Below are 230686 nucleotides of genomic sequence, written 5' to 3'. Positions count from 1 at the left end.
ATAAAGAATCTAGACATTCGCCCAAATGCAACTATCATTCCAAGTGGTAATGTAAATATCAGAGTATATGCAAAAATCTTGATAGTTTCTATCATTCCATCCTGCATTAGTTTAATCATTTCATAGGTACTCATTTGTCAGTCAACCTCATTTTATTTCTTTCATTCTATTCTGCTGTATCAAGAATAACATTATCAGTAAGTCCCCATTTATCTGCTATCTCAGCAAATTTTCCGTCTTTTCTCATCTCATCTAATGTTTCCTGGACTTCATCTCTTAATTTCTCATTATTCTTTGCGAAACCAATACCATACTGTTCTGATATAATTGGCTGCTCTAAAATTACATATTTATCACTGCCTCTGCTCTCGAGCTGGTAATTTGCAACACCGATATCCATTGCAATTGCATCTACTGAACCTGCTTCAAGATTCATAAATGCCTGGTTATAATCAGGTATCTCTTCTAATGCCTTAAATGATGCTTTTAAATCTTTACAATCATCTGATTCTAATGCTTCAAGTGCTGAAGATGCTGCCTGAACTGCTACTGTCTTATCCTTAAGATCAGAGAACTCTTTAATTCCTGATTTAGCTGTTACTACGAATACCTGGCTATTATCAACATATGGGTCTGACCATGCATAATCATCAATTCTGTCACTACTCATTGTAAATCCGTTCCATATACAACTGATGTTACCTGCATTAAGCTCCATATCTTTAGAATCCCAGTCCACTGGCTGTTTTACTAATTTCCAGCCTCTTCTCTTACATACTTCTGCTGCAAGGTCTAAGTCAAAACCTACATATTCTCCATTATCGTCCATATATCCATATGGTGGAAATGCTGCATCAAATCCAACAATAAATTTCTTCTTTGAACTTCCGTTAGAACTGCTCTTGCTGCCACAGCCTACAGTTCCGATAACCATTACAAGTGCCATTAAAAGTGCTGCACCCTTTAAAATATTCTTTTTCATTTTACATTTTTCCTTTCTTATTACTAACTATCAGGTGTCTGTAACCTAAATTTATTAATCGCATTAACATTATTTTTATACTTATTATGTACTTTATTTTCATACTAAAAATGCCAATGCATTTTTCGACACATTGGCATTTTAACATATTATCGTGATAAAGTAAAACATAAACTGGCGTAAAACATAAGAAAATTCAATAAATTTGTATGATTTTAAGTTCTAAATTACTTATTTAGAATTTTCTTCAAATCATTTTCAGGTGTACTGATTGGTGAAATTCCATAATTCTCAACTAAAAATTCTAAGACATTTTTAGATATAAATGCAGGTAATGTTGGCCCTAAATAGATGTCTTTTATTCCAAGATATAACAATGTCAGTAAGATACATACTGCCTTCTGCTCATACCACGATAATACCATACTAAGTGGCAGTTCATTTACACCACATTCAAAGGCTTCTGATAATGCTACAGCTACTTTAATTGCACTGTAGGCATCGTTACACTGTCCCATATCCATAATTCGTGGCAGACCTGATATATCTCCCAGGTCTAAATCGTTGAAACGATATTTACCACAGGCTAAAGTCAGAATAATGCTGTCTTTAGGTGACTGTTTAACGAATTCTGTATAATAGTTTCTTCCTGTTCTCGCACCATCACAACCACCTACCAAGAAGAAATGACTGATATTTCCCGCCTTGACCTCGCTTATGATTTTCTCTGCATTACTAAGCACAGTATTATGTGCAAAGCCTGTCATTACTTCTGTTCCGCCATTTATACCTGTCATCTGGACATCTTCACTATAACCACCAAGAGCAAGTGCTTTCTCAATTACAGGTGTAAAATCTTTCTCATCACCGATATGAACCATTTCAGGATATGACACAACTTCTGTTGTAAATACTCTGTCGGCATAGCTTTCCTTTACAGGCATAAGACAGTTAGTTGTATACAGAATTGCACCCGGTATATTGTCAAATTCTTTCTGCTGATTCTGCCATGCTGTTCCAAAATTTCCTTTAAGATGAGGATATTTCTTAAGTTCAGGATATGCGTGTGCAGGCAGCATTTCTCCATGAGTATATATATTTATTCCCTTATCTTTAGTCTGTTCTAACAATAACTTGATATCTTTTAAATCATGTCCTGTAATTACAATGAACGGACCTTTTTCAATCTTTAATGAAACTTTTGTAGGTTCAGGCATTCCATAACTCTCTGTATTGGCTCTGTCTAATAATTCCATACATTTTAAATTAACCTTGCCTACCTCTAACACTTTTTCAAGTAATTTATCAAAACTGAGATTCTCGCTCACGCTTATAAGTGCTTCATATATAAATGCATTTACCTCTTCATCTTCATAGCCTAACACCATTGCGTGATATGCATACGCTGCCATACCCCTCAGTCCAAACAGGATTAATGATTTTAATGAACGTATATCCTCATTCTCTCTCCAGAGATTTATCATATCATATTCATCTGCAATATCATAACTTCTGATATCAGCTATCATTTTCTTCAACGTATCATCATTGAAATTCACATTTGTAACCGTAGTAAATAATCCTTCGATAAGCAATTTTGTGATTTCTTCATTTCTGTTATCGTTGTATTTTTTAGCAAGCCCCATCAAAGCGCCTGTTAATTCGTCCTGTAATTTCGAAGTAGATGCAGATTTTCCACATACTCCTGCACAACCTGTACAGCCTGCTTGAGAAGCTGTCTGCTCACACTGAAAACAAAACATATTATCTGACATAGTTATATTCTCCATTCCTCAGACACCCTGTGTCCGCATAATTTTTTATTCCGGCATTTGCAAATCCCTGTTTCATTTACAATGTGATATTACTTCATAAAAAAATAAAGTTCTGTTGTATTTGCAACAAAACTTTATTCCATTTATTTCTTTCTTCCAAATAACGAGAAACCTTTTTTTACATACTCTTCTGTATTAACAGCCTTAAGTGTATATCCGATTCCTGTTATCTCTTCTCTTAATTTATCTTCATCAAGACTTTCTTCTGATATAATCTCCGTTGTTCCTTTGCTATGAGAAGATGAAACCTTCTTAACATTGAATTTCTGTCTTATCAAATCATTCATATGGCTTTCGCACATTCCACACATCATTCCATCAATTTCTAATGTTGTCTTTAACATTGGCTGTTCCTCCTTGCCTGATTTAATCCTTTTCCTATAATAATGCTATGATTAGTACATGTCAATTTTTACGTATTTTATTGATAAATCTTGTCATTTACAATTTACCTAATTAAATCATACATAATCCAATTAGCATATTTAATTTACATATTATATACTAAATATTATTATTTTTAAAAAACTCTATAGCATTAAACAGTATGGTAACTTGTAAATAACAAAATCACCCTGAATATATCATTTTCTTCTTCTATAAGACATTTGCCGCCCATTTTCATCATCATATTCTTAATACTCTGGATGCCAATTCCTGTACTTTCTATTTTCTCATCATTTTCCTTTATCTTATTCTCAATCACGAAACCATCCATCGCATTATCGCTAATCGATGTAATGCACACTGGAAATGAAGCATCTGCATATTTAACGATATTTGACGTGATGTTATCCATAATTCTTATAATGTAATCTGATGAGACGCGGACTTTATTCTCTGACCATTTCACTTCAAATTCTACCCTAAAGTCTTTTTCTTCCAGATAACTGCATGTTTCTGAGAATAAATCATAGAATATTACTTCATACTGTTCCGCCTTTTCTAATTCAATCTCATTTTCTCCCGTTACTAAGGAATATTCAAACAGATTCTCTGTAAGCTGCTTCATAGCATGGGCTTTTCTATCTATTTTCTCAATATATTCTAATAATTGTTTTTCATCTTTATATTTGCCCTTTTTCAAAATCTCAGTGTATAGCATAATAGATGTGACAGGTGTTCGCAAATCATGTGACATCTCCGTAACTATCCTCTGGTTTTCGTGAATCATTTCTGTTTCCTGGGTTATCATCCTGTTAAATGCTTTTCGCATACTCTCAACACTCTCTGCAAGTCTTGCTAACTCATCTTTACCTTTGACAGTTATTTCATAATCTAAGCTTCCACCCTCTAATATCTCGACTTCATCACCTAATTTTCTGATGTATTTCATCTTTCTTCTTATTCCTAATAATACCAGCATAATAAAGAATACAAATGTAATTAATTCTTCCATCATCATAGCATATTGATATAACTGATAAGTATATGCGCCAGTTATGGATACACTTGCTACACCCTCAGCGAATTCAACATAATAGAACTTTTCTAACAGATATGCAGCATTATCAATGGTTTCTCCCCATTCTTCCTGATCCGGATAAGAAGAATCGAACACTTTAACGCCATCTTTGTATATCTGGACATAAATTATCTTCTGTTTCTTTACCCAAGAAGATATCTTATCTGTATCTCTGTAAGAAAGATATTCTTCTTTCACATATTTCTGTAATTCCTTAACATATGCCCTGTTCTTTCTGTCACCATATTCAGAATCATAGAACCTGTCCACAAGCTTTGTTCCTGTACTCTCTAGAAATACAAATAATATAACAGACAAAACTGCTGAAATTATTAATAACATCAGCAGTTGAAAATAAATTGAGTCTCTCTTATTCGTTGCACGCATCGAATCTGTACCCCTTTCCCCATACAGTTTTTATATACTGCGGATTCTTTGGGTCAGCTTCTATCTTAACACGCAGTTTTCTTATGTGAACCATAATGGTACTGTTGCATGAATAGAAATAAGGTTCATCCCATACACTTTCATAGAGATTTTTTGCCGAAAAAATCTTCCTTGGATGTTGCATCATTAACAATAGAATATTATATTCAATGTCAGACATTTCCTTTTCTACACCATTTACATATACTTCGTTAAATTCCTGATTTATCCTTATGTTAGCAATATCAATGTATTCTGCATTCTCTTCTCTGTCTTCACTAACGGAATTTTTACCCATATATACTTTATATCTGCGTAGAAGCGCCTTTACTCTTCCTAATAATTCTGCATATGAAAAAGGTTTTGCAAGATAATCATCTCCACCTGCCATTAAACCGATAAGTTTATCTGATTCCTGTGCCTTGGCAGTAAGAAAAAGAACTGGTACATTAGACATTTTACGAATCTCCTCGCAGGTTCGTAAGCCCGATATTCCGGGCATCATAATATCAAGGATTACTAAATCCATTGTATCATTTAATGCTTCTAATCCTTTTCTCCCATTCTCTGCTTCTGTTACAATATAATTCTCACTTTCTAACAGAATGCGAACACCCTCTCTGATATCTTCATCATCTTCAATAATTAGAATATGTTCTTTACTCATATCCTGCACCACCTCCTGTATCTGCCTGTATATATTTTCTTAACTCTTACTTTGTTTCCACTGTTCTTCCATTGCATTTAATTTATTTAAGGCTGCACTTTCATATTTTTCCGAAGTTTTTTCCCATTTTTTATAAGCCTCATCTGTACGGTGGTCAGATATATTATAATTGTCTCTCAGATATTTTCCAATATAATCTGAAACTTTATATGCACCTGATAAGTTAAGATGGTCACCTTTATCAAGACTGTCTAAACTCCAGTCTATTCCTAACTCGTCTAACATAAGATTCATATCAATATATGTAAGTGAATTATCCTTAGCATATTCCATTATCGCATTATGTTTCTGATAATTACAGTTCTTAGGCGATGGTGTACTTACTAAGATAAGCTTTATTCCTTTTTCCTTACATAGAGCATTAATTCTGTCCACATATAATTTAACACCGTCAGATATTTCCCACTTATCCGTAGTTTCATTCATATATTGACCGCCTGTATATGGATTAATCGCATCTCTTATCATAAAGCCTTTATAGTTTTCTTCGCCATAATCCATACCAAACAGAAGTGGTTTCCATACGCTGTGGAATCTGAATATTGGTAAATAATAGTTAAATTCGTTAGTTATTAATTTGACTGCTCCGTCTAACTTGTCCTGAGCTCTGAAGAAAGTATTCGTCTCCATTATAACTACTTTAGGTTTCTGTGTTTTCAATGCAATCTTTAACATAAAATATGACTCATTAATCATCTGTGCTGACTGTGCTCCCACAAATGATGTAATTCCATATTCACTCCATAATCTCATCGGTGCAAATGAGCAGAAACTTAAGCTATCGCCTAATACTAATAAGTCAACTGTATCTTCTTTCTCATTCTGAATCTGGACCAGGCTCTTATTTCTGCTCTGTGTAAGATTATCATTTTTTCTTGACAGCATATTAAGTCCGATAGATAATCCGACAATCATTGCTATAAGTATTGTAAAAAATAGAATACATTTTCCTAAGTCTCTTATTCTTTTGTCCTTTATTATATTTCTAAAATCCTGCATAAATCAAATCTACCTGCTGATAACCAACTCCATATGCGCCTAAAAATATAACTGAAAGAATCAGTCCGTAATAAACTGCCCATCTCACAGACAGCCGCATTTTCCAGAGTCCGCCCTCTCCTAACAGGTTCCTTTCCTTTATATATCCGACTACTGCCACAACAATACAGCCAAATATAATTGCCGCAAAGTCAGCTCTGTCTAAACCAAATTTCAACAGTGTACCATTCCATATATTTTGAATGTTGAAATTCTTAAAAATGCTCGCAAACATATGAAACCCTGCACGCAATCCATTTGCTCTGAAGAACAACTCACCTGTGAAAATTATAACCCAGGCCTTTAATGTCTGAGGCACTTTATAATACAATGCATTTACATTAAGATGTAATTTCTTAATTATATAATCCCTGACAGGCTCTATAGCTATTCCCATAAGCAATATTGTAAAATAATATATTCCATAGAATATGTAATTCCATTCTGCACCATGCCATAAACCGTTAAATAACCATACTGGAAATAAGCATATTGCAGATACACCTAATTTCGTAATATATTTACTAAAATGCTTCTTACTGAATTTATTCCATTTCTTAACAACTCCTGAAACTGACACCGGATAGAACACATATGTCTTAAACCATACACCAAGAGTCATATGCCATCTTCGCCAGAATTCTGCTGCATTTTTAGAGGCAAATGGCTGATTAAAGTTCTCTGGAAGAGTCACTCCAAACATTTTACCACTGCCGATTATGATGTCCATACATCCTGAGAATTCCATATATAGCTGTGTTGTATATGCAATCGCAGCAACAATTATTAAAGCACCACTATATTTCTCATAATGATCAAATAATGCTGTAACCAGCATAAAAAGTCTGTCAGCTATAATCATCTTCTTAAATAATCCCCACACAAGCCTTATGCCACCTTGTGCCAGATTATTCATCTTAAGAGATTCGCCTGCCCACAGGTCATCTGAAGTCTGTGAATACATACTAATAGGTCCCTCCATAATCTGTGGAAAGAATCCTAAGAACAATGCAAGTTTTAATATATTTTCCTCTGGTTTAATCTTCTCCCAATACACATCCGCCATATAACTTATTGCCTGTAATGTGTAGAATGATATTCCAATTGGAAGTAAAACCCTTCTAATGGTAAATGCATAATGACCACCCATATTCTTAATAAGAATATTAATATTTCCGGCGAAAAAATTGTAATATTTCAGATATACTAATACTGCAAGCAAAGCAAGTATACCAATAATTAAAACGTGTTTTTCCCTTTTCTTATATAGCTTTTTAATCTTAGAACTTTCACCCTTAGATGCATTTAAAAGCTCTGTCTGACATTGCTTCTTGAGATATCCTAGCCATATGCCTATGTAATGTACAAATATCGTCGTTCCAATCAGATAGACAAGTAATTTACCGCTAATCATATAGAAAAATGTGTAGCCCGCGGCCAATAACACAAGTGGTCTGATTCTTCTCGGTACTATCTGATACATTAATAATACAAGCGGTAAAAACATAAACAGATATAGTGCTGAATTGTAAGACATATTTTCACCTTTATTCTTCCTGTAATCTAGTAATCATTTTCCACATTGCCTGTACTGAATTAAAATTATCAGGTACAATTTCAGATGCTTCCACTTCTATTAAAAATGTATCTTCTAATTCCGATACAAGTGTAATTACACCAAATGAATCTAAGAGATGCCTGTCTATTAATCCCTCCTCATTTTCCCAATCTATACTGTCATCAATATCATTTAAAATCTCAAGTAATTCATTCATTTCTTAATCCTCCATTTTTCACTTTAATCTACATATTTAATTTATAAGTTTCCATTTCTTTTCTTATGATTTTTATTCCATCTTTCTTATTGTATATGGCAATCGCAGGTAATACGTGACTTAAGAATAATGCCATTCCCTCTGTCATCGAATATGCACCTGTATTTTCAAATACAAACCTATCACCTGCTTTCAAATCATCTATTGCAATTTTCTGCACAAGAACATCATTACCTGTACATAGTTCTCCACAAATAGTCCAGTTATTCACAGATTCAGTGTTCATTAATTCGTTGTGGTCTAACTTATTAGTGTCTGATTCTTCGAAGTCTGTTTCATTATATTCTACGCTTGCACTTCTTATATGTCTGATATGGGGCATATACATGCCTCTTATCTGTCCGTCATAATTAAGCTGGTGCATACCACCATTAACAATGCAATAATTCTTATCACCGCTATGCTTTATATCTTTAACTTCCGTCATATAATATCCACAGCCTGCTGCAAATGCCCTGCCCATCTCAATTGTTATCTTATAATCCGGTTGTATCTCATTAATAACATCGGCAACCTCTTTTATGTGCTGTTCCAAGGCATTGTCCTGTCCCTCGAAGTAAGCAGCCGGAATACCAGGTCCATATTCTAATTCATCAATATGGTAACCTGTCGTATCTTCTAACTCACAGATAAATTCCTGTAATGAAGTTAATTCATCTCTAATCTTCTTCATTGATTTTTTCTGCGTTCCTGAGAAATAATGTATACCACTAATATTGGGTCTGTAATTTTCATTTGTTTGATCCATTATTATATTTCTGATTGTCTGCTTATCCATTCCAAACTGGTTACCGCTTGTAAGCCTCAGATATACATTAACTGCTTTCTTATTAGCTTTGCACCATTCTTTGAAATATGAATACTGCATTAACGATTCTGCTGTATATAAGCACCTTTCACCATAACAATCAAGTATCTCATATATATCCTGTCTGTCTTTCATAACACCTGAAATCAACAATTTCTCCGGTGTAATTTCCTTATTCCTGCATATTCTGAATTCACCCATTGAACAGACTTCTATTCTGTCTGTTAATTCATTCATTATACTTACTAAGAACGGATTAGCTTTCATCGCATAACACAGATTAATATCGGCTTTCGAAGCTGTATTCAGATTTCTTCTAAACATTTCTACCGTATCAGTAACTATATCAGAATCAAATATATACATAGGTGCTTTACAATTTGCAGCAATATTTTCTAATTCATCTATATTCATTTAAGCTCTCTTTCTCTTATCTATAATATCCATAAAATACTTTCTGTCTGTCTTGCCATTTTTATTAAGTGGAAATACTTCTGTCTGTACTAATTTTCTAGGAATCATATATGCTGGAATACTTCGCTTCAATTCCCTGTGAATATCCTCTGTCATAGCATTTCCCTGATAAAATGCCACCAGATAATTGTGCTTATAATCCATCAGGCATACGCTTTTATCCACTTCATCTATACGGTTAATCGCTCTTTCAATTTCTTCTAATTCAATTCTGTGTCCCATATGCTTTATCTGGAAATCACATCTTCCTGAGAAATATAGCCCGCCATCTTCACCATAGTAACCTAAGTCACCTGTTCTATAGCACCTCACAACCTCGTCATTATGCAGAGGATACATAATAAAGCGTTTCTCTGTCTCCTTAGGATTATTATAGTAGCCCTCGGATAATGATTCGCCTGTTACACATATTTCTCCAACTTTATCTCTTTCATTAATTATTGAATTATTATCGTCCATTAGAAATACCTCTCTGCCCGGAAATGCCTTGCCAATAGGTATCTTCTCATTGTCTTCATACATTCTTCCTATATTAAAATATGTACAGTTGCAGGTAATCTCTGATGGTCCGTATAAATTGACGAATTTAGCTTCTGGTAATGCCTCCTGCCATAATCTCAATTGTTTTACCGGCATTACTTCTCCGCTAAACATTACTCTTTTAACATCCTTTGGTACTTTATAACTAAGTCCTTTTAGTGATGAAATAAGCGTAAGTGCTGATACTGCCCAGGTCAGATTCGTAACTTTCTTATCGCATAGATAATCAAGAAGTATTGCTGGAGAGCAGAATAATTTCTTAGGAACAAGCACTAAAGCAGCCCCTGTCATTACTGCCGAATAGATATCTTTAACCGACACATCGAAATCAAATGGTGCCTGATTACCTATTCTATCCTCTTCATTTATTCTGAATATTTCTACGAAATGCGATATAAAATCTACAACTGCTTTCTGACTTACCACAATTCCCTTTGGTATACCTGTTGAACCCGAAGTGAAAATTCCATATAATAAATCCGTAATTTTGCTTTCTTTTCTAATTCCTGTAAGTAATTCTTCATCAATTCCTGTATGTATAACTTCATCTGCTAAATATATTTCTTTTTCGTAATCTGCTTCTTTAAGTAATCCCATAAATTCTGACTTGGTAATTACAAGTTCCGGGCTTAATACACTTAGTATCTGCTGCAGCCTTTCTGCCGGCTGTGACGGGTCTATCATCACATAAAAGCAGCCCGCATATACGACACCAAACATTACAGATAACGTCTTAGCACTCTTCTCCATTAATATGGCAACCGGCTTATTTCTATCCGTTTTCCTTGCAAATGTTGTACCATATCGTCTGGATAATTCTAATAACTCTCTCCATTTAAGAGTTTCTTCTCCATCATCAACTGCAATTTTCTCTGAATGATTCTTAACAGTTTCTTCTAGTATTTCTAAAATATTATTCATCTTAAATTCGTTCTCCATTTCATAGATAGCTCTCATAAATAAATTTTATGAATAAATTTGTTCTATGATATTTCTATTTTCAATGTCGAATGATATGATAGATAATTACACCATTCGACATTATTCATTATCTCAGGTAAAGCTAAACTATTCATAAACAGTTTCTTAAAAAATCTAAAAGACATATCAGAAACACCTATTAATATTTATTTTAGATGTTGACTACTCAACATTTTATTGTTATACTTCAACTTGTTGACCACTCAACATCTATATTTATATAATTAAATTTAAACTTTATAACTCAAACAGAATTATGTTTAGACAATTATTTTGTGTGCATGCTGCTTGTTTTAAGCTAGTTTTTAGCACCACACATGCAGAATGGAGGTATATATGACTGACAGATTCGAAACATTTACAACAGACATAGCATCTATATACAAAAGCATACAGAAAATCAAGAAATATGAAATGAACAAAATAGGACTTAAGGGAACTCACGTTACATGTATGAATTTACTTAACAATACCCCTGAGGGGCTTACAGCTTCTGAAATCTGCCTGCTTGCCAAGGAGGATAAGGCTGGAATCTCAAGGGCCCTTTCCGAACTTTTTGAAAAAGATTTTGTACAATATATTTCTGATACAGAAGCTGCAGATAAACGTAAATATCGTGCCAAGGTAACATTAACGGACAAAGGTCTGTCCTATGCTAAGAAAGTCAACACTTCCATTGTAAATGCAGTTACATTTGGTGGTTCAGACATTTCCGATAAAAACCGGACTATTTTCTACTCTGTGCTTACGACCATTTCAGAAAACTTAGAAAAATATTATTATGAATTAGAAAGGAACTCTGACAATGAATAAATTTAAAGCTGCATATTGCAGAATTTTTCAGAAATGTTTTAAAATAGCCATTCCATTTATGCCTTACAGATGTCCGGAAATCTTTTATAGCACATCTAAATTAACAGGCTTATTTGAAAAGAAAAATATCAATAATATACTAATTATTACAGACGAGGGCATCCGTAAATTCGGACTTTTAGACAGAATGATTATGCATTTTGAACATCATAACATTAATTATTTCATCTATGATAAGACCGTTGCCAATCCAACCACTACTAATGTTGAAGAGGCAAGGCAGCTTTATATAGATAATAATTGCAGTGCAATCATAGGTTTTGGTGGAGGCTCAAGTATCGACTGTGCTAAAGCTGTCGGGGCAAGAATTGCCAAACCTAAACAATCTCTTGCAAAAATGAAAGGTATATTAAAAGTTCATAAAAAGCTTCCTTTATTAATTGCAATTCCTACAACGGCAGGAACAGGCAGTGAAACAACGCTTGCCGCAGTAATAACCGATGCCAATACAAGACATAAATACGCCATAAATGATTTTCCATTAATACCCGCTTATGCCGTATTAGACCCTAAGGTTACGGTAAGTCTCCCACCATCTCTTACCGCCACAACAGGTATGGATGCACTTACCCACGCAGTTGAAGCATATATCGGTGGCTCAACAACTAAATCAACCCGGAAAAATGCACTTCGTGCTACTAAATTAATATTTGAAAATATTTACAAGGCATATGATAATGGTACAGATATCGAAGCACGAAAAAATATGCTTAAAGCCTCTTTCTACGCCGGCTGTGCATTTACTAAATCATATGTAGGTTATGTTCACGCAGTCGCTCATTCTCTAGGTGGCAGATATAATATTCCGCATGGTCTTGCAAATGCAACCTTGCTTCCATTTGTATTAGAAGATTATGGTTCTTCCGTTTATAAAAAGCTCTATGAACTCGCAGTTTATTCAGGTATTGCTGCTGAAACAGATGATTACGAAACTGCAGCACATAAATTCATCGATGCTATTAAGGATATGAAAAAATATTTTAATATTGGTGATACTTTTAGTGAAATAAGAAAAGAGGACATTCCTGAATTATCAAAATATGCTGATAAAGAAGCTAATCCTCTTTACCCTGTTCCCGTTCTTATGAATGCAGAAGAATTAGAGAAATTCTACTATATGTTAATGGAAAAGGAGACTGCATAATGACAGAAAATGAAATAGCAACACTTGTTGCAAAACAACGTGAATTCTTCAAATCAGGTGAAACCTTATCAATAGATTACAGAATTGCCGCATTAAAAAGACTTAAAAATGAAATTCTTAAATACGAAAATGACATATTGTCTGCCATTAAAGCTGACCTTGGTAAATCAGTACATGAAAGCTATATGTGTGAAGTCGGACTTGTATTAAGCGAACTTACATATATGTTAAAACATACTAAAGGATTTGCAAAGAGCAAAACCGTTCACACTCCACTTGCACAGTTCCATTCAAAAAGCTATAAGAAACCTTCTCCATATGGTGTAGTATTGATTATGAGTCCATGGAATTATCCTTTTCTGCTTACCATCGACCCTTTAATCGATGCAATTGCTGCCGGCAATACCGTAATTCTTAAGCCAAGTGCGTATTCGCCTAATACAAGTGCCATCATTACTTCTTTAATTAACAAATGTTTTGATAATAAATATGTAGCTGTAGTAACTGGAGGTCGAGCCGAAAATGCCGCACTTCTCAAGTCACACTTTGACTATATATTCTTTACCGGAAGTCAGAATGTCGGTAAAACTGTCCTGGAAAATGCTGCTGCATATCTTACTCCCGTAACACTTGAACTTGGTGGAAAAAGTCCTTGTATCGTAACAGATGATGCAAACCTTAAACTTGCAGCCAGACGAATAGTATTCGGTAAATATCTTAATTGTGGTCAGACCTGCGTTGCACCTGACTATGTATATTGTGATGAGAAAATCAAAGATAAACTGCTTGCTGAAATTAAGAAAGAAATCATAAGACAGTATAGTGAAAATGCATTATCTAATCCTGACTATGGTAAAATTATTAATCTCAAGCATTTTAACCGAATAAATTCTCTTATTAATAAAGATAAAGTTATCTACGGTGGCAATTCTGACAGTGACTCATTAAAAATCGAGCCAACTGTCATGGATAATGTAACTTTTACTGATGATGTAATGCTTGAGGAAATATTCGGTCCTGTTATGCCTGTTCTTACATTTACAAATATTGATGAAGCCACAACTAAAATTAATTCAATGCCTCATCCACTTGCACTTTATATATTTACTTCCAGCCATAAAAACGCTGACAAAGTAATATCACGTACAGGTTTCGGCGGGGGGTGTGTAAATGATACAATAATCCACCTTGCTACAACTGAAATGGGCTTTGGCGGTTTTGGCGAAAGTGGTATGGGGTCATATCATGGTAAAACAGGCTTTGATACATTTTCACACTATAAAAGTATCGTGGATAAAAAGACCTGGATTGACCTCCCTATGAGATACCAGCCATATACATCATTTAATGAAAAACTTATACGTTTCTTCCTTAAATAACCATTTGATAAATTACGCAAACTTCTCACTTACATAGTTGCCTTAAATCATCTATATTAAGTGAATACAGGTTAAAATATGTATCTGCGGGGTTTGAGTAAATTATATTAATTATTGAAACTTCTAATATATTATTATCATATAATGTGTTATAATATCTACATCTTAATTGTACTGGAGGTGTAGATATGTTTCAGACACTCGAATCAAAATATCCTAAATTCTATCAATTTTTCCGATTATTTGTAGTAGTGATTGCATCTATACTTTTTGCCTGGAATCTGTGTTGTTTTGCTAAAACAGCAAATCTTTTCCCAGGTGGTTTTTCAGGATTATCACTATTATTACAGGAAATCATATTTAATTTTCTTCATATTAGAATTCCATATACAATATTTAATATCGTATTGAATCTCTTTCCGATTTATATTGCATTTAAGTATATTGGTAAGAAATTCACTCTTTACTCAATATTAACCATATTTTTATCAAGTATTTTTGTAGATATTTTACCACATTACATATTTACGCAGGACATCCTGTTAGTAAGTGTGTTCGGCGGACTTATTAATGGCTTTGCGATTTCTCTCTGCCTCAATGTGGGTGCTACCACTGGCGGTACAGATTTCATAAGCATTTTTCTGTCACAGCAAAAAGGCATTGATGCCTGGAATTATATCCTGCTCGGAAATGCAATTATGCTTATTATCGCAGGCGCATTATTTGGCTGGCCTATTGCACTTTACTCGATTATATATCAATTTTGCAGCACACAGATTATACAAATGCTTTATAAACGTTATAAGAAAGAAACACTATTTATTATTTCTGATAAATCTGATAAAATATACCATGCAATAAAAGAATTGACTAACCACGATGCTACTTTATTCAAAGGCATCGGTTGCTATGAAGAAAAAGAAAAAACACTTATATATTCTGTAATCAATGCCGAGTCAAAAAGACAGTTAATTCCATTAATCCGTTCAATTGACCCTCACGCATTTATCAATATTGTTAAGACCGAAGAATTGTCAGGAAGATTTCACAATATTCCTAATGACTAAAACAATATTTATTAAAAGGCTAAATATTTAGAAAGGACGAACATTTATGAGCTTTATACATATTAAGAAATACCGGTTTGCATATTCCATAATTGCAATTATAATCCTCATATCCGGCTTTTGTTTTGAAAATGTCAAAACAGAGCCTACATATTTATGTACACCAATTGAAGTTCATAATCCCACTATAAATATTACAAATAATGCCAGTTCAGATACATCAATCTGTACTGCGGAAATGCTTGGTTTCTACTCACCTGCTTATCATCAACGTATTGAAAGCAGGCAGTTTCTTCGAAATGTAAAGGAAGAAGTAATCTCTGACTTCATGTATACATTTCTATTAAGTATTAATGGCACACGTTTTAAATTCAAATATGAACTGGTTCCCTTTATTAAAACCTCCAATAAAGAACTGGTTATAAGTTACATACATAATACGGACGGCAAAAAAAGAATCTAGTTACGCTTCTCTTTGGCAGAAGCACATACACAATCTTATAATAATATTTTCAAATTTTAATGCTTTTGCATAATGGAGGTTAACTATGATTCAGGATATTTTTGTAGGCGTACTTTGTGTTATTGTGTTCGCAGTCGGTGTGTTCGGTTTCTGGCTCGATAATGGTAATTCATTTAAGAAAAATGGTTCAGATGAAAGCAATGACAAAAAAGTTATATAATACATATATAAGTTAATTTATACTAAAGAATTGCCTATATACTAAAAAGAACTACCCTTTTGGCTGCACTCAAATATTTATTATAATATGACAAGTGCAGGTCAGGGGTAGTTCTTATATTTTTCAATCTTTCTTTTAATTTTTTGAATATTGAAAATTTCTTATTTTCTTAATCTCTGTTATCAGTACATCAATTGTAGCTGTCCCTGATACGATTTCCAAACACCTTGTATATCAGAATAAATCTAACATATTATCTAAATATATTTTCTCTCTTAAATTAATCTGGAACTCCGGTTTAATCATATAATACAGCAAAAATTCAAGAATCAATGCACTTCCAAGTCCACGTCCTTCTATTTTGAAATTTGAAAATCCCATTGGCAAATAAATATTTTTAATATCATTTATACTTATAAATGTAGGATTGGTCATTGCCCTTGAAAATGAGTATCCAACGCCATCATCTAATGAAGTACAGCGATGTTCAGGACATTCTTCTCCGAGATTCTTACGGCTTACATTTTCATAACACAGCTTTCTTACCTTGCAAGCAGGCGAACAACATTCATTGCATAAGAACTCCACTTTATCCTTTTGATTTTCAGACAGATTATTTAAATTATCAAAATCTTTATTTAATCGGAAATCAGGTACAACATATAGGAAATCATCTCTATTCACTTCATTTTGAAATTCTCCAAAATCAGTTATAACCTTAGTGGTTGAAGATACAAAATAGAACCCCTGATAATTCTTTTTCAGATAATCTAACAACAGTTCCGAATGAATAATCACACCATTCTTCTTATCCTCATTTCTTCCGAATAAATCACAAAGTTCATTGCATTTTCTATCAGAAAGATGTTCTGTTCTAAGCAATGAATTACTAAACGTAAGCCTTGCTGAAATATCATATTCCTGAACTAATTCTAAGACTTTCTCCGGACTCTTATTTCCAAATGAAGTCCGTCCGCCACCCCATATGCAATCCTCTGGTGCACCATATATAGAGCCTATATCACACCAATCATAAAAAAATTCTCTGTGTTCCCTGTATATTTGTAAAAATACACGATACAATTCATAGAATTCAAATAAACCTGGAAGATGGTAATGTGCAACCTTTCTTGTAGTTTTATTCATATTTATATCATCACTTTCTATTTTCTTTTATATAAATCTTAATATTATCTTGCTAAATATCCTGCCGGATACCTTGCTAAATTTCTTGCTGAATACTTTACTGAATATTTTACTGGATATTTTACTGAATATTTTACTGGATACCTTCTCTGAATATCAACATATCTGCTATGACTATTTATCATAACATAAGGAATTTTGCCTGTCCATAAATCTTGTTGAATGGACACAAAATTCTTCATTTACCCCTTGCCTTTTTCTGACTTAATTATATAATAAGAGTTATCGTGGGGTAGTATCATAATTTTGCGATAACACTTATTAATAATATATTTAAATCTACAAATATGTAGATATGGAGGAAATAATGAAAGTAATAATTGCTGGAGACGGAAAAGTCGGTGCCGCTATCGTGCGACAACTCTCCTCTGAAGGCTATGATTTAACACTTATTGATTCTAAACAGGAGGTCTTAGACAGTACGCTTGACCAGTATGATATTATGACGGTAACTGGTAACTGTGCAACTATGAATGTACTTGAAGAAGCTGGCATTTCCGATGCCAAGTTACTTATCGCTGCTACAAGTGCCGATGAAATTAATCTGTTATGCTGCTTAACTGCTCATACTCTTAATCCACATATTCATACGATTGCACGTATTCGTAACCCTGAATATTCTGAACAGATTTTCAAGATGAGTGATGCATTTGCACTTTCACTTGTGGTTAATCCTGAGAAACAGGCTGCCCATCAGATAGAACGACTTCTTAAGCTTCCGGGTTTTTTGAAAAGAGAGTCATTTGCAAAGGACAGAGTCGAAATCGTCGAATTAAGAATTAATGGTAAAAGTCGTTTAAATGGTGTGGCATTATCAAATCTTGATTCCATTATTAAGTGTAAGGTTTTAGTATGTGCCGTTCTTAGAAAAGGTCAGGCAATTATGCCTGATGGTAATTTTGTATTTCAGGAAGATGACCGAGTGTTTGTTACTGCCCCTACTAATGAACTTGCAGTTTTATTAAAAAATCTTGATATCATTACACATAAGGTCAATCACGTAATGATTGCTGGTGGTGGTCGTGCCGGCTACTATCTTGCAAGCAAATTAATAAGAAGTGGCATTCATGTGCAGATTATTGAGAAAGACCGTGAACGATGTGAAGAATTAGCCGACCTTCTTCCGTCAGCCGATATAATATGCGGTGATGCAAGCAATCACTCAATCTTAGAGAGCGAGGGCATTTCGAATTGTGATGCACTTGTATCAATGACCGGACTTGATGAAATTAATATTATAATATCATTATTTGCAAATGATATCGGTGTTCCTCAGGTTATTACTAAAATCGGACATTTCGAAAATACTGAAATTTTAGACCCTCTTCCAATCGGAAGTGTCATATGCCCTAAAGATTTATGTTGTAATACAATTGTCAGATATGTCCGTGCAATACATAATCAATCCGGTGCTGCGGTATCTGTCCATTCTATAGCAAATGGTCTTGCCGAAGCTGTAGAATTCGTAGCAGATTCTAACACACGTAACTGTGGTATTCCACTAAGAAATCTTCATTTAAAAAAAGGTACTCTTATCGTTTGTATTACTCATAATGGTAAAACAGAAATTCCTAGTGGTGATTCATCATTCGAAGCTGGTGATACGGTAATTATAGTTACTAAAGCTGACCACGTACTTCTTCAACTTAATGATATTTTTGAATAAGGGAGAACGCATATGAATTACAAGAAAATAAATCGATTTCTTTCAGGTATTCTGATATTAGAAGCTGTATTTATGATTCCTGCAATGCTTATCTGTATCTATGATAAAGAAACAAAGGTTGCACTTTCTTTTCTCGCTACAATAGGAATCTCAATAGTATTAGCAGGTATTTTGTATTTATTCAGTCGAAATCCATCTAATGGTTTCCATCAAAGAGAAGGACTTGTATGTGCATCTGCCTGTTGGATTCTCATAAGTCTTGTTGGTTGTCTGCCATTCTTTATATCAAGACAGATACCTTCTTTTATAGATGCTCTATTCGAGATTGTATCAGGTTTTACTACAACAGGTGCCAGTATTCTATCTGATGTTGAATCATTATCGAGAGGGCTTCTGTACTGGAGAAGTTTCAGCCATTGGCTAGGTGGTATGGGGGTTCTTGTACTACTTATGGTGTTCGTCCCTAAAAGTGACCATAATAGCGGATCTACAATGCATTTGTTAAGAGCTGAAAGTCCCGGCCCTAACGTCGGTAAGCTCGTTCCACGCATGAAGAAAACCGCATTAGTTCTCTACGGCATATATATGGCTATGACAATATTGAATTTCCTATTTCTCTTCATAGGAGGTATGCCATTATTTGATTCTGTTTGCACAACATTCGGAACAGCTGGAACTGGAGGTTTTGGAATTAAGAGTGACAGTATGGCAAGTTATAGTCCATATTTGCAAAATGTTACTACAATATTTATGTTGTTATTCGGTATTAACTTTAGCTGCTATTATCTTATTCTTACAAAACACTTATTAAGTGTCTGGAGAGATGAAGAATTGCGTGCATACCTTAGTGTATTCGTGGTATCTACTGCATTAATTACACTTAATATCTATCACATTTACTCAAGCGTAACTACAGGCCTCCGGCATGCAGCATTTCAAGTCTCAACAGTTATGACAACAACTGGTTTTGCCACAACAGACTTTGATAAATGGCCTGTTTTTTCTAAGCAATTACTGCTATGCCTTATGTTTGTCGGAGCGAGCGCAGGAAGTACCGCAGGAGGACTTAAATTTCAACGATTATTATTACTTCTTAAGAATTTGAGACGACATATACACCGTACTTTATATCCTAATAAAGTTCAGGTGGTCCGAATGAATGGACAGAAAGTAAGTGAAAAGATTCTTGATGGAACTGACCTTTATCTTATTGCTTATTCATTAATTCTGATTTTCAGCTTTATGCTTATATCGATTGATAATTTTTCGATTACAACGAACTTTTCAGCAGTTGTTGCCTGCTTTAATAACGTAGGTCCCGGACTTGATGCCGTCGGTCCAACCTGTAACTTCGGCGGTTTCAGCATATTCTCTAAATTAGTTCTGATTTTTGATATGCTTGCAGGCCGACTTGAGATTTTACCACTTCTTGGTACGTTAAGTATAAGCACCTGGAAACGCAGATAAATATCTTTTATGACAGATAATTGCATCTTCAATATGCAATTATCTGTCATAATTCTATAATACCATTAATAAAGTTCCTATACCAATAAGTACACAACCAACTATTGATTTAGGTGTTACTTTCTCATGCAGGAATACGAACGCCATAATAAGTGTTATAACAACACTAAGCTTATCAATCGGAACAACCTTTGATGCATTACCCATCTGAAGTGCCCTATAATAGCATAACCATGATGCTCCTGTTGCCAGTCCCGATAGTATCAGGAATAACCAGCTCTTTTTACTTATTTCCATAATTCCTGCCTGGGTATTTGTTATAAATACCATTCCCCAGGCCATTGCAAGTACAACCAATGTTCTTATTGCGGTCGCAAGATTTGAATTAACTCCATTGATACCGATTTTTGCAAGAATCGATGTCAATGCTGCAAATACTGAATTAGCAATTGTAAATATTTCTATGCTATGCTAGAATTATGGTAATTAAGTTGTATAATGCGATGGACATATGCTTAGAGTTGTATATCCGGCATTACGATATTTTATATTTACAGGAGTGTGTGGAAATGGGACTATTTAAAAATTTATTTTCTAAAACAGCAAATAAACCGGCTAATGAAGTAATAGATAATGTAAAAAGTTATGCAAATGACAATACTGCTGCTTCAAGTTCAGCTAAACATGGCAAAAATCTAAGTGTAAATGAACGAATCGAAAAGGTTGTTCATGAATGTTATCCCGATTATGAACTTAAGAAGAATGTTTCTTCTAATATATTTAATACTGAAAAATTTGCAGCAAAATACACATATACTTTAAGCAGATTTGATGCTGTACGTTTAACAATTATGGTATTATCAGATAAGAATGCTTATAGACGTTCAGATGTTGTAGCTGCACATAATGCAAGTGAGAATGCTGGAGTTCATTGCATTAATATAATGACTTATCTTCCTAGTACAGAGGAATATATTAAGCAAAGAATTGCTGATAACATAAAGTAATTATTTGACATTTCCAAAATCTGCTTTATAATATGTGTAAAAGAAAGAGAAATGTAATTCATATTACACCCATGGCGGGCGAAGCATATACCCTAGATGATTTTGTGGGTAATCAGTATATGTTCAGTCTGGTGATATAAGCACAGCTTTATATCTTCAAAGTTTTTTCTCTTTCTTTTTTTATACTCTTTTTTCATCATATACTACCCTGGAGGCTATATATAATATGAATACCTATGTCAGTATTACAGATTGCTTTAACCATACAGAATTTAATAATTTTCTTGAATCTAAAATGATGAATTCTTATTTTGATAAAAGTGAGATTGCTTCTATTAAGAATTACATAGATAATTCCACATATGAGGCTATGAAAATGAAACTTTTAGATGGAACTTTTCCAGGTGAACCTGCTACGAAGTTAATCATTAATAAGGCTGGATCATCTAAAAAGAGAGTTGTCTACTCCTATAGTTCTGATATAAATATCACTCTTAAATTTATTGCTTATAAACTCCATTATTTTGATTATTTATTCGCAGATAACTGTTACTCATTCAGGCATAATTATGGTGTTTCAAATGCTATCCGCAAAATAAAGCATAATAAACACATCAAATCTCAGTTCTGTCTTAAAGTAGATATTAAAAATTACTTTAATTCTATGGACATTGATATTTTATTATCAAAACTTGAAGTAATAAAAGCCACCGATTTAGTTCTATATAATTTATTCGAAAATATTTTATCGGAAAACCACATTTATTATAATGGAAAAATTATAACTGAAGCTCATGGTGGAATGGCTGGAATTCCGATATCACCATTCTTCGCTAATATTTATATGGGAGATATTGATACATATTTTTATGAGAATAACATTGAATACTACAGATATTCCGATGATATAATTCTCTTTGCCGATACTTATGAGGAGCTTATATCTCTCAAAACTATACTATATTCTAAGATAAATGATTTAAAATTAGAAATAAATCATGAAAAGGAATACATTACAAAACCTGGTGAAGTCTGGGAATTTCTAGGTTTCTCTTATTGTAATGGCGAAATAGATTTATCAACGAATTCCATTCGTAAAATGAAACAGAAGATTAAAAGGAAATCAGAGGCACTAAGGCGATGGCAGCGTAAGAAAGGATTGCCAGTTGAGAAGGCTGCTATCGGTTTTATTAATACGATAAACAACAAATTGTATGGTAGAAATAATTCTAATGTAAAATCAGATGATTTCTCTGATTTTACCTGGAGCCGTTGGTTTTTTCCCAATATCACGACCACAAAAGGACTTAAAATCATTGATGATTATATGCAGGAATATATCCGCTATACGATAACCGGACGTCATTATAAAGGCAATTACCGTATTAAATATGAGACTCTTAAAAAACTTGGCTATAGAAATCTTGTAAACGAATATTATAAATCGAAATTTTAATTTTTCATCTAAAATTGAGATTAATTTCTTTATTGAAATGAATATGATTTTCCACTCGAAATGAATGCTAGAATGAACGCTCGAACTAAATGCCCGAAATGAATGCCCGAAATGAATGCCCGAAATGAATTTGATTTCTCACTTGAAAATGATTGATTAATACCTGGATTTGTAATAGAATATAAATAGTTATGTATTTTGTCTAAATTATCTTATTATCTAATTATTTTTTTATAAAAATTATACAATACTATTCGTAATTCAGACGTAATACCGATTATATACAGTGGAAAGGAGTCCTACCAATGAATAAAAACGTGAAAAATAAAGTATATGAACTTTCAGAACAGGCAAGAAACAATACGCTTGCAACATTTACACATACTCTTACTGTAGTATTAATGATTTTATTTACCACACTTAAGACATTTAAAGGCGACCAGTCAATTATCTATTGCATAATTGCTTATGTTCTTGGATTAGCACCTATAATCGGTGAATTTATATCCATGCATAAAAATAAGGATACCACGATGGTTAAGCATTTTCTTGCTATCGGATTCGCAATTTTTTACACATTTACAATATTTACATCAACTAATAACCTGACATTTGCATATGTTATTCCTTTGATTTTAGTAATCTCTGTGTATAATGACATCAAATATTCTACACTTATCAATGTTGGTGTAATTATTGAAAATATCATTATTGTTACAGCAGGTGCAACTAATGGTAAATTCGGCTATGCAGGTGTGTATTCAGCTGTTGTCCAGATTACAGTAGTTCTCTTGATTTCATTCTATTCAATACTTACATCCAGGACTTTGAATCTTAATTCTAAGCAGAAGCTTAAAACAATAACTGAAGCACAGGATAAGACGCAAAAACTTCTTGATAATATTTCTGATTTATCAGAAAATACCAAGTCAAATGTCGAAGAGATAAATATACAGCTTGAGAAACTTAATGAGTCAACTAAACAAACTCAGCTTGCAATGAACGAAGTATCCGCCGGCGCAACTGATACTGCTGAAGCAGTACAGACACAGATGCAGCAGACAGAGGCTATTCAGAATAAAGTTGATATGGTCACAGAAGTAACTTCACAGATATCTTCAAATATGCTTCATACTTTACATGCTTTAAACGCCGGAAATGCTAACCTTAACAGTCTCGTAGATAAGATTAATACTTCTGTTGAGAATAGTTCAGATGTAGCCAAACGCCTTGAAACTCTTAATAAATATGTGAATGAAATGCATTCTATTATCGGAATCATCAGTGATATAACATCACAGACAAGCCTTTTATCACTCAATGCAAGTATTGAAGCAGCTCAGGCCGGAGAAGCTGGAAAAGGATTTGCTGTTGTCGCTTCAGAAATTTCTAAAATGGCAACCCAGACAGATGAGGCAACATTACATATAACCGGACTTGTTAAAGATATTTCAGATGCTATTACACAGGTTGTTGAAGTTATATACCAGATGATTGATGGTATTCAGGAAGAAAAACAATCATCTATTAATGCTACTGAAAGTTTCAAATCTATTCAGTCTAACACCGTTGAAATTAAGAATAATATTGGTACACTCGAAAATAGTATTAAAGAATTAAAAGTATCCAACTTAGAAATTATTGATTCGATTCAGACAATCTCTGCTATTTCCGAAGAGGTTTCTGCACATGCGACTGAAACAATGTCATCCGAAGACAATAATACAGAAATTCTTGATACTATATCTGCTAAAATGCAGTCACTTATTGACTTAATGAATAAATAAACTATCAAACTGATTATAAGACTTGAGGATTAGTAAACTATAAAATGCTATTTTTTATTAAAGCAACCATATTGCCCCATATATTATAAAAATAACATTTGTAATTCCTCCTAAATATATATTTTCCTTAATAAATAAATGATGGATAACAGAAGATATTCTTCTATTATCCATCATTATTTACTATATTCTTTATACCCCGTTCTCTTATCTATATTCCCATTTATATTATGAATACATCTTTATTGTTTCAGAGCCTAATTTTCACCCGACTCTGCAATAACCTTTTTCATAACTCGTTTTACAATAACCAATTACAACAAATTTTCTTTGCTTAGGCAAAGTCTCCCGTTATCAAAACAGCTAATATTTTTCCCGCAATGTTACATTCATAAAATTGCTTCATATTATTACCTACCTTGATAGCTTTAGTTTTCGTCTGAAACGATATTTAATAATTCTTCTGGAACGTCTGGTTCACCCCAGAGTAACTGGCTTGCAGTATTCTGGAAAATTTCCTCTGTTAAATCTTCAATCCAATTTGCAACTTTTTCTTTCAATTTCATAATCTTTCTCCTTTCAATTTTGTTATTTTCGCCAGAATTACATCAATAATTTGAATTATTTCGCAGGATAATATCAATATTTTCAGATTATTGCCAACATAGAAACAGATTGTCGACAATATTAAAATGTTAATTAAGGCAATACATTTGAATAAATATAATTTTCTCTTTTTATATTTGCCTCTCTTACTCAGAATTATCGGACAATATAATAAATCTATCAGACATATTATTAATGTCACAACTATCTGAATCTGAATTGTATAATCAATTATCCGACTAATTAAATATACAGACATAAATTCGGCATATGACTGAAGAATACATGTAAGCATGGTCTTTCTGTGGCTACCTCCCATCCACATTCGTAACATAGCTATAATTATAAATGATTTGACAAACATACTTATTAATCCCATAGTCGTAAATGTCATAACCAGAATGAATCCTTTTTCAATGTCATTAATAAGTACATTTATGCCATATGCTACTATATTAGCAGACCTTTCATTATTACATAAATTATTAGCTAATTTTTTTGAAATTTTGTTGTTCAGTATGTCCCACTGGTTTAACCAGCTTAATTTGTTTTTCTTCATATATAATATTTTATATTCTAAATTAACTTTTTCAATACGTTTGGGACAACTTGTAACGAACGACACGTTTCACGTAACGAACGACATTTTTTTCGAAAAGTTTCAGAAAAATGTTGGTTTTTGCCACTTTTTTTGATATAATTTCATTAAAAAATGAGGTGTTTTTATGAATTTTTTATCCCCGTTATTCGAATGTATGATAATAATATTCATTTCGAAGGCATATACCCGAAGAAAACTAAATATAAATAAAATAATTTTTTTATCAATCATAGTATTAATCGATATGGTTACCATCAATTATCTTATTCATGATAAGCTTATCGCCATGACACTATTCGGACAATTAGTCTTTCTGATTATATGTTCATTATTTGAAGACCGGTTATTTAAGAAAATATTACTTTTATTTATATCCACCATAACTAGTCTGATTCTTGAAATTGTGAGTGCAATTATAGTATCCATAATTCATTTAGCCATACAGAATCCTGAAATCTTAGAATTAACAGGCAATCTTGTTACCATAGCATTATCCCTCATCTTAGTTTTTACTCCTGTATACAAGATTTACAACATAATTACTTCAACCAGGTTTTCATATAAAATTGCATTAATTTATTCATATTTCATTGTAATTTCAGTTATAATAATTGCCAAAATGAATATACAATTTCTATATAGACACATTTATGTATATATAATTTTCATAATGTTCTTAATTCTATGTAACCTCTTATTATTATATTATGAGCGTGTTATTTTAGCCAAAGAACATGAACTCCAGAGTTATCTGAAGAACCAGCCTATTTATGAAGAGTTAATTAAAGATATTCGTTCAAGTCAGCATGAATTCTCAAACAGAATTCAGACCTTGCAACTTCTATGTGATTCAACCGATAACCTGGACGATATAAGAGAAAAGCTTCATGATTATACTAACACATATGGTAAACCGTTGCGTAGTTATCCATTGCTTTCCATAAATATGCCATTATTTGCTGCTGCATTATATAGTCTGTCAATTAAGGCAGAAGCTAAAGATATTATAATCAATTTTGATATAATCTCTGAAATATTAGTAAGTCAGGCATCAGAGGTACTGCTGACTGATTTATCATGTATTTTACTTCAAAATGCTATTGATGCGAGCTACCCAAAAGACAATATTTATGTTAATATTAAATCAGATAATAAATATACGGAAATAGAAATACGAAACCCTGTTTTAAAATATTATTCACACGAAGAAACCAATAAATTTTTTACATATGGTTATTCATCAAAAAATACTGCTACTACAGCTTCCCATGGTATGGGCTTATATTATTTAAAAAAGGAAATACTGAAATATAACGACAGCGATCTCTATGTAGATTGCTTAGAGCATGAAGGCAGATATTGGATAATATTTAAAATTAAACTATAGAATTGAGGATTGCAATGCAAAATGTACTTATTGTAGAAGATGATAATTTACAAGCCGGGATGCTTTCAACTACCATAAGTCAGAAATATCCCGACTGGACTATAACTCATACAGACAATCTTGAACAGGCACTTAAAATAATAGATGATTCGGTACATACAATAAATTTCACTTTATTTCTCTTAGATATTCATCTTACTGAGATGGAAAATGATAAAAGTGGATATGCTATTGCGAAACATCTTCGTAGTATTAATGTTTATTTTAAAACACCGATATTATTTTTAACATCTGTTTCAGGTGATGGACATTATGCAATGTCTAATTTTCATTGCTATAATTATATTACTAAGCCCTACGATGCAGACATTATCCTGAACCAGATATCACACATGTTATTAACCGGTTTTCTTGAAACAATGATTACTGTCTGTGATATTGAACGAATCAAGCACCACATTTCCGTTAATGACATTATATTAATCGAAGCATCTGGCCGCCGAAAAACCCTTCAGCTTACTAATTCACGTATTATTACAAGTATGTATACTATAGAAGATTTTATAAGAATGACGGACTCGAGACTGATTCAATGTCATAAGCACTACCTTATTAATCCTTTTTACATTGAAAATACCGACCGATTAAATCGATGCCTGAACATCTGTGGCAATAATATTCCTATTGGAAGAAAATATTGGGACACATTCTTTGAAACTGTCGAATTGATTTAAGTATCAATTCGACTTTTATATTGAACGACTTTTACATTAGACGACTTTTATATTAGACAACTTTTATATCAAGCCCTGAATCAGAATAAATATAATTAATATCGGTAATATGAATTGAAAATATAATTTAAGTTTCTTACAAATCTTAATACCCTTACCTGTATTGGCTTCATCAATATATTTATCAAAGCCCCAGCCCCATTTAGTAACACAGAACATCAGATATACAAGCGAACCTATCGGCAACAGCAAATTACTTACAATGAAGTCCTCGCTGTCTAGCACATCACGACCTCCGATAAGATGAAGATTTTTCCATATATTATATCCTAATACGCATGGCATACTTGCTGCAAGAATAATAATTCCGTTTACGGCAGCGGCTTTATTTCTGCTCCAGCCAAACATATCCATACAGAATGACATAATATTTTCAAATACAGCAATGACTGTCGAGAAACTTGCAAATGTCATAAATAAGAAGAACAAACAGCCCCATACACGACCACCTGCCATATTTACGAATACATTAGGAAGTGTAACAAATATAAGACTTGGACCGGCATCTACTTCTACGCCATAACTAAAGCATGCCGGAAAAATAATAAGTCCTGACATTATTGCCACAAATGTATCAAGTCCACATATTTTAATGCCCTCTCCTGCAAGAGTGAAATCCTTACTCATATAACTTCCGAATATTTCCATTGCTGCCACGCCAAGACTCAATGTAAAAAATGCCTGATTCATGGCCGCAGTAATTATATTCTTCAGTCCTACATTTGATACACTCTTCATATTTGGTACAAGATAAAATTTAACTCCCTCTGCTGCACCTGAAAGTGTAATACTATGTATTGCCAATACAACTATCAAAATGAGTAATGCACTCATCATAAATTTACTTATTTTCTCAAGACCATTCTGTAATCCTCTGCTGCATACGAAGAAACCAAGTACAACTGTAAGTATCATCCAGAATGTCATCTGCTTTGGATCAGAAAGAAGATTACCAAATGCTGCTTTTGTATCCTCTGCACTCATTCCTTTAGTAAAATCTCCTTTAAGAAACTTAAAGAAATATGATACCATCCAGCCCGAAACAGTTGTGTAATACATCATAAGAACGTAACATCCAAGTATAGCAATCCAGCCATGTATATGCCATTTACTACCTTTTTTCTCTAATTCCTTATAGCCTAGTACTGCACTTTTACGGCTTGCACGACCAACTGCAAGTTCCATTGTAAGTACAGGGAGTCCCATTATAATTAGAAATAATAAATATAATAATACAAACAGGCCTCCACCATTTTCACCTGTCACATATGGAAATCTCCATACATTTCCAATTCCTATCGCACAACCGGCACTTACAAGCAGAAAGCCAATCCTCGACTTAAAAGATTCACGTTTCATAATTAACCTACTTTCATCTTATATTTTCTTAGATTTCTCATAATCTTTCAGAGCATTTAATGCCTGTCCACCCATCAGATATAACATTCCGATATTAAATATAGTCATAAGTCCTATTCCGACATCACCTAAGTCCCATACAAATGTATATGTCGCAATTCCACCGATAAATAACATTACTAACGCAATTATTTTATATAACGTCTGCCAAAGCCACCTGTCACCAAACAGATATGCCACATTGCTTCTGGCATAAAACAGAATTCCGATAAATGTCGAGAAGCTGAATAGAAACAATGTAATCGCAATAAATATTACACCGAATTTACCAAGATGATATTGCATTGCCGATTGTAATAAGTCCATTCCTGCCTTACCATCAACAATATGTCTTGGTGCAGTAAGCATAATCATTGCTGTACAACTACATATCACTATCGTATCGATAAATACACCTAGTGCCTGTGTAAATCCTGCTTTGACCGGAAGGTCACATTCTGCTGCCGCTGCCGCACATGGTGCCGAACCAGAACCCGCTTCATTTGAAAACAATCCTCTCTTAACACCATTCATAAGAACTGCACCAAAACCTCCTGCTGCGACCTGTCGGATTCCAAATGCCTCTTCGAAAATTCTTCCAAATACGCCCGGAATACTTCCAATATTTTTTATAATAATAAATAATGTGATTATAAAATAACATACAGCCATAATTGGAACAACTACGTCTAACACCTTGACAGTTGCATTTTTCCTGAGGACAATTATCGCTGCTATCACCACCAACGCAATTGTCGTATATAGCGGTGGTATGTTAAATGCGTTATCAAATGCAGATGCAACAGAGTTACTTATAACCTGGCTGATTCCGCACCAGCAGATAAGTCCGGATATTGCAAATAAAATCGATATAAGCACATATCTTCTCTTCTTTTTGAATTTATTTTCAAAAAAGCTATGGATATAATATGCCGGACCTCCACGATATCCTCCGTACAATGGGTCTTTTTCCTTATACATCTGTGCCAATGTTGCCTCTATAAATGCAGTAGACGAGCCAATAATCGCCGTTACCCACATCCAGAATACTGCGCCTGCGCCACCTGCTGAAATCGCAGCTACAACGCCCACTAGATTTCCCATTCCGACTCTCGTTGCAGTCGATACAATCAAGGTCTGAAATGCCGTTAAACTGTCCTTATGTTTCTTTTTCTCCGTAAGTCCTCTGAGCATATCCGGAAATAATCTTATCGGTAATAACCTTGTTCTTATCGTGAAATAAATTCCCGTTGGAATCAAAATAAGCACAAGTAAAGATATACCAATACTTCCTCCCTGTGGCAGTGGTATCCTCAAAATATCACCCCAAAGAAATGAATAAATCTTCTCAATAATCGTTATTATCATCTTAATAGTAATCCTTCCTCAATACTGTAAACGAATCTTCTTATGCAATTACTCTCTCTAAAAATGTCGCGCAAAAAATAAGATATAAAGTTTATATCAAAACTAAATATCTCATCTCTGCTCATCTTCGTGCATTGTCATATTCTGTCGTTTTTTCTATATGTAGTATAATATACTATAATTGATGTAATGTTGCAATGATTTTAGGGGAAATGAGGCTATAAAATACAACGATAAATATGAGTTACGAAAAGTGAAAAAGCTGTTATTGATTCAATAGCAGCTTTTTATATTATTATACGAAATATTATTATATTACTATAACAGAATCTAATTTTCTATTATTATCTACACCATATGTTACAATTTCACTATCATTATTAAGCTTATATATTCTTATACTATCATTATCTTCTGCAAATTGCTTCAGTTCATCTAATAATTTTCCATAAAGATTTCTCTTTATAGTTCCTTCAAATGCCGATTTTTGAACTCTAAATCCATATTTGTTAAGACATCTCGCCAATTTATTACGTTTTTTATCATTAGCAATATCATAAATAACCAGAACAAGCACTTCATTTTCTGATATTTTCTCATCTATTTTAAAATAATCAATATCTTCCATATATTACGTTCCAATCTTATTACTGTTAAATATTTGATTGATTTTAACCAAACATTTTCTTCATTAAAATTATAATACCATTTCCTATCATTTATAAATCTCATAATTAAAATATAATTCTTTTATTTGTATTTTGGGTTGTTTCAAGCAAATTACCTAATATTTAAATATAAAATACTTAGCTACTACGATATTAGTTTAAGCTCCTTCGGAGTTTCATCATATCTTAACGTTGAATAAAAATATAGCACTTTGTTATCCAGGTCTCAATCTCCTTCGGAGTTTCATCATATCTTAACAAATTATTAATATTCGTAGAAATCTCGTCACAGCGTATGTCTCAATCTCCTTCGGAGTTTCATCATATCTTAACGCTTGTTATGATGAAGATAATGCAGCTTTAAAATGTCTCAATCTCCTTCGGAGTTTCATCATATCTTAACATTGCATAATCGTCATAATCCTCATCTTCAACTGGTCTCAATCTCCTTCGGAGTTTCAGCATATCTTAACAAGCAATAGATGATAGTACAATAGAATTATCGTTTGTCTCAATCTCCTTCGGAGTTTCAGCATATCTTAACACGGTTATTTTATTAAAAGTAGCCGAATACAAGTCTCAATCTCCTTCGGAGTTTCATCATATCTTAACTGTTATAGGAAATCACGACCAGTATGTGTCTGACTCGTCTCAATCTCCTTCGGAGTTTCATCATATCTTAACACATGAAAAATAAATTAAACAAAAAAACTATTAATAATTGTCTCAATCTCCTTCGGAGTTTCATCATATCTTAACGAATTGCTGACAAAGTATTAGATGAACACTTAAAACGTCTCAATCTCCTTCGGAGTTTCATCATATCTTAACCGGGGCGAAAATCGGGGTAAATATCCCTTTCTAAGCCTTTCAAAAACGCACATAAGGTATTTGTACTAACCTGTGGTTGTGTATGAAATTATGGGTTTGGGGTAACAAAAAACACCGTATTTCTACGGTGCGTTCTGTCAGATATATTCTGTTTTATGATAGCAGAAAACTGGAATTCACAGTTCTTCCATCCTTCCCATCTTCAGCGCCATAACAAGAGTTCCGGCTGCCATCACAAAGACACCAATTTCAATCACATAGATGGGAAGAAGCGCCGGACCTGCCACGGCAAAGAAGTCCACGATAAAATGAATCCCATATGCAAGAACCGCTGTAAAAGACGCTGTCCTGCATTTGCCTGCCTTTACCGCCCGGTAAATCAGCAGTGACAACCCGATATGCAGAATGATGGCACTGATTCTTTCGATTCCGCTTACAAAAAAGAGTGGTGCCGGTGTTGTCCATAGGGCCGACAGCTGTGACACGGTCTGGTTTGCAGACTCAGCAGGAAGTGCCGCCAGCGTATTCTGCATGGCTCCGCTGTTGATCATCAGCATGGACACAAGATTGCTGATTCCGGAGAGTCCTCCGAGCAGAATGGCCTCCACACCGCCATGCCCGATTCCATACATCAGTGCATTTGGAAAATCCAGCCATTTCTTCATCCAGAACTTCATGGCAATCAGTCTTCCGGTCTCTTCAAAAACCGCTGCAGCCAAAGCCGCGTACACATAGTAAAGCCATGGCCTGCTCTGTGCGTTCAGTCCGCAGAACTGAATGACAAGAACATGCAGCAGCTGCTCCAACAGCATGGCAAACAGCAGATAGGTTCCTGCTCCGATAAAGAACGAGGAAATCCTTGCCTTAAGCTTCACCCTTCCTGCAATGAACAAAGCAATCGGTACCCCCATCGAGAGGACAACGGAGCAGATAACTCCCGCTATCGCCAGACCTGATATTGTGTTCAATTCCATCTTTATACCTCCCTGATTCTCAAAAAATTCCTTTATTGTATTTGAACTGTCCATACAATATAAAGCCTAATCCGACAATAACTGCTGGAAGAATGATATAATCCATAATTATTTCACTCCAAAACGAAACAATAAAACCTAATACAAGAGATATTCCTATAATCAGCGTTCCTGTGCCGACTGTTTTTCCATACTTTGGTATATCTTCTTCCTTTACTTTTCGCCTGTTATAAGAGTGAATTGTGCTGATATTGCCTTTGATATTTACAATTCCCACAACAGATATGAACACTCCCAAAATCAACATTATAATATTTTCCATAATGACCTCCTAAAAATAGAATAGTTCCTCAAATTTTTTGTCCAATGCAATACAAAGAATTAGAGCCAATTTTGCAGTTGGATTAAACTGTCCTGTTTCAATAGAACTAATGGTATTTCTTGATACCCCTACCATTTCTGCAAGCTGAGCTTGAGAAAGATTTGCTTCTGTGCGAACTTCCTTTAAGTGATTTTTCAGTTGTAATTGTTCTTTCATATTCTCACCTCTAAAAGGTGGCTAACAAATCCAACAAATGCCAAAATGGAAAGCACAAAAAACAGAACGGTCAAGACCAAATCACTCTTTCGCTTCATTTTGATAAAACGAACTAACCATTGTGTTGCAATAATGCTGAAGTATATAACCCACGGACTGTAAATCATAGTATGAGCAAGCACAGAAGATAACAGCGAAAGCAAACAACACACTAAAGCACCAACTCTGCTTGCGTGACTTCCGGATTGATATACCACTTCCATTTCAGCCAAGTCCTTATTGCGATGTTCTTTTCTGCTTGCATTTAAGATTTCGTCCTTTTTCATAAAAACACCTCCATACCAAGTTTTCTTTGCATATTTTATATTATACACATACCAAGTTTTCTTGTCAACAGAGTTCGTAAAAAAGTTACAACCGATATAATAGGTAACTTTTCTACCACTTCGACTATACTCACAACTTAATGACTTCTTGAATACTTGCCGAAAAAGAAAAACTGCCATCGGTTTGACAGCAGTTCTTCTTCGGTTGGTGCTCCGTTAGGAATACACAATATCATTCAATACAATCTCATCAACACAGGAGCGAATGTTATTCATCAATCCTATCCATCTCATCATATCCGTTGCTTTCAGTTCTTCCGTTACACGCTGCTTCTTTGCCATTTCCTTTATCAGATATTCCGCCATATCACGAGCCGAAGTATCAATTTCGGCAAGGTGTTCATATAACTTTCCGCTTGTCAGCAGATTAAAATATAGCACACGCTTATGTTCCCTCAAATATCGTTGCCGCAATCGACCATATTTTGAAAGGGGAGGACTTTTCTCTACTGTCAGGCAGGGATAATAGTAATCTCCGATGAGTTCGTATCGGATACCTGTTCTTTCGTCTGTAATAAATCTTTGCATAGTTCTTTCTCCTTTTGCTTCTTGTAGTAAAACTCCAAGGTTTTCTTATTGTTATTTACCTTTTTACATTCCTCGGAACAGAATTTCTGCTGACTGTGTGTAGGCCAGTAAGTACTGCCACACACAGCACATACACGCTGACGATAATAATGACTTCCTTTTTCCGCTTCTCTATCGGCTTTTGTCTTATCCTGCCTTGCCTGATAGCAGCAATCCTCTGAACAGAAAATCTGTCGGTTGCTTGTAGGGGGAAACTCTTTCCCACAATGAGGACATACCTTTGTTTTGACGATTTCGCCACCGTTTTCAGCAAGTTTTTTTGCCTTTCGCTTCTCTCGGTAGGCTTTTTCACGCTTACGCTGTTTTGCCAATCGTTCCATTTCTTCCTGTTCTTCCTGCTCTTTTATCTCGGCAAGTTCTTCCTCGGTGTAGGCAATATCGACCTGCCCGACATAATTGAAATAAATATCAACCTTTTGCGTTCTTGCTTTTCCCACACCCTCGGCTTCATACACCACAATCTTGTCAATGAGTTCGGTAAACATCAAATCAGAAACTTCCGTAGGATTTTTGTACTTGCGTATCAGCGATATAAAATGCTGAATATCCATAGTGCTGTCTTTTTCTTCAGAAAGTTCCTTTTTCATCATTTCCATTTTCGCTTCCAATTCAGCCTGTTCATCGTCATACTGCTTCATCAGTTGCTTGTATTGTCTTTCGGGTAGCAATCCCGATATAAGATTTTCATACAAGCCACGAATGAGCGTAGAGAGTTCGTCATAGCGTTTCTGACAGCGTTTCAACTCCGATTGATTGTGCTTCGGCTTTTCCTCTTGCTTATCTTTCCAAAGGGATTGCAGTTCCAAAGCAAAGGCTTTTTCATCATTCAGAACAAATCTTGAAAAGCGTTTGACTGCCGATAATATCAAGGCTTCAACATTATCAGCACTTATTGAATGAGCAGTACAGGAATTTACCCTGCTCGCATAACCACCGCAACGGTACGAATACTGCAAGGAGCGGTCTTTTTTGCTGTAATGTGTCTGCAAGGTCAATCTTCTGCCACAGTCGGCACAGTACAGATAACCGCTTAATCGGTTGGTATGTGTACCTCTTGCCGCAGCTCTGTTCACTCGTTTCTTTCGCTTCTGAACGCTGTCCCAAAGTTCCTGCGATATGATAGGCTCGTGGGTGTTATAAAACACATACTGCTCATCTTCATCGGTAGTCTTTCTCTTATGCAATTTAAAATTGGTGCTGACCGACTTTCTCAAAACAGTATGTCCAAGATATTCCTGCCTGCTTAAAATCGTTCTAATGGCAGATATGCCCCAAATATAAGGGTCTGCAAACTTAATCCCGTTGTACTGTTCTGGGTGATATTCCTTTGCATATGCGGCAGGAATTAAAACCTTTTCTTCGGTCAGTATTTCCGCTATGGCTCGTGGACTTTTGCCCTCATTGGCAAGCAGAAAGATACGCTTTACCACCTCAGAAGCCACAGGGTCAACAACAAGCGTCTGCTTATCGCTCGGCAATCGGTTATATCCATAAGGGATTGAACCGCTACAACGCTTTCCGTCTTTCATTCGGGCATCAAATACAGCCTTGATTTTATTGCTCGTGTCTTTGGCATAAAATTCGTTCATAATATTCAAAAACGGAGCAAAATCATTATCCGAAGCATTGTTGCTGTCAATGCTGTTGTTGATTGCAAGAAAACGGACATCTTTCTGCGGAAACAGAATTTCCGTATAAAATCCGACTTGCAGATAGTTTCGCCCTAATCGGCTCATATCCTTAACAATCAATGTTCCGACATTGCCTGCTTCAACTTCTTTTATCAAAGACTGAAAGCCTGGGCGATTGAAATTTACACCCGAAAAACCATCGTCAGTAAAATGGCGGATATTCTCAAAACCATTCCTACGGGCATAATCTTCGAGGTATTTTTTCTGATTGGTAATGGAATTACTCTCGCCATTCAGGTCATCATCTCTTGATAATCTCTCATAAAGTGCTGTAATCTTTGAAGTCCTTGACATTCTCTTAACCTCCTTCCTTATGTATTTTCAATTTAGGATAGTTAACTTTATCGTCCTATTAAAGCATAGCCCTCCGGTGCAAGCTCAATGGCTGTCTGAGTTTCTCCAAAAGAGGATGCCCAACTGTCAAAATGTCCCAGTCCCAGTTTCTGAAGCGTACCATACTGAAGGTAACGCATATTGGTGTAAAGCTCCGTCATACTGTTTGAAATCGGCGTACCTGTCTTTCCTGTGAAAGCGGAATTTTCTCAAACTGACTATGCCCGATAATAACCGCATCATAGTCTCCCGTGGCGATTCTGGAACAAAATTTCTTACGGTTGGCAGGCTCAAAGTCTTTCTTTGTTGCAGCAAGGATATTTGCTCCGGGATATAACCGTAAAAAATCACTTGCCCACTGCTCCGTCAAATGGTTCGGAACCACAAATAAGCTCTTTTGACATAATCCCAGACGTTTGCTCTCCATTGCTGCCGCTGTCATTTCAAAAGTCTTTCCGGCTCCCACACAATGGGCAAGCAGCGTATTATCTCCATAAAGTACATGAGCCACCGCATTTTTCTGGTGATGCTTTAACTCAATATCCGGTGTCATGCCGGGGAATTTCAGATGTGAACCGTCATATTCCCTTGGTCTTGTGGAATTGAAAAGCTGATTATATTTTGCCACAAGTACCTGTCTGCGTTCCGGATCACGGAACACCCAGTCCTTAAATGCTTCCCTTATGGTTTCCTGCTTCTGTGATGCAATGGTGGTTTCCTTTTTATTCAGGACTCTCTTTTCCTTGCCGTCCTCCTCTATGGTATCGTAAACACGGCTGTCCTTTAAGTTCAGGGAATCCTCCAGAATGGTATAGGCATTTCTCCGGCTTGTACCGTAGGTCATATTTACAAGGGAATTACTGTAGTCCGCATTTTTTCCCTTTATGTTCCACTGTCCTGTCACATTGGAATACTGTACTCCTACGACATTCCTGTCTAATAAACGCTTCGGCGTTCCAAAAGTCTCCCTCATAAAATCCTCAATATACTTCGGATCAATCCATGTTGCACCGATACGTACCTCAATCTCGCTGGCATCCAGCTCCTTCGGCTGTACCTGTGTGAGTGCCTGCACATTCACAGCGTATTCCGGGCGACTCTCTGCATAAACCTTTGCTGTTTCCAGCTTGTCACGGACATTTCCACTTAGATACTCATCTGCTGTTTCCCATTGATCCGTCAATGGATTCTGGAATATAATACCTGTCAGCTCCTCCTTGACCGTATCCACATCTTTTCCAGTCAGCTCTGCCATATAATCGAGGTCAACTCTTGCTTTTTCCGATAAGAACACTGCCAATGCTTCACTTGCCGTATCCACACTTGTGACAACCTCTGCCTTTTTAATGGTACGCTTCGTGAACATATCCGCTTTGCCTTTGAAATTGCCTTCATCGTCCAATTTTTCAAGAGAACATAACAGACAATAGCTGCTGTCCTGATTAAATGCTCTTTTGTTTGTCTGCGAGTTAATCAGACCGTGTTTCTTGGAAAAAGCTTCATATAAACTGTTTAACTCCGCCTGCTTTTCCTTGATTACTGTATCCGGATATTCCTCTAATTGCAGATTGATAAGCTCCTGCGTACAGTTTCGGATACCCACCATGCCCTTGATACGTTCCTGCATGGAAGCTGACATATCCACAGGCTTCATAATGGAATTTTCACGGTAATACACCTTGTCGTCCACAAGAGTATAGCTGTAATTCTTGACATCCGGGTCCGCCGGAATGGTGGCATCCGCAAGCTCATCTGCCAGCTCATCCAGCTCCACCGCTTCTATCTCTCCGTCAATATGGCTGACCGCTTCCTGTAGCTGCTGTGCAAATGGTCTTGTGGTATCGGGCATACAGGTACTTTCCATACCATACGGTCCGCTGACCATTTCCATTTTTCCCACAATCATCTCTGGGTGTTCGGCAAAATAGCTATTCATGGCAATGCCGTTCTCATCCTCTGACAGATGCACCCAGTCCGGCTCCAAATCCATCACACGGTCACGCTTCTTTAAGAACAAAATATCAGAAATGACCTCTTTTACCTTGTTCCTCTTTATGATCTTCGTAATACTGCTTTTTTCGTTGCTTTACTTTATCGCTATTCTCCTCAGCGTACTTCTTTTGGTATGCTTTGATTTCCTCCTTATGTTTTAAATAATACTCATGCTTTTTTGCAGCAAGACTTTCTCTATTTTCCTCTCGCCACTTCCTATACACTCATCATAGACCAATTCGAACTGCTGATCATTTTTAACCAGACAATCCTCTTCCGTAAAGGCACATTTTCCTGTCGGATACATCTGCGCATACTGTTCCATGTTATACCGTGCAGGAACATAAGTAGGATCTAATGCATAAGCAGCACGAAAATGCTTCATGGCAAATACATGATTGGATTCCTTCTCCAATAAAATCCACATCAAATTATGCGGAATTGCACAATGAAGATTTTCTGCCATAGCTGTTTCTATTTCTTTCTGACATTTTTCAAATTTTCTTTGTATCATCAACTGCCTGCATCTTTCTTCCAATGTATGACTCATTTCGCATTCCTCCTTTGCTTTACCTGTATTATAATTTTTTCCTTGTCAGAATAGTGTGGGAATTGCCTTATGCCATGTGAGAATTCTGTGAGAATGGTAACCATGCGTAAAAATGATGTGAAAAAAGCAGATAACCTTAAAACATATTAGCTTAAGGTTATCTGCTTTTTTTTGATTAAAAGAATTTTTTATTTTTAAAATATATGATTTCTGCTATTACAATGATGAGTGATATCATTATCACAGCGAAATATCCATACCACCATTGCAGCTCCGGCATGTATACAAAATTCATTCCATACCAGCCTGTAATCAATGTAAGTGGAAGAAAAATAGTTGTGACAATGGTAATTACAGCCATAATTTTATTTTGACGTGCATCCTGCATTGATTGATACAGTTCACGTATCTGGAGCACATTTTCACGAAGAAGATGTACATGATTTTGCAATTGTTCCACACGGTGCATAAATCTATCCCAACCTTGTGTATCCTGTTCAGATTGATAAAAATCACAGGTACTAAACAATTCTGCAATGTCTATCAACTGTTCATAATAAATATTAAACTCAGAAAGTTTTTGCCTATGCTTTGTCAGTGATGTAAAAAAATTATTATTCCCTCCTGCTCCCCCACTTATTTTCTCTTCCAGTTTGTCTAGCTCAGACTCCATATGAGAAAAATACAATGTATCCTTTTCTATCATATGCTCCATAATCCGTAACAGCAACTGTTTCGGTGTATCAACTTCCTGAAACATCTTCGTCTGCTTTTCTATCCATGCCTTCATTTTTCCTTCATCTTCGACAAAAAACACTTTCCTGCCTGTCAAATAGAATCCAAATGAAAGCTGTGCTTTTTTCTGTTCATTCTTTTGTGGAAGCCGAATTGTACCGAGAATGCACTCTTTAAACAGCTCTGCCTTACAGTATCGAATAGAACCAAGACTGTGCAGCATCTCCTTTTGATAAGCAAATTCCTCTTTTCTTTCCCGAAACTCTGCTGTGCTCATAACAGCAAATAAACATGAATTATCTGTATATTGCATAAAAATCCCTGCCTTCTCTTTATTTGTCTCTTTCCCTCATGCGGTAACCAATACCGATTTCTGTCAGTATATACTCCGGTTTTGCAGGATTATTCTCAATCTTTCTTCTGGTTGATGCCATATAATAAGTATGCACATTCACACTATACTTGTCCTTCACATATTCCTTAATCTTTGAATAAGTAGCCTTTTCTTGTGGTGTATAATTACTCTCTTCATCAGGCTCCATTGTAACCTCAATCTTAGGTGTATCTTTTTTGAGGGAAAGCAAGACAACCGTCTCATTCTGTGTATCATTGTCCAAACTTAGTATAAACTTTTTTTCTATAATCGGCAACTTAAATTCTATGGATTTCAGCCACTGACCATTATGTTATACTGATTGTATAAGAAATTCAAGCATAATTATGTACACATCCAAAGATGGCTTTGTTTATTATATGTGATGGCACTTTTGCCCCCATTTTATCATTTTGGTGGTGCTTTTCGCCCCCAAATAGTGAAAGTGGGGGCACTTTCTGCCCCCACTCAGGAAATATTGCTAAAATACAGTTTAGATTTACCATACATACAAATCTGCAAGTTATCTATTTCTCCTCTTCGTTAAGACCTAGTTCATTACATATTACTTGCTATCCCTGATACCTTATTCTTTCTACCAGCGTTTCCTTTTTCAGATTACTGCTTAAAACGCAGGAAAGTACAATCTGCAACAGACCGACCAAAAAAATCATAATAAAAATTGGTACGATTGGAACATGATAGATATTCATTCCAAATATTCCATTATGTTTTGCATAGGAAAAAAGTGCATAGCCGAGCGGCAGACCAATGATCAAAGCTACGCATATGGTACCAACCGTAAACATCATTCCCTGTAACTGCAGACATAAATTTAATTGTTTATTTGTCATACCCACAGCCTGTAATACACCATATTCCTGCTTTTTTGTCGTAATATTCATGATTATGGTGTTTGCCATATTCATAAAACCGATGAGTCCTACAACCGCCATAAACAGATAACAGCCAAGCTTCATCATGCGGGCTGTGAATTCTGCAGATTGTAACTGTGCATGATAGGTATCCATTTTTATATGCGAAGTATTAGAAATCAAAGTATTCAGACTCTGTTCCACAGATGCCATATCTTTTTTATCACAGTCCACCCACAGATATCCATAGGCTGTTCCCCTCGGATTCATGGAACGGTATACACCTTCCGGAATGACAAGATAAGTGTCCGCGCTTACAAAGGATCCTGCAATCTTTCCCTGATAGGTATAGGTTTCACTTCCATTCTCAAAGTCAAATGCAATGGATTCACCCGGAGCATATCCATCTTGTTCCATCCACATCGACCAACCAAAGAAAATTTCACCATTCTTTACCGCCTGATCATAGTCCATAGAGCCAATGTCCCCGTCCTGGCGCATAAAATCAAAATCATTTTTACTCACAATATCAGCCGGAAATCTTGTTCCGTTCAGATTTACAGAGACAATCTCTCTCGTCATGACATCTGTCACTCCCGGAATGCTTTTGATTTCTTCAATCAGCGAATCATTCAATGGATTATCCGTCAGAATCGTATCCAGATTATTCTCCGGATATCTTTCATCGTACTCAGCAGAATAGTCAAGCTGCAGTTCAAATTGTCCATGATTAACGGAAAGACGTGCTTCATGCTCCGTATCAATATTTCCTACATAATTAGAGATAATCACAAACAATGCGCAGGAAAGCCCCAGTGTGAGGATGGTACCAATGGTTCTTTTTGGATTACCCGTTATATTTGCCATTGCCATAGAAAACACGGTGACATTTTTTCTGCCATTTCGTTTTCCTTTTTTGTGTGTTTCTGCATTTTCTAAATACCGTGTTGCTTCGATAGGTGAAATCCGTGAAACAATTTTCATTGGTTTGCGCAGTGCCAAAGCAACGGTAAGAAATGATACGAAAATACATAGAAGTATAACAGGCAGGGAAAACAGTGGCACCTGCTGATTTTGGTCTCCCATAGAGCCAGTTTGGGTTGATACAAGGTTTCCCTGTTCTACCAGCCAGTTAAAACCGCATTTTGCAATCAGAAAACCAAGAAGCAATCCAACCGGTATTGAAAAAATTGTCAAAAACATACCCTCTCTGAAGATCAGTTGTTTCATCTGCTTTTTTGTCGCTCCCAGAGCCTTGATTTTTCCATACTCCTGTATCTTGTTGGCAATACCGACCTGAAAAATATTATAAATGACCACAACAGAGAAAAGTACAATTGCAAGAATCAAAACCCCGCATACCGCAATCGTTTCATAACTCGGCTGCAATACCCATCGCAGATAGAGATCATTGACTATAACGTTTTTTTCTTCAATCCCACAAGCTGCTGCAATCTGCTTTATAACCGGTTCAATATTATTCATAGATACATTTGCAGAATCATTTAAAGTAAAATAAATATTATACTGTCTGTCATTCTCTGCAACGTGCTCATCATAAAACTCCTGTGACCCGAAAGCAACATAAGATGCCTCGATGGTATACTCATCCCGGTCATATAAGATTCCGCTGACAACAAACTCTTCCGGCTTATATTCTGACCGCATCCCTGCACGGTAATCCAGTGTAACCGTATCTCCGACCTTTACATCATCATATCCCATTGCACGAAAAAAAGCTCTTCCGGCGGCAATTTCCTGCATTTTTTTCGGATACTTTCCTTCCTTTAACTCATATTCCTTATTATAGGGAAGCATTTTTCTTGCAGTCTCATCCATGCAGACAAACCCGCCGTTTTCATTGCCTTTTATGATGCCTTCTGTACACATAATTCCTATTGCATCTATTTCTGCACGGCGGCTTACTTCCTTTATCTGCGAGGCATCTGCTGCGACAAACAGACCATAATTGTTTCCATATGAGCCTGCCGCCTGACTTTTCTGCAAACGTATCATTCCATTTCCCACAGTACTGATAATCACAAGCAACATCGTGGTCAGACATATGGACATCATAATCAGTATACTTCTTGTCTTGTTCTTTTTGTCATTGCTATATGCAATCCTGCTTATTGTCTTCATCTGAAATCCACCACCTGTCCGTCCTCAATCACCAGAATACGGTCAGCAACCTGTGCAATTTCGTCATCATGGGTAATCATTACAATTGTCTGTCCATATTTTTTTGCTGTCATCTTAAACAGGGCAATCACCTCATCACTGGTCTTAGAATCAAGATTGCCTGTCGGCTCATCCGCAAATATAATTTCCGGACGATTCACCAGTGCTCTTGCAATCGCTACTCTCTGCTGCTGTCCTCCGGATAACTGATTTGGCAGATTGTAAATCCTCTTTTCAATTCCCAGAGTTGCAATAATATCATTTACATATGCTTCATCCACTTTTCTTCCATCCAGCCCCAGTGGCAGTACAATATTTTCCCAGACATTAATAGATGAAACCAGATTAAATGCCTGAAAAACAAATCCGATTTTTCTTCTGCGGAAAACAGCAAGGGCATCTTCCTTCATCCTGTATAAATCTTTCCCTGCTAAAGTAACACTGCCTTTTGTCGGGGTATCAAGCCCTCCAAGCATATGAAGTAATGTACTTTTACCGGATCCTGACTTTCCAACAATTGCGACAAATTCTCCCTGCTCAATCTGAATGTCCACCTGATTGACCGCTTTGACCTGATTCTCACCTGCGCCATAAAACTTACAAAGCTGTTTGGTTTCTAATATCACACTCATGTGTTGCCTCCTTTTCAATTCTGTAAAGCGTACCTTTTCAGCACGCTTTCTTTGCCTGTTTATATATTTGGTCATTTTTCAACCTACATCCAAATTGTATCAGGATAATCTTTCATTTCACTTTCAAAAAACGAGCAGAAGCCTTACAGAATTGTAAGATTTCTGCTCATTTAAAATTTAACCAACATATGGTAATTGAATCACAAACATGCTTCCTTTTTTCTTTTTGCGTGAGGTTACCGTAATCGTACCTCCGTGTTTTTCGATAATTTCTCTCGATAGAAAAAGTCCGATTCCTGTACCACTCTTTTCCATAACCTCCTTGGAACTTCCTCGGTAAAATCGTTGAAAAATTTTGTGATACTCATTCTGCGGAATACCAATTCCCTGATCCTCAATTTCCATTCTTACAAGATCGTTTCTTTTTTGTAACCGGATAAATATTTTTGAACCACCCGGACTGTACTTGACCGCATTATCCAGAACGTTGATCACAGCTTCACCAAGCCACCTTTTATCCTGCATAATCGTGCATGCTTCCAGCTCTTTTTCATAGTCAAAAACGAATTCAATTTCTTTCTCATCCGCTTTAGGATAAGTGCGGTTCACAGCAGATATGACAGTATCCATAAGCGGAAGTTTTTTCTTATTAATCTGAATCAGTCCAGTTTCCATCTTGGATATTTCAAGAAGCGACTGCAATAATGTCTCCAGTCCATCCAGAGCACTCCGACAACGGATACAAAACTCCTCCTGTTCTGTGGCACTTAAGTCATTCTGCATCAGCACATTAAAACATGTATCCAAAGCTGCAACCGGTGTCTTTAACTGGTGAGAAATATCAGAAACCATTTCTTTCGTGTTCTCCTTTTCTGCCCTTGCTTCTTCCTTTATCAACTGAATATGATGTCCGATTGCTTCAAGCTGGTCATTCAATTTTTCCAGTTCTGCATGATTTTCCGTTTTCAGTAAATCATCAAATTTATTTTCACGGAATCTGATTAGAATTTCTTCCAACTGGTCTAAAATTTTCTGATGACACGCATCTTCTTTTTTCTTCCAATAAAGTAAAAAAGTCAAAAGAAGCACGCATATCACAGTGCTTACAGCACCGGTCACCATAACCTGATGCCGGAATTGCGAATAAAATGCATTCCCTTTATTCCCCCAGTATCCATATTGCTCCAATAATCGCCTTCCCTGTTCGTTAGTTTCAATATCCTTATCCTTAAACAATTCCGAAACAGCATCCAGCCCGGAAAATTCTTCCTTTGCAGCAATCTCTGTCATAAGATTCATTTTATATTTATAATCTTCATAAAACACATACGTGGTAAAGCAATTTAATATTGCAAACAATAATATGACAGGTAATACCAAGGAGAGCACTACTGTAATCTTCTTGCGATATCTCTTTGTCACTGCCTTACCTCCTGATTCCATATATACCCAAGACCTCTGATATTCTTTATATAGACCGGTGCAGCCGGATTATCTTCGATTTTCTCACGGAGTCTTCTGATATTGACAGCGATTGTATTTTCATCCACAAAATCCCCTTCCAGATCAAACACATTTTCCAATATTTGTGTTTTTGAAAGAATCTGTTTCGGATTCTGAAGAAAAAAAGTCAGCATTTTCAACTCCGTTTTTGTCAGACTGATTTCACGACTCTTTATCAGGACTTTCATTTCTCCTGCGATAAATACGATATCTCCCGAAATCATCTTTCCGGCTTCCGTTTTCTCCTGTCTGCGGCGGAAATGTGCTTCTATTTTCAAAAGAAGTACCGAAAGACTAAACGGCTTTGTAATATAATCATCTGCCCCTGCTTCATATCCCATAACCTGATCCATCTCCTGATCTAGTGCTGTAAGGCAGATAATGTATGTATTATAATTGCATCTCATCCACCTTACAAATTCCAGTCCATTCCCATCCGGAAGATTCACATCACAAATGGTAACATCCACATTATTATCACTTGCAATTCTTTTCGCTTTTTTCACTGATTCTGCTGAAAAAACCTCATATCCGGATTTTTTCAGTGAGAATGTAATTCCACGGTTTAAATTTTCATCATCTTCAACCACAAGTATACCTGGCATAGCATATGCACCTCTCTTTATTAACTATTCATCCAGTTTTTGTTTGGACAAAAGAACTACCGTCTCCACATGTTCCGTGTGTGGAAACATATCCACCGGCTGTACTTTCTTAAGTTCATACCCGTGTTCTGTCATATATCTTATATCTCTTGCAAGCGTTGCGCTGTCACAACTTACATACACCATCTTCTCAGGCTGCATCTTTATGACCGTATCAAGCAATGCTGTGTCGCAGCCTTTTCTTGGTGGGTCTACTACGATAACATCTGCGTAACCACCATGTTTTGCATAATATTCAGGAAGCACCTCTTCAGCTTTGCCGACAAAGAATTCTGCATTAGTAATGTTATTCATTTTTGCATTATTTCTTGCATCACGAATAGCATCAGAGATAATTTCGACACCGTAGACCTTTTTAGCTGAACGTGCTAAGAATAGCGAGATTGTTCCGATTCCACAATATAAGTCCCATACTGTTTCATTCCCGGTAAGCCCGGCATATTCTAATGCTGTTTCATATAACTTTTCTGTCTGGACAGGATTGACCTGGAAGAATGACTTTGGCGAAATGTTGAATTTGATATCTTTAATATAGTCGACTATATATTTTCGTCCATAGATGTTCTCCATAACCTTGCCCATAATTACATTCGTATTACATAGGTTTATACTTAGTGAAATGCTTGTCATTCCCTTGACTTTCGATAACCTTTCGGCTAACTCCTCCTGGGCAGGAATCTTATTTCCATTAATGATAATGCACACCATTATTTCGCCCGTTACAAAAGCTTTTCGAATCATAACATAACGAATTAGACCTTTTAGTGTCACTTCGTCATATGGTGCAATATTTTTCTCTGCCATAAATTCCTTGATAATTCTAAGAATTTCTTCATTTTCTTCGACACCAAGGTAACACTTTTCATTTTCAATGATAACGTGAGTTCTTCCGGCATAAAAGCCAGATACTAACTCGCCTTTATCATTTAAACCAATAGGAAACTGCGCCTTATTACGATAATGATATGGTGTCTCCATTCCAATAATAGGATAAATGGTGAAATCTGTAACCTTGCCGATTTTCTCTATATTAGTCTTTACTTTATTCTCTTTGAACCTGAGCTGCTCGCTGTAATCTGCTGCCATTATCTTACAACCACCACATCTTCTGGCAACTGGACAGACAGGTGTAACACGATGTGGAGATGGTTCGATTACCTCCATTAATTTAGTAAATGCGAAATTATCATGGGCTTTAGTAATTCTTACACGACATACATCGCCTCTTACTGCATCTTTTACAAATAATGTATAACCATCAATTTTAGCAATTCCCTCGCCACCTGTTCCAACATCTTCTATCTCAACAGTATACTCTTCATTCTTCTTATATGTATGTGGAGTCAAAGTCTCCTGCACTTTATTTTCATTACACATCTTCACATATTCTCCATTCCTAAGGCTTCTATATCGTAAGAATCGCAAGCTGAATTTCACTTTCTACTATTTCTACATATTATGCAAAAATATATGTAAAAAGCCGAATGCAATGCCTGCGACACATTTATTTTTCTTACAAATCTGCTTTTCTTATATTTGAATCCAATGCTCTATTGAAGCCATACCACTCTGAGCCGTCCTGTGGTCTGCCTCCAAGTAAAATCTCAGATATTGTTTCTAACTTCGCATCTGCATTATCAGCTAAATTAATTGCAAATGCCTCAGGTAAAGCAGGTTTCTTTGGAGAACCATATTCTAATTCGCCATGATGAGCAACTATGCAATGTTTAACCTCTCTTGCTAATTTCTCTGGGAATCCCGGAATCTCTCTGACTTTATCACTAACCATTTCACATCCGATTACGATATGACCAAGTAACTGTCCATAATCTGTGTAGTCATTCTTTGGAAATGATGATAATTCCTTAACTTTACCAATGTCATGAAGTAATGCTGCTGTAATAAGTAAATCTCTGTTTAAAACAGGATATGCTTTTGCAAAATAGTTACACATATTTGTTACAGATAACGAATGTTCTAACAAGCCTCCGATAAAACCATGATGAATAGTTTTAGCTGCTGAATGACCTTTGAATTCATCGATAAATTCCTTATCATCTACGAAAAATGCATTAAGTAATGCATTAAGATACTGATTCTTAACTGAATTAACATATTCCATTACATTTGCATACATTGCATCTATATCTTTAGTGCTGCAAGGAAGGTAATCCGCAGGCTTATATTCTCCCTCATCTGCCACTCTTGCACCTTTTATATTCAACTGTAATGCCCCGTTAAATGTAGTTACATCTGCGTTAATGTCTACATAATCTAGTGCTTCAAATTCATTTATTCCCATTGAATGTGGATCCCATATTTTTCCATCTATTGTGCCTGTTTTATCCTGTAATATTACATTATCATAAGGCTTGCCATTCTTAGTCATTGCAGAGCTTCTCTGCTTACATAAATAGATTCCTCTTACTGACTCTCCATCTCTTAATGTCTCTATATATTTCATATTTTACCTCTTTCTAAAATCAACTTATATACTATCAATTTGAACTGTATATCTTATCTCCTTATAACCGTCTTTGCCTTTTCTCATTACCTTAATGGTAACCTCATCTCCAACCTGGCATTTCTGCAGAATTGATGTAAATGTCTTGAAATCTGACACTTTCGTACCATTGAATTCTGTTAATATATCACCATTCATCACACCTGCTGTATAAGCCGGTGATTTTTCTTCAGTATTTGATATATATATTCCATAAGGCATATCCTTGTCAATATTCTCGATAACATCATCTGTTACCTGTTTGCCATGAATACCCAGGTATGTAATTGTCTTATTAGACATAATTTTATTAACGTATATTGCAATTCTTTTAAATGATATAACAGAGACAACATTTTCACCGATACTGTTGCCATTTAATTCATTATTTACCATTCCGATAACATTGCCATAGTTGTCAAATGCGAAACCATTCATAAAACCGGTCGTAGAAATATCTGTTGCCATAATTTCAAGTTCCGTATCCACTATATTATATGTATTTCCAACAGAAGTCAATGAACCCTTGACAATAAATTTTTCTTTTCCATATGGATTTCCCATAAATGTAATCTCTTCTCCTGCTTCTATCTCATTATCCGGATTATACTCTGCTGCCGAAAGTGTCTCTTTATCTTCATCTTTAACATCAGCCGTATTAATAATTACCGTTGCAAGACCATATTTCTCACTCACATGGTCTACCATTCCTTTATATCCTCTGTTTCCTAAGTATACCGTTACTTCCCTGTTATCCTTAATGAAATCATATGTTGTAAGTATTCTTATCTTATCATTTAACACAGTAATAAGTCCACTTCCGTAATTGACATTATTCTGCTCTACGTTTTCCCATTCATCTTCTTCATTTACACAGAGTGTTACGACAGAATTACCCATATTCTTAAGTCTTTCTTCTATCGTCTTGGTGGTCTCTACAGGACTAGTCTCTTCTGTCGTAGAATTACTCTCTGTCACCTTTGAATCATTTATTTCTTCTGTACTTTTTTTATCATCACTCATTTTATTAAGATATGGTTTCATAAACACGAACACCATACACGCAACAGCTCCCATAATAATTCCACACATAACAAGAAAAAGTAACAATTTTCCCAATGTAAGTCTCTTATTATTTACTACTTTTTCATTTACAAACTTAAATTCGCCTTCGTTGTCATTACCCATATGTGCATTATTATCTCCTGGTTTATGTATACTGTCTCTATAATTAATGCTGGATTTACGGTTTACCTTGTCAGTATTTCTTGCAATTTCATTTTTCTCAAAATTTTTTAAGTCTTTCTCGCTCATTGATACCTCTATGTCTTATCAGTATATTATATTTATCCTGATTTTTATCCTGATTTGGCTATTCTGTCACCCGAATCTTTCAAATCACATCACAAGTCATATACTTTATAATAAGAAAATAATATGAACAATTTATGACAAAGCTATAAATATTCTTTTCATTGATATATTAGCTGTTTTGGAGTAAAATTATATACTAAGAGAATGTAAATAAACATCAGGCCATGTAAATGTAAACATAACTCAGCCGGATTTTATATTACCCAGAAAGGAGTTTATTCGTATTTTTAACGGATATTATTTATAGATAGATGAATAAAAAAGCATTAAAAACGCTTGAATTTGATAAGATAATTGCAACACTTTCAGAATTTGCAACCTGTGAGGGTGGATTAGAGTTGTGCAGAAATATTGTTCCAATGGATAACATTGACGATATAAGAACAGCGCAGACTGAGACATCAGATGCATTAGTAAGAGTTCTTCGCTCAGGCAATCTTTCATTTTCAGGCACAAGAAACATTTTAGAATCTCTTAAACGCTTAGAGATTGGTGGCACTTTAGGCATTGGCGAACTTCTAAATATAAGCAGCGTACTAAAGGTTACTTCGCGTGCCAAATCATTTTCAAGGCGTGAGGAATCTGCTAAAAAGGATTCGATTGACTATATGTTTGAGGCATTAGAGCCACTTACCCCTCTTAATACTGAGATAAACAGATGTATTATTTCTGAAGAAGAGATAAGTGACGATGCAAGTCCTGCTTTGAAAAGTATCAGGAGACATATGAAGCAGGCAAATGAGCAGATTCACACACAGCTTAATAATCTGGTTAATTCGCAGACAACCAGGACATATTTGCAGGATAATGTAATAACTATGCGAAATGGACGATATTGTATCCCTGTTAAGCAGGAATACAGAAGTCAGGTGCCAGGACTTATTCACGACCAGTCACAGACCGGTTCTACAATATTTGTCGAACCTATGGCTGTCGTCAAATTGAATAATGAACTTAAGGAATTAAGTCTTAAGGAAAATGACGAGATAGAAGTTATTCTGTCAAACCTGTCAGTTAGTTGTGCAGAACATATTTCAGAATTAGAATGTAATTACCGTATGCTTGTTAAACTCGATATGATATTTGCAAAGGCTCTGTATTCTAAATCTATAAAAGGCAGTGAGCCGGTATTTAATACTGACGGATATATTAATATAAAAGAGGGACGCCATCCTCTTATAAATAAGGATAAAGTTGTTCCAATTAATATATATCTTGGTAAAGATTTTGACCTGCTGATTGTAACAGGTCCTAACACAGGTGGTAAAACAGTTTCACTTAAGACAGTCGGACTGCTTACTCTTATGGGGCAGGCAGGACTTCACATTCCTGCATATGATGGCTCCAGTCTATCACTATTTAAGGAGGTATATGCCGATATTGGAGATGAACAAAGTATTGAACAGAGTCTGAGTACATTTTCATCGCATATGAAGAATATTGTACAGATACTTAATGATGCTGACAGTGAGTCGCTTGTCCTCTTCGATGAACTTGGAGCAGGAACCGATCCGGTCGAGGGTGCTGCACTTGCAACCTCTGTACTTTCTTTTCTCCACAATATGAAGGTTAGAACAATGGCTACCACGCATTACAGCGAACTTAAAGTATTTGCGCTCACTACTCCGGGAGTTGAGAATGCAAGCTGTGAATTCAGTCTTGAAACTTTACAGCCTACTTACCGTTTACTTATCGGAGTTCCCGGTAAGAGTAACGCATTTGCAATTTCATCTAAATTAGGACTGCCTGATTATATTATCGATGATGCCAAGAAGCGTATTGATGAAGAAAATGTGGCCTTTGAAGATATCATCTCTGATTTAGAGAACAGTAAGTTAGTTATTGAAAATGAACGTTCAGAAATTGAACAGTATAAGAATGAAATTGAAGCTCTTAAGAAACAGCTTGAGAAAAAACAGGAACATCTTGATGACAGACGGGAAAGCATTTTACGAAATGCTAACGAAGAAGCAGCTAAAATTCTTAGGGAAGCGAAAGAATTTGCAGACCAGACCATCAAAGATATCAATAAAGCATCTAAATCAGGTAATACAAAAGATTTAGAGAATTCCAGAAGAAAGGCAAGAGAAAGACTTGATAAGACAAGCGAAAAGCTTGCAATCAAGAAGAGCAGTACACCTCATAAGAAATATTCACCAAAAGATTTCAAAATCGGTGACCGCGTAAAGGTTCTGAGTATGAATGTCGAGGGAACTGTACACACACTTCCTAATGCCAAAGGTGATTTAACCGTACAAATGGGTATACTTTGTTCAAAGGTAAATATTTCAGACCTGATTATCCTTGAAGATGCACCTGTTATCGGTAATAAGACCACACATACAAGTGCTTCAAAGATTAAGATGGCTAAATCTTATTCTATATCAACTGAAATCAAGTTACTTGGTATGACAGTTGATGAAGCAATTGTTACCCTTGATAAATACTTAGATGATGCATATCTGTCACATCTCCCAAGTGTACGAATTGTACATGGTAAAGGCACCGGAGCCTTAAGAAATGCAGTTCAACAGCATTTGAAGAAATGTAAATATATAAGCGAATTTCATATAGCTGAATATGGCGAGGGCGATGCCGGAGTCACTATAGCTACATTTAAGAAATAGAACCAAGAAACGAGGATAGTGTGAAAAATCGAATTGATATGGCAATTTTTCACACAGCTATTTGTTTCGGAGCGAAAACAAATAGACTTTATGGCAGATGAGAAATCGCCTGCGCGGATTTCTCATCGCCTCTTCGCGACAAGTCGCTCAGAAACGAGGATTGTTATGGCTAATAAACAGAAAATATTAATCGTAGATGATGATGCAAATATAGCAGAACTTATTTCTCTATATTTAACAAAAGAATGTTTTGAAACTAAGATTGTAGAAGATGGTGAAGAAGCACTTAAGGAATTTCAGACTTTTAATCCTGACCTTATCTTATTAGATCTGATGTTACCGGGAATTGATGGATATGAGGTATGTCGTGAAATCAGAAAGACTTCTTCTACACCGATTATTATGTTATCTGCCAAAGGCGAGATATTTGATAAGGTATTAGGTCTTGAATTAGGTGCAGATGATTATATGATTAAACCATTTGATTCTAAGGAATTAGTTGCGCGTGTTAAAGCGGTTCTTAGAAGATATAAAGTCCCAGCTGCTACACCTGCTAATATTGCACCACAGTCAGAATATGTAGAATACCCTGATTTACTTATCAATCTTACAAATTATTCAGTCACATACAAGGGTAAAAATATTGATATGCCGCCTAAGGAATTAGAATTATTATATTTCTTAGCTTCATCACCTAATCAGGTATTTACAAGAGAACAGCTCTTAGACCATATCTGGGGCTATGAATATCTCGGCGATACAAGAACTGTTGACGTTCATATCAAGAGAATTCGTGAAAAGATAAGCGACAGCGATACCTGGGCATTATCTACAGTATGGGGTATTGGCTATAAATTCGAGACTAAAACCAATTAAAGTATGTTGTGATATTTGGGTTTAGACTGATTATACAACTTATAGAATGGAGATTTTTAACTTAGATGAAACATTCAGTTTACTACAAATTTCTTCTTGGCTATATCCTGTTTGGACTTATAAGCATTTTAGTAATCAATATGCTTTCTACACGCCGCGTCACCCAGACAGTAACGGCTGATGCTGCCCAGAGTATATACGACAAAGGAAATGTTATTTTAAACCGCTATTTTAATAACGACTTTTCAAGCCTCACGACTAATCCGGAAATTGTCAAAGATATACAAAATGCATCAGCACTTATAAACTGTCGTCTCTGGATTACTGATACGAATGGCAGAATTGTGTATGATACAAATAACATCAAATTGAATGAAGTTATTTCGGACTTCGATATTACCGACTTCGGTAATAGATATTATATGGTCGGTGATTTTTATGGTAATTTTGATAACGAAACTCTTTCTGTTGCAATTCCAATAGTTGGTAATTTCAAAACTGAAGGCTATATGATATTTCATCGTGGAACTGATGTGATTAAAGAACGTACTAATGAAGTACTTAAAACCATTTATTGGACTTTCTTCATTATATATGATTTATCGTTGATAATTCTTCTGATATTTACTTTCGTGGTATATATTCCTCTTAGAAAAATCAGCCACGCATCGAAAGAATTTGCAAAAGGCAATTTAACCTATGAAGGACTTGCTTCATTTACAAATGAGGACGAAATAGGTAATCTCGGCATGTCCCTTAATTATATGGCAAGGAAACTCAATTCGCTCGAAGAGGACCAGAAGAAATTCATTGGTAACGTATCGCACGACTTCCGTTCTCCTCTTACCTCTATAAAAGGTTATGTTGAAGCAATGAAAGATGGTACGATTCCTCCTGAGATGCAGGGAAAATATCTTGATATTGTATTATTTGAAACGGAACGACTTACTAAATTAACCAAGAGTCTGCTTACCTTAAACGCATGGGATAATAAATCTAATCGTCTTGACTTAACAGAATTCAGTCTGTACGAGATGATTAAACCGATAATTAACAGTTTCGAGGGCAAATGCGAGAAGAAACATATTACTATTGACTTAATCCTTGGCTCAAAAGACTATTATGTATATGCTGACCGCAGCAAAATCGAACAGGTTATATATAATCTCTTAGATAATGCCATAAAGTTCAGCCACAATGACAGCTCAATCCAGTTAGACATACATGATAAAAATGATAAGATTTTCATATCGATTAAAGATACCGGAATCGGTATCCCAAAGGAAAGTATTTCTAAGATATGGGACCGTTTCTACAAAACAGACCTCTCAAGAGGTAAAGATAAGACAGGTACGGGACTTGGATTATCGATAACCAAAGAAATAATTAATGCACATGATGAAAATATTAATGTTATAAGTACAGAGGGCGTTGGCACAGAATTCATATTCACATTAAAGAAAGTAAAAGCCCCTAAATAATTTAAAGTCTCTTCAGATAGAAACTGTTCATTGTACTGTGAATTACCTGTTGAGACTTTTTAATTTGCTTAAAACCCGCCTTCTCATATAACTTTAAGGCTACTGAAAGATTAGTATGTGTTTCAATGTAGATATTCTGGTAGCCTCCGAAAGTTTACCTATTTCCACGTTAATCGGTGTAATTCGCCCTCAGACTGCATACCTTTGAAGTCCTGCTGTCTTAATGCTTCAAATAACACAATTGCAACTGAATTAGCAAGATTAAGTGAACGTATATCAGGATTCATCGGTATTCTTACGCAGGTTTCAGGATTATCTACAAGAATCTCCTCCGGAATACCTGCACTTTCTTTACCAAACATAATATAACAATCGTCCTCATAATTCACATCTGTATATCTATGTTTAGCCTTAGTTGTTGCCATATATATTTTCGCACCCGGGTTTCTGTTAAGGAAATCATCATATCCGTCATATTCTATTACATCTAATTTATCCCAGTAATCCATTCCTGCTCTTTTAACAGCTTTCTCAGTTATCTGAAATCCCATAGGACCTATAAGATGAAGTCTTGTCCCTGTAGCTACACATGTTCTTCCTATATTTCCGGTATTCTGTGGAATTTCCGGCTCAAATAATACTATATTTAACATAATTCCTCTTTTCTTAATGCCATTTCTTTGCTTGCTATTTCTTCTCTGCATCAAGCCGGCTTATGAAGTCTTTTAATCTTCCTAATGCCTCTTTCAGGTCTTCTAACGAATATGCATACGAGATTCTAAGGAAGCCCTCACCACAATCACCGAATGCTGTTCCCGGAACTACTGCAACTTTCTCCTCCTGAAGAAGACGGTTTGCAAATTCATCTGAAGTCATACCGAATCTCTTGATACTTGGGAACATATAAAATGCACCAAATGGCTCGAAACAATCTAAGCCCATCTCCTTAAATGCATTTAATAGAAATCTACGTCTCTGATTGTAAGATTCACGCATTTTATCAATATCCCTGTCACCATTTCTTAATGCTTCTACTGCTGCATACTGGCTGTTTGTAGGTGCACACATAATTGCGAACTGATGTATCTTAATCATCTGTTTAAGTATTTCTGCCGGGCCTACAGCATAGCCTAATCTCCAGCCCGTCATTGCATATGCCTTAGAGAAACCATTTATTACAATTGTTCTCTCTTTCATCCCCGGTATACATGCAATTGAGATATGTTTTTCGCCATTATATGTTAATTCAGAATATATTTCATCAGAAACAACAAATATATCCTTTTCGATACATACCTTAGCAATTTCTTCTAAATCTCTCTTCTCCATAATTGCACCTGTCGGATTATTAGGAAATGGGAGTATGAGAATCTTAGTCTTGTCTGTGATTCTCTCTAACAATTCGTCCTTAGTAAGTCTGAATTGGTTCTCTTCTTTTAATTCAATAATAACAGGCTTACCATATGCAAGTGTTACGCACGGAACATATGATACATAACTTGGCTGTGGAATTAACACTTCGTCACCTGGATTAATCATTGCACGAATTGCAAGGTCAATTGCTTCACTTCCGCCAACTGTTACTATTACATCTTTATTATAATCATAGTCTAAATCTAATTTACGTTTAAGATAATTACAAATCTCTATCTTTAATTCTTTTAATCCTGCATTAGAAGTGTAAAAAGTCCTGCCTTTCTCAAGAGAATAGATTCCTTCTTCTCTTATATGCCATGGTGTATCGAAGTCAGGTTCTCCGACACCAAGGGATATTGCATCTTTCATTTCACTTACTATATCAAAGAATTTTCTTATTCCTGATGGCTGGATATCTACTACAACGTCTGATAATGGATTTCTCATGGTGTAACCAACATCCTTTCATCTTTATTATTGCTAACCAATACTGTTCCATGGTCTTTATATTTCTTAAGGATAAAATGTGTGGCTGTTCCACGAATTGCCTCAAGCGGTGCAAGTCTCTCAGTAACGAACTGTGCTACCTCTTTCATAGTCTTTTCTTCGATTATTACGGTAAAATCAAAACCGCCCGACATAAGATATACAGCTCTTACTTCGCTGTAATTATACATTCTTTCAGCTATCTTATCAAAGCCCAAACCTCTCTGTGGTGTAACCTGCACTTCTATAAGTGCTGTAACCTTTTCTTCACTTGTAGAATCCCAGTTAATAAGTGTGTGATAACCACAGATGATTTTCTCTTTCTCCATTTCTGCAATTTCATTTGCTAACTCTATTTCGCTGATATCTAACATCACTGCTAAATCTTTCAAATCAATTCTGGCATTTTTCTCGATTGCCTCTAATATTTTTTCTCTCATTTCAGGACACTCCTTTATTCTCAGTTTCCAATAACAGGTTATTCATTATTTCGTTAAAAATATCTCTAATTCATCTCTCTTAGGAGGCTCAATATATCTTCTATCCTCATTTTTAATGATTACTTTATCATTATCGTTCGTGAGCCTTCCAATAATTCGGGCATCTGTTCCTTGGTGTCTGAGTTCCCTTACCAGTGTTTCTCCATCTTCCGTAACCATCAGCATTGCGCCATTAGACATAAGCTTGTATGGATTAATTCCGTATGGTTCGCATATTTCTATCGTTTCCTGACGTATATCAATATCGTCCATCATTACTTCAACGCCTTTTTGAGTCTTTGTGGCAAGCTGCCATAGTCCTAAGTAGATTCCACCACGACTTAAATCGTGCATAACTCTGACACCAAGGCTTCCCGCGACTGCTGCCTCACTTCGTACGTCTAAATATTTCTCCATATCAAGTGCTTTCTTAAGATAGCTTACCTGAAATTTCTCTTTTAGCTCATTATATTTTTCTTTCGCAAGTGCAACTGTTCCGGACATACCAATCTGTTTGGTTAATACAATGTCATAGTCCTCTTTAACCCATTCACTTGCATCAATATATGTATCATAGATATAATGTCCGAGCACCGTAAATGTCACAACAGGGCTTTTAACTGCTCTTGTAACCTCAGTATTGCCTCCTGTAATATGAATATTGGCTTCTAATGCAATCTTCGCAATATATCTTGTTAATTCTTTTAATTCTGATTCTAATCTCTTCTCAGGTATAATTACATCTACGTTCATTGTCGCAGGCACTCCACCCTCAGCACATACATTAGCCATAGCTGCATATATGGCTCTCTTGCAATCAAAATAAAGATTATCTTCACTCAGCATTAAACCTGCCACACATGATGACATAACAGTTCCATCTTTAGAAACTGCTGCATCATTTCCAACATTTGCAAATGTATACATATCATCACTTTTGTATTTAATTGTCTTTAATACTGAACGTTTCAGAACAGATTCAGATAGCTTTCCTGCTTTCATATGATATACCTGTACCTTTAATTTATTATGTGTATAATTTAATTCGGGTGTAAAAAACACCCGAATTAATCTTAATCTGATTAGTATTTTGTGTAATGCATTCTCTAATTACCTACTGTGTTGCTGTATCTGATGCTGCCGGTGCATCTGTTCCTCCTGCATTAGCATTAGAATTATCACCTGAATTCTGATTACCACCTGCCGGTTGACCTGAACCTGTATTTGATGAATTATTCTGTCCATTTGTCTGACCACCTGATGTATTATCCTGTACAGGTGTCTGATCGGGTACTGCCGGTGTCTGGTCTGGGGATGGTGCCTGTGCTGGGGTCTCTGGTGTAGCTGCAGGTGTCTCTGGCTGTGCTGCTGCGCCAGTACCTACTGTTACATATGTTGGTGAAGCTGAATATGAACTCTTGTTAACTACTTCTTCACTCTGAAGCACACCATCTACATATACTTTCTTCCAGAGTCTTGCTGTATATCCTGTGTGTCCTCTGCTTGTTACTGCTCTGTATCCTGCCGGCTTAGAAGCATCCTGTTTAACTACCTGTGATGATGGAATAGTTGAAAGAGTTTCACTTACATATTCCACCTTTCTGTTAGATGGTCTGGTTTCCTCACCATAGATATTAAATGTCAATTTTCCTGAGGCATCATAGATTCCCTCAATATATATAGGTGTATCTGTATTATTCTTAATCTTTAAATCTTTCCATGTTCCTGCTAATGCTGCATCCATAGATAATGGAACATAACCTACACTCATTGAATGGTTATATCTCTCAACTACTTCTAACTCTGCTAAAAGCACTGCATTATAAAGTGTTGTTGAAACCTGGCATATTCCTCCTCCAAGGCTGTCTTCAACCTTACCATTTACATATGTACCTGCTGCTTTCCAGCCATTACCTGCTGTCCATGGTTCTAAGAAAGAGTTGACTGACATTGTCTCACCCTGACATAATGTTATTCCATTAAGAAGTTTTATACCATTTCTCATATTCTCATTTCTGTTGTAATTACTACTTCCTGTTGAGAACTTAGTTGAGAAAGTTCCAAGTACATCCTTAACTCTTTCGCAATCTGCTACTGTAGCTACCGGTTTATCATCTACAACTATAAGAGTAAAATCAGTATCACTCTTATTCCATTCATCTAAAAGGAATTTATGTAATGCACTGATTGATGTATCCATATCAATCATTCGTCCGGTAGATTCCTGTGAAATTGAAAATGATGAATCTGTTCTTATCAACTGTGCATTCACATGAGGAATGTTATACTGTCCACATTTTTCATTAATTGTATTAGTCATAACCTCATCATTTACATCTACCTCGAATTCATACTTGAGGCCATTATGTTCAATATCTTTTGCCTCTTCATATCTTTTGATTACATTTCCTTCCAGGCAATGTGAAGCAGCATCTTTAACGATATCTGTATTCTTCCAGTAATATCCTAATTCTCCTGCTGTAACCTGAACTTTATTGCCATCTACATCTAATGTTATTACCTTAGATGTAAAACCGTTAATGTACTCATTTGCCTTATTCATGGCTTCTTCTTCTGTCATACCACTTACATCAATATCACCAATAGTTATTCCTTTAGTTATTCCCTTGGTTATAGGTGTATCATCGGCATATACATTAACTCCAAATAAAGCAATAAGTAAAATGCATAATATAGCAGCTACTCCAAATAAAGCTTTATTTTTGTTAATCTCAATTTCCATCTTAATACCCATGCATATCAGACTCTTCTCTGATATTGCCCATTAACCTGGTTGAAAGCCGGGGCAGCACATATTCCTTTCTTTCAAAATATTTCTTTCAACCTGTAATATTTGTAACTTATTGTATTATAATATGTTGTTTTTTAGATTCTTAAATGGTAGTATATACTTACATAAATGGTACAATTACCGAAAGTATCATAGCGAGCACTAATATACCGATTATTATTTTCGAAAATAATTTTTTTGATTTGTTTGAGTTAAAATTAATCATATAAATATACCTCTTTCTATATACGTTGTGCCAAATAATAATAAATGGAGTTGATAAACAATGTTGCCAAAGTTACCTTTTCTATACTGTTTCCTTGTATTCTGTTTCTGGGTCAGATATGAGCTTCGAAAGAGCAAAACTAAAACCACCGACAGTAAGAATACTCTTTTTGAAAATGAGGCAAGGGCAAACTTAACCCGCAAAAAGCCTCTTAGTTCACTCAATTATATCACAGTTTCTGAAAAATCAATACTATTTCTTGAAATTAATGATGATAATATTAAAAAAATACAGAAGAATTTTGTAGATTTAAGGGATAAAAAAATTGTTAACCTGTCAAATAAGTCAAATACTGAATTAAAAGCAGAATATGGACCGGCTAACTTAACTGTACTTAGCGAATATAGTGATAACTTCATAACACTAATCAGTTCTATCCAGAAATATGCCAAAAGACTCAACGAACTTGGGTTTGATAATGAAGCTATTGAAGCACTGGAATACTCTGTCAGAATCGGATGCGATATGATATCAAGCTACAGACTCCTGACAGAATTATATATTAAGAATAATCAGCCAGATAAGATAAATGCACTTTTAGAATATGCTGATGCGTTAGATTCAATCACCAAAAAACCTATATTAAATTTTCTTCATTCTTCCGTAGTTTAATATAATTTTATCAACGTATCTGCTTACTTCCCTCTGGCTCATTTTATCTATATCATATTCTGATGTAAGATTATGATATCTCAGAAGCTCCTTTAGGAATTTAATCTGTCCTTTTGGAGCTTCTTTGTCTTTATAAGGCTTACATACTAACATCTCCGGTTTGAAAATAATTCCCTCTCCCTCATTTTCATATATTTCACACAATTTTTCATATAACTTGTGTGTCACAAATGCATCATTTAATGCCCGATGATGTTCTTTATCTTCGATACCATACATAACACATAAGTCTGCTAAACGCTTACTTACGCCCCCCGGTATACATTTCCTGGCTATATTAAGTGTATCGATAGTCTCGTAGCCCTTGACATACTCACTTAATCCCTCTTTATACAATGCATTTACAAGAAACGATATATCGAACTTAATACTATGTCCTATAATTATGCTGTCACCAACGAACTGCATAAATTCCTGCAAAACCTCTCCTATAAACGGACATTTTTTTATCATATCTGATGTGATTCCCGTAATTTCTACAATCCTGTCGCTTATTTCTACATTGGGATTTACCAGTTTTGAATAAGTTCCCGTCAAAATTCCATTTTCAATTTTAACCGCACCTATTTCGATTATTTTGTCTCTTTCAGGCGACAAACCTGTCGTTTCTAAGTCTATTACAACGTATTTGTTAACCATTATTTTTCTTTTCCTCACAACAATCTTTCAAGAAACACTCTTCACATTTAGGGTTTCTCGCAGTACATATTGTTCTTCCCAAAGTAATTATGTGAATATTATAAAGTATCCAGTGGTCTTTCGGTAACACCTTCATCAATTCGAATTCTATCTTCTCCGGGTCTGTCTCATTCGTAAGTCCTAATTTCTTCGAAATGCGTTTGACATGCGTATCTACAACGATACTTGGTATATTATAAATATTTCCTCTTATGACATTCGCAGTCTTTCTTCCAACACCCGCAAGTGTTAATAAATCATCAAGTTCAAACGGTACTTCCCCACTATACACATCTATTATCCTATTTGCACACGCAATGATATTCTTTGCCTTATTCTTATAGAAGCCTGTTGCATAAATATCTCTTTCTAATTCTTTCTGGTCTGCCTTTGCGAATTTCTCAAGCGTATCGTATTTAGTAAACAAATCTTTAGTAACAATATTGACTCTGGCATCCGTACATTGTGCACTCAATATAGTAGCTATAAGTAACTGCCATGCATTATCATGATTAAGATAACATCTGTATTCTGTACCATATTCTTCATCTAAAAGTCTCATTATCTCATTTACTTTTTTCTTAGATACCATTTTTTCCTCCCTGTCATAAAATGTGCTGTCAAATAGTTTTGTCTGTAAGATAATTTAGTCTGCACCACAATGTAATCGGATCCTTCTCTCTATAATCAAACATAACTACCTGCTCTGTCTGCTCAATAGTTCTATTATTAATCCATTTTCTGATATTAATGTTAAATAGTTCAATATGGATATTTTTGCCTTCACTTCTATATTCATGATAGTAATCTCTTAATTCTTCCTTATGGTTGTCCCCTGCAAATGCAGGACGGCTCTTAATATTTTCTCTAAGATATACATCCAGTTTAAGAAGTTCCTCAAATACCTTATAATCTTCACAAACACTCTTAACATATTCAAGCAAAATCTCATACATCTGAATTCTATTATGCTTCACTTCATTTAATTTATGAAGCTCATAATATTTTCCAATACCTTCAAACATTTTAAAAGGTGTTTCAAATTGATTCTCAAGCCATGCAAGTGCATTCGTAAACTGTCTGCTATTATAATATATTTCGACCATATTTTCTATGGTTTTTAGTTCCAATACTCTGTCGTAATCAAGCCATTTTGTTGTAAGAACTTCATAAGGTGGAAGTGTCGTGTATACAAGACCATATTCTTCTGACTTTCTCTCCATCTTTGCTCCGCTTAATACCTTTAAGAAGCCAAGTTGAAGCTGTTCAGGCCGCATCGCATACACATCATTAAATGATTTAACAAAGCTGTTATAATCCTCATATGGTAATCCGGCAATCAGATCAAGATGCTGGTGTATATTATTAAAGCTATTAATTTTCTCAACTACATATCGTAATTTGTCCAGATTCATAATTCTATCAATTTCTTTTATTGTAACCGGATTAGTAGTCTGCACTCCGATTTCTAACTGTATAAGTCCCGGTCTCATAGTCTTAAATAATGCAAGTTCTTCTTCATCGATAATATCAGCCGATATTTCAAAATGGAAATTCGTTACTCCATTATCATTTTCATTGATAAATCTCCATATTTCCATTGCGTGCTTCTTATTACAATTAAATGTTCTGTCCACGAACTTAACCTGTGGAATCTTATGGTCTATAAATATTTTCAGTTCAGATTTAACCAGCTCAAGATTTCTGAATCTCAACTTCTTATCAATAGATGACAGACAATAACTGCACGAATACGGACAACCGCGGCTGCTCTCATAGTATATGATTTTATTTTTGAATTTATCTAAATCATCATATGGAAATGGCACATCACTAAGGTCTAACAATTCTTCACAAGGTGTTGCCTTCAGTTCTTCACCGTCTCTGTATACAACTCCCTTAATATTAGAAAAGTCTTTAGTATCCTCTACATATTCCTTAGTAAGCCAGTTAAAGCTTTTCTCACCCTCGCCTATCATCACGCCTTTAACTTCTTTATATTCTTCAAGGAACGATGTGGCTCTGTATGACACCTCCGGTCCACCAACCCAGATATCATTATTCTTCATTATCTTCTTCAAATCTTTTATAATTGCCGTAACATATTCTATATTCCATATATAACAAGAAAATGCTACTACATCTGCATTTCTCTTATAAATGTCCTGCAATATAAATTCCATCTGCTGATTAATCGTATATTCTGCTATCTCAATATTATTATCATATTCTTTAGAATATTTCTTAAGACAGTATACTGCAAGGTTAGAATGTATATATTTGGCATTAATTGCTACTAATAAAATCTTCATTTCTACCTCTTTCTTTGAGCAATTCATTGCGAAAAGGCGCCGAGAAATTCGCGCAGGCAATTTCTCGGCTGCCATCTCTACTAATTGTGTTGCTCTTTTACACAATTAGTTGTGCCTGCACTACAAATATCTGTGTGAAAAATAATCGCATCGGCATTATTTTTCACACTAACCTCTTTCCACGCAGGCATTTTATGCCAACTCTATCACAAAGAGCCGCTTGTAAGCGGCTCTTCCACATAAATATTAAATTTTGTTATTATTTTATATCATTTTCTGGCGATTAAACTACGAATTTCTTCATTGTCTCCTCTAATTTAAGTGAAACTTCTTTAAGCCTTTCTGCTTCTTCTCGAACATAACCTGTATTAAGCGATACCTGTTCAGCATTCATAGCTACTTCTGTTGTTCCCTTAGCTCCGTCTACTGTTGCATCTTTAAGGTCGCTGAATGACTTAACAACTATTGATATCTCATTAGAAATATTTTCTGCAACATGTCCAAATTCCTCAAGAATACCTTTCATATTCTGTGCATCATCATTATACTGTTCGCTTGTATCAATAAGTTTTCTGTTAGTATCTTTAACATGGTGTTCAATAAAGCCTAATACATCAATTGCATTGTTACACAAATTATCAACTGCATCAGTTACATTCAATGTAATATTCTGAATCTGGATAGCTGTCTCTTCACAGTTCTCAGCGAGCTTACGAATCTCATCTGCAACTACCGCAAATCCTTTACCTGACTCACCTGCTCTTGCTGCCTCGATAGATGCATTAAGTGAAAGTAATGATGTCTGGTCTGCAATATTAAGAATTGCATTTGTTAACTGATTAATTTCTTCAACCTGTTTAGAATCTTCAATTGCTGCTTTTAACTTCTTCTCTGTTTCCTTAGTTATCTCTTCTGTCTCTTCAAATGACTTAGCTGCTTCTACTTTAAGCATATTAGCTCGTTCACTAATTCCCTCAACAGCTTCCATTCCTTCAATGTTCTTAGAATTCATCTTACCAATATGATAAACCATATTATCAGATGATGTACTTAGGTTCTCAGCGGTTGCTGCTGTCTCTTCCATACTTGCAGCTAATTCTTCTGATATAGCCGAAATATTTGCCACCTGGTCTACAAGGTTGCCAATTACATTTTCAAGTTTTGTAACTGCTTCTGTAATATCATCTCCACTGTCTGTAACTAAGCCTACAGTTTCTTTCATGCTTTCTTCCACAGCATCTAAAGCCTTGGCAAGCCTTCCTGTTTCATTCTTATTCTTAAGATATGGCTTATATTTGTTACCAGTAAAGTTTCCATCCTTCATAAGGTCAAGATCTTCAGCCACTTTCTTAATTGGTTTAGATATCTTCATACCTATAAGTACAGCTATTATTATGGCTATAACTGAAATAATTACAATAATTACAAGGGCAATCACTATAACTGTCTTAGTACTTGCATTAACTTCGTCAACCGGTGCTTCCATTAATACAACATATCCGTTGTTCATCTTCGCAAATGCCACATATGACTTAATACCTTTTCTGGTAGTTAATTCCTCGATTCCTGAATCTTTCTTATTAAGTGCATCTATAATCTTTGTATACTTAACAGTTTTAAGTGTCTCATTAACATTGTATACACTATCAACCGCAAAACACTGATCTATATCTACAAGACTCGCATGACCTGTATCATAGAATTTAACACTGCCAACTAAGTCTGAGAACTTATCAAACGAAATGCTAATTCCTATCATTGCAAATACAACATCCTTGTCTTTAGCATCATCGTGCATAAATACAGGATAGCCATATGTCATTACATTCTTCTGCAAATCCTGGTCATAATATGATTTCAGCCACCTTGGTTCTCCGGCATCTTCAGCCTGAATGTACCATTGGAATGCAGGCTGGTCATTAAACAATGTTACATACCATTCTTCCGGATCATATGTCTGCTTCTCATCTCCATGATACCATGAACCAATCATAGTCTTAACCTTATCAGGTCCCATATATACACATAGGCTTAAGATATTCTCATCACTTATACTTACCTGTTTAACATATGAATCGATTCCATCTACATAATCCTGTAAGTACTTTGCATCACCTAATTTGTCAAAATTACCTGTTGCCTGTATGTAATCACCAATGCCTTTTGCAATACTTTCATACTTCTCAAATTCCGTATTCATCTGATTCGCATATTGTAAAGACATCGACTCTAACTTGCCTGTTGCCTCTTCTTTTATAATACCAGTTGACTTATAAACCATAATAGAGCCAACGATTGTTGTAGCAGCAATAACACAAGCAGTAATTGCCGCAACTATACTTGCACCTATCTTTTTCATTCGTGCCTCCATTCTGCATATAAAATGCCACGTAATCACTTGTTAATATTGTATAACATTCGCTCAATATTTGCAATTTATTTTTCGCAAAATTACTAGCAAATTACACATCGTTCAGACAATAAAACCAAGTTGTCCATCTATAACATATACTCTCATATTCCTTTATCGGTTGTGAGTAAATGCCGTCCTCTGCAAAGTTTATTACGATACAGTAAATCAAACGTGCTTCGCTTGAACGGTGATTTACTGTACCGCCTTCTGCATCGGACGGCATTTACTCACAAACACGATACGTCATAAATCGAGTATATGTTATATACGGACAATCTTGGCTTATATGTACTGAAACTCTAGAATAAAGAATGTCGCTTGCGACATTCTCCGCCTGCGGCGGGTTGCTATAGCAACATTTTCTGCTCCGCCGCAGTGTGATCCTTGCGGAGCATTTTTTACTTACCTGGACAATTTCAACGAAATTTCCTGGTAAGTAAAAAATAAGCATAAGAAAAATAACTCAAATCTTTCTTATGCCTATTTTACTATAATCATGTAATATTATACTGCATATTTACTTATTTATTAATTTCTTCCATCATTTCTTCGAACTTCTCATAGTGTTCTTTATCCGCGAAATAGTCCTGATAGAATAACTGGTCACAATATTTAATTTTCTTAACTAATTTAGCCGATTCGCTTTCAAAATACTTCATGTATTTACTATCTACGGATGGTGCTTTATAAAGAATACTGTTCATACTTCTGCCGACAATACCCTCGCCGATGAATGTTCCATATGCTCTTGAATAAAGTATTGATTCCTTATCAGTAAATACCGAATTGCCATAATACATATTTGTATAATATCTGATTCCAAGTAAATCTAATAATGTAGGAACAATGTCTGATGTACATGTGAACTTATCTACAACCCGATGTCCTAAATCACTGTCATGTATCATAAGTGGCACTTTATAAAGATTAGTGAAGTAGTTATCCGTATCGTATCCCTCTATGTCTTTTACATAATTGCTCAGCTGCTGATAATAACTGTTATGGTCGCCGAACAGAACTATTGTCGTATTATCTAATAATCCTTTTTTCTCTAGATCATTCATCATAATGCCTAATGCATCATCAAATTCCATTACTGCAGTTACATAATTAACAAGAGTTTCTGACATTTCATTCTCTTTATTTTTATTCTTATATACCTCATATAATTTCCTTCTGTGTTCAGCAAGGTTTTCTCTTTCATAATATACGCCATGCATCGTGATTGAAGTAATATAAGTGTAGAACCGTTTATCAGTAGGAAACATTAAGTCTTTGCATGTATTTATCATCTCTGAATCAAGGTTTCTTTCACCATTATTCATATAATCATGCATTGTTGTACTTTTGGCTTTACCCGATTTAACAAGTTCATCTGAAATATCATACATATCATAAGAATCCGTAAGACTCTCAAATCCAAATATCTTATGTGTTTTCTCCCTGTTATAGAAAGATTTGAAGCCATTATGGAATGAACGTGTCTGTATCTTACCATTAGTTTCCGCCTTTAAAATATTTGGTACCGTATATGGTAATGTATTATATTCATAATCATAATCAACATATTTATCTGTAGGATAACTTCCTAAAATACTAAACGTCTCAGATATATCCGTCTTCTCACGCGAATGGAAATTATTCATAATTACACTTTCATTATAGAATTTCGTAAGGTTTGGGAACAGATACTCTAGTTCTTTGTCTGTAAGTCCTAAGCCATTTGGATATTCCTCGCTATTTCTAAACGAGAACCATTCAAACGATTCCACCAAGACCACTATTACATTTTTATCTTTAGATATACCGAAATGCTCCGTAGGTTCAGAAACATTATCATAAATAAATGATTCTATTTTCTTCGAACTCATTTTACCCGTCTCTGTAAACAACATACCTTTCGCAAATTCATTTACAAGGTTACCGACAATTCCATAATTAGAATAATTACTTGACTGTCTATTTCTAAGTAACTTATCATATTTATCAACTTTTTCCGAATTATCTGCATAAAGACTTATTGAAGAAATTATTATTCCGATAACAAGTACTGCTATATAAGTTCTCTTTTCTTTCTTTCCATATTCGATTTTCTTTCTTCGTCTTACCGAACGCATTGCGAATATAACGAAGAAGATGCAGAAGAACATAGCTGCATAGAATGCCAGAAAATTCATCGGGATACTTTCAAGAATACCAAATGCATCATTTCTAAGATTAAGCATACCAAAATCGAAATACTGTCCTGTCATATCGTATATAACTGCAAATGCTAAATCAAGCACAGCCTGTAATACCAGAAATATGGAACAGAATATAAAACGTGCTTTGTTACTTCTTATAACTAATGCAATACCACAAATCAATACAAGAATTCCCAGTTCAATTAATGGGTTTCTTATTATAGGATTACCCTCGACCGCTAATACTGAAATCATCTCTATGAGAATTGCACACAAAAAGTACACAACTACTATCTTATTAATATCTAACCATTTCTTTATATTATTCATTACTACATTTTTATCATTATTCTTATTGGTTATTTCTTTTTCCATAATGGCCTACTCTTTCTTAAAATAAATATATAAACATAATAAGTAAATATGATTTAAGCATACTTCTATCTGCCAAAAGATATATCCAGCCATATACGACATTAAGCACAAAATAAGTAATGCCAAGATTATTGTTTCCTGCTATCAGGTCATATACACCTAGTGTAAGCATAAGCACAATTCCTGCATAGATATTAATACTTCTGCCTTTACCTCTGATATCTTCTACAAATTCCTGTGCAGCTTTTATCATAATTACTATCCATACACATTTAACAATATTTCGTAAAAAGACGCCTGCATTATTAGTCAGTTCATAACCATTAAATTTTTCACCCAAATCATAAAAAGGTTTCACCTGGAAGCCAATCTGGGCACTTATTACAACTATACACGCAACCATTACTGCTGCAATGATAAATATACGTTTAACCGGAAGTTCCTGTCCTTTTGTCTCTTTATTTGATATAATGCTTATATTTAATTTTTTCTTAAATACATTACACATAACAACAATTTCAATTACCCATAATATACATGTGAGCAGTGATTCGAAAAAAGGTCTCATTGCGCCATATCCTGCGAAATCTAACATTGGTACAAATGGTTTAACTGCATATTTAGAAAATATAATCGCCAAAAGAGAAATTATATATATAACTACATTATATTTTCTTATATTTTTTTCACCTTTATGTGTGCCGTTTTTTATAATACTTTCCACAATTTTCTCCGTTCTTAAAACACTTATTGGTGTCTCACATTTCTTTGTACATATGATCAGGATGTTCATATCACCCAAAATGCACTCCTATTTACCGGTATGTGAGGTCTTGAATGTAAGGCTCAATAATACTGGAAATACAAGTGCATTACTTTAAGTTATATTATTTCTGAACGATATTTACAATTCTGCCTGGAACATAGATTTCTTTAATGATATTTCCATTAAGTCTGTCTCCAAGTGCTTCCTTAGCTTTTGCAATAACATCATCTTTAGCATCATCTTTGCCAATTGTAATTGTAGCTTTTGTCTTACCATTTATCTGTACAGCGATTTCTACAGTAGTTTCAACAGTCTTAGCCTCATCATATGTTGGCCATTCTGTCTGATATAATCTTCCATCAAATCCCATAACTTCCCATAATTCCTCTGTTATATGAGGCGCTACCGGATTAAGTAATGTGATTAATGTCTTGAATTCGCCTTTTGTAACTGAATTCTTCTTATAGAAATCATTTATAAGTGACATCATTGCTGCAATAGCTGTGTTATATTTAAGATTCTCAAAGTCAAGGCTTACTTTCTTAATTGTTTGATGCATCTTTGTCTCCATATCCTTAGAATATGACATATCATCATTAACTAATTCCTGAAGTTTCCATACTCTGTCTAAGAATCTTCTACAGCCTTTAACACCATCTTCTGACCATGATGCACTTAAATCAAATGCACCAATAAACATCTCATATGTTCTAAGTGTATCTGCACCATATGCTTCTACGATATCATCAGGGTTAACGACATTTCCTCTGGATTTGGACATCTTCTCGCCATTTTCACCAAGAATCATACCATGCGATGTACGTTTCTGATATGGTTCAGGAGTAGGAACAACACCCTGGTCATATAAGAATTTATGCCAGAAACGTGAATATAATAAATGTAATGTTGTATGTTCCATACCACCATTATACCAGTCAACAGGCAACCAGTATTTAAGTGCTTCTTTACTTGCTAATGCTTCATTATTATCAGGGTCTGTATATCTTAAGAAATACCATGAAGAGCCTGCCCATTGTGGCATTGTGTCTGTCTCTCTCTTAGCAGGTCCACCACAGCAAGGACACTTAACATTTACCCAGTCCGTCATGGCTGCAAGTGGTGATTCACCGTTATCTGTTGGCATATAACTTTCAACTTCAGGTAATTCTAATGGAAGTTCGCTTTCATCAATCGGAACATATCCGCATTTATCACAATGAATAATTGGAATAGGCTCACCCCAGTAACGCTGTCTTGAGAATACCCAGTCTCTTAATTTAAAGTTAACTTTTCTATTACCAATTCCTTTTTCTTCAAGGAAATCTTTCATCTTCTCTTTAGCGTCTTTAACTTCAAGTCCATTTAAGAAATCGGAATTAATTAATTTACCTGTAGCAACATCTGTAAATGCTGCTGCATCAATATCAACTGCTCCATTTGTTCCCTCAACAACCTGAATCATAGGAAGTCCGAACTTCTTAGCAAATTCCCAGTCTCTGTCATCATGAGCCGGAACTGCCATAATTGCACCTGTACCATATGTCATAAGTACATAATCTGATATCCAGATTGGAATCTCTTTACCATTTACAGGATTTATTGCTGTAATTCCACCTAATACAACACCTGTCTTATCCTTAGCTAACTCTGTTCTCTCGAAATCAGACTTCTTAGCTGCTTCTTCACGATACGCAGCGATTTCGTCCCAATTTGTAATGCTGCTTTTGTATTTGTCAATATATGGATGTTCAGGTGAAACTACCATATAAGTTGCTCCAAATAATGTATCCGGACGAGTTGTGTATACTCTTAATTTATCTTCTTTATCTTTTAACTGGAAATCTACTTCAGCACCTTCAGAACGTCCAATCCAGTTCTTCTGTGATACTTTAACTCTCTCAATATAATCAACACTATCAAGTCCCTCAATTAACTTGTCTGCATAATCTGTAATCTTGAGCATCCATTCACTCTTAACCTTGCGGACTACTTCACTTCCACAACGTTCACATACGCCATTTACTACTTCTTCATTGGCAAGTCCGACTTTACATGATGTACACCAGTTAATTGGCATCTCTTTCTTATATGCAAGTCCTGCTTTGAATAATTTAAGGAATATCCACTGTGTCCATTTATAATAGTTAGGATCTGTAGTATTAATCTCTCTATCCCAGTCAAATGAATATCCTAATGAATGTAACTGTTCCTTAAATCTCTTAACATTATTAGCTGTAACAATCTTTGGATGTATTTTATTCTTGATAGCATAGTTTTCTGTTGGAAGTCCGAATGCATCCCATCCCATTGGATATAATACGTTATATCCCTGCATTCTTCTCTTTCTTGCAACAATATCAAGTGCTGTATATGGTCTTGGATGACCTACATGCAATCCCTGTCCTGATGGATATGGGAACTCTACTAAAGCATAATATTTAGGCTTGCTGTAATCATTTGTTGCTGCAAATGCCTTTTCATTATCCCATATATCCTGCCATTTTTTCTCAATTCTCTTAGGTGCGTACACCTTGTTCATACCATTTTCCATTTCTGTATATCCTTTCTGATAAGAATAACTGTCATTTTTACATATGGATTTATTTTATCACATAGTCTTTGTTTGTCAAGAAAAAAGCCTTATAGGGCATCTTTTCTGTGGCACGCCGATAACATTCCAAGTGTCATAAAATAATACGGTGCTGTGTAATACATTGTATTTCCAAAGAATGACGACACAAGATATGCACATACCATTCCACCAATTGTCAGCATAAGCACATTTAATTTCTTAATCCTCTTTATACAATATATAAACAGGCTGAGTATTGCACCAATATACATAAGTGCCGCCGGAATTCCCAGGTATACCGCATGCTGTATAAATTCATTATGTGGTCTGTCGCTGCTAAAGCCCTTCTCATAATATAGCGACCATAATCCATCAGGGCCATATCCGAATACCGGTCTGTCTTTCATAAATCTGAATGCCTGCTTCCAGAGGCCAATTCTGCTTGTACCACCTGCATCATTCGATATTCCAGCCTTAGCATCACCATAAGTTACGCCAAAATCATTTGAAAGTATATGTGTTTTCGCATCTACACATACGCTCGTTATTATAAATGTCAGGCATATTAAAATTATCGGAACAAGTTTCTTTCTGTCTTTGATTATAAATATTATGGAGACAAATATTATTCCTGCCATAACTGCTATATAACCGCCAAATGTATCATTTATAATTAATGCCCATAGATTAAATACAAACATTGCTAAGAATATAACTTTATAAATCAGCTTTTCTTCTATAATTATAAGTCCTACCATTGCCATTATGGCTAATGTCATAAAATAAGCATAGTGATTTGTATTATAGAATATACTTGCATATTTCGTCCATATATCCATATTATGCGCATATCTGCCAAACATATTATATATATGTCCATTATATTGAAACAGCACCCATAATGATAATAATGTACAGACCGTACTAAATGTTCTTAAAATATATCTTCTGAATCGGTCAGAGGTCACTGCCTTACCACAGACATACATTGCCGCATATATAAGATATGTATAGAAGCCATCTTTTCTATACCAGGTACCTTTGGTAGCCACGTAGAGGTTATCTGCTGTATATGTTGAAACTGCACTCCAGATAAGCATTGCAAACAGAAGAATATCCCATACATTGTTTTTAAGAATCTTCTTTAAACTGAATTTCTCTTCTTTATAAAACTGTGAGAAAATATACAATGTCGCAAATATTTCCGCAATAGACCCTATGAAAAAGAATGATATATTGAATATTCCATATTTCTGTGTCATTGAAAATAATCTGTACACTTCTTCAGCACATAATATTAAAAGCATAAGCATCATAAATATGAAGCCACCAATATTCCAGAAGTTATCCGGTATGCTTTTAAATATATCGCTGATACTATCATATTTTCCGATTTTAATATTAATTTTCTCTTTGGAACCTTTATTAGCTTTTTTCTCAACTTTAATCTTCATTTTCTACCCTTCTTCTATACTTCATTCATAAATTTCTCTAATACATCATAGTAGTTCTCAAATGTTTTACGGCAGCACATAGGATTATCAATAATTATTCCGTCCGCACGTAATCCCATCATTGTAAATGCCATAGCAACCCTGTGGTCATCATATGTTTCAATTAACGCAGGTTTAACATTTCCCGGATAAATATGAATATCATCGCCATTTTCTTCACATCTGATTCCACATTTCGTAAGTTCATTAACAATTGCACTCATACGATTACATTCCTGACCTCTTATGTGTCCGACATTTCTGATTATTGTCTCGCTATTTGCAAATGGTGCCATCGCCGCCAATGTAAGCGCCTGGTCCGAGAAATCATTCATATTAACATCTATTCCACTAAATGTACCATCGGCATTTCCGGTAACATTGATTCCCTTACTGGTATCTGTTACCTTTCCATCCATTTTCTCAAGAAGTTTTATGAACTTCATATCTCCCTGTGTCGAGTTACTGTGTACATTTTCTACTGTCACACTTCCGCCTGTAATCATTGCAATTGCATAAAAATAACACGCAGCCGAAACATCAGGCTCAATATAATAATCACCAATATGTATATTCTGATTTCCGTCTATATGATATGTTTCTCCATCAAATTCAGTCTTTACGCCAAATTCTTTTAGCATATTTCTGGTTATCCTTATATATGAACCATCTTTTTTCTCACTTACTATATGTATATCGATTCCCGTACTGGTAACTGGAATTACCATAAGCATCGCACTTAGAAACTGCGTACTCTTGCTTATGTCCATATCAATGTTGTGACATTTTCCTCCATTGCCTGACACTTCTACCGGAAGGTATCCCTCTTCTCCAAGATACCTGAAGCTTGCACCCATTTCCGTCAATATTCTGAAAAGCTCTGACATAGGCCGCTTCTTCATCTGTTCTGAACAGTTGATAACATATTTTCCGTCCGATAGAGCAAGCATTGCTGTAATAAATCTTGCGGCTGTTCCCGCACTTCCAACATCGATTACAGCTTCTTTATTTGGAATCTTTCCACCACAGCCCTGTACTTTTACAATCTTATTTTCTTCATCTATTTCAAGTGCAAAACCTAATTGTTCCAGACACATAAGAAAATGTCTTGAATCATCACTAAATAACACACCTCTTAAAGTTGACTTTTCCTTAGAAAGTGCTGCTAATAATAATGCTCTGTTTGTCATACTCTTAGAACCTGGTACAACAACAGTTCCACTAACCGGCTTATTAACTTTACGAGTTATGTATACTTCGTGTTCTTTACCATCATCTGTCTTTATTTTACGAATATATTTCATACTAATCTCCATTCCGCAGGCACAAAGTGCCGGAGGAATCGCGAGCCAAATGTCAGATTTGGCTCTGCGATATATGCTATTTGTGGCGCCTGTGGCACAAATAGCCGTGTGAAAAATCAGATATCAATCTGTATTTTTCACACTATTCCTCTATTCTAAGCGTTATCGCAATTTTAATCTTACAACATAATATCATATATTTTTTTGTTTGTAAAAATTTATTTAGAAAACGTTTTCCCAGTTTGTAATAAAATATAGAATTGTGGTATAATGAAAGCAAATATGAACACGAATAAATCTTAAAGGAGGAAGTTTATTTGATTGAGCTTAATACAGGTAAAATTACTTTTCCTGAATTGAATATAACGTTATCACCATTATTACATTCTACTGATTTTATTTCTGATTTTCCAAAAGATAAAATTCTACGAGTCAGAGATATGAAAAATGGATATATATGGTATGATATCAGTGAAAAAGTTTATGACACCAAAATTCCTGTTGATTTGTGTTTTAATCCGCAGGGAAATCTTGAATTTATCGAATTATTCCCACAAAATATAGACTCAAATGCCATTTTGCACCTGAAAAATCAGACACCTACAGAAATAATGAAGAACGAAAAACGATATTGTGATGAATGGCTTATGAAATTCTGTGGTTTAGGAAACGAAGAAAACTCATTTTGGTGGGGTTCCATTTCATCTCGTTTCGACCCACGTTCTTATAGTAGTGGTATCTGTATTCATTACACCAACAGCGAAAATTAATTAAAATGTCAGAAATATCTATTCCCATAGCTTTGTGCTATGGCTTCACTACCATTGCAACAAAACAGGCTGAATATCTCGCACTATTATTGTGTCTGATACTCAGCCTTTAATTTTATCTTTTCGTATTAATTAAATATATTATCACTATTATTTACGTGATACCTTGCATTTTTTTAATAAATTCAGTTGCCGTCATAATTCTTGGTTTCATTAATCCTCACTTTCTGCTCTAACCTCTTTTACCATATCCATAACCAAATCATCAGAAGTAAGTCCATTTCGCTCAGCTTCACCCTCCATCTGTTTTTGAAGCATTTGCATTGCGTATACTGCTGAATTAATTATACGCACATTTCCATTTTCAACAACGAATGTCACTCTGTCTCCACTTGAAATTCCAAGAATATCACGTACATCTTTAGGTATTGTTACCTGCCCCTTTGACATAACCTTTGCATTATCAATAAATGTATTCGCAACCATTCAAATCACCTCCATTTCTTTAAATAGGAAAAGTAGGATTTCTCCTACTTTTATTATATCCTATTTAGTAAATTTATCAATGTTTTTACAAAAAATAATCGCATCAGCATTATTTTTCGCACTATCTCCCTAAAGTTTCAACACTCCTATTCCAACAAGTCCGGGACCTGTATGAACTGCAAGTGAAGCAACTATCTGTTTTTTCTCTACAATCTCCATCTTAGAGAATTTCTCTGAAAGCTGAGCCTCTACTTCAGGCACTTTATCTGCTGCCTTGCCATTCATAATACTTATCCACTTATCAGCATCATCGCCCACTTGTTTCTCCACAATATTCACAAGTCTCTTAACACTATTCTTTCTGCCCCTTAACATTGTTACTGTATTATATATTCCCTCAGGGTTACAGGTTATTACTGGTTTTAAATCAAGTGCTTTTCCTATGAAGCCTGTAACATTCCCGATTCTTCCGCCAGCTTTAAGATAATCAAGTGTATCCATATAGAAAAATACGTGTGAATCTGGAACTTTTGCAGGTAGTTTTTCTACTAATTCTTCGTATGACATTCCGTTTTTAAGTTGTACTGCTGCCCACATTGCTAAGAGTCCTGCACCTGCTGAAATATTCTTTGTATCTAATGCATAGCCGTTAAGTCCGTCATATTCTTCAAGAACAGATTTAACGGTATTATATGTTCCACTTAATTTACTTGATATACATACTGCGATTACATTCTCATATCCGTCTTCTTTAATTTTATCTAATAAATCTCTGATTTCCATAACATTTGGAGTTGATGTCGTTGGAATCTCTCCTGGAAATCTTTCATATACCGTCATCGGATCAATATCAATTCCATCGGAAAATACTTCCATTCCATATACAACTTTAAGTCCTAATATTCTTATGTCATATTCTGTTGCGAACTCTTTTCCCACATCGCAACCTGAATCTACTAATAGTGCTGTTTTACTGTTATTCATTTCATTTTCCATCCTGATTTCATAATATAGTAAGCAATATTTTGTTTTATATAGTTTTTTCATTAACATTTCATAGTATTCACTATTTGTTTTATGTAGTATTGATTACTATGTGAAATGATAACATTATACTTTATAACTGTCAATACACATTTTTATTAAATAAATTTTTTTAAATTTATCAACCCGATTTTTATCTATCTAGCAACTCTTTTATCTTCTTACTGTCTAGTCCTGAACCAATTACAATGACCACGCCTCTGCCAACATTCATTGGTTTCACAACTAATTCATTTTCAGTTGCACTTATCTCGTAATTTTTGCCATTTTCACTTGCAAAACCTTTTACACGTAATACCTTGCCATATTCCTCCGACTCAAAAAGTGTCTTTATTTTCTCTTTTAATACAGGTACTTCATCTTTGATATCAAGGAAATTTACTGACGAGAATTCGCCCTTGCCCTCTGTAATAACTTTCATATAATCACCGATGTGATATCCTGAATTCATCAGATATTCGTAGTCTTTATCCGTAAAATCTTCCCACGATTTCTCCATATATGTTGTCAGAAGCTTTTTACAATGAATTTTCTCTGCTGCATTTGCAATATGCTTCTTGGTATTCTCGATATTTTCAGGAGTAGATAACTGAGTTCTGCTAAGAACCACACACCCTGCACACGAAGCCTGTGAAGCTAATATATAATCAGCTTCCTTAGTCATTTTCTCTACAAGGTTAGCATTTACAATAGTGATGACACTTCCTATCTCATACCAATTCTCCAGAGGTTCTTCACGAAGCGAATCGAAAAACATATCCATATCAAATATTCCTGATGGCTCTACGATTATCCTGTCGTAACCACTCATTGCCATTGCTATAAGTTTCGTCTTAAATCTTCTTTGCAGGCAATCCGAATCACACGCTGCCGCTAACATTTCAACCTCACACTGCGTACCACGAAGTTCTGATAATAACATCATATCTATATTAACAGCGCCATAGTCATATTCGAGAATTCCGATTTTCAGTCCCTTTTGCATAAGATATCTTGCATATTTTAATAAAAATGTTGTCTTTCCTGAACCAAGAAAACCTGTAATTAAATCTATCTTTATCATATTATCTCCATTCTTGCGCGTCTTGTTGCACAACCTAATTATAGCATAGCAAATATTCCTATGCTACCTATTTTAACCGCTTCTTCTTATCATAATTCTGACTATTTTTTTCAATAATAATTCTCTTAATTATTTTACACGCAAAAAGAAACCTGAATTTCTTCAGGTTTCTTTATATATTAAATGGTTTGAGTAAATAAGAAAAGCGCGAGACGGGACTCGAACCCGCGACCCCGACCTTGGCAAGGTCGTGCTCCACCAACTGAGCCACTCGCGCAATGCAGATATATATAAGTATATCCATATGATACTCTGTATCAAAGCGGGTGATGGGAATCGAACCCACGTATCTAGCTTGGAAGGCTAGTGTTCTACCATTGAACTACACCCGCATATTGTATGTAAAGCATTCGGCACTAAGTGCCTCCTGCGTAATGCCCAGAACTGGAATCGAACCAGTGACACAGGGATTTTCAGTCCCTTGCTCTACCAACTGAGCTATCTGGGCAGTTTCTTTAAGAAACATCACAATTAACACGCATTGAACATTTTACAATGACTTCTAATTATTGTCAAGCAAAATTTTATTTATTTTCTATTCATTTTTATTTTACTGAAGTGAAAAGTTTATTTTCACTTCGAAGTAGGCAAAGTAGATTTTAGTCTTTCATTTATTTCCACTTCAACATTCTATTTAATATTAACATTGCCTCCACCAAAATATCTTTCATTACCTTCCATTCCGGTTATCAATTTAGCAAGCCCCTGCATCTTCTCCTCTGTCCTGGCAAGTTCATTGCTACATTCTAATAACTCTGCTGAAATATCAAGTCCTGCATTATTATAGATTGGCTTATATTTTAAATCATGTTCAAGGCTTGCCCAATAATCCATAGGCTCTGTTCTGAACTGAATCTCAACAGGAATCATCTTCATCGCACCGATATAATTGATAGGCACTTCTAATATAAGATGCAGACTTCTATATCCGTTAGGCTTTGGATTAGCAATATAATCCTTTCTCTTAATAAGATGCAAATCAGGCTGATTCTCAAGATATTGTGCAAATTCATACGCATCACTTATATAAGCACACACAACTCTGACACCAGCAATATCAAACAGATTATCCTGCATATTATCAACTGTTGCCTCTAGCTGTTTCTTTGCTAATTTCCCCATTACACTTCTGGCACTCTTAATTCTCTTCTCAAGCTGATGAAGTGGTTCTCTGTTATATTTGAATTTAAGCATTTCATTAATGGTTTCAATTCTTATGCATATTTCTTTCATCGCAGCCTCATACATCTTAGAAAACATCTCATATGGTGCAACATTCTGCTCTAACTGGTGAATTGCCACTTCCATCTTTCTTGCATCACCGACTTTAGCATTAAAATTCTGTAATGAATTACCATTCTCCGTTAAGAATTTAATTATATCTCTTCTGGTAATAATTCCGATAAATACATTCATATCGTCTACAACTGGTACAAAATTCTGCTCCATTGACAAAAGCAGCAAATCATTTATATCACTCGAAATGTTTATTGCCGGATTCCAGCCTTGTCTTATAATGTCCTTAATTAACAGACCATCATAGTTCTTCATATCTTCATCTGTATATTTCAACAGAAAATCTTTATCACAGACCGTTCCCGCATATGTACCATCTACACGTATTACAGGAATTGCTGTATATCCACTCTGCTTTAAAATCTCCATTCCCTGTTCAAATTCGTCTGTATCATATAAATATTTAACTTTTGATTTTGATATTATTAACTTAAATGCGTTCATTTCTAAATCAACCTCTTTTTAGGTAACTTACTATGCTGCTGCAACAATGAAGAATAATACTAATGGCTGTAGGAGTACCATTGTGTACAGACAATCTCTATATAAATTCTTATTTACTTTTATCTTATTACTTCTCATTGCTAAAAGTACAATCACCAGAAGTGGAACAAAATATCTTCCCTGCACACCCTGTATCTCTGTACTGCCTAATGGTGTCCAATCGAGGAGCATAGCCCCCATAATACAACCAACGCTAAGAATAGTCATTATGCTCATCATTAATTTAGCCTTACCGCTAAAATCATAATTATCATCTTCAGACTTCATAAATCCCAAGAACATAACAATAAATATCGGAACAATTACTACCATTGGTATGCCGATATCTATCCAGCCAAGGTTGCTTCCTATCATGCTTCCGAAGTAAAATGTTCCGAGATTCGCAAGTGTGTCCCAGAAAAGTACAATACAGAAAGCAGGATTCTTAATTAAATATCCTATAGTGTAACCCGGTGAATTTGCCCATTCCACAAATCCATTCATAGAACCTGAACCGCCCTGTTGTGGTGTTAACATTTTCACTATCAATGCAATTATAACTGCCGCCACAAGACCTGATAACAGTATTTTGAATAACTTCTTATTTTCTCTAAACAATCTCTTAAGAGGCAATAATGTCATCAAAAGAATTGGTGCATATGCAAATCCCTTAACAGGAAGGAACAAAATACTTACTGCAATAAGAACTGCTAAATCCTTCTTATTAATTTTCTCATCTACTGTTAATTTAAGTGAAAGTGCAACTACTACCAAAGCCATTGCAAGAATCGGACAGTCATAAGAGTATGAAGAGGCCTGTTGCAACGTCAATGGCATCAAACATAAGATAGCCATTCCCATCTTACCGAACGGAATCTTTCTGATTGCATAGAATGCCAGCAGAACAAACAATATATAATTAAACATAGAGCCTAAAATTAATGTCTGAACCGTTCCAAAATGAAGAATTCTTCCAATAGTAATTCCAAGTGCCGGAGCAAAATACAGATACTTTTGTGTATCTAGCATTTTCCAATCTGATTTCATTTTAACCATTGTATTATCTGCACCTGTATTATGCAAAAGGCTGTTATAATAATTATTATATACATCTCTTGTCAGATAAGCACGTAATACGTTCTGTTCAGCATCATTTTTTCTGACAGAGACAGAATCTTTATATTCTCCACCACATACCATATTAGATATTCCATAAGCAGTAGCAATATGCTTTTCTTCATCTGGTGTCGAATAATCCGGTAAATATAAAAGGAAAATAAATCCTACTACAATAGCAAAGATAAGATATGCGAATTCTGTCTTTATATCCTTCTGTCTGATAAATAACAGATAATAAAATACAACTATCAGTATACCTAGTATTGTAAATGATAACATTGTAACCCATGAGAACAAATCAAATCCCGAAGCCATTATAAGAGAAACCTTTAATACGCTATCCGAAGCTTTTCCATTAACGGTCAATTTTTCATCATCCGGATTACAATAAGTCAATGTAAGCTTGTCATTTGGGTTTAACTCTTCTACTTCTACTTTAAAACTCAGGTTCTTTTCTTCCTTAAGCTTAAGTGGATTTTCTAATTCAAATGCTATCAGCTTTCTGGAATTTATATAACCTGTATCACATTTAGTCTCTGCTAACACTTCATTTGTGTCTTTATCAGTCACAGTAAGCTTAAGTATTCCCAGATTATTATTTTCAGCTTTATATTCTCTACATTGAATAATAATTTTCTTAATGTTGCCTGTTATACCTTTTTCATCTTGTACCAGAACGTCACCTTTTTTAAGCTCTTCACTTACTTTTCCATTTTCACTCTCATTCAGATTATAACTATCATTATGTATGATAAACCTTGTATATACTCTCAGACATAAAGTTATATATATAATTAAAATTAATGCGAGTGCTGGTAATTTTTTCCATATATTCTTATTCTTCATATCATTCTCCATTCCTAAGCTGCCCGTTTTCCTAATCTCTTGTCTTATTTTCCAATTCATCAACTCTTGCCTTTAAGATACCAATTTCCTGAACCAGTTTTTTTATACTTGAAGATGCTATTGATAGTGCTACTGACATAACAAGTATTATCACCAGTGAAAATAAAAATGCCAGAAAGAACATCATATTTACAGGAGATGCTATTCCTAAAAGTTCCGATAATTTCTCCATCAATACTGGAAAACAATCCAGAATTAATACAGTTATTCCAACTAAAATCCACGAAATTGCATGTCTGAGTTCAAGTCTGTTATTTCTTACAAGCGAAATAACATATAAAAGACCCAGAACTAATATAACTGCAACAATTATCTGTAATCTCAATAACATTTCCCTTACCTCCTTGTCCTTTCTATGATAATAGCCATAGTAACCTTAAACATATAATAAAATGATTTCTTAAGCGATATTGATGAAACTCCTTCTTCTCTTGCCCTCATAATTACCGGAATTTCTAATACTTTTAATTTCTTTCTTAATATCCAGGTCGTTGTCTCAGGTTCCGGATAATCCTTAGGGTAATTTCCTGCAAACAATTCTATTATCTTTCTGTTACACATTCTGTAACCCGATGTAGGATCCGTAATCTTCTGACCTGTCAGAATTTTTATAAGGAATGTAAAATATCTTATACCTAATCTTCTTGTAAATGATGACTGAAATCCTTCTTTTTCAATAAATCTTGAACCAATTACCATATCAGCCTGTTCTTTCACAAGTGTCTCTGCCATTTCATTAAGATATTTTGCATCATGCTGGCCATCTCCATCGAACTGCACTGCTATATCATATCCATTCTGACATGCATAGAGATAACCTGTCTGTACTGCTCCGCCTATACCAAGGTTAAGTGGTAAATCAATCACGTTAAGTCCTGCATCCTTACATATCTGTAAAGTATTATCCTTAGAATGGTCATTAATAACTACATAATCAAAATCAGGTGCATTTTTCTTTATATCATTTACTGTATTTACTATACTTGCCGACTCATTATATGCCGGTATTATAACTAATTTTCTTAGTTTAATGCTCTCGTTTGTACTTTGAATACTCTCCATTTTTCAATCCTCCATACATAATAATCTGTTATAATTCATTATACTTCTCGCTCTTTCCATACTGTTTTACCAGTAATTTGGCTATGAATTTTGGCCAGAATTTTCTGAACATCTCATAATCCTCTGAGCTTCTTCCTGTTTCCGCAATAGCTGCTGATGTCTCTGAACCTTCATGGATTCTGTGACATGTAAGTGGAGTACTGCTATATACAAATGTTCCTTTGTGTCTTGACAGTATTTCCCAGCATTCCCAGTCCTCATTTGTTCTGAAATGGTTCTTAAATAAAGGTTCCCTGAATCTTTCTTTATTAAATGTTACCGAAGGACAACATATTGGTGAACCCATTGAAAGGATTCTTCTTCTTATAAACTTACTTCTCTGAAATATTTTTATTTTTAATGGTGCAAGCATAAGTCTCTTAATCTTCAAAAGTCCTGTATTATGAACTTTTTTACCATTTCTAAGTTCATAATAATCTGTAAAAAATATTATTGGATTCTTTGCTTTCTCCATCATATCTGACATTGTCTTAGAATACAGCGGAAGATAAACATCATCCTGGTGTGCTATCGTTACATATTTAGTTGTTGTTTTGGAATATGCAAAATTCCAATCTTCCGTAATACCACTTTTTCCTGTATTTATATACAATTTTATATTATATTTTTCTGCCATATTTTTTATATAATCATTAGGTGTGGATGTACATATAATAATCTCTGATTTCATCTCCTGAGCCATCAATGACTCTATACACTCTTCCAAATATGGACTTTCTTTATACGCACAAATAGCAAAAGTATGTTGCATAATTATCTCCATTCCGCAGACGTTTATCTATCAGTCCGCCTATAATTTTCTACTTTATATTCTGTTTTATCGTTTTCTTTACCTTAAGCACATAAACTATGATACTTCCTGCGAAAAACAGTCCCAGAACACATACCGCCACAAAAAAGCTCATTGATGCCCCAAAAAGTTCTGATTGCTGTACTAATCTATCCGATAAAATGTAGACGCTTATCGCTGATAATATATATCCTGTCATTATCAACTTCTTTGTTCTAAATATTGTAAGTATATAATATAGGACAAACGCAACAGAATTAATTCCTCCTGCCGCTATAGTGAACACAAGCAGGCTTCTGTATGCAGATAACTCGCACCCTGTTGCAATTGACAAAACAGGTATTCCTAACAAATATGCTCCTATTAAACACACTACAGTTATTCCTAGCAGACAAGATAGCATTTTAAAAATAATTGCAAAGAACTTTCTAAATTCTTTCTTCTCATTTAAATCTGTCAGTGTAATAAGCATAGGTCTGAATAAGAATCCCGCAAAAAGATTTATAACTGATACAGGCAGAAAAATAGCCTGATAATAAGACTGATACTCGCTTGACATATATTTATCCACAGCAAGTCTTGGTGCACTAAGTATATATGCCCACAAAAATACACCAAGGAACAATGGAAAGCAATTTTTCATAATCTCAAGTACACTCTTAATATTACATAGATTAAATTTATCTTCAAATTTATTATAAACTTTTATATCAAAAATGTATACACATATAACTGCCACTACATCCGAAATTATCATCGTAATCACAAGATTATGCGTCATAATAAGCATTATAAAATATATAGCCATCATAATAAGTGTTCTATGACACATTGATTTTCCTGCCAGATACAGATAACCATCTTTGTGGAATTGTGATTCATACACATCCGCAAATGCATCAATTAATTTTAAAATACATACTAAAAGAACAATTCCAGCCTTTTCCCTGTCATATCCTTTTAATAAAATATAGCCAATTGATACCAGCAGCATAATTGCACATGTATATATCTTCGTAGTAAAATATTGTCCAAAGGTATACCTATCTTTCGAATCAGTAACCTGATAATTTCTCATTTCAAAATATCCAAAATATACTAACATCTGACTTATAGTCAGTGCTATTGCAAATATTCCACCCTTTTCTTCTCCAACGATTCTTATTGTAAGATATGACATAAACACTGTTGACATCGCATAGACCAGACTGCCTATCATATTCCACAGGAAATCGCTTTTTTCGTTTTTTTCAAACATTTTTATATCCTTTCCACTACTATACAATGCATAAGTATACTCGTTTCACCACCTTTTATCAAGAAAATTTTTTGTAATAATTACAAAAAAGGCTTATTTTACTATATACTATAACAATTTATTTTTATGTAACTTGCATTTTCTCATATTTAACGACATTTACTTACATAATTTTAGACATTTTTTTACATTTTTATGATGATTTCTTGCATATACATAATTTATTATAATTATAGTCATGATGGATACATATAAATCGCATATTCCCTCTCTTTTATCGGTTTCTATGTAAAAATGTCATATCTGGCTGATTCTTCATGACAATATTTAATAACGCAGAAAGGTCGTTCATATATGCAATCATCACGTAAAGCCAAAAATATTCAATTAATCCGCTTTGTTATTGGAATATTATTATGTTCCGCTATTATTTTATTTGTATATATGTTGTTACCAGATTCACGTTCTGAAACTGCTAACGCCGGCCATTCTATGCTATTATCATCTTCTACAATTTCTGAGGCTGAAGAACTTTCTTCAACTGTCAGATTACCACTTTCTGACTGTGAGGTGTGTATTGATGCCGGACATGGTGGTCAAGATATAGGCAGTAGCAAAGGAAAACGTTTAGAGAAAGATGATACTCTTGATTTGTCAATGAAAATTTTTAAATATTTATCAGATAAGGGCATATCTGTTGCCATTTCACGAACTAATGATACTTATCTTTCACTTCAGGAGAGAAAAGATTTCGCTGAAGATTCTAATTGTACGTTATTTATCTCTATACACAGAAATCTGTACGAAGGCAATTCAAAGATAAACGGAGCAGAAGCATGGATTCACAGTTCTGACCCTGTAAACGCCCATTCGCTTGCTTCTTCAATTCTAAATGATATCTGTTCTTCTAATAATTTTGATAATCCAACCTTTGATAATCGTGGGGTAAAATGCGGAACAAGTTCCGATGCATATGATAACTATGCAATTAATAAAGTGAGTATGACAAGTATGATTCTTGAAATGGGTTTTATAACAAGTCCATATGATAACAGGGCTTTTGATAACAATCTTGATACATATGCTAAAATAATCGGTGATGATATAATAGATTATCTGAATAATAAATAACCCAAGACTATCTTGTATAGCCTTGGGTTATTTATTATCGTTTTACAAAAATGCCGGCGACCGGAATCGAACCGGTACGGGAGGTTAGTCCCGCAGGATTTTAAGTCCTGTGCGTCTGCCAGTTCCGCCACGCCGGCATAAGCATTTCAGCTTAATGGATGGAGGTGGATTCGAACCACCGAAGCAATTTGCAGCAGATTTACAGTCTGTCCCCTTTGGCCACTCGGGAATCCATCCGATTTTTTAATGCTATATATTTATACCATATAAAACATTAAAGTGCAAGTATTTTTTTATTACTAACGAAGTTTATTCTATCATTAATCATTTGAAATTTACCTTGTTCATCTTTTATAATAAACAATGAATTTTATTTTTCATTTGCTTTTCTACTGTACTCTTTTTCTGTATATTGCAGCTGAAAAACCTGGTAATCTTACTATTATCTCGCCATTTACAACAACATACACTACCTTGCCTACATTATATGTGTCTCTTGATGATACCATAAGACTTTCCATAATGCTGTTATCCCTGACACCTAACTGCCATACCGGAATATGAATTTCTCTCTCTGAATCATTGTTATTTATCGCAATTGCAAGTATATTATCATTCAGGAAACGTCCATAAGCAATTATATTGTATTCTCCTAATAATGCCTTAAACGAACCTTTTCTTAGTGCTATGTTATTCTTATGAATTCTTATTGCATCTATATGAAATTCAATCAATTCCATATCTTCTCTGCCCCATGGATAAGTTCTTCTGTTATCTGGGTCAGTCCAGCCACATACTCCTGCCTCATCTCCATAGTAGATAGTAGGTGCACCAGGCCATGTCATCTGCATTATTACAGCTTCTTTCATAATACCTTTATTAGTATACATTTCTGCTGCCTGAGGTCCTACCGATGCAACTCTGCCGACATTTCCATTAGTTCTGGTCATAAAACGTGAATGATCATGGTTAGATAATTCGTTCATGGCAACTAGTAATGAATTTCCCTGAAACCTTGACATATGATGTCGCATAGATGCGAAGAACGAATACGAGTCACCTCTTAAATCATCTCTCTTCTCATCACTATGTTTCTCCATGCCTGTAAGAAACCATGTAATAGGCTCCATAAATGCATCGTAGTTCATTACAGTATCCCATTCATCACCCTGTAACCATGAGCCTGGATCTCCATAATGTTCAGCTAATATAATAGCTTCAGGATTAGCTTCTTTAACATTCTTTCTGAAGTCCTTCCAGAACTTATGGTTAAATTCACCACTATGTCCTAAATCTGCTGCAACATCAAGTCTCCATCCATCTACATTATAAGGTGGTGAAACCCATTTTCTTGCAATTTTCATTATATACTCATATAATTTTGGAGATTCTTCATAATTAAGCTTAGGTAATGTATCGTGACCCCACCAGCCATTATAATGGTAATTATAAGGCCATGCATCTTCAAAGAATTTAAAGAAGCTTCTGTATGGGCTGTCACCTGATACATATGCCCCTTTTTCATAACCCTCCTGGTTCTCGTAAATCTGTTCTCTATCAAGCCATTTATTAAATGAACCACAGTGGTTAAATACACCATCTAAGATTACTTTCATTCCTCTTCTATGGACTTCTTCAACAAATCTGGCAAATAATTCGTTAGATGCCTCTAAGTTAGCCTTATCGGTAACTCTTGTTATATATCTGCTTGCCTCTCTGTTAAGGTAATTGCCTTCACTAAGCAATTCTCCCTCGTCTTTAACAATCTTTCCGAAATGTGGGTCAATATAATCATAATCCTGAATATCATATTTATGGTTAGAAGGGGAAACGAACATAGGATTGAAATATATTACTTCTACGCCTAATTTCTCTAAATAATCTAATTTATCCCATACGCCCTGAATATCTCCGCCGTAGAACTCTCTTACGCCCATTGTAGCAGGATACTTATACCAGTCATCAACTTTAACAGAGTAATCACCAATATAGCTGTATTCTCTTGTCTCTACATCATTACTCTTATCACCATTAAAGAATCTGTCTGTATATATCTGGTACATTACTGCACCCTTAGCCCAGTCAGGTGTCTTAAAGCCCGGAGTAATTACGAAGTCATACCATCCAAGTCTCTTGTCACATACACCAGATTTATCATAGAAGCACTCCTCGAATCCTGAAACTATCTTAAAATAGTATTTTATCTGTGTCTCTTCAATCTTAATCATATATTCATAATAATCAAATAACATATCAGTTTCTATATGCTCCATAAGGTGTCCTTCGTCTCCTATGCACAGATATACTCTGTCTACATTACCCACAGCGGTTCTGAAGCGAATCCTTACTTCCGAATTCTTATCTGGTTCAGGTGGAAGTCTGTATTCAGAATTCTCATCGCAAAACAATGCTTCTTTATTAAGCATTGGGCGCATATTCTGCATATACAATATTTTCTTTTCATTTTTATTCATATGATTCAAATCTATATTCATTGTTTTTTCCTCTTATTATATGATATGTAACTTTCACAATTTTATTATAATTCACATTCAAATGCAATAATGTTTTATAATTTTTTAATATTTTACACTTCTACACTTCTATATGTAAAAAGGACAGCTCACATGCTGTCCTTTTTGGAGAAGGTATTTCGTTTCTTATGGGGTGTAGCAAAAACTATATAATGTATTGGGGGGTTTTTACGATGTAGATTATAACATCCGTCTATGCAAAAGTGTGCATAAACTTTACAAAAAATCATTTTACTTTTTGTGCAAATTGACACATTATTTTCCATTTCAACAAAATATCTTATTTTTCATCATTTGTTTTTATACATTTTCAACATTTCATTTATATATAAATTATTCTGTCACTTCTGTATCCGATGTTTCTGATTCTTTAACTTCTTTATCGTCAAATAAAGCTTCGAATTCCTTCTGTCCAATCTTCTCTTTCTTCATAAGAAGTTCAGCACTCTTATATAATACATCTTTGTGTTCTTCGATTATATGTTTAGCTTTAGCATAACATTCATCAACAATTCTCTTAACTTCATTGTCAATGGCACTTGCAGTTCCATCCGCATAACCTCTTGTATGTGCTAAATCTCTTCCAATAAATACTTCGTCTTCATCATCTCCATAACAGATAAGACCTAATTTGTCAGACATACCATATTTAGTAACCATAGCCTTAGCTATTGCTGTTGCCTGCTTAATATCCTGCGATGCACCTGTCGTAATATCGTCTAATACCATTTCTTCTGCAATTCTTCCGCCTAATGATACCATTATGTCCTGAAGCATCTTGCCCTTAGTATTAAACATCTCGTCTTTCTCAGGTAATGGCATTGTATATCCTGCTGCTCCTGTTCCTGTAGGAATAACTGAAACTGTGTGTACAGGTCCGACATCAGGAAGAACATGGAATAAAATCGCATGACCTGATTCGTGAAATGCTGTAATTCTCTTCTCTTTCTCTGATATAATTTTACTCTTCTTCTCTGTACCGATACCAACTTTAATAAATGAACGGTTAATATCTTCCTGAGTAATATATTTTCTATTCTGTCTTGCTGCATAGATTGCCGCTTCATTTAAGAGATTCTCAAGGTCTGCACCTGTAAAACCTGCTGTAGTCTGTGCTACATTATCAAGGTCAACATCATCACCAACCTGTTTATCTCTGATATGAACATCAAGAATTTCTCTTCTTCCTTTAACATCCGGTCTGCCTACCACTACTTTTCTATCGAAACGTCCCGGACGTAATATTGCAGGATCAAGTATGTCTACTCTGTTAGTAGCAGCCATTACTATTATTCCCTCATTTACACCAAAGCCGTCCATCTCTACTAATAACTGGTTGAGTGTCTGTTCTCTTTCATCATGTCCGCCACCCATACCTGTTCCTCTTCTTCTTGCAACAGCATCTATCTCATCGATAAATATGATACATGGCGAATTCTTCTTAGCCTCTTCAAATAAATCTCTTACTCTTGATGCACCGACACCAACGAACATTTCTACAAAATCTGAACCTGAAATACTGAAGAATGGTACTCCTGCTTCACCTGCTACAGCTTTAGCAAGTAATGTCTTACCTGTTCCCGGAGGTCCTGTAAGAATTACACCTTTAGGAATTCTTGCGCCTACCTCAAGATATTTCTTAGGATATTTTAAGAAATCCACAATTTCCTCTAACTCTTCTTTTTCTTCCTGTAAGCCAGCTACCTGGTCAAACTTAACTCTCTTCTTAGGGTCATTAACCATTTTAGCACGGCTCTTTCCAAAGCTCATCATTCGGTTAGCTCCGCCACCGCCGCCTGTCTGTGCGGTAAGTATTGATATAAATATAATAGCAATTACTATCATTACGACGTATGGAAGAATCTGCCATAACACATTCTCTTTCTCAACATCCTTCGTAGTAAATTCTATATTTTTATCTATGAGTCTCTTTTCTTCTTCAGCAGCACTTGCAACATTAAGTTTATGTTTATCGCCATCTTTTAAACGGACAACTATCTTACCTGTCGGCACCTCTTTATTCTGATATAATGTTACACTCTTAACTTCATCATTTTTAATATCTTCTAAGAAGTCGCTATATTTATAATGATCTGTATCCTTATTATATATTGCAATGTAATAAAAAGCAGACATAACTAATAAGAGTACAATTATATAAATACCAAAGCCTTTCATTTGTTTCTTCACTTTTTGAATCCTCCTCTCACTTTTTGAGCATTTTACAATCTATTCTGTATCTACCACACCAATATATGGAAGATTCCTGTATTTCTGGTCATAATCCAAACCGAAACCTACCACAAATTCGTCAGGTATATTAAAACATGTATATTGCACGTTTACATCAACAACTCTCCTGTCAGGTTTATCAAGTAATGTGCATATCTCAATACTGTTAGGATTTCTCTGCCATAACATATCCGTTAATGCCTTTAATGTACGTCCTGAATCGATAATATCTTCTACAATCAGAACATTCTTACCTTCAATTGATTCATCAAGGTCTTTTACAATTTTTACTTTTCCACTGCTCTCTGTACCTGAACCATAGCTTGAAACTGCCATAAAGTCCATAGATACATCTGTTGTGATTCTCTTAGCAAGTTCGCACATAAAGAACACACCACCTTTTAATACACAGATGAGATGTACTGTTTTTCCTGCATACTTCTTGCTGATTAGATCACCAATCTCTTTAATCTTAGCACACACATCTTCTTCTTTAATCAACACTCTGATTTTGTCCTGCATTTTGATTTTCTTTCCTTTCTAGTCTAGAAATTATTAATAAATGTTTCGTATCTTCTGTCACCTTATATTCTTCACTAATTCTATGACCTACAATCCATATAATATGTGAACCATCTGCAAATACCGGAATCAAACCTCTTTTTTCTGCCGGAATCTTATTGTCCACAAAAAAACTCTTCAGTTTCTTTCTCTGTCCCTTTGCATTTATAACTACATAATCCTCTGATTCACGATATCTTAATTGCACAGTAAATTGTATTTTATCATAATCAAAGCATTTAGTATACAAGTTTTGGTAATTTTTTAGTTGATTTATTAAAAATTTTATATTTATTCCCTCTTTTTCGACATCGATTATCCTTACATCAAACTCTTCTTCTCCCAGTGTATATACACCGTCTTTCCCGATATCTTTCCTGATATCTTTCCTGATATCTTTTTCTATATTTTTTTCATCTCCAGCTTTACTTACATTTTCTCTCTCAATAATTATATTATCATATTGGACTCTGGCTATAATTCCATATGGCAGCATTATATATCGTCCCGTCTGCCTGCCACATAAATCTATCACATCTTCTATATGCTTCCTTGTAATATCCTTAAGCTTTTCTGCTGCCTTTTCAATGCATGCTCTCACAATACGCTTCTGTATTATTTCTTTTTCACATGCAAGAGCCTTTCTGTTAATGTAAATACAATTATTATGCTCTGAGACAATATTTTCATACATATAATTCGTAACTTCCGAAAGATAATCTTCTATCTCCCTTAACTCATCTGCCGCCTGACAAATGTGGCTTATACTGTTATCATTAATGTTCTCACTAAGATATGGCAACACTCTGTGTCTTATCTTATTCCTTGTATAATCCTCTGTAAAGTTAGTTGAATCATCTATATGTGTTATATTATGTTCTGATAGGTACATCTCTATCTCTTCGCGTGTAAGACACAATACCGGTCTTATTATACTGCCATTCTTATATGGAATTCCCGCTAATCCTTTAAGTCCGCTTCCCCGGCACAGATTATGGATAAATGTCTCGGCACTGTCATTCCTGTTATGTGCCACCGCAATCTTTACACTTCTTCCATTACTTATAAGTTCTTTCGCCACTTCATCAAATGCCTTATATCTTAACGTTCTGCCCGCTTCTTCCTCTGATAATCCGTTAGTCTTAGCATATCCAGGGACATCATATTTATAGCATCTAAACTTAACACCATCATTCTTACACATATTTTCCACAAAATTCATATCCCTGTCTGCTTCTTCTCCACGTATTCCATGATGTATATGAACTGCAATAATATCTATATCAAAATAATTCTTAAGTTCCAGAAGTATTTTATACAGGCATACGGAATCAGCGCCACCTGATACACCCACAATGACGCTTTCTCCCTTTTCTGCCATATTAAATTGTTCCATATATTTTCTGACTTTAATTAATTCGTTCATAATCTACCTTTATCAATTTTGCTTTTTATTATTTCTCTATATATTCGTTTATATTAATCCGGCTCCTATATACACCGGTTTTTTATTATTTCTGTTCTTTTCAATATTTTATAACTCTGACTTTATAAATTACCAGTATTTATAATATATGTTACTTTATTCTAAATTTATTAGCAAGTATTTATTATGCTATCTTTTTATTATTTTCCCATATCCCGGTTACTAATACAGTCATATCGTCAGTCAGTCTTGATTTATCTGAAACTGCCTTTTCTAAGATGCAATCTGCAATCTCTTTGGGCGAACCACCATCGATATCCCTTATGATTTCAACCAATTTACCATCATTGTCTTCTGTATTAAGTGCATCGATTACACCGTCAGACACCATAATCACCAAATCTCCATCATATAATTTCTTACTTGTGCTGTCATAATCGACTTCGGCAAACATACCAAGCGGCATTGATGTAGATTTAATCGTTTCAACCCAGTTGCCCCTCTTAACAAATGTCGTAGCTGCTCCGATTTTCACTAAATCGCACATGCCTGAATGTAAATCAATTACACCATAATCTAGTGTTGCAGGGTGTTCCTCCTCTGAGTTCATTATCATAACTGAATTAATCATTTTAAGTGCTGTATCACCATCAAAACCACTGTCTAAAAGCTGTTCTAACAATTCAATTACTGTTTCACTTTCAAGGCATGCACTTGTTCCATAACCCATACCATCTGAAATTCCCATAAGAACCTGTCCATTCTCTAATTCTTTAAGCGAATAATTATCTCCCGATATTCCACCTTCACCTCTTGCCTTTCTCGCTGCACCATGTAGTACATAGAAATTTGCCTCCTCCACATATGTCGTTGTCGTGAATTCATTACTGATTACCTTTCTGCAATTTCTAGATGGCATATATGCCTTTCCAAATGCCTCACTTACCGCCTCTGCTATCTCCCTTGTTCCAATCGTCACACCTTTCTCGCATTTTGCTGTTATTAAATATTCTTTTTTATGTCTGCGGTTCTCTATACCCATTATTTTATCCATATATACTTTTCTGCCCTTTAATTTATGTCTTATATATTCCTCCTCTTCCCCGGTAATCTTCACAAAATCATACATTTCATGCGAATATTCTTCTATGATTTTAGAAATCTGGTTAAGCTGCCCTGACATAATATTTCTGCTCTCATCAAATTTATTCTTCCATATCTGGTTAATGTCTGTATTCGTCTCAATACTGTCAATATTACCTGTCTCCATATCATTTTTTAATATGCTCTTAGACAGTTTTTCTATCGCCTTTGCCGCATTTGTCAACTTTTCCTCAAGTATCTTCTGCATATCATTTTCTTCATTATTATTAATATTCTCTTCGAATCTGTAGATAATATTTTTAGGAAGCATCATAAATATTATACCCGCACCAAGCAGCCCCTTGACAATATTGTCACTGATGAATAACGGATATGCCGCATAGCCGACTGTCAGGCACGCACAAATCATTGATAACACACTGATAACTCGTCCTAATTCCCTGAATATTCCTATCGCAATTCCAAGCATACACATTATTCCTAAGTATTTCGCATCATCATACCATAAACACAAGGATATTCCACATGCCGAACCAATTATGGCACCCATTCCCGCACCATATTTATATGCGCCATACAAAATTGAAAAGAACAATATTATCTCTATTCCCGATGCCGGAATCGTCATTCGCTCACCTATATTATAGATAACCAACCCGGTAATAAGTGCCATACTAAACATTTCTTCATTATCATAGACCGCTTTTCCACTTATGAGTGCCTGAATAGCTTTCCTGAATGTGATATTTAATGCCGCTGAAAATACTGACATAATCACAGGCATCGCTAATGTCATAACTGTCTCCATATTCATTGCAAATGTCGTGTATTTCTCATTAATTAATAAATCGGTAACTTCAAGTGTAAATACTGAAATAAAGCATATTATTGCGCTTGCATATTCATTTACACGCAATTTATTAACGGCAGTCAGTTTGGATATAATGATGATTACACTTATCGCAGATATGTATTTTACTATATCTATCGTCTGAAAATTATTTGCCATTCCAAGTAACATTACTATTATAGTAGTTATCCCTGGTGAACCGCTTGCGTATAATGCTGATGAATATCCCATTCCTACAGGATTCAGTCCATACATATTACTGCCCGCAAGTACAATTCCTATCAGATTCAATGCAATTAATTTAATTCTGTTTGTTTTGTTATTCATAAAATAAACCTCCATTTTTTAGGCATCTGCCTTTTATGGAGGTCATTATATATAGGTCTTTGTGTTTTTTTTGTCAAAGCAATGTAGCATTTCTAATAAAGTTTTAGACATTTTCCCTTTCAAAAACATTTTTGAGGCGATTTTATGTACCTAGACTATTTTAAGAAACTGTAGACTAATCTTAACTTCTTCGCGGCTTACCGCAAAGAGGCGGTCAGAAATTCGCACAAGCGATTTCTGACCTGCCATAAAAGCTATTTGCTTTCAGTTAAAAGCAAATAGCTGTGCGAAAAATCAACCTATCAATTTGATTTTCACACTAATCTTTCTTAGGCTTTAATATTATCTCATCAGGATATACAAAACCAAGCTTTCTCGCAGCTTCTTCTATGTACTCTTTAGTCTGCACATACACTCTCTGTTTCTCAAGTTCTGAAGTTCTCTCACTCTCTTCTTCATAGCTCTGCTGAAGCTTCTGTTCTTTCGCATTCAATTCATCTCTCTTAGCTTTCAGACTATTCGTCTGGTATGATATTATCCCTACAAATATTATCATAATAACTATGACAGCTATTGAATTAAGTACATTTTTTCTTTTTTTTGATTTTCCTTTTAAATTCTTCTTCAATTCCGGCACCTCTTTTACTGCCTCTTAATATCTTCACATTGAACTTATTACATAATATTTTAATAGGTTTAAAAACTTTTTTCAATCCCAAATCTAGTATTTTCTGTATTTTTTTTAAAATTTCACATATTTTTCTTAATATAAATCTAAGAACAATTGTTAAATATTTCACAGCAAACCGGCCAATGCTTAATTCATATAATATCATTCCGGCAGCTATCCCTGTAATTATATATAACCTTATGACTCCACCATTAACCTTGTACAAGAATACGCATGTCATAACAGACATTATTAACCAGTAGAGAATGTCCTCTAAGCCCATTATTATAAATGACTTGAAAACAATTCTTCGTATTATCCTGATAAAATCATATATTAAGGCGAATAACGCTCCTAATATTATGGCCCTGAAGAAAATATCGACTTCATTAATTATCTCACCACTCATGCTTCCACCTATTTAAACAATCGTTTGATAAGTGATTCGTCAGACTGCTTCTGAGTATAAACAATGCTATCGATATTGCCCTCTATTTCTGCCTCTGACTTCTCCAGATTAATCCCCTTTACCTTCATTTCCCTGCCCTTAATAATAAGCCTGCCCATAGATGTATCTAAATTAACCATATTATTATCGAATTCAATAACATCTAATACGCCTGATATTATTCCCTGTGTCCGACCTGTTATAATAATTTTATGGCTTACTATATCTTTCTGACCTCTTGTGCCCGTCCTTGCAAATTCATTTCTGCTTTCTGAATACCCCACAACATATCACCCTTTCGACCTCTATGTTGCTAGTATATTTTGCACTAATAGGAATTATTACAACTCTCTATACATTTCTTTGGCTTCATCTTTCTTAACTGTTTCAGAAATATCTAAAACTTCAACCTTAAGCGATTTAGTACCAAATAATATTTCAATAATGTCTCCTACCTTAACATTTACAGATGCTTTGGCAGGCTTGTCATTAACCAGAACCCTTCCTGCATCGCAGGCTTCATTCGCTACTGTTCTTCTCTTAATAATTCTCGATACTTTCAAATATTTATCTAATCTCATAATTACTCCTTTCAAAATACTATACGCCGGGACAATTTCAACGAAATTTCCTGGTAAGTAAAAAATCCCCTCACTTACGTTAATAAGTGAGGGGAAAGCTCTCAAAATCACAAATTCAAATTACTTGTTGATTTCGTTCTTTAAAGCTGCTCCAGCTTTAAATTTAGGTGCTACTGAAGCTGCAATCTTCATTGTCTCACCTGTCTGTGGGTTTCTTCCTTCTCTAGCTGCTCTCTTAGCTACTTCGAATGTACCAAAGCCAACTAACTGAATCTTGTTACCTTTCTTTAATTCTTCAGTTACTACTTCTGTAAAAGCTTTTAATGCTTTTTCAGCATCTTTCTTTGATAATTCAGATTTTTCAGCAATTGCTGCTACTAATTCAGCTTTGTTCATGGATAGACTCCTCCTCTGTTATTCTTAGTATTCTTTTACTTGATATATTCAAGTTTCTTTTTAATTGTGGACAGGCATCTCTATGCCTAAGCCTCACGTCTATTTATAAACTCTTAATGTTGTTTTGTCAAGAAATTTTCGCCATTTTATTAGGGGGTTAACGCATTATTGTTTAAATGTAACAATGTTTATATTGAAATTTTGTTAATATTACAGTATTTACATTTTAAAAAATACTGTTAAGCCTCCATTTGACGGCCTATAAAATGAGCAGCTACCTCAATAAGTTTAACATCTTCATCACTAATTCTAATATCTTCTCCACCTGCCATCAGAGCTATTCCACCTATGACATCACCCTCACATATTATAGGCTTTATAACTTTATTGCATCGTTTCTCATCATTGTCTGTAATTCTGATTCCTTTAGTGTTCTCCCTGACTAACATTCGGTTTTCAAGTATATCCTCAAACTCTTTAGAAAGATTCTTATCTATAAGTTCCCTGCCAAATGAAGTCGCTGCCACCACAATATCTCTATCTGACATAATGACTGCATGATTTATATATGTTCCAAGGCTTTCTGTATATTGCACCGCAAATTCACGAATTTCACCTATTGGAGAATATTTCTTAAGTACGATTTCACCCTCTCTGTCGGTAAAAATCTCAAGAGGATCGCCCTCTCTTATCTTCAATGTTCTTCTTATTTCTTTCGGAACAACTACTCTTCCCAAATCATCAATTCTACGAATAATTCCTGTTGCCTTCATAAGATATAATTCCTCCATTGCCATTGTTGATAAGGATAATAATATCCTTTTTTGTTACATATTAGCTTTGGAGTTAGTATGTGGTAAATAATATGAAATTATTCTTGTCTTTCATTCCATTTGTGTGGAAATCTGTATAGTTTTAATATTGGACATTTCTTTAAGAAAATGTTCTTTTTAATACTTCCATAACTTCCTCATTCTTAAGTCCATAATTTCTTAATGAATTATCATCAAATTGTTCTTTTTCCAAGGAATCAATAAAAGTATCAATATCTTTTTTTACAGTGTTTGGAAGATTTGTAACTTTCTCAAGCATAAGTTCAGAGGCAATTCTCAATACATCTTTTTTGTGTTTTTTTATATCATTAGAATCTACTGTTTCACCATTATCTTTTCTCTGTTTCAAATCAAGATATGCCCTTGCTTTGAACAGAATCAAATTAAAATTAAAAAGGTAGAACTAAAATAGCTGCAATTGAATGAATATCCTGATTCATCAAAACTAATTAGTCCTACCTGAATACCCTTATCTTACACCCTTGCACCCATTTCATATTATTCAATATTATCCCTATTTATTTTCCTCACGTTCAACTAATTCATCTATCAGATCTATTGCTTCTTTAATCATATTATCACAATGGACTTTTTTAGTTCCACCGTTTTTCACATTTTCCCTGAGAAGCTCTGCGCAGTCTGTCATTCCATTATGATTTTCTGCGATTCGCCTTCTAAATTCTCCTATTACTGCCGGAGAATCTATTCCTTTAGCACCGAGTATCATAAGCCCTGCCGTTATAACACCACACGTACTGCCACACTTCATACCTCCACCGAAATTACAGGCGATATTAGAAGCTACATTTTCATCGAGTCCCAGTTCTTTAGCATATGTTCTCATTATAGTCTGTGAACAGTTATTTATCATAGGCACTTCATTTCTAAGTCCCATAGCTTTTTCAATATGTTTATTCATCTCTTACTAATCTCCAATTCTGAGCGACTTATTGCGAAGAGGCGATGATAAATTCACATAGGCGATTTCTCATCTGCTATAAAAACTATCTGCTTTCGCTCCGAAACAAATAGCCATGCGAAAAATAATCACATCAGAATATTTTTCGCACTACTTCCTCTTATGAGGTACAAAGGTGTCTCTAATGTTGTCTGAAAATACAAGAACGCAAATTTATTTTTCTACATAATCCTGTTCTAATGCTTCCATATCTTTTATATAATCTCTCATCTTGCGATAAAAATATATTCCTGTTATAAGATCTGACGCACCCGTAAAGGCAATACATATTCCAACTAATCTAATCATCCATTTAGCTGCTCTGAACGGATTAAAGATTAACACAATTCCTAGAATAAATGTAACTATTGCAGCTAAAAGCATACCTCTATTCTTCTCATTTGTATATTTGCTTAATTGTAATACATACTGTAATTTAGAATAAGCACTGATAAGAATACATACTCCCATCACAAATGGTATCACTGAAATAATTATCTTCGTAGAGGTAAGTATAAACAGACCGATTACAATGAAAATCAATCCTGATACAATCCCTGCATTTGAATAACCTGCCTGCTCTCTCTTTAAGAAATAACTAATAATTTTAATTACACCAACTGCTATGACTATTGTAGCTATTGTATATATCAAAGTTTTTGCAATTGATTCCGGAAACATTATAAGAACTACTCCTAATGCTACATATAATAATGCTGTTAAGATATTCTCAACTTTAAATGCTTTAATTTTATCCATAGAAAACCTCCATTTCTCTCTTAATACGCTTAGTAAACAATAAGACGCAGGCAGACTACTAATCCTATCCTACGTCTTATTAAGTTATAAATTTTCAACTTATCTTATCAGATAATATTAAATTTCAAAAGAATATTATTCGATTACTTTAACCCATCCTTCAGGAGCTTCAATTCTACCCATCTGGATACCTGTTAATGTCTCATAGAGTTTCTTAGTAACAGGTCCCATTTCGTCCATTCCACTTGGGAAACAGATTTCTTCACCATGGTTTACAATCTTACCTACTGGTGAGATAACTGCTGCTGTACCACAAAGTCCACATTCAGCGAAATCTTTAACTTCATCAAAGAATACCTCACGTTCTTCAACTTCAAGTCCTAAATATTCTTTAGCAACATATACTAATGAACGGCGTGTGATTGATGGTAAAATACTATTTGACTTAGGAGTAACAACCTTATTGTCTTTTGTAACAAATATGAAGTTTGCTCCGCCTGTCTCTTCAACTTTAGTTCTTGTAGCAGCATCTAAGTACATATTCTCTGCGAATCCCTCTTCATGAGCTGTTACGATTGCGTGTAAACTCATTGCATAGTTAAGACCTGCTTTGATATGGCCTGTACCATGTGGAGCTGCTCTATCGAAATCACTTACCTTAATAGTAATTGGTTTTGCACCACCTTTGAAATATGGTCCAACAGGAGTACATAAGATTCTGAACTGATATTCATCAGCAGGTTTAACTCCGATAACCGGTGAACTTGCGAACATATATGGTCTGATATATAATGTAGCACCTGAACCATATGGTGGAACATATGCTGCATTAGCTTTAACTACCTGAACTACTGCATCAACAAATCTATCCTGTGGAAATACAGGCATCTCAAGTCTCTTAGCTGAATCTTCCATACGAGCTGCATTCAGGTCAGGACGGAAACATACAATATGTCCATCTTCTGTTGTATATGCCTTTAAGCCTTCGAAACATGTCTGAGCGTACTGTAATACACCTGCACATTCATTTATTACAACGTTTGCATCGCTTGTCAATTCGCCATCGTCCCATTTTCCATCTTTGTAATTAGACACATATCTCTTATCTGTCTGCTGGTATCCAAATCCAATATTTGACCAATCAATATTCTTCTTTTCCATGACAATTACTTCCTTTCATCTGTCAGTAGCATACTTTTATGATTGCTATTTACGTTATTCTTTTTCAAATAAGTTTACCCCCGCTTTTAGATACTGTCAAGAAATTTTTGCAGCTCAAAAACACTTTCTTTTATGGCAAATGGCTTACAATTTTCTAATTCCTCCATTTCGCCATAGCCGTATCCTATCAGAATACAAGGAATACCACATTCTTTAGAGCCGATGTAATCGAACTTTCTGTCGCCTATCATAACTGCATCATTTACATCGAATTCCTTAATTCTACTCATCGCATATCTTATTACGTCAGCCTTTTCCACGCGGCTTCCGTCCATCGTACTTCCTGCTACCACATCAAAATATTTAATAATATCAAAATGTTCTAATAACTGCACCGCGAACTCTTCAGGTTTAGAAGTGGCTAAGATTACTTTCTTACCCTCATTATGAAGATGTTCAAGTAATTCCTTAATTCCATCATATAATTTACATTCAAATATTCCCTGTTTTCTATAATATACTCTGTATTCATCAACAGCCTCCATAGCTTTCTCATGCGTAAAACCATAAAACTGCTCATAAGAATCGCTAAGCGGTGGACCGATAAATGGACAAAGTGTATCTAAATCTTCGACCTCAATGCCGAATTTCTTAAGTGAATACGCAACAGATTTAGTGATTCCCTCTTTAGGATCAGTTATCGTTCCATCTAAATCAAATAAGATATATTTCATATATAAACCTTTCCATAATACTAATTGTCTTAAATTGCATTTGCCTATTCAAACACTTACAAATTGTATTTGCCCGGGCGAATACTTTCACAAATAAATTGCACTGATAAATGCAATTTTTCTGTATATAAATATACATTTCTACAATATTAATTTACAAGTATGGCTGCCACAATCCAGTGACAGCCATACCCATTTATATTCTTCTCTTTTACAATTTCTGATTAATATTCCATTGCTTTCTCTTCGCCATTTACTACACGTAAACCACCCTGAGCTAATGCAAGAAGTTCATCTTCTCCACCATATACTGTAAATGGTGCAATCCATTCTGAAGCTTCTTTTAATTTCTCAACAATGAAGTCATTATAAGCAATTCCGCCTGTAACGATTATCTGGTCAACTTTACCTTTTAATACGCAGGCCATTGAACCTATATCTTTGCTTACCTGATAGATGAATGCATCACGAACTAATTTAGCATTATCGTCTGTCTCAGCCATCTTCATTACATCTCTCATATCATTTGTATTAAGATATGCATTAAGTCCGCCGTTACCAACTAATTTCTTATATACTTCTTTCTCTGTGTATTTACCTGAGAAGCAAAGGCTGATAAGTCCACCAACCGGAACACCACCTGCTCTTTCAGGTGAAAATGCGCCATCTCCGTCAAGTGCATTGAATACATCTATAACTTTACCGTTCTTATGAGCGCCAACTGATACACCGCCGCCCATATGTACAACGATAAGATTTAAGTCCTCATATTTCTTATCATTTTCCTTAGCATATCTCTTAGCTACAGCTTTCTGGTTTAGTGCATGGAAAATGCTTATACGAGGAATCTCAGGTACACCTGAAATTCTTGCTTCCGGGCTTAATTCATCAACAACAACCGGGTCAACTATATAAGATGGAACTCCGATTTCGTCTCCGATTTCTCTTGCTAAAATACCGCCTAAGTTAGAAGCGTGCTGTCCCTGTTTACCAATCTTTAAATCTTCTAATAATTCGTCGCTTACTTCATAAGTACCACCTGGAATTGGTTTAAGCAGTCCACCACGACCTACTACTACATTTATTGATTTAATATCGAAATTCTTCTCTTTTAATAAATTGAGAATAATATTTTTACGGAAATCTTTCTGGTCAACTATTGTTGCAAACTGACCTATTTCTTCTGTAGAATGTCTCAATGTTTCTTCGAATAATAATGTTTCATCTTCGAATACACCAATCTTTGTTGATGTTGAGCCTGGATTAATAATTAAACTTTTTACAGACATATCTTTACCTTCCTTTTTGAAATATTTAAAATTGAATTGTATTTAATCTTATTTATTCTTCATAGCCTCTGCTACAACTGAACCAAGTGCTATTGAATTAACTTTTGTCTCGAAATCATCTGAACGTGATGTAAGGATAACCGGTGCTTTTGTACCTGTTATGATGTTACCATTCTTAACCTTAGCTGTATGTACAAGTGTCTTGTATACAAGATTTCCTGCATGAATGTCTGGGAATAATAAGATATCAGCATCACCAACGATTTTTCTGCCCTCAGCGCCCTTATGAGCTGCTGCTTCAGGACATATAGCAAGGTCCATAGATAATGGTCCATCAACTATACAACCTTTAATCTTGCCTTCTTCACACATCTTTGTAAGTTCTGCTGCTTCAACAGTTACAGGCATCTTAGGGTTAACTACCTCAACTGCTGCAAGTGGAGCTACCTTAGGCATATCAATTCCACATGCGTTACAGATTTCAACTGTATTTTCAATAATGTGTACTTTATCCTCAAGTGTTGGATATGTCATAAATGCAACATCTGTAAGGAATAATAACTTATTAATTCCTTCAATCTCAAATACACATACATGTGATAATGGACGATTATTTCTAAGTCCTACTTCTTTATTAAGTACGCTCTTTAAGAATGACTTAGTATCAATCAATCCTTTCATATACATATCTGCTGTACCATTATGTACAAGTTCAACAGCCTTAAGTGCTGCCTGCTCTGTATCTTTCTCATCAATTACCTGGTAATCAGATAAATCCATATCAATTGTTGCTGCAATCTCTTTAATCTTATCAGCATCACCAACAAGAATTGCATTAGCAATGTTTCTCTCTTTTGCTGCTTTTACAGCTTCAAGAACTGGTGCATCTTGTGCAACCGCAACTGAAACAGTTTTAACACTACAACTATTTACTTTAGAAATTAATTCATCAAATCCTTTAGCCATTATGACACCTCTTACGTTAATTTTATTTGTGATTACACAATATCGCCTGCATATTCACACTAATATGGATAATATAGCACTTACTTGACAAAAATTCAAGTACACGAACAGATACAATTGCTTATTAATGCTAATTTGTTAATTTTGCATTTTATTTACAAAAATCAGTATACTTTTTTGCAAAATGAACTTAAAATATACTTATTATAACATAATCAATAATGATTATACAAAATTTACAGGGAGAAAACATATGATTAGAATACTCGTTGTCGAAGATGATATAAATATTGCAAAAATGATTCAGACTACTATTGAAATAGGCGGTTACAGTTCTGTGTCCTGCCAGGACGGTATTAAGGCATTAGAACTTATTAACTCCAATGCTTTTGACCTTATACTTCTTGATGTAATGTTGCCTGGAATGGATGGTTTCCAGATAATTTCCAGGAAAACAAATGATACTCCTGTTATATTCATTACAGCTAAACAGGACGTAATGGATAAGGTCACTGGTCTTAAGCTTGGTGCTGAAGATTATATTGTTAAACCGTTTGAAGCGATGGAGCTTTTAGCCAGAATTGAAGTCGTACTCAGAAGATATAATAAAGAGGGACACCTTCTTACATACGGAGATATAGTAGTTGATACCTCAGTACATAGCTGTCAGCAGAATGGTGTTAATGTTAATCTTACTCCAAAGGAATTTGAACTCTTAGTATTCTTTATTAGGCATGTTGATGTGGCAATCACCAGAATGCAGCTTCTTTCCACCATATGGGGCTATGAATTTGAGGGCGAATCCAGAACTGTCGATATTCACATACAGCAGTTAAGAAAGAAGCTTAATCTTAAGACTAAATTAGTCACACTGCCTAAACTCGGTTACCGTTTAAATAAAGAAACCGATGCTTAATACCACTAATGCGTGATATTACTAATGCATATAATATTTAATTTATAACAGATTAATACACATTATGTAAACTAATATAAAATTTTGACAGAATTGGAGAAACTATGAAACTCTGGCAGAAAATTTTCCTATGGGCTTTGCTTACTGCAATGCTTGCTGTAAGCACACTTGGTGTCCTGCTACTTAAAAATAATTTTAAATCGTCGATGATACGACAGACAGAAAGTACATTATCCGTGCATGAATATCTTATTTCTAATATCAATAACCGAATTATAGCCGAGCGACTTAGAAGCGGCTCTGTTTTACTTCCTACAAAAGACATTGCAAATGTGATGAAATCAATATTTGACAACTCATCTTCTAAGGAGACTACTTCCGTTGCGCTTTTTAATACTTCCTATGATTTTCTGTATAATAATATAAATATTGATATAAGTAATGACCTGTTAAAAGCTGTTTCACCTAATAATCAAACAGCTAAGCAGGTAGTTAAAAATGGTCGTTCTCATTACCTTATAATTGCATCATATATATCATTAGAGCGACAGGAATTCATCTTCGTTTCATCGACTGATATTACAGAAATCTATGATTTATATTCTGCACAATTAGATTATGCGAAATTGCTTAGTATATGTCTTTCATTATTGTGTGCATTTATCCTGCTCATTCTTGTTAAACTATTACTTAGACCATTGTCAAATCTTAATAATTCAACACATCTTATTGCAAATGGTGATTATTCAAAACGTCTTAATATAAAAACTAATGACGAACTTGGCGAATTGGCACATAATATGAATATAATGGCAGACTCCATCGAAGAAAATGTTACATTATTACAGGAAACAGCTGAAAACAGAAAACAATTCATTAATAATTTATCGCATGAAATGAAGACGCCTCTTACATCGATATTAGGCTTTGCTGACATTATGAGAATTAAAAGAAATATTACACCTGAAGAACTTGCAGAATATAGTGGAATAATATTCGAAGAGGCAAAACGCCTTAAGAGTCTATCAGGTAAACTTATGGAGATAATTACTGTTGGTGAGACTAATTTAGAATTTACAGAAGTTACTGCGAGCTCATTATTTTCACAGTTAGAGCTGGTATTTAAACCAATTTTCGAAAAGAATAATATGAATTTTTCAATCTCTTATGATGAATGTATACTTTGTATAGATTTAGAACTTTTTAAATCCATGCTGTTTAATATAGTAGATAATGCTGTCAAAGCATCTTCTAAAGATAATACAATCTATATCAATGAAAGATTTACAAACGGAATTATTAATATATCTGTACGTGATGAGGGAATTGGTATTGATAAGAAAGAATTAAATAAAATAACTGAACCATTCTATATGATAGATAAAGCCAGAAGCCGTAAGGCGGGCGGAGCAGGTCTCGGGCTTGCATTATGCAAACGTATAAGCGAAATTCATAATGCCAGACTAATTATTGAAAGCGAAACGGGTGTTGGAACAACTGTTACTATTGTAATGAAAGGACTTGAAATTGATGAAGCTAAAAAATAGTATTTTTTCATTTATTAAAACAATTATTTTTGCCTCTGTCATAATCATTGCAGGTTATACAATTCTTGCAAAAGCGAGCAGATATATTATCAGATATGATAATAAGATAACACCTGTTGCTATAGAAAAAAATGATTCATACGTATTCTATTCTCAAACCGACAGTGACGTGACTTTATTTCCATGGAATTATGCAAACAATTCAGTAGATGTCATGACCTACGCAGATTTTTACCTGAATAACGTCGATGCATTTACTTATGATATAACGCTTTCTTCCATAGTAGATACCGGCAATCTTTATGATTATCTGAGATACTTTTTCTATCGTACAATTCCACCAGATTTACGAAAATACATGGCAGTAAATGATATCTCTTTATCCACAGTTATGGACTTTACTAATCTCGGTAATTATGTGACAGTATATTCAGGAAGTACTACTTATTTCTTCTACAAAGGCCGGATAAATATAGACAACCATTCATTTGACCTTGATTTTTCATTTGATGGTTCTGGTTTTCTGTACTCATTTCAATGCCAAAGGATTAACAGTTCAGATAAATACACTGATGAAGTTATGGAAAACGGTAACAAGATTCTTAGTAGTCTGGTGTCAGAACGTAACAGAGATACTCTGCTTCTATTAGTAAATGACATTATATTTCTAAATGATTTTCTGAAGAATTATTACCTGAATATCTCTTCATCTTCTGATATCAGTGTTAATTTAGAAGAAAATACTGAAACCAATCTTGACATTACAATTAATTATACAAATGATTATTATGAGAAATATTTACAGGATGACAGTTCATATGACATAGATGAGTTTGAAAAAGAGCACGAAGATTATTATACTAAATATTCCAAATACAAAGATTCTGATTTAACAAATGATGACCAGAACTCATATCAGATTGTTAAAACCAAAAATGAATTCTTGCTGATTCTTTCTGACTCCAATATAGTATTCCATTATGATCCTCTGCTGCATGTCTTTAATGGTTTTAATTTGTCAGAATAGTATTAATCTTTACATTATTTTTACAAAAGATATTTATAAATATATTTACATTATAATTGTAATAAAGTATACTTAGCTTTGCTTATTGATAAATGATTATTAAATATCTGTATCAATTAGCAGACAATATTTTCTGCCTTCATCTTATTTTTATTATTGCAGATAATATTCATAACAACTAGAATTTTACAAAATAAACATAGAAATTTTTATTTAGAAACGAGGTAAATAATGGCAACTTCAACATCAAAAGCCGAAAGACTTAAAAGAAAAAAAAGAAAAAAGAGAAGAAGAATAGCACTTCTTACAATCGAAGCAATAGTACTATTACTTGTAATTGTCTGTGTTTCAATTTATCTTATGCCTAACTCCAAATCATTTATAGTCAAGACATTTACAAAATGCCCGGCTGGACAGAGCCTGCTAAAATCTCTTTACAAAGATGATTATGATAAAAATGTATTAGATACTACAACAGATAAGGACAAAATCAAAACAGTTGACCTAGGTGACGGATACACTAATATCGCATTATTCGGTATTGACCCACGTGATGGAGAATTCGAAAATGGTACACATACTGATACTATTATGATTGTAAGTATTAATAATAAGACACATGATGTGAATTTAGTCTCTGTATATCGCGATTCATTACTACGTATGACTACATCTGACGGAGATATTGATTACGAAAAGGCAAATTCTGCATTCTTTAGAAATGGTGTTGAGGGTGCATTGAATATGCTTAATAACAACTTTGACCTTGATATTACAGAATACGCACTTGTTAACTTCCAGGGACTTGCTAAAATAATCGATGCACTTGGTGGCGTTGATATAACCATAACCGATGAAGAAGCTTTCTATATCAGTGGCTACCTTACAGAAACAAGAATAATTACAGGTATGGATGCTCCTGATGTAGAGGAATCAGGTAATGTTCATCTTTCAGGACTTCAGGCAACAGCATATTGTCGTATAAGATACTCACCATTTACTGCAGCAGATGGAACTGTTTATCATAATGATTACGGTAGAACAGCCAGACAGAGACTTATCCTCACTAAGATATTAGAGAAAGCCCAGTCAGCAGGTGTTAACCAATTGCTTAAGGTGGCAGACACTATTATTAAGGAAAATGATATTAATGGTTCAAAGATTTTATCAACTAACATACCTTGGAACAGAATCGTTGATCTTCTTACAGTTGCTGTGGATTGTAATCTTAAGGATACAGTCGGTTTCCCATATGACACCTATACTCCTGAAAGAGGGGAAGCATATTATGGTTATGTAGTTCCAATGGGGCTTGAACAGAATGTTATACGATTACATCAGTTCTTATTCCCTGATAAATCATATACACCATCAAGAATGGTAACGAAGATAAATGATTATCTTATTGATGAAACAGGTGTATACCCACCAACAAATAATAGTAATGATAATTCAACTTCGGATGATTCAGATGATTAAAATAATCAAAATAATTAGATAATTAAATTACAATGCAGAGATATATAGTCATAAGCAACTATACATCTCTGCATTATTTCGTTGTTATTCTTATTTTGTTATTATTCCATCACTCAATAATATATCTTATTTTACTTATTTACCCATTTAACCACATCTTCCATTCACATAAAATATTTCTCAATTATTAGTATCACTAATATAGCTAACACCACTGCACCAAATATATAACCTAAAACATATCTGACCTTAATATCTACCACTCCCTATTAATTTTCATTCATTAATTAACGTCAAAACATCTGGTTGCAGTTCATATATAAATATCCTGCTAACTAATTAAAAGTCCAGCCTATGAACTGCATCCTTTATCTTGACATATCAGTTATCTGCCAACGAATTATCCAAACTGCTTATATCTTCTATTATTTCCTGCAATACTTTTCTATATACTTCCATATCATTTATCTTTTTATCATTATAATAGATGAAATATGGATTTGCTTCAGGAATAAATTTCAATTTTCCTGCATATTTATCCACTATCTCTGGAATCTTAGTAGTGTCAATATCGGCATTGCGATACATAATAATCTTAATATTTCCATCATCATTTGTTATCTCTGTTATCCATGCCTTATGTGCCATTCCTTTTATAAGGGCAATTGCAAGAAGATTCATAACATTTTTAGGCATTTCACCGAATCTGTCAATTAATTCGTCCTGCATATCACTATATTCTTCTTCTAAAGTAATACTTGCAATCTTCTTATAGGTATTAAGCTTCTGCATCTCATTTCTTATATATGATGGCGGAATAAATGCATCAACATTCAAGTCAATCTTAGTTTCGAAGTCATCACGCACCTGCTCACCTTTCTCTACAGATACCGCTTCATTAAGTAATTTGCAATACAGGTCATATCCGACTGCTGCCATATGTCCATGTTGTTCTGCGCCCAAAACATTACCTGCACCACGAATCTCTAAGTCACGCATGGCTATCTTAAAGCCACTTCCAAGCTCCGTAAATTCCCTGATTGCCTGCAAACGTTTTTCTGCCACTTCTTTTAACATCTTATCTCTCTTGTACATAAGAAATGCATAAGATGTACGATTAGAACGTCCAACTCTTCCTCGAAGCTGGTATAACTGCGACAACCCGAACTTATCAGCATCATGAATAATTATCGTATTAACATTAGAAATGTCTAATCCTGTTTCTATAATTGTAGTCGATACAAGCACATCTATTTCACCTTCGATAAAGTCGTACATTATCTGCTCTAACTGTCTTTCATTCATCTGTCCATGTGCAAATACAACATTTGCATCAGGAACGAGCCTAGCAATTCGACTAGCTACTTCATCAATGTCATTAACCCGGTTATATACATAATACACCTGTCCGCCACGACTCATTTCCCTGTTGATTGCTTCACGAATCATCTCGTCATCATATTCCATAACATAGGTCTGAATCGGAAGACGGTCTACAGGTGGTTCCTCTAATACACTCATATCTCTTATTCCCACAAGACTCATATGAAGAGTTCTAGGAATTGGCGTTGCTGTAAGAGTCAGAACATCTACCTCTTTCTTCATTGCCTTGATTTTTTCTTTATGCGTAACTCCAAACCTCTGCTCTTCATCTACAATTAATAAACCCAAATCTTTAAATACAATATTCTTAGATAACAGACGATGTGTTCCGATTACAATATCTACTTCACCTGTCTTAAGACCATTAATTGTATCCTTAGCACCTGATGCTGTCCTAAATCTTGACAGCATATCTACTCTTACAGGATAATCCTTCATTCTCTGGCTAAATGTGTTGTAATGCTGTTGTGCAAGAATAGTAGTTGGAACTAATACCGCTACCTGCTTACCGTCCTGAACTGCCTTAAATGCTGCTCTTATGGCAATCTCTGTCTTACCATATCCGACATCTCCGCATACAAGTCTGTCCATTATCCTGCTGCTTTCCATATCTTTTTTAGTATCTTCAATCGCAGCTAACTGGTCATTCGTTTCTTCATATGGAAACATTTCCTCGAATTCTTTCTGCCATATATTATCAGGGCTGAATTCATATCCTTTCTGATTCTGTCTGGCTGAATATATTTCTACTAAATCTTTGGCAATGTCTTTAACTGCACCCTTAACCTTAGTCTTAGTCTTAACCCAGTCCTGTGTACCAAGTTTATTTAACTTAGGAACTTTGGCATCAGCACCCGAATATTTCTGTATTAAATCTAACTGTGTCGCAAGAATATAGAGATTACTGTTTCCTGCATATTCTATCTTAATATAATCCTTGATAACCTTATCGACTTCTATCTTCTCAATACCACGATAGACTCCTAATCCATGATTCTCATGTACTACATAATCGCCAATATTAAGCTGTGAGAAATCTTGTATCTTGCTGCCCGAATACTGCTTTTTGGCACGTTTCTTTCTGGCTTTCTCTTTGCCAAATATATCCGATTGTGTAATTACGATAAATTTAATAAGTGGATACTCAAAACCCTGATGTAGATTACCATAAGTAACCATTATCTCTTTAGGTTTTAATATTCTTTCGGGATTCTCCGAATAAAATGCTTCCATTTCATAATCCCTTATATTATCCGCAAGACGTTCAGCTTTGGTTCTCGAATTAGTGAGTATCAGAATCTTGTAGCCCTTTTTTCTATAATCCTTCAAATCTTTAATAAGAAGTTCAAAACTACTGTTATATGACACAATATTTTTCGCTTCTATATGAAATGTTTCCTTAATATCGATATTCCTAATCTTCTGGCTTAAGGTCGTGAATACAATTCTCTGCTTATCGCTTGTCATTGCAATAAGTTGTCCATAGGTATGCATAACATCAGCCTGTCCTGGAAGTATGTAACCTTTCTCTAATCGGTTAGACATACTCTCCCTGAATTCTTTCTCTATAGTCTCACTTCTGTCTGTAAGCCTTGATGGTTCATCAAATATATATATTACATCTTTATCTTCTAAATATTCTATGAGTGATGACATTTCACTATAGAAATAATTAATAAAGCTGTCAATTGCAACATTGATATTACCGAGTTCTAGCTGTTCTGTGAATTCTTTAACAATCGTTTTAATCCTGTGTGCCTCTTCAGTTTTCATAGCTTCGCGAAATTTTTTTTCGACTTTCACCATCTCTTTATTGATGGCTTTTACTCCGTTGTTAATCATTTCCTTGTCAAGAATATATTCTGTTGCTGGATAAATCGTTATCTCATTAATATTTTCAATCGAACGCTGACTATCAACGTCGAAATATTTTATAGAATCTATCTCATCGTCCCATAAATCAATTCTGACTGGTGTATCCTCTGTCATCGGAAATATATCAAGAATCTCGCCTCTGACAGCAAACTGTCCACTCATTTCCACCTGACTGACTTTTTCATAAGACATATTAACAAGTTTAGCCTGGACTTTGTCTAAATCAATTTTTTCCTCCATATTAATATGAATAAGATTTTCCTTGATAATATCTATCGGAATAAGTTTATCCATAAGTCCATCAATCGTTGTTACAATAACAGTGTCCTTATTCTCGATAATTCTCCTGATTGCACTAAGTCTTTCAGTAAGTGTCAAATTGCCATGAATGTCAGCATTAAAAAATATAAAATCTTTCGCAGGATACAGGATAGTGTTCTTGTTGTACAACAAATAGTCCTCATAAATCTCTCTGGCACGTTTTTCGTTGTGAGTTACGACGACACTGTATTTGTATTTAGAGGTAATTCCATTCATAAAATTGACCTGCTGTGAATCAACACAACCGGTTACACCTAATGCAATATTACCTTTCTTATCTTTATCAAGTCTATCCATCAGCTGAATATATTCACTATATTCTAACAAGGGTTCTTCAAAAGTTTTCATTCTTGAATCCTCTCATATATTAATTAAATAAATTGTATTGCTTCATTACTACGTTAATATTTTTCACAATTCAATTAATGCATTAATAAATTCATCATTACTATTATAATCCTATTATATTAATTAAATTTATTCATTGCTGCATTAATATCTTTTTCTATAATTATATTAATTGCTTCTGATGCATTTTTTATGCCATCATCGACTAATTTTCTATCTGCTACACTGAAATGTCCTAATACATAATCTGCTAAGTCCATTTTATCAGGTTTCTCACCAATTCCGATTCTAATACGCTTGAATTTATCAGTACCTGTATGTGCAATTATGCTTTTAATTCCATTATGTCCTCCGGCACTTCCCTTGGCTCTTATTCTTAATTTGCCCTCAGCAAGACTTATATCATCATAGATAATTATAAGATCATCTTCAGGGTTAATCTTATAAAAGTCCATAGCTTCCCTAATTGCTTCACCACTATTATTCATAAATGTCTGTGGCTTCATAATAAGCACTTTCTGACCACCTATTATTCCTTTTCCACACAATGCCTTATGTCTGTACGTCTCAACTAGTATATCATTATCTTCAGCAATTCTGTCAATCGCATCAAAACCAACATTATGCCTTGTTCCTCTATATTTATCAGTTGGATTACCTAAACCTGCTATAAGTATCATATATATTTTCAGCCTCCTATATATCCTCTACAGCCACTTGAATTTCCTCACTCATAGATTGTATACTTTCGCTTTGAGCTGAAATTTCCTCTGTGGTAGCTGCGATATTTGTAACTTTACCATTCATTTTTTCAATACTCTCAAGTAACTCTGTAATCGACCTTACACTGTCTTCTATCTTAGGAATTGTATTCACTGACTGTGTTTTATTTTGTTCAATTAATCTCTTTGTATTATCAGATAAATCCCTGATATTACTTGCTACTACCGTGAAACCTCTACCGGCATCTCCAGCCCTTGCCGCCTCTATTGAAGCGTTTAGACTTAATAAATTAGTCTGACTGGCTATATCTGAAATTTTTTCATTACTACAATTATATTCTTTTATAAATTCAGAAAAGACCTCTAATCCACCTCTGATTATTTCGCATTTTTCTGAAATATCAGCTACTGCCTGAGTAATTTCAGTAGCATCCTCCGCTGTAATTTCATTAGCCTTAGCTAAATCTACTATACTATAATTAAGAAGATTGAACCTTTCAACTACTTTAGATAGTTTTTGGTTATGTATATCCTGTTCCTTAAGATTTTTCTGATGTAGCTCCGCTACCTTCTGTCTTTCTAAATCGGCTACCTTTTTGTTATAATATATACAATTATCTTTATTATTTACACCATTGTGAATTGCCTGTGCCATCATACTACAAGTGCTGTAACCACAACAGCCGCAATTAATACTTCTATCTTCAATATTTTCTTTAAGCAAACTATTAAAGATTTCATTTTTCTCAGCTTCACCAGGCACTTTCATATGCACAGACTTATCCTTGTAGTTTCTACTAAAATCTTCAAGTTTTAAATCCGAAAACTGCTGGTCTAAAGCTTGCCATCTTTCCTCATAAGTAAGAGATTCGTTCCAAGGATTAACCGTCCCCGATTTATGGAAAATGCCTCTTTTTTCCAGTTTATTAACAACTAAATCCTTTGATTTATAAACAGCAAGTTCAACAGATACATCATCAATATTCTCATCTACAGCAGTACCTCTCAGGCAACCTTTACTACAATTTAATATATCTACAAGAAATGGTTTATCTCCCTTCATATCCGTATAAGAATCAAGAAATTTATATGCTTCTGACGTACCTTCTACCTGTAATACCGGTACATTGCCAAGAAAGAAGTTTACGTTTTCCTTAAGTCCACCTGGATGCGGATAAATACTACCCAAGCCATAATCAATAACCTCATCATATTCCTTGGACGAATAGTAACTTTCTTTAATAGCAGCTAATAATTTCTTAAATGTTACATTATACTTCACAAATCCCTTAGTATTTTTATCCTTTATCTCATCACCCTTAGCAATACATGGACTGATAAAAGCTAAACTCTCTGCTACCTGCTTATATTTTTTAAGATATATTGCCTCACACATCATAGGACTTTGTAAAGGCATCAAATTTTTAATAAGTTCAGGTCTGTATTTCTCAATATAATTAACTATTGCAGGACATGGCTGAGATATAAGGCCCTTTTTACCCGTTTTCTTGATATACTTAATGTATGACCATGTACAAATATCAGCACCATGGGAAACAGAATAAATATCAACTACCCCTAAAGACTTGAGATAACCATATATCTTTTTATAATCATTTGGATAATTAGCAACAAATGCAGGAGCTACTAACACACTTATCTTCTTACCTGCTTTCAGATCCTTTAGAAATTTCTCCGTATCATCCTCATACTCTCTGGCACTATGCTGACACTCCTTAAAACAGGCTCCGCACTTGATACAAGCCTCATCGTTTACACTAATTGAATTCTCCTTAGAAATATTTGCAATTAATACCGGACAACTCCTAATGCATTTATTACAATCTACACAATTTTCATTAGTAAATATCATTGTTATAACCTACCTCTCTATAAGATTTATTAAAATATTTTCTAATACATTTTAAATGTATATTACCTGTCACAAACTGTCTTACCTTTTTAATTTATCAAAATAATAGCTGTCCATACTATTCAAACAAAGGACTGCCGCGCTGCGGCAGTCCAATATCATTTCCTAATTCTTACTATGCTTCAATCTCTTCAAGTTCCGTTTCATCATATTTCTTAAGAACTACACTCTGTATTCTGGCTCTTGTATCCGAATTAATAGGATGAGCGATATCTCTGTATTCACCATCTGATGCTTTTCTGCTAGGCATCGCTATGAATAAACCTTTCTCGCCCTCTATTACTTTTATATCATGGATAACGAATTCATTATCCAATGTAATAGATGCAATCGCTTTCATTTTACCATCTTTTGAAACTTTTCTCACTCTGACATCTGTAATCTGCATTCTGTGTCCCCTTCCCAACGCATTATTATAGTTTTCTATAGGCTATATCTTTCGTTTTTCTCAACTACTATCTTAATATCGCCATTATTTCCTATATATGTTGCGTTTGCTCTGATTGTATCGCGGCTTTCTACAATACAGTTCTCGATATATGTATTGTCGCCAATATAAACATTATTAAGAATAATTGAATTCTTGATTGTACAATTATTTCCTATATATGCTTTCTTAAATAAAATAGAATTCTCTACAACACCATTTATGATACAGCCACTACTTATAAGACTGTTCTTAACTATCGCACCAGGATTGTATTTCGCAGGTGGTAAATCATCAACCTTTGAATATACATCAGGATATTGTTTGAAGAAATAGTCTCTTACACTTGGTTTTAAGAAGTCCATATTTGTCTTAAAATACGAATCAACTGTAGCTATATTGCTCCAATATGTACTAAGCTTGTACCCATATATTCTCTTAACATTCTTATATCTTACGAGAATGTCATTAACGAAATCATATCTATCCTCTGATGCGCTCTTCTCAATCAGCTCTATAAGTAACCTTCTCCTGATTACATAAACACCCGTTGAAACTGTATTAGAATTGCATACAAGAGGTTTCTCTTCGAATTCAATAATTCTGCTGTCTTCGTTCATCTTAACGCAACCGAATCTTGTTACGTCTGTTCCTTCCGGAAAATCTTTACAAACAACTGTAATATCTGCTTTCTTAGCAATGTGGTACTCAAGCACCTTATTATAATCTAGCTTATAGATTCCATCACCTGAAGCAATTACTACATATGGCTCATGACTATTCTTCAAAAAGCTGATATTCTGGTAAATAGCATCTGCTGTTCCCTGATACCAGAAACCATTCTCTGCTGTAATAGATGGTGTAAATACATACAAACCACCTTGTTTTCTACCAAAATCCCACCATTTTGATGAGCTTAAATGTTCATTAAGTGACAATGCATTATACTGTGTAAGTACAGCAACTTTCTGAATATGTGAGTTAGACATATTACTAAGTGCAAAGTCAATACTTCTGTAACTTCCTGCTATCGGCATGGCTGCTATGGCACGTTTATATGATAGCTCCTTCATCTTGTTATTATTACCACCAGCTAGTATAATTCCTATCGCTCTCATCTCACGTCACCTGCCTTAATAATAAATTCGCCACTTTGAAGAACTCCATCCGGATAATCTTCGGCTGTTGTAATACCTGAAATCGCAATATTCTTACCTATCTTAACGCCGTTAGGTATCACTGTATTCTCACCAATTGTTGTAAGACCACTATTATATATCTTAGGATCAAGCTTACTTGGTGCTTCTTCTCCGATACCTATCTCTACATCATGTCCAACTTTAACATTCTCTGCTATGATGCTTCTCGTTACCTTACTGCCTTTTCCAATTACAGTATTCTTCATAATAATTGAATCTCTTACTACTGCACCCTCTTCAATGGTAACTCCTGCGCCAATAACTGAATTATATACTTCACCATAAATGTCTGTACCTTCACTGATAATACTTCTTTCTACCTTAGCATATTCTGAAATGTACTGTGGTGGAAGTGTATCACTCTTAGTATAAATTCTCCAGAATTCCTCATAAAGATTAAATACAGGAATTATATTTATCAATTCCATATTAGCTTCCCAATAAGAAGAAAGTGTTCCAACGTCTTTCCAATATCCATTGTATTCATATGCAAATAACCTCTGCTTATTACCATGAACATAAGGAATAATATGCTTACCAAAGTCACAATTGCTCTGGTTCGACATTGTAATAAGTGCTTCCCTTAAAACAGGCCAGCTAAATATGTAGATACCCATTGAAGCAAGATTACCTCTTGGATTCTCAGGTTTCTCTTCAAATTCTGTTATTCTGTTATCCTCATCTGTCAGAACAATACCAAATCTGCTTGCCTCTTCATAAGGTACCGGCATAGTAGCAATAGTTACATCTGCTTTATTAGCCTTATGATAATCAAGCATAACTTCATAATCCATCTTATATATGTGGTCTCCGGATAATATAAGAACGTAGTCAGGATTATATGAATCTATGTAATCCAGGTTCTGGTAAATAGCATTAGCTGTACCAGTGTACCATTCACTATTACCACTTCTCTCGTATGGTGGTAATACTGTAACACCACCAATATTTCTATCCAAATCCCAAGGTATACCTATACCTATATGAGCGTTAAGTCGCAGTGGTTGATATTGCGTTAAAACCCCCACTGTATCCACACCCGAGTTAATACAGTTACTTAATGGAAAGTCAATAATTCTATACTTACCACCAAAGGCTACTGCTGGTTTTGCTACCTTTGATGTAAGAACCCCAAGTCTGCTTCCCTGTCCGCCTGCCAGTAACATGGCTATCATTTCTTTCTTAATCACGCTATCACCTCGCTGTAGTTTTATGCAATTATTATAACATATATCAGAAAAATATTGAACTGATTTTACATTTTTTCTTATTAAATTTTCGTTATTTTTCTACAACCTTCACTTTATTCGTCGAAATGTATAATTTTAGTAAGATTTTTTATTGATTATGTCAAATCATTCTATTAAAGAAGTTAAAAAAACGAATACAATTCTTATAAGCAATCTCACTATTTACATACACATTACTAAATTTCACTACCTGGAAGTACGATGGAATTTAAAATTTTATTTTTTATTTGTATACAACATATTTTCATTGACATTAATATAATAATATTCTAAAATAAAATAGGATTGATTATTAATTTCATAAAATATATGATTAGTATAAAAATGATGTTGATACACTTATTTTTCACACTACGATTTGTGTCGCAGGCACCACAAATCGCATCTATCGCAGAGCCAAATTTAACATTTGGCTCATGATTCCTTTGGTACTTTGTGTCTGCAGAAAGGAGATTATTATGGCAATAACACGAACTTTAAATAAAAGCAGACAACGTGATGCGATTCTTAATTATTTATTACCACGAAAGGACCATCCTACTGCTGATACAATTTACAATGCTGTAAAGGAAGATTTTCCTAATATAAGCCTTGGAACAGTCTACCGTAACCTTTCTCTGTTGGCTGAACTCGGCATAATCCAGAAGATATCATGTGGTGATGATTCAGAACATTTTGATGGCAATCCAAAGCCTCACAACCATTTTATATGCTCTGAATGTTATAGTGTAATTGATTTAGAGATGGAGAATATTGATTTTATTGATACCCTTGCCGCTACTAATTTTAACGGCAAAATAAGCGGTCACAATATTTACTTCTATGGTAAATGTCCTAACTGCCTTAAAGAAGAAGTTAATTAAATAATTGAAAATAATTATCATTTTCTTCTTGACAAACAGAAATTATATGTTATACTAAAGCAGTAATCATTATTGATTTTAATTCAAATTGATAAAATGTAATTTACGTATATTAATTTGAAAATATAATACAATAACAGCATGTTATTAAATAAAAAAATATTTTAGAAAAGGAGATTGAAATTATGTCAAAATTCGTATGTTCAGTATGTGGTTATGTTTATGAGGGAGATGCAGCTCCAGAAAAATGTCCAGTATGTGGCGTTGGTTCCGATAAGTTCACAAAGGTATCTGAGGGTGAGAAAACTTGGGCAGCAGAACACGTTGTAGGTGTTGCTAAAGGCGTAAGCGAGGATATCATCGCTGATTTAAGAGCTAACTTCGAGGGTGAATGTTCAGAAGTTGGTATGTACCTTGCAATGGCAAGAGTAGCTCATAGAGAGGGTTATCCTGAAATCGGTATGTATTATGAGAAAGCTGCTTACGAAGAAGCAGAACACGCAGCAAAATTCGCCGAATTACTTGGAGAAGTTGTAACAGACAGCACAAAGAGAAATCTTGAATTACGTGTAGAAGCTGAAAATGGTGCTACAGCCGGTAAAGTTGACCTTGCTAAACGTGCTAAAGCTGCTAACCTTGATGCAATCCACGATACAGTTCATGAGATGGCTAGAGACGAAGCAAGACACGGAAAAGCATTCGAAGGATTATTAAAGAGATACTTTGGCTAATCTAGAATATAATTTAACTAAATGATTCATTTTTAGAGCAATAAAACAGGTGTGGAAGTTCAACATAATTTTCACACCTGTTTTAAATACTAAACTTTCATTTTCTAAAAATCAGCGTAAGCATTTACAATTACATTTTACATTAGAATTTAAAATTATATTTATATATTTTTATTTGCATATATCTTATATTACATTATAGTCCTGATAACGTTCTCATTACCAAATCCACATCTTTATTCTCTAATTCCTGAATAATATGAAGATATGTTTTCTGAGTAGTTGTCATACTGGCATGTCCAAGTCTCCTCGCAACACTTGCAATAGATACACCCGCAAATAAAAGTAATGATGCATGAGTATGTCTAAGTCCATGTATGGAAATCTCTGATATTCCACATTCTCTGCAATGTCTTGAAAGAACATCATTAACTGTTGAATTATAGATTTTGGATTTACCCACAAATATAGGTTTATCTTCCGGCATACCTTTTACTAATTCAGAGAATTTAACAACTATCTGCCAGTCAATCTGAATCTTTCTAACTGACGAACTATTCTTAGTTGGCAAAAAGCCTCCATCTCCTTTGTAATCCCATGTTTTACTTATCGAGAGTGTCTGCCTTGAGAAATCAAAATCCTTAGGTGTAATGGCAAGTGCCTCCGAAAAGCGCATTCCTGTTTTGGCAACCAGCATTATAAACCAATCCCAATTCGCTTCTTCTTTTATATCAAGATTCGCTATTAATGTATGAAGTTCAAACTGATTCAGATATTTTATCTTCTTTTCTCTTGGTGTTTTGCCTTTTATAATTGCTTTTCTAGTGGGATCCCTTTCTATAAGACCTTCGTCCACAGCATCTAATATAGCCCCTTTTAGCTGATGATGAAAGTCAAGCGTCGTCTGCCTTTCGTGTTCTTTTGCATATTCATTCAAAATCTGTTGATATGCTGTCCTTGACATCTCACAAACCTTTAATTCCGGTGCAAGTCTTTCCACCCATTTCTGTGTCATCTTGTACTTTGACATCGTAGCTTCTCTTATTGCATCTTTCTTATATACATCAACCCATTGTTTATAATAATCACAAAATAGTGAATTTCCGTTCATATCATTTAGCATTAACTACCTCCATTTCTCTGTAATGCTTACGCTGATATAAACGTTTTTAAATGTAATTTTATAAATGTTGGCAGTTATTAAAGTCAGTTTAATTATTAAGAAGTGGTTTTATCTCTTCATCTAAAGTCTTTCTAAGTTCTTCCATTACCTTATTGTAATATTGAAATTTGTGCAAAGCATTCTCCTGCGATGCCCTGTAGCTTTTATAATCTATTGTTGTCGTTATCACAGTCTCATTCGGAATTATGCCATTTCTATAATGTGTAGCAGCATACATAACATCTGACTTTGAAGCATACCATGTAATACAGAAATCCGTTATTACCTTATCTATGCATTCCTGTTTCATATTGTCTACAATATTCAGAATTGATTTACCTCTATATTTGTTACTATCTGATTCAATTTCATATATAAGATTAGACATAATATCTGCAACCTTCGGGTTATCTTTTCTAAGCTCATCAACATATTGTTTAACTTCATCAATCTGTTTCTGCCTCTGCTCAGGTGTAAGTTCCTCCCCATCATCTGATGTTACGATATTCTGGATAAGATTAATAATATACTCGTAATCAATTTTTGTATTACTATATGCCATCAATTCATAATCCATATCCATAGCAATATCATCTTCTACTTCTGACAGCTTATCCCTGTCTGACATAATCTCTTCTCTGGCATTCAGATAATGTCCTGCATAATCTATGTACTCCTGCTCTGTGATTTCATATTCTTCAAGCATATTATCCTCATATTGACTAAATGACTTCAATTGTGCAAATAATTTGTCAAAATTCTGAAACGTTTTAACAAATATCTCTTTCTCCTTATGTGACAGTCCCGGAACATCTTCTGGTTTCTCTGCCGATATTCTAAGTGCCGAAAGAGCCTTTCTAAATGCCGGTTCAACTTCGTCCCATTCTGCTACAAGTGCAGTTTCAGTACTTCCTGCTGAGTAAAGTTTTACCGCTTTATCAACACTTTCCTTAAATAAATGAGGTGCCTGAAATGTGACAATCTGTCCATATTTTTTATTCTTTTCATAAATTCTATTTGTTCTTGAAAATGCCTGAATAAGATCATGTGGTCCCATTGGCTGTCTGTCTATATATATAGTCGATAAACATGGTGCATCGAATCCAGTAAGTAATCTGTCAACAACAATAACTAAATCCAACTGCTCATTTCTACTCTTATACCTTGAATCTTTTCTCGCAAGCCTGTTATTAAGATTCTCATTGTATGTCTGTATTTGAGAAAGTTCGTATTTCTTACCAAACATTTCATAATAATCATCTAGTGATTCTAACATTTTATTTTGATTTACCTGTGAACTTTCTTCATTTTCAGATACAGAATATGTTATGGCGAATTTAGGAAAATCCGGTAATACCTGTTTTATCTTATCGTCTATTTTCAAAGATGTCTCGCCATTTTTTACCTTTTTCAATAACTCGTAATATTTCTGTGCTATCTGAATCGAGCTTGTGGTAAGCATTCCCTCATATGTTTTTCCTTTGCCATTTTGGAATCCAAGCTTATGATATGATTTATTTAAAATAATATCTAAAACTTTTAGCATATGAGTTTCATTGTCATATATACTGCTATCTGTTTCATCTTTAATATTCTTCGGTCCATTATGTTCTACCTGAAATCCTAATACAGCATTATCATGTATTGCATTCTGAATAGTATATCTATGTAAGCATTTACCATATAACTCTTCTGTTGTACGTGGCAAATCCCCCATCTGAGGATATGGATTCTCTGCAAATCTTGGTGTCCCCGTAAATCCATACCATAATGAATTACCAAAAAATCTTTCTATATCCCTCTTCGTATTAGGTGTTACAGCTCTATGACATTCATCTACCACAAATGCAATTTTCAAGTTTCTTATCTTATTGTATTCAGGAGTATTTTCCTGTAATCTCTTAGTAATAAGTCTCTGTAACTTCTGAATTGTTGTAACAATTACCTGTCTATCATCTGATTTCAATTTATTTTTCAAATCATTTACATTATCTGTTTCATCAACATCTATCAAATCGTTATTCGCATATGCCTTAAATGCAACAGTTGTCTGTGTATCTAAATCTTTTCTGTCTATCAGAAATATAGTTTTATCAATTGCCGGAATGTCCATCAACAGATTTCTTGTCGCCTTATATGAAGTTAATGTTTTACCCGAACCTGTAGTATGCCATACAAACCCCGATTTACCAGTTCTTGAGGCTTCTCTTATAGACTCAATTGCATGAATCTGATAAGGGCGAAGTAAAATAAGTCTTTTAGCTTTTTCATCAAGAACTGTGTATCTTGCAATCATCTCATGTGCCTGTGGAATACTAAGTACACCTTTCGCAAAATCAATATAATCTGAAATAGGATTATTCTCTTTATCCAGCCAGCCACTGATGAACTCTGGATTTAATTCCGTATCACTTGCTGCTGAAAAGTATTTAGTATCGACACCATTACTTATAACAAACATCTGGACAGCCGAAAATATACCCGTAAATTTCCCCTCACCAATATATTTCTTTATCTGCCGGAAACCGTCCATATACGAATGTTGCTTATTCTTCAACTCAATATGTATCATAGGCAGTCCATTAATCATAAGTGTCACATCAAATCGTCTGTCTCTATCATGTGCATTAATATCTTCATCTGTTTTTAATGCATTATATTGATTAATGACTTCATATACGCTGCTTCCTCCTGCAATATGTTCATGATTCATTACTACGAGATGTAATCTCTCTGTATCACGCTGCACATGAACCTGGACTTTTCCATTCTCTCCCACAAGCCACTCGCCTGCTTTATAAAACGAAGAAAATTGTAACTGGTTCTTTACCTGTTCAAACTCGGCGTCGGATAATTTTTCACCATTTAATCTATCCTTATTATTCTGCTCAAGAATATACTTAAAATTCTTCCATAAATCTTCTTCTGTTTTCAAATCTTCCCTGTATGTCCATTGAGAATCGCCATAAATCAATTGCTCAATAAGTTTCTTTTCTATCATTGACTCTAATTCCATTATAAATATCTCCTTTTCTATCGTTTATTAATTATAAAATTCATTTAAAACTCGTTGTTTTTCGTGTGAAAATGTGGTTAAAAAATTACTTATGCTGGTGAAGAGTGATGAGTTGGTCGAGGGAACTAAAATACTCCGCAATTTTTGTTTGTTCTTCCACTGATGGAATAAAAAACCGAATAGTAGATAATGCTGGATATTTTAAATTCCATGTGTCAGAGGTTAACCCTTGAGACCATCTTTGGAATATTTGCAAAGTGGATTTCTTTTTAAATAACTCCTCGAAAAACTTACTATTTGATTCATCCGTTGGAACTAATACAGTGTATGCAGGACTTACTATTCCTTCATATTCTGAGTTTCCGACAGCACCTTGCCACATTCTCATAGAGTTATATGGTAAATCTCCTTTTCTTACCTTTTTATAATTACTTTTATCTTCAGAAGCTGTATTTCTTTTATCTGAATCTACTTGCTTAATAACGCCATTACCAATCGTTACAGATAATAATTCTTCATCACCAATTGCTCTTTCTGAACGTTCTTTTAAAACCTCCCCCAACTTACGCTGTTCCCAAACATTTGTCAATTATGCTAATAATTCTCCAGCCTCATAGGAACATTTTATATAATCAGGATTTGAATAGTATACATTTGAATTAAAATTTGATATTTCATCACTAATAAACGAATTATATACTCTTCTAATTGTAGAAATAAGTTCTTCATCTGACTCACAAACATTTGATATTAATGTCTGATAGACTCTGCCAATTGATGTTTCGGTCGGAACATTATATTTACACTCTGATATATTTTCAAATTTACCATTTTGTATATGGAATTTTTCAATCCACTCATCGCATATCTGTTCAAATGACAAACAATGATTAACACTCGCAACTTTTAATTCATGTATCAATTCACTATCTGATATTTTCGCTACAATATCCTTAGGTTTATTATGAGTCGTTCTGGCAACACATTCTATCATTGTACATACAAAAAATAAATCATCTTCATTCTTCATATAGTTTTACGCTCCTTTCAAATTCTAAACACTCCAATGCACGCAAACTATGAAAACTTATCTGGTGTGTTGGATGTTTAAATTTAGCATATTCCCAAAAAACACTTCTGCTTATATTTCCATTAAGAAAATCATTAACAAAATTCCAAATTGTATCATCAGCCATAGGTCCCTCAACTATATCATATTCATGAACTTTTCCCGCACGACAATCAGCTATAAAATCAAGCCATTCGTCCGTCATTTTTTCAAACTTTTTAATATTTAATTCTTCATTTTCAGTATATCTATATACATTAACCACACCATTACTATGTTTTCTTTCCGCCCATCTACTAGCTTGTTCATAATTTTTAGTACAGTAAAAGCCCCATGAAAAATCTTTTGTGTATTTTGTTTTTCTTACTTCAGGAAAATAAATAATTTCTCCACTTCCATGATACAATTCTATACTTTCTTTTTTCATAAAGTGCCTCCTTCCACGACATTTTTTATATTAATTTTATTTTTATTACCAAAATTACTTATGCTGGTGAAGAGTGATGAGGTGGTCTAATTGTTTAAAATACGCTCCGATTTTGGTCTGTTCTTCCTTTTTAGGAACTTTAATTTCAAATTCTGCATATTCCTGTGCATTTACTCCTGGTTGTCCAGAACGTTGAGAAGTTACAGCAATATACTTGTTATATCTGTCTGTCAAAGTATTCTGAAATACAAATTCCGCATCATATTCTTCTTTAATTCTTGCTCGAATCAAGAATCCTGCATAGTAAACTAATCCATCAGAATTCCTGTAAATATAAGATTTTCCGACACTTGCACCTGTTCTTGCAAACAGAATATCTCCTTCAGTTAGTTTGTAATTATCTGCACCAGTTAAATCAATATCTGGAGAAGTAAGACTATCTGTTAAAAACTCATGTGTGTTATCGTCAATATCTGTAATTCTAATATATTTATTTTCGTCATCATATTCTTTTGCTGCTGCATTCAATCCGTATTCAAAAGAAGCTGCAACCTCCCCCAACTTACGCTGTTCCCAATCTATAGCCATTATTTTAGCTTATTTCTAACCAACATTAGTGAATATCCCAGTAAATTTTGCCCTTTCCATTCGTTTATATCTAATCTTTTAGGGTCAGTCATAGATAATCCGATTCCCCAAATGCAATCCCTTACTGCACATTCTGCTAATATTGCATTTTTTGTATCTTTTAAATTTTTATAAAGATTTTCATTCTGTGTAAATTTAGCAATTAATCCTTCATAAACAATGATTTGTCTAATACCATTCCAAATATTATCATTGTAGTTTGATACAAGACGACCTAAACCTTTAATTTGTGCTACATCTTGTGTTTCTAAAATCTGTTCTGCAATATCATTATCATTGAAATAAATTGCCTTTTGATACATCATATACTGTTCCATTGATGTGTATTCTATTTCGTTTACTACAAATTTAGAAAGATACCAATTACTTAAAAATCCATTTTCTTCATCAGGGTTATGAAAACATATTATGTTCACTATACCTCACCAACTTTCTGAACCGCCAAATCTAAATCAAGGTCATGAAGTCCGTAATATGCTTTCTTCAAAAAATCAATTGGTATTTTTTTTACAATTTCATCACTAGGCTTATTATAATACCATTGATAGTATGCATAAAATTCGCCTACCCAGTCTGGCAAAAAACCATCAAGTGCTTTTCCGGGTTTTAATTTATATTGTTCATTTTCTTGAAAATATTTCCATAATTCCATAGAATCCATGGTATTAACATATGCTTTCGCTTCATCTATGCTTCTTCTGGTTTTACTTGCCATATATGTTTGTATGAAATCCTCAGTATCTTTATCAGGATATTCCTGTGCCACATAATCAAATAATTTTCCTTGATTCTCTACAACATCTCCTAAATATACATCTGAGTATGCTCTCATTTTCATCACCTCTCGAACAGTGTACTAAATACTTTAGTTACTTTATTAGCATCAGAATTCACTAAATTTCGCATATTCTTTCTAGCTTCAACATCTCTCAGATTATATCTATTATTGAACTCATTGTAATTTACCAAAAGCAAATCTTCACAAATTTCATGCAATTTTGAATATGCTAATTCTGATTTTATACAATACTGAATTCCCAATCCACCAAGAGAAAGTAATTCTTCAAGTATATCCATATCTATGTTATCTCTAACAAATTCTTTAGCAATATAGAAATATGATGCATTAGCACGCCATCCCTTTATAACATCATATTCGTTGGTGTCTATTCCATATTTTTCAATAAATTTTTTTGCCAACATTCTATATCGTTTCGTATCTGCCGCATCACGATGTTTCATCAATTCTGCAAGCCATGACAAAACATCTTTTTCCTGAAAATCTAATATTTTTAAACCTTCGCAATCTAATTCATACTTGTGAACCCATCCATTAGTTTCATTTGGTCTGCATACCGCCCATTCCTTAGCGAGCTCTATATTTTCAGTCAAATAAAATCCTTTTCCATAATCATGTTTATCATCGCCACCACCAAATATTGGTTCAACAACCTTGTTAGGAGTACCATGATATAAAATAATTTTGTTCATTTTGCACATTTCCTCCTATACAAACATATTTTGCAACATAAATTTCTTGATTTTTTTCATTTCATCGCACTTTCTTTGGTGAAGAGTGATGAGGTGGTCGAGGGTCATAAAACATAAACCGTTTTTACCTTGTTCCTCTATATCTTGCGGTATAGGCATTTCTGCATTTTTTACAACATCTGAATTTATAGATTCGAAAGTTGATCCAGCAGCCATCTTTTTCCAATAACCATCGGAATCCATTTTTACAAGTGATTGATATACAAACTCGTTGCCTTTAATCCCTGCCACGCCCCTGCCAAGTACTACATCATAGGCAGTTTTACCCATTGTTCCTGCTGGTGCGCGAACACTCATAATCAAATCTCCTGCCTGTGCAGTTTTTGTCTTTTGTGTAGTCCAAATTCTTGGTTCTACCCATCCATCTTTTAAATCAGCATTCCCTTGAACTAAAATATAATCACTTGGTTCTTCACTATATGTTGAACCATCAGGAGATTGTCCCATTATAACTTGACATATATCCCCCAACTTACGCTGTTCCCAATCGTCAGTAAATCCATCAAATCTAATCTCCGGAATCTTTTCACCATTTTGTGGAAACATTTTTTGTAGCATATATTTTTTTAATTTTTTAGCTTGATTACACTTTCGCTGGTGAAGAGTGATGAGTTGGTCGAGGTTATCAAAATATTTTGCTAAACAGTCTTGTTCTTCTCTGCTTATAGGAATATTAATAGTAAATTTTCTAATATTTTCCATGCTTAGTGCTGGCTGTGATGAAGTTGCAATTAACGGAAAAATCACCTTGTTTTTAAAATTATCTGTCCTCATATAATGGCTAATGAATTTGGGTGAATCATCACTTTTAACTCTAATTCTCGAAACATTCGGTGCAAGATAAAATCTATCATTTTCCTTGATTATAGCTACTTCACCAACAGTACCGACATAGGTAAACATGATGTCATCTATAAATAACTTACTACGACTTAGTTTAGAAAAATTACTTCCATCTATATACTTAACATCATCTAAAATCAACTGACCATTTTTTATGTTCAATCCTCGCAATGCGATAATATTGCCCTCATCTGAATAGACAACATGTTCAGTAAATTCAAACCCCGCAAGTTTTGTTACATCAGCTATATCCCCCAACTTACGCTGTTCCCAATCTTCCGTATAACCTTTAAATCTAATCTTTGGTTTTTTCATACTCATCACCTCTCCATCATACTAATATAGCGTTCCAAAGAAGCCATAATATTTTCATCCGAAGTTGTGAGTTCCTTAAGAAGTGACACAAACTCCGTCTCTGTCTGTACAATTTCTTCATCGGTCTGCTTCATTTCATCAAGTAATGCATTTATATCTATTTCTTCTTCCTTTTCGAAATTATCAACATATCGTGGAATATTGAGATTAAAATCATTCTTTTCTATATCTTCAAAGCTTGCCAGATAAGCTTCTTTCTCGACTGTTTCTCTGTTGTTATATAAATTAATGACTTCTTCTATGTGTTCATCTGTCATTGAATTCTGTTTCTTGCCCTTGTCAAACTTTTTTGATGCATCTATGAATAACACATCTCGTCCATCCCTATGTTTCTTTAATACGACAATACAGGTTGGAATAGAAGTATTATAGAATAAATTTGCAGGAAGTCCGATAACAGCATATATATTCCCTGCTCTAAGTAATTTTTCTCTTATTTTGCCCTCGGCTGCACCTCTGAACAACACTCCATGTGGTAAAACAATAGCCATAGTTCCGTTATTCTTAAGATGATATAATCCATGAAGTAAAAATGCATAATCTGCTTTTGATTTAGGTGCAAGTACTCCGTAATCACTAAATCTTTCATCTTGTAGGAAGCCTGGTGCTGCACTCCATTTAGCAGAATATGGTGGATTCATAAGTACCATATTGAAATCTGTCTCTTCTCCTGTAGGCCAATCTCCATCAAGTGTATCACCATTACGAAGAGTCTGGTTCTGTGGATCAACTCCATGCAAAAACATATTCATTCTCGCCAGATTGTATGTAGACACATTTAATTCCTGTCCGTAATATCTGATATACTGTGGCTCTGTCGAGTATTTCTTAGCATTTAATAAAAGTGAGCCTGAACCCATACATGGGTCGTATATAGACAGACCTCTCTTTGATTCCTGACCTGCAATTGCTATTTTCGTTAAAATCTTTGATACCGCCTGAGGTGTATAGAATTCTCCTGCTTTTTTTCCTGTTTCAGAAGCAAATTGTCCAATCAAATACTCATATGCATTTCCAAGCACTTCTGTATCAGAATTAAGTAAATCTGCTTTATCAATCTCCTTAATCAGGTTAGATATTGTATCACTCTGTTTCTGATCGCCTGTCCCAAGTCTGTTAGAATATAAATCAATATCCGTAAATAAATCTGCAAATAAAGGATCACTCTGCTCAATATTGTTAAATCCTTTTTGTAGCTGTTCACGATTAAATGCATTATTTTTTGCCGCCTCTGCAAAACTTGTATATGTCAATTCGGGTTCTATTATATAATGACATCTTGACTTTATCTGTCCTTTTAATACTTCTGCACTCTCATATTCTAATGCCTCTTTATATGCCTCTAATGCTTCTTTTAGATTTTCAGGTCTTTCATCATATATTAAATCATATACTTCAATCAGAAAAGAATCTGATAAATACTTATAAAATACTATTCCTAATAAGTAATCCTTATACTCATTTGCATCCATTTTAGAGCGCAAAATATCTGCTCCATTCCATAATACGCTAATTAAATCTTTGCCGTTATCTGATTCTGCCATCTTTACTTACCTCCGCAAATCCCTGTGTAAAATATTAATTTTATTATAGCAAATCCACCCTATATTTACAAATGCTTTGTAACGACTCAATTAACGATTACTCTCACTCCATCAACATATGTAATCGCAGGCCAATGGCCTGCTATCTATTTAAAGCACTACCCACTTTTGAAACTGTATAATGGATAAATGCGAATTTTATTAATCTTTTTATGATATATTTTATTCACGTAGCTTTAAATAGTTACTCAATATTTAGGTGTTTTATAATTATATTGATTCTTAAGTCAAATGTTTGATAATATTTTGTTTTTAAATATGCATTTTCAATGATTATATTTTTATGATTACATTTTTTATGATATTACATTTTCATTATGACAAATAATCCAATGGGTCACATGGTTCTTCTGCTTTAGTCAGCTCATAGTATAAATTACTTCCCTCATTTGAATAATATCTTGTAGGATTAGCCACAACTCCTATACATGTATCTTCATTTACCATATCGCCCTCTTTAAGTTCCACATTTTCTAACTGTCCTAAAGTTAATTCATAATCATTTCCAAGGGCTAAGACGACATAATTACCTATTTCGTCGTTAGAAGAAACTTCTTTAACTACACCTTTAACGCCTGCTAAGACATTTGTTCCTGCCTCACTCTGGATAACTATTGCAGGATTGCATTTGTAAGAATCAAGTGTAGGAAAATAGATTGTACTATCCATACTGTAATCTAATATTATACTTCCTTCAACCGGCCACCCTAATTTACTGTCTGTGCCAAATGATAATTTAGAAACCATTCCTGCCACATCTTTTACTTCGTCATCAGAGCCTGTCTGTGAAGTGCCGTCATTTCCATTTTGAGTATTACACTGATTATTTTCTCCACTATTTTTTTCATCATTTTGTGAATGTTTGCCTGAATATGAAGATGAATCTGTCTTTATTCCCGATGTATTATTGTCTTCAAGCGTTTCTTTATTTACCGAACCATCAACTGCAATATTTTCCGTTGTTTCTTCTTCGCTGTCTCCTTCTAATCTGTTCGTTGTCTCATTCAGATTTACAATATTACTTGTGTCTTTCTCGGTTTTATCAGATTTCTTATTAATAACACTTGTTCCTATTGCAATTGCCGAAAGACAAATACAACATGCAAATGTCACAATGATAAATTCTTTGCGTTTCTGATTCTTTTTATAATTATCTCTCACCATTACACCAATCCTTTCAAATATTCTATATGTTTGTTTTTAAGATATTTGTATAATGGTATTGTTCCCACATTGAGGCTATTTATTCTTTGCATTTTTCATTTTGATGTAATATAAATTTGTTGTAGCATATATAATACCTTTCTCTATCTGATTTCAACCTCTGAATAATAATATTTCAAAATGTCCCTATACCCTTTTCCATCTTTTGCCATTTTTAATGCACCATTTACACTTAAACCTTTGCCGTCACCTATTCCCTTAGAACTCATCTTAAAGCCACCCGAGAAGTTCTCCACTGCAAATGCATATGATGGCAGATTAAAGATTTCTGACCAGTCTTTAGCAAGAATTATATTATCTCCAATGCTTACAGTTCTTACATATTCGCCATTTTCCTCGTAATTAACTTTGATTGAGCCTGATAAATCTTCATCACTTATATCCGGATTAATGATATTCTTTAATTTTTCTCTTATTTCGTCCATTGTAAAATATGCGATTTTATTGAAATTCTTATTCTCCTTATCTGCTGATGAATCAACACTTTTTAAATATGGTTCTTCACCTGTATTCGTTATACCTGCACTTAATTCGTGATAATATGGACAAATATTTTTTCCATCATAATAGATAGTTTCACGATTAGTTTCTACTAACAACTTCATTGTATAATTGTAATTTTTCTCATACTTTTTGCCCCATTTTTTTTCTAATTCACTGTATGTAGTATATGGTAGTGTAAGTTCGTCCACATCTATTGAATTATTATCTCCCATTTTGTACAGAATAAATGTCCTTATTATTACCATCTGGGCTTTCAAAGCTTCTTTTTCATATTGGACAGGCATCATTGAATAGACTACAAGCGGCACAAACATTTCTACATCTATTTCCATAGTTTTATTATTATTTTTAATTACCACGCTTTTACCATATGTTTCAGGTTCATATACTACACCTCTGGTTTTGCCAAAATTTATCATTGTTACAGTATATGGAAACATAATAAAAAAGAAGGCTATTATAAATATAATGCCTATCTTTCTTCGATTTCTTATTAAATATTTTCTCATAATCCCTCCAATTAATGTCACGTTAATTTATTATGCCTGATTAGAGTATCAAAAAATTTATATTGTGCATATTTGGTACAACGCACCATTTTGACGCCCTAATATTATCCTATCGCTTAATACTCAATTCAATTCTGTTATTCACCGGATAGCTGCTCATAATAATGTAGAATTTTCTTGATTCAAGATTGTTCCAATGGCTTTTCTTAAACTGGCTCTTATACATACAATATACCAGCTTTAATTCCTTACTTTCGCCAGGTTTTACTTCAATCGAATTTTCATTATAATCATTTATTTTTCGATACATCTCAAGATTCCAGCCATTTGACCAGCCTCCTGACTGTGCAATGAAATTAGTAAATACAAATCTGCTGATTTTATCACCGTTATTTTCAACATTAAATTTTACAACCATCACTTTCATTTCCTGATTCATTAATTGTTCATTATCAGGATTTTCATCAAATTCAGCATAGTTTTTTTCAAAAACTTCCTTGTCCATTATATCGCTATCCACAACTTTTATCTTCAGATTACTCCCCTGAATATCTTCTCCCTGCTTAAATACTACTATTGGGGGATTAGGATATTTATTATTAATATATGTGATACGCTTTACTGATAGAACCACAACCACAATCCCTATCAGACTTCCTAATATAATTAATATTTTCTTCAATCGTTTATTCATTACTTCAACCTCTTTTCTGGCACTTATATTTTTCAACCTCTATATCTTTATATTTCTCATTATGTATAAAACCTGCTTTCAGACATCTTATATCTATTGCAATTTTCCTTCTTTTATTACATATATCTCATCTGACAAATACTCTAATTGCTCTTTATCATGACACGCAACTATCACTATGCAATTCTTTTGCTTAAGTCCCTTGATAACATCACGTATCTGCAGCACACCTTTTTCATCAAGTCCATTAAATGGCTCATCTAAAATAATAAGCTTAGGTGTACCCATAATTGCACATGCAATACCAAGCCTCTGCTTCATTCCAAGAGAATATTTCTTGTAAGTTCTTTTGTCATCAGGCTTTAACCCTACTTTTTGTAATGTTTTTTTTATCTCTTCTTTATCAACTTTTCCCTGGATATCTGCAACTAATTTCAGATTTTTATAACCTGTATATTTAGGAATAAAAGACGGGTTCTCAATCAATACACCTATGTCTTCCGGAAATGAAATATCTTTACCAATAACTTTACCATCAATGGTTATACAGCCCTCGCTTCCCTTTATAAGACCACATATGCCTCTCATTAACATAGTCTTGCCCGAGCCATTTTCGCCCTGAATACCATATATCATTCCATCATTTAATACCATATTTATATTTTCCAAAACTACTGTATCCTTAATTTTCTTTGAGTAATTCTCTATTTTTATCATTTAATTCACCCATCTGCCTTTCTTAACATTCTTATCTATATTTTTAACCTATTCTCTTGTGCGTGTTTCAGCATTTCTGAAATCACATTTTTCTATATAAATATTCCCTATAACAATAACTAAAAGCACCAATATACAATATGTAATATAACAATGATTAATATTAATTTCGCCCATAATACATATGAAATTTCTTAAAATCATTGTATTGTTACCAAGCAAATATGGTGTAGTATAATAAAGTGTAATGACATTTATAAATACACAGACCACTATTGCAATAATCTCATTAACCGTTATGCTAATCAATGAAATAAACAATGTCATAAACATTGCATTTAATATCTGGGATATTACAAACATCATTATAAAATCCATATGACTACAATTTTTAAATATTATTCCATATGACTCTTCCCACAATGATTTATTTATAGTGTTTCTGCAGCCGTAATAATTTATGAAACCAAACGCATATATAATTCCGTAAATCATTAAGACAAATTCACATATCCACAGACACTTTTCATTCCACCATAATTTTCTACTTCCTGATTTAATAAGTGTCTGATATCCCATCTGATATAAATCTCTCTTTAGATATGAAATTACAATCAGAACCGGAAATATCTGTAATATAAGCCAATCCATTTCTATTTCAAATCTTCCACCAATTTCAGGAGTATAAACTTTCATTCCTCTGAATAAATATACATAAAAGTCGAATATACCTATGTCTTTTACTGAATAACCCATATCCGTAAATGTATTTCTCAGATTCATATTTTCCATAAATAAGAATATTATAAGAAATACGATAAATATTAAATTCTTTCTGAATACTTCTTTTGTATCTCTTCTAATCAGCCTTAGAAATATCCTGTTACGCATTTATGCACTCCTTTTTTCTGCAATACAGACTTCCAATAAATATGCTTAATATCACTACAATTGCCAGATACATAAATATCCATTCCGTTCTCATAAGCAATTTATCATAGGACAGATTATATGTATTAATTATTCCTGTGACCTGTACGATAATTACCAGAAATATTGTTACAATCAAGGATATATGCTTATTTATTTCTAACCAGTTCATTAATAAATTAATCATTCCAATTGCCATAAACAATATAAATATGTATATACTACTTACACATATAATATATGATAATTTTATATTTCTGTCGGGCATTTTACCCTCATTTATATAATAGAATATACTTCTTGTACTATTGAAGTTACAATTATTCCCGTCTGATAAATTTATTGCAATAATGAATTCAGATAACATAAATATTAATGTAAAGCATAATGTTTTCACCATTAATGCAACACATTTACATATCCAGATATTATTAAAATTCCTAAATTTAAGCATCGCACTTCTTTCTATATTGTTACGATTATAATTAATAAATATCAGATACACGAATACCGCCAATGCCAGACTATAGTAACCATTGACTGATAACATAAATACGTCAGCCTTAGAAAACTCAAATGACATAAACGATATATTTTTCTCGTTATACATAAATGAATAATCTGACATCATAAGTGCAACAAAAGTAATTATATATATCTTCAGATTGAGATTCATAAACAACTTAATTCTGCTAATATATTTCTTCACGTTTTGCCTCCACTACTAACATTCCCAATGAAACTATAAAGAATAGCATACATTTGCCAAGGACAAAGCCTATTGAAATGCCTGCTGCCGGCTGGTCGATTCTGAAAAACTGTTCAAATGAATATATAGTTTTCCAAAAATACAGGCAAATATAATTTTCAACAATATATATACAAATGGTTTACTATAATAAATATCACTAAACATTGAACCATCATTAATTGAGAACATCATAGTAGATGCATCCGGTCGTAATGCCGGTACAAATAATGCTGTCAAAAACAAATTTAAAATTAGTGGAATTACAACGGCTGTTCCACCGCTCAGAAAAGCAGCAATAATCTTTGATACAAAATACTTCTTCTTACTAACTTTTGTAAATATGATTTTCACATATCCACTTTTTATATCCTGATATAAACTTCCCGCATACGGAAATATTGCAATAAGCGGAATTAATATGGTATATAATACAGCATGATATGTATATCCAACCCCGCCTATCCACGTATTAAACAACGAGTCCGGATATTCCGCCTTTCCATATAACTCATATAATTTAAGAGATTCTATTGCCGGTATACTACATTTAATCACCTGCATTACTGCAATTACGCAGCCTATAAAGACAGCTATAAACATATTCCTATTTATAAATGCTCTCTTCATCTCATTTTTAAAAATGCCTTTCATATCTTTCACGTCTAAACATTCCTCATTTCTCTTATTTATTTCTGTATATCAATCTTGAATGCTTTTATATCTTCAGAATTTATATCTGTTCCATCCAGCATATAATATATACTATCTGATTCTGCCATTGATTTGTTACATATATAAGCTATTGTTACTTCTATTTCTTCTTCTGGTTTTAATATTATTCTAAAATAATCTTTAATGCCCTGTTTTGATGTATCGTAAAGACTCTGGTATCTCGCTTCGTTTGTTGAATCTATAACTTTCATTTCATCATTTAATTCAATAAAGTTTCCTGAGTTTAAATACTATACCACTTCATTTTGACTTTCATTTTTTACTGATATATTCATAAATATGTATTGTTTATTTAGTAGTGTACCATTCTCATTTGTTTTTTCATCAAAATAATTCACTTGTTCTTTCGTAATTCCTTCTGGCAATTCCGATGAAATTGTTACGTTATTTATTTTAAATTTCTTTATCCAAGTAACTCCATAAATATCCATACAATTTATAGATACTTCATCATTCATTTTATAAATATTGGATTTATTAATTTTATATTCTGGTCTTGGAAATTTACTTTCTTCTTCCTGAATAATGTTACCTGCCTCATCTGTGCTGATTTCTTCTGTACTTGTATCTTCTGTATCTACTGATTCAAAGACATAACTTGTATTTTCTGATTTACTCTCATTCTCTTTTGATTCAGTTTCAGATTTATTACTACAAGAGGATAATAATATCAAAACTGTAGAAAATACAATTATTGTTTTTATTTTACAATATTTCAGAAGCAATCTGCCCTGAACTGCAATTCTCATGCCCTGAACTGCAATTTTTTATATAAAAAATAGGCTTCGCCTATTCAACTCCCCTGCCCTCAATCTTAAGGGGGCTTTTTCTTCATTTTCCTGCATAATAGACATATGAATATATTACAAAGAATCTTTACAGACTATTATGAAGAAATTAAATATACTCTTCATCCCAGATTTTATGAGATGGAAAATATCGAAAAAATGATCAACTGTGGTAATCCTTCTTTTGGCGGTACTATGTATGGCTGCCCACAATGCGGAAAACTTAAGTTCGTTCCTTTTCGTTGCCATAGCCGTTTCTGCCCCACTTGCGGTAACAAGTATTCTATGGAACGCACTACATCTATGTCTTTTAAATAATGTCCACCACAGACACTGTGTCTTCACGATTGATGAAAATCTTCGTGATTTTTCCTTCAATACAGAACTCTGCTTAATTGTCTTTTTCATTCTGTTGCCAACGTTGTTTCACATATGTTCTTTAAAATCAATAAATCCATGAACTTCACTCCAGGATATATCATGGTTCTCCATACTTTTGGAAGAGATCTCAAATGGAATCCTCACATTCACTGTCTGATTTCCGAAGGTGGCTACAGCGATAATGGGGGTTGGCACAATATCACGCATTTTAATTATACATACCTCCGAAATGCTTTCCGTACCGCTTTACTTAATGAAATGGAAAGCCGGCTTGACCCCTCTTTCAAGAAAATCAAAGCCTTATGTTATTTAAAGTACAAACATTGTTTCTATGTTTATGCCAAACCTAATAAATGTGATTCTAAAACCGTAGTTGCCAAAGATGCGCCGAAGATATCATGTGGATAAGATACCTGTACATGTTAAAAAACGTACCCGGCTATTCTTTGGATTTAAAATAGCAGCATTAGATTTTCAAAAGCTATTAGATTATACCAATAGCTTAGATTCGTATACTTCAAATAAGAAAACAGCATAAAATCAATGAACCACGGTTTCAAAATATCAATGAATTGTAGGCATAAAAATCATATCTTTCACAAATTCGTGTTAAATTTTCAAAGTACAAGCAAAATCAAATATTAAAAGGTGCTTTTGACACCCTAATCCTATAAAGTAAAAAATAAGCAGCCACACACCATAGTGCATAACTGCTATGTGAAAAGTTCGGAAAGGATTTTTGCAACCTGACACAGTTTCCTGTCCCTTAATCTCCATCAACATAAAAATATCTCCATCATTTCAAAAGAGAATGACGAAGATATTTCGCCTTGTTTATTCTTGTAGCAACCAATCAGCTATATCATGAATTTCGATTCCTTCATAGCTATATTTTGGATGTTTGGTTCTGGCAATAATCATTTTCGGATAAGCATCTCGGATCTGAAGCAGAGGAGAGCATTCTCTCTCAAATGTTTCCTGTCCAGAAATGTTGTCGCTGACCTGAATATAAATCTTCTCATTGCCTCTCTGAGCAACAAAGTCGATCTCCTTTTGATAGAGCTTGCCGACATAGACATCGTATCCACGGCGAAGAAGCTCGATGCAAACGATGTTTTCATATACTCTGCCGTAATCCATATTTCTGCTTCCCAGTATTGCATATCGAATACCACTGTCACAAAGATAGAACTTTTCAGAGCTTTCAAGGTATTTCTTGCCTCGGATGTCGTATCTCTTAATATCATAAAATACAAAAGCATTACACAAATACTTAATGTACTTGCCGACGGTTACATGATTGGTTGGAGTCTCATTTGCTGTCAGCAGCTGACTGACCTTATTAGGAGAAGTCAGGTTGCTGATATTATCCATAAGGAACTCGCTCAGATGTTGTAAAACTAAAGTGTCCGGGAGTGCATATTTCTGCACCAAATCCCTTGTAACAATCGTTTCGTATACCTCTTTGATATAGTTTGTTCTGTCTTTTTCGGTTCTGTAAGCGTAAGAACCTGCTAAACCGCCCTTGATAGCGTAATCATCAAAGAGTTTATCTTTGTCACTAACATCATCATAATATTGGCTATATTCTTGGAAGCTGAAAGGAAACACATGAATTTCAGTATAGCGTCCGGTAAACAGAGTTGCTAGATCCGCACTCAACAGAAAAGCATTGGAGCCAGTTACATAGATGTCGTATTTTCCCTTAGAGTACAGGCTGTTGATTGCCAACTCAAACTTTGGACACATCTGAACCTCGTCTACAAACAGGTAGTTCGTTTTACCTTCCTGATAATGTTCTTCCACATAGGCGTGTAAGGCATGGTATTCCTTGATTTCTTCATACGCCAAATCCATGAAGTCAATGAAGATGATATTGATATTTTCAAAATGGCTTTTCAGATACTCAATATACGCCTGCATCAGCTTGGACTTACCAGATCGACGAATGCCCGTGATGATCTTGATGTCAGGAGTACCATTCAGTTCAATGATTCTGTCGAGATACTTTGCTCTTGTAATTATTTTCATATCGTCACTCGCTTTCAAAATTCGAAGATTTTTCATTTCTTGAAACTGCTTCGATGTACTTATTATACTGTCTACTAATAGTATATGCAAGAGGTTGATTTCAAAAACACAAAATATTTTATTTTTCGAAAGTGGAGACTATGTAAAGGCAATCCGAAGACTACCCCAGGCATTATGCCTGTTCTTTGTTATACGGGTTCGTTGTCCTCATCATCAGCGATGAAACCCACATCATCGTCCTCGTATTCCTCACTGTAACCATAGTTCTCGTCATCAATCTTCTTTTTTCCGCTTATAATCAGGACAAACTCTTCTTTTTCGTCCCCGAGAATTCCCAGCATCTCATTAAAGAGCTCAAAACCTTTTCTCATGTTGTATAGAAACCAGGCATCCTGAATATATCCCTCCGGATGATCAATTCCTTCAAAGAAATCTTCATCAAAATTACAGTTAACGATAGCTTCTCTCATAGTAATATTTTTGATTGCAGGTTGCGATAGCAACATTTTCTGTTCCGCGCAGTGCGCTCCTTGCGGAGCGTTTTTGCTTACTAAGACAATTTCAACGAAATTTCCTAGTAAGTAAAAAATGAGCCATATACTTTTCATTAATTGAATTGTGTATAGCTCATTTTATATATTTATGACGATATACCTAAAAATCTTAAGTCATATATTTTAAATTGTCTTAAAAATAACATTATATATTTCTTACAACTAAACCTCAACTTTTACTTTATCAAGTTTCCAGATATCCTGAACATATTCCTCAATTGTTCTGTCTGATGAGAATTTACCAACATTACTTACATTGATAATTGCTGACTTAGCCCAGCCTGCTTCATCTCTGTAAGCTGCTTCTACTTTCTTCTGTGCTTCATCATATGACTTGAAATCTTTAAGAATAAAGTATCTGTCTGCTCTGTCTGTGTAATTAGTATTTAATAATGAATCATAAATAGGTCTGAATCTGTCAGGATCCTGTGGTGAATAGAAACCATTGATTAACTGCATAAGCACTTTTCTGATGTCCATATCGTTATTAAAGATATCCATTGGATTGTATCCGCCATTGTTCTCGTAATTGATAACTTCATCAGAACTCATACCGAAGATAAATGCATTTTCCTTGCCAACTTCTTCTACGATTTCTACGTTTGCACCATCCATTGTACCAAGTGTAAGCGCACCATTTAACATAAATTTCATATTACCTGTTCCTGATGCTTCCTTACTTGCTGTTGAAATCTGTTCACTTACATCTGCTGCCGCAAATATAATCTCAGCATTTGATACTCTGTAATTCTCTATAAATACAACCTTGATTTTACCATCAATTGATTTATCATTATTAATTACATCTGCTACGCTGTTAATAAGCTTAATTGTAAGTTTCGCAATTCTGTAACCTGCTGCTGCTTTTGCACCAAATATAAATGTTCTTGGATAAAATTTCATATCAGGATGTTCTTTAATCTCATTGTATAAATACATTACATGAAGAATGTTGAGAAGCTGACGTTTATATTCATGTAAACGTTTAACCTGAACATCAAATATCGAACGTGGATCTACATCTATTCCATTGTGCTCTTTAATATATTTTGCAAGTCTTACCTTATTCTGGTATTTGATATTCATAAATTCTTTCTGGCACTTCTTATCATCTGCATATATCTCTAAATTCTTAATATGTGCAAGATTTGTTACCCAGTCATCACCTATCTTACTTGTTACCCAGTCAGCTAATAATGGATTAGCATGTAATAAGAATCTTCTCTGTGTGATACCATTTGTCTTATTATTGAATTTCTGTGGCATCATTTCATAGAAATCTTTTAATTCCTGTTTCTCAAGTATCTCTGTATGGAGTTTTGCAACACCATTTACAGAAAATCCTGCACAGATTGCAAGATTAGCCATCTTAACCTGTCCGTCATATATAATTGCCATCTTAGCAATCTTCTCCTGATTACCAGGATATTTATTCTGAATCTCAAGTACAAATCTTCTGTTAATCTCTTCAACAATCTGATAACATCTTGGTAATAATCTTGAGAATAATTCTATAGGCCATTTCTCAAGTGCTTCACTCATAATTGTGTGGTTTGTGTATGCACAACATTTAGTTGTTACGTCCCATGCCTCATCCCAGTTAAGTTCGTATTCGTCCATTAATAATCTCATTATCTCCGCAACTGCTATAGTTGGATGAGTATCATTCATCTGGAATACAACTTTCTCATATAACTTCTTGACATCATCATGATTATCCATATATTTCTTAATAGCTGTCTGTACACTTGCTGATACGAAGAAATACTGCTGTTTAAGTCTTAATTCCTTACCTGCATAATGGTCATCACAAGGATATAATACTTCAACAATGTTTTTAGCAAGAGTTTCCTGCTCTGTTGCTTTCTGATAATCACCTTTGTTAAATGAATCAAGCATAAAATGCTGCATTGGTTCAGCATCCCAGATTCTAAGTGTATTTACCACGTTATTGCCATATCCTACGATTGGTAAATCATATGGAATAGCCTTTACAGAGCTATAATTCTCCTGAATGAAATGCTCTCTTCCATCTTCTCCACGTTCTACTCTGATATATCCACCAAATTTAACTTCACAGGCATATTCTTCACGTCTTACTTCAAATGGATTACCATTCTTTAACCAATTGTCAGGCACCTCAACCTGATAACCATCCTCTATCTTCTGTTCAAACATTCCGTACTTATATCTAATTCCGCAACCATATGCAGGATAGCCTAAAGTTGCAAGCGAATCCAAAAAGCATGCTGCAAGTCGTCCCAGACCACCATTACCAAGTGCTGCATCAGGTTCCTGATCTTCAATAGCATTTAAGTCAAGTCCTAATTCTTCAATAGCTTCTTTAATCTCTTTTCTTGCTGCAAGATTTATAATAATATTTCCTAATGCTCTACCCATAAGAAATTCCATTGACAAATAGTATACTGTCTTAGCGTCCTGTTTCTCATATTCTTTATGAGTTGCAATCCATTGGTCAATGATAAAATCTTTCAGTGCATAAGCAACACCCTGATATTTCTCTAACTGTGATGCTTCATCTAATGTCTTACGTGAAGTAATCTTCACATAATCATTTACTTCTTTTTTGAATTCTGCTTTGGAAAAAGTATCCATTATAATCCTCCATTCTGCAACCACTCCTTGTTGCAACTGTAATATATAATTCGCAAAATCCTTCTCTTAATACATAATATTTTGCTAATTCCCAATATAAGGTATATTATATCGTGATTTTTTATTATTTTCAATCATATTAGGAGATAAATTATACAATTGGTCAGTTTTTCACTGATATTTGATTTTCCAAAAACATATATTTAAGATGATTTTAAAGTAAATGTTTATTGTTATATCTTATCAATCACATAATACCACTGCTTTACAATCGGTACCTCATTTCCATTTTCATCGACATCTGACACTCCGGCATGATAATCTGTATATTTTATGTATATCTCATTTTCAACATAATAGACATATATTTCCTGGGAATATGCAGTTTTTATACAATAATACTGCTCACTATCTTTAAACTGTTCCTTTTCTATAGGTTTCGCCGTTAATAATGTATTATATTCACCAATTGCTTCGTTTTGTGTAAATTCTATTCCTTTTGCACTGAATTCAACATCTTCATCTGCTTTTATTATTGGCAAAGCTTTTCCGCAATACTTTAGCATATCCCTTATTTCATCTTGTAGTTTTCCCTCATCTTGAAAATAATATTTCCTGCCATTATATCCTGCCGATTCTCTTCCTATAACCAGCCCAATATGTTCACCACCGGCAGTATAAATGCCTATTCCATAGTCACTTGTTGAAAATTGATGTTTCTTACCATTCTTTACTATAGTTTCAGCATTAATTTTGTCTATTATCTCTTGTATTGTTTCTTTATTATAAATTGTATATTTGTGTCCTCTGCCTGATACTGTTGCATATTGTATATCCCCGGTATCAACATCTATATGTATATCTTCCACTTTATCCGTCTTATTACCATTATATTTTCTCACGAAAATAATGGCTGCCACTAAGATTACGACACCTATCACGCATATAAGTTCTTTATATTCTTTTAACTTAATTCTCATACCGCACCTCCGTTAATAAATAATTATTTATAAACATGCATAAATTTTATTCCATAAGACGAATGAAGTCTTATATCATCATATGCTATATATTCAATTACACCTGTATCCCAACTATTAGCAACACATAGGAAATATTTCGAAGAATTATTCTTTTTTGACTTAAACCGCAAATATCCATATACTGTTACTGCATGTCCACAAATTTCCCATCTTTTATTATCATCACTATAACATTTTGTAGATATTCCCAATATAGATGGATATTTATTATTTACTGCATCTACAAAAAATGCACTTGATGGATTATTCTGTGCAGAATATGGCATATTATTAATTTTTCCATACCATTTAGCAAATGTACTTACAACATATCCTATATTATTTTGATTCATTACATATTCTTGCCCATATTTTTTTACACCTCCCATTGAATAAATTGTATAATATGCCCACAATATAGAATCTTTATCCCATGTCTTAAAACAATTATAATGTGCTAATACATTTAGTATAGCAACAGCCGCACAACAATATTCTTTATTTATTTCATCACAATAATCCTGACCAAATTTGTATACTCTAGGTATATATCTTGATAATGCTAATTTATAATCATTTAATATGTATTGATAATTATCTAAAAAAATACTAAATAATTCATTTGTTTTATTTATTGATTTATCATAAAACGCACCAACTTCATCTGTAGAATTTTCATAATCAACCAAGTCATATGTAAATTCATCCTTAAATATAACTTTCTTATTTTCTAAATTCTCTTCTGGAAAATATGTTTCTACAAAGCCTCCATGATAACGTTCTACCATAAATTTTATCAATTTCTGATTTGAAATATCATATATAAAATATCCATAATTTATATCATTTGCTGATATGTTAATAGCATATTGTATAATTTCCCCAATATTATTATAAATCGGTGTTATATTTGATATTTTCCATTCCAAATCATCATAAAACTCTTCAACCACATCCCCAATTTCATCTTCTATCGTATAAGCTTCCTCATTTACCTCTGTTGCCTGAACATAAGCTGCTTCCCCAAACAAAAGTAAAAACACTACACTAACAACTAAAACACTACTTACTACTCTCTTAATTTTTTTATTCATATAAACCTCTTTTCTGAGCGATTACCTATATAAATGGTAATTCATATGCTACAATACTTCCCATTTACCTCTCTACCCTATTTGCCTCGCTCACCTCAAATAGAGCTGTCTAAAATTGTAAATTATGCACAATTTTTAAACTATTTTGTCACTACATATATACAATATATCATAACTATTATCAACATACAAGCATTATTGCTCATACAATTGTTTTGTATCTACAAATAAAATTTCTTTTTTTAATATTGCTTTAACAAAGCTTTATCGCATTATAAACCATTCTTTTCCAATTAAATGTAATTTATTTACCCATCCCGTAAATACACCTTTTTAATACATATAATATACATTTTTCCCTTTTAACATAGATTAATTATCCATTCTTCCCAGAACTCAATATCAATTTCAACTTAATCCACACTTTTAACTTCACATTTCAACTCTATATGGTCTGTCCATCTGTATATCCAATAACATTTTAACAATTGCATTATATTCTTCCCTATCAATCTCCATTGGTTCCCATTCAGCTAATCTTTGAAAATATCCCTCTCTCAATATGTCGTTCAATCTCTCATAATCCGGAATACATTTATCAAAATCGAGGTCCCAAAGCATTTTACTATCGTGTATCATATCTGCGATAGTCCCTGTCTTAATTATAAAGTGTCCCTCTTTTCTGTCATATTGTCCTTTATAATCAGCTTCCGGTAATAAATAATACTCTATCTTCATCTAATTCCTCCTTTCTAAACGCCTTTCTCATTATTCTTCGCTATTAATAATTTCATTCAGAAGTCTTCCTTAAAATGCTGTTTAAATAAATAATAACGTTCAGGATAAATAATATTATTAAGTATATAATAACGAAAAAAACTGCTATGTGCAAGAATTTTGCCACACAGCAGTTTTTATTTAACTTAATTATAATTCAATGATAAATCAACGAAACTCAACGAAATGATGTCGGGGACAAAAGCCCCGGCATCATAATGTTTTTATAATTAATTTTTCTTAACGCCCATTACAACGTCTTCGCCATTGATGTTCCATTCTTTCTCATAGCCCTCAACTGAACCAATAACTAAGTCAGTCGCCATAACTTCTGAAATAATGCCATCTTTATTCTTTGTCATTATGTCTGTAACCTTATCATTGCCTTTAGCATAGATTGTAATCTTATCCATAACTTCAAAGCCGGCTTCTTTTCTCATTGTCTGAATCTTACTAATGATTTCTCTTACAAAGCCCTCTTCAAGAAGTTCAGGTGTAAGATTTGTATCAAGAACAACTGTTATCTTGTTGTCGCTCTGTGATACATAACCCTCAGTCTGGGCGATGTCGATAAGTAAATCATCTTTTTCAAGAACAACTTCTCCACTTGGTAAATCAAGTTTCAACGAACCATTTGCATTAACTTCGTCCATTGCTGCATTTCCGTCTAATGCCGAAAGTGCCTGTCTGATTTCTCCTAACTGTTTACCGAATTTTGGTCCGACAGTCTTAAGCTGTGGTTTAAAGCTGTATGAAGAAAATGCTCTTACATCATCTGTAAATTCAACATTTTTAACGTTAAGCTCATCAGCGATAATATCTGTATAGAATTCTGATAAATTGAAGTCAGCTTTAACATACATCTTGCCAATTGGCTGTCTGTTCTTAATATTAGAAGCATTTCTGCATGCACGTCCCATAACAACCACCTCTAATAAATCTTCCATATCTTCTTCTAACTTCTTATCGATATGTTTCTCATTTACTACAGGGAAGTCGCAAAGATGGATACTTTCCTTAGCATCTTTATCAATACTTCTTACTAAGTTCTGGTAAATGTCTTCTGTCATAAATGGAATCATTGGTGCAGCGGCTTTACAGATTGTTACTAATGCTGTGTAAAGTGTCATATAAGCATTTATCTTATCCTGCTCCATTCCTTTTGCCCAGAAACGTTCTCTTGAACGTCTTACATACCAGTTACTCATTTCATCTACAAATTCATCTAATGCTCTTGCAGCTTCAGGTATTCTATATTTATCAAGGTTATCATCAACTGCTTTAACAGTTGAATTCAACTTAGATAATAACCATTTATCCATTACACTTAATTTATCATAATCAAGTGTGTAATTCATTGGATTGAATTCATCAATATTTGCATAAAGTACATAGAATGCATATGTGTTCCAAAGTGTACCCATGAATTTACGCTGTCCCTCAGTAACGGCTTTATCATGGAATCTGTTTGGAAGCCATGGTGCACTGTTTGTATAGAAATACCAACGAATTGCATCTGCTCCATGTGTCTGTAATGCATCAAATGGATCAACTGCATTTCCCTTTGATTTAGACATCTTCTGACCATTTTCGTCCTGTACGTGTCCAAGAACGATTACATTTTCATATGGTGCTTTGTTAAATAATAATGTTGACTCTGCCATTAATGAATAGAACCAGCCTCTTGTCTGGTCAACAGCCTCTGAAATAAACTGTGCTGGGAACTGCTGCTCAAATAAATCTTTATTCTCAAATGGATAATGATGTTGTGCAAATGGCATTGCACCTGAGTCAAACCAGCAGTCAATAACTTCAGGAACTCTGTGCATATCTTTACCACATTTTGGACACTTAATTGTTATCTCATCAATGTATGGTCTGTGAAGTTCAACTGTCTGAGCCTTAGGATTACCACTCATTTTCTCAAGCTCATCACGACTTCCAATAGCATGCTGGCATCCACATTCACATTCCCAGATGTTAAGTGGTGTTCCCCAATATCTGTTACGTGAAACGCCCCAGTCCTGGATATTCTCAAGCCAGTCGCCAAAACGTCCTTTACCGATAGATTCAGGAATCCAGTTTACTGTGTTATTATTTCTTACAAGGTCATCTTTAACGGCTGTCATCTTGATGAACCATGATTCTCTTGCATAGTAAATAAGTGGGGTATCACATCTCCAGCAGAACGGATAATCATGTTCGAATTTTGGAGCATCAAATAATTTTCCCTCTGCATCAAGGTCTTTTAATACCTCTGGATCTGCTTTCTTAACAAATAATCCGGCATAAGGAGTTTCTTCTGTCAAATCACCTTTACCATCTACAAACTGAACAAATGGTAAGTCATAATTACGTCCTACCTTAGCATCATCTTCACCAAATGCAGGTGCAATATGAACGATACCAGTACCATCTGACATTGTTACATAAGTGTCGCATGTTACGAAATGAGCTTTCTTATTCTGTTTCTTTGCTGCATCTCCTGCACATTTATATAATGGTTCGTATTCTTTATATTCGAGGTCTTTTCCTTTATATGTTTCAAGAACTTCGTAATCCTTACCCTCTACACCTTTCTTTTCAGCAAGACCGCCTAAAACTTTATCTAATAAAGCTTCTGCCATATAATAAACATATCCGTCTGCTGCTTTAACTTTACAATATGTCTCATCAGGGTTTACACAAAGTGCAACGTTAGATGGCAATGTCCAAGGAGTTGTTGTCCATGCAAGGAAATATGCATCTTCACCTACAACCTTAAAACGTACTACTGCTGAACGTTCTTTAACTGCTTTATATCCCTGTGCTACCTCATGGCTTGATAAAGGTGTTCCACAACGAGGACAATAAGGTACAATCTTAAAGCCTTTGTATAATAACTTCTTATCCCAAATCTGTTTTAATGCCCACCATTCAGATTCGATGAAATTGTCATCATATGTTACATATGGATTATCCATATCAGCCCAGAAACCAACAGTACCTGAGAAATCTTCCCACATTCCTTTGTATTTCCATACGCTTTCCTTACATTTCTTAATAAATGGATCAAGACCATACTCTTCAATCTGTTCCTTACCATCTAAGCCTAATAATTTCTCTACTTCAAGCTCTACAGGGAGACCATGTGTATCCCAGCCTGCTTTTCTTGGAACCATATAACCTTTCATTGTTCTGTATCTTGGAATCATATCCTTTATAACTCTTGTAAGAACATGACCGATATGTGGTTTACCGTTTGCTGTTGGAGGTCCGTCATAGAAAGTATATGTCTCTCCCTCTTTACGGTTTTCCATACTTTTCTTAAAAATGTCATTGTCTTTCCAGAATTTTCCAATTTCTTTTTCTCTCTCAACAAAATTGAGATTCGTAGATACTTTCTTGTACATTCTAAAATTCCTTTCTTAATTTATTTCCTATACCGATTAGAGTTTCAAAGGAGCTTTTGATGCCCTAATCCTATACACTAAAAAGAGAGCTTATCCTGTAATAGGACGAAAGCTCTCTAACGTTATACCACCTGTTACAGACATACTATATCAGATATAATCTGATGTTTATATGCGTTCCCTTTAACGTTGGAAATACGTCAGTCTCTACTCTTCTTCTGATTCGTATCTATTAATTAATAATATAAATCAGATACGATAATTTCGGACTGCAGCTCCGGAGTGATATTCGGTCAATGCTTACTCATATCCCTTTCCACCATACGGGACTCTCTAAAACTTTCTGCATAGACTTACTGTCTCTTTCATAGCCTTTACTCATTTGAAAATTATTATACTAATGCTGTTTGTAAATGTCAATTATTGATTTTCAAAAAATTATGTTCAAGCAATTTCTATACAATTTCACAATCAGAATTATTATATTTCAAAATACGGAACATATTTAATCGAATACTTTCCTTTCGGAAACAGATATTTATACAAATCTATAAAATAATCATCTGTCATACTTGCCAGATAATCTACCACAATATCATCTTTATTCTCATTTGCATAATCTCTTCCATCTTTATAATATCCTCTGTTCAAATTAACAAAATCAATGTGATGTGTATAGATGACTGACTTTTTATTTTCCTCTTCTAAATCTTTAATCATCTTATCATATATTTCATAGAACATCGGCTCAATATTTTCAGAATATAATCTGTCTAACTTCTCGTTTAAATAGATTTTCTCATAATTTTCCCTTTTAGCTATCTTGATTGCCTGATAATATTTCTCGTCCATATATAGATAATCTTTGCCATAACTGTTCTCGATAATATTTACCACCAGATTATTAGTCATATCCGCATTTTCCACACCGATTCCATTATCCTCGAACTTAACACTGCTGTCTATGAAGCCGGCTTTTCTTGCATCCTGTCGGTCTTTACCCAGATAAGCAATCATATCGCAGATTCTTACCACACAGCCCTCAAGTGTCATCGGAATAAGTTTATCAATTTCATCTTTATCCGTATAACATCGCTCGACCATTTCATCGTACTTATCAAATGTAAGTCCTTTCTTAGGTCTGTATTCCTGCATCTCAAATTCACCGTTATGACATATTATTCCGTCTAAGGTCTGTAAGCTTATATTCCTCGCAAATAAATTGTCAAGCACACGTACACTATGAACATTATGATTAAAGTATCGTCCTGTTCTGCCATTGTATATTTTATTAAGTATTCTCTCTCCTGCGTGGCCAAATGGTGTATGTCCTATGTCATGTCCTAATGCAATCGCTTCTATTAAGTCGATATTCAATCCCAGAATGTTTCCTATATTTCTTGCAATTCTTGATACTAACTGAACGTGTAAGGCTCGCCTTGTAATATCATCATTTTTATAAAATGAAAATACCTGCGTCTTATCTGCATATCGATTATAATATGGACTATGTATAATCTTCTCAATATCTCTTACAAATGCAGGTCTCCATAGATTCTCCTTATCCATATCAGGGTTTCTTCTTATAATATCTGTATTTTTACATGCATATGGGTTCTTATAATTATTTTCTCTATCATTAGTAATTCTTTTTACCATTTCTTCGGATAACTTTTCATACTTCATAATTAACCTCATTTCTTACATAAACTATATAACAAATAGCGACTCTCAAACCCGCACTTTGCACTTGTGTCAAGTAAGTACCAAATAATCCACTTACTTGTATAAAGTAAATACCAAATAATTTACTTTCAAGAAACATCGAAAACCGACAGTTTCTGAAAGCATTCCTTGTATATAAGTATATCATTGAACCTGCATAAAGTCATCCACATTCCACTCAAATTGAATGCTCCATAGATTTCTATAATTCGAATAACATTGATTTAGAACGCATAAACTACTATCCATTATAAGTTTTTTGTTGTCATTTGTTTAAAAAGATAGTAAAATATATTACAAAATTATTACATAACGAATAGGTGAACGTATGAAATTAATAAAACACTATAAATATATAGGCATATTAAGTATAGTTCTCTTAGTTTTTATTCTGATTATTTTATTTAAATCTGATATTACTATATTTAAGTCTGACAAGAAAACTTCATCAGGTTCAGACAATCAATCCATAAATACAGCATTAATTATAGATTCTGAACTTCATAAGGAAGAAATCTCCCAGTTGAAGCAAAGTGTAGCTGATTGCTCTGATAAATATGATAAGAAATATTCAGTTTTCAAGACTGATGACTACAATGGTTCTTACGAAAAAACAATTGATAGTGCCATTAAGTCTGGTGCAACACTTATTATCTGTCCTGACTCGACATTTGAGGAAACTGTTTATGATATCCAGAATTCATATATCGGTGTATACTTCCTGATTATTGATGGTATACCACATAATAGTAATGCATCGGATGCAACACTTAATTTTAATTCGATATCGCTAACTTTCAGTGAGGCTGAATTAGGTTTTCTTGCCGGTTATGCTGCTGTATATGAGGGATATTCGAAGTTGTCATTTGTTGGAGTTGATAATGATATTAAGTCGCTTCATTATTATTATGGTTTTCTGCAGGGTGCAGATTATGCAGCTAAAGATACTAATCTCAAAGATATACATATTTCTTCAACTTTTACTGCTATCGAAGACTACGATATATCATTAAATAAAGCTTACGCAACTAAGCCTGATGTAATGATAATATGTGATGAAGAACTAGTTAATAAATCACTTGATTTTGCTACCGAAAATGATGTGAAGGTAATAGCCTGCGATGACAGCTATCCTAAAGACAGTGAAAATATAATTGCCAATACATTTAAGAATTATTATCTGCCTATATATGATTATCTTACTAAATTCTATAAGAATAATTTTGAAGCAGGTAAAGTTATCGAATATTCAACATCTGAAGAGGCTGTATCTCTCATTTACAATACATCATCATTTACAAAATTTGATTCTAAAATATATGATTCAATATACCAGAAGCTTGCAAGTGATGAAATTCAGATAATAAGTGATACAACCGTAAGTCCGGAAGAAATTGGTTTAACTAATATTAAATTAGACTAGAAACATTTACATATACAAACTTTAATATATCATCAACTCTTCATATTTAACTGTACCGAAGTATTCACTTTTTTAGCAATTCCCTTTCCGGAATTAGGATATTTACTTGAATATATCTGGTCGCTTATGAATAAAGTCAAAAGCACTATGCATATGATTATGGTGAATTTTGCATTAACTCTTCTGAACAGACTATCTATAATAGGAGCAACGATATAGACAAGTGCCATTCCTCCCACACCGAATACGAATAATCCTTCAGCGCATATACGTCCGTTAAGGTTAAGAAAATATCCGCTGTAATCCCACCATCTCATTCCTTTGGTTAATTCTAGGTAATATGAAGTGAAATATTCCACCACTCCACATATAAGAATCGTTGCTAAGAATTCTAATATAGGCCATTTCCTTAACCTGTAGAGCAATACAAGAATTAGTATTCCTCCCGAACCATATATCGGAAGCCATGGTCCATGCAGAACACCTCGGTTAATAAAGATTCCACGCTTGAATAAATGTATGCTGACTTCCCATGTCCAGCCGAGGAATGAGAAAATGAAAAACATAAATATTAAAGATGCTACCGAATAACGTCTGAGATAATGTATTTTTAATGGTCTTTCCTTCTTCTGTGTTATCATATTAGGCGATAATCTATCAGGATATGCCTTTCCTTCTACCGCTGCTTCTGCTGCAATAACCGCCAATTCACGTTCTTTCTCAGTCTGGAATCTTTCCTCATCAGGTCTGTTATGCAAAGTAATTCCGAAATTCTTCTCTATAAAGCCACGTAATCCCTTGTACTGTGGCTCAATTTCAACCTCTTCTCTTATCTTGATTACATCTGCATATTTCTCTTTTAAGAGATTTGTATCAGCTTTTTCAAATAGATAAATATCATTAAATATTGATGTATTTTCGATATTATTCTCTATTGCGAGACTTCTGATTTTCGTATAATATTCGGAAAAAAATGCTGTTTTGTATGCATTTGCATAGAACAAATCAGTTAATCCAAGTGTGACGATACCTAATATGTCCCACCACAGAAATGTAAGTTCATAGACAAAACATTCGAATTTATGTCCATTCATCATTTTTCTTGATAAATTTATGCAATCTTTCCAATGTATATCAGGATTCTCGGCTACAATATAAGGCACCATATAATATGAATATCTCTTAACCACTGCACCCACAATCGTTAATGACCACAGAAAATAAAATATATACTGCATAAGCATATTGACGCACACATTTATCCATTTTCTTGCCTTGATAAAGAATAGAAAACGTTGTGGTGTAACTCTTTCATAAGTACGACATTCCAGAAAAATTCTTCTGGCAACAGCTTTGTAAGTATTCTTAATGAGAAACCAGAAGCCGACTATGATTGTCATTATCACAATCACGACTATACCAATAATTGCATCTTTAGACAGCCCTATCTGATAAAATATCCTGACTATTTTTACAAATATAGAACCACTCGTAACTCCATTTACTATTTCTGCAAGATGTCCTCTGCTCCTGCCAAGTACTTTATTACCAGATTCTTTTGAACTTTCCACAGCATTTTTCTTAATTATATTTGCTTCCTGTTCGCCCTGCTCTAAATTACCTTTCAGAACTTCCTTGACAACGTGTAACAGTTCATTGCCCTGACTTTCTATTGTATTGTCTATCAGAATTTTTTCATGAGTTTTTGTCTTAGACTTAGTAGACAGATTCACAAAATCAAGACTGTCTGCGAATTCTGTTCCAAAAAATGCTGCCAAAAGACATACCGCCAGCAGTATTCCATAATGATGCAACACTGTACTTCTGGCTCTTTTTTTCATCTCTTTCCTTGTACCCATAGATTCTCCAATCTGTTTTGAAGTATTTTTTATTTTGTTTTAAAGCATTTGCAAATTTATTTTAAAGTATTTTTCAATTTATTTTGAAGTGTTTACAAATTTATTTTGAAGTATTTTTTATTAACTTTTAAAATGTATATTAACCACGCTTATCTCTGATTTTGTACCAACTCTCATGTTAGGACCAAATAATCCAACTCCTGATGTAACAATATTATGCATTTTTCCCTTTTTCAAATATCCATATGCATTTTCCCACATTAATTTTATTGTCAGATTGCCGGGAAATAACTGACCATCATGTGTATGTCCGCACAAATCCACGTCTACACCGGCTTTTGCAAGGGCTTTCAACTGGCTTGGTTCATGGTCAATTACTATTATAGGCTTATCTTTATCCATTGATGCTGTAATTTCTGATGGTGTCTTTCGCTTAGTAATACCTCTTCCAGGGCGTCTTGCATCCGGTCTTCCATAAAGATATATTTCATCATCTATCATTACTGCTTCATCTTTTAATAATTTAATTCCAGCATTTTCAAGGAACTCGTCCATCTCAATGCTGCTTTGCTTCTTATCTTTGCCGCCGAATGTAAATCCTGCGAGAATGGGTTCTTCTATATCATGATTGCCGTAGCAGGCATAGACACCATATTTTGACTTAATTCCACGTAAGACTCCGGCGAGTTTGTCAGGTTCTCCAACTGCTTCCCATTCATTGTCAAAGATATCTCCTGCAATTACAACAAGGTCGGCATCCTGTTTATTAATTTTATCCACCATTCTCTGCATCTGCGATACACCAATGTTATATCCTAAGTGTAAATCCGCTACAAGAACAACTTTCATGGAATCCATATCTCCAGCCTCTTTGTCTATAGTAATGTCGTATGATGTAACCCTAATAATTCTTGCATTGATAACACCTAATATTGAAGTTGCAATTATTACTACTGAGCAGAATATTCCCACAAATCTATGTATCTGGTTTGAACGTTTTGAGGTGAATTTTATCTTAAGTACACGCACAATGATTATTCTTGCCAGATCTACTATAATTATCGTTAGTGCAATGTATAGTAAAACTCCAAGCCAATAGTTTCCTATCAATTTCATTATTCTTCTGAAGTGTCCTGCCGGCAGGAAAAATGCTATCAGAAATGATAATGCAAAAAATACATATAGAATCGTTGGCAGTATCCAATATTTCTTCTTCTCAAATGCCGGAAACCACGATTTAAACCACCACATAATCTTACAAAATAAATATGCATTTACCAATATATATAGTGGTGCTAAAAATACAGCAATCATTTTGTTCCTCCACGTTTATGTTAAAGTTGTATTTGTCCGTTCGCATTATAATACATAATGTTTTTATTTGTCAAATAATAGAATTAAGAATGTCGCTTGCGACATTCTCCGCCTGCGGCGGGTTGCGATAGCAACATTTTCCGTTCCGCCGCAGTGCGATCCTCGCGGAGCGTTTTTTACTTACCAGGACAATTTTAATAAAATTTCCTGGTAAGTAAAAAAGCCGGAGGCAGAATACTTTCCGTCTCCAACTTTATATAAATTGAATTTACTTATCTATGATTATACAGTCTCTACCTTAAGCATATTTGTTGTTCCTGAAGTTCCAAGAGGTACTCCGGCAGTAATAACAGTATTATCGCCATCTTTAAGATACCCTTTGGCTTTAACCTCCTCAACTGCATGTTCAAATAATTCAAATGTATCTTTTTCTTCTTTAATAATAATAGGTGTTACACCCCATGACATATTAAGCTGTCTTGCTACATTATCGCTCATTGCACATGCTATAATTGCACAATCAGGTCTGTATTTAGATACCATTCTGGCTGTTCTTCCTGATTTAGTAACTGTAACGATTGCCTTAGCTCCGATATCATATGCTGTAGTACATGTAGCATGAGAAATAGCATCTGTTATCTCAATCTTTCCTGTTCTTGATAATGCGAAGAATCTCTTTCTGTAATCAATATCTTCTTCTGTTCTCTCAGCAATTCTTGCCATTGTCTGAACTGCTTCTACCGGATATTTACCAGCAGCACTTTCACCTGATAACATTACAGCACTTGTTCCATCATAAATAGCATTTGCAACGTCTGTTGTCTCAGCTCTTGTAGGTCTTGGATTCTTAATCATTGAATCAAGCATCTGTGTTGCTGTTATAACCTGTTTACCTGCATTGTAAACTTTCTTAATGATCATTTTCTGCATAACAGGAACATCTTCATTAGGAATCTCTACGCCCATATCACCTCTGGCTACCATAATACCATCTGAAACTTCAATAATTTCATCAATATTTTTAACACCCTGCATATTCTCTATCTTAGAAATGATGTTAATTGACTTACAATTATACTCATCTAATATCTTTCTTATCTGAAGAATATCATCTGCACATCTAACAAATGATGCTGCGATAAAATCAAATCCCTGCTCAATACCAAATATAATGTCGCTTCTGTCAACATCACTTATATATGGCATTGACAAATCAACGTTAGGAATATTTACACCTTTATGGTTAGATACAGGTCCACCACATATTACTTCACATACAACATCAGTATCTGTAACTTCTAATACTTTTAATTCAATTAATCCATCATCAATAAGTATTCTTGTTCCTACTTCAACATCCTTAGGAAGTCCCTTATATGTTACTGAAGCAATCTCCGAATTACCCATTAATTCTCTTGTGGTAAGAGTGAATTTATCGCCATTCTCTAACATAATCTTTCCATCTTCGAAATCTCTGACTCTGACTTCTGGTCCTTTTGTATCAAGCATGGCTGCTATCGGAAGGCCTAACTCTTTTCTGAATTTCTTAACTTTATCTAATCTTCCTTTATGTTCTTCATGTGTTCCATGAGAGAAATTGAATCTGGCAACGTCCATACCATTCTTCATTATTCCCTTTAAAACTTCATCATTATCTGTCGATGGTCCAAGTGTGCAAACAATTTTCGTTTTTCTCATTCTTATACCAATGCATTATCGTGGATAAGTTCCTCGAAACTGCCCATAAAACAGATGACACAAGGCAGTGCAATAATCCTTTCTTTATATTCTCTATGTCACACTAGAAGTATAATTCACTTTGTCGATTTAATCAATTAAATTTTGATTCAATGTTTACGTCATTTTTTATTAATATTGTATAATTTTAATTAATCCGTCAATAATCCTATCATCAATCGAAAGGAATGAATTTAGTTATGAAATCAAGAAAAAGAACATATTCTCTGCCAATTTTTATTGTCTCAATTGTTATAGGACTTGCATATGCTTACATAACTTCTAAACCGAACAACGATATCTCCACAATACAACAGGGCATCTCTCATAAAATAATTCGTTTTCACGTTATTGCCAATAGTGATTCTGATGCTGACCAGGCGCTCAAGTTAAAGGTCAAAGAAGCAGTTGTCAATTATACTGCAGAACTTCTTTGCAATTCCAAAAGTATTAGTGAAACAGAAGATTTATTATCATCTCATACCAACGACATAATCTCAATTGCCAACAACGTTATCTCCGAAAATGATTATGATTATCCAGTCACTGCCGAGATTACTGATACTTATTTTCCAACCAAATCATATGGCAGCTATACATTTCCTCCCGGAACATATAGAGCCTTCCAGATAAAAATCGGCGAGGCAAAAGGTAAAAACTGGTGGTGTGTTCTATATCCTCCACTTTGCTTTATTGACATTTCACATGGCACAGTTAATCCGGAAAGTGAAGAATTATTAAAAGAGACACTTACAACCGATGAATTTCAGGCAGTTTCAGATGAATATACAGTAAAATATCGTTTTAAATATCTGACATTTCTGAATTACTTTATCAAATAAACTCTTGAATTTTTTGTTAATTGCATTAATTTGTCGATATTGTTTGTTCTTGTAGATTCTTTATATATTCAATAAACAAATTCTTTGAACAGAGTATCCGTCTATGACACTCTCTTTCATATTTCTTAATCTGGTGTGCCTAAATGCCATCATCTGCAACGTTTATTACGGTACAGTAAATTAAACGCGCTCCGCTTGAACGGTAATTTACTGCACCGACCTTTTGTATCTGATGGCATATAACGCACACACACGATACGTCATAAATCAAGAGAGTGTCATAGACAGATAACTCTGCTTTAAACGTTACAGGCATTGAATTAAAACCAATACTACAATGTAACTAAAAATAATATTTGGCAAATTAATGCAATACCACAAAATATGTCATAATTTATATACTCAAATTCACTACTGCAAATATTTCTAAAGTACATCAGTTAGCATAAAATTCAGCTTATTCTATACAAGTTTGTACTCCGTCTGTATTACAAACTTAATTTTCTCGTATAACTTATGTCTGTCTTCGTTATATTTCTTATATATATGCCTGTCTGCTGCACTCAGATATTTATAGACATTTATGAGATCACATTTATTTTCCTCAAGTAACGTCCGTAGATTATTATAAATTACTACTTTTATTAACTCATTTGCTTCATTTTCATCTATTGTAGAACCATTAATCGGTGAAATCATGCCTCTATATATAATTCTAACTTCTATGTTGTCATTATCTGATGTGCTAAGACTTATGTGGTAGGAATTTTTATCTATATGAAATTCATTTTCATTTCCATTTCCATTTCCATTTCCATTTCCATTTCCATTTCCATTTCCATTTCCATTTCCATTTCCAAGGACAATATACATCCCCTCACTTCCATTCGCAAGCCAGATATAATCTGCCATTTCTTCTTTGAACTCTCCCTTTACTCCCTCATCATTCATTATTATCATTCCGTCCTGGTATATCTCTTCATTTTTAATATTAAATATACTGATAATACATGTTTCTTCAGTTTTATTTATTACCTTTCGCACATCTTCAATTGTTGTTTTGCCATATTCTAAATTCTTGTCTGTCATATCGCTTATATATTTCCCCGGTAAATTAACACCTCCCACGTCACTAAATCTTTCCACCGGCTCATCTGTCGCATATATATATACATTGTCTGAAAGTTCTGCTTCATTATTAAGCATTTTCACAATCTCATAGAATTTCTGATAGTCTTTGTATACATCAACATTCAGAATAATTGCCTGCACATTTGAGAAATCTATTTTCTTGTCCGTACTTTTTTGATATGCCTCGTTCAGACCACCTATATTTTTCATTTTAAAGTTTCTGAAATCACTGTCTTTTTCGCCATTATTAAATGATAATATAACCTCATATTCTCCGTCATTGACACCAACAAATATACTGTCAACATATTCCCTGCTATCAATTTCCACCCGCTTTTCACCTGATGCCATAACTGTTTTAAATTTATTGTTTTCGTTAACAACTGCAACTATGCCAAAAGTTACTACCAGACCCGTTATGACATATTTTATAATGTTTATTCTTTTTAACTTCATACTTTCATATGGAAGATTCCTGTAATTCTTATTTTCCACATTTTCTTCATTTTGTTTACTACATTCTTTATTTCTGCTTTCAACATTTTTATTACCAATGTGGCATAACCCACACATCACATCCAACAGATTAAATATATTTCCAAACAAGCCTGTCAAGGTAACGATAAGCGCCATAATAAAGAATACAAGATACAAACCCCCCTGTTTTTCCAGAATCAAGCCTGAGATTTTAACTGTATCCATTAATTTCACAGTTGACTCATCGTTTTGCAATACAGTATTCAGTCCCAGATTGCCTACATTTAGTGCAAATATAATTATGTTTATTACGATTGCAACAGTAATTCCACTGAACACGTATTTTCTAAAAATAACATAATCCTCACTATCTTCTATAGAGAAATGGCTGCTTTCTAAAAGCAATATCTCTGCAGGTGCGAAAATCAGAAATAATATTACTGCTCCTTTGAGCGTTCGGCTTATACCTGATACAAATAATGGTGAAATGTAATAAATATCGACTCCCCTTATTGCAAATATAATTAATAATATAACAGGTATCATAAATACCATATACAGACACTCTGCTAACCGCCCTCTCGCTTCTATTCCCTTCGCAGCCCCATATAACGCAAGCAACAGAACCGGTACAAATATAAATACATAATTTAATTCATCTATGACCTCGATTTTGATTAACTTCGTAAAAAAAGCTATTGTCATTATAGCAAGAATGAAATATTTAATAAAAAATAAAAATGCAATTATTTTACTGCACAATTTGCCATAATATTTCTCCGTATAATCCCAGAAATTCCACTTAGTATACCTGCATATCCAGAGTATTACCGCTGTATATGCGTATGACAATATTCCTGCGATTAAAATTGCAAATATTCCATCGTGTCCGCTGTATTTTGCTGCAATATCTGTAGAAATAAGACTGCTGACAGCCAATACCTCTACAATAATAAGCCTTTTTATCTGTCGTGCTGATATCTTGTTATTCCCATACATTCTACTACCTCACTTAATTCTCTGTTTTCTGCGATTGTCTTTTCTTGCAAATACCGGCCTGCTCGTAAGATATTTAAAAGGTGCACGAATTATAAAATCCCTGCCCCTCTCAGCTCTGTTAATTTCTCCGCCTGCGACAGGTCCGAGATATGGAAATGAATAGCTTATCAGACCGCTAAGATGAATAAGTACACACATAATGCCTAATATATATCCGTATATCCCCCAGATTGCCGATGTGAGAATCAGAAAATATTTTATAATTCTAAATGAAGATGAGAATTCATTATTAGGAATAGTGAATGAACACAATGCTGTAAGTGCCACAACAATTACCACTATCGGGCTTGCTAATGAAGCATCTACTGCTGCCGAACCAACGATAAGACCTCCTACTATCCCGATTGCATTTCCCATAGCTCCCGGTATTCTTACTCCCGCCTCTCTGATTAATTCAAATGAAATCTCCATAATTATGACTTCGACAAATACCGGATATGGTATTCCCCGTCTTGCATTTATGAATATCATCACAAGATTTACCGGTAATATCTCCGGGTGAAAATTAACAACTGAAATATATAATGCTGGAAGCGAAATTGCGAAAAACACAGCTATATATCTCAATATCCTTGTAAATGTAACAAGTCCCCAATGTTCAAAATAATCATCTGAGGTTTTCATAAATGACGAAAAATTAACAGGCAATACCAGTGCAATTGGTGAATTATCGACTAATACTACAACGTGTCCGTTTAACAGAAATTGTGCTGCCCTGTCAGGTCTTTCGGTTGTCATATATTGTGGAAATGGTGACAAATCATTGTCATTTGTAAGTTGTTCGATTACACCGCTGTCCATAAATCCATCAATCGTAAAGTCATCTAACCTTGATTTAATCTCTTTTAATAACCCTTTATCCACAATTGTATCCATATATAATAATGCAATTCCTGTATTGGTCCTGACTCCTGCGAATTGCTCTTCGATTTTAAGTTCATGACTTCTTATTCTCTTTCTCACAAGCATTTCATTAGTTTTATATGAACTCGAAAAACCTTCCTGTGAACCTCTTATTACCTGTTCATTTTTTGCTTCCTGAACTCCCATTCCGGGATAGCCGTCTCCTCTTATCTTTAATGCCTTATCTTCACCCTCTAGAATCAGGATTGCATTTCCTATCATTACACCCTTTATAGCATTTTCAATTGTATCAACTTTTTCTACATCTGTAAGTCCATACAGAACTTTTTTTATCGTAATGTCGCTTACCGTTTCCTCTAAGAAATATATACGTCCCCTGACCTCATCTAAATATTTCATATTTACATCAAGACATTTTACATCATTACAATTTTTGAATATATCATCAAGCATATTTTTGTTTTTCTCAAATGATTTAGACAAAAACATTGCACACCCTCCTACCCTGTTACATCTGCTACATAGGTATTAGTGTGTGCAATTCATAATCACTTATTCATAATTAACTTAAACTTCGCATATAAGAAATCTTATTAGCTTTTTTTCACTGCCTTTTCTGTTGTCAGATTATCTATAATTGTTTTCTCCTGATTATTAATATGAAGCTTGATTGCATTCTTTGCCTTATCAGGGTTTCTCTCAGATATTGCCTTTACTAAAGTATCATGTTCTGCTACAAGTATCTTTCGTTTATTCTCGTCCTTAATATATTCTAATCGATATCTGTACATCTGCTCACGAAGATTATTAAGTATCTGTATGAGTCTCTTATTACCTGTTGTTTTATATATTACATCATGAAATGTCACATCTGCCTCTGCCATTACTGTAAGGTCATCTGATAAGAGTGCCTTTTTAAATGCTTCATTGCATCTGCACATTTCCTCTATATCTTCTCTCGTAGATTTCTTGCAGGATAATACAACTGCTAATTCTTCTAAATTCTTTCTTACCTCTAAAACGTCTGTCAGATCCTCTAAAGTAATCTCAGCCACCACAGCACCTTTTCGCGGTGTCATAACTACCAGCCCCTCTAATTCTAACTTTCTGATTGCCTCTCTTATAGGTGTTCTGCTTACGCCTAATTTCTGGGCAAGCGCTATCTCCATAAGACGTTCTCCCGGCTCTAAATCACCTTTTAATATCGCCTCTCTAAGTGTATTAAATACAACATCTCTTAGTGGCAGATAGTTATCAATTGCCATGCTTAACTCTTTCATAAGAACCTCCATTCTTCTTTCTCGTTGTATTCGGTATATACATATATGTTACATATGCCTGTTTCGTATAACCCAATGCCTTAATTCTCTCTTTCGCTCTATAAGCATCTTCTTCAATTCTGAATAAACCAAATACTGTCGGACCACTGCCACTCATAATTGCATTTATTGCATTTTCTTCCATCATTACCTGCTTTAATTCCTCAATTACAGGATATTCCTTAGCTGTTACCGTCTCTAATACATTTCCAAGTCTTGCTGCCACTCCATCAAGGTCCTTATGCTTAAGTGCCTCTATCATTCCATCAATATCAGGGTGTTCATTAATCTCATCTAATCTAAGATTCTCATATACAAATTTAGTAGATACGCTGATAGGTGGTTTGGCAATTAATACCGGACATTTAATCATATCAGGTAATTTTGTAAGTTTCTCACCGATACCCTCCGATAAAGCCGTTCCTCTCATAAGACAATATGGGACATCAGCACCGATTTTTACACCTCTGTCCATTAACTGCTGTAAAGTAAGTTTTAAATTAAACATTTTATTTATTCCAAACATTACAGTAGCGGCATCTGTACTTCCACCAGCCATACCTGCCGATACAGGAATGAATTTCTTCAATACTATTTTCACGCCATCTTTAATATTAAATTCATCAAAAAGCATTTTTGCCGCCTTATACACGATATTATTCTCATCAGTTGGAAGATAGAATAAGTTTGTCTCTATTTCAATTCTGCCCGTATCAGTCCTGGTTATCTCTATTCCATCGAAGATACCGACAGTCTGCATTATCATCCTTACATCATGGTATCCATCTTCACGTTTCCTAAGTACATCTAATGCTAAATTAATTTTTCCATAAGCTTTAAGATACATTTGTTCCACAACCAAATCCTCCTTTTTCTACACGTAACACTTTGTATACATTATACTTTACACAACTTAAAAATACAAGTTAAGTATTAATATTTTATCTCGTTTTGCCGATATTATTTAAAATAGATTAAGCGTATTACGCAGAAATGAGGTTTGATATGGACGTAAATGGAATTACAAGTGTAAGTACAAATTCTGTTGAAACTTACACATCCGGCAGTTCTTCTGCTAAAACCACATCTACTAAGAGCAGCTCATATGGTACGGATGCCGCAGCTGTATATGAGAAATCAGATGAAGCTAAAAAGGCTTCTTCTAACTCAGCATTAATTAAGAAATTAAAGGCAGATACCGAAAGCAGACTTAGTCAGATGCAGAATCTTGTTAAGGAGATGATGCTTAAACAGGGACAGACTTATACTAATGCAGACAGTATGTGGAAATTCCTTGCAAGCGGTGATTATACCGTAGATGCACAGACTGCTAAAGATGCAAAAGATGCAATTTCCGAAGATGGTTACTGGGGTGTTAACCAGACTTCACAGAGAATTTTTGATTTCGCAGTATCACTTTCAGGTGGTGACTCTGAGAAAATGGATAAGATGCTCGAAGCATTCAAAAAAGGATTCTCACAGGCTACAAAAGCATGGGGTAAAAACCTTCCAGATATTTCAAGCCAGACTTATGATGCGGTAATCAATAAATTCGATGATTACAAGAACTCTAAGACTGATACTGAATAAGATTAAACGCCTATAAGGTAAAATTTAAGGAGTGCCTCACTAACATTGGCACTCCTTATTTATTTTCAAATTTTCTTGACTATCACAAGCATCTGTCCGCTCTTTAGTTCATCGGTTTTCAAATCATTGATTTGTCTTAAGCTATCCACAGTTGTATAGAATTTCTTAGCTATGCTCCACAAAGTATCGTCATTTTTCACAACATAACCCACAATTCCCGGAAGTTCACTTATCATTTCCATATCATAATCTTTTTCCTCTAAGTCAATAATTACATCTTTCGTCATTTTATCAAATACTATACAATCTAATAGGATTACTGCTTTTACCTCGATTTCATCGGTTCCTGTCATATTCGCCTGTATCTGTTCTGTTGCAGGCTTAATATTATAAATACTATTGTTATTAATGTTATTTACTTCTATTTTCTGGCTAAATGGAATGGTGTCTCTAAGACAGCATAATGGGTTCATATCGTCCGAACAAATATACAATATATCCGTTTCAATAACACCCTCTATAAGCAGACCATCTTCCGCAACGGATATGTCATCGATTTTAACATTCCCTATGCAACTGCATATCTGTAATATATGTGTACCGTCCATATTTCTTGTTTTGAGTTTGTCGACAACCTTACATTTAGAAACATTTTTCATAAGAAGATTCTCATAATCTGTAGATTTCTTCTTAAGAATAACGTCCTTCTTATGCGAATAAGCATCTTTAACGATATCAAACTGCTGCTCTTCATATAACTTAATATCAATATTTACTATTCCATCTAACTGCAACATTCTCTGCTCGCCATCATAATCTGGTCTTGCTTCTATGTCAGCATTTGCAAGTTTTAGCTCGATATTTGGTATCATATCTTCACTACAACCCGGCACTTCAATTATTCCATTAAAAGGCACATTTGCATCTACCCATTGCAGTGGTCCATCATCTGCTGTATACAACACGAAAATGTCGATTTCACCGGAGACTCCTATCTTATCCTCCATAACCTTAACTTGCTGGCCAAACAGACTCGATGTACACCATATTATCTCATTTATATTTAATTTACCCGTACCAAGATTGATTTCCTCTCTGATTCTGAGCAAATCTCTCTTCCTTATAGCAATCTGGGTAAGTTCAATGCTATCCTTTATATATTCGATATTATCATCATCTATATCAACAGCAAACTCTTCATCACAGATATTTTCTGCAAGTGCAATTACAGTAATTACTGCTTTCACGCTAATTTTTCTGGAATTAATCACACTTACACTTAAATCATCGATAACTAAATCAACGCTTATCGTATCTCCCTCTTCTATTCCGTCCATATTTATAACCTCATCAAAAGGCATACTTCCCTCTAACTTATGTATCTCGACTGATGGATTCATCGCCTTATACATCATTACGAATTTAAGTTTTCCTTTAGTTAAAATCTTGTTCTGTGAAACCTTAATTCCATCTACTACGATATTTCCTGTCTCTGTAATTTTATTCCCAATATCGGGAAGTCGGTCAGCAACATTTACATCATCATCTAACGTAATCTGACTTACGATTTTCCCTTTCATTTTATTCATATGAATATTTTTCCTTATCAGTGACATTACATTACCTCCCAGCATAATTTTCTTTTTTGATTTTGCTTTATACCACACACTCAGTATTTCTATCTGTTTTTATTCTATTTAAATACAACAGATTTATCAATATAATCTAATTTTATTACAATATAAGGATAGGTTACCATCTGGCTGACCACCTCATTCTTCGATGGTCCAAGAAATTCTGTCTTAACATATATTCCGTTCTTCGTTTCATATAATTCGCTTACACCAATGCTATATCCCCCTGTCGGCTGACTTCCGTATCCGATTATTATGTACAGACTATCATTATCAATAAATGTCGTTTTAAACATATCCTTCTTGCGTTCATCGATAATAGTCTTTAATTCAACCGGAATACTCTCCTCAGGCACTACCGTAAAATCAACCTCCCCTAACTTCTTTTCATCATTTGATTCTATACTACACCCGGTCAGAACATTAGCACACATAAATATCCCAAAACATATCAGGATACCTGTAAGTACTCCTTTCCATTTCTTCACTTTTACTCCTCCACGCCTTAATTACTACTTTGCAAATGCATGCACATAATAATTTGCGGCCTCACTCGTATACTTATAATAATGTATGCTGTAAACTAATGGAAAATACCTTTAATATTTACAATTATCTGTCATATTTCTCTGTCTGTATGGTCTGGTAAAATATTATTAATCACATACTAGTTTCTCTGTCTGCAAAATCTTATAAGATATTTCTAGTTTCCCGCTAATATTTCTCTGCATACCGTAAGTTTGTTACATTCATCAGGGCTTACGCACCACTTAACTAACATTATCCTTCCTCTTTCTATTTCAATTGCGGTTATACATCTTGGGTGAATCAGGCTTCCCGAATTATAATAGTAACTGCCATTTTCAGGATAAGACGGTCTGTGCGTATGCCCTGCTATTGTGCTTATCCTGTGATAATCTGCCCATTTCTCCAGTTTCTCATTCTTACGTGCCTTCTTATAATTATCTGCCGGAGGAGTGTTCGGATTATTAAAACCCACAAGCTCTAATGGTGACCAGATATTTCTTACAAGCCACCTGCCCAACCTCCAGCATTTATCATTAATAAATGAACCCTGATGACCATGCAACAGAAATATATCCCTGTCATTAACTGTATCTTCCAATACGTAACTTTGTTTGACCTCAATATCTTCTAACATCGGAACAAATCTTTTCTCACGTATGCAATAATATTTATCTAAATGTTTATCAGTGAATTTCTTATTTCTTTTGACAATATCGTGATTTCCATATATCATTTTAAGCCTGCCCTCTTTATAGAACTTAGACATCAGCCAGAAAATCTCACCATAACGGTTAATGATATTGTCATAATTCTTATTCTCCCATAATTCGTCACCATCGCCCAATTCTATATAAGTAAAACCCTTTCTATAATAATATCCCAGAGCCGCAAATGTTATCTGTTCATTTCCCGCAAAATTATCATTCCATCTACCTGTTCCCCTATGACAATCACTCATAATCACTATTTTAGACGTGACATTTAATTTCATTCGTTCAGACTCCTTGTAAATGTGGTTTATCTTCCTGTCATAACTTCCATTTGGTCTAAAATTATTTGTACTCATAAATTTCCCCATAAACCAGCTATATTTCTCATATAGCCTTATTTATAATCTGACTATATTTTTTTGATATCCGACACATAATTTTATTAATTATATCTTCCAATATTGCAAAGCTTTCATAACTATCCGTTGATTTTCTTCCATATTCCAAGTGTCTGTACGCATATTCCATATAAATGTGGTGCTCTATACTTAATATAACCTATTTTATCTAATGTGTATTTGTATCTTCTGGTATATCGTCTGAATATCTTACAATTCTTCTTATTAATCTTCATTTTGAATCTGCTTCTTATACTCTTCTTAGAATCAGACTGTCTCGTAAATGGTTTCTCAAATCTTATTCTTACGGTATTTCTAAACACCGACATATTTCTCCTGTTATATCCTAATTTCCGAAGTGCATTAATAAATTGTATACACATCTGACCGTCTGGGAATACAATCTCTGCAATCATTGTAAGTTCAGCTGGCTTAGAATACTCTCCAAGCATAAAACCTGTTAGCCACCAATGGGTATCGTGCCGCCTTATCAGAACGTCTCTGTTCTTAATAAGAATAAAACTCATAAACAATTCTTCATCTTCCCTCGCACTGTCATAATGTCTGCCGTCCTTTGACGTATACACACCTATCTCCGCACCTGTTGTAATTCCATACTGACCTTTCCAGAATTCTATAAGCCATTTCTTTCCACCATAATCGAATTTCACAGGCTCACTGTCTATTATCATTCCAAATGATTCCGCCATCTCATCATATATATTTCTGTAGCCGAATTTTCTCTGCCACGCATTGTGCTTCGATATAAATATTTCCTGTTTCGGTTCGAATTCAAAACCTGAACCCGCAATCTCCTTATTAATACTCTCCACTTGTGCCATAGAATTATATTCAGGATAAAACTTTCTTCCTCTGCGAATATATACAAACCGTCTGATTATCAGGACAAACAATACGATAATTATTACACTTAAAAGTAGAACATATAACATTTCCTTTAATAACAACTCCAATAAAAAAACTCCCCTCTTAACATATTTTATAGTGAATATCTATAGCAATTATGAGTGTACTTCTACAATGCATATCACTAAATAATAAGCTCATTATACTGTAATATTATACTGCGATAGCAGCTTCATAATTAACTATACTTTCTATAATATATGTTATGAAAGAAGTCCTACTTTTGAGACTAATATATTCTATTTTAGATAATATAAAGTGAATATAGATTTATAACCCGGTTTTGCACATACAATTATAAGAAAATCGTCTGTATGGTAAATCAGCATATATAAATATTGAAAATTGTGTTTCAAATTGCTAATTTGTCGGTGTTGTATTTTTGCTCTTATGATTATTTGTATTCATTCAACATTCAGACAATTAAACAGAGATGTCCGTCTTTGACACACACTCGATTTATGACGAACCGTGTGGGAGTTAATGCCGGCATTAACAGAAGGGCGGTACAGTAAATCACCGTTCAAGCGAAGCGCGTTTGATATACTGTACCGTAATAAACTTTGTTAATGGCGGCATTTTACTCCCACTAGGTTAAGGAATATGAGAGCGTGTGTCATAGTCGGACATCTCTGCCTAATTGTCTGTCTGGTGAATATACACAAAATTTGAGCAAAAATAACAACACCTGACAAATTTATGCAATTCTTACAATAATTTTCAATATTTATATATGCTAAATTTACCTGAGCAGACGACTGTAAAATATATTTGTATGTGCAACTGGGTTATATAATCTAAATCTCAACTGTATTATCTAAAATAGAATCTATTAGTCCTATTGGATTGTACAATATGAGCTTGAAATATACCCTATTGTATTTGCATCAAGATATATAGCAATCCAGTTTGAATTACATTTATCAGGTGCAATTGTATATGTCGCTCCTGCTTTTGCTGTGCCTACCACATTGGCACCGACATCTGCGCTGAGTCTGACATTACAACTGCTGCTGATAACTGCTATTGTCCCATTAACTGTATTTCCTGCTGCCTGCTGTGGAGTCGTAGTCTCCTGATTCGATGATGACTTACCCGTAGTCGCAGCACCTGATGGTTTATTATATATGTATGGCTGTGTTTCTGTTGATACCTGTGACTCTATAACCTTCGTTGAAGTCTCTTTTGTAACTGATGTTTCTTCCATAATGTTTTCAGAATCCATGTTATAGTCTGATGTAGTTTCATTATCTATAGGAGTCTCATCTTTCTTTATCTCCTGACTCATTGAACTTTCAGCCTTAGTTTTGTTATTAGTATTTGTTTTATCATTATCTGTTAATAATACAATGCATAAAGTAAGACATATTGTCAGATTGACTACTAATGCCATTAATATAAAACTCTTTTTACTCATATTAACCTCATTTCTGAGCGACCTATCGCGAAGTGGCGACGAAAATCACTGATTTTCGTCTGCCATAAGCGCAATTTAATTTCGCTCTGCGAACAAATTGCTGTGTAAAAAATCAAATTATCATTTTGATTTTTTACACTAACCTCATTTCATTTAATCTTCATCATCATGATATTCTATTTCTTCGCCACGTTTGTAGACTCTCATATTGCCTACTGACTCGTGGAAGTCTGAAGTATCTGCTTCTTCTAAATATAAATCATCATTATATACGTCATCTTTTGCCTTAGAATTCTTTCTGCCCGCTGCCATATCCGGTGTCAGTCTCGAAATGTATTTTACACGCTTATTTGAACCGCTTTTCCTCGGATTACGCAAGCTCGGATTACTTAAATCAAGGATTCTGTCAGCATCTTCTAAAATCATCACGCCAAAGCCTATTAATACACAAAGTGCCGCAAATGTCAGTGACAACATTGCATATTTGTAATCCTCATTTTTTATCATAATTCCTGTCGCTGTAAATGAAATTATAATTAACAGCATTGACACAACATCTTTAACTGTTATTCTTGAATTCATTGATAATCGTTTCCTTTCATTTTATACTGTATTACGGGTATACACTATACCTGTTAAATCAACTGATACAATAACTAACTCAAAACATTTCATATGTATTAATGCCACCCTATTAAGGTGGCATTATATCTACAAAGGCGACATCAAGCACCTTTTACATTGTCAAATTCTATAGTTTCGTATATTTCCATTACCTCATCTTCCAGATTATCAAAATCATCTTCATCAGCGGCAAATGTAAATACATATGCATTATTCCCTATTACTGTAAAATACTGAAGAATACTGCAATTAATTCCTGACTCCTCACCTGAAACTTTACAGAAATATCCTTTTGCACCATCTATTGTTTTCTTATAGATATCATCAACATTGTAGTCTAATTCTGCATACTGATCCATTGATAAATCTTTATAAGACTCTAAGTCTAAGTCATAACCTTTTAAATCCTGTACAACAACATTTATGTTTTCAGCAAAATCACCATTCAGACCTGTACCATTATATGTGAATGCTATATCTACTACTGATGAACCCTTTGTCTTAGACCAGTCAGAACTTAATTTAACAGAATATCCATCTCCTGAATATGATTTCCATGATGATGTATTAGATGTTGAATTATTTTTCTTTGATGAATTATCTTTTGAAGAATTATCCTTCGAAGAGTTATTTTTTGAGGAATTGTTCTTTGAGGAACTGCTCTTCTTTGTTGTCTCTTCTTCATCATCTAAATCATAATCCGAATCATCATCTATGTCATCATCTGTTATGTCAAATATTTTATCCTTTGATGAATTCTTATCTGACTTCTTATCCTGTTTATCACTATTAGCACTTGTTCCTACTTTAACACTTCTGCCACAACCTGCCATCAAAAACATTACCATTGACAATACTAACATTGTAGCAAGTAATTTCATTCTTTTTCTCATATCTCTCTTTAACCTTTCGCCTTCTTAATTCATATTGTCATCATCGTCATCATCATCTATATCTGCTGACATATATTCACGACCTGAAACTCTCTTCTTAGTTCTCTCTTTTTCAACTAAGCCCGAAAGTTTATTTCGAACTTCATCGGCATTTTTAACTTTTTCAATGTAGAATACCGGAGTTGATTTATCAGCAGAATTAACTTTAATACTGCCTAATCCGAATATTCTCTGGCTTAATGGTTTCTCTAGAGTATTATCCATAATTCTATACAATCTGACTTCTTCCTCTTTCTTATTAAGAAAACCTGTACAAATAATCAGCTTGTCTTCATATAACTTATACTTTGTAAATGTCCATGGTAATCCGAAAATTATTCTTTTTCTGTCCTGCCATACTATCTTCTCTGCCATTTTCATATCCTCCTTTATCACATTGTTTACTATTTTAACATTTCATTTATCATATCTACTACTTCTTTACCAAGTTCATCAGATAATTTGGTAGCATCTTCAAGAGATGTTCCTTTAACACCATAGTAGAATTTAACCTTTGGTTCTGTTCCTGATGGTCTTACGCAAAGCCATGCATTATCCTCTAAATCATAATATAATACATTTGATGAAGGAAGTCCTGTAGGTTTTACTTCACCTGTAACCATATCTTTAATTGTATCTTTCTTATAATCTCTTGCTGACAATACCTTGTATTTACCGAATTTCTCAGGTGTATTATTTCTAAGAGTATCAAGAATCTCCTGAATCTTTGCAAGTCCCTCGATTCCCTTTAATGTAATTGACTGTATGCCATCTTTATAATAACCGTATTTCTCATACATTGCAATCATTGCATCCCATAAAGTCATATTCTTTGTCTTGTAATATGCTGCTGCTTCACAAAGTGCCATTGTAGCTACAATTGCATCTTTATCTCTTGCATGAGTACCGATTAAGCATCCATAGCTTTCTTCGAAACCGAATAAATATTCACCTTTACCACTCTGTTCGAATCTTAATATCTGCTGTCCGATATATTTAAAGCCTGTTAACACTTCAATTAACTTAACACCATAATATTCAGCAATTGCATCTGCCATATTAGTTGTAACGATTGTCTTAATTAATGCACCATCTTCTGGAAGACCATTTAATTCCTTAATCTGGCTTATCTCATAATCGGCTAAAAGGCATCCTGACATATTACCCGTAAGCGTAATATATTCACCTGTTTTATCATCTTTAACATATACACCTAATCTATCTGCATCAGGGTCAGTTGCAAGAACAAGGTCTGCGTCTTTCTCTTTAGCAAGCTTTAAAGCAAGTTCAAATGCTTCTGCTGCTTCAGGATTAGGATAGCTTACTGTTGGGAATTCGCCATCAGGAAGTTCCTGTTCAGGAACAACATATACATTTTCAAAGCCTAATTCTCTAAGAATTCTTCTTGCAGGAATGTTACCTGTTCCATGAAGTGGTGTATATACAATCTTTAAATCTTTCTGAACTGCATCTATGCAATCCTGATGTTTGACCTGTTTCTTAAGTGCAGCAATATATTTATCATCAATATCTGCACCAATAACATTATATAATCCTGCTTTTACAGCTTCGTCTTTATCCATTGTTTTAAGTGTAGCAAAATCTGTAACAGCCTTAACCTCTGCCATAATTCCTGTGTCATGTGGAGGTGTAATCTGTGCACCATCTTCCCAATATACTTTATATCCATTATATTCTGGTGGATTGTGACTGGCAGTTACATTAATACCTGCTATACATTTTAATTCTCTTACTGCAAATGATAATTCAGGAGTTGGACGGAGGCTTTCAAAAACATATGCCTTAATTCCGTTTGCATTTAAACATAATGCTGCCACATCTGCAAATTCAGGAGACATTCTTCTTGAATCATAAGCAATTGCAACACCTTTATCTGCGCCGCCGACTTTTAAAATATAATTAGCAAGTCCCTGTGTAGCTTTACGAACTGTGTATACATTCATTCTGTTAACACCAGCACCAATTATTCCTCTAAGTCCTGCAGTACCAAATTCTAATTCCTGGTAAAATCTTTCTTTAATCTCATTTTCATCATCACTGATGGCTTTTAATTCTGCCTTTGTCTCATCATCAAAACAAGTGTTGCTAAGCCACTCTTCATAAAGTTCTTTGTAATTCATCTTTTACCTCCTGTAACGCATCAATATATTTAATCGCCAATTAGCGAACCTATCAGTTTTGAATAATCAATCGTCTGATATGTAGTTGTCTGTGCTGTACTATTAGCTGACTTCTTAGAAGATGTCGTCTGCTTCTGATTTGATTTACTATTCGTATTATTTTTAGACGATGTATTTTTAGAAGTCTGGCTCTCACTTTCATCTGTACTGTCTTTCTCCGACTTAGTATCAGCCACAGATGTCTCAGTAGATTGTGTTAAGGAAATATTATATTCCTTAAAAATGTCCTGAACGTTTATTATCTGACTGTACGTATCATAACCCTTAGCTGATATCACTATCTTATGTGTACCATATGCCACATCAATTATATCCGAATAGTCCTTGACTACTCCGTCTATCGTAAGTTTTGCTCCTGCCGGTGTTATCTTAAATGATAATGTACCAAGCCTTACGGCATCTGATTGAAATTCTATAAGATTAACTCTGATTTCCTCATTGCTTTCTACTGAAATATCTTTAGAACCAGAGGTCTTATCCTTAGTTACTGTTAATGTATAATCTCCAACGGGTACCGGTATAACCATATTCTCCGTGATAAGTTGTACTATCTTCGAGCCTATCTCGACAAAACCACCCTCGAAGAAGGTTGTGCTGTCAAGTCTGACATAACCATGTCCTGTGGTAACTATTATCGAATCAAGCTGCTTATCCTTACCCTTTAGTGTAACTACATCAATACCTTCTAATTTATCAAGTGTTGTCTCCCTGTACTCATCAATTATAACTGTGTTGTCTGTATAACTGTATACAGAACTTCCTACAGTAAGTAACTTCTTCTGTGTATCGATTTTAAAATCTGTCACACCCTGGTATTCCCAGTCACCATCTGATACTTTTATCTTAGATAATTTCCTGTCAGCAGCAAATTCAATATCTACTACCTCTCCAATCTTTAATTGATTTACGGAAATCGCCTCATCATAACGGTTAGACACTTCCGTACCTCCCGTATAACTATATGTTATCTTAGAATCTGTACCAGTCTGTTGTAGAATCATAGTATGTTTATCCTTATCTACATCAATAACAACTGCCTGAAGTAATTTATCCGATTTGGAATCTTCACTTTTATCTGTCTTAGCAGTAGGCATAACCGGAATATCCACACCATTAGAGATAGTAGCTTTTTTACCACTTTTATCTCCTGTTGCAATCATAATTATAACTACAACAAAAATCGTTCCCAGAAAAACCATAATATATTTGAATGTTTTTTCCTTGATGTTCATCAGTTATCTCCTTAGTTATCAACTTACATAATCCTATTTATTATATAATATTCGTCTAATAAAGTCAAAAAAAACAATAATATTATTTTAAATTTAATAAACTGTTAATAAAATCTCTTCTTCTATCCTGATGTTCTATGACAGATTTAAGCTTTATTACGTCCTTGTCAGGTATCCATGCCTTATTATTATTGTTGTAATGATTGAGAATCTTCCAGTATTTCTCAGGATATTTAAACTTAAGAATAAGATACTTAAATTCTTCGGCAGTTATCTCCCTGTTTCTCCTGTATTCATTCAGAAGTTTCATTCCCAAATCCCTGTTCCAACTATGCTTCTCCATTACTTTTCGCATAAAATCATACAAATCCCTTATCTGTATACCGCATTTGCAATGCTCGAAATTAGTAACCATAAGCCTGTTTCCCGTAACTACAATATTATGATAGTTATATGCTCCATGAATTATTCTGCCTAATCTCATGCTGTCATCGATAAATTCATGTATTCTCTCATTATGCATCTGCTCTTCAACCTCGATGCCATCTTGATAAAATTTATCAAAACTAGATAAAATCAATAATTCGAACTCGTTCTTTCTTCGTTTATCCCTTATAAATGTTCTAGTTCTCTTCATTTCTTTATTATGCTTATCAAATTCGGGCTTCAACTGTCTGTACGATTCCTGAATATTAAAACATTCATTCAGATATTTCATATCATAAGCCATTTCATTCATGAGCAAATGAAGTTTACCAAGAACACCTGCTGCTTTTATTAAAAGCATAGTGTCTTTCTGTTCTAAATCTTTAGAGGCACACCATTTATGCATTACATATTTTCTGCCATCATCACTTTCATTAATAAGGTTACCATCAGAGTCTCTGACGATTTGTTCTACTTTTATCGATTCATTTTCACTTAATCTGTTTAATAAATCTTCTTCAAATTCCAAATGCTTCTTTGTCCCTTTGAATTCACGAAGCAGATAATATCCCTTATCGGTATCCAATAATGTAGCCCCTTTAGCTCTACCTGTCTTATTAACTATAAAATCATATCTGCATATGATTCCATTCCCCTTTTCACTCACACACAATCCTCCATTCCTAATACAGCCTCATATGCTATCTTATGAAACAGATTTCTTAAATATGTTAATAAGTGTTTCTTTATCATTTAACTCGTTATCCTCAAGCACTTTGTATAAAAGCATTTCTAATCCTGCGCCTACCTCTGCGCCTCTGCTCGCTCCTAATTCCATTAAGTCTCTTCCATTTACAGCTAAACCTCTTAGTGAAACACAATCTCCTTTATCATAGATATCTTCCCGTTCAGCCTGAATCTCTCTGATTCTATCACTATTTTCATCATCATATATTCTTCTGAATTCTAAATACATAGGATATATTTCTTCACCAATTTCATATATATCTCGTCTTATCTCACCACGATTTGACGGAATTTCTCTCTTCATGGCTGTTACGAGTGCCGAAACATTATTCACTGTTTTATTGTCGAACTTAAAACCTCTTAATATGTTTCGACATTCCTCCCTGTCAGTGTGTATCAGCACAGTAGCCCATCTGTAATAATGATTTGGTGGCATTTCACATAATTTACCAATAGTATTATCAAGCTCATCCATTTTCTCAAGCCTGTCTATCTCTTTAAATATAACATTTGTTATGCCTGTCTCGTAAGCAATTTTAAGTTTCTCAGGATGCTTTGATATGAGTAATTTCTCTAGTTCTGCCTGTATTCTTTCTTTACTGATTTTATTAAGATTCTCTGCCAATGTTACAATTGCATTCTTCGTCTCTTCTTCTATATCAAAGTTAAGTGCTGCAGCAAATCTGACAGCTCTTAATATTCTAAGTGCATCTTCATTAAATCTGTCAATCGGATTACCTACGCATCTTATAAGACCTCTTTCTAAATCGCCCACTCCGTCGAACTCATCTACGATTCCCTGACGGTCATTATACGCCATTGCATTTATAGTGAAATCTCTTCTCTTCAAATCTTCTATAAGGTTTCCTGTAAATTCGACACTCTTAGGATGTCTGCCATCTTCGTATTCTCCATCTATTCTGTATGTTGTGACCTCATAGCCGACACGCTCTATCATTACTGTCACCGTTCCATGAGCTATTCCCGTATCAATTGTCTTATGAAACAACCTCTTCACATCACCCGGCATCGCTGATGTCGTTATATCCCAGTCGTTAGGTTCTCTCCCGATAATCGCATCTCTTACGCAGCCCCCGACCGCAAATGCTTCATAACCATTATCTTCTAAAATTTTAATTATTATCTTTACACTTTTGGGTACGTTTATCTTAGTCAAATTATTCTCGCCTTTCTTACTAATTTACAATAATGTGTATAAACTTTAGTTTATAAGTTACTTGCGTACATTAGTTTATATGATACTTTCATACATTAGTTTATATATTTATATAATCGTGTATTAAAACACATTGTTACGATTAAACTGATTGTTATTTTATATGATATATGGTTTATTTTACTAATAATAGGTAGATTTTTCAATGCAAAGATTTCTTTTCTAATTCTCCTGTTTCATCAATGTATCTATAAGCACATAAGCAATTGGTCCTGTCACAATTCCAACTATACCAAATAGTTTATATCCTACATACATTGATATCAGGCTCATTATAGGAGAAATTCCAATCTGGTCGCCCATAAGCTTCGGCTCTGCAAATTCCCTTACCAGATAACAAATCACAAAAACTATAAATGTCACTCCAGCCTTAAAATAATTACCCAGAATAATGTAAATGATTACAAACGGAATTAATAAGATACCAACTCCAATTATCGGCAAAGCATCTAAAACGCCCACAAGTATCGCTATGAATAATGCATAGTTGTTCTTCATAATCATAAAACCAATAAAGCATATTACTGACGTTATAAGCATTATCACAAGCTGCGTTTTAATATAGGCAATGCATACTTTACCAACGCTTCCTGAAATACGTTTTAAATCTGTTATAAGGCGTTTGCTTTCCATATTTGAATTATCTGATTTTTTTCCCTCATTCATTAACATAAAATACGAAGTAACTATGGCTGTCAGAACAATAACAAACCATTCACCAAACATTACCACCGTACTTAATGATTTATTCATTATTGCATATCTGACATCGTGTGACTTGCTCATATCCGTAATTCCATCAATTCCTTTATTTATAACACCCTCGATTTTATCTTTATCAATCCCCGAATATTTTTCTGCCATACAACAGGTTTTATCCATTACTATATCCATTTTTTTCTCGTATTTGTCATAATTAGTAACCAGATTCTTAATCTGCCCTGTAGTCTTAATAACTATAATTGCAAGACCTATTCCGATGATGCTCACCACAATTGTAAGCAGAATTATTATAGCAACCCGTCTGTTAATTCTAAATCTTTCATTAACATATTTAACCATCGGTCTTATTAAATACGTAAGTAAATATGCTAATAAAAATGGAAAAAAAAGCGGCAACAGATACTTAAATGAAAAGTATGCTATTGCCGTAACCAATACTAATTTCAAATAATATTTTCCCTTATCAGATACCTCCATCTTCTCACTACCTCCATTATACTACTGTTAGTATGTTGTACGGATTAGTGCATTTTATTCTCATAATCCTGAAGTTCGTGAAAAATATTCTTAACATTTTATACCTTAAAGCGGTAGCCCACGCCCCATTGACATATCAGCTTTGCTGATATGGGCGCGACGTAGTCTGCGCATCCCCTGCGAAGCAGACTATATGGGGCATCTTTTATTCTTATACCTTAAAGCGGTAGCCTACGCCCCATATAGTCTCAATATACTGTGGTTTCGCAGTAGAGAATTCTATCTTCTCTCTTATCTTTTTGATATGAACTGTTACTGTTGCAATTTCGCCTACAGAGTCCATATCCCAAATCTTTTTAAATAACTCTTCTTTCGAAAATACACGATTTGGGTTCTGCGCAAGAAATGTAAGCAAATCAAATTCCTTAGTTGTAAATATCTTCTCTTCTCCGTTCAGATATACCCTTCTTGCTGTCTTATCAATCTTAAGACCACGAATTTCTATAATCTCATTTTCCTGAACGCCTGAGCCGATTAATCTTTCATATCTTGCTAAATGTGCTTTTACCCTGGCAACCATTTCGCTTGGGCTGAATGGTTTCGTTATATAATCATCTGCGCCTAATCCTAATCCTCTGATTTTATCAATGTCATCTTTCTTAGCAGATACCATAAGAATCGGTGTATTCTTCTTCTCTCTTACCTGCTTACATATTTCAAATCCATCAACTTCAGGCAACATAAGGTCAAGTAAAATCAAGTTGAAATCTTTCTCTAACGCAACTTTAAGTCCTGTATCTCCTGAATTTTCAATCTGTACTTCAAAACCACTTAATTCTAAATAATCCTTTTCTAATTCTGCAATGCTTTCTTCATCTTCTATTATAAGTATCTTACTGCTCATTCGTTTCTACCTCCGGTTCTACATATTTTCTTATTATAAAATGCATTATTGTTCCTGTGTCAATCTTACTGGTTGCCCAGATTTTACCGCCATGAACTTCGATAATCTTCTTAACTATCGCAAGACCGATACCACTTCCTCCCTGATTAGAATTTCTTGAAACATCAGTTCTGTAAAATCTGTCAAATATATACGGCAAATCTTTAGTTGCAATTCCTTTACCATTGTCTTCGATTTCAACGTGTATAAAATCATTGTCATCATTAATTCTGATATTCAAAGCACCTTTTTTATTACCTATATATTTTACCGAATTACTGATAATATTATTAATAACTCGCTTCAACTGTTCAGGATCCGCAATTATTACCGTATCTTTATCTACATAATTAAAATAATTAAGGGTAATATTTTTCGCCTCAAGCTCTATTGATATCTCCTCTGCACAGTCAGAAAAATACTCATCTACATTTACCTTTTTGAAATTATAAGGTATTCTGTTCGTATCAATCTTAGAATACATTGTCAGCTCACCAATAAGTCTGTCCATATCATTAGCTTTATTATAAATAGTTTTAATATATTTGTCCATTTTCTCAGGAGTATCCGCTACTCCGTCCATAATTCCCTCAACATAACCTTTTATGGCTGTTATCGGTGTCTTTAAATCATGGGAAATATTACTTATTAATTCCTTGCTTTCCTCATCATCTCTTATCTTATCTTCCGCCGATTCTTTGAGACGTTTTCTCATATTCTCAAAGTCATCACACAATGCACCAAATTCATCTTTACTTTCAGACTCTAACGTGAAGTCTAAGTCACCCTCGGCAATCTTCTTCGTTGCCTCGCCTAATTTATTAAGCGGTGTCATAACACTTCGGTTAATCCATAATGCAAGCAGGATTCCTGTCAATATTATAATTATAAATATTGCCACAAATACTTCAATAATCATTAATTTAACCTGTGGCATTATCCTGTTAAGTCCTGTCACAATGTAGGCACTTCCGCTTGTGCCATCATTAAATGAAAATGCTAACTGCTTAACAAGATATTTATAATCTCCATATATAAATGACGTACCAACATATGTTGCATTGCCTTCAAGACTTCCTCTATAATCAGGTAATTGTTCAATCAAGTCCTTATCGCTGGCCGGCTGGCCATTGAATATAACATTTCCCTGCTTCTTCACTATTAAAAATGAGTATTTCTCACTAAGTTCAGTATTAAGTCTTCTTAAATATGCTTCATCAGCTATTTTATCTTTATCATCATGAATTTTAGCGACAATATTTTCATATACGTCCTGTGTAAATTTACTATACAACCTTGTAGGATTAATAAGACTCTCAAATTCTACATTATCAATATTATATTTATTCTCAATACTCCTTATCTGAAAGCTGCTTATGCAAAAAATTACTCCTATCATAAATAAAATAGGAATAATCGTAATCACCGCAAAAGATAGTTTTATTTTACTCTTTAACTTCATACTATCTGATTCCACCTTAATTCTTTATCACATTTCTATTATTCACTACTAGGTATTGTATCATAGAATTAGTATGCTTACTAATAAACAATTGTGCATATTTATTAATTTTTTATAAAAAGAAGCATTTTATATACAGATTAAAGCATCAAAATGGCGGATTGCACCAACCATATTATCTGTCAGTTAATTTTCAAAGAATCTCTTATACACCTAATTCTATATATTATAAAACAGCTATCTGCTCTGCGTAAATTCATATTATTCATTCTAAATACTGACTAATATGAACAGCTCTAAGCAAATAGCTGTCTGTATATTCATATTTTTATTAATTAAAATATTTGTCTAATTCTTAATTAATATCATTTTAAATACTACTTTAATATTCTGAGATATTTATATAAAAGTTTTATCTCATTATAAATATTTCTTAAGTGTATCTACTCTGTCTAATTTCTCCCATGGTAAATCAAGGTCGTTTCTGCCAAAATGTCCATAAGCTGCTGTCTGTTTGTAGATTGGACGTCTTAAGTCTAACATCTTGATTATTCCTGCCGGACGTAAATCAAAGTTCTCTCTGATTATCTCAACTAATTTTGCATCCGATATTTTACCTGTTCCATATGTGTCTACCATTATAGATGTTGGCTGTGCTACACCGATTGCATATGAAAGCTGTATTTCACATTTATCAGCAAGTCCTGCTGCAACAATATTTTTAGCAACATATCTTGCTGCGTATGCTGCTGAACGGTCAACCTTTGTACAGTCTTTACCGGAAAATGCACCGCCGCCGTGACGTGCGTATCCGCCATAAGTATCTACGATAATCTTACGACCTGTTAATCCACTGTCTCCGTTTGGTCCACCGATAACGAATCTTCCTGTTGGGTTAATGAAGAATTTTGTTCTCTCGTCAACTAATTCTTTAGGAAGAACCGGATCAAATACATATTTCTTGATATCTTCATGTATCTGTTCCTGTGTTACTTCTGCATCATGCTGTGTTGAAAGTACAACTGCATTTAAGTGAATTGGCTTGCCATTTTCATCATATTCTACTGTAACCTGTGTTTTTCCATCAGGACGAAGATAGCTTAATGTTCCATTCTTACGAACTTCTGTAAGTTTAAGTGCTAATTTATGTGCAAGTGCAATAGGATATGGCATATATTCTTCTGTTTCATTTGAAGCATATCCAAACATCATACCCTGGTCTCCTGCACCAATTGCTTCGATTTCTTCATCTGACATTGTATTTTCTTTAGCTTCAAGCGCTTTATTTACACCCATAGCAATATCTGTTGACTGCTCGTCAAGTGCAACCATAACTCCACAAGTATGTCCATCAAAACCTTTTGCTGAATCGTCATATCCGATTTCGCATACTGTATCTCTTACGATTTTCTGTATATTTATGTTTGCCTTTGAAGTAATTTCACCCATAACAAGTATTAAACCTGTTGTTGTACATGTTTCACATGCTACACGACTCATTGGATCCTGCTCTAATAATGCATCTAAGATTGCATCTGATATCTGGTCACAAATTTTGTCAGGATGACCTTCTGTTACTGATTCTGATGTGAATAATAATTTTTCCATTTGTTTATCCTTTCTTTTTCTTGTTTACGACTACTAAAAGCAAGCTTTATGCCGTTCACCTCGTAACTTCCGTTACTCGCTCACGGACCCTCGCCCTTGCTTCGCTTTACGCCGTTCGCCTCGTAACTTCCGTTACTCGGTCACGGGCTTGCGCCCTATATTTCTAACGAATCACTCTCATTTAAAAGCAAGCTTTAATGTGAGTGATTCGTTAGAAATGCACGGCTTAAAGCTGACGTGAAAAAAGTCCACGCAGATGGTGGACTTGATTTATAGTCAATCATCTACTTATTGCTCGATTACTCGCTCAGGTTAGCACCTTCCTCAATGGGGGGTTGCTGTGGTTTCGCAGATCCCTGTATCTCCACCACTCTGAATAAGAGAATTACTCAATATGAACTTTTTAACAAGACATACACTAACAAATGTATAAGATATTGTCAATAGTTTTTTTGTAAATATACATAATTTGTTAATTCAAATAAAAATTTTATCTACTTTCTATAATATGACCTAAACTTTTCTTCGTAATATTTGGTTTCTAGTCTCTTGAATCTCTTATTATGCCATATCTTAAAATAACTCAACGGAATATCAAATATTAATAAACTAAAAATTATAAATGGCGATAATTCTACAAACGCGTTAAAATTAGGATTTATAATTTTAATATATAGCATTACAACTAAACAAATTTCATTAATAGACGAAAGCATTATAATAGCTTTCACACATTCAATACGTTGATTATCAAGATATTTATATCCAAATATCTCCTCTGGCACTTCTTTAATAAGCAAATTATATTCCGCCTCTGTTTTTAATGGTGCTATAAATAGCATTAATACTTCCATGTATATAAATACTATATATGCATATGGCAGAACATTACTTATCCCCATTAAATGTAGTAGATAAAAAATCACTACTAATCCTAATGCGATTCCTCTACACAACAAGTCAAACTTTAGTCCACTCATTTTTATTTTTTTAAATATTTTACATATATTTTTACTATTTGAAGTTTTGTTCTTTACAAATTCTACTATAATTCTTACCATTATAATTCCTATTAATAATGCAATCATTTCTACCATAATATTCTCACTTTCTGTAATATGACCTGAACTTTTCTTCATAATACTTGGTTTCTAGTCTCTTGAATCTTTTGTCATCATGTATTCTAACCATTAATACTAAAATATCAAATAATATTGAACTAAAAAGCAAACCATAAACAATTAAAAGTTTATATTTATTATAGTCTGCAATTCTTATATACAGCATCACCATAGGATATAGTTCTGATATCGATGACATAAGTACACACCCTTTTTCACGATCCAAACGTGGTGATTCGATATTGATTCTATATCCAAATATTTCCTCTGGCACTTCTTTTATCAAAAGACAGCATTCTGCCTCTACTTTCAATGGTGCTATAAATAGCACTACTATTTCCATATAGATGAATGCCAGATATGTATATGGTAATATCTTATTTATCCCTATTAAATGTAGTAGATAAAAAATCACTACTAACCCTAATGCGATTCCTCTACACATTAAATCAAACTTTAATCCACTCATTTTTATAGTTCTAAATACCCAGCTTATATTTGTACTATTTTTTGTTTTATTTCTAATGAAAGCAACTATAATTCTTGCTATTATAAGTCCTATCAAGAATCCAATCATATCTACCATAACATTCTCACTTTCTGTAATATGACCTAAACTTTTCTTCGTAGTATTGGTTTTCTAATCTCCTAAACCTCTTATCATCACGTATTCTTTCAATTAGCATCCACAAATCCAATATAATAAATATAATAATATAACTATAGTCCATAAATAATTCATATGTAATACTATCTACAATTTTTAAATATATCATTGACATTGGATAAACTTCCATTAAAGATGATATAAGTACACACCCTTTTTCACGATCTACACGTGGTGATTCAGGATTTATTTTATATCCAAATACTTCTTCTGGGACTTCCTTTATTAGCAGACAACATTCTGCCTCTGCTTTTAATGGTGCTATAAATAGCACCACTACCTCTATATACATAAATGCTATATATGTATATGGCAGAATCTTACTTATCCCTATTAAATGTAGCAGATAAAATAACACGATTAACCCTAACGCAAATCCTCTACATAGCAAGTCAAACTTTAGTCCACTCATTTTTATAGTTCTAAATACCCAGCTTATATTTGTGCTATTCTTTGTTCTATTTCTAATAAATGCCACTATAATACGTGCCATTATAGTACCTATCAATAATTCTATCATTCCTGCCATTTTATTTTCGCCTACTCTTGATAATGGAAGTCTCTTTTCACAGAGACTCCCATCTCTTTATTATCTTAATCTACTTAGCATACCATTTAGTGTTTTTATCATATTTTTACAATCCGCAATAATCTCTTTTCTATTGCTTCCTGCTCCAATACCAACGGTATCCCATAACTTATTAAGCCATTTGCTGCCTGATTTCTCCAGAGCAATCATTTCATTCTCGGCAAATATTCTTAATGCAATTATATCAATGTATTTACCATAGGCTTCTGTACTATTTTCATAATATGACCTTATTCCGCCTTGATATAAAGAGTAACCATAATCTGATTTATTTAATTCATCGCACATTATTTCTGGTATATATCCAGCCTCATATGTTCTGATTGCCTTTAGTGATGTATCGGAATATCCGGTTATCACATTAGACATTGAAACCGACACTATCGCTATTATTGCTGCAGGATTTAATTTAGAAGCCAAACTTGACATACCTATTTTGGCTAAATCTCCCCATGTGTTTTGAAATTCCTCCTTAAATGTCAACCACATATGATTATATTTATCTTCCAAAACATTATTCAGTTTTTTAGCTGCCGCTCTCATCGTCCATTCAGGTGCATTTTCTGATATTGCATTTAACAGGTCAAGATTTTCCTGCATTACATTAAGATTCTCCTGCATAGTAAGATAATCCAGATAACCTTCACCCAAACACCTTACCAATGAAGCTCCTTCACAAATCCAACCTATACTTGATATAACTTCTATAACATTACTACTACACATAGCTTTTGGTAGTTTAATTTTAAGTGTTATCTTTGTATTAATTGTATCCTGTATAGAACTTTCTTTCGCAAGAATATCATCTATCTTGTCTGCTATTCTTATAAGATTTTTATCAAGATGAGGTACTTCGACTCCCTCTCTTACTATAAAATAAGCATCTAACAGTTTATTGTATTCATAATTCAAATCAATTAAATCGTCTGTAAGTTCTACATATTTTGCCCCATCTCTTGTTATCTTCTCAACAACTGACTCTATATTTCCTATTGCATTACCTAATGTTAGGACACTTTCCATATTATCACTTACAGAATATCTGTCTCTATATGAGAAGTAATCAAGAAGCAAGTCTTCGCTTATTTCTTTTTTATCTAAATCTGTTCCATATATTGTTCTTCCAATCCATGATGTTATAGATTGGATTGATGCTCCGCTATATGCATCACTGTACATAGATGAATAATAATTACTGTCATCACGTAAAAACTTTATGTCATCGTCACCTAAGCAGATATTATTCTTGAATGCATTTGAATTGTATTTTTTTACTTCGTCATAATCTGAATATATATCCATATCTGACATTTTCTTAGTAGGATTTGATTTCATAAATACATATGTTCCCAGATGATTAGATACTACTTCAATTTCTTCACCATTCTTTAAACCGTCACCATCTAAATCATTATTTTCCTGAACCTGTTCATATGTATAACCACTCAGCACTTTATTTGCTTCTTTATTCATTATACAGTCAAATAACTTTATGCCTGTTCCGGTTCTTAACTTTCCTTCACATAATAACTTAGTATAATAATCCGATATTCCATCATTATTAGAATCTTTTTTATAATCTACTGTTTCTCCGCCAATCTGTTTATAAATATCTTCCAAATCAGTTGCAGCCGTTGCATGATAAAACTTTCCACCAGTCTGCTCCGCAAGTTGCGTTAGCAGATTAATATCCACATCACTTCCTAAACCTATTGAATATATCTTAATTTTCTTTCTGTTTGCCATATTTACTAATGTAGATATATTTTGTCCGCCCTCATTATCATATCCATCTGATAATATCATAATAATATTTCTATTATTTTTAATATCAGCTTCATCAAACTGGGCTATACTTCTCTCAACCGAAAGACACAATGCTGTTCCACCACTATTATAAGAACTGTTTATAGCATTCTTAAGAAGAGATTTGTCTGTTGTAACAGACTGCTCAAGATATGCATAACTCTCAAACAATACAACAAAACCGCTGTCTTTTTCATCCATTTTATCTATTATCAGATTAGAAACCGAATTTCTTAAATAAGCAGGATCATTCCATGACATACTGCCCGAACAATCAACTGCAAATCCAATCTTTAATGGTTTCTTCAATTCATCATCTGAATAATGTATTATTTCAGTATCCCATATCTCATCAAATTCTTTTGAATTAAGAACTATATATGATGAAAAATGTTCTAGTTTCGCTGTAATATTATTGCCATTTATTGTCTGGTTTTCTAATTTGTCTAAATACTGTTCTTCCTCATTATAATAATATATTGCAGGAACAAAATCAGGTTTGGACATTATCTCTTCACTTAATGTAAATGTTACAGTTGCACTTTCAAATTCGCCATCACAATTAAATTCATAAGCAGTCCCGATATATCCCGGCACATTACAATTTATTAATGTATCCCAGTCTCTTGTATCTATTGTGACACTTTCTAATACATTAATTGTACCCTCAACATTGATTGTCGGATATACATCTGTGTCATAATAGGTTATCATATCTTTTGCTGAATAATCCTTTTTGAACACTTCTTCATTGTCATTAATACCATTACCATCACTGTCTTTTTCAAGTGGATTAGTTCCGATATCAATTTCGTCACTATCAAGCACTCCGTCTTCATCTGTATCAGCTTTTAGAGGATTAGTTCCATATATGAAAATTTCATCATAATCAGATATGCCATCTTCATCTGTATCATATTTTGCCATATCAGTTCCATATATGAACTCTTCTGAATTTCTCAGTTTATCTCCGTCATAATCTTCATCACCATCTAATACACCATTCCCGTCAGTATCTGGATTAGTTGGCGAATAACCATATTCTATTTCATAGTAATCATTTAATCCATCGCCATCTGTATCAGGATTATTAATGTCTGTTCCAAATTTTATTTCATTATAATCCGGCAAACCATCACCATCTGTGTCCACCTCTAAATCAAATGAATAATCACTTTTATATTTAGTTCCACTATCATTCCAGCCATAGACTTTTACACAGTTTATTCCATCTTCGTATTCTTCACATGTAAGCTCTACTGAATAATTCCATAATGTTCTGTCATTACCTCTCCAGAATCTTAATTTTTCTGTTCCATCATCATTTTTAGATAGAATATATGCATAGATATGTTTTTGAACATTTACATTAACTAATCTTGGATTATACAGATTCTTATCTGCTGTAGCAATCTCTATGTCTCTTCCTGCATTACTATCCTTTGTCGCATCTGTAAAATTAGTATACATAAGTGCATTACTATTTTCCCAGTCAGTAAATGCTGATAAATCAAGATATACTATATCACCTGCACGAAAACGTATATCGTCCTCTATCTCTTTATTATCCCAATGTCCATATTCTGCACCATCTGCAAAGTATGCATTGTTATCATCTCTTCCACCTGCACTCCATGAATTCCATTGCGTATTATCACCAGGATTTAATCTGTTAAATGTAATATTATATGCTGTATCAGGAACATCCACACTCCAGCTTGTGTCATCATTTTTCTTCATTGTATAATGCTTATGCCAATTAGTATTATCAACTAATTCAATAATAGCATTATCATTCCCTATCCACTTCTCATTTGTATTATCAACTAAGTACAATGTTGTCATTTCTACATCATCAGAGGCTTTCGTCTCTATGTAAAATGCTTCCATATCCATACTTGTGCATAGCAACGCAATCATTAATATTAATGCTAATATTCTTTTCTTTAATCTTGTACTTTTTATACTCATATATACCTCCGTATTTCCTAATTAATATTGTTTATAGCTACTCTTTTGCACACTACCCTCCTTTTTTCATCTGTATGAAAAATAATCATATTGACATTATTTTCACACTCTTCTAAGGTAATATCTAGGAGTCGTACTCTTACGGAGCATTTCTGATTTATATTGATACAATGATATTATAAACATTCCCATAAAATCAAAAAATGCATAACATTATTGTTATGCAATCGTAATTTTCAGATATATTATCATAAACTCTTTAAGCCCAACATTCTACCAAACCCATATGATTGTACACCCGCAGATTCCCAAATTGCATCTACATATTTCTAAAAGTCCGCCTCTTGTTACCTTTAATCAGTTTAACATATTTTGCGGGTGTATTCAACAATTTTCGAGTTTATCTAAAAAACGCATTTCAACCTCATCAGTCAAAATGCGTTCTATTTTTATCTTATTGCCAACTTATCAACCAACCTTTAATTTGAATTTCTGTATCTCTTTTTCTGATGTAACCTTTTCGATACAGGCTCCAAGGCTTGTAAGTTTTCCCTCGAAATTCTCATATCCACGCTGAATATATCCGATATCATCTATTGTAGTAAAGCCTTTAGCTGTAAGTGCTGCAATTACAAGTGCTGCTCCCGCACGTAAGTCCGGTGCACTTATCTCTGCCCCTGTAAGCTGTTCAACACCATCAATAATGGCTGTGTTGCCTTCAACCTTTATATTGGCACCCATTCTCGCAAGTTCTGCAACATACTTAAATCTATTCTCGAAGATACTCTCTGTTACAATACTTGTTCCCTTTGATATGGCAAGTGTTACAGCTATCTGTGGCTGCATATCTGTCGGATATCCCGGATATGGTAAAGTCTTAACCTGTGTACTTCTAAGTTCTTTTGTTCCGATAACTCTTACTGCATCATCGTATTCTTCAATTGTACAGCCAATCTCTAATAACTTAGCTGTAATTGCCTCTAAATGCTTTGGAATTACATTTTTAACAAGAACATTTCCGTTAGTAGCTGCTGCCGCAAACATAAATGTGCCTGCTTCTATCTGGTCCGGAATAACTGAATACTCTGTCTTATGAAGCTTCTCAACACCTTTAATTCTGATAACATCTGTACCGGCACCTTTAATGTTGGCACCCATACTGTTGAGCATATTAGCTACATCAACTACGTGAGGCTCTTTTGCTGCATTTTCAATGATTGTGCTACCCTCTGCAAGTGCTGCAGCAAGCATAATATTAATAGTTGCACCAACTGATACAACGTCCATATAGATATGACTTCCAACAAGATGTTCAGCCTTAGTTTTTATCATACCATGCTCGATTATAACTTCTGCACCAAGTGCCTTAAATCCTTTGATATGCTGGTCAATTGGTCTTGTTCCAATATCACATCCACCCGGAAGGGCAACCTCTGCTTTACTAAATCTTCCAAGTAACGCACCAAGAAGATAATATGATGCTCTGATTTTCTTAATGTATTCATAATCAACTGTTACTGAGCTGATCGTACCACCATTTATCTTAACAGAGTTTTTGCTCTCCCTTTTAACGATCGCTCCAATACCCTCTATTGACTGCAATAGCACATTTATATCTCTTACATCCGGTAAATTCGTTACTGTTACTGTCTCATCTGTCATAATTGCTGCTGCTAAAATTGCAAGTGCCGCATTCTTAGCACCACTGATTTCTACCTCACCTTTGAGAGGAGTTCCTCCTTTTATAACATACTGTTCCATTTTGCACCTCATACAATTCAAAATCTATGATTTACTGTCAACATTCAAATTTCTTGTTCTAATTTGTTCTGTTTTGTTCTATTTTATTCTATTAGTCTATATTTATTATTCTATATTAATTTGTCAGTATCTATTAATCTGTGTTCAAAAATCAAATACTATTTTACGCTCAAATACACGCAACAATCCGTTTTCTATACTTTAAAAGTCTTATAAATCACATAAGTGTTGCGTATTCTATAATCTGATTTAATTGTCCAGCCATTAGCTGATTAATCAGATTATAGCACAAAGATTCTATTTGTAAATTACTTTTTATTTTGTTATCAATTTCTTAACAATTTTGTTATATCTTAATTAAGATAAGTGAATGGATTGACTTGCACTCCGTCCTCGATTATCTCGAAATGAACGTGTGGTCCTGTACTATTTCCCGTATTACCACTAAGTGCAATAACATCTGACTGTGACACAGACTGTCCCTCGCTTACTAAGACTTCACTCAGATGTCCGTATCTCGTACATTTTCCATCACTGTGCTTTAATGTAACACAATAACCATATCCATTCATCCAGCCTGCCTGAATAACAGTTCCATTGCACGAAGCCATTACAGCAGTTCCAATGCTACATGCCCAGTCTACACCTTTATGAACAGTTCCCCATCTTGCACCAAATGTTGATGAGAGAGTTCCTCCATTTATCGGTTTAATAAATGTTGGTGGAACAGCAGTTCCGACCTCTATAACTCTTGCCTCTGCCTGTTTAGTTATTGTTTCCTGTAAAATATCTCTGTTAGTTTCCTTGCCATTTTTATAAGTAACATTTGCTACAATCGTTTTTACACCTGCCGAACCCTCATTTAATACATTTTGCTTTGTATTATATAAGTTATCATTATACACGTATTCTACTGGTACACTGTATTCCACATCATAAGTCTGCTTCTCCGTTACAACAACCGACAATTCTGCTGATTTATCGTCTGCTGATACCATATTTATTGCTGAATTAAGTTCATTAATCTGGGATGGTTCAACATAACATGGGATAATTTCTACCTTTTCGCCAAATTTCACATCTTTAGAATCATCAATTCCTGATATGGTATCTGTTCCATTTCCTGATGAATTTTCTACAAGCTCATCATCACTACCATCACCACTTGCCATTACAGTAGGAAAATTCACACTGCTAATTCCCGCTTTAGAAATACTACAGGTAATCGTTGTATGTCCTCCTATATCATCAAGATGAAGATTCGTATTGAAATCTTCACTGTCATCATATTTATTCTTTACTGCATTGAATAAATATTCAACGTCTGCAAGTGAATTAAGTGTAATTATATATCCATCAATGTCTACAACATAAGCTTTCTGTTTTGTATCTTTTACTGACGATTCAAATTCATCATAGATTGAGGAACTAAGCTCTGACACTGAATCTGTCTTGCCAAATACTTTCTTAGACTTCTTTATATCTATATCTGCATCTACGAATTGTAATGACGCACTTTCATCATTAATCCGCCTTCTGGCTTCCTTTATGGCTTTCTGTATACTCTTATAGTTTAAGGAATTACCTGCCTTTTTTCCATTTATATAAACTGTATAATAATTATTTGTAAATGTATGCCCTGTTATTCCACTAACCCACGAAAAGTTCATTACCAAAATCATACATATAATAATAGAAGCAAATATAAATGTTAACATTATTTTCTTTGTTTTTTTTGTAAATCTATACATTGTTAATTCATCTCTTATTTCTGCAAATTTTCAACTAGCTTATCAATAGTTTTCTCCACATCTAATCCAGCTTCATCTACTACGATATCCGCATACTTCTCATACAATTTACATCTTTCATCATACAAATCTTTAAGTGTCTGTCCGTCTTTCAATACAACACCTCTGTTTTTAATGTCACCAAGACGGTTGATTAATGTATCATAATCTAATTTAAGATATATGACATCGCCTATCTGTTTATAATGCTCCATGGCTTCTTTGCCATATATGACACTTCCACCTGTCGCAATTATTGTCTTTTTACCATTAATTTCCGAATTAATCTTATTCTCGATTTCTATGAAACCATCCACGCCTTCTTCTGCAATAATATCTTTTAGCAAACGTCCATCTTTCTGTTGTATCACAATATCAGCATCTACAAAATGATATCCTAATATCTTCGCTAATACCACACCGACTGTACTTTTTCCAACACCCGGCATACCTACCAGTATAATATTATTGTTCTTCTGCTCCATCATCGCTGTCCTCTTTTCGTCTGTTTTCGAAATATACAAATCTGTCTATTGCATTTAGAATATTTGCAAAATTCTCTCTTGGTGCTACATCTATATATTTCTTAAGAATCTCTGTCTCAGCATCATTTCTGTATCTTCCATAGAAAATATCAAAAAGATTATGACCTCTTACAAATATTCTTATGTTTTCCATATTATTTTTTAAATCCTGTTTATTGGAAATGCGCACATTTTTAATTCTGCACATACGTTTCATACTTGGAAGTTTATAAAGGTAATCTTTATATTTTTTCCATAGAATATTATAGAAGTCTTCTTCGCTTTTGACAACACCAATTTTTGCCATAATCTTTGGATCTAAGAAATAATTTTCAAATGAGTAATACTTAAGTACTAAAACATTTCTCGGCGTAACTCTTGGTAAATTCTCCACATCCTCTTTGCCACGCTGTGCATAGTAACTACACAACTGTTTCACAAGATATCTTGGGTTCTTACCATCACTGTCTCTTATCATAAGAAACTGGTCCTTAAGATACAATTTGTTAATATATTTAAGATTAGCATAAGTCTTTATATTAGTACAACTATTAGTCGGTATTATCGATATTCTCTGCAGCATACCATCTTCGTCATATATCTCTGAATAGTATTTTTCAAGCAGTAATGGTAATCTGTTGCTATCCTGTTTACCCTCAACAATGAATACAAAACTTACATTCATAAGGTCATTTGCAGTATAACCTAAATCGTCTAGAATATCATCAATATCTACATTCTCATTTACGGTTGTATAGAACTCATCATCTAATACCACCTGTTTAATCTGCCTGCTCGAGAAATTAAATATCATATTAGGAGAATGTGTTGAAAAAATTACTTGATTCTTCTTCGATAATCTGTACAGAATCTCACTTGCTGACTTCTGAAGATGAGGATGTAAATAACTTTCTGGGTCTTCAATCATAATAATATTTGGAACTCTGCTGCTTTCTTCAATATATGCTTCAATAAGTGATAACAGATAGATACTCTTAGTACCGGCACTCATTGTATCAATATTATTCGCTGTACCCCTGTCCTTATTGCCAAGCAATGTATTAATCTTGAAGAAGCTTTCGAAATCACAGGTTGCCTTATATTCAATATACTGGGAATGTACTCCATTCTTGGCAAAATACTTATTAACCTGCTCTGCAAATCTGTTAAGATTCTGATTGTATAATTTATATTCGAGCAATTTAGATGTTTCATGTACACTCAATTCATGTGGTTGCTTCTTCTCTATAATTCCGATGCATTCAAAACATCTGTTACACTTCTTACTCTTATCAAACATACATATGTCTTCTCTTACATCAGCTAACTCCATATTGTCCTGAAGTCTCAATAAATCGTCCTGATATTCCTTAATATTTCTTTCGTTATCGATGAAATACACCTTAGGTAAAACCTCTTTGATATATTTATTGTTCTTTCTGAAACCGTCAGAATATTTTTCTTTTCCTTCTTTATTCATTACATATATAAATGTAAGTTTATTATCCTTGTATGATGGCAGTTTCTCACAGAAATCTCTGTGCCACACCTCATATTTCTTGTATTTTGATATTATTCCACGCTCATGCAGAAGTTCTAAATCTTCCTCTTCGATATCAAGTGTAATTCCTATTTCGATATTTTTTCCACTTTCATTAAAATCCTCACTTCGTATGTCATACATTCCTGCTATAGCACGAATCGCATCTAACACAACTGTTTTACCTGTGCTATTCTTGCCCACAAGGATAAATGCATTATCAATATCCTGTATTTCTAAATGTCTTACTGACTTGAAATTATCAATAGTTATTGAACTAATCTTCATTAAGTTCCACGCCCTTTTACATTAAATTTAATATATTACTTTTTAGCTACCGAATAACCGAATTTACCTAACTTCTTGCCCAATTCAAAATATTCTCCATGTGAATATGAAACAAGTCCTGCCTTATTCAGGTTAAATTTACCTGTTTTATCCATATATTTATCATCAATATTTACAGATACTACCTCTGCGATAAACATATGATGACTTCCAAGTTCCTTAATCTCTTTAACACAACATTCAATATTTACCGGACTTTCTTCAATTCCCGGTGCTTTCACTACTTTTGAAATGCTCTTATGCAGATTCATCTCCTTGAATTTATCTACATCTCTGCCTGATTTCACACCACAATAATCTGTAGCATATGCCAAATCACTTGTCACAAGATTTACAACAAATTCCTTAGTTTCCTTAATGATGTTATACGAATATCTCTCAGGTCTCACCGAAATAGATAGCATTGCGGGATTAGTACATATAGTTCCTGCCCAGGCAACCGTTATAATATTCGGTTTCTCATTTTCACGCTGACAACTTACCATAACTGCCGGTACAGGATATAACATATTGCCCGGTTTCCAACTCTGTTTAGCCATATATACCTCTTTCTATGCATTTCCTCCATTTATCGTCTCTAATAATGCCGGAATAAACTGTTTCTTTCTAGACACTACACCTTTTAGAATTACTGAATTATTCTCTATCTTGGTATTAAATGCTTCCTCAATTATTGAATCTGCACCATTTCCCACGAATATAACCTCTGTGGATTCTGAAATTATATTTGTAAACATAAAATATATTATATTAAGTCCATGTTCCTTATATGCTTTTGACAGATAGGTACTTAATTTCTCTTTAATATCTGCAAGTTCATCTGCATTTAACGAATTAATCTGACCAACACCGATATTCATATCACCGATTGTAAATTTCTTAAAATCCTGATAGAAGATTTCTTCAGGCGATTTGCTCTTTAGATTACTTCCCGCTTTAAACATATCTGTTGAGAATTTCTCAATATTAATGTTTGCAATTTTAGCTAATTCCTCTGCCACCATCTTGTCTATTGCTGTACAGGTAGGCGAACGGAACATCAATGTATCTGAAAGAATTGCCGCACATAACAGACCTGCCATATCAGCTGGAACATTAACGCCTGCTTCCGTAAATAACTGATATATTATGGTTGCCGTACATCCAAGTGGCTGGTTTCTAAAAAATACTGGTGATACTGTTTCTAATGAACCGATTCTGTGGTGATCGATTATCTCTAATATCTCAGCATTTTCAAGGCCGTCAACTGCCTGACTTCTCTCATTATGGTCTACAAGAATTATCTTCTTCTTGTCTGCATTTAACAGGTTACGTCTTGAAATCATTCCCACGTACTTACCTTTTTTATCTTCAACCGGGAAATCCCTGTATCTTTTCTTACCCATTACACTCTTAATGTCTTCTGTAAAATCATCAGTTCTGAATGTAATAAGATTCTCTCTGCTCATAAAATAGCTAATCGACATACTCTGGTTAATAAGACGTGCAACTGTGTAAGTATCGTGTGGCGAACTTATTACTGTACAATTATGTTCTTCTGCCATTTTCCTTATGGTCATCGATACATTTGCACCCTCGCATACTACGATACAGCCAGCGTTCATCTCTATTGCGCATAACTGTGATTCATATCTGTTACCTAATATAACTAAATCTCCCTCTTCGATATAGTTCTCCATAAGGTCAGGATTAGCTGCAGCAATTAGAACCTTGCCCTCTGTATAATATGCTTCTATATTTCCACATATCATAGTTCCGTCAACTGTATCTACTATATTACTATATGCAGTATGGGCAGTAGATAATATCTTACTGTCTCTTACATCCATATATGCTTCTGCTATATCTTCAGTAGTAATTACTCCTTCTAATCTGCCATGATTCGTTATAGGAAGTGTAACTACATTTAATTCCTTCATTAAATTCCATGCTCTCTTAAGAGATATTTTACGGCTTACCCCTTTCGTCTCCCTTATTTCAATATCTTTTACCTGCGTTCCGATATCATTTACATATCCCGGTATCTCTATATTGAAATAATCTAAGACAAACTGAGTCTCTTCATTAACCTGACCTGCTCTTTTAGCCACATACTCCCTGTCATCTATCTGGTTTTTAAGATATGCATATGCTATGGCGGAACAAATAGAATCTGTATCCGGATTCTTATGACCGATAACATATATCTTATTATTTCTCATTGCCATAATCTTCTCCATTCCGCAGACACAGTTACGATGCTGGTTTCATCGATGTCTCTATATTAACATTGTCTGCATTTTTAGTATCTGTTAATGAACCTGATGAACAACTCTTAAAGTCGAAGCCAAGTCCAAATATAATTCCTAACATTATCAATGTGTATACAAGAATAATTGCTATCCATATTACAGCTGCCTTATTATATTGCATCCACTTCTTTATTCTGTTATTTTTTGCCATAATTAGTTGTGTGCCTTTCTGCTATCTTATTTCTTTTTGCTGTTTTTATTTTTCTGTGGTTTAGCTTTCTTCTCTTTCTTACCATTAACTAAACGATTAAGACCAAATGGCTGTCTCTTATTGTGCTTACGTTTTAAGAACAGATATCCTGTAAATTCACCAAATAAGCCCAACACTAAGTAAATCGCCGCAAACATCATATAATGAAAATCTCTATACAATATTATTACCGTTGGTATGTAGAATATTGCAAGTGCCAGCGGAATAAGTACACTGAAATTATATTTCTTAGAATGTATAAGGCAGGCAATAAATACAAATATTGTATTTACATTTAATAAAATCATCGGGACAAGTACCTGTGCCAGATTACCTGTAAACATACATGCAAATGGAAGTACATAAAAGAAAATGACTGCCAGACCTAATATTATGTACATTGCTTTTATGCTCTGTTCGAATTTCTTCTTATCTTTATCACTTAAATTACTATAATTCGTCAACATATCTGTTTAGACTCCATTTCTTTTTAGTTTCACTTATAATTATTCTATCTTAATTTACCTTATATAACAAGTAAAAAAACACTAAACTTCGTGACTTTTGTCGATAAAATTATTATAATATAGGATAGGTATTAAAGAAAAATTGTAGCATATTTGTATACAAAGCGGAGGTATTACGTGGAATTAAAAGACATTCAGACAATAAGTCTAAAAATCAAAGAGAATATTAATAAAGTAATTATTGGTAAGTCAGAGACTATTGATTATATTATTACTGCAATAATCGCAGGTGGACATGTTCTGCTTGAAGATACACCAGGTACTGGTAAGACGGTTTTAGCTAAATCTCTTGCCAAATCGATAGATGGAACATTTAACAGAATACAGTTTACACCGGATTTACTTCCATCTGATGTAACAGGTCTTAACATTTTTAATCAGGAGACACATTCTTTTGAATTCGTGGAAGGACCTGTTTTTGCAAATATTTTACTAGCCGACGAGGTCAACAGGGCAACACCAAGGACACAGTCAAGCCTGCTTGAATGTATGGAGGAAAAACAGGTTACAGTAGATGGTGAAACAAGAATTCTAGACAAGCCATTCCTAGTAATTGCAACAGAGAACCCAATTGAGACAGCCGGTACATTTACTCTTCCCGAAGCACAATTAGACCGTTTTATGATGCAGTTATCAATGGGTTTCCCTACACCTGACGAAGAATTGGCAATTATTGAACGTTTCATTGCATCTAATCCGATTGACGAATTAGCACCTGTATGCACGAAAGATGACATTTACAATATGGGCATTGCCGCTAAAAATGTCTATGTCGATAAATCAGTCCGTAAATATATCGTAGACATTATTAATGCTACCCGAAATAATTCTTCTATATCATCAGGCATAAGTCCTCGTGGTACACTTGCACTTCTTAAGGCAGTTCAGGTCTATGCAGCCATTAACGGAAGAGATTATGTAATTCCTGAAGATGTAAAGGCACTTGCAGTCCCTGTACTTGCGCACAGAATTATTTCATATACAAACATTGCCAAAAATTCTAACAAAGCATCCATTATTAACGGAATTCTTGACACTGTACCTGTTCCTACAGAGAATTTTCAAAACGTTATTGCATATTAAGATTAGCATAGCAAGAGACACCTTGCACCAACCACATATAGATATGATTGATGCAACACACTTTTGATACACTAATCAATTAATCTAAGTTGACAGATATATGGAGAATTTATTTATATGATATTACTCATTGCATTTGTATGTGCACTACTTCTTATGGGACTTCAGCGCCTCTTATATAGGAAGTTGTGGAATAAAAATCTTGATGTTAAAATCAGCTATAAAACAACAGATTGCGTGGCAGGTGAAGAAAACGAACTCAAGGAAGTTATTACTAACGACAAGTTTCTCCCAATTCCAATGCTTCATGTCAAGTTCGATACCCCTAAGAGTTTCGTCTTTGAAAATGAATGCAATTCATCCATCTCCGATAACTATTATCGCGATGATGTATTTACGGTTATGGGACACCAGTCTGTTACGAGAACGCTTAAATTTACCTGTACCAAGCGTGGATGTTTCTATATGCACGACACGAATATAACGTCCAGTGACTTGTTTATGAAGCTTACCTTAACTGGTAAATGCACTAACCACGCTGTAATAAATGTATTTCCACGCAAGGTTGATTTAGCATTTTTTGATATACCATTCAAGACAATAACCGGAAATTTTGTAACACAGAAAACATATATTGAAGACCCTTTTGAATTCAAAGGAATACGAGAATACCAGCCATATGACGGCATCCGTAAAATTAATTATAAAAGCTCTGCCAAATTCGGCACTCTGCAGGTTAATACATTCTTTATGACTTCGTCGCAGGAAGTCCGTATTATTCTTAATCTTGATGCACAGACTTATTCAAGAGATGACCGGCTTATCGAAAGTATTATAAGTCTTGCAAGTTCCATAGCAGAACGTTTTATACGCACCGGAGTCTCTGTCGGTTTAATTACTAATGGAGTTGACTCCTATACTAAAGAACAGATTTCTAAGGAATCTGGTGCAGGCAATCACCATATGTTATCAATTGATACAGCCCTTGCACGTATTGATACACATGCTGAAAATATTGATTTCGTACAGGTTCTTAACAATTGTTTTGATACCGTAAATGAAATGACTTATTATATTGTAATCTCTAACAATCGTAGTAATGAAATCATTAAAGCTTATGAGGAAGCGAAACTTCGTGGTGTTTCTTCGCTTCTCATCATTCCTGAGCTTAAACAGTTCGAAGTTAAAGAAGAGATTAAAGATATGATAAAGTGGGATATTGACTACTAAAAGAGGAGGACACATATTTGAAGAAAATTTTAAATTTCGCAAGTACAACAATTTATCTCATTATGTGTATCTTGTTTACTGAATTAATTTACATATATTTTTCGGATATATTCTTAAATAACCATTCAACATGGCCTGTATGCATTTCTGTTATTGCAGGAATTGTCCTAATTGATTATATAGCCAGAAGATATATTAAGAATTTAATCCTGTTCTTCTTAATACATATATTGATTATCGGAGGTTCTGTAGTCATTTCATCTGTATTAACAGACAGACTTCTGCTTGGCTGTATTTCATTTGCATATCTGCTTATGGCAATAAATTTCTGGAAAACAGATGCTAACGAAAGAAGTCGTATTGTAATCGATATACCTTTAGCTGGAATCGTCGCATTTATAATTGTCTATATACATAGTTCATATGGCCTTTCACCAATTGTCCATAACTATGCATACATTAGTGGAATTGCTTTCTTTCTCTTATATTTTATAAGAGATTATTTAGATAAATTTTTATCATATTCACTTAGCAGTGAGAATTTCTCTGATGAACTTAAACGTACATTTACAACTAATTTCTCGTTAATTGCATTATTCAATGTAATTATAGTTCTGCTGATTATGATAACAAATTCTTTCTTCTCAGACAGTAGTTTTAATATAATAGGCAGGTTTTTCAAATGGCTTGCCCGGCAATTCTTTAAACTATTTGCCCGATGCACAGATATGACTGATAAGGTTGAATCAGAGCCGGTAACAACACCTAATATCAACGATGATGGTGATGGCAATATAATCTATGCATACACTTCAAAGCATAGTGGTCCGAATATTGGCAATATTATTTTCAAAGTATTCCAGGTAGTTATATTCATAGGAATTATCGTCGGAATTATATACATTATCTATTCATTTATTAAGCAATATATGCACCGCAACAATAATACTAATGACGAAATCAAGGATACAAAAGAGATCGTTAAACGTACATCAACTTCCCCTAAGAAAGAAGATGGTTTTCTAAAGAAAATGATTTTCCATTCAAATCGTGATAAGATAAGGAAATTATATCTTAACAAAGTAAATGCAAGTACAAAGAAAAATAACCGAATCATTATAAGAAAGAGCTACACGCCTGACCAGATAAGTAATTCAATCAATAAAGAAGAGAATGATTCATTTTCTAACAGAAATCTAAATGAACTTACATCACTTTACGAAAAAGCAAGATATTCAGATGGTGAAATTACAAAAGCAGATGTAGAAAATGCAAAGCGAATTCTAGATGATAAATAAAACCGGGGTATAATCTGTAACCAGCTATTAATACGCATTGTAGTTTGTTATTCATGCCATCATAATTACTTTATATGGTGGAACTAAATGCCGCCAGATACATAAGGTTATTGCGATACAGTAAATCAAACGTGCTTCGCTTGAGCGGAGATTTACTGCACGACCTTTTGTATCTGGCGGCATATAACTTCCTCACAGTACATCATCAATCATGTGTAAATAACAGACTACTAACTATATAATTCCAAGTATGTTTGCAATAAGCACTGCTGCTGTTAATAAAGACACCCACAAGTTTACGTTCACTATCATCTTTATTCCATCAGTTTTCGTACGCTCACGTCTATTTAACTCAGTAAGAAGTTCTTCTGTTCTGCCAATTGCATCTTCATTATTATGCTCAATTATTGATTTCAGCATCGTTGGCATTGTAGCAACTCTGTCTACCTTAGCAGTAAGTTCATTAATCTTTTCTTCGTTCTTCTTTATACGATCCTCTATCTCTAATAATGTATCTGTATAATCTTTTGCATTAAGTGTTTTGATTTTAGCATCAAGAGTATCCATCACTTCTGATGAGTTCTTCTCATTAATTAGTTTCTTTACTCTCTCTAATTCCGATAAAACTGCATTTTCATTAATTTCACTTACAATTGTTTCGACTCTATGTATTTCATTAATAACTTCATTTACATTAATGGCATCTAATTTAGTATTCGCTTTAGCTACCTCATCTAATACTGAATCAGAATTGATATTCTTAAGTGCCTTATTAATCTTGTCTATCTCGATTAATAATACATCAGAATTAACCTGTGACATAGTCTCATTGATAGTTGATAATTCGTTTATTATCTGATCAAAGTTGATTCCCTTAACTGTCTCGTTGACTTTCTGAATCTCAACTAACACTTCATTTGAATTAATCTCGTCAATCGATTTATTAATCTTATCAATGCCCTCTTTGACATCATATACATTCATATCATTAAGCAATGTATCTATTCTGCTGATAGCTTCTAATATATCATTATTACTGATTTCTTCGAGAGACTTCTGGACTTTATTTATACTTTCAATTATATTCGAATCATCATATACCTCAATTGATTTATTGTCCTCTGCTTCACGCATTGCATTAAGTTCAGACTCAATCTTTCTGCTGATTCCTCTTAAGAATTTGGCATTTTCCATATTCTGGGCTTTTAAATCTTCAATTCTTGAATTAATATTCAATAAGATTTTCTTCTCGTCATTAGCTGACAGATTCGAATTATTAATTCCTGTTGGTGTCTCCTGTTTCTTTATTACTGTTGTGAGTAGACCCATAACCCATTCCTCCTTTTTTCCTGTATGTTTATGATATTTTTATTAATTTTGATATTATAATGATTTATTCCTGCTTGCTATAATCAATGCACTGCATATCTACCTTAACTATCTTCCATGCATCATCTATCAGATTAAGATATACTGTTGCCGTAGATGTTCCTGCACCGTAATAATTCTCTACAATTCCACTAAGCATTGAAGTTCCTGTAACTGCCGCAAATTCATAGTTATATGTAACTTCCACAATTACCTTATCAGGATATGTGAAAGATTTAATCTTTGGCGAAAGCGTTTTCATATCAAGTATTCGTAATGATGCACCGTCAGGCTGTTCTATCGCTGCATCTAATGCATCAAATGTTGCTTTGGCTGAGGCCTTTGCCTCTTCTGTATTAGCATACAAATCACAAATATTTTCGTAATTCTTCGTCTTATCCATTGCATATTCATACATCGTCTTTACAATAAATGTAGAATATTCATAAATCTTCTGCTTTACATCAGGTTTCATTGCAAAATCTTCTGTCGTAATCTCCACATTTGCATTATTATCTGTAACATATTCTGTCTTGGTAATCTCACCTGAATCATCTAATGTTACTGAAATCGTGTGGTCACCTGAAAACATTTTATCAATTACATAAATATCCTTTGTGCCATCTTCTGATGTACTCCTCTTATATGAGCTTATATCTTTACCATCCATAAATACCTGTTTACCTACCGGAACAACGATATTATAATCACTTATAAATAACCTGTCCACATCAACTTTCCATGTACTGAAAAATACATGTGTATGCTTCTTCTGTTTATGTAAAGTTATCGTATATGTCTTAGGCGAATCATCATTACCAATGTAATACGTTACAACATATATAATCTTGTCGCCTTGCTCAACCGGTTTACTAAGCTTGTATCCCTTGATTGAACCATATATTTTCTCGCCCTCACATTTATTTCTAAACTTATCCAAATCAATGAAATCTGTCTCTTTTACTTCTATCATTTTATACATTTCCGTATAATTATTAGTGACATAATAAGAGAAATATTCCTCTGCATATCTGTATGGAGAACTTGCTCTTTTACCGAGTGCAATGAATATACCAAGTCCGCCGCATACAGCTAATACAAAGACTATCTTTAGAAATTCTCTAAAGAATGATATTATTCTCTTCTTCACACTCTTCTTTGGTTTTTCTGCTGCTTTCTCACCATCATCGGATTTTTTATTATTAAATAATTTCATCAGTTAATACCTTCTATATATTATTTTGCAATTCATAACTCTGCCCGAATACTTACATAATATCATAATAAAAATATAATATCAACAAGTGAATGTCAGGCATTTATTTAATTGCAATGAATTTATTACCTGTATTATCAAACATTGCTCCTGCCTCATCCTGCCCCATTTTATAGGTCTGGCCTGTTACCGGATTAAGCATTACAACATTGTAGAAATCATATCCGACAATAAGTACATAATTAGTTCCGTCAGTTGATGCAAGCACCGGCTGTCCGTTCCATACATAATATAAAACCTCACTAAGTGAGCAGCCCGTCAGGTCTAATCCCGTTTTATTAGAAATCTTTTCATTAATAATCTGAACTGAAGTCTTACCACCGGCAAGTTCTGATGCTACATCTGTATTTACACCATTATGCATAAGTATTGCCTGAACACATAATGCTAACTGTGCCGTACTATTGCCGCTCTCGGCAGTTCCGGTAAATGCCACGTCTGTCAATTCATACTGGGTTGGTTTACTCATTCTTGCCCATACATAGTCGCCACTTTCGCTGATAACCACGCCTGCTGTCCTATCTGCTGCTATAATGGCATCAGATACATTATCTGAAACTGACTGCATTTTGCCCTGTCCATACACATAATATTTATCCCCGCCATTTATAAGCTCACGAATACTTAGTGAATTAGTCTCGCTAAAACGAATTTCCTTAGGATAGAGGGATTTAAGCTGATTTGAAGTCGTTACTTTCTTAACAAATGATATAACAACTTCTTTCTTCTTTAAATCTGTTGTTATAATACCTGATGATACCACGCTTGTATCTTCTTCCTCATTACCGAATATCTGATAGTCACTTGATTTAACATAAGTGTTGCCATCAGGTGTTTTCTGTACTCTTGTTAAATTCACCATATTATCTGATACATCAGCACCTGATATATAGTAGCCTTCTTTACTATAGCTCTTTAATTCTTCTCCCTTAATATCTGCTATTATAACCTTGTTCATTCCGACCGTAACATTACCATTATTATCTGTTATAATGTCGCTTTCAAGGGCATCGCCATATACCATATCATCACCTAAAAAGCCTAACACCTTAAGTTTATGGCCATCTTCTGCCTTTATCTCACATTCTTCACCATTTTCAAGATTAAGCATTTTCACAGAACTGCTGCCCTTATCACTGCCATCAGTTTCCCATGCAACGATATTACCATTACTGTTAACAGCATAATTATCTTCCTTAAGATTCGAAATAACCTGTACATATTCACTACCGGTCAAATCAATCGAATACACGCTGTCACTTAACATTACATACATTATATCCTTGTCATTTACATAAGATAATCTGCCCATTGTCTGTTTCAGAATATCAAATTTCCTTGTAAACGGAATAAATATCTTCTCTTCCACAAGATTCTTCTTATGATTATATTCATACAGACTCACACCGACCATTCCCTCATGCTCACCACGATTCATATAACCATACACAATGAATTTAACATTTCCATCGTTATCCACAGATACTACCTGAAAATCATTATCATTATTAGTATCTCTTATATCCGCTGTCTCCACCTCTTCAAATGCAAATAACGAATATACTTTATTCTCACCTATATCCATAAGCCACAGACCGTTTTCCTTGGCAAATGCAATATAGCTCGTATCATCACTTGATTTAAACCCGACATCTGAATTCTCTGAGATTCCAAGATTAATTCTGTATGCCGAAATATTCTGATTATTTGCATCAAATATCTGGTTCATTGTACGCTCATAATCTAACAGATAAATCTCGCTGCTTGTCCATTTCACCCTGAAGAATTCAGTAACAGTATAATACTGGTATGCATCATAATCATTTAATGCCTTTATCTTATATACTAATTTATAACAACCTATATCTCCTAATATCTCCTGTACTCTGACAACCGGATTAGTTACCTTCTCAGGCTTTAAATCGCCCCACGTAATCTGTTTATAGCTTGAGTGGATATTTACCTTTCCGAAATTCGAATTATCCTCCGAAGCATTTGTTTCAAGATAATTAATTATATTCTCTGATTCTGTATCACTAAATGTTGAAGCACTGAATTTCTTTGCAAATTCCATCTCTTCCTTACAATGATTCTCTGTAAGCTGCTTAATACGTGTATAGAAATACACATTTTCATTTCTGTCTGTTGTAAGTCTAATAACCAGATAATATTCTGTGTCAGCTTCTATCATATTATCTAACTGAATATCAATGTTAGTGTAATCTCCATCTGTCTTGATATTTTCTGCTTTAACCTCAGTTTTCTCAATAAGTCTTTCACAATCTAAGGTTCTTACTTCAAATTCTGCACCCATTACCACATTTTCATGGTTATTTACTCTTACAGTAATTTTTCTCTCATCGTTAATAGGTGTAATGGTATCACGCATATACTTAGTCTCCATCTCTGTCGTATATCCGAATAACTCATTTACCTCAATATCGTTAGCGCTGGAGGTCTCTCCTGATGCCATAAATGATATGGTAGGAAGAGTTGGTTCTCCCATAATTATATTCTTGTCTTCTTTCTTATCTCTGTTTATGAAAAAATATATCCCTATTACTACCGCAAATACAAGCAGCAGAATCACAAATTTGTTAATTATGTTTTTCACACTAATCTCCATTCCGCAGGCACATAGTGACGGAGGAACCGCGAGCCAAATGTCAGATTTGGCTCTGCGATAAATACTAAATGTGGTGCCTGCAACATATTTAGCTGTGTGAAAAATCAGATATCAATCTGTATTTTTCACACTTTTCTCCACTTTCAAGCTACTTATCGCACTTCCTACTATTTGCAGGTACACTATAATAATAACTTGACTATAGTTGGTGTTATATTAAACTCTTTAATCATTCTGTCAAGAGCTTCTCTTTCTGTATTGTTATCTATGTCTTTAACTTTATTTTTCACTGCCCTTATAAGCAGGTTCTTAGGAGTATGCTCCATATCTATAAATTCTAAAATCTCTGTATGATATCCCTTAATCTTAAGCACTTCAGCCCTGATGGCATCTGTCATTATCGCAGACATTCTGTCTTTAAGTATTCCATAATTAAGTACCGGAGACATCATCTCATTTTTAATCTGTTTATTTATCTCATGCTGACAACATGGTACTGACAGAATAACTTTCGCATTCCAGCTTACTGCTTTATATAATGCATAATCTGTCGCAGTATCACAGGCGTGCAATGTCACAACCATATCGACATTATTCTGTCCCTCATAATCAGCAATATCGCCTAATTTGAAAATCAGCTTGTCATAGCCATATTTCTCACTTAACTGATTACATTTATTAATAACATCTTTCTTCAAATCAAGACCTGTTATTCTGACATCTAATCCACACAATTCACGCAGATAATAATATATAGCAAAAGTAAGATAGCTCTTTCCACAACCAAAATCAATTATATTGATTTCCCTGTTCCTTGGCAGCTCTCTTACTATATCCTTTACAAATTCCAAGAATCTGTTAATCTGTCTGAATTTATCATAACGGGGTTTTAGCACATCACCCTTTGTATTCATTACACCTAAATCTATCAGAAATGGTACAGGTATTCCCTCTTCAAGAATATAATGCTTCGTCCTGTTATGACTCAGGTCATTTACCTTTACCGATTTTGACTCTATTAATCTGGCAGCCGACTTCTTTCTGTTAATCGTTATCTTGCCCTTTTTACTAACTAAGATATTTGCGACAATATCATTAGTAACTATCTCGCATTGCTTGAAGCTGTTCGTAATCATATTATCAAGATAGGATGCAATTTCAGTAGATGTATAATTGTGGTGAAGTACCTGATTACCAACATATTCCGTTGCCTGAAACATAAGCTCTGAATTAATAAGAACTGCTCTTACCTTTATCTTGCTGATTCCATCTTTGTCTCTGGGATTACTTACAATTACTCTTATAAGATTTCTATCCATATATTTAATTAATTCATCACGTAATATTGTTTCCACTGAAATTGTCCTTTCTCTATTTATCCCAAAATATCTTCTGTATAGGCTCTTAAGATTTCACCGACACTCCATGCCTGTGCGTATGCGCCTCTTGAAATATTTGGCTCATTTCCATCGAATATCTCTGCAATCGAACCAACACAGCCATCTCTTAAATGGTCTTTTAATGGCTCTATCATATGAAGTGCATATGCCTTTGTCTCGTCATTCTTACCAAATACCTTTAAGTATGCAGTAATCAAAGCCCCTAAAGGATATGCCCATGTTGTTCCCTGATGATATGCCGCATCTCTGTCATGAAGCTTACCTTTATAATAAGGCTGGTATTCTGCATCATCTTTAGAAAGAGTTCTAAGTCCATATGTTGCATAAAGTTCACTTATAACTTTCTCTACAACTGCTTTACTCTTCTTCTCATCTAACATTGTATAAGGAAGTGAAACTGCATATATCTGGTTTGGTCTAATCTTAGCATCTCCAACGTTACCATCTACCACATCATACAGGCACTTATCTTCTTTATTCCAGAATTCTTTATTAAATGACTCTTTTGCTTTCTCTGCCATCTTAGCATATTCTTCTGAAGTCTTTCCATATTCTGAAATTGTACCAAAACGCTTGCTTAACTTCTCCATTACACGCAAAGCATTGTACCATAAAGCATTTATCTCTACAGGTTTACCATGTCTTGGAGTAACTACCCATGTTCCTACTCTTACATCCATCCATGTAACCTGGTCATATCCGCCGCCTGCGTGAATAAGTCCATCGTCTTCCATATATATTGAGAAATCTGTCTTAGTGCTGTAGAAATGAATTATTTCCTCGAGTTTAGCATATATTTCTTCTCTGATAAATTCATAATCTTCTTCATTGCCTGTATATTCCAGGTATTTATCAACCGAATAGAAATACCACATTGAAGCATCTGCGGTATTATAGAATGGCTTTAAGCCTGCATCCGGAAATACATTAGGAACAAGTCCTTTATCAACATATTTAGCAAATGATTTAAGTATTTCTCTTGTATCATTAAAACGTTTTGTCGACAATGTAAGCCCTTGTAACGCAATCATTGTATCTCTGCCCCAGTCTGTAAACCATGGGTAACCTGCCATAATTGTCTTATTTCCTGTTGATTCTCTTCTTACAACAAACTGGTCTGCTGCCTGAACTAAAGAATTAGCAAACTCATCTGTATATCCAGCATTTTCCTTTATCTTCTTAATTCTTTCCATTCCCTTTTCAATCGTTACAAATGCATCTTTTTCGAATTTCTTCTCAATAGAACAGATTACAGATATTTTCTTATGTTCAAATGGTGCTAACTTAACTACAACTTTATATGGTGTATAGCTGTTATTAATTGGTTCGCCACCTGTATTGATTTCTGTCTGAAGTTCCATATCATGGTCGTATTTTTCTTCATTTTCAACGAATTTACCATTACTTGCATAGAATTTAATAGTAACATCTTTATTCTTCTTAGGTACTAATTCTAATGTCTTTTTACCTGTCAGTTCTGTCTTGAATTTAAGGTCTGATTTCTCAACTCTTGAACTATGGTCTCTGTATGTAAAGAATGGAGTTATCTCATATACAGCCTCTTTTGCACCATTCATAATATCATAGCCAATCGCAATTGTATTCTTCTCCCATTCGAATGACAATGTCTTATTTATAAATGTACCCTCAGCCTGATATACGAAATGTGGTAATTCATCATATACAAATCTCTGTAAATATTTCTGTCCCTCTTCATTCCAACCACCTGGTCTCTGGTTCGTAGCAAATGAATATGTCTTGTCCCCTATTGTTATCGACTCATCTATTTTATTCAAAACCGCATAACGTTCTACCGGTGCATGCAGACTTGCTACCAGATATGCATGATGCATTCTTGCACACGCATTAATTATTGTACTTCCACAATAACCACCGATTCCATTAGTTATTACCCATTCTCTCTCCACACCTGCACTAAATGTCTTCCAATAGCCTTTTCCAAATTCCATAATATCAACACACCTTTCTGATATATTTTTCCAGATATGTTTCTCTCTAATATATTTCTTTTATAATTTCTTTTATATTTCTTTCAGATATAATACTTCTAATAAAAAGAACTTTTTAATACCTGTTATTTTTATGTTCAGTATAACGCAATAATATCATAATTTATAGGTGGGGGCAATGTATATTTGCGGGATTGTGATGATTTATCTGAAGCATTTTCATTCTTATCAAATACATTCATATTTTTAGGTTGTACAATTCAAAACATTCAACCACTACATTATATAAATCATATTCTAGCTCAATCATCATATTTAACACTTTGTGCCACAATTTCTAAGATGATTCTTTCATTCCATTCGTCTTTAAAAACAAAACTTTTTATCATTTTTACTTCTTCTCCCGAACCATCTCCATTCTAAGCGTTGCCCTCTACACTTGTTACTCCATTTACTATTTAAATCAGTATAATCCTCTTGAAAATATCCTGGGTACATTTATTTGCCTTTACTAAATGACTCTATATTATAGTTTTCCCAGTGGCTCCCAACTTTCTTCTTGCAATAATTCATCAACATCCGCTTTCCCATTAATACATAATCGAATATTCTCCTGTATCAACATTTCGTTTAATAACAATTTTTCTTGATGAGCAATTGGTTCTTCAATCAATAAATAATTCTCAAAATCAACTATTTGTAGTGATGCAATATTTTTTTCACTACTGAAAAAAAATATGTAAGAAATATTATCTATTATATCAATATTAAAATTAAAATCTTCAATATAATTCCAAAATTCACTATCTATTATATTGATTTCATACGTATAAACATCTAATGATTCATCTGGTTTCTTCAACACACTAATATTGCAATATGACAAGAATTTAGAACGGACTGTGTTATAAGTCATTGGCGAGTAAATGACTATTTTATTACATTCTATTCTGCACCATTTTATAAAACATTTCCATTGTTCTTTAATAAATTTTCCTTCTCCATTATACAATCCAATGCATAACACTCTAACCATGCTTTCAGCCTCCGTCAGTTTTAGTCAGCAATAGCTGTGAATGTACCACCTTATGCAAGACCAATGCTTATTTTCTCCTTTTATAACGACTATTAGCAATCTATCGTCCAATCATTAAATTTTATTGTTTCATAATAATTTTCTTCCAGAATAAAATCATCAGGAAAAATCAGGCCTATTATCTCTTTTAATGTTTTGAATAAAATATTGATTTTCAGATAATATATAATTAAATTTTGGATTATTAATATTAATTACCTTGTCTACAAAACCATTTACATTCTCTTCTCTAGAAGTAGGCAAAATTATTATACAGCCTTCTTCTTTTAATTTATTAAAAAAACGAAAAACTCCCGAACTTAAAATTATATCATAGAAATATGCAGTATTCATCCAAGGAAAACAATAAACTATTTTATTACTCGCATATCCAATCGCTAATGATGCTCTTAATCTTTCTCCACTATATTTCGAAAGTTTATATTCTACTCTTCCTTGTGTAAGTCCAAATTCCTGTATAACTTCATTTATATTTTCATACCTATTATATCTTCTTATTGCTTTATTTATTACCTGTTTAACACTAATTTCCCTCTGAAATATACCGTCTGAATATTCTACTTTTCCAACATACCATCCTTTACTTTGTATATCTTTGTTATCTGCTTTTATATTGTCATAATAAATACCAGCATTGTCCGAAATAATTCTACCGGATAATAAAGATGAGATTGTCTCCCCTCCAGCACCACTTTCACCTATTACTCCATATATTGTTCCTTTTTCAAAACTAAATTCACTATCACTTAATAATTCTATGTACTTTTCTCCTATATGATTGTTCACATGCATAATTCCATTTTTCATTACTAATTTTATTCTTTCCAAAATTGCCACCATTCCTTCTTTCATCTGTAAATTTTTCATTCAAATATTCAATAGTATTTTCAATAAAATTCAAAAGTATTTTTTAAATTTTTCCGTATCTGAAATACAATGTTTAAACCTAGGACATTGTATTTTAACTATTTCATCTGCAAGTTGTTTTACATTTTCCTCTCTTGATGTGGGAAGAATTATTATTCCACCATCTTGCGTAATTCTTTTAAAAAAACGAAACACTGATGAATTAAACATACAATCAAAAAAATACAATGAGTCCATCCATGGAAAACAAAATATTTGTTTCTGTGCTGCATATCCTATAGCAATCGAAGCTCTCCATTTTTCCCACACATCAATATTCGACAATCCATAATTTATTCTATGTCTAGACAAATGAAATTCCTCTATAATAGTTTCAATATCTTTATAACGATTATATTTTTTAACAGCTAATTCTAATGCTTTTTTAATGCTTAATTCCTTATTGACTATTCGTCCGTATTTAACAGTTTTTCCAACATACCATGCTAAATCACTTATATTATTAGTTTCCATTCCATCAATATATATTTGAGTGTTGACATTAGATACTTTATTAGTCAATATTTGAGAAATTCCTTCTCCACCAGCCCCTTGCTCGCATATAATGCCATATATTTTTCCTGCATTGAAAGAATAGTCATTAGCAGATATATAATCATGTGTTTTTTCTCCATAAACATTCATGTAATTTATTAAGTAGTTATTATTTATAGAAATTTTTATTACTTCCAAAATTGCCACCACTCCTTCTTATGTTCAATTATTTTTGCATTATTTATTGGTAGTCGTTGTCCATATGTTACTATACTAATATTATACGTTTTAATTACATAATCAAAATAAGATACTTTTGTTATTCAATAAAGCTCTCAATGATGATTTTTTGTTCCTCTATTAAATCAATATTGTATTTACCCGTATGAATATTACCCAGATGTTTCCAACTTCTGTTACATTCTCTTTAATAATTCACGTTGCAATTCATTATCACTTTCAAATACTAACATATCTAACTTCATCTCCAAAATAATTACAATCTAGTGTCTTAAATCGTACATCCCAATAATAACTATCTTCGATTTTCTTTACTAATTCTTCTATCATTATATCCTTCTAATTTTTATATGGTATATATCCAATTATCAGGAATAACATTGACAACAATTATTTAATCAAATATTCTTTATATCTTTCTTTCATTTTCTCATCCATACACCCTTGTGTATATAACAATGCATCACTATATGATATTAAATTACAATGCTCGTTCAATATATTTCGTCCATACATTGCTTTAGGTAAATTATGCATAACTGTTAACATATGATAAACTGCTTCTTTATCTTTCGAAGCGTCTAATGTAGTTTGTATATCCTTAATTAAGCAATTCATCAAATTATAAATATTTATTTCATCTTCTCGCTTTCTTTCAAATATACAAATATCATTTACCAATTGGATTTTCATTTTCAAAATTCTCTCATAATTAGGAAGTTTATACTTTCTACACAAGTTATCAAGACTTCGAAATAGGTTCTCAGAGCAATCAATCCCTCTCTCTTCAAGTGAAATAAACTCTAACAGACTCTGCCAAAATAATATTTCTTCCTTTAAACGCTTTCTCTCACCTATTCTCCATCTTTTTCCTCTTTTTCTTCCCTTTTCATACACTATTCCTATATCTAGTATTTGATAATAATATCCAATATCCATCCTTAGTCCTCCACAATCTTAATTGTCTTTCTCCAGAATTAATACTATTCACATATACTATGTCCTGATTTATAAATCGATTGATATTAACATTATAATGTCTCATTCTAATCTAGTAAAGACCATTGCCGTCTGTCATTACACCTAGCTGACCATTTATATACCACTCTGATGATATATCTCCCTCACAAAGTTCCCCAACGATAATTGGGTTCGCTAATACCATTTCTAATTTCTTTCCAATCCATGATAACATTACCTCTTACTTATAGATTCTCATCATAAATATTCAATTTTTCTACACTTATTGTTAAATATGAATTTTTCATAGCATAAAATCGCTCATCAAAATTAGTTTCAATTTCTATAATTGCATCACCAAATCGAAATGTCGCACATCCATCTTCATCATATTCAAGCAATAATAGGGTAAATTGAATATTTTCATCCACCATTTCTATATAATACTCTTTCGTATCACATAAAACAAAGGAATCATAATCACATAACTTATCAATATCCATTTCAACATAATATACCTTATCAATTGGTCTATTATTACCCTGCCATATTCCCTTTGCCTTTCCATAATCAGTAGAAAAATATACAACTTCATCTAATACTTTTTCAACATATATTTTCATTTTATTTGTCACCTACTTCTTTTTTGCGTCCTTATACGCGAGACATAATTAAGATAATATATTACCATTTTTGACATTCTTTGATATAAAACAAATCCACATCAGATGCTGCATCGTACAACTCTTTTATAGATGCCAAAGTGTCGTATTCTGAAATTCCTCTCATTGTACCAATAAGCCCACCTTTAAAAGTTGGTAATGTACCCTCACGTAATTTTTTTATTATGACTTCAATTCTATTTTCATAATTATTTAAATATTGTTTTTTTTCATCATCTACTATTTTCTTGGCTTTCTCAATTTCTTGTACTAATATATCCAATTTTTCCAATAACTCTTGTCTTTTATCCATAATAGCAATCTCCTTTAATCTGAAAAACTTCTAATTTCCCCAAAGCCGACCATTTCATCTGCTTAAAATTCTACTACATATCCACCATTATTTCTACTACTTTTCTCCTGCACTTTTCCTGCCTTTTCATGTAAGAATTATACTTATAATATACAAACTTTCATTTGTCGGATGATTAACAGAAAATTATAATCAACTTGCCATTTGCATATGGATGAAGTACCTTACATAGTAAAAAGCCAGTAAATTTTTACGTCTACTGACCTCTCTATAAGAATAAAATTTAGGTGTATCTTACTTTTAATTGTAACCAGAATTTAATTCTTTAACTCATCTAACCATTTTTCAACATTATCCTTGACTATAGTATCACTTATATTTTTAATACTTAGATATTCTGTTTTAAAATCTTCCCCCAAAATAGGTAGCCTTGAATAATCCCACGCACCGTCATCTGAATATATAAGTCCATCTGTTAAAATAGCTATTCCTATAGCTAAATAACCATAATACAAACTTACTATAGCAGGTTGCCCCATTGTTCTTTTAACACTCCAAGAATATCCTATTTTCAAGTTAGCATCTACTTTTTCTTTCATAGATTGAGCATGTGTATTTCCCTGTAGCTCTTCATCCCAAAAGTCTTTATCTAACTCTGTTAACTCATGGTAAAATACGTACACTTCTCCTTCCCCATTCAGATTGAATACTGTATAATAATTCTCCTTTAAAGCCAAAGAAATAGGATTAGAATATACTTCATTATCAGCAGTTACCTCTTTAGTAGTAATATCGATCCTTTGTGATATATTTTTCCTTTTTAAAAATTCACTAAATAACTCAACCGAATATTTAATTATCTCTTCACAATTTGGTTTCTTTTTTATTGTTGGAAATATTTCAAAACTCATACTCATTTTTTTCACCTCTCGTATTATCAATAATAGTATCTATTCCATCAGACATATTAACAATATATATCTATTGGTGCTGCATTCCTTATTTACCATTATGCACATACAATATGGCATTGGATATATCAAATGCTTCTCCAATTGCAAGTATTATGCATTTGTATAAATTCTTCATATGCTTGAATATCCATGTTTACCTCACTATCTCCCCTTACTCAACCACTAACCACATGTTTGTATCGTCATACGATTTTACTTTGTATTCGCCTAATTGTTTGAGACAAAATGGTTCATCACCTTTATATATTGCAATAAAATCAACACCTTTAATAATATATCCCTGAGGGTAAGCATAGATATATTCTCCTTGCACCCAAACACCAAGAGGATATCTTTTCTTAATCTCTTCCCATAACTTCTCATATTGTTCCAAAGTATTTTGCCATAAGATATCAAACTCTGTTTTTAACAAAATGTTAATACTACCATCTAATTCCTCTTCGTTAACCGGCCCTTCTGCCAAACAATCTTCTAAACAAGACACATGTATTTTGCCTTGTTCATCTAATACAATTTGTCGATATGCGTATCCTTCATCGTCCAGTTCATACCAATATTTTTCTTTACCTCGTTCTAATAACAAATATTTCATGTAATACACCTTCCCGACCTTGAATAACGTCTAAATTTCGCTGCCACCATCATTCCCGAAGCAATATTTCCTAATATATTTACTTGGTATTTCATCAGCCAACCAGACTTTTTCATTTCCATAATAAAATGCTATGCCTTCTTTCCATGCCTGTTTAGCATCAATTTTCAAGATACAAGGTTTCATATCATGTCTCATCCCGACACTATGGGCAGTTTCAACATCCTGCGACAAATGAACATATTGCCTTTCTTCAGGTAACAACCCCTTTTCTAGAATAGAATTTAAAAATCTTCTAGCTGTTCCATGGTACAATATTTCTGGTGGTGCTTTTTTCTCTTTTACAATTTTCATTGGAATAGAATGTCCATAATAAGCTTTTATTTTTCCATTGAATATCTCATATCTTTTCTTTTCTGACTTTTGAATCATTATAACCAAGTCATTTTCGGATAGATTTCTCCACTCCTCATCCTTATGCAAAGCATCCAATAATTGTTCCACTGGCACCCAACCTTCTTCATCCATTTCTAATTCATATTCCCATGGAGTATGACGAAGTGCATATGAAATTTCTTTACTTAGTCTAGTATACAATGTTAATCCCCCTCCTCTTCTATCAATTCATCAATTTATATTGCCCCTATCAAATGTCTCTCCGATTACAGGTATCAACCCCAAACCATTTAATATGGCATATCCTAAGTTCTTCCAGTTGAGTCTGTCAAGTGGTAACAATCCGAATGGATCTGTCAGCTTTATAGGATTACCCTGTACATAACTGTATCTGTTAAGACTCTGGCCTACATTGATACTTCCATGTACTACGTCCTGATTAATGAATCGCTTGATATTCACATTATAATATCTTGCTCTCATATAGTAAAGACCATTATCATCTGTCATTACGCCTAGCTGAACATTATATAAGAATGGGGTTATCTTCGTATCTCCGCTTAGAACTTCGCCATAAGCACCATATTCATAGCTTTGGATTACGAATGCTATCTTTTACCTACGCAAACAAACTCCTCCTTATATGGATGGTGTCTTTTCATTGTAAAAACTGTATTAGATTCAATATTTTTGACTTGACGATTTCTTGAACCAACTGAGCACTTTTTCTATGTAAGATGACAAAAAGGCAGACTTCGGGCACGATATCCGCAAGAAGTAGACCGATATCAGCAGTCTGGAAAAGATTTTTAAAATGTCAACGAAAAAACGTATTGTCTCCACAGCACAAAGTGCTATGAAAACAATGTGTTTACATCTTATAATAACAATATTCAGTTTTGATTTCGGATGTTCTTAAGTGGAGACATAATTTAAAAAATAACTATTTCCACTTTTTACATCATGCCATTTACCTCATCTTCAAAATCGCATGCTATAATCACACCCTTACAGCATCCCTTTAAACAACTAAGCAGATTAGCAATATTTTTTATATATTGGCTTTCTTCAATATTGTGCGGTTCAATATCTAAGTAATACTTCCAATACAAAAAATCTGTAGAATCCAATAAATATTGTTCAACATTATATTCCTTATTCTTTTGAACACTAATATCACACCACTCAGTAATGATATAATTTACTGCTTCTTTTTTACCATCAATACAATTTATTAGTAAAGCAAACAGTTTTTCGTAATCCATATCAGTATCAACAAATACCTTACAATATAAATCGTCGTACATTATTTACCTCCTACTCAAACGGAATGAACGGTGGATTATCAAATGCTCCACCCTGTTTCTTTTCATTTTCCCATACATTTGTCTCCCACTGTTCACTCAGCTTATTATAGGCATCACTATCCTGATCTTTGATGGTCTGTTCAAATTTTCTTGTCTTCAGTCCCACAACTTCCATCGCGTCTATGTAACTTTGAACCTTTCGGGAAATTGCATCCAAATGGCTCATATTTAATTTTAAGTCTCGTTTCATTGTGTATAATTTTCCTTGTATTTAAAAATATTTCTTTTTAAATATTTACACACTCCCCTATTTTCTTACTATAAAATACATCTGCATTTATCAAAACTAAACAACTAATCTAGCTCAAATACTTATTTTAAACTATTTTTCTTTTATAAACATTACTACATTCCGATTTTTCCCACCAGCTACATATCATTCATTTCATGAACAGATAGGTGATACAGTTATTTTAAATAATTTATGTTCTCCATAAATTATTGTATAACTACAATTAACACCAACGCATTATTGTTCATGTATGATATAATTTAATCAATTTGAACCTCACTACACTCAAATGTCAATATAGAAACGCCTTCATCTTCTAATACAATTTTTACAATACTTTCTTCACATGTAACATCAACAATTGAATCATAATCAATCTCATCTTCTCTTTTTTCTGAATCCCAATTATAATTTGTTGAATTCAAAAATTTTAAAATAACTTCCTTTAATTCTGGGTCACCATCTTGATATTCATTTTGCTTCCACATACATAAATCAATATTTAATATCACTGTTCCATTTGCATAAACCAACTCATTTACACAGCTATCATTAAAATTTATTTTCTTTATTAATTCTGTTACTAACATATTATTCTTCTCCTTTAATTACGATATGAGATGCCTTTGACCCTTTTCCGACAGGTTTTCCATCTATATCCAAATAATAATCAACTTTTTTGTTTGTATAATTTGGATTCATTACATGATAATGGTCTACTGCTTCAAATCCATTTTCACCATCAACCCCTTTATCATATCTTATTTTTAAACCTGACTTTGGGTCATAAAATTCTCTTTAGTTTGTGTTTGCTGCCATTTTAGGATTTGTAATGTCTTCCCATCCATCTTCAATTAATTGCTGTGGAGATTTAGATTGTATATTTTTTATTACAGCATTACTACCACTCTGGTATGCTAAACACATAGGAATCAAAGCAGTCTTTTTCTATCTATTGCTTTTCTTTTATTCCTATTTCACAATTATCCTGTAATAGATAGAGGTGTGCGTCACCACTCTTGAAGCACTTGTGACTTCGTTCATTGAGACTGCTCCCTCTGCTTTGCAGGATTTTGCGTATTAGCTGGATGTTGACAGCATTTGTGCTGTACTTCGTATATCTAACCAGATTGTAACCCGCATTGAAGTGAGGATTCTATCTACTTACAATTCACATTAGAAAGGATTTCAATTATGTACATCGTAGGCATTGATATTGGCAAAAATCATCATGAAGCATCCATTGTTTCACCTGAAGGCAAACAAATCGGCCGTTCTCTTCGCTTTGCAACTACACACAAAGGTGCAGATTCTCTTATGAGCTTTATCTTCAAAAACATCGGTAATTCCCCTTGTGTATTTGGCATGGAAGCTACAGGTCATTACTGGTATCCCATTTATTCATTTCTAAAAGTAAAAGGATATACCATCTATGTAATCAATCCTATCCAGTCTGATTCTTTAAGAAAAATGTATATACGACAAACCAAAAACGATTCAATTGACTCTTTTTTAATTGCAGAAGTGATACGTTTCGGTCAGTTTGGGACTACTTCCATGGCTGATGAAAACATCCTTGCCATGCGTCAGTTATGTCGTTATCGTGATTCTGTCATTTCTTCCAGAACTGAAATTAAGCTCCGAATCGGCACAATTATGGAACAAATCTTCCCAGAGTACGAAAAACAGTTTTCTTCTCTTTGGGTGAGCACATCCATGGGCATTCTGGAAAAGTATCTCACCCCTGAGAATATTGAGAATGCACCAATAGATGAGCTCTTTGAAATCATAAAAGATAAGAGCCACAACCGACTTACCAGAGCTAAAGCCATTTCCATCAAAGAAGCTGCAGCTGATACCTTTGGTATTAAGATAGCACAGGATGCTTTCTCTTTCCAGTTAAAACAGCTCATTGACAGAATGAATTTTTTTGATAAGCAGATTGAAGCTCTTGACTGCCAGATTCTTGAGTACTACGAGAAGTTTGATTGTTATCTTCATACCATTCCCGGAATAGGCATGATTGCTGCTGCAACCATTCTTGCTGAAATCGGTGATATAAACAGATTTAAGAGTTCATCTGCCTTAGTTGCCTTTGCAGGTATTGATCCAACTGTACGACAATCCGGTGAATTTAGCAGCACTCATAATCACATGTCCAAACGGGGTTCACCTTACTTACGGCATGCAATTTTTCTCGCTGCAACTACCTGTTCTTTCCATAACAGTCCGTTGAATGCATATTACAAAAAGAAACGTGACCAAGGTAAACATCACTTAACTGCCACAGGAGCTGTAGCAAGAAAGCTTACCACCGTAATTTATGCCGTGTTACGGGATAGTAAACCTTATGAACCTAAGAAGTTCTGTTAAATGTCTGGTAGTGAGATTAGGATTTAAGCCTGCCCGTGGGGAGGCTTAGTTGTAATGCAATCTTTTACAAAATCTTCATAAGATGAATATAATTGAAAGATTGCCATATTCTTTGATTCTAGTGCTCTTTCTGAACTCCAATAAATAATTGAAATTCCATTATTCTGATAATATAGACATAAATAATCATCATCTAAAATAGCAAACGGAATGACATCATAATCAAATAAATTTTCCTGTTCTTTATATACTTCTAACATTTCGTCCATCGGAATAACTACAAAGTTTTCCGTTACACCATCAATTAATATATCCAGTGTCCTTTGGGTTGCAATGATTGATTTTATTTCTTTAGGAATAATTCTATTCAGAGCTATTTCAATTGCATATTTCATTTCAATTACCTCCAACCAACGGAAATTGGCTCATTCTAATGGTCTTCTTACCTTGCGTATTTAATGGAATAAACACTCTGTGTGTACCAGTTGGTGTATCACTCGTACTAATATTAAAAGGGTACTCTTTCTTGTATATCATTACATTTTGATCTTTATTATAAATTACTTCATCCGGCTTCATAATAGTATCTTCACACAATTTTCCAACATTAACATCCTTTCCATATTGAGTTTTTTTAGGTGTAGATACAGTATCAGGATCATACATGTGTTTTCGTGAATGAATTGAAATGTAATCCGAAGCATCCAATCCCCCATTTTCTTTAAAAAACTCTGTATTTTCTATTGACTTTCCATAGCTGGTCTTATCCGCAAAGAACTGCAAATTACATTCCAATAGCGGTTCTTTCTTTGCTTTCTTACCCCATTTACTTCCAGCACTGTCTTCCACCACTTTCTTCAATTCTTTTGAAGATGATAGCAGGTTCTTTCCACTTGTTGCTGCCGTAAATGCGTTTATTCCAAATGACACCAGATTCTTAGCTGTATCTTCTGAGAATAACTTGTCATTTATCATATTCTTGACTATCGCTTTGGCATTGTTAACGCCTCCGATTGCCGCCTGTGTAAATGTTGCCGCATTACTTACCACCTTGCACGCTGTACTTACTATTTTAGCTGCTGTGGTTATTTTTGCTGCTGTCATTATTCCCGAAGCAATATTTCCTATCATCGGTAATGCCGACATCATCGACAACACTGCCATTCCATACTCACCATCGTGTGCATACCATATGGCATTGGCTATATCAAATGCCTCACCGATTACAGGTATCAGTCCCAAGCCATTTAATATGGCATGTCCTAAATTCTTCCAGTTAAGTCTGTCAAGTGGTGACAATCCAAATGGATCTGTCAGCTTTATAGGGTTACCCTGGACATAACTGTATCTGTTAAGACTCTGGCTTACATTGATACTTCCATGTACTACGTCCTGATTGATGAATCGCTTGATATTCACATTATAATATCTCGCTCTCATATAGTAAAGACCATTATCATCTGTCATTACGCCTAGCTGACCATTATATAAGAATGGTGTTATCTTAGTATCTCCACTTAGAACTTCACCATAGGCACCATATTCATAGCTTTGGATTACATTTCCGTTATTGTCGGTTAACTTTGTGGTACTTCCAATATTATTGTAATGATAGTATGTTGTACCATCTGCATCTTTACCTGATGATTTGTCCGATGATAAATCTTGTACTTTATTATCGGATACATATACTGTAGATATCTTCTTTCAAATACAAATGATATTCATATACTCAATCAACATAATCTTCAAATTTATATGAAAACATAAACGATTTATCTTTATATAATATCATAATCAATTTAGAAAAATACCATTCAAAATTAGTTAATGAATCTCTTTTTTCATCTATTGCATTTCTATTAATATCAATTGAAATAATCACTTTATCTGTATTTCTAGCTAATAATGATATCCCATATGAAGTATATTCATAAAACATATGAATTCCAACTAATTCATTCTTCTGTTGTTTCATTACTATTATTTCTTTTAATTTCTCGTATGAAATTTTATCCTCTTGCCAACAAAAATTTTCATCATCTCCTATAGGCAAATATTCTATATTGCCTTTATTATTATATACTTTCCATCCTCCATTACAAAGTATATCTAATAGTAAAGTAATGTCCTTTTGTTCACTTATACAATTTAACTCTATCATTGCTTCTCTTGCCATAAGTCACCTCCTAATCTAAAATTTCAGTATAATGGATTCCTTTTTTAGTAAGCCACATTTTTATTGAATTTGGAATAGGTGTATTAGAAAATATTTCATATGATGCATTATTTTGGGTAGCAATTCTCAATCTATCGCCCATATCAGACTTAAATTTAGCTAATTTATTAGGATTATTCTCTAGCATATCCCAATATTGTCCAGACTTAGCCTCCCACCAACGATTGCTAATACCACCATCAAAGTCACGCCCACCGGCGCTAAATGAACCATTTCCACCAATTTTTTTTGTTAAATACTCCTCAAAATCATGTCCTATTAATCCATTTGCAGAATTAATGCTCCCCTTACCGCCATTCTTATCCCCAAAGAACTGTAAATTACATTCCAACAGTGGCTTATTATTAGCTTTATTGCCCCACTTATTTCCAACATCTGTGCCTATCATTTTCTTGATATTCTTACCAGATGTCACAGCTCCTTTTCCACTTACTATCGTTGTAAATAAATTTAGTCCTAATGCAGCAACATTACTTGCTGTATCAATCGATAGTAGTTTTCCACTTTTGGCATTTCTGAATATAGCTTTTGCATTTTCTAAACCTGATATTGCTGCCTGGGTAAATGTCGCCGCATTGCTCACTAATTGGGTTATAGCTCCTATGTACTGTCCGACTCTTGCAAATTTAGTTGACTTCAAACCAAATGCAATCATATTTCCGGTATCTGATAATGTCGATATCAATGACAATGCTGCCATTCCATAGTCGCCCTCACAGGCATACCATACTGCGTTTATACCATCGAATATAAAGCCATATCCATTTATACATCCCAGTATATTTAATGCTGAATGTCCAACATTTCTCCAGTTAATTTTATCAAGTGGTGACAATCCGAATGGATCTGTCAGCTTTATAGGATTACCCTGGACATAACTGTATCTGTTAAGGCTCTGGCTTACATTGATACTTCCATGTACTACGTCCTGATTGATGAAGCGCTTGATATTCACATTATAATATCTCGCTCTCATATAGTAAAGTCCGTTTTCATCTGTCATTACGCCAAGCTGACCATTATATAAGAAAGGTGTTATCTTAGTATCTCCGCTTAGAACTTCACCATAGGCACCATATTCATAGCTTTGGATTACATTTCCGTTATTATCAGTTAACTTTGTGGTACTTCCAATATTATTGTAATGATAGTATGTTGTACCATCTGCATCTTTATCTGATGATTTGTCCGATGATAAATCTTGTACTTTATTATCGGATGTTATGCTGTCTGCTTCATCATCATTATAACTGTATATCAGACCGTTACCATATACATAGACTGTATGTATCTTCTTTCCGCCATTAGTTTTCTCATATGATTCTAATACCTGCGACATTTCTCCTGCCACATCTGTCACATATGTAATCTTTTTATCAGTTGTTTTTACTGATATTCTTGTGTTTTCGGCATCGTAGTCGTATGTTACATTTCCTGCACTGATAAGTCTGTTTCGGCTGTCATATGTAAGGTTACACATTTCTCCATTCACAGGACCATATAACATATTTCCGTCTTTGTCATATTTTATCTTTTTATTATTATAGCTTATAAGACGGTTTGCACTGTCATATTCCATCTCTAATGAAGTAGTTACTGTTTCACCATCAGATGTTACGATGCTGTTACTTTCTGCTGCAAGTTTCAATGCTGTCTTGTTAGCAGTATCCGGTACAGGCAATGTGTAATTATTATCCTCTGTTAAACCATTGGTTGTTTCAGATTCATTTTTTATATCGACTGTTGATTCGTCTAATGTAGCTTCTGTTGTTTTCGCTGATGTATCAGCTGTTACATCTACAACACCTACGATATTTCCTCTGGCATCGTATTTATAATGATATTCGTTGATGACCTCACCTGTGGCGGTTTTTATGTTCTTTTATATTTCCTTTATTTTGTCTAAATTTTCCTACCTTATCTCTTCCATTTTTTACACATTACCTTTAATTAGGCAATCTCATAATAAATGCTTTTAATGCCTTTTCTCCTTTTTTTGTTTTTAATAATTCAATTGCACTTTTTCCATCAAATTTATGAAGTGATTTATGCAACCAATCATATCCAGTATTATCTCCTAAAATATTAAAAATAACATTTACAATTTCCTGTGGAACGCCATTTATCTGTATATTTACATCTTCAAAACAGCTAGCAAATCTGTTCCATGCTTCTTCTTCATATTCATTTAAAAAGAATTCAAGCATATCCATAATTATTTCACCCCCTTTGCATTAAAAAGAATAATATTTATTCCTCCATCTGCTCTTGCAGATGGTGCAATAATTTCATTATAACCATTACTATATGCGTATCGACCAATAGCATGCGTAACATCATAACTTTCTCCAATTATACTCTCAAGAGAAATATTCAGTTGTGAACGCACTGATGGATTGCTTACATCTAACATATTAGTCAATCTTACATCATATTGATACATTGTTCTGTTAGAGAAATCAAAAACATCATAATTTCCAAGCTCCGCTTTAACTATTTTTTCACCACTACTAAAATATAATCCTGGCACACCTGACTCCGTATATCTATGGTTAGAATTAATAGTGTATTGACTCATTTCTAATGGATTATATCTACTATCAACACTTCTATATATACTACCTTCATATGTAGCTCCTGTAGGTTCACAACCATTCTTATCCGCAAAGAACTGCAAATTACATTCCAACAGTGGTTCTTTCTTTGCTTTCTTACCCCATTTACTTCCAACACTGTCTCCCACCACTTTCTTCAATTCTTTCGAAGATGATAGCAGGTTCTTTCCACTTATTGCTACCGTAAATGCATTTATTCCAAATGACACCAGATTCTTAGCTGTATCTTATGAGAATAACTTACCATTCTTTAAATAATTAATTATTGCGTATAAATTATAGACTGTTCTTTCTCGTTTGTCTAATGACAAAGTGTTTTATCTTTTGAATAGTCGCCATTCTTGACATAAATACCAGGCACTTATGTTTTGTCAAACTAGCTACATATTGACTAGCATAGCTGATTTGAGGCAAAACACTTTAGATTGTACAAAGTCAGAAACTATACATATAAAAAATATTATTTCCAAAATAACGATATATCTTTTTTTGCAATTTTACCAACTTGTATATCTCTGCATTCAATTTGCATTTCCATAATAGATAAATCTATTTTTACTATATAAAAATTCTCTATTTTACTTCTACTGACTGATATATCTTGTCCAAAATAACCAAGTTGTGGCCTTTTCATATCTTTTACATTAATAATCCTTCTCCTATTAGCATCTGTTTCATATGATACTTTGTAGCAAGATAAAAAACAAACTTTCCAACAAGTTTCTTCATCATTATCAATAAGTATTTCTACTTCATCTCCAAAATAAGAGGCCTTTAAATCCAATATTTTAGCATCCCAATAATCAGTTTTATCAATCATTTTTTGCAGTTCATTATTCATCATATTTTTTATTCTCCTTTTTAATCGTTATATGGTATATGACCTGATGGATTCTTTGGTGATACAGTCTTTCCACTAATATCTAAAGCATTTTGATTCTTATCTGAAATATGAATATGGCTTTTGTATTTTCTGAACCTGCTATTGTTGCCTGGGTAAATGTCGCTATTACACAGTCTCCCTCACAGGCATACCATACTGCGTTTATACCATCGAATATAAAGCCATATCCTTTTTTTCATTCAAAATACTTAACACTCCTCTATTTATCAGTGTTATTAAAATGTGCAACTTATATGTCCGAAAATATAACTATAATAAATTTAAAATGTCATTTTAATTCATCAATTGTGCATACAAAAACTGACAAGCATCTTCTTCTGATTCAAAGATTTCATTTGTTGTCTTAATACCTCTTTCTAAATAATAAACAGACCACTTATCCTGAATTTTTTCCAGACATAAACGTTCATCTTTTACCCCTTTTCCTGTCAGGTTATAAATATAATCTGGAACTCTAACAACTTTTAATTTTTTTCTAATACTTCTCTTGTCATTTATTTTATCTCCTTTATGTAGCCCAATTCTTTTAATTTTTTTAATATGATAATTCATACTGTTATCCACCACCATCAAATCCAAACAGAGTATTAACTTCTCCCGTTCTCAATCGTGTTCCTACTTCTAAATTAACATCACATATATATTTAGGTGTATTTGGCAATGCAAATTTATTCTGTATTTCCTGTGGCTTTATTCCAGCAATATCCTCTGATTGGGAGATACATAATCTATACATATTACTTCTGCAATTTATTATTCAGGCAGTAGTATTTTGTCAAGATAGCCTTATATAATAAATTAATATAATTTTACAATTTAATTGTTCACATAATATCACGCAGAAAAATATTTTTAAACAATATATTTTTCATCACTAACATCAATACATAACTCTGAGTTATCCTCACATATTACTTTTAAAGCATTTCTTTCAGCCATAAATGCTTCTACTACCATTTCTCTAAATTCTACTTTCCAAACTAATTTAGAACAAGAATAACAATAAACGTCTAGTTCGCATATAACAATAACTTTTGAATTTTCACTTTGGCAAATAAAATTGTAAAAAACAGAATTTAACTCTGTATTTAATATAATCTTATCATTTAATACATCCACACAAATTATACTTTTCCCAACTCATAAATATAATAGGCTATTGCTTTCATCAAAATATACATCTTCAGAAATCCCATAATTACAATAGGCAATACCAATGAACACCTCACCATTACTTCTTATACCTATATATCTATTGTGGTTATCATCAATGACCATAATTTTTTCTTCACTTAATTGTATGATTAATTCATAAATACTATCAAATTTTACTATTTACAATAATTAATTTTCTCCTTTTATAACAACTGTTAGCTTGATATTCACATTATAATATCTCGCTCTCATCATATAATAAAGACCATTATCATCTGTCATTACGCCTAGCTGACCATTATATAAGAATGGGGTTATCTTAGTATCTCCACTTAAAACTTCACCATAGGCACCATATTCATAGCTTTGGATTACGAATGCTATCTTTTGCTTATGCAAATAAACTCCTTCTTATATGGATGGTGTCTTTTCACTGGAAAAATTGTATTAGATTCAATATTTTTGACTTAACGATTTCTTGAACCAACTGAGTACTTTTTTCTATGTAAGATAACAAAAAGGCAATATGATATTCGAAAAAGCAGACCAATATCAACAATCAAGAAAAGACTTTGAAATTATCAAAGAAAATCGCATTGACTCCACAGTAACAAGTACTATTTAAATATACTAAATAATTTTCAATCTTATTAAGCAATAGTGTTTGTTGTTCTACTGAATCTTCTAATTTTCCTGAAAAAACAATAAACAAATCTATTTCTCAATCATTCCTTACTCCAATAATATCAATTGAATTTATATCGCAAACCATAATCATGCCTCATTATATTATATTTCTTCAATCAAACTAAATGTCTCAATATTATCTGAATTTCTTGTTGCGGCATATATTAACGGCATCTCCTTTTTTGACATTATATATATCTCACCATAATCGTAATTAATATATTCTTTCAATTTAGAAATAACACTTTTACTGTTAAGCTTACTATAATCATCCTCCTTCACGATAATCGAAATATATTCTTCCTTACGAACACATAAAAAATCATAGTCAAATGAAGCTATTCTGTAATCTTTCGGAAGCGAATAACACGAAAGACTTAAAGGTTTCTCTCCATCTGCAATTGAGGCTAAAATATCTTTTTTCTTACGTGCTACTGTTAATATTTTTCCACTACAAAATGATTTGCTTTGTATCCCTATATGTGTTAGTTTATATCCTAAGCTTTTCGCAAGATTTTCAACATATTGATACCAATTTAACCACTTTTCTTGTTGAATACCATTTCCCCATATTGTTATTGAAATTACTTTTTCGTCCATACTAATTGTCACCTATATTTCTAATTTTAATAGTTCCAGCTCTATCTCCCATAATGCGTTGATTATCAACCATTCTATCAATCAATAAATCTGGAATATCTGTTTTACTCGGAACCTCAACTTGGTCAATTAAGCCATTATTCCTAACGCCCATAATATCTGGTCTTCTATTTGGGTTTGCTCCTGGAATTTCATTACTTAATCCTTTATTAACATATACCTTACTATAATCACCACTATTTTTCATAATATCAACTTCATCAAGTATTGTTTTCCAATGACCTGATGTTCTATTAGTATGAGGCTTACTTGGCATTATTACTTCTGTTTTGTTTCCACTCTTATCCGCAAAGAACTGCAAATTACATTCCAACAGTGGTTCTTTCTTTGCTTTCTTACCCCATTTACTTCCAACACTGTCTCCCACCACTTTCTTCAATTCTTTTGAAGATGATAGCAGGTTCTTTCCACTTGTTGCTGCCGTAAATGCGTTTATTCCAAATGACACCAGATTCTTAGCTGTATCTTCTGAGAATAACTTGCCATT

General features: G+C 33.9%; 209 protein-coding genes, 5 tRNA genes, 2 pseudogenes, 1 CRISPR repeat array and 1 riboswitch (1 of these 218 cut by a window edge). Of the genes and pseudogenes, 33 read left to right on the top strand and 183 right to left on the bottom strand.

The genetic code is table 11. The annotated features are described in order from the left end of the window. The 11 genes from OCV48_RS01080 to OCV48_RS01030 all read right to left on the bottom strand — a co-directional run. On the bottom strand, positions 1-134 hold the 5' end (the start) of the coding sequence (locus tag OCV48_RS01080) for an amino acid ABC transporter permease (RefSeq protein WP_021981802.1). It extends 520 nt beyond the left edge of the window; 134 of the gene's 654 nt are visible here — the first part of the coding sequence; its start codon is at positions 132-134; its stop codon lies beyond the left edge, outside the window. 32 nt (positions 135-166) lie between these two features. Then, positions 167-982 (bottom strand): amino acid ABC transporter substrate-binding protein, encoded by an 816-nt coding sequence (locus OCV48_RS01075; RefSeq protein ID WP_147590879.1) that lies wholly within the window; start codon positions 980-982, stop codon positions 167-169. A 227-nt stretch (positions 983-1209) separates the two neighbouring features. Further along, positions 1210-2757, bottom strand: a complete 1548-nt coding sequence (gene hcp, locus OCV48_RS01070) for a hydroxylamine reductase (RefSeq protein ID WP_262558540.1) — start codon at positions 2755-2757, stop codon at positions 1210-1212. Between the two features lie 143 nt (positions 2758-2900). Continuing rightward, a complete protein-coding gene (locus OCV48_RS01065) occupies positions 2901-3161 on the bottom strand; it encodes a heavy-metal-associated domain-containing protein (protein WP_147590878.1) in 261 nt (86 codons plus the stop codon). Between the two features lie 194 nt (positions 3162-3355). Then, entirely contained in the window at positions 3356-4669 is a 1314-nt protein-coding gene (locus OCV48_RS01060) for a HAMP domain-containing sensor histidine kinase (RefSeq protein ID WP_147590877.1), read from the bottom strand. Further along, positions 4653-5375, bottom strand: a complete 723-nt coding sequence (locus OCV48_RS01055) for a response regulator transcription factor (protein ID WP_021981807.1) — start codon at positions 5373-5375, stop codon at positions 4653-4655. The genes OCV48_RS01060 and OCV48_RS01055 overlap by 17 nt, the downstream gene beginning before the upstream one ends. Positions 5376-5414: 39 nt before the next feature. Beyond that, positions 5415-6434, bottom strand: coding sequence for a hypothetical protein (locus OCV48_RS01050; RefSeq protein ID WP_021981808.1), 1020 nt, complete (start codon positions 6432-6434; stop codon positions 5415-5417). Continuing rightward, the gene (locus tag OCV48_RS01045) at positions 6421-8010 is read right to left on the bottom strand and encodes an MBOAT family O-acyltransferase (RefSeq protein ID WP_021981809.1); all 1590 of its coding nucleotides are present in this window, start codon (positions 8008-8010) and stop codon (positions 6421-6423) included. The genes OCV48_RS01050 and OCV48_RS01045 overlap by 14 nt, the downstream gene beginning before the upstream one ends. A gap of 10 nt (positions 8011-8020) precedes the next feature. Continuing rightward, the gene (locus tag OCV48_RS01040; protein ID WP_147590876.1) at positions 8021-8248 is read right to left on the bottom strand and encodes an acyl carrier protein; all 228 of its coding nucleotides are present in this window, start codon (positions 8246-8248) and stop codon (positions 8021-8023) included. 28 nt (positions 8249-8276) lie between these two features. Next, positions 8277-9530, bottom strand: a complete 1254-nt coding sequence (locus tag OCV48_RS01035; protein WP_147590875.1) for a diaminopimelate decarboxylase family protein — start codon at positions 9528-9530, stop codon at positions 8277-8279. Further along, positions 9531-11051 carry an amino acid adenylation domain-containing protein gene (locus OCV48_RS01030; protein WP_147590995.1) on the bottom strand — a complete coding sequence of 507 codons (1521 nt, stop codon included), beginning with the start codon at positions 11049-11051 and terminating at the stop codon, positions 9531-9533. A 396-nt stretch (positions 11052-11447) separates the two neighbouring features. Here OCV48_RS01030 and OCV48_RS01025 point away from each other — a divergent pair, with 396 nt between their 5' ends. From OCV48_RS01025 to OCV48_RS01000, 6 genes are all read left to right on the top strand, one after another. Further along, on the top strand, positions 11448-11924 hold the full coding sequence (locus tag OCV48_RS01025) for a MarR family winged helix-turn-helix transcriptional regulator (RefSeq protein ID WP_021981813.1): 477 nt from the start codon (positions 11448-11450) through the stop codon (positions 11922-11924). Further along, the gene (locus OCV48_RS01020; protein WP_147590873.1) at positions 11917-13128 is read left to right on the top strand and encodes an iron-containing alcohol dehydrogenase; all 1212 of its coding nucleotides are present in this window, start codon (positions 11917-11919) and stop codon (positions 13126-13128) included. Before OCV48_RS01025 ends, OCV48_RS01020 begins: the two co-directional genes overlap by 8 nt. Next, positions 13128-14507 carry an aldehyde dehydrogenase gene (locus OCV48_RS01015; RefSeq protein ID WP_147590872.1) on the top strand — a complete coding sequence of 460 codons (1380 nt, stop codon included), beginning with the start codon at positions 13128-13130 and terminating at the stop codon, positions 14505-14507. Before OCV48_RS01020 ends, OCV48_RS01015 begins: the two co-directional genes overlap by 1 nt. 188 nt (positions 14508-14695) lie before the next feature. Then, positions 14696-15574: a YitT family protein gene (locus OCV48_RS01010; protein ID WP_021981816.1), complete on the top strand. Its 879-nt coding sequence runs from the start codon at positions 14696-14698 to the stop codon at positions 15572-15574. Between the two features lie 46 nt (positions 15575-15620). Then, a complete protein-coding gene (locus tag OCV48_RS01005; protein ID WP_147590871.1) occupies positions 15621-16037 on the top strand; it encodes a hypothetical protein in 417 nt (138 codons plus the stop codon). Positions 16038-16122: 85 nt separating this feature from the next. Continuing rightward, positions 16123-16257, top strand: a complete 135-nt coding sequence (locus OCV48_RS01000) for a hypothetical protein (RefSeq protein ID WP_262558531.1) — start codon at positions 16123-16125, stop codon at positions 16255-16257. Between the two features lie 234 nt (positions 16258-16491). Here OCV48_RS01000 and OCV48_RS00995 read toward each other — a convergent pair whose 3' ends face one another. Both OCV48_RS00995 and OCV48_RS00990 read right to left on the bottom strand, forming a co-directional pair. Then, complete coding sequence (locus OCV48_RS00995; RefSeq protein WP_021981819.1) at positions 16492-17403, bottom strand: hypothetical protein; 912 nt, start codon at positions 17401-17403, stop codon at positions 16492-16494. A 44-nt stretch (positions 17404-17447) separates the two neighbouring features. Then, positions 17448-17645: a hypothetical protein gene (locus OCV48_RS00990; protein WP_147590870.1), complete on the bottom strand. Its 198-nt coding sequence runs from the start codon at positions 17643-17645 to the stop codon at positions 17448-17450. A gap of 125 nt (positions 17646-17770) precedes the next feature. Here OCV48_RS00990 and trkA point away from each other — a divergent pair, with 125 nt between their 5' ends. Next, the gene (gene trkA, locus OCV48_RS00985) at positions 17771-19129 is read left to right on the top strand and encodes a Trk system potassium transporter TrkA (RefSeq protein WP_021981820.1); all 1359 of its coding nucleotides are present in this window, start codon (positions 17771-17773) and stop codon (positions 19127-19129) included. 12 nt (positions 19130-19141) lie between these two features. Further along, positions 19142-20596: a TrkH family potassium uptake protein gene (locus tag OCV48_RS00980; RefSeq protein ID WP_147590869.1), complete on the top strand. Its 1455-nt coding sequence runs from the start codon at positions 19142-19144 to the stop codon at positions 20594-20596. A 54-nt stretch (positions 20597-20650) separates the two neighbouring features. Here OCV48_RS00980 and OCV48_RS00975 read toward each other — a convergent pair whose 3' ends face one another. Continuing rightward, positions 20651-21061 carry an EamA family transporter gene (locus OCV48_RS00975; RefSeq protein ID WP_147590868.1) on the bottom strand — a complete coding sequence of 137 codons (411 nt, stop codon included), beginning with the start codon at positions 21059-21061 and terminating at the stop codon, positions 20651-20653. Positions 21062-21165: 104 nt separating this feature from the next. Here OCV48_RS00975 and OCV48_RS00970 point away from each other — a divergent pair, with 104 nt between their 5' ends. From OCV48_RS00970 to OCV48_RS00960, 3 genes are all read left to right on the top strand, one after another. After that, positions 21166-21603, top strand: coding sequence for a hypothetical protein (locus tag OCV48_RS00970; RefSeq protein WP_147590867.1), 438 nt, complete (start codon positions 21166-21168; stop codon positions 21601-21603). Between the two features lie 226 nt (positions 21604-21829). Further along, on the top strand, positions 21830-23059 hold the full coding sequence (locus OCV48_RS00965; protein ID WP_147590866.1) for a reverse transcriptase domain-containing protein: 1230 nt from the start codon (positions 21830-21832) through the stop codon (positions 23057-23059). 305 nt (positions 23060-23364) lie between these two features. Beyond that, positions 23365-24846 (top strand): methyl-accepting chemotaxis protein, encoded by a 1482-nt coding sequence (locus OCV48_RS00960; protein ID WP_147590865.1) that lies wholly within the window; start codon positions 23365-23367, stop codon positions 24844-24846. Positions 24847-25274: 428 nt separating this feature from the next. Here OCV48_RS00960 and OCV48_RS00955 read toward each other — a convergent pair whose 3' ends face one another. Together OCV48_RS00955 and OCV48_RS00950 are read right to left on the bottom strand one after the other, a co-directional pair. Then, complete coding sequence (locus OCV48_RS00955; RefSeq protein ID WP_262558525.1) at positions 25275-25412, bottom strand: hypothetical protein; 138 nt, start codon at positions 25410-25412, stop codon at positions 25275-25277. Beyond that, on the bottom strand, positions 25409-26011 hold the full coding sequence (locus OCV48_RS00950; RefSeq protein WP_147590864.1) for an accessory gene regulator B family protein: 603 nt from the start codon (positions 26009-26011) through the stop codon (positions 25409-25411). The genes OCV48_RS00955 and OCV48_RS00950 overlap by 4 nt, the downstream gene beginning before the upstream one ends. Before the next feature lie 166 nt (positions 26012-26177). Between OCV48_RS00950 and OCV48_RS00945 the strand changes: the two genes are divergently transcribed. Then, positions 26178-27440, top strand: a complete 1263-nt coding sequence (locus tag OCV48_RS00945) for a hypothetical protein (protein WP_147590863.1) — start codon at positions 26178-26180, stop codon at positions 27438-27440. 14 nt (positions 27441-27454) lie between these two features. After that, positions 27455-28174, top strand: a complete 720-nt coding sequence (locus tag OCV48_RS00940) for a LytR/AlgR family response regulator transcription factor (protein WP_147590862.1) — start codon at positions 27455-27457, stop codon at positions 28172-28174. A gap of 63 nt (positions 28175-28237) precedes the next feature. On the opposite strand, the gene OCV48_RS00935 is transcribed toward OCV48_RS00940, so the two are convergent. The 21 genes and pseudogenes from OCV48_RS00935 to OCV48_RS00840 form a co-directional block, all read right to left on the bottom strand. Next, on the bottom strand, positions 28238-29593 hold the full coding sequence (locus OCV48_RS00935) for a sodium-dependent transporter (protein ID WP_021982628.1): 1356 nt from the start codon (positions 29591-29593) through the stop codon (positions 28238-28240). 18 nt (positions 29594-29611) lie between these two features. Continuing rightward, positions 29612-31000 (bottom strand): alanine/glycine:cation symporter family protein, encoded by a 1389-nt coding sequence (locus OCV48_RS00930; RefSeq protein WP_021982629.1) that lies wholly within the window; start codon positions 30998-31000, stop codon positions 29612-29614. A 310-nt stretch (positions 31001-31310) separates the two neighbouring features. Beyond that, positions 31311-31628 (bottom strand): CRISPR-associated endonuclease Cas2, encoded by a 318-nt coding sequence (gene cas2, locus OCV48_RS00925; protein ID WP_147590861.1) that lies wholly within the window; start codon positions 31626-31628, stop codon positions 31311-31313. Positions 31629-31823: 195 nt separating this feature from the next. Beyond that, a CRISPR array of direct repeats spans positions 31824-32499; the repeat unit is 36 nt; unit sequence GTCTCAATCTCCTTCGGAGTTTCATCATATCTTAAC. 176 nt (positions 32500-32675) lie between these two features. Beyond that, a complete protein-coding gene (locus OCV48_RS00920) occupies positions 32676-33473 on the bottom strand; it encodes a YhfC family intramembrane metalloprotease (RefSeq protein ID WP_262558520.1) in 798 nt (265 codons plus the stop codon). A gap of 19 nt (positions 33474-33492) precedes the next feature. Next, positions 33493-33795 carry a hypothetical protein gene (locus tag OCV48_RS00915; protein ID WP_147590859.1) on the bottom strand — a complete coding sequence of 101 codons (303 nt, stop codon included), beginning with the start codon at positions 33793-33795 and terminating at the stop codon, positions 33493-33495. A 9-nt stretch (positions 33796-33804) separates the two neighbouring features. Beyond that, positions 33805-34011 (bottom strand): helix-turn-helix transcriptional regulator, encoded by a 207-nt coding sequence (locus tag OCV48_RS00910; RefSeq protein WP_003865061.1) that lies wholly within the window; start codon positions 34009-34011, stop codon positions 33805-33807. Next, positions 34008-34337: a DUF6442 family protein gene (locus tag OCV48_RS00905; protein WP_004563499.1), complete on the bottom strand. Its 330-nt coding sequence runs from the start codon at positions 34335-34337 to the stop codon at positions 34008-34010. Before OCV48_RS00905 ends, OCV48_RS00910 begins: the two co-directional genes overlap by 4 nt. Positions 34338-34553: 216 nt before the next feature. After that, complete coding sequence (locus OCV48_RS00900) at positions 34554-34925, bottom strand: TnpV protein (RefSeq protein WP_147590858.1); 372 nt, start codon at positions 34923-34925, stop codon at positions 34554-34556. Then, positions 34850-36970, bottom strand: coding sequence for a recombinase family protein (locus OCV48_RS00895; RefSeq protein ID WP_147590857.1), 2121 nt, complete (start codon positions 36968-36970; stop codon positions 34850-34852). The genes OCV48_RS00900 and OCV48_RS00895 overlap by 76 nt, the downstream gene beginning before the upstream one ends. A gap of 47 nt (positions 36971-37017) precedes the next feature. Continuing rightward, on the bottom strand, positions 37018-37149 hold the full coding sequence (locus OCV48_RS14120; protein WP_449495035.1) for a hypothetical protein: 132 nt from the start codon (positions 37147-37149) through the stop codon (positions 37018-37020). Positions 37150-37184: 35 nt separating this feature from the next. Next, positions 37185-39062, bottom strand: a pseudogene (locus OCV48_RS00890) (DEAD/DEAH box helicase family protein); the annotation flags it as partial. A 96-nt stretch (positions 39063-39158) separates the two neighbouring features. Next, positions 39159-39551: a hypothetical protein gene (locus OCV48_RS00885; protein WP_262558518.1), complete on the bottom strand. Its 393-nt coding sequence runs from the start codon at positions 39549-39551 to the stop codon at positions 39159-39161. Positions 39552-39726: 175 nt separating this feature from the next. Further along, positions 39727-40599, bottom strand: coding sequence for a magnesium transporter CorA family protein (locus OCV48_RS00880; RefSeq protein WP_147590856.1), 873 nt, complete (start codon positions 40597-40599; stop codon positions 39727-39729). 19 nt (positions 40600-40618) lie between these two features. Next, complete coding sequence (locus OCV48_RS13990; RefSeq protein ID WP_394803207.1) at positions 40619-40870, bottom strand: hypothetical protein; 252 nt, start codon at positions 40868-40870, stop codon at positions 40619-40621. A gap of 361 nt (positions 40871-41231) precedes the next feature. Further along, entirely contained in the window at positions 41232-43676 is a 2445-nt protein-coding gene (locus OCV48_RS00870) for an ABC transporter permease (RefSeq protein WP_147590855.1), read from the bottom strand. Beyond that, positions 43673-44347, bottom strand: coding sequence for an ABC transporter ATP-binding protein (locus tag OCV48_RS00865; RefSeq protein WP_147590854.1), 675 nt, complete (start codon positions 44345-44347; stop codon positions 43673-43675). Before OCV48_RS00865 ends, OCV48_RS00870 begins: the two co-directional genes overlap by 4 nt. A 177-nt stretch (positions 44348-44524) precedes the next feature. Then, positions 44525-45790, bottom strand: a complete 1266-nt coding sequence (locus OCV48_RS00860; RefSeq protein WP_147590853.1) for a sensor histidine kinase — start codon at positions 45788-45790, stop codon at positions 44525-44527. Continuing rightward, a complete protein-coding gene (locus OCV48_RS00855; protein ID WP_008120506.1) occupies positions 45766-46455 on the bottom strand; it encodes a response regulator transcription factor in 690 nt (229 codons plus the stop codon). Before OCV48_RS00855 ends, OCV48_RS00860 begins: the two co-directional genes overlap by 25 nt. 24 nt (positions 46456-46479) lie before the next feature. Further along, a complete protein-coding gene (gene rlmD, locus OCV48_RS00850) occupies positions 46480-47892 on the bottom strand; it encodes a 23S rRNA (uracil(1939)-C(5))-methyltransferase RlmD (protein WP_021982013.1) in 1413 nt (470 codons plus the stop codon). A gap of 136 nt (positions 47893-48028) precedes the next feature. After that, positions 48029-48979, bottom strand: coding sequence for a 3'-5' exoribonuclease YhaM family protein (locus OCV48_RS00845; RefSeq protein WP_021982014.1), 951 nt, complete (start codon positions 48977-48979; stop codon positions 48029-48031). A gap of 24 nt (positions 48980-49003) precedes the next feature. Continuing rightward, positions 49004-50332 carry a S1C family serine protease gene (locus tag OCV48_RS00840; protein WP_147590852.1) on the bottom strand — a complete coding sequence of 443 codons (1329 nt, stop codon included), beginning with the start codon at positions 50330-50332 and terminating at the stop codon, positions 49004-49006. 311 nt (positions 50333-50643) lie between these two features. Here OCV48_RS00840 and OCV48_RS00835 point away from each other — a divergent pair, with 311 nt between their 5' ends. The 3 genes from OCV48_RS00835 to OCV48_RS00825 all read left to right on the top strand — a co-directional run bounded on the left by OCV48_RS00835 (position 50644) and on the right by OCV48_RS00825 (position 55376). Next, on the top strand, positions 50644-53019 hold the full coding sequence (locus OCV48_RS00835; protein ID WP_147590851.1) for an endonuclease MutS2: 2376 nt from the start codon (positions 50644-50646) through the stop codon (positions 53017-53019). A gap of 165 nt (positions 53020-53184) precedes the next feature. Beyond that, on the top strand, positions 53185-53895 hold the full coding sequence (locus OCV48_RS00830; RefSeq protein WP_021982017.1) for a response regulator transcription factor: 711 nt from the start codon (positions 53185-53187) through the stop codon (positions 53893-53895). A 65-nt stretch (positions 53896-53960) separates the two neighbouring features. Beyond that, complete coding sequence (locus OCV48_RS00825; protein WP_147590850.1) at positions 53961-55376, top strand: sensor histidine kinase; 1416 nt, start codon at positions 53961-53963, stop codon at positions 55374-55376. Positions 55377-55534: 158 nt separating this feature from the next. Here OCV48_RS00825 and OCV48_RS00820 read toward each other — a convergent pair whose 3' ends face one another. The 5 genes from OCV48_RS00820 to OCV48_RS00800 all read right to left on the bottom strand — a co-directional run bounded on the left by OCV48_RS00820 (position 55535) and on the right by OCV48_RS00800 (position 60512). Then, positions 55535-56029, bottom strand: a complete 495-nt coding sequence (locus tag OCV48_RS00820; RefSeq protein WP_147590849.1) for a tRNA (cytidine(34)-2'-O)-methyltransferase — start codon at positions 56027-56029, stop codon at positions 55535-55537. Between the two features lie 34 nt (positions 56030-56063). Continuing rightward, positions 56064-57239 (bottom strand): aminotransferase class I/II-fold pyridoxal phosphate-dependent enzyme, encoded by a 1176-nt coding sequence (locus tag OCV48_RS00815; protein WP_147590848.1) that lies wholly within the window; start codon positions 57237-57239, stop codon positions 56064-56066. Next, a complete protein-coding gene (locus OCV48_RS00810) occupies positions 57236-57718 on the bottom strand; it encodes an Lrp/AsnC family transcriptional regulator (protein WP_021982021.1) in 483 nt (160 codons plus the stop codon). Before OCV48_RS00810 ends, OCV48_RS00815 begins: the two co-directional genes overlap by 4 nt. A 45-nt stretch (positions 57719-57763) precedes the next feature. Next, entirely contained in the window at positions 57764-58759 is a 996-nt protein-coding gene (locus tag OCV48_RS00805; protein ID WP_147590847.1) for an AIR synthase-related protein, read from the bottom strand. A gap of 112 nt (positions 58760-58871) precedes the next feature. Continuing rightward, a complete protein-coding gene (locus tag OCV48_RS00800; protein ID WP_147590846.1) occupies positions 58872-60512 on the bottom strand; it encodes a VanW family protein in 1641 nt (546 codons plus the stop codon). A gap of 322 nt (positions 60513-60834) precedes the next feature. On the opposite strand from OCV48_RS00800, the gene OCV48_RS00795 reads away from it, so the two are divergent. Next, entirely contained in the window at positions 60835-61446 is a 612-nt protein-coding gene (locus OCV48_RS00795) for a hypothetical protein (protein WP_147590845.1), read from the top strand. Here OCV48_RS00795 and OCV48_RS00790 read toward each other — a convergent pair. From OCV48_RS00790 to aroA, 9 genes are all read right to left on the bottom strand, one after another. Further along, complete coding sequence (locus tag OCV48_RS00790; protein WP_147590844.1) at positions 61417-62145, bottom strand: 3'-5' exonuclease; 729 nt, start codon at positions 62143-62145, stop codon at positions 61417-61419. The genes OCV48_RS00795 and OCV48_RS00790 overlap by 30 nt on opposite strands. Further along, positions 62138-62776, bottom strand: coding sequence for an endonuclease III (gene nth / locus OCV48_RS00785; protein ID WP_021982027.1), 639 nt, complete (start codon positions 62774-62776; stop codon positions 62138-62140). Before nth ends, OCV48_RS00790 begins: the two co-directional genes overlap by 8 nt. Before the next feature lie 28 nt (positions 62777-62804). Next, positions 62805-64496: a B12-binding domain-containing radical SAM protein gene (locus tag OCV48_RS00780; protein ID WP_147590843.1), complete on the bottom strand. Its 1692-nt coding sequence runs from the start codon at positions 64494-64496 to the stop codon at positions 62805-62807. A 283-nt stretch (positions 64497-64779) separates the two neighbouring features. After that, the gene (locus OCV48_RS00775) at positions 64780-66855 is read right to left on the bottom strand and encodes a methyl-accepting chemotaxis protein (RefSeq protein ID WP_262558510.1); all 2076 of its coding nucleotides are present in this window, start codon (positions 66853-66855) and stop codon (positions 64780-64782) included. Between the two features lie 575 nt (positions 66856-67430). Next, a complete protein-coding gene (locus OCV48_RS00770) occupies positions 67431-69467 on the bottom strand; it encodes an LTA synthase family protein (RefSeq protein WP_021982030.1) in 2037 nt (678 codons plus the stop codon). 16 nt (positions 69468-69483) lie between these two features. Next, positions 69484-70269 carry a hypothetical protein gene (locus OCV48_RS00765; RefSeq protein WP_021982031.1) on the bottom strand — a complete coding sequence of 262 codons (786 nt, stop codon included), beginning with the start codon at positions 70267-70269 and terminating at the stop codon, positions 69484-69486. A gap of 85 nt (positions 70270-70354) precedes the next feature. Next, positions 70355-72784, bottom strand: a complete 2430-nt coding sequence (leuS, locus tag OCV48_RS00760; protein WP_021982032.1) for a leucine--tRNA ligase — start codon at positions 72782-72784, stop codon at positions 70355-70357. Positions 72785-72873: 89 nt separating this feature from the next. Beyond that, on the bottom strand, positions 72874-74259 hold the full coding sequence (locus OCV48_RS00755; RefSeq protein ID WP_021982033.1) for an O-antigen ligase family protein: 1386 nt from the start codon (positions 74257-74259) through the stop codon (positions 72874-72876). Between the two features lie 14 nt (positions 74260-74273). Next, positions 74274-75602 (bottom strand): 3-phosphoshikimate 1-carboxyvinyltransferase, encoded by a 1329-nt coding sequence (gene aroA / locus OCV48_RS00750; RefSeq protein ID WP_021982034.1) that lies wholly within the window; start codon positions 75600-75602, stop codon positions 74274-74276. Between the two features lie 317 nt (positions 75603-75919). Here aroA and OCV48_RS00745 point away from each other — a divergent pair, with 317 nt between their 5' ends. Then, positions 75920-76372 (top strand): hypothetical protein, encoded by a 453-nt coding sequence (locus tag OCV48_RS00745; RefSeq protein WP_021982035.1) that lies wholly within the window; start codon positions 75920-75922, stop codon positions 76370-76372. 213 nt (positions 76373-76585) lie between these two features. On the opposite strand, the gene OCV48_RS00740 is transcribed toward OCV48_RS00745, so the two are convergent. The 12 genes from OCV48_RS00740 to OCV48_RS00685 form a co-directional block, all read right to left on the bottom strand. Further along, positions 76586-76858, bottom strand: coding sequence for an AbrB/MazE/SpoVT family DNA-binding domain-containing protein (locus OCV48_RS00740; protein WP_021982036.1), 273 nt, complete (start codon positions 76856-76858; stop codon positions 76586-76588). A gap of 129 nt (positions 76859-76987) precedes the next feature. Next, positions 76988-77842 (bottom strand): DegV family protein, encoded by an 855-nt coding sequence (locus OCV48_RS00735; protein WP_262558507.1) that lies wholly within the window; start codon positions 77840-77842, stop codon positions 76988-76990. Positions 77843-78035: 193 nt separating this feature from the next. Beyond that, complete coding sequence (locus OCV48_RS00730) at positions 78036-78965, bottom strand: GTP-binding protein (protein ID WP_147590841.1); 930 nt, start codon at positions 78963-78965, stop codon at positions 78036-78038. 204 nt (positions 78966-79169) lie between these two features. Next, positions 79170-79242 (bottom strand) — tRNA-Gly (locus OCV48_RS00725). 44 nt (positions 79243-79286) lie between these two features. Next, positions 79287-79357, bottom strand: a tRNA-Gly gene (locus OCV48_RS00720). 43 nt (positions 79358-79400) lie between these two features. Continuing rightward, positions 79401-79473: transfer RNA gene (locus OCV48_RS00715), tRNA-Phe, on the bottom strand. 182 nt (positions 79474-79655) lie between these two features. After that, the gene (locus OCV48_RS00710) at positions 79656-80765 is read right to left on the bottom strand and encodes a CBS domain-containing protein (RefSeq protein ID WP_021982039.1); all 1110 of its coding nucleotides are present in this window, start codon (positions 80763-80765) and stop codon (positions 79656-79658) included. Positions 80766-80795: 30 nt separating this feature from the next. Next, positions 80796-82769, bottom strand: coding sequence for a DUF2142 domain-containing protein (locus tag OCV48_RS00705; protein ID WP_262558503.1), 1974 nt, complete (start codon positions 82767-82769; stop codon positions 80796-80798). Positions 82770-82800: 31 nt separating this feature from the next. Beyond that, positions 82801-83160 carry a DUF2304 domain-containing protein gene (locus OCV48_RS00700; RefSeq protein ID WP_021982041.1) on the bottom strand — a complete coding sequence of 120 codons (360 nt, stop codon included), beginning with the start codon at positions 83158-83160 and terminating at the stop codon, positions 82801-82803. Between the two features lie 5 nt (positions 83161-83165). Then, positions 83166-83891 carry a glycosyltransferase family 2 protein gene (locus OCV48_RS00695; protein ID WP_021982042.1) on the bottom strand — a complete coding sequence of 242 codons (726 nt, stop codon included), beginning with the start codon at positions 83889-83891 and terminating at the stop codon, positions 83166-83168. A gap of 28 nt (positions 83892-83919) precedes the next feature. Continuing rightward, the gene (locus OCV48_RS00690; protein WP_021982043.1) at positions 83920-84702 is read right to left on the bottom strand and encodes a glycosyltransferase family 2 protein; all 783 of its coding nucleotides are present in this window, start codon (positions 84700-84702) and stop codon (positions 83920-83922) included. Between the two features lie 49 nt (positions 84703-84751). Further along, positions 84752-85999 carry a lipopolysaccharide biosynthesis protein gene (locus tag OCV48_RS00685; protein WP_021982044.1) on the bottom strand — a complete coding sequence of 416 codons (1248 nt, stop codon included), beginning with the start codon at positions 85997-85999 and terminating at the stop codon, positions 84752-84754. A 354-nt stretch (positions 86000-86353) separates the two neighbouring features. Between OCV48_RS00685 and OCV48_RS00680 the strand changes: the two genes are divergently transcribed. Beyond that, the gene (locus OCV48_RS00680; RefSeq protein WP_147590839.1) at positions 86354-87130 is read left to right on the top strand and encodes an N-acetylmuramoyl-L-alanine amidase family protein; all 777 of its coding nucleotides are present in this window, start codon (positions 86354-86356) and stop codon (positions 87128-87130) included. A gap of 51 nt (positions 87131-87181) precedes the next feature. Here the strand turns inward: OCV48_RS00680 and OCV48_RS00675 are convergent. From OCV48_RS00675 to ptb, 20 genes are all read right to left on the bottom strand, one after another. Then, positions 87182-87267: transfer RNA gene (locus tag OCV48_RS00675), tRNA-Leu, on the bottom strand. Positions 87268-87285: 18 nt separating this feature from the next. Next, positions 87286-87367, bottom strand: a tRNA-Tyr gene (locus tag OCV48_RS00670). Positions 87368-87519: 152 nt separating this feature from the next. Beyond that, entirely contained in the window at positions 87520-89625 is a 2106-nt protein-coding gene (locus tag OCV48_RS00665) for a glycoside hydrolase family 13 protein (protein WP_021982046.1), read from the bottom strand. Between the two features lie 372 nt (positions 89626-89997). Next, positions 89998-91842: an ATP-dependent zinc metalloprotease FtsH gene (gene ftsH, locus OCV48_RS00660; protein ID WP_147590990.1), complete on the bottom strand. Its 1845-nt coding sequence runs from the start codon at positions 91840-91842 to the stop codon at positions 89998-90000. Positions 91843-91893: 51 nt separating this feature from the next. Beyond that, the gene (gene hpt / locus OCV48_RS00655; RefSeq protein ID WP_021982048.1) at positions 91894-92418 is read right to left on the bottom strand and encodes a hypoxanthine phosphoribosyltransferase; all 525 of its coding nucleotides are present in this window, start codon (positions 92416-92418) and stop codon (positions 91894-91896) included. Further along, positions 92390-93883, bottom strand: a complete 1494-nt coding sequence (tilS, locus tag OCV48_RS00650) for a tRNA lysidine(34) synthetase TilS (RefSeq protein ID WP_021982049.1) — start codon at positions 93881-93883, stop codon at positions 92390-92392. Before tilS ends, hpt begins: the two co-directional genes overlap by 29 nt. A 184-nt stretch (positions 93884-94067) precedes the next feature. Then, a complete protein-coding gene (locus OCV48_RS00645; protein WP_262558499.1) occupies positions 94068-96164 on the bottom strand; it encodes a SpoIIE family protein phosphatase in 2097 nt (698 codons plus the stop codon). A gap of 319 nt (positions 96165-96483) precedes the next feature. Beyond that, the gene (locus tag OCV48_RS00640; protein WP_021982051.1) at positions 96484-96792 is read right to left on the bottom strand and encodes an FtsB family cell division protein; all 309 of its coding nucleotides are present in this window, start codon (positions 96790-96792) and stop codon (positions 96484-96486) included. Continuing rightward, positions 96743-97243, bottom strand: a complete 501-nt coding sequence (gene yabQ / locus OCV48_RS00635; protein WP_021982052.1) for a spore cortex biosynthesis protein YabQ — start codon at positions 97241-97243, stop codon at positions 96743-96745. Before yabQ ends, OCV48_RS00640 begins: the two co-directional genes overlap by 50 nt. An 8-nt stretch (positions 97244-97251) precedes the next feature. Then, positions 97252-97566, bottom strand: a complete 315-nt coding sequence (locus tag OCV48_RS00630; RefSeq protein ID WP_262558496.1) for a YabP/YqfC family sporulation protein — start codon at positions 97564-97566, stop codon at positions 97252-97254. 57 nt (positions 97567-97623) lie between these two features. Further along, positions 97624-97863 (bottom strand): RNA-binding S4 domain-containing protein, encoded by a 240-nt coding sequence (locus OCV48_RS00625; RefSeq protein ID WP_021982054.1) that lies wholly within the window; start codon positions 97861-97863, stop codon positions 97624-97626. Positions 97864-97983: 120 nt separating this feature from the next. Then, positions 97984-98259, bottom strand: a complete 276-nt coding sequence (locus OCV48_RS00620) for an HU family DNA-binding protein (RefSeq protein WP_021981730.1) — start codon at positions 98257-98259, stop codon at positions 97984-97986. A gap of 239 nt (positions 98260-98498) precedes the next feature. Further along, positions 98499-99032 carry a stage V sporulation T C-terminal domain-containing protein gene (locus OCV48_RS00615; RefSeq protein WP_021981731.1) on the bottom strand — a complete coding sequence of 178 codons (534 nt, stop codon included), beginning with the start codon at positions 99030-99032 and terminating at the stop codon, positions 98499-98501. Between the two features lie 160 nt (positions 99033-99192). Next, entirely contained in the window at positions 99193-99441 is a 249-nt protein-coding gene (locus OCV48_RS00610; protein ID WP_021981732.1) for a hypothetical protein, read from the bottom strand. 165 nt (positions 99442-99606) lie between these two features. Continuing rightward, on the bottom strand, positions 99607-100011 hold the full coding sequence (locus OCV48_RS00605; RefSeq protein WP_021981733.1) for a C-GCAxxG-C-C family protein: 405 nt from the start codon (positions 100009-100011) through the stop codon (positions 99607-99609). A 213-nt stretch (positions 100012-100224) separates the two neighbouring features. Further along, positions 100225-100809 carry an HdeD family acid-resistance protein gene (locus OCV48_RS00600; protein WP_021981734.1) on the bottom strand — a complete coding sequence of 195 codons (585 nt, stop codon included), beginning with the start codon at positions 100807-100809 and terminating at the stop codon, positions 100225-100227. Between the two features lie 135 nt (positions 100810-100944). After that, positions 100945-101970 carry a branched-chain amino acid aminotransferase gene (locus OCV48_RS00595; RefSeq protein WP_021981735.1) on the bottom strand — a complete coding sequence of 342 codons (1026 nt, stop codon included), beginning with the start codon at positions 101968-101970 and terminating at the stop codon, positions 100945-100947. An 86-nt stretch (positions 101971-102056) separates the two neighbouring features. Continuing rightward, complete coding sequence (locus tag OCV48_RS00590) at positions 102057-102704, bottom strand: HAD hydrolase-like protein (protein ID WP_021981736.1); 648 nt, start codon at positions 102702-102704, stop codon at positions 102057-102059. A gap of 224 nt (positions 102705-102928) precedes the next feature. Further along, positions 102929-103993 (bottom strand): butyrate kinase, encoded by a 1065-nt coding sequence (buk, locus tag OCV48_RS00585; RefSeq protein ID WP_021981737.1) that lies wholly within the window; start codon positions 103991-103993, stop codon positions 102929-102931. A gap of 48 nt (positions 103994-104041) precedes the next feature. After that, positions 104042-104959: a phosphate butyryltransferase gene (gene ptb, locus OCV48_RS00580; protein WP_021981738.1), complete on the bottom strand. Its 918-nt coding sequence runs from the start codon at positions 104957-104959 to the stop codon at positions 104042-104044. Between the two features lie 253 nt (positions 104960-105212). On the opposite strand from ptb, the gene OCV48_RS00575 reads away from it, so the two are divergent. The 4 genes from OCV48_RS00575 (at position 105213) to OCV48_RS00560 (ending at position 109928) form a co-directional block, all read left to right on the top strand. Next, positions 105213-105875, top strand: a complete 663-nt coding sequence (locus OCV48_RS00575) for a response regulator transcription factor (RefSeq protein WP_021981739.1) — start codon at positions 105213-105215, stop codon at positions 105873-105875. Between the two features lie 104 nt (positions 105876-105979). After that, the gene (locus tag OCV48_RS00570) at positions 105980-107422 is read left to right on the top strand and encodes a sensor histidine kinase (protein ID WP_147590836.1); all 1443 of its coding nucleotides are present in this window, start codon (positions 105980-105982) and stop codon (positions 107420-107422) included. Next, a complete protein-coding gene (locus tag OCV48_RS00565) occupies positions 107406-108449 on the top strand; it encodes a hypothetical protein (RefSeq protein ID WP_147590835.1) in 1044 nt (347 codons plus the stop codon). Before OCV48_RS00570 ends, OCV48_RS00565 begins: the two co-directional genes overlap by 17 nt. 231 nt (positions 108450-108680) lie before the next feature. Beyond that, a complete protein-coding gene (locus tag OCV48_RS00560; protein WP_021981742.1) occupies positions 108681-109928 on the top strand; it encodes an LCP family protein in 1248 nt (415 codons plus the stop codon). Between the two features lie 381 nt (positions 109929-110309). Here OCV48_RS00560 and mfd read toward each other — a convergent pair whose 3' ends face one another. The 6 genes from mfd to OCV48_RS00530 all read right to left on the bottom strand — a co-directional run bounded on the left by mfd (position 110310) and on the right by OCV48_RS00530 (position 119326). Next, positions 110310-113855: a transcription-repair coupling factor gene (gene mfd / locus OCV48_RS00555; protein ID WP_147590834.1), complete on the bottom strand. Its 3546-nt coding sequence runs from the start codon at positions 113853-113855 to the stop codon at positions 110310-110312. 119 nt (positions 113856-113974) lie between these two features. Further along, entirely contained in the window at positions 113975-114535 is a 561-nt protein-coding gene (gene pth / locus OCV48_RS00550) for an aminoacyl-tRNA hydrolase (RefSeq protein ID WP_147590833.1), read from the bottom strand. 16 nt (positions 114536-114551) lie between these two features. Then, complete coding sequence (locus OCV48_RS00545; protein ID WP_262558490.1) at positions 114552-116450, bottom strand: [Fe-Fe] hydrogenase large subunit C-terminal domain-containing protein; 1899 nt, start codon at positions 116448-116450, stop codon at positions 114552-114554. 175 nt (positions 116451-116625) lie between these two features. After that, a complete protein-coding gene (gene spoVG / locus OCV48_RS00540) occupies positions 116626-116898 on the bottom strand; it encodes a septation regulator SpoVG (protein WP_021981746.1) in 273 nt (90 codons plus the stop codon). A gap of 35 nt (positions 116899-116933) precedes the next feature. Then, positions 116934-118055, bottom strand: a complete 1122-nt coding sequence (glgD, locus tag OCV48_RS00535; RefSeq protein ID WP_021981747.1) for a glucose-1-phosphate adenylyltransferase subunit GlgD — start codon at positions 118053-118055, stop codon at positions 116934-116936. Beyond that, entirely contained in the window at positions 118052-119326 is a 1275-nt protein-coding gene (locus OCV48_RS00530) for a glucose-1-phosphate adenylyltransferase (RefSeq protein WP_021981748.1), read from the bottom strand. Before OCV48_RS00530 ends, glgD begins: the two co-directional genes overlap by 4 nt. A 518-nt stretch (positions 119327-119844) precedes the next feature. Between OCV48_RS00530 and OCV48_RS00525 the strand changes: the two genes are divergently transcribed. Both OCV48_RS00525 and OCV48_RS00520 read left to right on the top strand, forming a co-directional pair. Then, entirely contained in the window at positions 119845-120249 is a 405-nt protein-coding gene (locus OCV48_RS00525) for a Fur family transcriptional regulator (protein WP_147590831.1), read from the top strand. A 185-nt stretch (positions 120250-120434) separates the two neighbouring features. Beyond that, a complete protein-coding gene (locus tag OCV48_RS00520; RefSeq protein WP_021981750.1) occupies positions 120435-120980 on the top strand; it encodes a rubredoxin-like domain-containing protein in 546 nt (181 codons plus the stop codon). A gap of 196 nt (positions 120981-121176) precedes the next feature. Here OCV48_RS00520 and OCV48_RS00515 read toward each other — a convergent pair whose 3' ends face one another. From OCV48_RS00515 to OCV48_RS00420, 20 genes are all read right to left on the bottom strand, one after another. Then, positions 121177-122103: a site-specific integrase gene (locus tag OCV48_RS00515; protein WP_147590830.1), complete on the bottom strand. Its 927-nt coding sequence runs from the start codon at positions 122101-122103 to the stop codon at positions 121177-121179. 88 nt (positions 122104-122191) lie between these two features. Next, the gene (locus OCV48_RS00510; protein ID WP_262558486.1) at positions 122192-125158 is read right to left on the bottom strand and encodes a type I restriction endonuclease subunit R; all 2967 of its coding nucleotides are present in this window, start codon (positions 125156-125158) and stop codon (positions 122192-122194) included. Positions 125159-125243: 85 nt separating this feature from the next. Then, positions 125244-125747 (bottom strand): restriction endonuclease subunit S, encoded by a 504-nt coding sequence (locus OCV48_RS00505; protein ID WP_147590828.1) that lies wholly within the window; start codon positions 125745-125747, stop codon positions 125244-125246. Next, complete coding sequence (locus tag OCV48_RS00500) at positions 125748-126188, bottom strand: hypothetical protein (protein ID WP_147590827.1); 441 nt, start codon at positions 126186-126188, stop codon at positions 125748-125750. It lies immediately after the preceding gene. Then, positions 126178-126654 carry a DUF3990 domain-containing protein gene (locus OCV48_RS00495; RefSeq protein WP_147590826.1) on the bottom strand — a complete coding sequence of 159 codons (477 nt, stop codon included), beginning with the start codon at positions 126652-126654 and terminating at the stop codon, positions 126178-126180. Before OCV48_RS00495 ends, OCV48_RS00500 begins: the two co-directional genes overlap by 11 nt. A 54-nt stretch (positions 126655-126708) precedes the next feature. Then, positions 126709-127242 (bottom strand): restriction endonuclease subunit S, encoded by a 534-nt coding sequence (locus OCV48_RS00490; RefSeq protein WP_147590825.1) that lies wholly within the window; start codon positions 127240-127242, stop codon positions 126709-126711. Further along, positions 127242-127718, bottom strand: coding sequence for an NADAR family protein (locus OCV48_RS00485; RefSeq protein WP_147590824.1), 477 nt, complete (start codon positions 127716-127718; stop codon positions 127242-127244). Before OCV48_RS00485 ends, OCV48_RS00490 begins: the two co-directional genes overlap by 1 nt. Next, the gene (locus OCV48_RS00480; protein WP_262558484.1) at positions 127718-128134 is read right to left on the bottom strand and encodes a hypothetical protein; all 417 of its coding nucleotides are present in this window, start codon (positions 128132-128134) and stop codon (positions 127718-127720) included. The genes OCV48_RS00485 and OCV48_RS00480 overlap by 1 nt, the downstream gene beginning before the upstream one ends. Before the next feature lie 5 nt (positions 128135-128139). Beyond that, positions 128140-128793, bottom strand: coding sequence for a DUF3990 domain-containing protein (locus tag OCV48_RS00475; protein WP_147590822.1), 654 nt, complete (start codon positions 128791-128793; stop codon positions 128140-128142). Positions 128794-128808: 15 nt separating this feature from the next. Continuing rightward, complete coding sequence (locus OCV48_RS00470) at positions 128809-130011, bottom strand: restriction endonuclease subunit S (RefSeq protein ID WP_262558483.1); 1203 nt, start codon at positions 130009-130011, stop codon at positions 128809-128811. 5 nt (positions 130012-130016) lie between these two features. After that, positions 130017-131615: a type I restriction-modification system subunit M gene (locus tag OCV48_RS00465; protein ID WP_147590820.1), complete on the bottom strand. Its 1599-nt coding sequence runs from the start codon at positions 131613-131615 to the stop codon at positions 130017-130019. 375 nt (positions 131616-131990) lie between these two features. Next, positions 131991-132839, bottom strand: a complete 849-nt coding sequence (locus OCV48_RS00460) for a peptidoglycan DD-metalloendopeptidase family protein (RefSeq protein WP_147590819.1) — start codon at positions 132837-132839, stop codon at positions 131991-131993. 143 nt (positions 132840-132982) lie between these two features. Further along, a complete protein-coding gene (locus tag OCV48_RS00455; RefSeq protein ID WP_147590818.1) occupies positions 132983-133912 on the bottom strand; it encodes a SpoIID/LytB domain-containing protein in 930 nt (309 codons plus the stop codon). Positions 133913-134021: 109 nt separating this feature from the next. Then, the gene (locus OCV48_RS00450) at positions 134022-134606 is read right to left on the bottom strand and encodes a hypothetical protein (RefSeq protein WP_147590817.1); all 585 of its coding nucleotides are present in this window, start codon (positions 134604-134606) and stop codon (positions 134022-134024) included. A gap of 93 nt (positions 134607-134699) precedes the next feature. Further along, a complete protein-coding gene (locus OCV48_RS00445; protein WP_147590816.1) occupies positions 134700-135323 on the bottom strand; it encodes an ATP-binding cassette domain-containing protein in 624 nt (207 codons plus the stop codon). A gap of 48 nt (positions 135324-135371) precedes the next feature. After that, positions 135372-136214, bottom strand: coding sequence for a hypothetical protein (locus tag OCV48_RS00440; protein ID WP_147590815.1), 843 nt, complete (start codon positions 136212-136214; stop codon positions 135372-135374). Continuing rightward, positions 136207-136962 carry a hypothetical protein gene (locus OCV48_RS00435; RefSeq protein ID WP_147590814.1) on the bottom strand — a complete coding sequence of 252 codons (756 nt, stop codon included), beginning with the start codon at positions 136960-136962 and terminating at the stop codon, positions 136207-136209. Before OCV48_RS00435 ends, OCV48_RS00440 begins: the two co-directional genes overlap by 8 nt. 69 nt (positions 136963-137031) lie before the next feature. Continuing rightward, positions 137032-137664 carry a hypothetical protein gene (locus OCV48_RS00430; RefSeq protein WP_147590813.1) on the bottom strand — a complete coding sequence of 211 codons (633 nt, stop codon included), beginning with the start codon at positions 137662-137664 and terminating at the stop codon, positions 137032-137034. 26 nt (positions 137665-137690) lie between these two features. Then, a complete protein-coding gene (locus OCV48_RS00425; protein ID WP_147590812.1) occupies positions 137691-137927 on the bottom strand; it encodes a hypothetical protein in 237 nt (78 codons plus the stop codon). A gap of 39 nt (positions 137928-137966) precedes the next feature. Next, positions 137967-138485: a hypothetical protein gene (locus tag OCV48_RS00420; RefSeq protein ID WP_147590811.1), complete on the bottom strand. Its 519-nt coding sequence runs from the start codon at positions 138483-138485 to the stop codon at positions 137967-137969. A gap of 105 nt (positions 138486-138590) precedes the next feature. Here OCV48_RS00420 and OCV48_RS14115 point away from each other — a divergent pair. Next, a pseudogene (locus OCV48_RS14115) lies at positions 138591-139280 on the top strand (IS91 family transposase); the annotation flags it as partial. Positions 139281-139739: 459 nt separating this feature from the next. On the opposite strand, the gene OCV48_RS00405 reads toward OCV48_RS14115, so the two are convergent. The 8 genes from OCV48_RS00405 to OCV48_RS00370 form a co-directional block, all read right to left on the bottom strand. After that, positions 139740-140972, bottom strand: a complete 1233-nt coding sequence (locus OCV48_RS00405) for an ATP-binding protein (protein ID WP_147590810.1) — start codon at positions 140970-140972, stop codon at positions 139740-139742. 152 nt (positions 140973-141124) lie between these two features. After that, entirely contained in the window at positions 141125-141406 is a 282-nt protein-coding gene (locus OCV48_RS00400) for a hypothetical protein (RefSeq protein WP_147590809.1), read from the bottom strand. A 246-nt stretch (positions 141407-141652) separates the two neighbouring features. Further along, complete coding sequence (locus OCV48_RS00395; RefSeq protein WP_147590808.1) at positions 141653-144106, bottom strand: glycogen/starch/alpha-glucan phosphorylase; 2454 nt, start codon at positions 144104-144106, stop codon at positions 141653-141655. A gap of 233 nt (positions 144107-144339) precedes the next feature. Continuing rightward, a complete protein-coding gene (locus OCV48_RS00390) occupies positions 144340-145086 on the bottom strand; it encodes a hypothetical protein (protein WP_147590807.1) in 747 nt (248 codons plus the stop codon). A gap of 23 nt (positions 145087-145109) precedes the next feature. Continuing rightward, positions 145110-146222 carry a hypothetical protein gene (locus OCV48_RS00385; protein WP_147590806.1) on the bottom strand — a complete coding sequence of 371 codons (1113 nt, stop codon included), beginning with the start codon at positions 146220-146222 and terminating at the stop codon, positions 145110-145112. A 432-nt stretch (positions 146223-146654) separates the two neighbouring features. Then, positions 146655-146960: a hypothetical protein gene (locus tag OCV48_RS00380; RefSeq protein WP_021982344.1), complete on the bottom strand. Its 306-nt coding sequence runs from the start codon at positions 146958-146960 to the stop codon at positions 146655-146657. A 269-nt stretch (positions 146961-147229) separates the two neighbouring features. Then, a complete protein-coding gene (gene ileS / locus OCV48_RS00375; protein WP_147590805.1) occupies positions 147230-150391 on the bottom strand; it encodes an isoleucine--tRNA ligase in 3162 nt (1053 codons plus the stop codon). A gap of 480 nt (positions 150392-150871) precedes the next feature. Then, on the bottom strand, positions 150872-152077 hold the full coding sequence (locus OCV48_RS00370; protein ID WP_262558477.1) for a deoxyguanosinetriphosphate triphosphohydrolase family protein: 1206 nt from the start codon (positions 152075-152077) through the stop codon (positions 150872-150874). A 367-nt stretch (positions 152078-152444) separates the two neighbouring features. On the opposite strand from OCV48_RS00370, the gene OCV48_RS00365 reads away from it, so the two are divergent. Continuing rightward, positions 152445-153539: a BMP family ABC transporter substrate-binding protein gene (locus tag OCV48_RS00365; protein WP_147590804.1), complete on the top strand. Its 1095-nt coding sequence runs from the start codon at positions 152445-152447 to the stop codon at positions 153537-153539. Between the two features lie 32 nt (positions 153540-153571). Here OCV48_RS00365 and OCV48_RS00360 read toward each other — a convergent pair whose 3' ends face one another. From OCV48_RS00360 to pyk, 3 genes are all read right to left on the bottom strand, one after another. Continuing rightward, positions 153572-155398, bottom strand: a complete 1827-nt coding sequence (locus tag OCV48_RS00360) for a DUF975 family protein (RefSeq protein ID WP_147590803.1) — start codon at positions 155396-155398, stop codon at positions 153572-153574. A 120-nt stretch (positions 155399-155518) separates the two neighbouring features. Then, positions 155519-156712, bottom strand: coding sequence for a metallophosphoesterase (locus OCV48_RS00355; protein ID WP_147590802.1), 1194 nt, complete (start codon positions 156710-156712; stop codon positions 155519-155521). Positions 156713-156994: 282 nt separating this feature from the next. Beyond that, the gene (gene pyk, locus OCV48_RS00350; protein WP_394803206.1) at positions 156995-158410 is read right to left on the bottom strand and encodes a pyruvate kinase; all 1416 of its coding nucleotides are present in this window, start codon (positions 158408-158410) and stop codon (positions 156995-156997) included. A gap of 239 nt (positions 158411-158649) precedes the next feature. Between pyk and spoIIR the strand changes: the two genes are divergently transcribed. Next, positions 158650-159291 carry a stage II sporulation protein R gene (spoIIR, locus tag OCV48_RS00345; protein WP_262558474.1) on the top strand — a complete coding sequence of 214 codons (642 nt, stop codon included), beginning with the start codon at positions 158650-158652 and terminating at the stop codon, positions 159289-159291. Positions 159292-159753: 462 nt separating this feature from the next. On the opposite strand, the gene OCV48_RS00340 is transcribed toward spoIIR, so the two are convergent. From OCV48_RS00340 to ispE, 4 genes are all read right to left on the bottom strand, one after another. After that, positions 159754-161898 carry a GerAB/ArcD/ProY family transporter gene (locus OCV48_RS00340; protein ID WP_147590799.1) on the bottom strand — a complete coding sequence of 715 codons (2145 nt, stop codon included), beginning with the start codon at positions 161896-161898 and terminating at the stop codon, positions 159754-159756. A gap of 9 nt (positions 161899-161907) precedes the next feature. Then, positions 161908-163311: a spore germination protein gene (locus OCV48_RS00335; protein ID WP_021982335.1), complete on the bottom strand. Its 1404-nt coding sequence runs from the start codon at positions 163309-163311 to the stop codon at positions 161908-161910. Positions 163312-163415: 104 nt separating this feature from the next. Continuing rightward, complete coding sequence (locus OCV48_RS00330) at positions 163416-164102, bottom strand: GntR family transcriptional regulator (protein WP_021982334.1); 687 nt, start codon at positions 164100-164102, stop codon at positions 163416-163418. Next, entirely contained in the window at positions 164077-164988 is a 912-nt protein-coding gene (gene ispE / locus OCV48_RS00325; RefSeq protein WP_147590986.1) for a 4-(cytidine 5'-diphospho)-2-C-methyl-D-erythritol kinase, read from the bottom strand. The genes OCV48_RS00330 and ispE overlap by 26 nt, the downstream gene beginning before the upstream one ends. A gap of 158 nt (positions 164989-165146) precedes the next feature. On the opposite strand from ispE, the gene OCV48_RS00320 reads away from it, so the two are divergent. Next, complete coding sequence (locus tag OCV48_RS00320; protein WP_021982332.1) at positions 165147-165731, top strand: hypothetical protein; 585 nt, start codon at positions 165147-165149, stop codon at positions 165729-165731. 65 nt (positions 165732-165796) lie between these two features. Here the strand turns inward: OCV48_RS00320 and OCV48_RS00315 are convergent, their stop codons facing one another. The 28 genes from OCV48_RS00315 to OCV48_RS00180 all read right to left on the bottom strand — a co-directional run bounded on the left by OCV48_RS00315 (position 165797) and on the right by OCV48_RS00180 (position 199022). Next, a complete protein-coding gene (locus OCV48_RS00315) occupies positions 165797-167320 on the bottom strand; it encodes a DUF3794 and LysM peptidoglycan-binding domain-containing protein (protein ID WP_262558472.1) in 1524 nt (507 codons plus the stop codon). A 104-nt stretch (positions 167321-167424) separates the two neighbouring features. Continuing rightward, positions 167425-167853 (bottom strand): protease complex subunit PrcB family protein, encoded by a 429-nt coding sequence (locus OCV48_RS00310; RefSeq protein ID WP_147590796.1) that lies wholly within the window; start codon positions 167851-167853, stop codon positions 167425-167427. Between the two features lie 215 nt (positions 167854-168068). Continuing rightward, a complete protein-coding gene (locus OCV48_RS00305) occupies positions 168069-168959 on the bottom strand; it encodes a metallophosphoesterase (protein ID WP_147590795.1) in 891 nt (296 codons plus the stop codon). Between the two features lie 122 nt (positions 168960-169081). Beyond that, positions 169082-169975, bottom strand: a complete 894-nt coding sequence (locus tag OCV48_RS00300) for a DUF4474 domain-containing protein (RefSeq protein WP_021982327.1) — start codon at positions 169973-169975, stop codon at positions 169082-169084. Between the two features lie 791 nt (positions 169976-170766). After that, positions 170767-171345 carry an SH3 domain-containing protein gene (locus OCV48_RS00295; protein ID WP_147590794.1) on the bottom strand — a complete coding sequence of 193 codons (579 nt, stop codon included), beginning with the start codon at positions 171343-171345 and terminating at the stop codon, positions 170767-170769. A gap of 153 nt (positions 171346-171498) precedes the next feature. Then, positions 171499-171927: a hypothetical protein gene (locus tag OCV48_RS00290; RefSeq protein ID WP_021982325.1), complete on the bottom strand. Its 429-nt coding sequence runs from the start codon at positions 171925-171927 to the stop codon at positions 171499-171501. 143 nt (positions 171928-172070) lie between these two features. Beyond that, positions 172071-172862: a hypothetical protein gene (locus OCV48_RS00285; protein WP_147590793.1), complete on the bottom strand. Its 792-nt coding sequence runs from the start codon at positions 172860-172862 to the stop codon at positions 172071-172073. A 24-nt stretch (positions 172863-172886) separates the two neighbouring features. Continuing rightward, entirely contained in the window at positions 172887-173276 is a 390-nt protein-coding gene (locus OCV48_RS00280; protein ID WP_317246796.1) for a PH domain-containing protein, read from the bottom strand. A gap of 29 nt (positions 173277-173305) precedes the next feature. Then, a complete protein-coding gene (locus tag OCV48_RS00275) occupies positions 173306-175042 on the bottom strand; it encodes a phospho-sugar mutase (protein WP_021982322.1) in 1737 nt (578 codons plus the stop codon). A gap of 29 nt (positions 175043-175071) precedes the next feature. Then, on the bottom strand, positions 175072-176334 hold the full coding sequence (locus tag OCV48_RS00270; protein ID WP_147590791.1) for a peptidase associated/transthyretin-like domain-containing protein: 1263 nt from the start codon (positions 176332-176334) through the stop codon (positions 175072-175074). Between the two features lie 82 nt (positions 176335-176416). Further along, positions 176417-177427: a protein kinase family protein gene (locus tag OCV48_RS00265; protein WP_262558467.1), complete on the bottom strand. Its 1011-nt coding sequence runs from the start codon at positions 177425-177427 to the stop codon at positions 176417-176419. A gap of 39 nt (positions 177428-177466) precedes the next feature. After that, the gene (locus tag OCV48_RS00260) at positions 177467-178684 is read right to left on the bottom strand and encodes a CCA tRNA nucleotidyltransferase (RefSeq protein WP_021982318.1); all 1218 of its coding nucleotides are present in this window, start codon (positions 178682-178684) and stop codon (positions 177467-177469) included. A 222-nt stretch (positions 178685-178906) separates the two neighbouring features. After that, the gene (gene ytvI, locus OCV48_RS00255; protein WP_147590789.1) at positions 178907-179944 is read right to left on the bottom strand and encodes a sporulation integral membrane protein YtvI; all 1038 of its coding nucleotides are present in this window, start codon (positions 179942-179944) and stop codon (positions 178907-178909) included. A 211-nt stretch (positions 179945-180155) separates the two neighbouring features. After that, on the bottom strand, positions 180156-180848 hold the full coding sequence (locus OCV48_RS00250; RefSeq protein WP_147590788.1) for a response regulator transcription factor: 693 nt from the start codon (positions 180846-180848) through the stop codon (positions 180156-180158). Next, positions 180838-182349: a sensor histidine kinase gene (locus tag OCV48_RS00245; RefSeq protein ID WP_147590787.1), complete on the bottom strand. Its 1512-nt coding sequence runs from the start codon at positions 182347-182349 to the stop codon at positions 180838-180840. Before OCV48_RS00245 ends, OCV48_RS00250 begins: the two co-directional genes overlap by 11 nt. Before the next feature lie 420 nt (positions 182350-182769). Then, entirely contained in the window at positions 182770-183957 is a 1188-nt protein-coding gene (gene metK, locus OCV48_RS00240; RefSeq protein ID WP_021982314.1) for a methionine adenosyltransferase, read from the bottom strand. 285 nt (positions 183958-184242) lie between these two features. Continuing rightward, a riboswitch (SAM riboswitch) is annotated at positions 184243-184340 on the bottom strand. A gap of 111 nt (positions 184341-184451) precedes the next feature. After that, on the bottom strand, positions 184452-185096 hold the full coding sequence (locus OCV48_RS00235) for a hypothetical protein (protein WP_021982313.1): 645 nt from the start codon (positions 185094-185096) through the stop codon (positions 184452-184454). Beyond that, positions 185062-185664, bottom strand: coding sequence for a hypothetical protein (locus OCV48_RS00230; protein WP_021982312.1), 603 nt, complete (start codon positions 185662-185664; stop codon positions 185062-185064). Before OCV48_RS00230 ends, OCV48_RS00235 begins: the two co-directional genes overlap by 35 nt. 7 nt (positions 185665-185671) lie before the next feature. Next, on the bottom strand, positions 185672-186274 hold the full coding sequence (locus OCV48_RS00225) for a hypothetical protein (protein ID WP_021982311.1): 603 nt from the start codon (positions 186272-186274) through the stop codon (positions 185672-185674). Positions 186275-186334: 60 nt separating this feature from the next. Beyond that, complete coding sequence (locus OCV48_RS00220; protein ID WP_147590786.1) at positions 186335-190111, bottom strand: vWA domain-containing protein; 3777 nt, start codon at positions 190109-190111, stop codon at positions 186335-186337. A gap of 468 nt (positions 190112-190579) precedes the next feature. Then, entirely contained in the window at positions 190580-191872 is a 1293-nt protein-coding gene (locus tag OCV48_RS00215) for a UDP-N-acetylglucosamine 1-carboxyvinyltransferase (protein ID WP_021982309.1), read from the bottom strand. Between the two features lie 353 nt (positions 191873-192225). Then, positions 192226-193623: a peptidoglycan DD-metalloendopeptidase family protein gene (locus tag OCV48_RS00210; protein ID WP_021982308.1), complete on the bottom strand. Its 1398-nt coding sequence runs from the start codon at positions 193621-193623 to the stop codon at positions 192226-192228. Positions 193624-193637: 14 nt separating this feature from the next. Next, positions 193638-194147, bottom strand: a complete 510-nt coding sequence (locus tag OCV48_RS00205; RefSeq protein ID WP_021982307.1) for a shikimate kinase — start codon at positions 194145-194147, stop codon at positions 193638-193640. Then, complete coding sequence (locus tag OCV48_RS00200) at positions 194128-196014, bottom strand: ATP-dependent nuclease (protein ID WP_021982306.1); 1887 nt, start codon at positions 196012-196014, stop codon at positions 194128-194130. Before OCV48_RS00200 ends, OCV48_RS00205 begins: the two co-directional genes overlap by 20 nt. A 35-nt stretch (positions 196015-196049) precedes the next feature. Next, the gene (locus tag OCV48_RS00195; protein WP_021982305.1) at positions 196050-196613 is read right to left on the bottom strand and encodes a flavin reductase family protein; all 564 of its coding nucleotides are present in this window, start codon (positions 196611-196613) and stop codon (positions 196050-196052) included. Between the two features lie 12 nt (positions 196614-196625). Beyond that, a complete protein-coding gene (locus OCV48_RS00190) occupies positions 196626-198275 on the bottom strand; it encodes a putative manganese-dependent inorganic diphosphatase (RefSeq protein WP_394803210.1) in 1650 nt (549 codons plus the stop codon). 31 nt (positions 198276-198306) lie between these two features. After that, on the bottom strand, positions 198307-198516 hold the full coding sequence (locus tag OCV48_RS00185; protein ID WP_021982303.1) for a hypothetical protein: 210 nt from the start codon (positions 198514-198516) through the stop codon (positions 198307-198309). 26 nt (positions 198517-198542) lie between these two features. Continuing rightward, positions 198543-199022, bottom strand: a complete 480-nt coding sequence (locus tag OCV48_RS00180) for a hypothetical protein (RefSeq protein ID WP_021982302.1) — start codon at positions 199020-199022, stop codon at positions 198543-198545. A 177-nt stretch (positions 199023-199199) separates the two neighbouring features. Between OCV48_RS00180 and OCV48_RS00175 the strand changes: the two genes are divergently transcribed. The 3 genes from OCV48_RS00175 to OCV48_RS00165 all read left to right on the top strand — a co-directional run bounded on the left by OCV48_RS00175 (position 199200) and on the right by OCV48_RS00165 (position 202693). Next, positions 199200-200165 (top strand): AAA family ATPase, encoded by a 966-nt coding sequence (locus OCV48_RS00175; protein ID WP_021982301.1) that lies wholly within the window; start codon positions 199200-199202, stop codon positions 200163-200165. Between the two features lie 117 nt (positions 200166-200282). Next, positions 200283-201395, top strand: coding sequence for a DUF58 domain-containing protein (locus tag OCV48_RS00170; RefSeq protein WP_147590784.1), 1113 nt, complete (start codon positions 200283-200285; stop codon positions 201393-201395). 17 nt (positions 201396-201412) lie between these two features. Next, the gene (locus OCV48_RS00165; RefSeq protein WP_147590783.1) at positions 201413-202693 is read left to right on the top strand and encodes a hypothetical protein; all 1281 of its coding nucleotides are present in this window, start codon (positions 201413-201415) and stop codon (positions 202691-202693) included. A gap of 234 nt (positions 202694-202927) precedes the next feature. On the opposite strand, the gene OCV48_RS00160 is transcribed toward OCV48_RS00165, so the two are convergent. The 19 genes from OCV48_RS00160 to OCV48_RS00070 form a co-directional block, all read right to left on the bottom strand. Continuing rightward, positions 202928-204022 carry a V-type ATP synthase subunit I domain-containing protein gene (locus OCV48_RS00160; protein ID WP_021982298.1) on the bottom strand — a complete coding sequence of 365 codons (1095 nt, stop codon included), beginning with the start codon at positions 204020-204022 and terminating at the stop codon, positions 202928-202930. Positions 204023-204086: 64 nt separating this feature from the next. Beyond that, positions 204087-205277 carry a hypothetical protein gene (locus tag OCV48_RS00155; RefSeq protein WP_021982297.1) on the bottom strand — a complete coding sequence of 397 codons (1191 nt, stop codon included), beginning with the start codon at positions 205275-205277 and terminating at the stop codon, positions 204087-204089. Between the two features lie 103 nt (positions 205278-205380). After that, on the bottom strand, positions 205381-207951 hold the full coding sequence (locus tag OCV48_RS00150; RefSeq protein WP_147590782.1) for a hypothetical protein: 2571 nt from the start codon (positions 207949-207951) through the stop codon (positions 205381-205383). A 194-nt stretch (positions 207952-208145) separates the two neighbouring features. Further along, a complete protein-coding gene (locus OCV48_RS00145; RefSeq protein WP_262558462.1) occupies positions 208146-209318 on the bottom strand; it encodes a class I SAM-dependent methyltransferase in 1173 nt (390 codons plus the stop codon). A gap of 20 nt (positions 209319-209338) precedes the next feature. After that, complete coding sequence (locus tag OCV48_RS00140; RefSeq protein WP_021982294.1) at positions 209339-211333, bottom strand: amylo-alpha-1,6-glucosidase; 1995 nt, start codon at positions 211331-211333, stop codon at positions 209339-209341. Between the two features lie 526 nt (positions 211334-211859). Then, positions 211860-212369 (bottom strand): hypothetical protein, encoded by a 510-nt coding sequence (locus OCV48_RS00135; RefSeq protein ID WP_147590781.1) that lies wholly within the window; start codon positions 212367-212369, stop codon positions 211860-211862. A 159-nt stretch (positions 212370-212528) separates the two neighbouring features. Continuing rightward, positions 212529-213281 carry an ATP-binding cassette domain-containing protein gene (locus tag OCV48_RS00130; RefSeq protein WP_262558459.1) on the bottom strand — a complete coding sequence of 251 codons (753 nt, stop codon included), beginning with the start codon at positions 213279-213281 and terminating at the stop codon, positions 212529-212531. Between the two features lie 45 nt (positions 213282-213326). Continuing rightward, positions 213327-214028, bottom strand: coding sequence for a hypothetical protein (locus tag OCV48_RS00125; RefSeq protein WP_147590779.1), 702 nt, complete (start codon positions 214026-214028; stop codon positions 213327-213329). 432 nt (positions 214029-214460) lie between these two features. Continuing rightward, positions 214461-215009 (bottom strand): hypothetical protein, encoded by a 549-nt coding sequence (locus OCV48_RS00120; protein WP_147590778.1) that lies wholly within the window; start codon positions 215007-215009, stop codon positions 214461-214463. A gap of 112 nt (positions 215010-215121) precedes the next feature. Beyond that, the gene (locus tag OCV48_RS00115) at positions 215122-215265 is read right to left on the bottom strand and encodes a hypothetical protein (protein ID WP_262558456.1); all 144 of its coding nucleotides are present in this window, start codon (positions 215263-215265) and stop codon (positions 215122-215124) included. A 10-nt stretch (positions 215266-215275) separates the two neighbouring features. After that, entirely contained in the window at positions 215276-215653 is a 378-nt protein-coding gene (locus OCV48_RS00110; protein WP_147590777.1) for a hypothetical protein, read from the bottom strand. Positions 215654-215714: 61 nt separating this feature from the next. After that, positions 215715-216005, bottom strand: coding sequence for a hypothetical protein (locus OCV48_RS00105; RefSeq protein WP_147590776.1), 291 nt, complete (start codon positions 216003-216005; stop codon positions 215715-215717). Positions 216006-216322: 317 nt separating this feature from the next. Then, positions 216323-216916: a hypothetical protein gene (locus OCV48_RS00100; RefSeq protein WP_147590775.1), complete on the bottom strand. Its 594-nt coding sequence runs from the start codon at positions 216914-216916 to the stop codon at positions 216323-216325. Between the two features lie 214 nt (positions 216917-217130). Then, positions 217131-217571, bottom strand: coding sequence for a hypothetical protein (locus OCV48_RS00095; RefSeq protein WP_147590774.1), 441 nt, complete (start codon positions 217569-217571; stop codon positions 217131-217133). A gap of 30 nt (positions 217572-217601) precedes the next feature. Continuing rightward, complete coding sequence (locus OCV48_RS00090; RefSeq protein WP_147590773.1) at positions 217602-218168, bottom strand: RNA 2'-phosphotransferase; 567 nt, start codon at positions 218166-218168, stop codon at positions 217602-217604. A 30-nt stretch (positions 218169-218198) separates the two neighbouring features. Beyond that, complete coding sequence (locus OCV48_RS00085) at positions 218199-218567, bottom strand: RHS repeat-associated core domain-containing protein (protein WP_262558614.1); 369 nt, start codon at positions 218565-218567, stop codon at positions 218199-218201. A gap of 356 nt (positions 218568-218923) precedes the next feature. Continuing rightward, the gene (locus OCV48_RS00080) at positions 218924-219274 is read right to left on the bottom strand and encodes a 1,4-dihydroxy-6-naphthoate synthase (RefSeq protein ID WP_147590771.1); all 351 of its coding nucleotides are present in this window, start codon (positions 219272-219274) and stop codon (positions 218924-218926) included. A 10-nt stretch (positions 219275-219284) separates the two neighbouring features. After that, complete coding sequence (locus OCV48_RS00075) at positions 219285-219524, bottom strand: hypothetical protein (protein ID WP_147590770.1); 240 nt, start codon at positions 219522-219524, stop codon at positions 219285-219287. A gap of 302 nt (positions 219525-219826) precedes the next feature. Then, positions 219827-220156: a hypothetical protein gene (locus OCV48_RS00070; protein ID WP_147590769.1), complete on the bottom strand. Its 330-nt coding sequence runs from the start codon at positions 220154-220156 to the stop codon at positions 219827-219829. A 604-nt stretch (positions 220157-220760) separates the two neighbouring features. On the opposite strand from OCV48_RS00070, the gene OCV48_RS00065 reads away from it, so the two are divergent. After that, positions 220761-221939, top strand: coding sequence for an IS110 family RNA-guided transposase (locus OCV48_RS00065; RefSeq protein WP_147590768.1), 1179 nt, complete (start codon positions 220761-220763; stop codon positions 221937-221939). A gap of 23 nt (positions 221940-221962) precedes the next feature. Here the strand turns inward: OCV48_RS00065 and OCV48_RS00060 are convergent, their stop codons facing one another. The 12 genes from OCV48_RS00060 to OCV48_RS00005 all read right to left on the bottom strand — a co-directional run. Then, positions 221963-222334: a hypothetical protein gene (locus tag OCV48_RS00060; RefSeq protein ID WP_021981973.1), complete on the bottom strand. Its 372-nt coding sequence runs from the start codon at positions 222332-222334 to the stop codon at positions 221963-221965. A 1-nt stretch (position 222335) separates the two neighbouring features. Next, a complete protein-coding gene (locus OCV48_RS00055; protein WP_262558612.1) occupies positions 222336-223496 on the bottom strand; it encodes an RHS repeat-associated core domain-containing protein in 1161 nt (386 codons plus the stop codon). A gap of 175 nt (positions 223497-223671) precedes the next feature. Further along, positions 223672-224118 carry a hypothetical protein gene (locus OCV48_RS00050; protein ID WP_147590766.1) on the bottom strand — a complete coding sequence of 149 codons (447 nt, stop codon included), beginning with the start codon at positions 224116-224118 and terminating at the stop codon, positions 223672-223674. A 10-nt stretch (positions 224119-224128) separates the two neighbouring features. Then, complete coding sequence (locus tag OCV48_RS00045) at positions 224129-225859, bottom strand: RHS repeat domain-containing protein (protein ID WP_147590765.1); 1731 nt, start codon at positions 225857-225859, stop codon at positions 224129-224131. A 265-nt stretch (positions 225860-226124) separates the two neighbouring features. Further along, positions 226125-226391: a hypothetical protein gene (locus tag OCV48_RS00040; RefSeq protein ID WP_021983136.1), complete on the bottom strand. Its 267-nt coding sequence runs from the start codon at positions 226389-226391 to the stop codon at positions 226125-226127. Between the two features lie 2 nt (positions 226392-226393). Further along, positions 226394-227002: an RES family NAD+ phosphorylase gene (locus OCV48_RS00035; RefSeq protein ID WP_021983135.1), complete on the bottom strand. Its 609-nt coding sequence runs from the start codon at positions 227000-227002 to the stop codon at positions 226394-226396. A 251-nt stretch (positions 227003-227253) separates the two neighbouring features. Next, complete coding sequence (locus OCV48_RS00030) at positions 227254-227637, bottom strand: hypothetical protein (protein ID WP_021983134.1); 384 nt, start codon at positions 227635-227637, stop codon at positions 227254-227256. A 333-nt stretch (positions 227638-227970) separates the two neighbouring features. Continuing rightward, positions 227971-228249: a hypothetical protein gene (locus tag OCV48_RS00025; protein WP_021983133.1), complete on the bottom strand. Its 279-nt coding sequence runs from the start codon at positions 228247-228249 to the stop codon at positions 227971-227973. Positions 228250-228253: 4 nt separating this feature from the next. After that, positions 228254-228433, bottom strand: a complete 180-nt coding sequence (locus OCV48_RS00020; RefSeq protein WP_021983132.1) for a hypothetical protein — start codon at positions 228431-228433, stop codon at positions 228254-228256. Between the two features lie 608 nt (positions 228434-229041). Then, a complete protein-coding gene (locus OCV48_RS00015; protein WP_147590764.1) occupies positions 229042-229251 on the bottom strand; it encodes an RHS repeat-associated core domain-containing protein in 210 nt (69 codons plus the stop codon). A gap of 390 nt (positions 229252-229641) precedes the next feature. Continuing rightward, entirely contained in the window at positions 229642-230139 is a 498-nt protein-coding gene (locus tag OCV48_RS00010; RefSeq protein ID WP_021983485.1) for a hypothetical protein, read from the bottom strand. Between the two features lies 1 nt (position 230140). Next, the coding region (locus tag OCV48_RS00005; protein WP_394803205.1) for a hypothetical protein at positions 230141-230686 on the bottom strand (546 nt) is incomplete at its 5' end.

Origin of the sequence: Bovifimicola ammoniilytica (assembly GCF_025567085.1) — a bacterium.
Taxonomy (GTDB): Bacteria; Bacillota; Clostridia; order Lachnospirales; family Lachnospiraceae; genus Bovifimicola; species Bovifimicola ammoniilytica.
This window is presented reverse-complemented; position numbering and strand designations above follow the sequence as displayed.

Coding starts and splice junctions, on each gene's coding strand:
- OCV48_RS00860 (WP_147590853.1), bottom strand. CDS start 45,790: ATGGAATCAGGAGGTAAGGCAGTGACAAAGAGATATCGCAAGAAGATT.
- OCV48_RS00830 (WP_021982017.1), top strand. CDS start 53,185: ATGGCTAATAAACAGAAAATATTAATCGTAGATGATGATGCAAATATA.
- OCV48_RS00665 (WP_021982046.1), bottom strand. CDS start 89,625: ATGAATATAGATTTGAATCATATGAATAAAAATGAAAAGAAAATATTG.
- OCV48_RS00245 (WP_147590787.1), bottom strand. CDS start 182,349: ATGAAGTTAAAGAGTAAAATAAAACTATCTTTTGCGGTGATTACGATT.
- OCV48_RS00700 (WP_021982041.1), bottom strand. CDS start 83,160: ATGTTATTGAGATTACAGATAATTGTTGCAGTTATATTAGTTCTGGGT.
- OCV48_RS00805 (WP_147590847.1), bottom strand. CDS start 58,759: ATGAAAGCAGGAAAGCTATCTGAATCTGTTCTGAAACGTTCAGTATTA.
- OCV48_RS00010 (WP_021983485.1), bottom strand. CDS start 230,139: ATGGACGAAAAAGTAATTTCAATAACAATATGGGGAAATGGTATTCAA.
- OCV48_RS01005 (WP_147590871.1), top strand. CDS start 15,621: ATGAGCTTTATACATATTAAGAAATACCGGTTTGCATATTCCATAATT.
- OCV48_RS00510 (WP_262558486.1), bottom strand. CDS start 125,158: ATGGAATTAGAGTCAATGATAGAAAAGAAACTTATTGAGCAATTGATT.
- OCV48_RS00520 (WP_021981750.1), top strand. CDS start 120,435: ATGTCAAAATTCGTATGTTCAGTATGTGGTTATGTTTATGAGGGAGAT.
- OCV48_RS00285 (WP_147590793.1), bottom strand. CDS start 172,862: ATGAGAAAAAGAATGAAATTACTTGCTACAATGTTAGTATTGTCAATG.
- OCV48_RS00680 (WP_147590839.1), top strand. CDS start 86,354: ATGCAATCATCACGTAAAGCCAAAAATATTCAATTAATCCGCTTTGTT.
- OCV48_RS00160 (WP_021982298.1), bottom strand. CDS start 204,022: ATGGGTCTACTCACAACAGTAATAAAGAAACAGGAGACACCAACAGGA.
- OCV48_RS00220 (WP_147590786.1), bottom strand. CDS start 190,111: ATGAGTATAAAAAGTACAAGATTAAAGAAAAGAATATTAGCATTAATA.
- OCV48_RS00770 (WP_021982030.1), bottom strand. CDS start 69,467: ATGGAAAAAGAAATAACCAATAAGAATAATGATAAAAATGTAGTAATG.
- OCV48_RS00885 (WP_262558518.1), bottom strand. CDS start 39,551: ATGAGTCATACATTGGAAGAAAGATGCAGGCAGTTGATGATACAAAGA.
- OCV48_RS00855 (WP_008120506.1), bottom strand. CDS start 46,455: ATGCCAGGTATACTTGTGGTTGAAGATGATGAAAATTTAAACCGTGGA.
- OCV48_RS01015 (WP_147590872.1), top strand. CDS start 13,128: ATGACAGAAAATGAAATAGCAACACTTGTTGCAAAACAACGTGAATTC.
- OCV48_RS00615 (WP_021981731.1), bottom strand. CDS start 99,032: ATGAAGGCAACAGGAATTATTCGTAGAATTGATGATTTGGGAAGAGTA.
- ytvI (WP_147590789.1), bottom strand. CDS start 179,944: ATGGAGGTATCTGATAAGGGAAAATATTATTTGAAATTAGTATTGGTT.
- OCV48_RS14120 (WP_449495035.1), bottom strand. CDS start 37,149: ATGCGTTACCTTCAGTATGGTACGCTTCAGAAACTGGGACTGGGACAT.
- OCV48_RS00465 (WP_147590820.1), bottom strand. CDS start 131,615: ATGGCAGAATCAGATAACGGCAAAGATTTAATTAGCGTATTATGGAAT.
- OCV48_RS00955 (WP_262558525.1), bottom strand. CDS start 25,412: ATGAAATTGAAAGAAAAAGTTGCAAATTGGATTGAAGATTTAACAGAG.
- OCV48_RS00400 (WP_147590809.1), bottom strand. CDS start 141,406: ATGAGAGAAGCTATCGTTAACTGTAATTTTGATGAAGATTTCTTTGAA.
- spoIIR (WP_262558474.1), top strand. CDS start 158,650: ATGAAATCAAGAAAAAGAACATATTCTCTGCCAATTTTTATTGTCTCA.
- ispE (WP_147590986.1), bottom strand. CDS start 164,988: ATGTATCTTAAAGCTTATGGAAAAATTAATTTAGCATTAGATGTACTT.
- glgD (WP_021981747.1), bottom strand. CDS start 118,055: ATGAGAGCGATAGGAATTATACTAGCTGGTGGTAATAATAACAAGATG.
- OCV48_RS00380 (WP_021982344.1), bottom strand. CDS start 146,960: ATGAAGATAGAGTATTATTTATTACCGGAAGCTGATTATAAAGGACAA.
- OCV48_RS01045 (WP_021981809.1), bottom strand. CDS start 8,010: ATGTCTTACAATTCAGCACTATATCTGTTTATGTTTTTACCGCTTGTA.
- ileS (WP_147590805.1), bottom strand. CDS start 150,391: ATGTACAAGAAAGTATCTACGAATCTCAATTTTGTTGAGAGAGAAAAA.
- OCV48_RS00355 (WP_147590802.1), bottom strand. CDS start 156,712: ATGATTGCTGTATTTTTAGCACCACTATATATATTGGTAAATGCATAT.
- OCV48_RS00920 (WP_262558520.1), bottom strand. CDS start 33,473: ATGGAATTGAACACAATATCAGGTCTGGCGATAGCGGGAGTTATCTGC.
- OCV48_RS00600 (WP_021981734.1), bottom strand. CDS start 100,809: ATGGATAAAATTAAAGCATTTAAAGTTGAGAATATCTTAACAGCATTA.
- OCV48_RS00475 (WP_147590822.1), bottom strand. CDS start 128,793: ATGAACAAAATTATTTTATATCATGGTACTCCTAACAAGGTTGTTGAA.
- OCV48_RS00360 (WP_147590803.1), bottom strand. CDS start 155,398: ATGGGTACAAGGAAAGAGATGAAAAAAAGAGCCAGAAGTACAGTGTTG.
- OCV48_RS00960 (WP_147590865.1), top strand. CDS start 23,365: ATGAATAAAAACGTGAAAAATAAAGTATATGAACTTTCAGAACAGGCA.
- OCV48_RS00645 (WP_262558499.1), bottom strand. CDS start 96,164: ATGAATAACAAAACAAACAGAATTAAATTAATTGCATTGAATCTGATA.
- OCV48_RS01030 (WP_147590995.1), bottom strand. CDS start 11,051: ATGAATAATATTTTAGAAATACTAGAAGAAACTGTTAAGAATCATTCA.
- OCV48_RS01060 (WP_147590877.1), bottom strand. CDS start 4,669: ATGCGTGCAACGAATAAGAGAGACTCAATTTATTTTCAACTGCTGATG.
- OCV48_RS00105 (WP_147590776.1), bottom strand. CDS start 216,005: ATGGATAAAAGACAAGAGTTATTGGAAAAATTGGATATATTAGTACAA.
- OCV48_RS00865 (WP_147590854.1), bottom strand. CDS start 44,347: ATGAGTGTGATATTAGAAACCAAACAGCTTTGTAAGTTTTATGGCGCA.
- metK (WP_021982314.1), bottom strand. CDS start 183,957: ATGGAAAAATTATTATTCACATCAGAATCAGTAACAGAAGGTCATCCT.
- ftsH (WP_147590990.1), bottom strand. CDS start 91,842: ATGAAAGGCTTTGGTATTTATATAATTGTACTCTTATTAGTTATGTCT.
- OCV48_RS00440 (WP_147590815.1), bottom strand. CDS start 136,214: ATGCGTAACAGGATATTTCTAAGGCTGATTAGAAGAGATACAAAAGAA.
- OCV48_RS00170 (WP_147590784.1), top strand. CDS start 200,283: ATGATATTACTCATTGCATTTGTATGTGCACTACTTCTTATGGGACTT.
- OCV48_RS00130 (WP_262558459.1), bottom strand. CDS start 213,281: ATGAAAGAAGGAATGGTGGCAATTTTGGAAAGAATAAAATTAGTAATG.
- OCV48_RS00845 (WP_021982014.1), bottom strand. CDS start 48,979: ATGAAATATATAGAGACATTAAGAGATGGAGAGTCAGTAAGAGGAATC.
- OCV48_RS00275 (WP_021982322.1), bottom strand. CDS start 175,042: ATGAATTACAAAGAACTTTATGAAGAGTGGCTTAGCAACACTTGTTTT.
- OCV48_RS00095 (WP_147590774.1), bottom strand. CDS start 217,571: ATGAAATATTTGTTATTAGAACGAGGTAAAGAAAAATATTGGTATGAA.
- OCV48_RS00370 (WP_262558477.1), bottom strand. CDS start 152,077: ATGAAGTATGAAAAGTTATCCGAAGAAATGGTAAAAAGAATTACTAAT.
- OCV48_RS00365 (WP_147590804.1), top strand. CDS start 152,445: ATGAAATTAATAAAACACTATAAATATATAGGCATATTAAGTATAGTT.
- OCV48_RS00565 (WP_147590835.1), top strand. CDS start 107,406: ATGAAGCTAAAAAATAGTATTTTTTCATTTATTAAAACAATTATTTTT.
- OCV48_RS00270 (WP_147590791.1), bottom strand. CDS start 176,334: ATGAACATCAAGGAAAAAACATTCAAATATATTATGGTTTTTCTGGGA.
- OCV48_RS00480 (WP_262558484.1), bottom strand. CDS start 128,134: ATGAGAGCATACTCAGATGTATATTTAGGAGATGTTGTAGAGAATCAA.
- OCV48_RS00820 (WP_147590849.1), bottom strand. CDS start 56,029: ATGTTAAATATAGTATTATTTGAGCCGGAAATTCCACAGAATACCGGA.
- OCV48_RS00930 (WP_021982629.1), bottom strand. CDS start 31,000: ATGATAATAACGATTATTGAGAAGATTTATTCATTTCTTTGGGGTGAT.
- OCV48_RS00135 (WP_147590781.1), bottom strand. CDS start 212,369: ATGGTTAGAGTGTTATGCATTGGATTGTATAATGGAGAAGGAAAATTT.
- OCV48_RS00910 (WP_003865061.1), bottom strand. CDS start 34,011: ATGAAAGAACAATTACAACTGAAAAATCACTTAAAGGAAGTTCGCACA.
- OCV48_RS00050 (WP_147590766.1), bottom strand. CDS start 224,118: ATGGCAAGAGAAGCAATGATAGAGTTAAATTGTATAAGTGAACAAAAG.
- OCV48_RS00990 (WP_147590870.1), bottom strand. CDS start 17,645: ATGAAGAATTTTGTGTCCATTCAACAAGATTTATGGACAGGCAAAATT.
- OCV48_RS00065 (WP_147590768.1), top strand. CDS start 220,761: ATGTACATCGTAGGCATTGATATTGGCAAAAATCATCATGAAGCATCC.
- OCV48_RS00500 (WP_147590827.1), bottom strand. CDS start 126,188: ATGAAGAATGAAGATGATTTATTTTTTGTATGTACAATGATAGAATGT.
- OCV48_RS00935 (WP_021982628.1), bottom strand. CDS start 29,593: ATGAAACGTGAATCTTTTAAGTCGAGGATTGGCTTTCTGCTTGTAAGT.
- OCV48_RS00595 (WP_021981735.1), bottom strand. CDS start 101,970: ATGGAAAAGAAGAATATTGATTGGTCAAATATTGGATTTGGATACCAG.
- OCV48_RS00140 (WP_021982294.1), bottom strand. CDS start 211,333: ATGGAATTTGGAAAAGGCTATTGGAAGACATTTAGTGCAGGTGTGGAG.
- yabQ (WP_021982052.1), bottom strand. CDS start 97,243: ATGAGTGGTGAGATAATTAATGAAGTCGATATTTTCTTCAGGGCCATA.
- OCV48_RS00810 (WP_021982021.1), bottom strand. CDS start 57,718: ATGAGAGAAAAAATATTAGAGGCAATCGAGAAAAATGCCAGAATTGAT.
- OCV48_RS00330 (WP_021982334.1), bottom strand. CDS start 164,102: ATGAAAGAGTTAAGCATGGCAATTGATAACTATCTGCCACTAAGAGAT.
- aroA (WP_021982034.1), bottom strand. CDS start 75,602: ATGAAATATATTCGTAAAATAAAGACAGATGATGGTAAAGAACACGAA.
- OCV48_RS00815 (WP_147590848.1), bottom strand. CDS start 57,239: ATGAGAAATCCATTATCAGACGTTGTAGTAGATATCCAGCCATCAGGA.
- OCV48_RS00685 (WP_021982044.1), bottom strand. CDS start 85,999: ATGTTTGAAAAAAACGAAAAAAGCGATTTCCTGTGGAATATGATAGGC.
- OCV48_RS00315 (WP_262558472.1), bottom strand. CDS start 167,320: ATGAATAAAATGAAAGGGAAAATCGTAAGTCAGATTACGTTAGATGAT.
- OCV48_RS00570 (WP_147590836.1), top strand. CDS start 105,980: ATGAAACTCTGGCAGAAAATTTTCCTATGGGCTTTGCTTACTGCAATG.
- OCV48_RS00835 (WP_147590851.1), top strand. CDS start 50,644: ATGAATAAAAAAGCATTAAAAACGCTTGAATTTGATAAGATAATTGCA.
- OCV48_RS00030 (WP_021983134.1), bottom strand. CDS start 227,637: ATGATGAATAATGAACTGCAAAAAATGATTGATAAAACTGATTATTGG.
- buk (WP_021981737.1), bottom strand. CDS start 103,993: ATGTCTGTAAAAAGTTTAATTATTAATCCAGGCTCAACATCAACAAAG.
- OCV48_RS01065 (WP_147590878.1), bottom strand. CDS start 3,161: ATGTTAAAGACAACATTAGAAATTGATGGAATGATGTGTGGAATGTGC.
- OCV48_RS00870 (WP_147590855.1), bottom strand. CDS start 43,676: ATGAAGACAATAAGCAGGATTGCATATAGCAATGACAAAAAGAACAAG.
- cas2 (WP_147590861.1), bottom strand. CDS start 31,628: ATGGAAGATATTGATTATTTTAAAATAGATGAGAAAATATCAGAAAAT.
- OCV48_RS00895 (WP_147590857.1), bottom strand. CDS start 36,970: ATGTCAAGGACTTCAAAGATTACAGCACTTTATGAGAGATTATCAAGA.
- OCV48_RS00155 (WP_021982297.1), bottom strand. CDS start 205,277: ATGAAATTATTTAATAATAAAAAATCCGATGATGGTGAGAAAGCAGCA.
- OCV48_RS00390 (WP_147590807.1), bottom strand. CDS start 145,086: ATGAGAATTAAGTTAAAAGAATATAAAGAACTTATATGCGTGATAGGT.
- OCV48_RS00710 (WP_021982039.1), bottom strand. CDS start 80,765: ATGAACGCATTTAAGTTAATAATATCAAAATCAAAAGTTAAATATTTA.
- OCV48_RS00705 (WP_262558503.1), bottom strand. CDS start 82,769: ATGAAGAATAAGAATATATGGAAAAAATTACCAGCACTCGCATTAATT.
- OCV48_RS01055 (WP_021981807.1), bottom strand. CDS start 5,375: ATGAGTAAAGAACATATTCTAATTATTGAAGATGATGAAGATATCAGA.
- OCV48_RS00225 (WP_021982311.1), bottom strand. CDS start 186,274: ATGGCAGGAATGATAGAATTATTGATAGGTACTATAATGGCACGTATT.
- OCV48_RS00230 (WP_021982312.1), bottom strand. CDS start 185,664: ATGGTAGATATGATTGGATTCTTGATAGGACTTATAATAGCAAGAATT.
- OCV48_RS00740 (WP_021982036.1), bottom strand. CDS start 76,858: ATGGTTGCGAATACATTTATTGATAATGCAAAGGTTATGTCAAAGGGG.
- OCV48_RS00210 (WP_021982308.1), bottom strand. CDS start 193,623: ATGTATAGATTTACAAAAAAAACAAAGAAAATAATGTTAACATTTATA.
- OCV48_RS00950 (WP_147590864.1), bottom strand. CDS start 26,011: ATGAAGAAAAACAAATTAAGCTGGTTAAACCAGTGGGACATACTGAAC.
- OCV48_RS00730 (WP_147590841.1), bottom strand. CDS start 78,965: ATGATAAAGATAGATTTAATTACAGGTTTTCTTGGTTCAGGAAAGACA.
- OCV48_RS00235 (WP_021982313.1), bottom strand. CDS start 185,096: ATGAAGAAAAGTTCAGGTCATATTACAGAAAGTGAGAATATTATGGTA.
- OCV48_RS00250 (WP_147590788.1), bottom strand. CDS start 180,848: ATGAGCAGTAAGATACTTATAATAGAAGATGAAGAAAGCATTGCAGAA.
- OCV48_RS00320 (WP_021982332.1), top strand. CDS start 165,147: ATGGACGTAAATGGAATTACAAGTGTAAGTACAAATTCTGTTGAAACT.
- pth (WP_147590833.1), bottom strand. CDS start 114,535: ATGATACTTATAGCAGGTTTAGGTAATCCAACTGATAAATATAGAGGA.
- pyk (WP_394803206.1), bottom strand. CDS start 158,410: ATGAGAAAAACGAAAATTGTTTGCACACTTGGACCATCGACAGATAAT.
- hcp (WP_262558540.1), bottom strand. CDS start 2,757: ATGTCAGATAATATGTTTTGTTTTCAGTGTGAGCAGACAGCTTCTCAA.
- OCV48_RS00795 (WP_147590845.1), top strand. CDS start 60,835: ATGTTGCCAAAGTTACCTTTTCTATACTGTTTCCTTGTATTCTGTTTC.
- OCV48_RS00460 (WP_147590819.1), bottom strand. CDS start 132,839: ATGGTGAGAGATAATTATAAAAAGAATCAGAAACGCAAAGAATTTATC.
- mfd (WP_147590834.1), bottom strand. CDS start 113,855: ATGAAAACTTTTGAAGAACCCTTGTTAGAATATAGTGAATATATTCAG.
- OCV48_RS00940 (WP_147590862.1), top strand. CDS start 27,455: ATGCAAAATGTACTTATTGTAGAAGATGATAATTTACAAGCCGGGATG.
- OCV48_RS00280 (WP_317246796.1), bottom strand. CDS start 173,276: ATGGCAGAGAAGATAGTATGGCAGGACAGAAAAAGAATAATTTTCGGA.
- OCV48_RS00965 (WP_147590866.1), top strand. CDS start 21,830: ATGAATACCTATGTCAGTATTACAGATTGCTTTAACCATACAGAATTT.
- OCV48_RS01025 (WP_021981813.1), top strand. CDS start 11,448: ATGACTGACAGATTCGAAACATTTACAACAGACATAGCATCTATATAC.
- OCV48_RS00780 (WP_147590843.1), bottom strand. CDS start 64,496: ATGAAGATTTTATTAGTAGCAATTAATGCCAAATATATACATTCTAAC.
- OCV48_RS00970 (WP_147590867.1), top strand. CDS start 21,166: ATGGGACTATTTAAAAATTTATTTTCTAAAACAGCAAATAAACCGGCT.
- OCV48_RS00905 (WP_004563499.1), bottom strand. CDS start 34,337: ATGAAAAAGGACGAAATCTTAAATGCAAGCAGAAAAGAACATCGCAAT.
- OCV48_RS00560 (WP_021981742.1), top strand. CDS start 108,681: ATGGCAACTTCAACATCAAAAGCCGAAAGACTTAAAAGAAAAAAAAGA.
- OCV48_RS00060 (WP_021981973.1), bottom strand. CDS start 222,334: ATGAAATATGCAATTGAAATAGCTCTGAATAGAATTATTCCTAAAGAA.
- OCV48_RS00825 (WP_147590850.1), top strand. CDS start 53,961: ATGAAACATTCAGTTTACTACAAATTTCTTCTTGGCTATATCCTGTTT.
- OCV48_RS00120 (WP_147590778.1), bottom strand. CDS start 215,009: ATGGATATTGGATATTATTATCAAATACTAGATATAGGAATAGTGTAT.
- OCV48_RS01020 (WP_147590873.1), top strand. CDS start 11,917: ATGAATAAATTTAAAGCTGCATATTGCAGAATTTTTCAGAAATGTTTT.
- OCV48_RS00070 (WP_147590769.1), bottom strand. CDS start 220,156: ATGTTAGTAACAGAATTAATAAAGAAAATAAATTTTAATGATAGCTGT.
- OCV48_RS00115 (WP_262558456.1), bottom strand. CDS start 215,265: ATGTTATCATGGATTGGAAAGAAATTAGAAATGGTATTAGCGAACCCA.
- OCV48_RS00450 (WP_147590817.1), bottom strand. CDS start 134,606: ATGAATAAACGATTGAAGAAAATATTAATTATATTAGGAAGTCTGATA.
- OCV48_RS00775 (WP_262558510.1), bottom strand. CDS start 66,855: ATGAAAAAGATAGGTGCAAGTATAGTTGCGGCAATTACTGCTTGTGTT.
- OCV48_RS00840 (WP_147590852.1), bottom strand. CDS start 50,332: ATGAGCGAGAAAGACTTAAAAAATTTTGAGAAAAATGAAATTGCAAGA.
- OCV48_RS00425 (WP_147590812.1), bottom strand. CDS start 137,927: ATGAAAGTTATAGATTCAACAAACGAAGCGAGATACCAGAGTCTTTAC.
- OCV48_RS00470 (WP_262558483.1), bottom strand. CDS start 130,011: ATGAAAAAACCAAAGATTAGATTTAAAGGTTATACGGAAGATTGGGAA.
- ptb (WP_021981738.1), bottom strand. CDS start 104,959: ATGGCTAAAGGATTTGATGAATTAATTTCTAAAGTAAATAGTTGTAGT.
- OCV48_RS00695 (WP_021982042.1), bottom strand. CDS start 83,891: ATGGAGAGTATTCAAAGTACAAACGAGAGCATTAAACTAAGAAAATTA.
- OCV48_RS01010 (WP_021981816.1), top strand. CDS start 14,696: ATGTTTCAGACACTCGAATCAAAATATCCTAAATTCTATCAATTTTTC.
- OCV48_RS00025 (WP_021983133.1), bottom strand. CDS start 228,249: ATGAATTATCATATTAAAAAAATTAAAAGAATTGGGCTACATAAAGGA.
- OCV48_RS00110 (WP_147590777.1), bottom strand. CDS start 215,653: ATGAAAATATATGTTGAAAAAGTATTAGATGAAGTTGTATATTTTTCT.
- OCV48_RS01035 (WP_147590875.1), bottom strand. CDS start 9,530: ATGAATATAGATGAATTAGAAAATATTGCTGCAAATTGTAAAGCACCT.
- OCV48_RS00185 (WP_021982303.1), bottom strand. CDS start 198,516: ATGGCAAAAAATAACAGAATAAAGAAGTGGATGCAATATAATAAGGCA.
- hpt (WP_021982048.1), bottom strand. CDS start 92,418: ATGCAGGACAAAATCAGAGTGTTGATTAAAGAAGAAGATGTGTGTGCT.
- rlmD (WP_021982013.1), bottom strand. CDS start 47,892: ATGTGTAATGAAAATAAAGTGCAGGAGACTTTGACTCCACATACATAT.
- OCV48_RS00625 (WP_021982054.1), bottom strand. CDS start 97,863: ATGAGATTAGATAAATATTTGAAAGTATCGAGAATTATTAAGAGAAGA.
- OCV48_RS00080 (WP_147590771.1), bottom strand. CDS start 219,274: ATGTACGACGATTTATATTGTAAGGTATTTGTTGATACTGATATGGAT.
- OCV48_RS00405 (WP_147590810.1), bottom strand. CDS start 140,972: ATGAAAAATCTTCGAATTTTGAAAGCGAGTGACGATATGAAAATAATT.
- OCV48_RS00295 (WP_147590794.1), bottom strand. CDS start 171,345: ATGAGTAAAAAGAGTTTTATATTAATGGCATTAGTAGTCAATCTGACA.
- OCV48_RS00075 (WP_147590770.1), bottom strand. CDS start 219,524: ATGAAACGAGACTTAAAATTAAATATGAGCCATTTGGATGCAATTTCC.
- tilS (WP_021982049.1), bottom strand. CDS start 93,883: ATGAACGAATTAATTAAAGTCAGAAAATATATGGAACAATTTAATATG.
- leuS (WP_021982032.1), bottom strand. CDS start 72,784: ATGGAAAATGGTATGAACAAGGTGTACGCACCTAAGAGAATTGAGAAA.
- OCV48_RS00340 (WP_147590799.1), bottom strand. CDS start 161,898: ATGTATGGGAATAACAAGATATCAGCACGACAGATAAAAAGGCTTATT.
- spoVG (WP_021981746.1), bottom strand. CDS start 116,898: ATGCAGATTACAGATGTCAGAGTGAGAAAAGTTTCAAAAGATGGTAAA.
- OCV48_RS01000 (WP_262558531.1), top strand. CDS start 16,123: ATGATTCAGGATATTTTTGTAGGCGTACTTTGTGTTATTGTGTTCGCA.
- OCV48_RS00180 (WP_021982302.1), bottom strand. CDS start 199,022: ATGTTGACGAATTATAGTAATTTAAGTGATAAAGATAAGAAGAAATTC.
- OCV48_RS00020 (WP_021983132.1), bottom strand. CDS start 228,433: ATGTATAGATTATGTATCTCCCAATCAGAGGATATTGCTGGAATAAAG.
- OCV48_RS00800 (WP_147590846.1), bottom strand. CDS start 60,512: ATGGGTATTAAGATGGAAATTGAGATTAACAAAAATAAAGCTTTATTT.
- OCV48_RS00525 (WP_147590831.1), top strand. CDS start 119,845: ATGGCAATAACACGAACTTTAAATAAAAGCAGACAACGTGATGCGATT.
- OCV48_RS00490 (WP_147590825.1), bottom strand. CDS start 127,242: ATGGCTATAGATTGGGAACAGCGTAAGTTGGGGGAGGTTGCAGCTTCT.
- OCV48_RS00980 (WP_147590869.1), top strand. CDS start 19,142: ATGAATTACAAGAAAATAAATCGATTTCTTTCAGGTATTCTGATATTA.
- OCV48_RS00545 (WP_262558490.1), bottom strand. CDS start 116,450: ATGATATTTACTAATGAAAATTGTGTAGATTGTAATAAATGCATTAGG.
- OCV48_RS00755 (WP_021982033.1), bottom strand. CDS start 74,259: ATGAAGATTAAAGTTGAGAAAAAAGCTAATAAAGGTTCCAAAGAGAAA.
- OCV48_RS00385 (WP_147590806.1), bottom strand. CDS start 146,222: ATGAATAAAAAAATTAAGAGAGTAGTAAGTAGTGTTTTAGTTGTTAGT.
- OCV48_RS00455 (WP_147590818.1), bottom strand. CDS start 133,912: ATGAGAAAATATTTAATAAGAAATCGAAGAAAGATAGGCATTATATTT.
- OCV48_RS00420 (WP_147590811.1), bottom strand. CDS start 138,485: ATGAGAATTGCAGTTCAGGGCAGATTGCTTCTGAAATATTGTAAAATA.
- OCV48_RS00335 (WP_021982335.1), bottom strand. CDS start 163,311: ATGTTTTTGTCTAAATCATTTGAGAAAAACAAAAATATGCTTGATGAT.
- OCV48_RS01075 (WP_147590879.1), bottom strand. CDS start 982: ATGAAAAAGAATATTTTAAAGGGTGCAGCACTTTTAATGGCACTTGTA.
- OCV48_RS00040 (WP_021983136.1), bottom strand. CDS start 226,391: ATGGATATGCTTGAATTCTTTTTAAATGAATATGAAGAAGAAGCATGG.
- OCV48_RS00880 (WP_147590856.1), bottom strand. CDS start 40,599: ATGCAATATACAGATAATTCATGTTTATTTGCTGTTATGAGCACAGCA.
- OCV48_RS00200 (WP_021982306.1), bottom strand. CDS start 196,014: ATGAAGATTAGTTCAATAACTATTGATAATTTCAAGTCAGTAAGACAT.
- trkA (WP_021981820.1), top strand. CDS start 17,771: ATGAAAGTAATAATTGCTGGAGACGGAAAAGTCGGTGCCGCTATCGTG.
- OCV48_RS00690 (WP_021982043.1), bottom strand. CDS start 84,702: ATGCAACATACTTTTGCTATTTGTGCGTATAAAGAAAGTCCATATTTG.
- OCV48_RS00590 (WP_021981736.1), bottom strand. CDS start 102,704: ATGAAATATATCTTATTTGATTTAGATGGAACGATAACTGATCCTAAA.
- OCV48_RS00900 (WP_147590858.1), bottom strand. CDS start 34,925: ATGCAAAGATTTATTACAGACGAAAGAACAGGTATCCGATACGAACTC.
- OCV48_RS00995 (WP_021981819.1), bottom strand. CDS start 17,403: ATGAATAAAACTACAAGAAAGGTTGCACATTACCATCTTCCAGGTTTA.
- OCV48_RS00575 (WP_021981739.1), top strand. CDS start 105,213: ATGATTAGAATACTCGTTGTCGAAGATGATATAAATATTGCAAAAATG.
- OCV48_RS00290 (WP_021982325.1), bottom strand. CDS start 171,927: ATGAATTCAAGAATAACAGTTAAAGATGTTGTGTCAATGCTGTTAATT.
- OCV48_RS00305 (WP_147590795.1), bottom strand. CDS start 168,959: ATGAGTACAAATAATTTTAGACCAAATGGAAGTTATGACAGGAAGATA.
- OCV48_RS00790 (WP_147590844.1), bottom strand. CDS start 62,145: ATGGTTAACAAATACGTTGTAATAGACTTAGAAACGACAGGTTTGTCG.
- OCV48_RS00100 (WP_147590775.1), bottom strand. CDS start 216,916: ATGAGTTTTGAAATATTTCCAACAATAAAAAAGAAACCAAATTGTGAA.
- OCV48_RS00605 (WP_021981733.1), bottom strand. CDS start 100,011: ATGAATAAACATATTGAAAAAGCTATGGGACTTAGAAATGAAGTGCCT.
- OCV48_RS00515 (WP_147590830.1), bottom strand. CDS start 122,103: ATGCTAAATGATATGAACGGAAATTCACTATTTTGTGATTATTATAAA.
- nth (WP_021982027.1), bottom strand. CDS start 62,776: ATGGTATCTAAGAAAAAAGTAAATGAGATAATGAGACTTTTAGATGAA.
- OCV48_RS01040 (WP_147590876.1), bottom strand. CDS start 8,248: ATGAATGAATTACTTGAGATTTTAAATGATATTGATGACAGTATAGAT.
- OCV48_RS01050 (WP_021981808.1), bottom strand. CDS start 6,434: ATGCAGGATTTTAGAAATATAATAAAGGACAAAAGAATAAGAGACTTA.
- OCV48_RS00190 (WP_394803210.1), bottom strand. CDS start 198,275: ATGAGAAATAATAAGATATATGTTATCGGTCATAAGAATCCGGATACA.
- OCV48_RS00620 (WP_021981730.1), bottom strand. CDS start 98,259: ATGAACAAAGCTGAATTAGTAGCAGCAATTGCTGAAAAATCTGAATTA.
- OCV48_RS00495 (WP_147590826.1), bottom strand. CDS start 126,654: ATGAAAAAAGAAAGTATAGAATTGTATCATGGAAGTGGAGAAATTATT.
- OCV48_RS00945 (WP_147590863.1), top strand. CDS start 26,178: ATGAATTTTTTATCCCCGTTATTCGAATGTATGATAATAATATTCATT.
- OCV48_RS00195 (WP_021982305.1), bottom strand. CDS start 196,613: ATGGCTAAACAGAGTTGGAAACCGGGCAATATGTTATATCCTGTACCG.
- OCV48_RS00205 (WP_021982307.1), bottom strand. CDS start 194,147: ATGGAGCAGAAGAACAATAATATTATACTGGTAGGTATGCCGGGTGTT.
- OCV48_RS00215 (WP_021982309.1), bottom strand. CDS start 191,872: ATGGAACAGTATGTTATAAAAGGAGGAACTCCTCTCAAAGGTGAGGTA.
- OCV48_RS00915 (WP_147590859.1), bottom strand. CDS start 33,795: ATGGAAAATATTATAATGTTGATTTTGGGAGTGTTCATATCTGTTGTG.
- OCV48_RS00395 (WP_147590808.1), bottom strand. CDS start 144,106: ATGGATACTTTTTCCAAAGCAGAATTCAAAAAAGAAGTAAATGATTAT.
- OCV48_RS00445 (WP_147590816.1), bottom strand. CDS start 135,323: ATGATAAAAATAGAGAATTACTCAAAGAAAATTAAGGATACAGTAGTT.
- OCV48_RS00735 (WP_262558507.1), bottom strand. CDS start 77,842: ATGAATAACAGTAAAACAGCACTATTAGTAGATTCAGGTTGCGATGTG.